Raw genomic sequence first — 229514 nt, forward strand, 5'->3', positions numbered from 1 at the left:
GGACGGACACTACGTCCTGCGGCAAATTCGGTCGGATGAGACCGCGCGCAGGATCCCGGTGGTGATCCTCAGCTCTTCACGGGAGGCGCGCGACATCTTCCAGTGCTACCAACTGGGGATCAGCAGCTACATCGTCAAGCCCGTCAACTTCGACGAGTTCAAGGACGCGGCGCAGACGATTGCGAAGTACTGGCTCCAGTTGAACCAGCCGTGCACCGAATGACCGCGGCCCTCCGCAACCCGGACCGGCCCGAGCGCGCCTCCCGGACGCCGCCCGACGGCGCCGTTCCGGCGGGCTCCATGCCGGACCCGGCGTGGCTCCAACACCTGACCGTTCCGTTCGAGTACCCCGTCTACTTCACGAGCGGGGTCTTTGAACCGGACAACCCGGCTTTCCTCGCGGCGCTCTCGCGAAAGGAACCGGCCCGCCGCCATCGGGTGGCCGTCGTCATCGATGCCGGTGTCCTGTCCGCCTGGCCCGCGCTTCCCGGCGATCTCGCCCGTTATGCCGCCGTCCATGCCGACCACCTGGCGCTCGCCGGGGACCCGATCGCCGTCCCCGGCGGCGAGGCGATCAAGAACGACCCCCGATGGTTCGATCAGCTGACGGCCGCCTTCGACGGGCTCGGTCTCGATCGCCAGTCCTTCGTCACGATCATCGGCGGCGGGGCCGTCCTGGACCTCGTAGGGTACGCCGCCGCCGTGATGCACCGGGGGCTGCGGATCGTGCGGATGCCGACGACCGTGCTGGCCCAGAACGATGCCGGCTTGAGCGTGAAGAACGGCCGCAACGCGTTCGGCAAGAAAAATTGCCTGGGCGCCTTTGCCCCGCCGTTTGCCGTCCTGAACGACGACCGTTTTCTTCACACCCTCGAGCCGCGGGACCGCCGCGCCGGCATGGCGGAGGCCGTCAAGGTCGCGCTGATTCGAGACGCGGGCTTCTTCCGGTGGCTCGTGGACCATCGCGCCGCCCTCCGGGCCGGGGAGCACGGCGCGGTGCGCGACCTCGTCGCGCAGGCGGCGCGGCTCCATCTCGACCATATTGGGACCTCGGGCGATCCGTTCGAAACCGGGTCCGCGCGTCCGCTGGACTTCGGCCATTGGGCGGCCCACAAGCTGGAGACGCTGAGCGGCTATAGCCTCCGCCACGGCGAGGCCGTCGCCATCGGGATCGCCCTCGACACGCTGTATTCGGTCGACATCGGCCGGCTGGACAGCCGCGTGGGCGAGCAGGTCCTCGGGCTCTTCCACGACCTGGGCTTCTCGCTATGGAGCGACGCGCTGGCGGTCATCGGGAAAGACGGCCGGCCCGCCCTGCTCGATGGCCTGGGTGAGTTCCGGGAGCACCTGGGCGGCGAGCTCTCGATCACGCTCTTGTCCGGCATCGGCCAAGCCTTCGAAGCTCCCGCCATCGACGAGCGCGTCATGACCGAGGCGATACGCCGGCTCGAATTGACGAGTGTGCCATGAGGGTGGAGTCCCCGGGCCGGCCGGATCTTACCTATTGTACGAACATCCATCCGGGCGAGACGTGGGCCGAGGTCGCGGAGGCCCTGAGGCATGAGGTCCCCGCCGTCAAACGGCTCGTTGCTCCCGGGCGCCCGTTTGGGGTCGGCCTTCGCCTTGCCGCCGAGGCGGCGGCCGCCCTCGGCAACCCCGATGCACTGGAGGCATGCCGAGCGCTGCTCCTCGATCACGGGCTCTACGTCCACACGCTCAACGGGTTTGCGTTCGGGACCTTTCACGGCGGCCCGGTCAAAGAGCGGGTCTACCACCCGGACTGGCGTGACGAGACGCGGCTTGCCTATACCGATGCGTTGGCCTGGATCCTGGCCGGGCTGCTGCCCGACGACCGGGAAGGGACGATCAGCACGCTCCCGCTAGCCGGCACAGCCGGCCTCTCGCCGGAGGACCTCGCTCGATGCCGGGACCTGCTGATACGCCACGTCGCCACCTTGGTCCAGATCAAGGAGCGGGTCGGCCGAGACGTGAGCCTGGCCCTCGAGCCCGAGCCGTGCTGTTCTCTGGAAACGATCGGCGACACGATCGCCTGCTTCGAGCGCATGCTCTACGCCTCCGGCAGCGTGGCTCGGTTGAGCAGCCTGACGGGCCTGTCCCGGGCGGCCGCGGAGGCGTTCCTCCGCACCCACCTCGGGGTCTGCTTCGACGCCTGTCACCTGGCGGTCGAGTTCGAATCCGCGGACGCGGCGGTCGCCGCGCTCCAGGCGGCAGGCATCCGGATCTGCAAGATTCAGCTCAGCGCAGGGCTGACCCTCGCCTGGCCGCCGCAGACCGAGGAGCAGCGGGAGGCCTTGCGGACACTGGCGGGGTCGATCTATCTTCACCAGGTGGTCGGGCGGGCGAATGGGACCGTGTATCGGTTTCGTGACCTGGGGGACGCGCTCGAGGGGGCGCGACCGGCACAGGCCGACTGGCGCATCCACTACCACGTCCCGGTGTCCCGGGAGCGCTTCGGGCCGTTCCAGACGACGCAATCGTTTCTGGCCGATCTCCTGACCCTCTTACGCGGCCGGTCGATCACGCGGCATCTCGAGCTCGAAACCTATACGTGGAGCATCGTCCCGGATTCCTATCGTCACGGCGACGTCGTCAGCTTGCTGGCCCAGGAACTCCAATGGGTCTTGGCTCGCCTGACATAGCCCCTCCCCCGCCCCTGCCCGCCCGCCGGGCCGCCCGGCTCGGCTCCATGCCTTCGTGGCGCTCACCCGCCTCTCGAACGTGCCCACGGTCTGGAGCAACGTGGTGGCGGCCGCATGGCTGAGCGGCCCCGACTGGTCCGTCGGGTCGCTCGTCTTGGTCCTCATCGGCATGACGCTCTTCTACAGTGCCGGGATGGTGCTGAACGACGCGTTCGATCGCGACGTCGACGCCCGACGGCGGCCGGACCGTCCGATTCCCGCCGGCCTCGTCCGGGCCCGGGACGCCTTCGGCCTCGGCTTCCTCGGGCTGGCGCTCGGGGCGCTGCTGCTCGCGGCCGCCTCCGGCGGCCAGGTGAAAACCGTCGGAGCGATCCTGCTCTTGGCGTCCTTGATCGTCGCGTACGACGCCTTTCATCATCACGACGCGCTGAGCCCCGTGCTCATGGGGCTCTGCCGCATGCTCGTCTATCTGGTCACGGCCCTGGCGCTGACGAACCACGTCGCCCCGGCCGTGGCGGCCGGCTCCCTGCTCCTCTTCGTCTATGTCGCGGCGCTCAGCGCCGCGGCCAAGTGGTCCCTCTGCGGCTCGCGTGGCATCGCGGGGCTGATCGCCGGGATGGCGTTGATCGATGCCGGGCTGCTGGCCGGCTCGGGGTACCCCGCCGCCGCGTGCGTGGCCGCGCTCGCCTTTCCGGCGACCATGGTGCTCCAGCGCTGGGTGCAGGGAACGTGATCGGTCCTTCACCCGTCGTCGAACACGTGGCGCAGGATCAGGTCCTTGACCTCGGTGGCGACAACCGGCCGCTCCGGGACGCAAGCGGGCTCGGTCGACAGGACCAGCGGGCCGCTCTTGTGGTCGGGCTGCACCCGGCCGTGGGAGCCTTTCACGAGCGACGCATCCAGCGGGACGACGCGCATGAGGGACCGGAGCCCCATCTGCTTCTTGAGGAGCGTCCAGCCGATCATGAGCCGGGGGAAGCGCAGAGCGGGATCGAGGAACAACTCCACCGGGTCGTACCCGGGCTTGCGATGGATGTCGACGGTGCGTGCGAAATCGGGGGCCCTGTCGTCGTCCATCCAATAATAATAGGTAAACCAACGGTCCTCCCCGGCCACCGCCACCAAGTTTCCCGCGCGCGGATGATCGAGCCCGTGGGCCCGCTTCCCGTCCTCGTCCAGCACCTGCGCGATCCCCTCCTCGTGAGACAACAGATCGCGCACCTCTCGCAGCAGCTCGGCCCGTTGGACGTACACGTGGGCGACCTGGTGGTCGGCGACGGCAAAGACCTCGGAGGCTCCGGGGTCCAACTTGTCGGTGCCCAGCTCATCCCGCACCCGGAGCCACCCGGCCGTTCGGAAGAGACGATTCAGGTGGACGGCGCCGCGCACCGCGGTCATCCCATATTCGGACAGGACCAGCACCCGCGCCCCGTCGCGCTCGACGTGATCGATCAGCTCGCCGCAGACCGCGTCAACGGCCCGCAGGTCCTCGTGCAGGGCGGGATGGTGCGGCCCGAGGCGCTGGAGGTTGTAATCGAGATGCGGCAGATAGACGAGCGTCAACGTGGGGCGTCGCGTGTCATAGACGTGACGGGCCGCCGCGGCGATCCAGCGGCTGGATCGAATATCGGCCGCCGGCCCCCAGAAATGAAACAGCGGGAACGGCCCCAATCGGGCCGTGACCTCATCTCGAAGGTCGCCCGGCTGCGTGTAGATATCCGGGATCTTTCGACCGTCCGCGGGGTAGATGGGCCGCGGGGTCATCGTGTAATCGGCCGAGCTGTACATGTTGAACCACCAGAACAGCTTGGCGCAGGTGAAGGTGGGATCCCGCCGGCGCGCCGCCTCCCAGACCTTTTCGCCGGCGATCAGTCGGTTCGACTGGCGCCAGAACCAGATTTCGGCGAGGTCCCGAAAGTACCAGCCGTTCCCGACGCCGCCATGGTCCCGCGGCAAGAGGCCGGTGAGGAACGTCGCCTGGACGGAGCAGGTCACGGCGGGCAGCACGGGCTGAAGCGGGCGGACTCCCGAACGCGCGGCGAGGCGGGACAGGTACGGCGTGTGCTCGCCGAGCAGTCCGGGCGTGAGACCGACGACGTTCAGCACGACCGTGCGATGCATCGGTCATCCGAGGAGGCCGAAGGTCGCCGGTGAAGGTTCATCTTGATGCCGGAGCGAGGTCTTCTTACAGCCCGTGTAATGAGTTGACAGGCGCTATGATTCAGCCGGGACGATCGGCGCTTGCCCGCGCAGCACGGAGTTGCCTTCCCAGAGCTGCGTTTGATCGATCTCCGGGCCCTCGTCGTCCTCGTCGAGCTCGAGCCGGCCGGTCTGGCCGAAGAAGGCGGCGGGGTTCTTCCAGACGATCGTCTCGATCTCCTCGTCGGGGATGCCGTGCGCCCGCATGGCCGCGACCGTATGCGGGACCTTGAGCGGATCGCTCACCCCCCAGTCGGCTGCGCTGTTGATCAGGACCCGGTGCGCGCCATACCGCCGGACCAAGGCGACCATCCGGACCTCGTCCATTTTCGTGTGCGGGTAGATCGAATGGCCGGCCCAGCAGTCCGTCTTCAGCACCAACGGCAACGTCTCTTCCGTATTGTGATCGATCAAGACGCGCTCCTCGGGGAAGCCCAGCTCGCGGATGATTGCGAGGCTCCTCACCGTCCCTCGTTTCTTGTCCCGGTGGGGCGTGTGGACGAGGACCGGCAGGTCGAATTGCTCCGCCAACCGGAGTTGCTCGATGAAGTACGTTTCTTCATCGGCGGTCAGCTCGTCGAATCCGATCTCCCCGATCGCCACCACTCCGTCCTTGTCGAGGTAATGGGGGAGCAGCTCCATCACCCCGCGGGCGACCTTGGGATTGTTCGCTTCCTTGGGGTTCAAGGCCAGCGCGCAGAAATGATGGATGCCGAATTGACTGGCTCGGAAGCGCTCCCAGCCGAGCAGCGATTGGAAGTAGTCCTCGAACGTGCCGACGTGGGTCCGGGGCTGTCCCAACCAGAACGAGGGCTCTAGGACGGCGACGATCCCCGCGCGCCGCATCGCCTCGTAATCGGCGGTGGTCCGCGACGTCATGTGGATATGAGGGTCGAACAGTTTCACGGCGGACCTCGTCCCGTTCAGCCGGCCGCCTCACCCCGGGACGCGCAGGGGCCTCCGGCCCGTATGATGGCCATCGCGTCCTCGGGCACCGGACGCCCGGCTGCCCGTCGTTCGCTGATGAAGTCCCGGACCATCCATTGCAAGTCGTCAGTCAGCCGGCCGTCGAGCCCGATGATGCGGCCGAGGCGGACACCGGTGAACAAGACCTTGAGCACGAGCTGGTTGAAGGCCCGCTCGGGGAATTCCTCGGCGGCGAACGGGTTCTCGCATGCAATCGCCTCGAACAGCGGCTGGACGTGGCTGCGGCAGGCCTCCACCGCGAGCGGCACGAACCGCCGCCGATCCGGCAGGAGCGGGAGCGCGCGCAAGACCGCGCGTCGCTCCCGCGTATCCCCGCGTCGATAGCATTCGGCCAGCCACGACTCGAAGGCCGGGACGGGCATCGAGAGCCCGGCGGAGAGCACGATCACCACCCGTCCCAACTCATCGACCTTCTCGACGACGGGCCAGCCGATCCCTTCGGATCGGAGCGCCTCACGCTCGCCTGGCAGCAGCCCCAACCGCGCACGGCCGAACCAGCGGGCCGCTCGGGTGAACGCGCCGGTCAACGTCTCCAGGTCCTCGGCCGAGGGAATCATGGGGAGCGCGTCTCGAGGCACGCGCTTGCGGAGCATCGCCGTCAACACACCGAGGACCAGGCGCTGGTCGATCGCTCCCAATGCCGTCATCGTCGCTCAGCCGTGATCCGCAAGCTCATGGAGATAGACGAGCACGTGGGCCAGCTCCTCGTCCGTGAGCTGCTCCGTGGTAAACCCGGGCATTGCGCCGAACCCCTTGCGGACCTGCAGCCGCACCAGGAAATCCGGCAGCGGCTTGTTGTTGATCGCCGGCCCCAAGCCCGCCTCGCCGCCCGGATGGCACTGATGGCACTTCGCCATGAAAACCTTCTCGCCATGGATGGCGTCGGCGGACGTGAGCCGCAGCGGGCCGACGACCGGTTCGCTCCGCCGAGCCGAGCCACAGCCGGGGAGGGAGAAGAAGGTTAAAGTTAAGGTTGAGGTTAAGGTGAAGACGAAGAGCGACCTCAGAAGGCGTTGGAGGAAGGTCGATGTTGAGTTCGGCTTCATTTCAATCCCGCCTTTTTCCTGTTCCCCCTTAACCTCAACCTTAACCTTAACCTCTCTTCGTAATTCTCCACAGTACGCCGGTGCCCTTTCTCGGCTCCGCTGAGGGGCCCGGTGACGCCCAAGGCATCCGCACCTTCCCGCCCTGCCCGACCGTCATGACCCCGAAGTCGACGACGTAGAGCGCGCTCCCACTCGGGTCGAACCGCGCCGCGACCGGACGTTCGAGCCCGCCGCCGCCGATCAGCGAAGCCGGACCATTGAGGGTCCCCTTGTTCACCGCAAAATCGTGGACCACCCCACTGTCGACCTCCACGCGCACGACTTTGAACCCGACGGGTCCCATGACCTTCCCCGACGTCGGCGATTGATCCCCGAACAGGGCGATGAACGCCTGCCCGACATAGCCGAATGCCGGGTTGCGCGAGAAGTCGAAGCCGTCCGCGGACGCATGCACCCCCAGGATCGCCACCGGCTCGGGCGGCACCCCCGGGTGCGTGGCCAATAGCGGCCGCGGGACGGGTTTCCCGGGCGGGACGTAATGGTCGCCCAGGGAGAGCGGCTGCGTGCCATGAAAGTCCGGCCATCCATACCAGCGACCCGCCTCGACCGCCCAGAGCAGATCACCCGCTCCGTGGATCGCACGACTGCCGCGATCATCATAGCTGTTGTCGGTGACGAACAGTCGCCCGGAGGGTGAGAAGGCCAGGCCGAACGGGTTTCGAAAGCCCCACGCGATCAGCTCCGGCGGTCCGCCCTCGGGGGAAACTCGAAACACCGCGCCATGGCAGGGCCGCCGGCCCGGCACCACCTGCCCGGGCGTGGACTTGCGGCCGAACGAGGAAAAGGCGCCGGTCTCGGCACGGTCGCCGGCCTCGGGCGTGAGCGGATTCTCGCTCGTGAAATTTTCGCCGGCGAGCGTGACGTTCTCGCACGGGATGTCGTGCCTGTCGGGAAATCGGCCGAGCCAGCCGAACCGCGCATTGTCCTCGCCGACGACCCCCGAGTTGGTCATCGTCCCGACCCCGAAGTAGAGGGCCCCGTCCGGTCCGATCACTGCGCCGTTGGTGTGATGGTCTCCCATCGAAGGCAGGCCGTCGACGAGCGCGGTGATCCGCCCGTCGGGCGTGATCCGGAGGATCCGTCCGCCCTGTAGCATCCCGCCTTCGGCCACATAGAAGGCGCCCTTGTGATAGCTCACGCCCGTCCACGGGCCGTTGTTCTGTCCCGCGGCCACCGTGGTCGTGTCTCCGTTCGGCTCGATCCGGATCAGCTTCGGCGTCGTCCACACCTCGCCGTACGAGTACCCGGACTCGGTCACATACACGCGTCCCTCTTCATCGAAGGTCACGCCGGTCGGGAACGTGAGGCCGGTCGCAATGGCTTCGATGCGATACCCGGGCAGGAGCGCAATGTCCTCGGGATGGACCGTCCGGACGCCCGAGAAGACGGCCTGGCTGCCGCCGGAGGGGCTGCTCATCTCGAAGCACCCGCTCGTAACCGCGGCGCTCAGGAGTAAGAGTACAAAACCAAACACCCATGTCCGAAAGGGCTGTGCGTGGGTCATCGGTTCCCGATCGATGATGGTGGAGAAGGCAACCGAGCCTTACTTGCCATTCGCCGATGTGGTTCGCCAGCGGTGCGAGCGCTTGCTCGGTGTCGGTGCCTCGCCGACACCGTCCGGGGAATTGCCGTAGGACATTTACGGACTACTCGACTCCCCGCCTCCGATTGGATTTGTTCTTCACTCCTGTATGGTGCGCAATAGGGAGGAACACGACCGGTCATGGGGACAATGATTCTGGCGTGGTGGTTTCTCTTGTGGGCGCCCGGCGCGGGCAGCCAGCCGACGATCGTCGGCCCCTTTGATTCCGCGGCCGGGTGTGAGGCGGTGCGGGCGTGGTCCGTGCAGGCCACCCACGTCACCTCGCAACCCGTCGCCGTCTCCCCGTGCTGGAGCGGCCCGTTCAACGTCGGTAAGGAACCGATGCGGGAAGTGTTGAAATGAGTCGGCCGTTGGCGCGGAAGACCTGTCCGGGAGCGGACAGCTTGGCCTGGTCGGATTCCTGGCCGGCTTTGGATGAGTGCTCACCCCCTGAGGGAACCCCCTGAAGTCGCCGCTGTTTTCCCCCGCCCTCAGCGCTCCACTTTCGCTCGGTGCGATTGGTCTACGGCTTGCTTGGTTCAGGAGAGGGCGACTGAGTCACTCTGAACCAGGAGGTTGCTATGCGGTATCTGGCTATTCCGTTCGCGGTGGCGCTTTGCGCTCTGACCGCCTGTGCCAATCAGGAAAACCTGGCGAAGTCGGCGCGCATTTCGATGTCCGAAGCCGTCAGAACGGCGGAGGCGTCCGTGCCGGGTGGCAAGGCGAAGGAGACGCATCTCGAGCAGGAAGGCGATCGGACCGTGTACGAAGTGGAGATGGTCGACACTACCAACAACACCAGGACGGTGTGGATTGACGCGCAGACCGGCCGCATCATCAAGACCGACCGGTAACCGGCGAAATCCGGAAAGGACACTATGTTGAGCTACGCGTTGATTTTTCTGGTCCTGGCGGTGATCGCAGGCGTGCTCGGGCTCTCGGGCGTCGCCTCGATGGCGACGAACATCGCGTGGATCCTGTTCGTCGTCGGGCTGATCCTGCTGGTCGTCCATCTGATCAGCGGACGTCGCGTCCCACCTCCGGCATAGCCCGTCCACCGGGAGGGCCCGGCCAGGCCGGGCCCTCCCGTCAGGGATGAGGCTCGCGCCCCTTCCGGCCCCGCTTCTTGTTCCTCGAGAGTCCGTTCCCCGACAGCCGGCGTGCGGTGCTGTAATGACGGATCGCCGCGGCCCGTTGCCCGGTCGCCTCGTACAGGCGCGCCAGGTTGTGATGCGCGTCGGCGAAATCCGGCCAGCGATCGACCAGGTCCTCATAGGTCGCGATGGCATTGGGAAGATCGCCTCGGTCCTCCATCAGCACGGCCAGGTTGAACACCCCGATCGCTTCATCCGGCGCATACGCGACGGCGCGGCGGTAACAGAGCTCGGCCCGGGCGAGATCCCCGGCCTCGTGGAACAGTCGTCCGAGGTTGAGGTGCGCCGCGCTCGAGGCCGGGTCCAAGGCCAGCGCTTCTTCGTACGCGCGCCGCGCCTCTTCGGGCGCCTCCGACTCCAACGCGAGCCCCCGTTCGAGCCACTCCTCGGCCGTCGCCTGACGCTGACTCCGGCGTGGTCTCGTGGAGAGCCTCCTGGGCTCCACGACCTGCCGAGCTTCGAAATTCAGCACGAACTGTCCCGAATCGGGCTGCCATCGGCCGGAGGCGTCCCAGACGACCACGCGCCGGCCGTCCGCGTAAATCCGTATGCGGGAGAGCTGTTCGTCGGGAGGCAGTTGGCGCTTGAGCGAGTCGAGCACGCGGCGGATCCGTGCGACCGGGATCCCGGCCTCGCAGAGCCCCTTGGCGGTTTTCAAGAGCAGCAGGTCTTGAAAGGAGAACCGGCGCGGCCGGTGCGTTTTCGTGCTCGGGAACAAGGCGGCGCGAAGGCAGGTCTCAAACGTCTTTTCCGAGATCTGCAGGATGCGGAGGACGTCCGCGGTGGTATAGCCATCGGACATGGATTCAAGGCTCCATTGAACAACCGGCGTTGTTCTGTCGGCGACATCATGCTCGTCGCTGAATCGCCTCTCCACGAGAGAGCCGGACCAGGATATCGGGAATGGCCGAGAGCCGGACCACGAGATCCACGTCGTCCTGTCGTAGCGCGTTGATCGGCATACTCGGGATGAACGCCTCTTCGGGATCCTGGGTGATCGAGAGGCCGCCCGACTCCTTGATCGCCACCAGTCCCCGCACGCCGTCGGCGCCGCCTCCCGTCAGGAGCACCCCCACCACACGCTGACCGAAGGCTTTGGCCGCGGAGCTGAACAGGGGATCGATCGCGGGACGGGTAAAATTTTCCTTGGGACCGCGGCTCAGCTCGATGCTCGTTCCGTTGAACGTCAAGTGATGGTCGCGCGGCGCGAGGTAGATGACGCCGGGCCTGATCGGCTCCCCCGGTTCCGGTTCCACCACGGACAACTTGGAGTGGCGGCCGAGCACGAGCGCCAGCTTCACATTGTAGACGGGGCTGCGATGGAGGACCACGCCGATGACGGCATTGAGATCGGGCGGTAGGGCGGAAAAGATCCGGCCGAGGGCCTCCACTCCCCCTGCCGAGGCCCCGAGGACCAGCACGTCTCTTGGAATACCCGCTTCGTTGATCATGGTTCGGGCGCGAAGCTAAGACGGCCGCTCCTCCTCCAAGCCGGGAGAGCCCGTGTCCTCGATGAGTCTTTGGATCTGCTCGATTTGGTCGCGCACTTGCTGTTGCCGCGCCCGCAAGCTTTCCTTCCCGAGGGGAAGGAGGCCCTGATCGACCTGCCTGATGAGCGTGTCCAACACCATGTCGACGTGCTGGAGCTGCGACGCCGCCGACCAGAGGCTTCGTTCCAATTCTTCCTCCTTCGCTTCGAGAAGGAACTGCAGGGCGAACGCATGGCCGGTGGTGCAGAGGAAATGCACATGCGGGCCGTCTCCCTCGGCGACGAGCATCAACACCCCGGCGCAACTGGGGCACGCGATGAGCGTGGGCTCGGCATGTGGGGGCAGATCATGCATGATGGACGTGTCCGGATCGCGACCTAGGCGGGTCCCTCGGACGCGCCCGGGTCCTCCATGAAGATGATGACGCCGTGGTTCTGTCCCGTAGTCTCACGTAACGAGGAGCAGGTGACTCGGCACGTAAAGGCCCGCCCGCGCCGGTTGATGGCCGCCAGTTCCACGCGGTGGTGACGCGCCGACGAGGCGTTCGTCACCTGACGAATCGGCTCCATCAACTGCCCGACGGGAAGACCGATGTCGAGCTGCATGAAGGGCTTGCCGGTCACTTCATCCGCGCGCAACCCCCACAACTCCTCGGCATGCGGGTTCCAGACCCGCACGGTGAGGTGCTCGTCGAGAACCGCCACGCCGGATCCGAGGCTTGCGAGGATCGCCTTTTGGAACAGATTCGCCTGCTGTAGTTGCTCGGTCCGCTCCTGAAGCTCGGTATTGACCGTCTGCAGCTCCTCGTTCGTGGCTTGAAGCTCGGAGTTCATCGTTTCCAGCTCCTCGTTGGTGGACTGGAGCTCCTCGTTCGTCGTCTCCAGCTCCTCGGTCGTCGATTGCAGCTCCTCATAGGCCGTCTCGAGCTCCTGCTGGGAGCGATGCAGGTCCGACTCCAACTGGACGGTCTGTGTGATCTCGTGAAAGAAAACATTCACACCCACCATCCTGCCGCCTTCGGCGACAAGCGGCGTCACGTCCACATCGAAGTACTGGGACGGCCCTTCCCGGTGGGTCAGCTCGACACGAGGAAGCCGGACCGGCTGGCGTTGGTTGCACACCTGCTCGATCGGTCCACGCAACTCCACCGGACGATAGGACATCTCCAAGTCGCGGAACGGCCGGTCCAGGTCATTCGGCCCCAACCCGAACTGAATCCGTGCCCGCTCGTTGACCATTGCCAGGTTGCCATCGAGGTCGACCACGAGATGCGCGTACAGTCCCGTGTCGAAGGCCAGATCGGCCAAGCGCAGAGAAGACTGCGGAGTCGCCTCCTCTTCTACAGAGTGGTGGCTGAGGTTCAGAGGGTTTCTCAGCACCGTGGTGCCGACCTTCTGGAAAATCCGACACTTGAAATCCACGGGATGGAAGAGATTCGTATTGGTCAGCAGCATCTCGGCTTTCCCCAGGAACAGATAGCCGGTCTTGTTCAAGGCAAAATGAAACCGAGTGATGATCTGGGATTGCGTTTCAGCGTTGAAATACATCAGCGTGTTGCGGCAGATGAGCAGGTCGAGCCGTGAAATCGGTGCATCGTTGACGAGATCGTGCCTCCCGAAGATGACCGCGCGCCGGAGATCCGGGCGAACGATAAACTTGCCGTTGCTCGATTCGAAGTAGGCCTCGAGCAAATGGGGGGGAACCATCTGCACGTCTGATTCCTGATACGTCCCCTGCCGGGCCTGGGTCAGCGCATTGTCGTCGACGTCCGAGGCATAGATCTTGACCCGCTCTTGGAATCCCTCGCAACCAAGCTGCTTGTGGAGCAAGATGGCGACGGTGAACGGCTCCTGTCCGGAGGCGCAGCCGGCGCTCCACACCCGAATCGGCTGATTTCCGGTTTTCCCGGCAATGATGTTCGGAAGAATCGACTCGTTGAGGAAGTCCCATGCGGCCGGATCACGGAAAAAACAGGTGACGTTGATCAGGATGTGGTTGAACAGCAGCGCGAACTCTTCCGGATGAACCTCCAAGTAATCGATATAGTGATCGAACCCGGTGATCCCGACCATGTCCATCCGCTTCCGAACTCGGCGCAAGACGCTGGCCGGTTTGTAGCCGCTGAAGTCGAAGCCGCGGTTCCGCTTCAGGTATTGAAGCAGCTCCTTGAACTGCCCCAGGTCCGCGGGCGCGTCCTGCTCTCTCTTCTTCATGCCGTCTCTGCCGGATGGACCAGTCGTATCAACGTGCGGGGAATCTCCTGGAGCGGGAGGATCAGATCCACCGTGCCGGTGGCGATGGCCGCCGCCGGCATCCCCAGAAACTCCGAATCCTTCGGATCCTGGGCGATCACGACCCCCCCGATCTTTTTGATCGCACCGACGCCCCCTACCCCGTCGGACCCGCTCCCCGTCAGCACCACCGCGATCGCCCTTTCCTTGTAGCTCGCGGCAACCGACTCAAACAAGAGATCGGCCGAGGGCCGCACGAAGTTGACCAACTCGGCATGGGAAAGCGACAGGGTATGGTCTGGATTTACCAGGAGATGGTGATCCGGAGGCGCGACATAGACCCTGTTGGATTCCAACTGCTCGCCTTCTTGCGCTTCTTTGACGCTCAGGGGCGTTCGCCGGCTCAAAATCCCCGCCATCAGGCTCGGGTGGTGCGGGTCCAGGTGCTGGACGAGAACGACAGGGAGCCCGAGATCACCCGGTAAGGCCTGAAGGATAAGGACCAGGGCTTTGACGCCGCCGGCCGACGAGGCCATCGCGATGATGCCGTACCGGAGCGGTTGTTGGGCGGGCTCCCCGGTACGACGCGCTCGATCCATGGTCACTCCAGTGTCTCCTCAAACACCAAGGCAGGATGTCGTCGGAAGAAAGAATACGGGGCACTGCCCGGACAGATCTGCGATCCAGGATATACGATGCCGACAGGCGGCACAAGGTGAGCGTTGCCGTGGGTGATGTAACGTTGTGTGTGTAAAAGAAGAAGGGTGTAAGCTGGGTCGCTGTCCAGGCAAACCCATTCTCCAACAACGGAGGGCTTACACCCATGAGCACGCTAGCACCGTGGACCGAGCAGTTTCAACATTTCATGAGCGACGTCCGCGAGCAGTTCTGGGGCGATCTGCATCGCCACACCCGGGAGGTGTGGCAACGCAGCCTGGAGCGACTCTCGGTCGAGGCGCGGGATCGGTATCTGGGGGTGCGGGAGTATGAGCGGGACGCGAGCCGGCCGGATTATCGCAACGGCTTCTATGAACGAGAGGTCGTGACGGTGTTCGGGACGCTCCGCGTCCGCGTGGCCCGGACGCGGCGACAGGCGTTCCTGCCGCGGGGGCTCCAGCGCCTGCAGCGGCGTGCGCCGGAGGTGACCCTGCTCATCCGCGAAGCGTTCTTACGCGGGATCAGCACGCGGCCCGCGGGGCGCCTCATCGCGTTGCTCACGGAGGAGCCGGTCAGTGCCCAAACGGTCTCGCGCCTCAGTCGGGCGTTGGACCACGCCGTGGCCCAGTTTCATCAGGCGCCCCTGACCGACGACTGGCGCTATCTGTTTCTGGACGGGGTGAGCCTGCGCGTCCGACGCCCCAGCGGCCGCAAGCGCGTCCAGCTGTTAGTCGCCTACGGCATCCGGGCCGATGGGACCCGGCAGTTGCTGGCGTTTACCCGGAGCCGGGGCGAGAGCCAAGCAGCGTGGGAGGGCTTATTGCAGGATCTCTACCGGCGCGGCCTGGAGGGCCGGCACCTGCAACTCGTCGTGACGGATGGCTGTCCGGGGTTAGCGGCCGCCGTGCAGACCGTCTACCCCAGGGTCCCGCATCAGCGGTGTTGGGTGCATAAGCTGCGCAACGTACTCGGGCGTGTCCGGCGCCGGGATCATGCGGCCGTCAAGGCCGCCGTGCAGGCGATCTATCAGGCCCCCAATCGGCGGGAGGCGGAGGCCGCCGCCCGCACGTTCGCTCGGCACTGGCAGGCCGCGTATCCGACCGTGGTCGCGCGGGTGCTGGCGGATCTGCCCGAGTTGTTGGCGTTCTTCAGTTGTCCTCCGCGACTGCGGCGCAAGCTGCGCACCACCAATGCCATCGAACGCTGCTTCGTGGAAGTGCGTCGGCGGACGCGCCCGATGGTCTGCTTTGTCAATGTCCAGAGTGTGGAGCGGATTATTTACTCGATCTTCAACCGGTTTAATTTGCAGTGGCGTCAGCACACCCTTCAGGAATTTACACAAGCGGCTTGACATCACCGTTGCCGTGCACGCGGTGGGTGCGCGAGGAGGGACTGAGCGAGCGGTCCGTCGATCCGATCGCCGACCACAGCCGCGTGAGAGAAGGCGGAGGCTTGGATTTTCCGCTTGCCCTCGCGGTCCAATCGTGCTTTACTCCCGCTCACATTCCCACACGCATTGCCTTTCCGGCGAAACGACGCACCGCCCCGCCGCTTCACCCCGAAGACAATGCCTCTCCCTGGAGGCGCACATGGACCCATCAGGGCGTATCCTTCTTGTCGACTCCGACCCTGCCTGTCTTCGACAACTCGATGGCCTCCTCTCGCAGCATCTCCCGAAGGTCGACGTGGACGTGGCCGGCTCCGGGGAGATTGCGATGCGCTACGTGCAGGCCCGGGATTACGACGCGGTGGTGTACGAGGTGGACCTCCTGGTGCACGAGGTGGGTGGCGTGCTCGGCGAGATCGAGAGCGTCACGCGAAACACCCCGGTGCTCCTGATCACCGCGCACCCGAACCTGCTTCCCGTCCTCGTCGGCTCAGGGGCCTTCGGCTTCATGCGCAAGCCGGTGAACCCCGCCTACTTCGTCACCGCGGTGCGAAACGCCCTGACGTATGGTCGCCTCAGCCGCCGCATACGCGAGATCGCGGCACACAAGCGGGACGAACGTCTGGACCTGGAGGCGACCCTCGACGCGCTGAGGGAACAGGAACGCGACGCGACGTGGAGCGAGTGGCACCGGACGTAAGGCGGCAGGCGGCTCGAGATGGAGGGGATGCGGCCGGTCAGGTAGAGGCGGGACCGTGACGGGAGGGGTGGATCATTTCCGGCCGGCCTGCGCCCGCTTGGCTCCGATGCGTTCCCCGCGTGCGGGCAGCGGAGCCGGCTTCTTCGGTGTCTTCTCGCCTTTCTCCAGGCTCGCCCGGAGCGCCTCCATCAAATCGACGACCGGCGCCCGCCGCTCCGCCGGCTGGATCGTGACCTGCTTCCCCTCGGCCTTCTCGTTGATCATGTCGAGCACCCGTTCCCGATACTCGTCGCGGAACAGCTCCGGGTGGAACTCGGGCTCCGACAGCTCCTCGATCAAGCGCAGGGCCAAGTCCAACTCCTGTTCGGTCGTGGCGGCCGCCCCCCTTTCGATCTCGTTGAAGTCCCGCACCTCGTCGGCATAGTACATGCGATGCAGCACGAGACCGCCGCGGGCGGGGCGGACCAGCACGAGGTTCTCTTTACCCCGCATCACGTACTTGGCGACCGCGACCCGTTGGCTCTTCTCCATGGCCTGGGTCAGCAGCTTGTACGGCTTCTCGCCTCGTTTGTCGGGGCCGAGGTAATAGGTGTCCTCGAAATAGATGGGATCGACGGAGGTGAGCGGGACGAACTGCACGATGTCGATGCTCTGGGACGCCGACGCTTCGAGCTGCTCGAGCTCGTCCGCCGTCACCCGGACGTATTCCCCCTTCGCCACTTCATAGCCTTTCACCAATTCGTCGCGCTCGACCACCCGCTCGCACACCGGACAATACAGTTGCTGCTTGATCCGGCTGCCGCAGACCGCATGGATTTGGTGGAAGTGGACGTCGTGCTCGCTGACCGCGGTGTAGAGGTTCACCGGGATCGTGACGAGGCCGAACGAGATCGCGGCCGACTGGAGCTTGCGAGGCATGCTTCACTCTAGTGAGGCGCCGGTCACGAGCACAATCGGACTGGACATTACGTAGGAGTGGGGGTATGCGACACCGCCCCGTCGAGGGCCGCTTCGGCGGGGAAGACCGGAGCGTCCGGCGTCTCGACGGACAGGAGCGGGAGCTGGATCGTGAAGGTGGTCCCCTGCCCGACGACGCTCGTCGCCGTGATCCGGCCCTGATGCTCCTGAACGATGCCGTACGCGATCGAGAGACCCAATCCGGTCCCCTTGCCGACTTCTTTCGTCGTGAAGAACGGGTCGAAGACCCTCGAGAGGACCTCGGCCGACATGCCGCAACCGGTGTCCTGCACGGTGATCGTCACGGCCGTGTCCCGGACGCTCGTCGCGACCGTCAATCGCTTCATCGCGCTCGTCTGCATGGCGTCGCGTGCGTTCGTCAATAGGTTGATGAAGACCTGTTCGAGCTTGAGACCGTTGCCCTTGATCGTCGGGCTGCACGGCGCCAGATGCAGGTCGACCGCGATGTCCGCCACCCGCATCTGGTCGTGCACCAGGGCCAGGGCCCGCTCGATCGTGCCGTGCAGGCAGACGGCGGTATGGCCGGTGCTGGCTTGCCGGCTGAACACGCGGAGTTGGTCGATGATGGCCGCGGCCTTTTCCACCTGCTGCTGCGCGCGTCGCAACTGATCGCGGAACGGCTGGCCGGTGGGCATGGCGGGGAGGCGGTCGAGCACGTTGCCGATGTAGAGACCGATGTTGTTCAACGGGTTGTTGAGCTCATGCGCGATCCCGCTGGCGAGCTGCCCGATCGACGCCAGCTTCCCGGCTTGGATCAACTGTTCCTGCTTGGCCCGGAGATCCTGTTCCCGCTGCTCGGCTTCGGTGAGCAGCCGACCGATCTCCTGTTGCGACCGGCGCTGCGCCGCGGCGTACCGCGCAATCTGACGGCTGGCTCCGATGATGAGCACGAAGGCCACGCCCGAGCCGACGACCAGCGCCATCAACAGGTGGTTGAAATACTCCCGCTCCTGCTCCTTGCGGAGGGCGAGCAATCTCCGCTCCTCCTGCTTGATGCTCTCCACCACTCCGCGGATGTCCTCGAGCACCGACCGCCCGAAATCACTCTGCACGATGCCGATCGCTTCTTGGGCTCGGCCCAGTCGGCGGACGGTCACATCGTCTCGGACTTCACCCAGCCGCTTGGCGAGCAGCCATTCGAGCGCATCCAGACGAAGCTGCTGGTCCGCATGGTCCGCCATGAGCGTGCGCAGTCGGGCGACCTGCTCCGGGATCAAGGCGACGGCGTGCTCGAGCGGATGCACATAGGCCTCATCGGCGGTGAGAAGGTAGCTCCGGCTGAGGCGCTCCGCCTCGGCAATGCGGACCCAGATGTCGTCCGCCGCTTCGAGGACGTCGCGGGTGTGATCGATCCACTCGCGACTCGCCCGCTCCTGAATGATCGTCCAGAAGGCGGCGACGACGACCAGCAGCAGCAGGGTCAGGCCGAGGCCGAGCAGGCTGAAGAGGAACTTTCGTAAGGAAAACGTGCGCCACACGGCCGGCCCTCCGCTCTTGCACAGGTGGGCGCCAGTATACGGGCCCCCTCGGTGGTTCACTATAGGCGCTCCGCCTACGCAGTTCATCCTCTCCGTCTTGCACGTGGACGCCGTGATAAGAGGCGCATGGATACGACGAAGGTCCAATTGCAGCCGACGGGGAATATCACGATGATACGCGCGACTGCGCAAGGAGAGCCGATGAGAACGACATCTTCGACCCTTCAGGTTCCGCGCGAGGTCTTCGACCGGCAGCTGGCCGCACTGGACGAGGCGCTTCCCCACGCCGCCCGCGAGGTCCGGGATCTCCTCCTCCACATCCGGCATTCCGCGGTGAGGATCAAGACCGAGCTGGACGACATCCGAGCGTCGGCACCGCTCTGGGCGCACGGGAAGCTCCCGGTGTGTTTCGACTGCGGCGCCAAGGATCTCGAGGTGGTCTATACCTCACGGAGCGACCGCTGCCAACTGTGCCCGGCCTGTTTCGAGTTCCGACAGCAGCGGGGTCTTGCGCGAGAGACGACGGGCGAAGGGAAGGCGACGCTACGACCAGCGTAAGGACGGCACTTCATGAGACGCGTGCAAAATTTCAGCGAACATGTCTCCGACGACGAGCTCGAACAGCTCCTCCCCACTCTCCTCCTGCATCTGGTCGATCGCTGCGGCGGCGACGTGGTCTTGACGCCCGGCGACGTCGAGCACACCGAGTCTGCTCTCCACGGCAAGATGGTTCAGATGTTGATCGGGAACGACATCCGCCTGCGCATCATCACCCGCCCACCGGAGCTCTCGGCCGGCACACCGCCGGAGCCTGAATCGGCGAGCGACGGCTAAGCGGCCGTCCATCCGACGGCGTTGCCGCCGACTGCATCTTTGGCAGCCAGGCGGTCACGGTCGTTCCCTCCCCGGGCCGGCCCGTGATCCGCAGCTCTCCTCCGCACTCCCGGACGCGCTGTTGCATCCCCCGAATGCCGAGCGCGCGGGCGCTCGCGATCTGCTCGGGCTGGATCCCTCGCCCATCGTCCTTCACGGTCAGCACGACGCGGTCCCGGTCCTCCTCAAGCGACACGTCGACCTGGCCGGCCTCCGCATGCCGTGCAATATTCGTCAACGCTTCACGAAACACCCCGATGAGGCACTCGGCCTGCGCCGGCGAGAGTACGACGTCCGCATGGCCCGAGCGGCATGTGACACCCGTTCGTCGCTGGAACGCGCTCAACTCCGCCCCGATGACCTCCTCCGGTCGCTGCTCGATGGAGCGGGCATGGAGATTGAGCGCGACGCGTTGGACCACCTGGATCGCCTCGTCCGTAAAGTGCATCACGGCCTTGACGCGTTCTTTGAGCGCCCCCGACACCGACGCGTCGATCGGCTGGGAGAGTCCGCGTTCGAGCTGGGCGGCTTCGAGCTTGATGACGGTCAAGTACTGGCCCAACTGATCGTGCAGCTCCAGCGCAATCCGTTTTCGCTCTTCACGGCGAACCGCCTCGACCCAGGCTTCCGTCGGGTGCTGACCCTGACACGTCTCATCGAAGGGCTCCCCCGGTATGTACCCGCCGCCGAGATCGACCGTATGAACCGGGTCAGGCGTTGGTCCGGCTGACTTGTTCATGGTCATCACCTTCCTTAGGCCTATGGACCCAGGATACGCGGGAACCGATGAACCAGGTAATCCGCACCAGGTCGCGGTCAAGAGTCCGGACGAGTCCTACATGGACACCAGCGAGGGGACGGAGAAACGGCCTTCTGAAATGGGAGATCAGTGCCCGGGGGTGGCGGCCAGTTGGGCTCGGAGTTGGGCGAGTCGCTCCTTCAGGCGGTAGTCATGAGCCGGGGTGATTCGTTCGGCCTCATCGAGCAGGGACGCCGCTTCGCCATACCGCTGCCGCTTGAGGTAGATCGTGGCCAGCGTATCCAAGATATAGGGACGTAGGGGCGACTCGACCCGCAAGGCCGTTCGGGCAAGCCCTTCGGCCTCGTCCAGACGCTCGCCGGCCATGGCATAGGCCATGGCCAGATTGTTCGCCGTGGCCGGGTTCCCAGGCTCCTGCAACCAGGCTTGACGATAGTGCACGATCGCCTCCTCGAAGTGGTTCCGGGAGAAGGAGAGGTTGCCGAGAGCCACCCAGGCGGCGACGGAAGAGGGATCGCGTGCAATCGCTTGAGCGAATTGCCGCTTCGCCTGCTCATCCAGTCCCTGCTGGGCATAGATTTCGCCCAAGCGCACATGCTCTTCGATGCTGAGCGGGTCGGTCGGGGTGAAGGGACGGGGGAATCCCGAGCAACCGCTCAGGAGCACGAGAAGAACGCACACCCGGTACCCGTGTCGCCGCAGCATCCCTACCTCGATCCCGCGGTCGCATGCGGTTTCACGACCAAGGTCCAGTACTGCGTCTTCTCCCAGGCGCGAAGAAAGTCGTCATACGGCATGGCCTTGTCCTTTTCAGTCCCCGAATAGGTGATGACACGGCGCGCCTCCGGATCCACGCCGACCACGACGACGAAATGTCCCGCCGGCAGCCATCGGTACCCGAGGTTCAACAGCGCGACCACCGGCTCGCCTTGCCGGATGTGTTGCTCCAATGACTGGATCGAGCCGACCTCCACGTCGGCAGCCACATTCTGCTCGCGCGCGTACTGCCACATGTCGAGGCTCAGCGTCCCCTTCAACTTCGGCAGATAAATACGCCGTGCGATGTCGTCCGGTGAGGTGGGACGGCCCCAATAGGTCAAGACCGAGGCGAGAGACGCCGGACCGCACTGGTACGCGACTTGAGGGAAGAACGGCACACCCGGCACGTACCAGCCCGACTCTCCTGCGCCTTTCCCGCCGTCCGAGGCCGCCCTCCCCGGGCCGGTGCAACCGACGGTCGGGATGACGACGAAGACGAGCAACAGGCCCGTCAACACCTCTCTGGGGCTCATGGGGTATGAGCTCCAAATAACCCGTTCGCTGGAAGACGCCTAGGCCTGCCTGGCGAGCCCGATAATCGCGAGCACGACGACGACGGCGCCGATGATGGCCAGGATGAGGATCAACTCCCCGCCCGGCTGCAGCCCGTCGAGCGTCTGGGCCACTTGATGCACCTGCTCGTCGGTCATCGCGCTCAACCGCTTGGTCACTTCGTCCTGACTCAATCCCAGGTCCGCCAGCCGCTGGCCGACCATCTTGGACTCCAACTGTATTTGGATCTGGGCGAGATCGGCGGGCCGATCCGGGCCGCCGGCCGATGTGGTCGGGGCGATCATCGCATCCGCCGAATCGGGAATGGCGCCGAGGACGATGACCCACAGGATGAGATAGAGCACCAGCCCGGTCTTCATGACGGTCTTCATAGCTCGTTCCTCCCTCACAGGTGATACTTCACCATAACGAAGAGCCGAAGCCGCGCCCCATCGGATAGAACCGTGGAGGACGTGTCAGCAGCACCGGTGATTCCTGTGAAGGGTAAATACGACAGAGCCGAACGGCCTAAAGGTCTGCTGTAAGTGCGCCGGTGATCGTCGCCGCTGCACGGCGCGACGGCCGCGGCGGTGCGACCTTCGTCCAATGGCGCGTGCGCGCCGGTTCGGAGTAACAAGGGGCATGCTGCTGCTCGCGCTCAACACGTGTCTGTCCCTCCTGGGGTTCATCGCGGTGCTCCTGACGGCCGTTGGATTGATCTGGCTCGCGCGTCTGGCCTGACGGCACTTGCCGAATCCTCCGCTGGATCCCCTTTCAGCACTCAGCCCTCAGCCGTCAGCTCACAGAGGAGATCGCGCGCCTCTCCCTTCCTGACGCTGAGAGCTAATCGCCGAAAGCTCACAGCTCGATCCCGCCCGGAACCCGAGAGCATCCCGTCCGAGACTCAGCTCGTCCCCCTTCACCTCAACCTCAACCTCAACCTCGACCTTCTCTTCATCAGTGCTGCCCCGCTTGACCGCTTCTCGCACATGCTTATCTTCCCGGCAGGAGGTGCGGGATGGTACCGATCTTTCAGTTCGTCGACGATCGACTCGTCTTCCACGGCCGTTGGACCGGCACGATCGAAGATCACTTCTACCCTGAGCTCTGCCGCCGCCTGTCGAATTGGCGCTCGGCGGCGGGATTCCACCCCACGCTCATCAAGCGGGACATGCCGTTCCTGCCGGCGCAATCGCCGGACCGAGGCGCGCTGTTCTTTGCGAAGGCGTGCGTCAATTGACCCCACCCTGATGTCGAGAGACGACCGTACCCGTCGGCCGATGCTGATCGGCGGCCGGCCACCGCGTTTCAGGAGGGATCACCGGGGCCGCCTCAGGCGAGGCGGCGGTTCAGAAGCACTTGACGGTGCGGCTCCCGCGCGCGGGCGCGTCCCGGTGCGGGCGCAACGACCGACTCCGGGCGAGACAGCGTGAGGTGAAGTTCTCCTTTCGGACCGGATCATGTCGCGCGGTCAGCGTCGCGGCGGCGCGCACGGACTCACGGAAATCGCCGGGCAAGATGGACGTGGTCTGGACCATGGCCGAAAGGAACGGCCGCGCACGTTCGATGGGCACGGGCGGAATCGGCGGATGCTCGGGCACGGTGACCGAGAAGTAGCCCGGCCTCACCACCAACGCCGGCCCCGAGGACCCTTCCCAAGCGACCGGATCGCCGCCCGTGTTGGCGACGCCGATCGACCTCAGCGCCGGATCCGCCGCGCCGCCGTCGTGAGGCAGCTCCTCCCCCCACACCACGAACTCGTCCCGCCCGCTCGCCAGCACCTCGCCGACCATGACCTCGACCGGCGACGTGAACAGGCGGCGCTGAAGGGCCGTGCCCTGGAGATGCGTCCGAACGGCGCCTCGGTCCAGCACCACCGTCGTCTTCCCGCCGCGGACTTGTTTGTCCACGATCAGCCGGGTCCCCGGTCCCAGCGTGAGCGCCACCGGCCCATCCAAGACGATCTCGAGCTGCGAGTACGGCTGCGTCTCCACGACGTCGTGTACGTAGACCGCGCTCCCCACGGTGAGAGGGCTCGGCCGCGCTTCACCTGGCCGGCCGACGAAGGCATTGCCATGGGAGGCTCTCACGGTGCCGACCCGGACGGCGGTCTCCGGCACGGCGCAGCCCGCGGCCAGGAGCAGGACGAGCAACCCGGCCTGCAGTGTTCCGTTGTAAGACATGGAGCCAGGATACACCCTTAGGAGAGAGGGGGCAGTCAGCGGGCGACTGACAGGACCGGGGAAGGTTGAGGTTGAGGTTCAGGTTGAGGTTGAGGTTGAAGAAAAGAGGCCAATCGCGACTTCCGCTCTCCCCCTTAGCCTTAACCTTCTTCTTATCGTTCCCGGATGCTTTCGTGGAGGCCTTTCAAGAGCGGACTCAGAAAGTATTCGATGGCGCGCCGCGTGCCGGTCTTGATCTCGACGGAGACCGCCATGCCGGGCGTCAGATGGACCTGTTTCTGTTCCACCTGCATCGTGGAGCGCGCCATGCTCACGCGGGCTTCATAGACGAGGCCGGCCTTCTCCTGCGGGATGGCGTCGCTGGACACGGTCAGGACCGTGCCGTCGATCACGCCGTAGATCGTGAACGGGAACGTGTCGACCTTGATCTGCACCGGCTGTCCGGCGTGGACGAACCCGATATCCTTGTTCTCGATCCAGGCCTCCACTTCGATGGGCGATTCTTCGGGGACGATGACCATGAGCTGCTGCGCGGGCGTCACCACGCCGCCGACCGTGTGCACCGCCAATTGTTGGACCACGCCGTCGATGGGCGACAGCAGTGTTTGAAAGTCGGTCTTTTGGCCCGCCTTGATCACCTCCTGCTCGAGCGACGCCGCCTTCGTTTCCGTGTCGGACAGTTCGGCCTGGCGCGTGCGCTGGAACTCCGAGAGCAGCACCCTGTAGTTCTCCTCCGCCTCGGCCAGCGCCGCCCGGTCCTGGACCAGCTTTTGGCGCTGGCCCGCCAGCTCCCGCGTCCGGTCGATCCGTTGCTGCTCGAACTGCAAGTAGTCCATCTTTGAGACGAATTGATCCGCCAGCAGTTTCCTGTACATCGCCGCGCGTTCCGTTTCGATCGGCACGGTGGCCTGGAGACGCGCGACATCCTCCTTGGTCGCTTCCAGGGCCGCCTTGCGTTGATCGATCAAGTGACGCGCCGAATCGACCTTCGCCCGGAATTCAGTCAGTTGATCGAGAAGCAGTTGCTGCTGGAGCGCCGTGAGCTCCGGATTGACGTCCGGCGGCGGGACGAACGCCTCGGCGCCCGCGAGCAGCGCCCGCAACCGAAGCGCCTCCACCCGGGCCGCGTTCCGCTCGTTGACCAACCGGTCCTGCTCCGCGCCCGTGACGGTCGTGTCCAGCTCAATGAGCAGGTCGCCCCGTTTCACCGGCTGCCCATCGCGCACGTGAATCGCGGCGATCACGCCGCCTTCCAGCGGCTGGATCACCTTGCTGTACCCGCTCGGAATGATCTTCCCCTGCGCCACCGCGACCATGTCGAGACGGCTCACGACCGACCAGAGCACGGCGGACACGAACACGGCGATGATCGTCCAGGTGATCGCGCGGCCGATCGGGGACGGCGGCGCTTCCTGGATCTCGAGGGCGGCCGGCAAGAACTCCACCGCGCCACCCGCCGCGCCCGTCCGCACCAAGTTCCCGGATTCGTCCGCCCAGGCCGCCTTCCAGATCGCCGCCTGGCGCGTGAGATCACGCCACGCCATACCGCACCCCCTCCGCCTCGGCCGGCTCCCGCGAAGGCGTTGTCACCCCCACGCCGTCCTGCAGCTTCTGCAGCCGGGCATAGAACCCGCCGGCCTTGATCAGAGCCTCGTGCCCGCCTTCCTCGATCACCTCGCCGTTGTCGACGACCAGGATCCGTTGGGCGGCCCGAACGGTGCTGAGCCGATGAGCGATCAAGAACACCGTGCGCCCCTTGCAGATCTGTGCGAGGTTCGCCTGGATGATCGATTCCGACTCGTAGTCCAGCGCGCTCGTCGCCTCGTCGAAGATCAGAATGCGCGGGTTCATGACCAAGGCCCGGGCGATGGCAATCCGCTGCCGCTGCCCGCCCGACAACGAACAGCCCCGCTCCCCGACGATCGTGTCGTAGCCTTCCGGGAGCGCCATGATGAAGTCGTGGGCGCCGGCGAGGCGAGCCGCGTGAAGGACCCGCTCCATCGGTAGGCCGGGCTCGGCCAGCGCAATGTTGTCGCGGACGGACCGGTTGAAGAGAAAGTTCTCCTGCAGCACGACGCCGACTTGGCGCCGCAGCCACGCCGGATCGACTTGGGCGAGATCGACGCCGTCCACGAGCACGCGCCCCCGCTCGGGGACATACAGCCGTTGGACGAGCTTGGCGATCGTGCTCTTCCCCGATCCCGACCGTCCCACGATCCCGACGACGTGGCCGGCGGGGACCGTGAAGGAGACCTTGCGGATGATCTCCGGCCCGTCGGGACGATACCGAAACGTCACGTCCTCGAAGGTCACGTGGCCCGCCAACGACGGCAAGGTCGTCCGGTTCGGATTGTACGAGGGCTCGGCCGGCTGATTCAGGACGTCGCCCAGCCGCTGAACCGAGATCCCGACCTGCTGAAACTCCTGCCAGAGATTGACGAGGCGCAGGAGCGGTCCCGTCACCTGCCCGGCCAGCATGTTGAAGGCAATCAACTGGCCGATGCTGAGCGTGCCCTCGATCACCTGGTGCGCGCCCACCCACAGGACCGTGATCGTCGTGACCTTCTGCACCAATGAGGCGGATTGCCCGGCCACCGTGATGAGCCGGCTCGTCCGAAAGCTCGCGCGGACGTAGCCGGCGAGTTGCTCTTCCCACGTGCGTTGCAACGGCGGCTCGACGGCCAGCGCCTTCACCGTCTGGATGCCCGTCACCGCCTCGACAAGGAAGGCTTGGTTCTCTGCGCCGCGGTTGAACTTCTCGTTCAAGCGCGCCCGGATGACCGGCGTGACGACGATCGAAATGAACGCGTAGAGCGGCAGGGAGCCGACGACCACCAGCGTGAGCAACGGACTGTAGAGCAGCATCACCGCGATGAAGACGATCGTGAAGACCAGATCGATGAGCACGGTCACCGAATGGCTCGTGAAGAACTGCCGAATGGTCTCGAGCTCGCGCACCCGGGCCACCGTGTCGCCGACGCGCCGCGCTTCGAAATAGGCGATGGGCAGGGCGAGCAGGTGACGGAACACTTGCGCCCCGAGGCCGACGTCGATGCGGTTCGACGTATGGGCGAACAGATAGGTGCGCAGTCCGTTCAGCGTCACATCGAAGATCGCGAGCGCGATCATGCCGATGGCGAGGACGTTGAGCGTCGTGAAGCCCTTGTGGACGAGCACCTTGTCGATGACCACCTGCGTGAACAGCGGCGTGAGGAGGGCGAAGACCTGGATGAAGAAGGACGCGATCAGCACTTCGCCGAGCACGCGGCGGTACTTCACGATCGCCGGGATGAACCAAGTGAAATCGAACACGAGATCGTGGGCGCGAAGGTGCGCGCGCTTGGTGATGAGCACGAGCCGTCCCGCCCACGCCGCTTCGAACGCCGCCCGCGGCATCACCAGCGGACGTGGGGCCGTCGGGTCCTGGATCAGCACCTGCTCGGCGGCGACCTTCGCGAGCACCACGGAACGGCCGTTCTTGAATTGCGCGATCGCAGGGAGCGGCGTACCGGCGAGACCGTTCCACGCGCACCGGTGCACGCCGGCCTTCAATCCCAGGTGCTTGGCCGCCCGGAGCAGATCGGTTTCAGAGAGCGGCGCAGCTCCAGCGGCGAATTGATGGCGGAGCTGCTCGCCGTCGGCCGGCAGGCCGAAGAACCGGGCGAGGAGAACGAGGCAGGCAAGGCCGGTGTCCGCGGTCGAACGGCTGTCGCCGCGATCGTGGCCTTCGCTTCCTCGGCCCTCCGTCGGCGGTTGGTCCGGAGAGGACTGCGTGGGGGACGTGCTCATGCTGGGGGCTCTGGTTAGGAGGGCTTAGAATGGAGGAGCACTCCCGCCGAGGTCAATGTGACGAAAGTCGTAGGCCGATGCGCGGCAAGCCGGACGACTCACTGTTTCTATTGCCAGTTGGCGGCCAGGATGAGCTGTACGTCGTCCGGACGCTGGGCAACCGCTTGCTCCCAGGTGAGCCCGGTCTCGGCGCCGAAGGTCGCCATCGCCTGGATCAGTTGCTCGACCTGCGTGTTGAGCAGCCGCTGGCCGGTGCCGGCCTGAACGGTTTCGAGCTGGTACGTGGGGCTCGCATACCAATTTTGGACCGTGATCTGGTCGGTCGACTGAGACAGGCTGATGCGGAGGTCGTTGGCCTGCCGGGTGAGGATCACGTCCAACGGGCTGATGCCGGCGCCCAATTCCACACGATCGGCATTGCCAGCCGTCGCATCACTATCGAGGATCTTGTCCTGCCCGTCCCCCCGGTTGAACCGATAGACATCGCTGCCGGCGCCGCCTTTGAGCGTATCGTTTCCCTCCCGCCCGGTCAGGACGTTGGCTCCCGGATTGCCGATCAGGACGTTGTCGAGCCGATTGCCGGTTCCGTCCACCGCGCCCGTGCCCGCCAATGTCAGATGCTCCACCGCCTCGTCGAGCACCCACGTGACGCTGCTCTGTACGGTGTCGGTGCCCTCGCCCGACAGCTCGACGATCCGATCCCCGGCGCCGACGACGTAGACGTCGTCACCGGCGCCCCCGGTCAACACGTTGGCCCCGGCGTTCCCGGCCAACACATTCGACAGCGCGTTGCCCGTCCCGTTGATCGCCGCGGTGCCCGTCAGCGTCAGATGCTCGAGATTCGCGCCCAGCGTCCAGCTCACGGCACTCCTGACCGTGTCGGTCCCTTCATTCGGCGCTTCGATCACCGAATCGCCTTGCCCGACGATGTAGACATCGTTCCCACGCCCGCCGGTCAGTACGTTGCTTGCCGTGTTCCCGGTGAGCGTATTGTTCAGCTCGTTGCCGATCCCATCGATCGGCGTCGCGCCCGTCAAGGTCAGATGTTCGGCGTTCGCCGCGAGGGCGAGCGTGATACTGCTCTGGACCGTATCCGTCCCCTGCCCCTGCAGCTCCGTCACCACGTCGCCGGGATCATCGACGACATAGGTGTCGTTCCCGGCCCCGCCCGCCATGGTGTCCGCACCAAGCCCGCCGTTCAGCGTGTCGTTCTCCGTCCCCCCATCCAACTCATCGCGGCCGGCCCCGCCAAAGAGGTGGTCCGTCCCCGCACCACCCACGAGGCGGTCATCACCGGCGCTCGCCCAGAGCGTATCGTTGCCGGGGCCGCCTTCTATCGTGACATCGCCATACTCATAGAGTGAGCTCGTCAAGTCGACGACATCGTTCCCCTCGCCAGCCTGGATGAGCTCGATCCCGGCCAATCGGGGGCCCGGGGTGCCGGCAAACGGGCTGAAGGCATCGTCCAGCGCGATGACGTCGTCGCCGGCGGTCCCGAGCAGGATATCCATACCGTCGCCGCCGTCGAACACATCAAAGGACCGGCCTTTGCCGGTAAGGCCGACGGTTTGACCGGTCCCAGGGCTGCCGGGACTCCCGGCATTCCTCGCGACGAACCCGGAGGTCCAGGTCCCGTCCCGGCTGATGACGAGGGTATCCTGCCCGATCCCGCCTTGGAGAAGATCGGCATCGAGGCCGCCGGTGAGGTGATCGTCCCCTGCCCCGCCAAGCAGCGTGTCCGTGCCCGGCCCGGCGCTCAGCACATCATCACCGTCACCGCCTTCGAGCGCATTGTCGGCCGCATTGCCGATGATCGTGTTGCTCAGCGAGTTCCCGGTTCCGTTGATGGGTGAGGTCCCCGAGAGCCAGAGCTCCTCGATGTGGGCGATCAGTGTGTACGTGACCTGGCTCTCGACCACATCGTGCCCCGCGCCGACATCCTCGACGACGACATCGCCCGCGTGATCGACAGCATAGAGATCATCCCCCGCGCCCCCGATCAGCAGATCAGCGCCGGGACCGCCATCCAGCCGGTTGTTCCCCGTGTTGCCGACGAGCGTATTGTCGAGGTCGTTCCCAGTCGCGCTGAGATCAGCCGCCCCGGTCAAGGTCAAGGCTTCGACGTGGGACGGCAGCGTCAGCGTGATCGACGCCTCGAGCATGTCGAGGCCTTCATCGGCTGCTTCCACCACGACATCGCCGGGATCATCGACGATGTAGCGGTCATCGCCGGGTCCCCCACGCATCGTATCCGCGCCCTCGCTCCCGTCCAGGACATCATGCCCAGCAGCCCCGCGCAACTCATCGTCGCCGGCAAACCCGGTCATGCGGTCGGTCGCATGCGTGCCCATGATCACGTCGCCGCCGGTCGTCCCGGTCAGCTCGAACCCGCGATCGATGAGCCGGCCGTAGGTGAGCACCGTGCCATCGGCGAAACGGAACGTCTCCACCGCATGCGGTCCGTAAGGAACGGCCGGATCGAAGCGGGGCATCTCGACCGCATCGCCGCTCAGACCCACTTCTACCCGAAGGCTCCCGTTCCGGAGGGTCAGAACCATGTTCTCGACAGTGATACCGGGACCGAATTCGACCGCGTTGCCTTCGTCCTCCCTCGCGTTGTCATAGATGACATCGACGCCATCCCCCAGGTTGAACAGGTACAGATCGTCGCCCGCGCCTCCGTTCAACGCATCGTTGCCGGACGACCCCTTGAGCGTGTCGTTCCCATCACCCGTCTCGATCGTGTCGTTCCCGCCTTTCCCATCGATGACCTGTGCGCCGCTTCCCGTGATGAGGACGTCGTCGCCGTCGGTCACCGTCGGCCCGAACAGACTCAGGAGGCTCGCCGTGCCGCCGTCGGAGAACTCGAGCGTGTCAATGACGGCGGAGCCCTGAGTCCCGGTGAGGTCGAACCTCTGGAGCGTGATGCGATCGCCGCCGGTTCCCACGAAAATGGTCGCCGTGCCCGCCGCCTCGTCCCATGAGACCGAAAGGTCATCCAGGGCCAGCCCGCTGCCGAAGACGAGGCGATTGCCCGCCCCGAGCGTGGACCGGTCTTCGACGACATCGGCCCCGTCACCGAGATTGAACACATAGGCGTCGTCGCCACCCCCTCCCGCCAGGAAGTCGTCGCCGCTCCCGCCGGTCAAATAGTCATCCCCGAACCCTCCCTCCAATCGATCAGCTCCGCCAAACCCAAGGAGACGATCAGTCACGTTCGTCCCGACTACGACGTCGTCCCCGTTCGTCCCGGGGAGATCGAATCCGAGGTCGATCAACTCCGCATAGGTCAAGACCCGGTCGGTGAAGACGAAGGTATCGATCCCCGGATTGGCATAGGCATCGTTCGGGTCGAACCCTTCGAGATGAACGTCATCGCCCAGAGGACCATATCGGATGAGGAGCGAGCCGTGTCCGATGGAGGGTTGGTACTCATCATACCCGCCGCCAAAAGTGATCGAATTCGAACCGGGAAGACTCGTGACGGGGATGCTGATCGTATCGCTCCCACTGCCAATGCTGAAGACGAAGGTGTTGCCGCCGCTGCCGGCGACCAGCAAGTCCCGACCCACGCCGCCGTAAAAGGTCGCGTGTCCGGCGCCGCCGCGCAGGATGTCATTCCCGGCGCCGCCGACCAGCGTCGTGACCCCCGCCCCACCCGTCAGCGTGTCATCACCTCCGGCACCCAGCATGAGCGTTCCGGACGGCTGCTCGATCTCCTGTGCCTGCTGCTCGGTGTAGGCATTGATGAGCGCGTGGATCCCTACGCTCAAGCCATCGGCGAACTGAAGCTGCGAGAGCCCGAAATTCGCATCGATGTAGTACCCAAGATCGAGGCCATCACCTTGCTGCCCCACCTTGATAAACAATTCATCAAAGCTCCGATCGAACACTTCAATGTCGCCGATCGTGATCCCGGGTCCAAACAACACCGTATCTGAAATCCAGGCTGGGTCATATTTCATCTTCAGGTCATCGAGTGTGTCGACGCCGTCACCCAAGTTGAACAGATAGACATCGGCTCCTGGCCCGCCCATCATGCGGTCATTTCCCGGCCCTCCCACCAAGGTGTCGTTTCCCACACCTCCGCCCAAGGAATCGTCGCCGCCTTCGCCGGAAATGTGGTCGTCCCAGTAGGTGCCATCCAGGGAATCAATTCCAGAAGTCCCATGTATGGTGACCCCGCGGGCCAGGAGAGCCGGTAACGAGGATACCGTGCCATCAGCGAATTCGATGGAACTGACCGGACTCGGCGCGGCGGCATCATCGGCCAGGAAACCAGAAAAATGGATCCCATCGCCGCCCGTCCCGATAGACAGGGTCAGACCGCCCTGCGCATACGTCCCGCTATATTCAATCCTGATCGAGGCTGGATCGATGCCGGCGCCAAAGATGATCCGGTTCTCCCCTCCGGGCCCACTCTGATCATCGATCAGGTCGAGCCCGTCCCCCAGTTCGAAGAGATACCGGTCGTCCCCCGGGCCTCCGATCAGGATGTCGTTCCCCGGGCCTCCACGAAGGACGTCGTCGCCGTCGGCGGCATTGATGATGTCGTCACCCAGACCACCCAGGAGGACATCGGCGGAGGCGCTTCCCTGCATCGGGCCGAGGAATGCAGCGAGATCGATGCCATAGGCTGGAGTAGTCTGATAAGGGCCGACCCCGAGCTCGAGCGTCTTGACGACCCTCGTCGACGGATTCTCCGGATCAAACCCCGCCAGCAAGATCCCGTTGCCGGCAGTGCCGATCGAGATCACAAGACCGTCGCCGGTCCGGGTGAAGCGGAGGTCTTCGGGCGTAATCGCCGGGCCGAACTGGAGCCGGTTCTCTTCACCGGGAAGGGAGGCATCTTCAATGGTGTCGAAGCCGATGTCCTGCGTGTCGACATAGTAGGCATCGTCGCCAGGCCCGCCTCTTAAGATGTCGTCATCAGGACCACTCCATGGATATTGCGTGCCGCCCAGGAGCGTATCTCGGCCCGGACCTCCGATCAGGACGTTCGCGTATGAGTTCCCGGTCAGCCGATTATCCCCGTCATTGCCGGTCGCGACCAGCGCCGACGACCAGGAGGTCAATTCCAGGTCTTCCACATTGGGCGGGAGCGTGTAATCCACGGCCGTCATGACGACATCATGCCCCTCGCCTGGAAGCTCGATGACCGTATCATTGACGTCGTCAACCTGATAGGTGTCATTCCCCGCGGCCCCTGCCATCAGATCCGCTCGTTCACCGCCGTCGAGATAATCATCGCCCGCCCGACCCGTCAGTCTGTCGCTGAAACGCGTACCGAAGAGCGTGTCTCCCTCGTCCGACGAAGCCGTCCTCGAGACTCCGCCGATCCGGCTCTCGATCGCCGCCTCATCCCACACCGTGCCATCGGCAAACACGATCCGCTCGATCGGCAACGTGGAAAAATCCAACCCCGACTTGATCAGCAGTTCGTCCTGGGTGCCAAGGATGGTCAGGGCGAGGTCCAGGGAAAAGAAGTACTCGCCGGGCCGTGCCTCTAACGCCACGTCCGTGGGCGCGAGTCCCGGGCCCAGCTCGATCGTGTCCGTATCGGGAAACGGCTGTTCGAAGAGACTATCCCGCCCATAGCCTCGTGCGAAGACATAGGTGTCGGCCCCTTCACCACCTTCCATCACATCATTGCCGGTCCCGGGGTCCAGCCGGTCATTCCCCTCGTAGCCTTGCAAGACGTCATCTCCGCCTCGTCCTTCGAGCACGTTGTCGGAGACAATGCCTTGCGGCCCGCTGATCACGTTGTCGAGCTGATTCCCGGCCAGCCGGGCCGGCCCCGGAGCACCGAGGACTTCCGTCACTCGGCCGAGGAGGTTCTCCACGCCATCCGGGAGGGTGTAGTCCACCGTCGTTTCCACCGTGTCGAGCCCTTCGCCCGCCGCCTCGATCACCTGATCGTCGATATTAGTGACGATGTACGTGTCATCCCCCTCTCCGCCGGCAAAACGGTCGAGCGCGTCCGTCCCAGTCAGCGTGTCGCTTCCACGAGTGCCGGTCACGTCGAAGCCCTTGTCGATGAGCTGTCGGTAGGTGAGCGCCGGGCCATGGGCAAATTGAAACGTCTCGACGGCATGGAGGCCATACGCATCGTTGCGATTGAAGTTGGACAAGGACAGCCGATCGGATCCCACCTGGAGCTCGAGCGAGGTCTCGGCAAACCCCAAGGTCAACAGGTCGGGCGTGATCCCTTCCCCAAAGACGATCGTATTCCCCTCGTCGGCCGTGGCCGTATCCTCGATCGCGTCCCAGCCGTCCCCGATTCGAAAGAGATAGGTATCGTCTCCGGATCCGCCTTTGAGCCGATCGTGCCCTGTGCCGCCGATCAAGAGATCCGCACCGCCACCGCCGTCGAGCTCATCGTCACCGTCACCGCCGTCGAGGCTATCGCTGAAGCCGGGCGCACCGGCGTCATCACCGATCAGGCGATCATGCCCGAGCCCACCAAAGAGTACGTCGGCTTCTCCGCCGCCATGCAACAGATCGTTGCCCTCCTCGCCTTCCAGCCAATCGGCGCCCTCGACGACGCTGCCCGGCGTCGGCGCGTCTCCATAGAGCTGGTCGTCCCCGGCCCCGCCGAAGAGCACGTCATCGGCGCCGTCTCCTTGTACAGAGTCGTTCCCGTCACCGCCCTCCAGAAGGTCATTGCCGCCTTCCATGCTGAACCGCACGGCGACGAGAGCGGGGTCGGCCGGGATGTTGTCGCCGAACAACCGATCATCCCCGAGGCCTCCGACGAGGCGGTCATCGCCGAGCCCTCCATAGAGCTTGTCGATCCCGTCGCCGCCCTCGACATAATCGTTTCCTGCCGGTCGCGTCGGATCGGCCGCGTCGTCGTCTCCGATCAGGATGTCGTGGCCGTCTCCGCCGAGCAGCGCGTCGTTCCCGCCCTGCCCTTGGAGCAGATCATCTCCCGCTCCCCCATCGAGATAATCATCGCCCGCAACGCTCAGGTCGTTGACCGTGTCCCCATTGAGCACATCGTCCCCGAGGCCGCCGTAGAGGACATCCTGGCCGGCATTGCCATGGAGCGAATCGTGCCCTTCGTCTCCCAAGAGCTGGTCCTGTCCGCTGCCGGCCCGCAGCGTGTCGTTGCCGGTCCCCCCGAACAGTTGATCATTGCCCTGAGCCGTCAGCAGCACGTCGTTGCCGCCATTCCCCTGCACGACGTAGTTGGTGTTCCCCAACAAGGCGTCCGTGTCGTCCCCCTCGCCGTCGACTTTCGTAAACGTGGGAAAGCCGTTGCTCTCATCGAGCACCGGTGGCGCGCTGGTCGTGTACCCGGACGCCTCGGCGAGATGGATCCCCAAGTGGCCGTCGACGAAGTTTGTGATGGTCACGGCGTCATTGATGATGAGGTCGGCCCCGGAACGGACGAAGGTGAACCGGCCGTCGTGGCTGCGGTAGGTGTCGGCGGGGTCGCCCTCCCAGTGCAGCCCGCCCTGAAGCGTCTGGAGATCAAACTCCACGAACCCATCGCCGGTCGGATCCTCGATAACGTCGGCCCCGAACCCGCTCCGGTATTGATACCGATCGAGCCCCAGGCCGCCTCGCAAGACGTCATCATCGAGCCCCCCGTTCAGCGTGTCGTGCCCCTCGCCGCCGTCGAGCGTATCGATCCCGGATCCGCCGAGGAGCGTATCGTTGTCCAACCCGCCGAAGAGCTCGTCGCCACCGTCGTTGCCTTCCAGATAATCGTGGCCGCCGAAGCCCTTGATGGTATCTGCCCCAGCTCCACCGTAGATATGATCGTTCCCGGCACGGCCCAAGAATTCGTCCGCCTCGGCATTTCCAAACATCACGACTTGGCTTGCCGTTGCATGCTGACCATTGTTGAAACCCGTCGTCTGATCCTCGTAGAGCGTGGCGCTCACTGTGCCGGGAGTGCCATTCGCCACGGTGAACTTCACCTTCTCGGCGAGCAGCTCCACTCGATCGCTCAAGGCAACCAGACTCCATGTCCCGTCGCCTGTCGTTGGATCGTACAGGTCGAGCTCGCCATTTTGGTTGTGCGCGCTGTAGTCGGCCCCGATCACGGCAAAGGGATTGAGCTCTTTGAGCGCGTACCTGTAGGCGAGGCCGATCTCATTACCCTGTCGCGCCGCAGCAAAAGCACCCCCCGATGCTTCCCCGACGAGCGATTCGATCCGAAACGTTCGGCCGTTCGCGGCCGTCCGGACCTCGTCCATGCCGGCATAGAACTGATTGCGGTTGGTCAAATCGCCAAACCCGCCGCCGTTGTCGTTGAAGGGAGTCGGGACGACCTGATCGCCCAGAAAGAGGATGCGGAGCGCATCCAGCGCCAACTCGAGGGTGTCCCCTTCGGCGACGTGCGTTTGTCCGACGAGTGCGGCTTTGGCATCCGACACGGCGGTGAAGATGGCTTCGATCTGCTCTTGCTCTAGGTTAGGATCGAGCTGCTGAAACAACTCTTGGAGCGCCAGGGAGTCGACCAGCAAGGTGAGACTGTGGGAATTGCCGTATTGTGACTTCCACGGATCTTGAGGGTTGATATCCTCGATCAGGGGCTGCCCTTCGGTGAGCACTTCTTTGGTTGGCCCATGAATGCCGGAGTTCGCCACCAGTTCCACATCCTGCCCTGATTTCGCATGGCCGTAGAGCTGAAGGATCTTCTCGAAGGCCCCGTCGGATCTCGTGATGCCGCCCAACAACCCGGGCACCTCACTGGCAATTTCCCCGGTGCCCCTGGTGGGATAGGCGGCTTGCACGACGTCGCGTGCGACGAGGTAGCGCTCGTCTTCGTAGATGTTGAGTGTCGATCCGCCGGCGAAGAGCGTCCCCAACGGATCAACGAAGCGCAGACGCTCGTCCAAATCCGACACCATGGCGCGGAGACGCTCCGCCTCCTGCGCTTCAGTCGTGAACGAGGCGCCTCGAAAATCTCCGCGCCCGGCGCCGTTGAAGGTAACGGTCTGCTCGACGCGGCCTGGGTAGAGCTCGGTAAAGACCGTGGCCAGATGCCCGCCAAGCGAGTAGCCGGTCACCGTAAATGTGTTCTCGGCGTTCCCGAAGAACTCAGCGAGAGTGGGATCGAGCGTGCCGTCCGACTTTCTGCCTTGTTGAAGGTCCTCGAAGTACCGCTTCAGGCTCACGAGCTGCGCAAAGGCAAAGCCGCGGTCCTTGATCTCGGCATCGGCACCGAAAATGTCCCGCGATCGATCACCACCATTGGCATCACTTGCATACTCGCTACTGCGGAGCGAGAGGGTGTATTTGACCTGTCCATTCTCGGTGTACTTGAAGACAGTGGCCGAGAAACCAGTGGCATCGTTGGCATGGTGATCGACGATGTCGTAGGTTGACAAGAAGCGGTCGGCTAGGACATTCGTAAAGCGTGTCTTGCCGGGTAAATTGCCACTAGCATCTGGTTGGACAAATCGCGTGTCATTGTTGCCGTCGATGAGAATCTCTCGAATGACCCGCCCTGCCAGAAGCTGATCAAGATACGACTCTGCAGCCATTTGTTGCAGGGCAAACTTCAACCAAGCCGAGATGTTACTTTGACTCATTTTTTTCTCCGGCGTTTGAAGGCATCGGTTTCAACACTTGGTTAATGAATTGTGCATCGGTCTTAAGCGACTCCTCTGAACACTTTTGCGCAGTCAGCCACCACACTCCGGTCATGTTTCGCATGTATCCGCTTCGGACAAAACCTCGCCTAACTGCGAGCACCTCATTACTTCCAAGGTCAAGGATGATCAATTCGCCCCCGGCGATTCCAAGTTCACGGTCGTGGGGACGAGTAATCCCACGCCAGGTGTAGCCATATCGACTCCGGGCAGAAGACAGCTTTTCTTCTGCCACAATATATGGAACGCGCGTGAATTGTCCCTTAACCGCTGTTTGATAATCCCTTCCTGGATGTGCCTTCTCATCTCGGAAATACCGCCGGTATTTCATCTCTTCACCCATTTTCGAATTCTTCGGCAAAGGGATTTCGAGAAACTGATACTTGCCTATTGCGGGTTGGACAAAATACTCTTCCGGGTGGTCTCGCACACCTACGGAATGGCCGTAGGGGTCCTCTATTGCGTACAAATGTTCCAGCTCTGTATCTGTTGGATTTTCCCGGGATCGCATTTGAAGCAATCCCTCTACATTCTCCACCGTCTTGTAGATGAACTCCCCGGCTTCGGTCTTACACAGATGCTCGAAGTACTCCTGAGGGGTCATGCCCGGCCTGTAGCCGCTGTCTTCGGGAACCGGATGGGGGATCTTAATGGAATGAGCAAACGCCCCTTCGGGCGTCGCGAGCGGATCAGCAGGTTGTAGCTTCGTGATGTCGCAACGGCGGTTCGCGGGCTTGATCGTGTGCGTCGCACAATACTCGGCCTCTCGGGCTATGGCTTTCCGGAACCGCTCCCCCGGCGTTTCCGCCCACGCGGTCCCGTGGAGGAGAGCCCAAGTTTCGAGCAGTACCGCGATCAGGAGCAGGCCTTTTGACTTCCCGGGGGCGTCTCGATCACCGGCGCTTCTCAGCCGACAGCCGTACATGGGGGCTCCTTTGATGAAGGGACATCCGAAACACCTGCATTCTGCATTCTTAGGTTTGCTACGTATACAAAGGTGGCGCACCGTAGCCGTGCGAGCCATGCGGTGTCAAGACATCTTTTGGCCCTATCAGCCAGCCCACCGCTGGCCCTAGACCATGGTCCCAGCACTGCGTTCCGCCGGTGCCGCTCCAACCGTAGAGCGCGTGGCGCTCAAACCCCGTCGCCGCACGAGTGCGCGTACGGGGACGAGGAAGGAACCGGTCCTTCGGGTCATGGCCGGGGGGCGGACCTACTTGCCGATCTGCGGCGAAGTCTTGAGCCCGTTCAGCACCTGACCGATTTGATGGGACAGGTTTTGAAGCACGTCGTAACTGCAGGCGACGCGAACGGCGAGCCGCCCTTGCACTGCCGGCGGCATCGCCTTTCCGGCTTTCGCCGACTGCGCGAGTCCCGAGAGGGTCGACGGCTCGAGAAAGCCGAAGTCCAGATAGACGAACCCGGGGACCGGGGTGAGTGAGGTGTAGTTGCTGACGACAGGGTGATCGGAATGGTCTGCGGGCTTGAGCCGCACGGGCACTGCAACCGTCTTCTTTTTCTCGGTCTCTTCAGAGCCGCTCTCGGGGGTGGATACGCGATCGGTCATGGGTCCCTCCTATTGTGATGAGTGGCCGCTGCACTCTAAGGAAGGACTCCTACGTTTCCTATTGGACCAAGGTCCAACTCAGGCGGTCCAGTCCACACCCATCTTCCGGACTGCGGCGAGGCCCCTCACCGCCCATCCTCCAGCACCTCTTCAACGAGCTCTTTGAGCCGCTTTTTCGCCTCCCCGAGCACCCATCGCCCGCGCGTGGTGATCGTGTAGTATTTGCGGACCCGCCCGTTCTCCAGCTTGGACATGCAGCGCAGGTAACCGGCATTGGTCAGAGCATGGAGGATGGGGTAGAGAGTGCCGGGGCTCAGGCGATAGCCGTGCGTGGCGAGCTCTTCGGTGATCCCCACGCCGCAGATGGGCGCCTCATCGGCATGAAACAGGATGTGGGTCCGGACGAATCCGAGAAACAACTGGCGGTCGAGCTGATCCGACCGCCCGAGACGAGCGGAGGAGACACTTTCTGACGCGTTGGATCGCCTCGAGGCGCGGGGCATGGCAGCGCTCCTGCGGCTCAACTCTCCGACGTGGTGATGCTGACCTTGGTGCCCGGCCTCAGCTCATCCGTGCCACGCTCGACGACGGCATCACCGGGACGCAGGTCGCCGAACACCTCGATGAGCGAGCCCATCGATTGCCCTTTCTGCACCTTGACCCATTCGATCGTGTCATCCCGGACGCGAAGCACGAACGTCAGCTCCGTCGTCACCGCGACGGACTTCGCGGGGACGAACAAGGTCGGGCTGGCCCGCCGCACCGGCCACTCGACCTGCGGGAACATCCCGGGAGCCAGCAGTCCGTCGGCGTTGTCCACGTCCATCTCGACCGGCATGGTGCGGGTCTTCACGTCCACGGAATGCGCGACTCGGCTGATCGTCCCCTCGAACGTCCTGTCTGGAAATGCCGGGACTGAAAATCGCACGCGTTGCCCCACACCGATCGTGCCCGTGTACTGTTCAGGTACCGGAACCATGAGCCGGAGATGCGCGACCTGCTCGATGCGGAGGAGCGGCAGATTGGCCCCCGTGCCGCTGCTGCTTCCCGGCCCGACCAATGCCCCGGGGTGAGCCGTGCGCGTCGTGACGACGCCGTCGAACGGCGCGGTGATCACGAGGTACGCTTCCATGTCCTTCAACGATTGCACACGCGCGCGCTCGGCCTCCACCGTGCGCTTGGCGATCTCGAGATCGTTCGGCGCCACGACACCGGGCGACGCCGCCGCCGTCTTCAGCCGTCCGTAGGTGATGCGCGCCGCCTGTAATTTCGCTTCCGCTTCCGCCCGCTGAGCGGACAGCTCGGGGGCCGCCAGCCGGACCAGCACCTGACCTCGTTTGACAGTCGACCCTCGATCGACGCCGATCCATTCGAGGATGCCGGTGACTTTCGGGTAGAGATCGACGGTGAGATACGGATGCAGCTCGCCCGGCAGCCGCACCGTGTCCTCCAAGCGCTGCTCGATCACGGGGACGACCGTGACCCGAGGAGTCCCCGCTCGCGTGCCTTCCGGCGGCGCGGCCCGGTCGGCCGGCGCCTTCTTCTCCACGGTCCCGCCGTCTTTGCCGTCGAGCACGAGCACCACGGCCGAGACGAGCACGGTCGCCAGGAGCCCCCCGATGATGAGCGCTCGCCTCATCCCGTCATGCCTCCTGCCGAGTGGGCTCGACGCCCCGGTCGTAATAGGGGCTCATCGGGTCATCGGGATCGAGCGACCGGACCGCCGGACGCGATCGCCGCTTCATCACCGCGAACGCGGTCGGGAGGATCAGCAGCGTCGCGATCGTCGCGGCCCCGAGCCCCCCGATGACGGCCCGCCCGAGGGGCGCCGTTTGCTCACCGCCTTCGCCGAGGGCGAGCGCCAAGGGGATCATCCCGGCGATCATGGCCATGCTGGTCATCAGAATGGGGCGCAGTCGGCCCTGTGCGCCTTCGACCGCGGCGTCCGCCGCCGTGCGGCCGGCCTGCCAGCGTGTGTCGGCAAACGAGACCAGGAGGATGCCGTTGGCCACCGCGACCCCTACGGCCATGATTGCGCCCAAGAACGACTGCACGTTCAACGTCGTGCCGGTGACGAGGAGCGCGAGCATGACGCCGGCCAGGACCGCCGGCATCGTGGACAGGACGATCACCGCGCTCATGAGCGACTGGAAGTTGGCCGCGAGCAGCAGGAAGATGACGAGGATCGAGAGGCCGAGACCCACCCGGAGACCGTCCAACGTTTCTCGCATGGGGGCCGCCTGCCCCCGAAGCGCGACGTTCACACCGCGGGGAGGATCGCCGGCCCGGGCGATCGCGGCCGACACCCGATCGGCCGCATGGCCCAAGTCCTCGCCCGACACGTTCGCGGTCACCGTCACCATCCGCTGCATGTTGTAGCGGGCGTACTCGCCGATCATGGAGCCGGGTGCGATCCGGGCCACTTCCCTCACGAGCGGCCCCGGCGCCCCGTTGGGCATCACGGGCACGTTCTCGACGTCCTCGGACGACGCCATCGCATATTGGGGAATTTCCACCTGGACCTGGTACGCATTGCCCGAGGACGGGTCGCGCCAGAACATGGGCTGGATGAACCGGCTGGACGAGGTCGCCGAGACGAGGGAGCGGGCCACATCGGCCATGAAGAGACCGAGCTGGCCGGCCCGAACGCGATCCACCGTCACTTCGATCGTCGGGTACTCCAACGGTTGCCCGAACTGCAGGTCGCGCAGGCTCCCGATCTGCTTCATTTCCTCCAGCACCCGGTCGGCATACGCGCGGTTTGCCTCCAGCTTCGGCCCGCTCATCGCGACCTCGATGGCCGTCGGCGAGCCCATGCTCATCACTTGACTGATGATGTCCCCGGCCTCGAACACATATTTGGTCCCGGGGAACAGCCGAGGCAGCGTGTCACGAAGGCGCTCCTTGACCGCCTCGACGGACAGCCCCGTCCCCGGCTTCAGGGCGACGAGCAGGACCGCTTCATGGGGTCCGCTCGTCCATAGATGGATGGTGTTGACCGGATAACTCGCAGGCTGGACGCCGACGAACCCTTGCGTGATCGCGATATTGTCGACGCCGACCTCATCGGCGATCGCGTCGAGCACCCGCTGGGCCAGAACCTCGGTGCGTTCGATCCGGGTTCCATCCGGCGCGCGCACGCGGAGCTGGAACTGGCCCGTGTCGACGGAGGGGAACATCTCCATCCCAAGACGCCCGGCCAGGATCCAGATGATCGCCACCGTGAGGACGAGATAGAGCGGAATCACCAGCCACCCCACGCGCACGAGTCTATCGACCACCCGGCCATAGCGCGCCTGCACGCGCTCGAACCTCGATCCTTGGGCCTCGGCATGGAATCCCGATCTGAGCAGCCAGGTCGCCAGCACCGGGACGAGCGTACTGGCCAAGAAATAGGACGCAGCCATGGCGAAGCCGACGGCCAGCGCCAGCGGGACGAAGAGGGCCCGCCCGACCCCGACCATGAAGAACGACGGGATGAAGACCGCCAAGACGCTCAACATGGCGACCAGTCGGGGCACCGCAACATCGCGCCCGGAATCGACCACCGCGCGGGCGCGGTTCGGCGTTCGGCCGAGGTGGGCGTGGATGTTCTCGATGGCCACCGTGGATTCATCGACCAGGATGCCGACCGCGAGGGCGAGGCCCCCCAACGTCATGATATTGATGGTCTGGCCCGCCACCCACAAGGCGACGACGGCGGAGAGCAGCGCAAAGGGGATCGTGAGGAGCACGATCGCGGCGCTCCGCCAGTCCCGGAGAAAGAGGAGCACCATCAGGCCGGTGAGGACCGCTCCCAGCATGGCCTCTGTCGTCAAGGACCTGACGGCGTTCTTGATGTAGACCGATTGGTCGAACTCGAAGCTGATCGAGATGTCCTCCGGCACCAGCGCCTGGAACTTGGGGATCGCCTCCTTCACCCGGTCGACGACGGCGAGCGTCGATGCATCCGCGCGCTTGGTCACCGGGATGTAGACCGCCCGCCGCCCGTTGACGAGGGCATAGGCCGTGGGGATATCGGTGGCGTTCTCCGCGTATCCGATATCCCGCAAGAAGACGGTGGGCCCGGCTCCCGTGCGGATCGGCACGTCCCCGAACTCCGCCATGGTCGGGATCACGGAGTTCACTCTCGCAATCGTCGTGAGATCACCGATGCGCACGTTGCCGGCCGGCACGACGAGATTGCTCTTGTTGATGGCCTGCAGGACCTCTTCCGGCGCCATGTGGTAGGCGCGCATGCGGTCGGGGTCGACATGGATGACGATCGTGCGCGCATTCCCGCCGAAGGGCGGAGGGGCCGAGACGCCCGGCAGCGTGGCAAACATCGGCCGCACCCGGAACAGGGCCAGATCCTGGATCTCCCCCACGCTGCGCGTGTCGCTGCGGAACACGAGGGAGCCGACCGGCACGCTCCCGGCATCGAACCGCACGATGAACGGCGGCACCGTGCCCGGCGGCATGAACGCCCAGGAGCGGTTCACATAGGCGACGGTTTGCGCCAGCGCCTGATCCATGTCGGTCTCGGGGTGGAAGAACAGCTTGATCAAAGCGGCCCCCTGAATCGACTTGGATTCGACGTGCTCGATGCCGGTGATGTACAGGAAGTGATATTCGTAGAAGGAGACGAGGTAGCTCTCCATCTGCGCGGGGTCCATGCCCGAATACGGCTGGGCCACATAGATCGCCGGCAGCCCCAGGTTCGGGAAGATGTCGATCGGCATGCGTTTCAGCGCGAGCAACGAGCACAGGGCGATCGCGACCACAGCGGTCAGGATCGTCACCGGCCTCCGCATTGCCGCAAGGATCAGCCACATGGCTACGATTGTTTCCGTGCCGACCGCTCGACGAGATCGAGAAAGGGGGCGACGTCCCCGCGTGCGCCGGCCAAACCGAGTTGGGATCGCCAGACGCCGAGGCGGGCCAAGGCATCATCGATACTCGCTTGCACCACCAATTGCTGAGCCTCCGCGACCTCGACTGCGGTCGCGAGCCCACTCTGGTACCGGGCCCGCGCCTGTTTTTCGGTCTCCCGTGCGGCGGCCAGCTGGATCGGGGTATTCTCCGCGATCCTCTTGGCCCCTTCGGCCGTCGCCTGCGCCTTCGCGTGCTTCGCCGTGATCGTCTGCAACACCTGTTCGTACCCGGCCAGCTCGGCCAACTCGTTCTGACGCTCCATGGCACGCTTGGCGCGGATCGATGCGAAGTCCATGAGCGCGAAGGACATCATCAGCCCCCCGGCATAGTTGGGGACGTCGGGGAGAAATCCATCGAAGTTGCCCAATCCTCCCCCTTCACGGTTCCCTTGCCGGTCCCATCCGCTCCCACGGCCGAAGAACATGATGATCAGGTCGACCCGGGGCACCCAGGCCCGGTTCAGCGCCTCGGCTCGCTTCCGGAAGACGTCGGCCGTGGCCTTCTGGGCAATCGCGAGCGGATGCGTCCACGGAGCGGCCTCGGACACCGGCGGCTCGACGGGAAGGTTCAGCAGCGGCTCGACCGCGATCACAATAGGCTCCCCCGCCACCCCAAGCACCTCGGCGAGCGTGGCCCTGGCCACCTCCTGGGCCTGCTCGGCCTGAATGAGCTGCGTGCGAGCCATCGCCAGTTCGGCCTGCGCCCGGCTCGCGTCGACGCCGGGCCGCAGCCCGCTCTTGACCAGCACCGACGTCGTGTCCGCAAACACCTGCCGGCGCTCGACGTTGCCCTTCATGGCGTCCACCGTCTGCTGCGCCATCAACAGGGCCAAATAGGCGTCGCCGACACCGAGTGCAACATCGAGCTTGGTCAACGAGACGCCGGCCGCCGTCTGTCGCTCCACGGCGCGCGCGGCTTCGACGTTCGCCGCCCGGAAGCCAAAATCGAACGGCTCCCACGCGCCCACGATGCCCGCCGCGCTTCCATACGCTCCGGCATAGGAGATTTCAGGCCGTTGGGGCCCCCAAATGGGGGCGGTGTACGGCGTCTGGATGAAGAGCCCGTTGATCTTGTTGAAGCTCGACACATGGGCCTGCATGCCCACCTCGACCCGCGGAAGATACGCCGTGCGGCTGAGATCGATGCCGGCCTTCGCGGCGGCCACCCGAGCCAGGGACGTGCGGACGGAGGGGAAGTGGTCGATGGCGAATTGGATGGCTTGTGCGATCGTGAGCGGCGAAGGCGGCCGGTCCAGGGGTTGGGCGAGAGCGACGGCCGGCCACGCGGCAACGACGAGGCCGATGATCAGGCGAACGCGCAGAGGGCACCTATATCGAGGTTCGATATCGATTTTAGAGTCTATGGAAACCGGCCGCCGTTGTCAACCGCTCGGGTGCCGTCTTCCGCCCCCCGTCGAGCCTTGGCCCAGGCTTGAGCAGAACCGGCGCTCCTCCTGATCCGCGGGTAAGGAACGCGGCCGGCCGACCTTCGAGTCGAAGTGACGCGCCGCCTTGTCTTCAGCATCCGGCATGTACGGGAGCGGGCCGCCGGTGTAGGACCACCACCGACTTGCAGTTGGTGATTTTCTTCCCTACCATTGCCCCTTCGGCTGACAGTTCCGCGCACGCTGAAGCAGGCCCCATGCGCTCCATCCTCCGCTCTTCTCCACGCGTTCGCGGCCACCTCGCGATCCTGCTCGTCGCCGTGGCCTATGTGGTCTTGGGCAAGCTGGGACTGTTGCTCGCGACCGCTCATCCGGTCGCCTCGCCGATTTGGCCGGCCACCGGTTTGGCCCTCTGCGTCCTGCTGCTCGGCGGGTCCTCCCTCTGGCCCGGCATTTTTCTCGGCGCCTTTGTGGTCAACGCCACGTCGCTCGCGAGCATGATTCCCGCCCTGACGATCGCCGCGGGAAATACGCTCGAGGCGCTCGCGGCCTCCTTCCTCATCCGCAGATTCACTCGCAGGGCCCAACGATTCGTCGACCCGCAAGAGTTGTTCACGTTCGCGGCGGCGACGGCGCTTGCGACGAGCCTCGGGGCCACCGTCGGCACGACGAGCCTGGTCGCCTTCGACCAGGCCGCCTGGGACTCCTACGGCATGATCTGGCTCACCTGGTGGCTGGGAGATCTGAGCGGCGCGCTCATCGTGACGCCGCTGCTCATGCTGCTGTCTACGTCGACCGGGACGGACTGGACGAGCGAAGCGTGGATCGAACGGTTGTTCGCCGCGTGGCTCTTATTGATCTCGGCCGGTGTGGTGTATGGAGGGACGGTGTCGGTCAGCCGGAACAACTACCCCGTCCAAATCCTGGTGATGCCGCCGCTGATTTGGAGCGCCGTCCGCTTTCATCAGCGGGACACCGCAATCGCCGTCGCCATCCTGTCGGCCGTCGCCATTTACGGAACCGCAAGGGGCTATGGCCCGTTTGCCTCGGCCCCGCGTGTGGAATCGATGCTCCTCCTTCAAAGCTTCCTGATCGTCTGCGCCCTGACGGTCTTGAGCTTGGGCGCGGCCGTCGCGCAGCAGCGAGCCAGCCGGGCCGCCCTGGCCGAGAGCGAACGGAACGTCCGCCGTTTGCTGCGTGAAGCCGAACAGCGCGAGCGAGACCTTCGGGAGAAGCAGCAACAATTGGTGCAGAGCGCCAAGCTGGCGAGCATCGGAGAGCTGGCGACGGGGATCGCCCACGAAGTGAACAACCCCCTCAACAACATCAGCCTGTATATCGGCAATGCCCTCGACTATCTCAACGAAGGCAGGCCTGCGCGGACCGTCGTCGAGCAGTTGAGGGCGGCGCTCCAGCAGGTCCAGCGGGCCGCCACGATCATCAATCACCTTCGCACGTTCGGTCGAGCGGCGACGGCGGAAAGCCAACCATTGTCCGCCAATGAATTGGTACGTTCAGCGCTCCAACTGATTCAAGAGCCGCTTCGCCTCGAGAACGTGGAGGTCGTCCTCGATCTTTGCCCTCAGAATCCCGTGATCGTCGGGAATCGGATCCAATTGGAACAGGTCCTCCTCAACCTGTTCACGAATGCCAAAGATGCGGTGCAGGAAACGCCGAACAAGACCATCCGAATCGCCACCGGACGGAACGGCCACTCCGCGAGGATCGTCGTGGAAGACAGCGGGCCCGGCGTGCCCCCTCACCTGCTGCCGCGCATCTTCGATCCCTTCTTCACGACAAAGCCGGTGGGCCGGGGGACCGGCCTGGGGCTGTCCATCGTCTACAGCATCGTGCGCGAGCACCGGGGGTCGATCGCGGTTGAGAACAGGCCGGACGGCGGAGCACGGTTCGCCATCGAGTTGCCGACACACCGCGACGCCGCCCCCTCTTCGACCTGACGGCCCTTTGGTTCGAGGCGGCTCGTTTGCCGCTCCGCCGTTCCATCACCTGCCTGGCCGGTGTTCCTATGATCCGATCATCGCCGCGCCCCCATCACGGGCTGCACCCCGCCGAGCTGTATCCATCCCGATACCCGCTGTATCTTTTTCCATCGTTCACGCGCGGCTCCCTGTGTCGTTACGTGCGCGAAGCCACCGGGATTTCAGCCTGTTAGGGCGCTCGCCCCTTGGTACCGGCCTTGCTGACTTCAATACGCAGGGGCGAAGGGGAACCAGGAGGTGAACCATGCCGGTATTTCTCGTGCTGGCAGTGCTGGTCGCCTTTGGTATTCACGAGACGATCAAGATGTTCACACGTTGAGGCAAGGAGGACGTCATGGAGTGGGCGGTCCTTGTTTCGTTCAGCACCGTGATCGGGATGTTGGTGTTGGCGCTTGCGCAGCCGACGACGGCGCCTTGTCGGGAAGCGGCTCTCGATCAGTCTTCGAACGCTGCCGCGGCAGAACCTCCGGATTACCGACTGGCGGCATAGTCCACTTCGGCCCTCGTCGCGGGCACCAGCCAGACCTTGCCGTCTGTTTAGCCACTCCGCCCGCATCGCGGGCTGGTCCGTTGTGGTGACGTCGTGATGAAACCCTCCGATGATCTTCTGCGGGAAATGGCGGCGCGACGGGCGCTCCTCCGTCGCGCCCGCCAAGGTGACCCGAACGCGAAAACGGAACTCTACGTGACCTACCGGGTGAGAATTTATTCGGGAGAGGACGCCCCTGCTCGGAGCAGCCGGCCCGGCGGACCCCGCTCGCCTCGCACATCTCCGAGCTGACGCCCCTGTCCCGATGCTCGATGAGCGGACGATAGACGCCGCGATCGCGACGCGTCCAGCCAGTGCCTCCGGCGCTTTCTGTAGCGCTGACTACGACATCACTTTCCCTGTTGTTACGATTCCTCCCTTACATCGACCTCGCTACGCTCACCTTCCGTCATCGAGACGCTCTGAAACCTCTCACCGGTCCGATGCCGGCCGCAATCCGTGGACATTCAGGGATGAGGAGCGGCACTCCGTGTGTGAGTCGTTTCGTTGTCCCGGCCAAGAGCGCAACGACCAGGAGGTCCCGCATGTTTGCACCATTGAGGAAGCTTCGAGCCTACCGCGCGTGGAGGAAGACCCCGACCGACGTCCTGTTGAACGAGGAAACCAATGAGCTACTCCGGTGGAACATGTGGGGGGAGCTGCCGAGCGGACAATGGCTGCTGAAGCGCAACTTGGCGCTCCCGGCGAGCACGGAGCCGCTTTATCTCGCGTTCCGGATCAGCAAACGCAGCCGGTTGGCAGAACGCGGTCCTACTCGCTGACCAGCCCCGTAGCCCGGAATCAGCCCGGCATGCCGACCGTGAATCCTGGCTTCCATTGGAATGGCTCTGCGGCCGGTCGAGGTCTTCCGCCCATCCCTCGATTCCGCCCATCCCTCGAATAGAGGACCATCCCGGGGTTGGTCTCGTGACCAACTCGCCATCACCCCGCGGCGCCACGTCAACCCGTCCAATAGACTTCCCGTCCCGTTAGTGCTACATCCGGTCCAGCCACTTGCCACTTGTGCCCAGGACCCAGTAAGGGGTGCTGCACGCTGCCATGGCCTGGCCCTCTCCGCTGCCCGTGTTCCGCCGGAACGAAGCCCTTCGGAGAGCGTTCCTTTTCGTTCTGATCGTCGGATCCTACTCTGCCACCGGCAAACTGGGACTGCAGTGGGCTTCCTATCACCCTAGTTCGACCGCGATCTGGCCTCCTACCGGCATCGCGCTCGCCGCTCTCCTGGTCTTCGGCACCTGGACCTGGCCGGCGATTTTCTTCGCCGCCTTTTTCGTCAATGTGACCACCGCCGGGTCGGTCGCCACCTCTCTCGGAATCGCGACGGGCAACACCTTGGAAGCCGTGGTGGGCAGCCTGCTGGTCAGGAGGTTTGCGCAGAGTCCTCTGACCTTCGACCGCCCGGCCGATGTCTTCGTCTATATCGTCTGCGGCGCGTGCGTTGCGACGACCATCAGTGCCACGCTCGGCGTCTCGGTGCTGAGCGTCGCTCACTACGCCTCATGGCGAGATTTCTTCTCGATCTGGCAAACCTGGTGGCTGGGCGACGCGACCGGCGCCTTGGTGGTGGCACCCGTTCTGATCCTGTGGAGTCGCGGCCCTCGCCCCATCTATTCCCGAGCCCGGTGGCTCGAATTGGGCCTCCTGTTCATGATGGCCATCCTGGTGAGTCATCTCGCCTTCGACCTCTTCACCGTCGATCCCTCGCCGCCCTCTCCCTTGGGGTTCCTGACGGTGCCGCTTCTCGTCTGGGCGGCCGTGCGCTTCGGCCCGCGCGAAACGACGACGCTCATGCTGCTGCTCGCGGGCGTGGCCATCTGGCAGACGCTGCATGACCACGGGCCGTTCGCGCGCACCAACCTGCACGCCAGCCTCCTGTTGCTGCAGACCTTCATCGCGGTGCTGGCGGTCATGGCGCTCGCGCTCGCCGCTGCCGTTCGCCACCAGTACAACACCGCGATGCAATTGCGCGCGCGTGAAGCCGACCTCGTGGCCTCGCAAGCCGAATTACGGGCCCTGTTCGCCTCCATGACTGACGTCGTCCTCGTGCTCGACGCCGAGGGACGCTACCTCAAGATCGCCCCTACGAATCCCACGTTCCTGTATCGCCCGCCCGACGACCTCCTCGGAAAGACGATCGAGGAAGTCTTGCCGGGATCGCACGCCCACGCGATTCTCACCCACATCCGAGAGGTCCTCGCGACTCAGCGGCCTGCTCGGGTGGAATACCGGCTGCCGATCAGGGGCACCGAGGTCTGGTTCGACGGCATCGTCTCGCCGCTCGACGACAGGAGCGTGCTGTGGGTCGCTCACGACATCACGGATCGCAAACGGATCGAGCACGAGCTCCAGCAGCTCACCCAGCATCTGGAACAGCGGGTGGCGGCACGGACCGCGGAGCTCCAAGAGGCCAACCGGCAGCTCCAAGAGTTGTACGCGATGAAGTCCGCCTTCGTGAGCACCGTCTCGCACGAGTTGCGCACTCCCATGACCTCCATCAAAGGGTTCGTCGAGAACATGCTCGACGGACTGGCCGGGCCTCTCAGCGAGCGACAACGCTTCTACTTGAATCGGATTCAGTACAACGCCGAACGGTTGACCCGGCTGATCACCAGCGTGTTGACGCTGTCGAAGCTCGAGCGTGGCCAGCCGCTCGAGCTGGAGCCTGTCCCGATGACGGACGTGATCACGGACGTCCTCACGAACTTCGCCGGGCAGGCGCACGAGAAATCGATCGTCCTGACCGGGCCCGCCGGCAAGCAGCCCCGCGTCGTCTCCTGCGATCGTGATCGGATCCTGCAAGTGCTCTCCAACCTCGTGGAGAACGCGCTCAAGTTTACGCCGCCCCACGGCACCGTCGAGGTCGATTTCGAAGCCTTGCCTGACGGATCGGTGCAGGTGTCCGTTCGGGACACCGGATGCGGCATCCCGGAAGCCGAGCACGACCGGATTTTCGAGCCGTTCTATCAGAACCCCTGCCGGCCGGCCCGCAACTCCGGTGTGGGCCTCGGCCTCTCGATCGTCAAGCGACTCATCGAGCTCCACGGCGGGCGCGTGTGGGTCGAAAGCCACGTCAACCAAGGGAGCCGGTTCTCCTTCATCCTTCCTCCCGCGTCCGAGGCCTTGCGGCATACGGGCTAGCGGGCCTATCCTATCCTTCAATCGGTTCCCCTCCAGGCGCCAAGCTCCTGGCCTGCAGTCGTGTGACCTCGTCGTTGTCGGGACTGTCCATGACCGGCAAGCTGAGCTGGACTTTGGTCCAATCGACAGCTTGCAAGCCCGTCCGGCAGACTCTGCTCGATTGACGGCCCGTCGGAAAGCCCAGAACCGGGACCATGTGATCCTCTGACGGCAGATCCGTCGGATATGCATCATGCCTCAGCACAGCCACGTGCCGGTCGGAGCCGCTCGTTCCATCGAGATGATCGCGGTTCGCCCCGCCAACGCCTCCTGCCTCGATTCCGCCATACCCAGCGGTGACGGCACGCGGCCCGTCATCATGGAAGCATTCGATGACCCCGGCCTCCTTCCGCCGGGCCACAGTCGGCTCTCGGGTGAGGACACGGTCCCCCTGTCCACCGTCTGCCGCCCACCTGGAGGGCCAGAACGTGCCCCTGCGTATCCTCGTCGTCGATGATGAAGAGCTGATTCGGCGATTGATTCCCGAGGCCATTCGGCGCCAGCTCCCGGATGTCGTCATCGAGACGGCCGAATCGGGTCGCGACGCGTTGACCCACCTGCGGAGTCATCCCTATCACGTGGTGATCAGCGACGTGGGTATGCCCCACGGGGACGGGTTCTTCTTGCTCGAAGAGATCAAGCGGGATTGGCCTCATCTGCCCGTCATCCTGATGTCCGGCGAAGCGAGAGAAGAGGAGGCCCGCGAGCGAGGGGCGCAGGCATTCCTCCCCAAGCCGCTCAATCTGGACCAACTCATCCGGATCGTTCAGGCCCTGCGAGGGCGGAGGATCCGGGTGATCATTCGACGGGACGACTCTCCCCGATAGCCTCGCGCCCCCGACTCCCCGGCCCGCGTGTGTCCGCCGCTCTTCCTTGGCGACCGGGTCGAGCCCACTCATGGTCCTACGTGAGCGGCCCTATTTGGCCTCTGCCTGAATGGCTCTAGGTATTGCACGTAACAATCCCTACGATTGCGCCGCGCGGTGAGACTCTCTATCTTACGGCAGCCTCAGGGAGGATTTGAGAAGATGTTGGCCGGGCCGTGCTGAGCCGGGGAATGAAGAGCGCTGCCGAAGACGTGCCCGCGGCGCCTCTACGCCGCGCTGATCGCGCGGCGCTCATGCCCGCGCCGCAGAGCGGCGCTTCTCGCACGTCCGAAGGGGGTGGCATGGTGGGAGACTCCATGAAGCGGAGCGACGGCGGTCGCATCGATTCCCGCCATGAAGCCGCCGTCACCGCGCTTCTCCGCTACGGCTTCTCCATTCTCGTCGTCGCGCTGTCGAACTGGCTCCGGGTCCAGCTCGACCCTTATTTCCATACCACGTTCCTGTTCGGCACGTTTGCAATCGTCATCACCGCGCAGTTCGCGGGGACGGGGCCGGCTCTCCTGGCTTTGGCCCTGAGCATTCTCTCCATCGATTACTTCGTGTTCGCCCCGGAGGAGTCGTTTGCCCCGTTGGGGCCGGGCCACTGGGTCGGGATCGGGTTCTTCAGCTTTATCGGCGTCGCCATCGCGGTGCTGGCCGAATCACAGCGCCGCAGCTATCGCCGCGCGGAGGACGCGGCGGCGCAGGCGAACTTGCGGCGCCAAGAGCTCGAGCGCGAGGTGGCTGAGCGCAAGCGGGCCGAGCGCTCGCTCAAGGAGAGCGAAAGCCGGCTGAAGCAAATCACGGAGATCATGCCGCAGTTGGTCTGGACCGCCCGACCCGATGGGACGATCGACTACCGCAACAAGCGCTGGCTCGACTATTCCGGGTTGGAAGGCCAGGAGCTGCAAGCGGGCGGGTGGCGGATCATCCTGCATCCCGATGACGTCGAGCCGACCCTCACCGCGTGGGACGCGGCCACCCGGGCCGGCGCCGAATACCACGTCGAGCACCGGCTCCGGGCGGCGGACGGGCATTACGAGTGGTTCTTGACCCGGGCCCAGCCTTCGCGCGGGGAAGACGGGACGATCGAGAAATGGTTCGGGACGTCCACGGGAATCGACGATCTGAAACGCGCACAGGACGCCCTGTACGAAAGCCGCGAGCGGCTGCGCATCGCCCAACGCGCCGCCAGGGCGGGCACGTGGGACTGGGACATCGTACAGGATCAGGTCACGCTCTCACCGGAATATTCCGAGCTGTGTGGGATGTCGGTCGGACCATGCCCGTTCCAGGCATGGCTGACCTCGGTGCATGAGGAGGACCGTGAGCCCCTCGCGGAACATATCAAGGACGTCCTCCGCCGGCGCGCCGACCCGCAATTCCAATTCCGCGCAAGGCGGCCCGACGGATCCGTCTGTTGGATCCTTGCGCACGGCAAGACCCTCTGCAATTCCGACGGCGACCCGATTCGCGTCATTGGAATCGCCCTCGACGTCACCGCTGCAAAACAGGCCGAAGCGCATCTGCTTCGCCTGCTGGATGAAGCGCAGCAGCACAAGCAAGACCTCCAGGAAAAGCAGGAGCAGTTGATCCAGGCGGCCAAGCTCGCCACCGTCGGGGAATTGGCGACCGGGGTGGCCCATGAGCTCAACAATCCCTTGAACAACATCGGCTTGTTCGTGGGCAATCTCATCGACTCGCTCCGAGCCTCTCCGGCGGACCCCGACCTCGTCATTTCCGTGCTTCAGGAGATCCAGGGGCAAGTCGGCAGGGCGGCGAAAATCATCTCGCAGCTCCGGACGTTCGGTCGCCGCGCGTCCTACGACCGTGAGCCGCTCGCGATCAACGGCGTGGTCAGATCGGCGGTCTCGCTGTTGGAAGCCCAGCTCCAACTGGCGGGCATTCGGGTCGTGCTGCACTTCGACGAGGCTGATTGCGTCGTCGAGGGCAACCATCTCAAGCTCGAGCAAGTGTTGATCAACCTGCTGGCGAACGCCCGCGATGCGGTGAAGTCGGCGCCGGAAAAAGTGATCGCGGTGACCGTGACGAGCGAGGGCAAGCACGTGAAGATTCGCGTGCAAGACACCGGGAAAGGGATCGCTCCGGAGATCCAAGGGCGGATCTTCGATCCGTTTTTCACGACCAAGCCCGTGGGCGAAGGAACCGGCCTCGGCCTCTCCATCAGCTACGCCATCATCAAGGATCACCAGGGCACGATCGACGTCGCCACCTCCGAGGCCGGCAGCTCGTTCACGATCTCGCTGCCCGTCCTCAAGGCCGACCTGCGTGGCCGTGCAAGACAAGACGCCTGAACGTCGGGGTCCGCGTCCCTCGTTCCCCACATTCCACGGTCAGTCGTCCACCGCCAGGCCGATCCCCAGGATACATGGGCGAGCATAGCGGGTGGTCAGAAAGCTCGTGCATCGCCACTCGATCACCCGCTCCCGGCCGGTCTTCGTCAGCCATGGGTTGCGATGAGGGATCTTGAGCGCCGAGGCGCATGGATCCGCGAATCGCTGGCGCACGATCGCCTGCCATGCAGGCGGAACAAATGACAGGACCGGCCGGCCGACCACCTCCTCACGCTGGTAGCCCGTCAACTCCTCGGCTCGGGTGTTGAACACCAGGATATTGCCGTCGGGATCGGTGAGCACGACCAGGCACGGCACGGTGTCGATCAGCGCCGCCAGGAACCGCTCTTGATCTTGAATCGTCCGCGTCCGGTCTTGAACGAGCCGCTCGATCGATTCGGCCCAGTCGGCCACGAGCGCTCCCTTGGCCACCACTTTCCTGAGCTGCGACATTTCGATCGCGCGGCGGACCCAGGCCGTGAGCTGGTCTCTCTCGATCGGCTTGGTGAGGAAAGCAAAGGCCTGTCCGTTGATGGCCTTCGCCGCGTCTTGATCGAGCAGATGACCGCTCATCAGAAGAACAGGCACGTCGGGGAGGAGGGCGCGGAGCCTGGACAGGAAGGCCAGGCCGTTGATCTTCGGCATGCACATCGCTGAGCACGACATCATAGGGCTCGACGGAGATCAATTTCAGAGCCTCCTCCGGTGAAGACACGGTGGTGACCCGAAGATCGGGCAGGCGGACTTCGAGCGCACCGGACACGGCCTGGAGGGTCATGGGATCATCATCCACCACCAGCAACCGGCCTGACGTCATACATCCTCTTTGAGAGTACAGCTTGTGGGAGACGAACCGGGCAGGAAGTGTACTCAGGCTGTCGGCCACCGTCTGTCGTCCATTGGACAGATCGCCGACGGAGCACCACCGCACCTTCTGAAGGAGCGTGCCAGGCACCGCCCGATAGAGTGAAGCTTATGAAGAACGCCCTGCTCCGATCAATCGTGACCGCTCTGAACACCTCCCTCAAGGGATCCGATATGGTCGACATGACCGAGCAGCAGGTCGTCTACGAACCGGACTCGCCGATCGAATTCGTATATTTTCCTGAGGATTGTGCGATTTCACTCTTCGGCATCCTGGGCGACGGTGGAACCGTCGAAATTGCCACGGTCGGACCCGAGGGACTCCTTGGCGTGTCGGCACTGGACGGCCACCATCGGATGCTGCCCCGGGCCGTCGTCCAAGTGGGAGGAACGGCGACGCGGGTGAGCGCCCGCGTGTTGAAGGAAGCGAGCAGGATGTCCTATCACGTCGCACACCGCCTGTTCAGCTACATCGACCTGCTTCTCGCACAAGCATTTCAAGCGAGCGCATGCAATCGGTTCCATACGGCGGAGCAACGCCTCGCCCGGTTCCTCCTGCGGCACCGTGACGCGACGCGAAAAACCGTTTTCCACTTGACCCAGGAATTCCTGGCCGAATGTCTCGGCGCCAACCGGACCACGGTGGTCGCGGCGATCTCTTCATTGGAAGGGGCGGGCTGCATTCGACACGAGCGGGGTCAGATCCGTCTCGTCGATGCGGCGGAACTGGAGAACAGGGCGTGTGAGTGTTACCTGCGTCTCAGGCGTGCCCTTATCGAATACCTTGGGGCGTTGGCCTGATCGTTGGCGGCCGTCTCTGCAACAGGCCGAGACGGATAGGTCCGAACCGGGGCCTGGCGCCCGCCGCGGCTCCCGCCTGAAGCAGCTCGTTGAACCGTAGCCAGGCATGCGGCCGAGCCCGCCGCGGCACGTCGTCTTTGATCCGGCAGCACCGCCCGGCTACAGCCTAACCAGACCGCTCGCGCCTCAGTCGCTCCAGCTCCGACTCTACGTCCTTGATTTGGCGCTTCAATCGAATCATCTCGAGCTCCCGGCCCACGGCGACATCTTCGAACTTTTCGAGGTCGAGCACTTTCTCCTGGAGATCCGCCTGCACCGTGCGAAGATCGCCAATGGTCTTCTGAAGCTTGGCATTCAAGTCCTGCACCTTGTCCAGGGCGTGCTTCATGTCCGTCTGGTCCCGCATGATCTTCACGTACCCACGGAGCTCTCTGTCCCGCAATGCGATCGTCAGTCCGCTGCACCAGAATCGTGTCCCGTCCTTTCGAAGGATCCAGCGATCATCGCTCGCTTGGCCTTGGCGAACCGCGATCTGGAGCTCCCTGCTCGGGATCGCCCTTCTCCCGGTCCTCTGGGATGAACAGGACATCGAAAGGACGTCCGAGGATGTCGGTCCCCTCATAGCCGAGCAGCATTCGTGCCGACTCGTTCCAGCTCGCCACCCGCCCCTGAGCATCGAGCGTGAAGATGGCCAAGCCTTTGGCATTCTTGACCAAGAGATGGAACAGCTCCGCTTCCTCCATACTCTTTTATCTACCGCAGCGTCACGGCGCTCGCCTGTCCGTAGCTGTGGAAGGCGAGTGCCAGCAGGGTGGAGGCGGTGAGGCTGGTCGCTTAGTGAACGGGCTCTACAGGACCGCGCCTAGGCACCAGGGGTGAAGAGAGCGGCCCACACTGGCATGGCCCTCCGCCTGATGTTCGCGTGCCCGCTTGCGCGGTTACCCTGAATGAAAGGAGGGCCATGGATATGCGGACATGCAGCCGGGTGATGCTCACAATGCTGGTGGCGCTGGTTTTGGCGGGGTGCGTCGATTCGAGGCGCGGCCATGAGTATGATTCCTCCTCCGACGGCCGCTATCGCGACTCGACCTCCACGACGACCGAAGGAGCGGTGCGCCAAGGAGTACGAGAAGGCGTCCGAGAGGGTATGTCGGATCGCATCGGGCCCTGAGCACGATGAGGCACACGGAGATGTCCGCGAGACGGATATCTCCGTGCCTCAGCACCACGCCGGCGAGTCAACGACCCCTTCGTGTGGGTTCCGCCCTTGGGTTGGTTCACCATGCCCACAGGCTCTGGAAGGTTCCGAACGACCGCCTGCGTCGACTCCAAATCCCACTTCAGAGGCAGCAGTGTGTGACGAACCGACCCGGCGGGGATCCCCTCTCGATTGCTGGCGGCAGTCGGTTCTTCGGTTCTGAAGAATGGCCGCCCCCTTCACGGCCTCGTCGATTTCCATCAGGGCGACGGCGAACGGATTCACTTCACAGTGGGCTTGCGCTTCAATGAAGAGCCACAGGCCAAGCATGTCCGGATCCGTCCTACATAACCGCATTCGCGATTCTTGTAGTATTCCCGCCCGGAAGAGCCAACCGTTGCCATGGGGAGGAAGCATGCAGAAACAGGAGACACGCGATCTCAGCCATCTGGATATCTCCTTGGAGCGGGATGTCTTTCTCCGCACCTTGCTGCACCACTTGTCCGGATCGCTCCAAGACGTCGTGGGACTGGAGGAGGCGTCCGGCTTCATCAGCGTCGTGGGGCAGCAGATCGGTGATGAGATCAATGAGCAGTACAAGGCCCATCTCCGAACGGAGGCATTGAGCCGATCCCAGGTGGCTCAAGTCCTCGTGGATTTGAAGAGGCGGATCCAGGGCGACTTTTACGTCATCGAAGAAACCGACGAGAAAATCGTCCTCGGCAATCGTGCATGCCCATTCGGAGACAAAGTGGTGGGTCGTCCGGCCCTCTGCATGATGACCTCCAACGTCTTCGGTGTCATTGCCGCTCAGAACCTGGGCTATGCCAAAGTCGTCATCGAGGAAGCCATCGCCCTGAGACACCCGGGCTGTCGCGTAACCGTTCATCTGCGGGTGGGCCGCGAGGCTGACAGCGCTACGGGCCGAGAGTATTTTCGCAGCGAGGATCGCGAGTGAGATATCCGTTTTTCGCCTTGGCCGACTGTTTCCCTGAGCCGGTGTTCCTCCTCTCCCCAACCGGCCGCATCGAGGATCTCAACCGAGCCGCCGAACGGCAGGTACAGCTCATGGCCGACCAGGTCCGCGGACGCCCCCTGACGGAGTTTCTTGCCGACCCCGGCGGCGCCTGGCCGCACTACCTCAGGTTGTGCACCCGATCCAGAGAGGCGGTGCCTGGCGCGGTCACCATGCGCGTCGGGGGAGACGCCATGCCCTACCAAGCCAACGGATGCGTCTTCCATGCCGACGACCCACCCCGCAGGTTTGTGGTCCTTCGTTTACGTTCCAAAGAGACCAGCGTCTCCAGGTTCGTGATGTTGAACCAGAGGGTGGAGGCCCTCACGAAGGCTCTCCACCGCCGCAAGGAACTGGAGGACGCGGTCCGAGAGCAGCGGGAGTGGTTCAAAGTCACGTTGACGAGCATCGGGGATGCCGTGATCGCGACCGACGATCAGGGGCGCGTGACGTTCGTGAATCCGCCCGCCGAAGCGCTGACGGGGTGGACGCAGGACGAAGCGCACGGACGCCCGCTCACCGAAGTCTTTCGCATCATCAATGAGTACTCGCGACACCCGGCCGGAAATCCCGTGGAGCGAGTGATCGCGGAAGGGCGCGTGGTGGGTCTGGCCAACCACACCGTGCTCATTCACCGCGCCGGTCCGGAATGCCCGATCGAAGACAGCGCCGCGCCCATTCGGGACAGCCAAGGCCGGCTCATCGGCGTCGTCCTCGTCTTCCACGACATCACGGCCCGGCGCAAGGCCGAGAAGGCGCTGGAGCAATCTCAGCAAGAGTTGCTCGATCGTGTGAGAGATTTGGAGCAGTTCCACGACGTCGTCGTGGGACGGGAGCTGAAGATGCTCGAACTGGAAAAACGCATCAAGACGCTCGAGGCGCAGATTCAAGGCGGTCGTCAAGATCCCTAGATCGTCCTGGCGGTCTCGTTGTCCCGGTCTCGTCCCGGCGGGGGCGGACCCACTTCTGTACCGCAGAGAATGCAGGCATAGCGTTCCGTCGCCTCCCCCTTCTCGGTCCACAGCAACTCGAGTTGGTAATGGCGGCACGGCCTCACGGCCTGCCCCTGCCGCCATCGCTCTCGCAATTGTCTGGCTTGATCCTCCGTCATGCCCTCCTGCCGCCGGGTACGATGCGCCGGGGCGCAGCATAACCGGCCTCGCGCCGCCTCAGAAGATGCAAACGGCTTTAGGATCAGTATCTACGACGAGGCCGAACGTCGGGGATGAGTGGGACGATCGGAGCCGGGCCGCGACCGGCGAGGAAGACCGAGGACTTTGAGAATAACGGGAACGACTACCCCTTCTGCAGGCAGTCGCGGATCATTTGCAGGATCAGCCTCCGTTGAGGTTCCGCCAACTCGATGAATTCCACGCCGAATTGGTAAGGCTGACACCATCGCACCTTCGCCAGATCCACCCGGAGCCCCTTGGTCGGCAGCCACGTGTGCATCCGGACATACTCGCCTGGGATCGTACACCGCGGCGTGCGGATCGCGCATCCGAACAGAGACAGATTGACGATCGATCCCTCGGCGACACATCCGTTGCTCTCGAACAGCACGGGGCACCGGCATTGACACCGCACATGTCGTAGCTGCATCGCCTCGCTCCAAGAGGTCACGGTACCTGGTCTCCCGACGAGGAAGCAATCCGACCAAAGGCCATCGCGCGGCGACCGGCGAGGCCCGTGCGTGGTGTGCATCAATGGAAGGCGTCCGCAGGGGAGGCGCCTTTCGTCAAGGACCGGCCGCCTTCGGCTCGACGCTCAGAATCCGCACGTCATAGACGACGCGTTGTCCGGCGAGGGGATGATTGAGGTCCAAGACCGCGGAGTGCTCGTTCAGCTCGAGGACCGTTGCGAAGCTCTCCTTTTCCCGGCTCTTCAGCACGGCCCCGGGCTGAATCTCGGCAGGAAGCTGTTGGCGATCGACGGACTGCCGCTTCGAAGGATCATAACGGCCGTAGGCCTGCTCGGGCCCCAGCTCTACCCGCTTCTGTTCACCTTCATGCATACCGGAGAGCGCTTGTTCGAGACCCGGCAAAATCTCGTGCTGCCCGTGCGTATAGGTCATGATTTTTTCGCCGGAGCTGGCCCCTTTGTCCGGAACGCTGAGCGTATATTCGAGCGTGACTTTCGCCCCATCGGCCACCGGACTTCCGGCGTGGGCATTTGGCACGGCCGTCCCGGCGAGTGCCACGCATACCGCCAGCAGCCCTTGTCGCATGATTGCCATCATGGCACCCCCCGCAGGTTCTAGCTTCGTCCGTCCCAGCGATTCACCGAGGAACCCGTCGCCATCCGGGCTACACACGCTCGGACATTTGAGCTTGGAGCTCTTCGTTCGCGCGCCGCAACGCCTCCTCCGCTTCCTTCAACTCGGTCACGTCCTGGCATGCTCCATACATCCGCACGATCGTTCCGTCGGCATCGGTGACGACCTTCCCTCGGGAGTGAAGCACTCTGACCGCCCTATCGCCCCGGATGATGCGATGGAAGTACGTGAACGGCTGGCGATCGGCCAAGGCCTGTTTGGCCACGGCCACCGTGGCCTCGAGGTCGTCCGGATGCGTCCGTTCGAGGAACGCTTCATAGGTCCCTCCAAAGTCTTCCGGTCGAATCCCGTACACCTCGCAGAGTTCGTCGGACCAGACGACCTTGTTGGCCTTGACATCCCAGGTCCAGCTCCCCAAGCGGGCGAGCCGCTGCGCTTCGCTCAAATGCTGTTCACTCTGACGCAACTTGGCCTCGACCCGCTTCCGCTCTTCGACCTCCTGCTCGAGCGACTGATTCGCAGCCTCGAGTCTGGCGGTGCGCTCCTCGACCCGGCGTTCCAGCTCGGCGTTGAGGCGGCGTATCCCGTCTTCGGCCTCCTTCCTGGCCGTCACGTCGAGCATGAATCCGCGGAGCCCGGTGACCCGTTCACCGTCCCGGACGACGGTCACGACATCCTGGATCCAGACTACACGGCCGTCGGCGGCAAGCATCCGGTACTCGAAGTCATAGAACAGCCGTTCCTGCGACGCCTTCAAGCAGTAGCTCACCGCCGCGTCCCGATCGTCGGGATGAATGTGCCGCACCCAAAAATCCTGCTCGTACCACGACTCCAGGGCGTGCCCCAGCAGCGTGACGGCTTGAGGTCCGACATAGGTGAACCGCCAGGAGGCGGCATCGGCTTCCCATGGAATCATTCGGGTGGTTTCCAACAGCAGTCGCAGCCGCTCCTCGCTCTGTCGCAAAGCTTCCGTTCGTTCCGCCACCCGCCGCTCGAGGTCCCGGGCATGCCGCTCGAGCAACCGTGTCTTCTCCTCGACTTCCCGACTCAGTTGGCGTTCATGCATCGCCCGTTTCAACCACTCGATGAAGAAATCGAAATCCAGCGGTTTTTGCACGAAGCAGTAGGCGCCGGCTCGGAGCGCTTCCACTCCCAGGTCCCTGTCTCCATGTCCGGTCACCAGCATCACCGGGATGGAAGGCTTCACCGCCCGGACTTGGCGCAGGAGGGTGAGCCCATCCATCCCCGGCATCTTGATGTCCGAGATCACCGCGTCGTAATCCGACGAACGCACGCGGTCAAGCGCGCCTCGCTCCCCGACAGACAGGTCTCCACCTCGACGCCCGGCAGGCGCCAGCGCAGGCGTTGACTTAACGCCTCGAGCAGGATCTGGTCGTCGTCGACGAGCAGTAGTGCCGCCATCTGTCGAACGGGAGGGGTGAGGTGCTCCCGGTGCGCCGCGATTGTCGGGACCGCAGCCTTCAGAAAACCGAGCTTAGGCAGTTTTACAGGATCTGTCTGTCGGACAGACCCTGACAGACGGGGCCCGATGGCAAGGGAAAGAGACGTGCGGAACACCGAGGAACACGGAGGGAAGGACTGAAGCGGAATCGTTATGGCTGCCGGCGAGCGGCCTCGAGCCTGGCCCATCGCTTCGAAAACGGCATGGTTTCTCCCCGCAACGATTCCATTTGACGTTCGCCGCTGACGTCGTCGGGGTACAAGCGGTGCAAGAACTCCTCGAGCGGTTGCGCGGACGCCGGCGTACGAAACGAAGGAAATCGGCGGATCAGGTCGGCCCGCTCCGCTTCCAAGCCCAATTGGAAAGCCCGATCATCAGGGTCGACGAGGATCCAAAGCTTGGAAAGATTGATGTTGCGCAAGGCGGCCGCGCGCCCGGCCGCTCGTGTCACGGCCTCTTCATCGACGGGCGCGCCGAAGCTGCCGCGCAGCATCTCCTCAACCGAGGCGAGCAGGATTCGCTGAAAGCGGATATGCGCGTCGAGATAGAGCCCGGCCGCTTCCCGCTCTTGTCCCGCTGCCGCCAACGCATCCGCTTGTGCCGATGCCAGCTCGGCATCCTGAACCGATGCCGCCCGGCCGGCGGCTCCACCGGCAAGAAGCACGCACGCGAAGACAAGCGGTATGCTGACCGCTCGGATGACGTAGAGCCGAGCCTCTCCTACCCTTCGCCTGGCCGACCTTCGCAGTGGCATCGCCTCCTTTCAACCGGCTGTTCCCAGGGTTACTGAGATTCAGGGGCGCACAGGTGGGCCAGAATCCCGGTCCGGGTGCTGGTCTTCGTCTTCTGCATGATATGGGTGATATGCGCTTTCACCGTCGATTCCGCAATCCCCAGCAGATTCCCAATTTCCTTGTTCGTCAACCCTCTGCTGATTCCCTCCACGACGGTGCATTCCCGCTCGGTCAACCCATACCGTTGTTTCAACAGTCCGCTCGAGCGTTGGCGTGGGATGAGCGGTTCGAGCATAATCAAAAAACGATCCGCCCCGGCCCTCGTCCGACCTTCTATCAACGCAAGGCTGCGCAGTAAGACACCCCCGGCCACTCGAGACAACTCGACGGGACTATGATTGGTGTGTGCACGGTCACCGTCAAGCAGCCGTTCGAGATCATGGCACAGGTCCACTACCACGCGCGGCAACAAGCCGACCCGGTCTTCGGCGTTGCCGTGGATCTGAAGCAAGAGGTCCCACGCCGCACGGTTGAAGTATTGAACACTGCACTCTCGTGACAAGATCAGGATCGCCGGGCCTTGTCGCTGCTCAGTCAATGCCGCCAGATCCTCCGGGACACTCTCGATGCGGTCGTCGCGATCAGTCAGGATGCCGGTGTGTGCCATTGCCCCCTCCTTTCGAACGATGCTGCTCGGCATCATCAGGAACCGTGCCTAGGCGACAGCACCGTGGACCGTGGAAAATTCAGGGGTTTTGAGCGACCCGCCCGAGGGTGCCCGGCTCATGAGACACCCGCGCTCGGGCTCTGTCTCAGCCGAACCCCTGAAATCTTCCCTTCCCTGTAGGACACGGCGTGTTCTTCGGCATTCACGCATTTTGTGGACCGGTTGTGGAAAAGCCCCTCTTGCAACTTTGGAATGTCGCGCCATGCATGGGCTAGGACCACGTTGCTCATTATTTGGGCATTGTGGAGTCCCGCCGAACACCACAACATCTTGGTCAAGCCTCTTTCTCCATCTGAACGCCCCGGCCTTCGCTGGGGAGCCGCGGCGAGACCGCTCCTCTGTGTGCATAAGATGTGCAGACAGGCCGCGTCGCGTGTAGGTGGAATTCCGACGGACCGCACGCTCGGCGGGGATCTTGCCCACCTCGAGACCGTTGGGTTTTGTCAAAGCCAGCGTATGTTCGAAGTAGGAACAGTGCTCAGGAAATGCCTCGTACGCCGTTCCCCGATGCGGCGGATCGCCATGCCTGCCCATCCTGAGAGGATCCGGCTGACTCCTGATCCATGGCACTCATGGTAAGGAGGATCGTATACGGGAGGTGGACGATGAGCACGGTGAGAAACTTGGGAGACTCGGGGCAGCGACCAAGCCAGGCAGGGCAGGAGCTTCTCTGCTTCCGTTGCGGTCACAAGTGGGTGCAGGCGACCGAGGTCCCACCGGAGCACTGCCCGAATTGTCACAGCCCGAACTGGGACCGCCCTCCTCAGGGCTATGCGATGTGACTACGGATCGCCCGGTGCGCGACGGCCGATCCGACCCATGATCTTTCTCCTGCGAGATGCCACTGACTCGCTTTTCAGACATTTCCTACAGTCGGTTTTCTCGTCATCCTGGTTACTGCCCTTAGGTGATTCATCGCAAGATAGGCTCAGGTCGACTCCGCTCTGCCTCACGTATCGGAGGCGGGCTGCTCCGTGCAGCCGAACTTCACCCGCACCGCACCCTCAGTCAAAAGGAGACGCCATGACCTGCCCGCGCTGCCAAGGACTGATGCTCAAGGATGCCTGCATCGACCTCCTCGAGACTCAATCGACCTGGATCGTGACGCATCGATGCGTGAACTGCGGACACATCGCCGACGCCGTCGTCACGGCCAACAGGCAACGCCAGTCGATGTCTGCGGTGGCGCCCTTTGTCGGGTCGGCGTAGCCGCGACGTACGGCGCGCCGGGCACCGCCGAGCGTGCGTCGCCCCACAACGGCGTACGGGTAGGGGATCGGCAGGGCAAGCGGCTAGGGTTGGACGATCCCTTGCGCCAAGGCCGTCTTCAGCAACTGGGCGGTATTCGTCACCCTGGCTTTTTTCATCACGGTGGCGCGATGCGCCTCGACGGTCTTCACGCTGATTTTCAACCGACTGGCGATCTCTCGGTTCTTCAAACCCGACCAGACCAACTCGACGATCTGGCGCTCTCTGGCGGTGAACTCCTCGGGGCGCCGTTTAGGTCGAGCGACCGTTGTCTTTGACTTCGCCTGAGCTTTCATGCCGCCGCCTCCTTCGCTTCGGCTCACTATAGAGGCGACGTTCGTGTCCCAATAGCGGACGGTATCGCCATCCCTAGTCGGATGAGTACTTACTGCCCCCGCCCGTCCCGGCTCTAGGTAAGCGGCATCCGGCCCCGTCTCGGCCTACGCCGGGCGCGCCGTACTCCGACAGACACGCCTCACCCTGAGTCCTACCGTATTCCATGATCCTGGTAGGCGTGAGGGAGGGATTGCCCATGGGGTGTTCGGAGCTTCATTCGGGGGGAAACCAACAGAGTCCTCGAGCAGTACATTGGGCGAGGAGTCTCGCCCTGTCACTGGTCGCCCTGCTCGTCCTGGCGCTGTCGTCAGCGCAAGCCGGCTCACTCCCGCTATCCGATCTCCTCGATCGCGCTGAACCGCTCTCGGTCGGCCTCCTGACGTTTTCAGATTTTCACCTGAGTCCGATCGGATCTCTTCAGACGTTTCCCAGGTCCGAGCTCTCTGCGCTTCCGTTGCTCGATGGCCCGTATGTCGGCCTGCGCTTCGGCTCATTCACCGCCCCCCCGCAGACGGTCCGTGAGGCGAGCCTCCGTTATACCGTCAGCGCCCCCTATCCCCTGCAGACGCTCTCGCTTCATACGCCGCCCTTTGTTCCGGGGCCCTCGAGCGATGCTCGGAGCCTTCAAGACGCCGGGTTCGTCGTCTTCACCGGTCTTTCCGGCGACCAGGAGGTGGAGACGTTTGCGGACGCGGTCGGTTGCTGCCGAAACGACCCCGTCATCCGCAACCTAGCCCTGCCTGCGGCGAACCGACTGGTGGTCCAAAATACGATCCAGGTCTTCGGGGGCGACCGCCGTCCGGGCAGCCAGGGCTCTCCTTCGCTCACACTGCCTTACATTGAGAACTGGTTCGTGGCTTCCGGAGGAAGAAGCGCGCAGGTGCAGCCCATCCCTGAGCCAAGGACATCGGCGCTGCTGCTGACCGGACTCCTCTTGCTCGCGCGACGGATGAGGAGACGGTGAAGAACGACCGGCGTTGGCGAGATCGTCAGGGAGATTCGGAGGGACGCCAAGCGTCGACCGGCTTGAGGCGTACATCCCTGCACGAGACGGGATCGAGGATCCGCCACGCGGGACGTCCCCATCCCCCGCATCCGGAGCCGCAGCCCGAGCCGACGCCGGATCCCTTGCCGACGCCGCTGCCGGAGCCCTTTCCCGGCCCCGACCCGCCTCCTGGTCCCGGCCCCGGGCCCGACCGTCCATGATCGAGGCTCCGCCGATCGCGCAGGCGGTCGAGGGGCCCCTTGCCGTGCCGCCTTAGGTCTTCAACAACCGGGGACGGGACTCCGGGCCGTCATCGCTGGTGCTCTCCGACGCCATGGCACAACGACCGGTGAAGAGGACGCCTTCTTCCATCGAAAACTTCGGCGTGCGGATGGTCCCATCCAATACCGCGGGCCGTTGCAACTTCACCGACTCCGCGGCCACGACATCGGCGTACACCTTCCCTTGGCTGATGACGGTGCCCGCCGAGATCTTGCCGCGCAGCTCCGCCTGATCGCCGATGATCAACGTCCCATCGGCCTCGACGTCTCCTTCGACCATCCCGTCGATCCGGAAGGTCCCCCGATAGCGAATCGATCCTTTGAACGTCACCCCCTTTCCAATAAAGGCGACGACGTCGGGTTGGGTCGTGTCACTCATGCTGCCTCCCTTGGAGTGCTGCCCCTGTCAGCGTGCACGGTATCGACGGCGTGTGCGTCGCGCGGCTATCCTCTCCTTTCCCGTTGCACGAATCAAGCATCAAGACGGTGACGGGCGGATGAAGGCGGGCTTCAAAACAGCCTCTTGCGCGCCATGCGCGCAGAGCATCAGACAGGAAGTGCGTGGGAGGTGATCCGGCGAGAGCGTCGCGTCTACGCGCGCCCCGATCGAGAGTGAAACCGGGTGGCAAATGCTCGTACCGGCCTGGCCGCCTCGGTTCGGGCGTCATGGATCTCGAACAAACGGCGAACAGCCAACCAATCGCCCTGTTCCGCCAGGCGAAGGAGGCGCTCACGTGCTTCGACATCTACCGCTTCTTCCAGGCGCATGATGATCACTCCGTTTCAAGTCGAGGCGGTCTCTCCGGTTGTCAGCTCCATTGTATGTAGGGCGACTTGGGACAACAAGATACGACAACCACGTACAGGTTGGCCGGTACGTACATCCGACGCGCCGGTGAGTCCGGGAGTGATGGAACCGCCTGTCGTAAAGAAGGAGCGGCACGACGTGGAGTCAATGGACGACGGACCTGCGGCGACGGCGGCTGCGGAATCCAACCAGGTGCGAGCCGCTCACGCGGTCGGCTTGCGGTCGAAGGCGGCCCAGTTGTGCTCGCGTACGCGTGGGTCGGCTGCCGCGTGCTCACCGCACTCGATACGAATGAGGCGATCGCCGAATGGGGCGTTTACGAAATCACAATGGTGGGGACGTTCTGCATCTGCATGGACGTGAGGACGGAAAAACCGACAGGTCACACACATTCTCGCGGTCGGGATGTCCCCTTGCGCCTGGAGGTTGTAGATCATCTTCACCAACGTGCGCAGCAACATGACCTGTTCGTCGGCCGGCAACGTCTGTGCGGCTGCAGCCAGAAACTCCGGCCAACTCGATGCCGCTTCGGCTTTCCGTCGTCCCTTGGCGGTGAGGCTCACGCTGACCGAGCGTCCATCGGCCTGCGAGCGGGTGCGCTTCACGAGCCCGCGTTCGGCAAGGGTGCGAATGACTTCGGACGCGGTCGGGAGCCGCACGGCCAACTCCTCGGCAATCGCGCTGACCGTCGCCGTCTGCTTCGGCTGAATCCGAAGGACGCTGAGCGTTTGTGCCTGCAAGGGCATCAGCCGCTTGACGCCCGCCTCTTTCCACGCGCGACTGCGAAGCGCCAGACCGATCTTGCTCAGGCCCGTGGCCACCCGCTGCGCAACCGGCTCCGTTTTCGTCTCCAAGACGTTCATCGCATGGCTCCTTCTGCTAGGAATGAGAAGGAAGACTAAAATACCAGTATTTTTCTAGAAGGTGACCCAAAACGGGTGAGGGTGTCAAGAGATTTTTCGTAAGAGGCCGCGCGACGGCACGTCGCGGGGAAACGACAGGATCTCAACCATGGTTGACAACGTCCGCGGCCGCGCCTAAGATGCCCGCCGTTGCTTCAACCCGCGGACCGCGATGGCTCTCCACGAACTCGCCCAGTCGCTTCATAACTGTCAACTCTGCAAGCTCGCCAAACTGGGCCGTAGTCAGGTGGTCTTCGGCGTCGGAAATCCCAGCGCCCGAATCATGTTCGTCGGGGAAGCGCCCGGCTTTCACGAGGACAAGCAGGGGGAACCGTTCGTCGGTGCGGCGGGGAAGTTGCTCAATCAGTTGCTCGAGTCGGTCGGCCTTACCCGGTCGGACATCTATATCGCGAACGTGATCAAGTGCCGGCCTCCCAACAACCGTGATCCGGAACCGGACGAGGTGGAGGCCTGCAAGCCCTTTCTGCTGGAGCAGATCGCCATGATCCGTCCGACCCTCATCTGCACCCTGGGCCGCTGGGCGACGGAAACGATCCTGGAGCGAAAAGTCGGAATTACGAAAATCCGCGGCCACGTCATCCGCCACAAGGACTTGACGGTCTTCCCGCTCCTCCACCCGGCTGCGGCGCTCCACCAAGGGAACCTGCTCGACCCGCTCCGAGAGGACTTCGTGAAGTTGAAAGCCTACCTCGATCGGGCGCAATCGCCGCCGCCGCCCCCCGCAACTGCAGAAGCCCCGACCGGACAACCGCCGGCTCAGATGACGTTGTTCTAGCACCGATCAGATCGGTTCGAATCAGGCAGGATCACGCCGTCGCCGGCTTCTCATCAGCCGGTGAGGTTGGTCGGTCTTCTGATTTCAGCTCTTCAGGCTCGCGCTCGTCCGTCTCTGGCTCTTCGAACCACGCGACGAGCATCTCGTCCCACCACGCCTCGTCGACTTCGGGGCCCGGGTCTTGCGCGAGATAGGCGACATGCTCGGGAGTGACGGCGGGACCCACCGCCGACGGGTTGTACTTGGCCCGGCCGATGACTTCCTGCGTGGCGTACCCTCCCACGATCCAGGAATCAGGATCGGCACGCCTGGACTTATAGGCCTTGAGCCCGTGCTTCAGATACAAGAAGATCTGTCGCTGGGCCTCGTCCGCCACGCCCGTTGCCGGGAGGCTCAACGTTTTCTCGATCTTCTTGCGCCAGTGCCGGTCGTTGTAGCGCGACGTCAGCAGCTGGAGCATCTTCTTTCCCATCTCGGCATCGAGCGCCATAGATCCTCGCTTCGTGATCGGACGGTTCTAGCCTACCGTATCGAGAAGACCGGCTGCTTGCAACAAATTCCGGCACCGCTCGTGCTCCATGGTCGGGACGGATACGAACAGGCCGAGGTATTCGCCGCTCAGCAGCGAGGTGGTTCGAAACGGCTCGAGGCTCAGGCCGTAGTCGATGCCCGCCTCGGTCAGCACCCGCTCGACCTTCTGAGCATCCACGACATTGCCCGCAATGTACACCACCTTCATCGGCGTTCCGACGACTTCATCCGGTGTACGACGCGGCATGGTCGGAAGCTTATGACCGGCGGGAGGGGGTGCACCCTCTTGGTAGACGGTGAGGATTTGCCGAGCCGAATACGACTCCAACGACGATTCCGACGCTACCCAAGGTGTTGCTTGAAGAACGCGACTGCGCGGGTCCACGCGTCCTTCGCTTCCGCAGGTTTGTAGACCTCTTTGCGCGTATCATTGAAGAATGCATGCGAGGCACCCGGGTACGTCTTGATCTCGCCCGATTTGCCGTATTTCTTCAGGGCCGCCGCCAACCGCTGCACGTCGGCTTTTGTGATCCACCCGTCTTCCTCGCCATAGATGTACAGGATCGGACAGGCGAGCTTTTGCAGCGGGGTATCGGGATTCGGGACCTGCCCATAAAACGGCACCGCCGCCTTGATCTCACCGGTCGTACACGGGAGCATGAGCGCATAAGAGCCGCCCATGCAGAACCCCGTGACGCCGATCCGCGCCGGATCGACCTCGGGCGTCGTTTTCAGATACGCGATGGTCGCCTGCAAATCTTTGAGCCCGTCCTGCTGTTGCAGCGTATTCATCAACTTCCCGGCTTCGTTGGCGTCCGTCGTCACGCGGTTGCCGAGGCGGCTGTACAAATCCGGCGCGATCGCGACGTACCCCTCTTTGGCGTAGCGGCGGGCGATGTCCTTGATGTGGTCGTTCAGGCCCCACCACTCCTGCACGATGATGATCGCCGGCCGCCGCTCTTTCACGGCCGGTGCAACCGCATACGCACGGACGGTCACGCCGTCGCTCGGATACTGCACCATACGCTCTTTCAAGTCCCGATCGCTCACTGTCTCGGCCATGGCGTCCTCCAGAGGCGTTGAAAGAGATGGATCCCCACGGAGGGTCAGTTGCCCGCGATCATCATCTCGCTGATCTTGACCGTGGGGCTGGCGATGCGTCCGCGGAATTCCAAGTCGTTCCCGATGGCGTCGAGGTTGGCAAACATCTGCTTGAGATTCCCGGCGATGGTGATTTCCTCCACCGGAAAGGCGAGCTCGCCGTTTTCGATCCAGAACCCCGCCGCCCCGCGCGAGTAGTCGCCGGTCACCATGTTGATCCCGAATCCGATCAGCTCGGTGACATAGAGCCCGCGCCGGACCGAGCGAATGAGCTCTTGGACAGTGGCCCCACCCGGGACCAGATAAAAGTTCGTGGGGCCGACCGACGGCGCTTCTCCGACGCTGCGGGACGCGCTCCCCGTCGAGGCCATCCCCAGCTTCCGCGCGGAGTAGCTGTCGAGCAGATAGCTCCGGAGAATCCCCTGTTCGACGATCGTGTTTCGTCGAGTCGGGAGCCCTTCCCCGTCGAACGGACGCGACCCCAACGCACCCGGCATCCGCCCGTCGTCATAGATCGTGACGAAATCGGGAAACAGCGGCTTCCCGAGGTGCCCGACGAGAAAGGAGGCTCCCTTGTACAAGGCGTAGCCGGAAATCGCGCTGCACAGGTTGCCGAGCAGACTCCCGGCCGTCTCCTGATCGAAGATCACCGGCGCCCGCTGCGTGGCGATCTTCTTGGCTCCGAGCCGGCGCACCGTCCGGCGGGCCGCCTCTTGCCCCACCGATTCAGGGCTGTCGAGCTTCGCATACTTGCGTTGGGCGGCATACCAGTAGTCGCGTTGCATGCCCTCGGCGTCCGAACCCGAGGCAATGGGTGAGACGGACATCGAGAAGCTCGTGCTCCGGTATTCCCCGACGAAGCCGTGCGTGTTCGCGAGCACCACCCGGCCGGCCGATGAGTTGAAATCCGAGCCCTCCGAGTTCGTGATGCGCGGGTCGGCCTTCATCGCCGCGTCTTCCGCACGGCGGGCCAACTCGATCTGCACGTCCGTGTCGAGCTGCGTGGGATCATAGAGGTCGAGGTCCGGCAGCTCTTGCGCCATCAGATTCGCCGGAGGGAGACCGGACACGGCGTCTTCCGCAACCGCCGTCGCGAGCGAGCAGGTATCCGCGACCACCTGCTCGAGCGAATCCGGGGAAAAGTCCGACGTGGACGCGCTGGCTGAGCGCTTCCCGAAGAAGACGCGCAGCCCCAGGCGCTTTTCACGAGCCTTGGTCAGACGATCCACCTTGCCCAGCCGGACCTGCACGGAAAATGTGTCGCCATCGGCCACGACCACATCCGCCTCCGTCGCCCCTCGTTTCTTGGCCCGCTCAAGCAGGTCGACCGCCAGTTGCTTGAGATCATGTCCGTTCGAGCTCATCGTCCTGTTCTATCCTCGCTCTCCAACTCTCTCCCCGTATCCCTCTATCCCTCTATCCCATACCCCATATCCCTATCCCACTATCCCCACTCCCTACCCTTGCGTCCCGCCGACGGTGATCTCGTCAATGCGGCAGGTCGGAAGCCCGACGCCAACGGGGACCGATTGCCCATCCTTGCCGCAGGTCCCGATGCCCTCGTCGAGCTTGAGATCGCGTCCGACCATCGACACCCGTGTCAGGATTTCCGGACCGTTCCCGATGAGCGTCGCGCCCTTGACCGGCCGCGTCACCGTGCCGTCCTCGATCAAGTACGCCTCGCTCGCCGAGAATACGAATTTCCCGTTGGTGATATCGACCTGACCGCCGCCGAAGGAGGCGGCATAGAGCCCCTTCTTGACCGACCGGATGATCTCCTCCGGATCCGAGTCGCCGGCCAGCATGAAGGTGTTCGTCATGCGGGGAAGCGGGATGCTTTGAAAATTCTCCCGGCGTCCGTTGCCGGTCAACGGGATACCCATGAGCTTGGCGTTCAGCCGGTCGGTGATATAGCCCCTCAGGATTCCGCGGTCGATCAGCACGGTCCGGCGGGTCGGCGTCCCCTCGTCGTCGATGTTGAGCGAGCCGCGGCGAAACGGCAGCGTGCCGTCGTCGACGATGGTGCACACCTCCGAGGCCACCCGCTTGCCGATGAGGTTCGAGAACGCCGAGGTCTTGCGGCGATTGAAGTCCGCTTCCAACCCATGCCCGATCGCTTCATGAAGGAGGATGCCCGGCCATCCGCCGGCCAGCACCACGGGCATCACGCCGGCAGGGGCCTCGATCGCGCCGAGGTTGAGGATGGCCTGCCGCGCCGCTTCGCGGGCGTAGTAGGCGTACCGGTCCTCTTCCAAATAATAGGTGAAGCCGACGCGCCCGCCTCCCCCAAACGTGCCCACTTGCCGATTGCCGTTCTCTTCGGCGATACAGGTCACATTCAATCGGGACAACGGCTGTACATCGCCGACGAGGAGGCCGTCGGTGGTAGCGACGAGGATCCGTTTGTATTCCGTGTGGAACGACGCCATGACATTCTTGATCCGCGGGTCGTACTTCCGGGCTTCGGCATCGACCCGGTTCAGCAGGTCCACCCGGGCCGGCGTCGCCACATCGAGATCCGTGGTGGCGATGGGATAGAGGTCATGGACGGGGACGGAGCGATGGGTGACGGGGACCGGTCGATCGCCTTGTGGTGAATTCGCGATGTAGCGAGCCGTGTCCGCTGCAATCTCCAAATCCCGGCGGCTCAGCTCATCGGAGTAGGCGAAGCCGGTCTTCTCCCCGGCGGTCGCTCGAACGCCGACGCCTTGTGAGACGCTCTTGACCGCCCGCTTGACGATCCCTTCCTCCATCGAGACGGATTCCGAGGTCTCCGATTCGAAGTACAGATCGGCGTAATCGACATCTCGCACTTTGACTTTGCCCAGCGCGTGCTGGATTTCGTTTTCGGTCAGCCCGAACTGCGACAATTCGACCAACTGAGTGCCTGACATGCTTCTGAATCCTCCTGAAACAGAACCAGCCGAGTATAGCCCATTCGTTTTTGTAGGCGCAATGCAACCGCGGTCCGTTCGTGTCAGACAACGAGGAAGACAGGAGGAAGATACGTTTGACATTTGATCACCCCGTGATTAGACTAAGGTCACCTGCCCGCTGTCTTCGACGACGAATCAGAACAGAAGGTACACCTCTTCGCGAATGACCAAAGGAACGGCCACCGGCACCGAGCATTTGAGCGAAACCGAACTCCTCTCGCTGCTCGACCCTGAGACTCTGCCCAAGCACATTGCCATTATCATGGACGGAAATGGCCGTTGGGCCGAGTTGCGCGGGCTCCCACGGATCGCCGGGCATCAGGAGGGGCTCAACTCCGTCCGGGACATCATGACGCTCTGCGGGGAGTTGGGGATTCCGGCGCTCACGATCTATGCCTTCTCCCAGGAGAACTGGAAACGCCCGATTCCCGAAATCAATGCCCTCATGATGTTGCTCGAGCAGTATCTCCAGACCGAAATGGAGACGCTGATCGAGAAGGGAGTGCGGTTTCGGGCGATCGGCCGCGTATCGACCCTTCCTCCGTCCGCGCTCCAGTGGGTCCGAAAAGCGGAACACGCGACGGCGCACCTGGACAAGCTGATCCTGACCGTCGCCTTGAGCTATGGCGGGCGCTCGGAGATCGTGGATGCGGTCCGGCGGCTGGCTCAGGACTCGAAGGCCGGCCTCGTCGAGCCCGAGGCGATCGACGAAACGCTCCTGGAAAGCTACCTGTCGACGCAAGGGCTACCGGACCCCGATCTCCTGATCCGTACGAGCGGTGAAGCGCGCATCAGCAATTTTCTGCTCTGGCAGCTCGCCTACACGGAAATGTACTTTACGCCGACCCTGTGGCCTGACTTCCGCCGCCGAGAAGCCTTGCTCGCGCTTCTCGATTATCAGCGCCGGGAACGGCGGTTCGGGCAGGTGACCCATAGCAGCTTCCCTCCAATCAGCTGTGATTAGAGGGGCTGTGGCGGCCGTTGCTCCCTCGCCCCCCCGGCGCTTGGACCGTCGGCGCGTCTATGCAGCCCTCGTCTTCATCCCCCTCTTCTACCTGATCGTCCGTTATCTTCCGCCCGTTGCCCTCTTTGCACTGATCGCCTCGGTCGCCCTGATGGCCCTGCTCGAGTTCTATCGGCTGTACTTTGGAACGCGCCAGGCGACGACCGCCGTGATACTGGGCCTTGGGCTGGCCGCGCTCCTGCTCACACAGTTCCAATGGCCCTCCTTGTTGCCGGCCTGGGGGCTCTCGTTTCTCATCGTCGCGGCCGTCCTCATCTTTTACGTGACCACCGTTCGCGACCTGCGCCACAGCTTCACCGACATCGCGGTCATCATCACCGGCATCTTTTACGTGGCATTCACGTTGGGCCACATCCTGCTGACCCGCGCGCTGCCGGAAGGAGTCGCCCTCACGTTTTTCCTCGTGCTCGTCACGTGGGCGGCCGACACGGGAGCCTACTATGCCGGCGTGACCCTGGGCCGCACCAAGCTGGCCCCTCTGTTGAGCCCGAACAAGACCGTGGAAGGCTTGCTCGGTGGCGTCTTGTTGGCCATTGCCGCGGCGCTGGTCGCCCGCGCCTGGTTCCTGCCCTCCTTCACGCCATGGGATGCGGTGACCCTCGGGATCGTCTTGACCTTGGCGGGACTCTTCGGCGATCTTTCCGAGTCACTGCTCAAGCGCAGCGCCGGGGTGAAAGATTCCGGGGGACTCATCCCGGGGCACGGAGGCATGCTCGATCGCTTGGACAGCTTGCTCTTTACCGCCCCTACCTTTTATTACTATGTGGCGCTGCTGAAGGGCTAGCGATCGGCATACGGTGGATCGCATCAGCCCGGGAGCCGGCCGGACGATGGACGTGCCGAAGAGAAACCGAGAGAAAGGATCCTCAATGAAAAGCGTGGTCATCCTGGGATCCACGGGGTCGATTGGAACCAACACGCTCGACATCGTCGCCAAGTTTCCGGAGCAGTTCCGCGTAATCGGGCTCACGGCCGGGACGAAGGACGAGAAGCTCGAGGAACAGGTACGGGCGTTCCGGCCGCGCGTCGTCGCCCTCTCCGATTCGGCCGCGGCGGGCCGGCTGCGTCGGCGATGCGCGGATATGAACGTGGAGATCCTGGATGGGCGAAACGGGGTGGCCCAGGTGGCGGCGTTGCCCGATTCGGATCTCGTCGTCTCGGCCATCGTCGGGGGCGCCGGCCTGGTTCCGACGCTCGGCGCCATCCGGGCGGGCAAGCATGTCGCGTTGGCCAACAAAGAACCGATGGTCATGGCCGGCCAGCTCATGCAGGCCGAGGCGCGGCGGTACAAGGTGCGGATTCTCCCCGTGGACAGCGAGCACAGCGCGATTTTTCAATCACTGGAAGGCCATCGGAAAGCCGACGTCCGCAAGCTCATTCTGACCGCGTCGGGCGGGCCGTTGTGGGATCTGTCCCAGGATGACTTGCGGCACGTCAAGCCGGCACAAGCTCTCAAGCACCCGAACTGGAAAATGGGCGCGAAGATCACGATCGATTCCGCCACCTTGATGAACAAGGGTCTGGAAGTCGTGGAGGCACGCTGGCTCTTCGATCTGCCGGCTTCACAGATCGACACGCTGATCCATCGGGAAAGCATCATCCACTCTCTGGTAGAATACACCGACGGATCGATGATCGCCCAACTCGGATTGCCCGACATGCGGACGCCGATCTCCTACGCGATGAACTATCCGACCCGGTTACCGCTCGACCTGCCGTCGCTGGACTTGGCCGGCATCGGGAAGTTGACGTTTCAGCGCCCCGACCACCAGCGCTTTCCGTGCCTGAGCCTGGGGTATGAGGCCTTGCGCATCGGGGGAACGATGCCGGCGACGCTGAACGCAGCCAATGAAATCGCCGTGGCGGCCTATCTCCAGGAGCAGATCGGGTTTTCTGATATCGCCGACGTCATTCGCCATACCATGGAAGCCCACGAGCCGAAGGACCTCCACACGCTCGACGAGGCGCTGGAAGCCGACCGTTGGGCCCGGGAGAAGGCCTCGGCGTTGGTTCGGGCGCTGGCTCCCTCGGCCGTCCGTTGATCCCTGCCATGGGGTAAGGAGTTACCGTGTCATTCTTTGCCGTATCCCCTGACGCGATCTGGCTGTTCACCCAAAAGATCTGGTGGTTTTTGGTCGTCTTGGGGGTACTCGTCTCGTTCCACGAGCTCGGCCACTTCCTGGCGGCCCGCTGGGTCGGCGTCAAGGTCCTGAAGTTTTCGCTCGGCTTCGGCCCCAAGCTGTTCGGTCGTCAGGTCGGTGAAACCGAATACCTCGTCTCCGCCGTGCCGCTCGGGGGCTACGTCAAACTGTTCGGCGAGGAAGAGACCGACGCGCTCACGCCGGAAGAGAAGAAGCGGTCGTTCGCGCACCAGCGCCTGGCCGGGAAATTCCTCATCGTCGCCGCCGGTCCCGGATTCAATTTCCTCCTGACCTTCCTCATCTTCACCGGTTGGCTTTCAACGGGCTCGCCGCTGTTCATGCCCACGTTCCGCGAGCTGTCTCCGGACGTGGAAGCGGTACGTCCGGGCTCACCCGCCGAGCAGGCCGGCCTGCAGGTGGGCGATCGCGTCCTTCGCGTCAACGACAAGGACATCTCTTCCCGGAGTGAGTTGCAGGAGGCGGTGGCCAAGAGCAACGGCAAGTCGCTCACGCTGGACGTACGCCGGCACGATCAGATCAAGACGCTCCTCGTCACCCCGACCTCGGTCACCCCCGAAGGGGGCCAGGGGGAGACGACCTACGTCATCGGGATCGAAGACAGCGCCCCGATCATCACGGCGATCATGAGCGGCTCCGCCGCGATGGCGGCCGGGCTCGAGGAGGGCGACCGGGTTGTGAGCATCGACGGACACCCGATCCAGACGTGGTCGGAAATGGCGGCGCTCGTCCGCAACAGTCCTCGCAAGCCGATGCAGTTCGAGGTGCAGCGCGAAGGTCAGGTGGTGCACCTGACAGTGACGCCCGCGGCGGAAAAGGTCGACATGGACGGCAAGACCGTCGAGGTGGGGCGTATCGGGATTTCTCGCCCCGGCGGGCTCATGATCCGCGCGCACAACCTCTTCGAGGTGCCGCTGCGGGGGGCGGAGGCGACGTGGGCGCTGACTGAATTGACCGTGGTCGGCATCTACAAGATGATCGCGGGCGAAATCTCGAGCAAGAACATCGGCGGGCCGCTCACCATCGCGAACATGGCCGGGGAGGTAGGCCAACAGGGCGTCTCCAAGGTGATCTCGCTGATCGCGCTGCTCAGCATCAACCTGGGCGTCCTCAACCTCTTACCGATCCCGATCCTGGACGGCGGACATTTGCTGTTCTTCACCATCGAGGCGATCTTGCGCAAGCCGCTGGGCGAGCGTCAGCGTGAGATCGCCCAACAGGTGGGCCTGTTCCTGCTGGTCGGCATCATGGTCTTTGCCCTGTGGAACGACATCGAGCGGCTGATCTCACGATAACGCGGAATGCTGAGCGATGAACGCTGAACTGAAAGAGCAACTCAGGCCGGGAAAAGAGAGCGGCATGCCGTCTTTTGCTCAGCGCTCAGCGTTCCGCGCTCATCGCTAACTCACCATGCGCGTGTCCCAGACCCTCATCCCCACGTTGCGCGAAGATCCGGGCGAGGCCGAGGTCGTCAGCCATCGCCTGATGGTGCGCGCCGGCATGATCCGCAAGACGGCCGCGGGCATCTACACCTATCTGCCGCTCGGCTTGCGGGTCATCAGGAAGATCGAGCGGATCGTGCGGGAAGAAATGAACCGGGCCGGCGCACAGGAAGTCCTGATGCCGATCGCCTCTCCTGCCGAGCTGTGGCGAGAGACGGGGCGCTGGGACTACTACGGCAAGGAGCTGTTCCGGCTCAAGGACCGACATGACCGCGATTTTTGCCTGGGCCCCACGCACGAGGAGGTCATCACGGACCTCATCCGCCGCGAAGTGCGTTCCTACCGCCAGCTCCCGCTCAATTGCTATCAGATCCAGACCAAGTTCCGCGATGAGATCCGTCCCCGTTTCGGGTTGATGCGCGGCCGTGAGTTCATCATGAAGGACGCCTACAGCTTCGACGTGGACGAGGCGGCGGCACGGCTGAGCTACCAACAAATGTACGAGGCCTATCAACGGATCTTCACCCGCTGCGGGCTCATCTTCCGCGCCGTCGAAGCGGACACCGGGCTGATCGGCGGCAGCTCCTCCCATGAGTTCATGGTCCTCGCCGAGACGGGCGAGGAGACCATCGTGTACACGGAGGACGGAAGCTATGCGGCCAACGTCGAACGCGCCGAGCTTCCCGCGCCCGCCGAGGCGCCGCTGGAAGCCCCACGGCCGCTCCGAAAGGTGGCGACACCGGGAGCCAGGACCGTTGAAGAAGTGACCGCCTTTCTGAGCCTCGGCGCCGACCGCCTGGTCAAGACGCTCTTGTACAAGACGTCCAAAGAGGTGGTGGCGGTTCTCCTGCGCGGAGATCACGCGGCGAACGAAATCAAGATCAAGAAGGCACTGGACGTGAGCGAGCTGGAGCTTGCGGACCCCGACACGGTATCCAAAGTGACGGGAGCGCCCGTCGGATTTGCCGGCCCCATCGGTCTTCGCGACGTGCGGATCTTGGCCGACCATGCCGTCAAGGGCCTCGCCAACTTCGTCGTCGGCGGCAATGAAGCTGATACGCACTGGGCGGACGCGAACTGGACCCGCGACTTCACCATCGACCGGTTTGCCGATGTGCGGAATGCGCAGGCCGGGGACCCTTCCCCGAAGGGCGGGGCGCCGTTGAAGACCGCCAAGGGGATCGAGGTCGGGCACGTCTTCATGCTCGGCACCAAGTACAGCAAGGCCATGAACGCCACCTTTCTCGATCCTCAAGGGCAGGAGCGGCTGGCGGTGATGGGCTGCTATGGAATCGGAGTCAGCCGCACCGCGGCCGCGGCCATCGAGCAAAACCACGACGCCAAGGGCATCATCTGGCCGCTGCCCATCGCCCCGTTCCACGTCCACCTGCTCCCGTTGAGCCAATCGGCGGAGGTGGTCAAAGCGGCGGACGATCTCTACCACGGCCTCGAGGCGGCGGGACTCGAGGTCTTATGGGATGATCGGGACGAGCGGGCCGGAGTGAAATTCAACGATGCGGATTTGATCGGGATCCCCTACCACCTCGTCATCGGCGAGAAGGGGCTGAAACAGGGGACGGTGGAGCTAAAGGACCGGCGGAGCGGGGAGGTTCGGCGGCTGGCCCCTGAGAGCGTGATCGAAGCGGCCGCGGCGCTCGTCCGCGACCGCTCCTGATCCGTTCTCCGGCGCCTTACGCCGTGCGCTTCGGCGTGGCGTGTTCCTTGAACTTCAGGCTGTCGACCAGTCCCTGCCGGACGGCGTAGTGAGTCAGCTCCGCATTCTTCTGCATCTTCATCTTCTCGAGAATCCTGGACCGGTAGGTGCTGATCGTCTTCGGACTCAGTGAGAGCGACTGCGCGATTTCGCCGACCGTCTTCCCGATCGCGATCAACCCCAGCACTTGATACTCGCGGGCCGACAACCGCTCATGGGGCGGCGTGTTCGGATCCGTTTCGAGGTCGAACGCGAGCTTCTCCGCTAAGGCCGGGCTGATGTATTTCCCACCCGTCACCACCTTGCGAATCGCTGCAATCAACTGGGCGGGCGCGCTTTCCTTCGTCAAGTAGGCGGACGCGCCGGCCTTCAGCACCAGAACCCCGTACTGCTCCTCCGAGTGCATGCTGAGAATGACCACGGGGAGACTGGGCCGCTCCCGCTTGAGCGTCCGCAGCACATCGAGACCGTTTCCCTCCGGCATCGCAATGTCCAGGACGACGACGTCCACGGGCTTCGTCCGGACCAAATCCAGAACTTGCTGGCCGGTCGTCGCTTCCGCCACCACGCTGATGTCCGGGGTGTCCGACAGAACCTGTTTCAAGCCCTTGAGCACGACGGTGTGATCGTCGGCGATGAGTACTCGTATCATGAGGCGCCTCCTCAGGTTTCAAGTACGCAGGATACCCTGGGACGCTTTGGGGCGGGAGTCAGAAGAACGCTGAGATATATGTAGGAATAGAGACTACGTCATAGACCCACAGGAGACCGATGGAGAACCGGTGCTCTCCGAGATTGGATTCGGGGCCGGAGGCCGCACTCGAACCGATGGCGTGGATCGACGGGAGCACCAGCAACGGGAAAGCGCTCGACGACGGGGACGAGTGCACGGACTTGGTATGCCGGCAATGGTCAACCGGACGGGAAGGCCAGGATCCAGCGCTCATGTGCCCACCCTCCCCGTGCTTCGATGGTTGAAGTTACCGAAATCTGTCGAGGAATTTAACATCTGGGATGTCCAAGCACTCGGGAAGCAATTCCATAGCGAATTCCTACTATTGCCAATCATGTACCTGTCCCGGCTGCTCCCGACCCACGGAGGTATGTCGGAAACTTTGACAATCCAACAGGCCATCATCCTCGGTGTGATGCATAAGCCAAAGTAGCTAAATCAATTTTTCAGCTACCTGGCAGGCATCTCCCTTGCTTGAGTCAGGTATCACAGTCGCGTTCTCACATCTTGGGAGGCTCAATGATGAAGACTCGTTGGTTTGCACTCATCGGCGCAACGCTCTTTGCGTCCGCCATGTTCGCCATACCGGCCCATGCAGTCAGCCTCGCTGATCTCATTAACACGAATGGCAGCATCGTCGTGGGACCGCTCACGTTCGACCAATTTGGGGGTTCTGCCCTAGATTGGGACGTCACGGGAACCGTCGTTGGTTCCGAGCCCGGCCTCTTGTTGACGGCGAGCGGAACACTCGAGCAAAGCGACGTCGGGGACCCAAAGCCAGTGGATAACCTGTCTTATCGAGTGACCAGCGACGCAGGCATCCTGATCCACGACCTGACGCACAGCATCGAGGTTTCGGTCAACGGTGAACCGGTGCCGATTGTGGCCAGCCTTCTCGCCTTGAACAATGGAGACAACTCCCTGGTCGTCAACGTCGGAACCTCATCTCAGCATCTCGATTTGAGCAGCGTTGGGAACGAGTTCTTCGCCACCACGACGCTCCTTACCGGTGGCCCCCCGGAGATCGTCGGCCTCAGCGGAAGCGCCTTCATCTCCCAGACGTACTCGCTGCGGCCGGCTGACGGTGGGCCGGCCGTTCCTGAGCCGACCACGCTGCTCCTGCTGGGCTCCGGCCTTGCCGGTCTTGCCGCCTGGCGGTTCCGAGCCCGCGCCTAAACATTCTCTGACGTTTCTTCATCAGGGCGCCGTCCACGGACGGCGCTTTTTTTTGGCTGCCAGCGTGGCCATCCGCGCTCGAATCCTCCCGGTCAAGGTTCTATGAGCCCAGAGTCCCCCTCCCCCGTTCAAGCTCTTGCCCCTCAGGACTCCCCCTTGGGTAGTAAATCCAAGGCACTATCTTAAGTTGACCACGATTGACGATGACTCCATGAACGCCATGACCAACGAACTGAGCAGTTATCGGCCCGGTAGCTTGGCCGAGGGATAACATTGATGAACTAACACCATGGTTCCAGAAGTTGGCCGTCTTTTGCCTTGGGGCTTCAAGGTCGGGCTTTCGTCTGTCCAAGTACCCGCTTCGCCACTCTTACCAATTCATCACGATCTAACGGCTTTCGGAGCACGCCGTCGGCTCCCTTCTTGAGCCCCTCCTCAGCAAACGCTTCTCGTACATCGCCGGTAAAGAGGATCACCCGTTGTTCCGGTTTCATTTGCTTCACCTGCTGAAGGAGATCGATCCCCGTCTCACCTGGCATACGAATGTCGCAGAGGACAAGATCATAGGGCAGGCGCTCTAGTAGGCTGAGAGCCTCGATGGCAGAACTCGCTGTATCGATCCTGGACGGGTGAAGCCGAAGATGGAGCGTCTCGCGTAACGCTGCCAACAGAACAGGATCATCATTCACTAGGAGTATGGTTCCGACGCCTCCCACGCTCTTGATTCTCTTTCTGCCGCGACATGCTGTGCTGTCAGTCGCAGCGCAAAAGCGCGTCGGGGTGGAGAATCAACGATACCGGGCAGGCAGACAGCGAGGATGGCGTCTTGATGTATCGCCAAGGTTGCGATTGTTGCGAAGCCGTGCGGGAAGCCTAAGCGATTCCTATATCACTGGCTGGAGAGTCCGGAGCGAAATTCTCCGGCTGATGTGGCGACAAGTGGACCTTCACGCCGGCGTTGTCCGGTTAGAGCCGGGGACCACCAAGAATGACGATGGCCGAGTATTCCCCTTCTCCGTCTCCCCGCTTCTCTCGCAACTGATGCATGGCCAATGGGAACGGACGCAGGCCGTCCAGCAACAGCGAGGGCAGCTTATCCCGTTGGTCTTTCACCGCAACGGTAAACCGATCAAGGATTTTCGCGGAGCCTGGGAGAAGGCCACCAAGGCGGCAGGAGTCCCCGAACGTATCCCCATGGTTTCCGACGCACTGCCGTCCGCAATCTCGAACGTGCCGGCCTCCCTCGATCGGTCGCCATGAAGCTGGTTGGCCACAAGACGGAGTCAATCTATCGCCGCTATGCGGTCACGTCCGAGGCCGATCTAGCGGAGGGGGTAGCGAAGCTTTCCGCGTTGCACGCCGAAGACCGGCCCTTGAACGTGGTTTCTTTGCAAACACGGAAAGCACACGGAAAGCAAGCAGCCGAGGCGAGCCAGGCTTGAAGGAGGAGACTCTAAGTCATTGAAAACTGGTGCCGGAGGCCGGGCTCGAACCGGCACGGGCCTTTAGGGCCCAAGGGATTTTAAGTCCCTGGCGTCTGCCTATTCCGCCACTCCGGCGACGGCTGGCGGTGTACGATCCAAAACCTTGCTTGATTCGGCTCGATCACTGAGCAGTAAGAGCCGTGCACCAGGATCACCGTGGGGCACGGAAAGCGCCTGACTCTAGCATCGAGGCTACCGAGGGTCAACACAGGGAAGGAGCGCCGTGAGAGCGGAAGGGCACGACGGGCGGTAAGGTCGGGATGCGTCAGCCCTGGCAGATGGAAGGGCGGCCCGCGATCAGACCGCAGGCCGCCGTCTCAGGGAATCAGCACGTCTATGATCAGGCGGCCTCGATGGGGCGCTTGTGCTCCTGGAACAGCTTGCCCTGCTCCACCGCGCGCTCATAGCCCGCTCGCACGCTTCGCCCAAGGCGGGTCGCCTCGACTTGCATCCGTTTCGCATAATGCCGGATCTGCCGGCGCGTGTCGGCGCCGGGCTGAGGCGCGAGCAACAGGCCGATGCCCGCGCCAAGGACCGCACCACCTGCCACCAATGCCGCAACCTTTGCTCCCGAAGTCATGGTCATACTCCTTTCCGTAGAACGGTGAGGGAACCCTGACAAAGACTGATGAGCGCTCACGGCTGTCTCAAAGCATGCCTTGTGCCATCACGACAGAAACCCGAGCGCCAGTGTTTACGCAGATTCCAGTGAGGACCTGAGGGGATGATACGACGCGAGTGTTTGCTTTTCCGCACACCGTGGACGCAAGCGGCGTCTCAGAAAACGAACAGCGCCGGCGATACGGCCCGGCATCGAGACAGGCAAGAGGGTGTGTCGTGGGAACCGAAAGAGAGCTCGCCCGGCCGGGTGTCTCAGGACGAGGCCTGGAGCAGGAAGACGACCTTGCCGTAGGTCTCCCGAGCCAGATCGGCGCTGCCTTGCGCTTCGTACGCCACGCCCAGGTTCGCGAGGCTCCCCGCTTCACGCGGCTTATCGCGGAGCGCCCGGTACAGGTCGAGGGCTCGCTGGTGATGCTCCAGAGCCTGTGAGACGTCGCCTTGCCGCACATAGAGGTTCCCGAGCAAGGACCGCGTGTCCGCCTCCCCAAGCCGGTCTCGAAGGGACTGATACAGGGGCAAGGCCTGCTGGAGGTGCGTCACTCCTTCTTGAGCTCGGCCCAGATCGGCATAGGCACGCGCGAGTCGAACGCGAAGCGCGGCCTCCCGGTTGGCCTCACCTCGGCGCTTCGCCACCGCGAACGCGGCCTCATAGCGTTCAGCTGCCGACTCGGCCTCCCCATCCAGCAGGGCGGCATCACCGATCAGCGTCAAGGCCTCGATCTGGAGATGGGGCAGAGCCTGCCGTTCGGCCTCTTCGAGCCCTTCGGTCAGGAGGGCCAACCCCTCGGGAAGGCGATCCTGCCGGACTCGGAGCGCTCCAAGGGAGAGGGCTGCAGCGATTCGGCCGGCCGGCTCCTTGGCCCGTTCGTACAACCGCCTCGCCGCTTCATACGCGGCTTCCGCCTCCGCCAGCCGCGCCATCGACTCGGCAACCCGACCCAGACGCAGCCGCCCCTCCGCCTCACGCTCGCGGTCACGAAGAGCCGCGAGCAGGGCCACCGCGTCCTTGAGCTTGGCCGAGGCCTCCTCCAGGCGCCCCTGCCGCTCGAGCAGCTCCCCGATCTTCAAGAGCACCGTCGCCTCCCCGGCCCGGTTGCGCTTCGCGTGGAACGCGGCCCGGGCACGCTCATAGTAGGGCAGGGCTTCCTGCACGTGATTTTGAATCGCGTGGATGTCCCCGATCCGCAGCAACTCGTTCCCGTCCAGGTCACGCGAGGATGCCGCCTGCACGGCGGTCACCGTGACCGCGACGAGGAGGCATGTCGACAAGAGCAGCATCGTCCCAGTGTACTCCGGCCGCGCGCCGGAGGCTACGGCGCACCTTGCAAATTACCGGAGGCCTCACTACTATCACCCCGGCTCATGATCCCCTACCCGAATATCGATCCCGTCTTCCTCCGCCTCGGGCCCCTGCAATTCCGTTGGTACGGCTTGATGTATCTGCTCGGGCTGATGGCGGCCTATTTCCTGATCAAGGCGCGGGCGGCGACCAGGAAGGTCGCGATCACGAAGGAGCAGATCTACGACCTCATCGTCTATGCGGCCGTCGGCGTCTTCGCCGGCGGGCGACTCGGCTACGTCCTGTTCTATAACCTCCCCTACTACCTCGAGCATCCGGGCAAGATCATTGCCGTCTGGGAAGGGGGGATGTCCTTTCACGGGGGGCTCATCGGCGTCATCCTCGCCATCATCCTGTTCTGCCGGCGTCGGGGCTTTCCCATTTACACGATCGCGGATTTGACGGCCATGGCCGTCCCGGTGGGGTTGGGCCTCGGCCGACTCGGGAACTTCATCAACGGTGAGCTCTACGGCCGGGCGACGGACGTCCCGTGGTGTATGGTCTTTCCCACCGGCGGACCCGAGTGCCGGCACCCCTCGCAGCTCTATGAAGCCTTCTTGGAGGGGGTCGTGCTCTTCGCCGTGCTGTGGTGGATCGGACGGAAGCCGCGGCCGCCGGGGACCCTCTTTTGGACCTTCATCACCGGCTATGGCCTGTCGCGCGTCGTCGTCGAGCTCTTTCGCGAACCCGACGCCCATCTCGGCTTCATCGTCGGCCCCATCTCCATGGGCCAGATCCTCAGCGCCCCCATGGTCGCGATCGGCGCGATCATGCTGATCAGAACGAGGCTGAAGAAACAAGGTTGAGGTCAAGGCTCAGGTTGAGGGTATGACCGGATCCCGGAACTGAGAAGAGCGATTGGCCAAGCTGAGCCATCCTGAACCTTGTATCTTTCACCTGATCTTTTACTATGACGCGAGCATGAACCCCGGACGTGATAGGCCGATGAACCTTCGGTCCCGTAGACCGTGGTTGAGCGTGGTCGTCACGTCCTTGCCTCCCCAAGCTCGTACAGTTGCCTGGGCCGTGAGCCCGCATCGTGGCAAGGCCGAGCGAGTCGGAGGCCTTCACGAGGAGGAGCACCCATGACTGACACGCCTCGCTTTGTTGGCATTGACGTCTCCAAGGAGCAGCTTGACTGCGCCGAGCGGCCGTCGGGGGCGCGGCAGGTGGTGCCGTACACCGAGGCCGGTCTCAAGGCGTTGGTGGAGCAGTTCCAAGCCGCGCGTCCGGTCGCCATCGTGGTCGAGGCGACGGGGCGCCTCGAACTGCCGCTGGTGAGCGCCCTGGCGGCTGCGGGGCTGCCGGTCTGCGTCGTCAATCCGCGGCAGGTGCGCGATTTTGCCAAAGCCACCGGGCGGTTGGCCAAGACCGATGCGCTGGACGCCGCCGTCCTGGCGCAGTTTGCCGAAGCGGTCCGGCCGGCGCCCCGGCCGATCGCCGATCAGGCCACCCAGGAGCTGCGGGCGCTGCTGACCCGCCGGCGGCAGCTCCTGGACATGCGGACCGCCGAGCAGAACCGCCTGGGGACGGCGCCCCGGCGTGTGCAGCGCCAACTCGAGGCCCATCTCGCCTGGCTGGACCGCCACCTTGCCCAGGTCGATGAGGAGCTCTCGCAGTTGATCCAGTCGCTGCCGCTGTGGCGCGCAAAGGAGGATCTGCTGCGCAGCGTGCCGGGCGTTGGCCCGGTGATGAGCCGCACGCTCCTGGCGGAACTCCCGGAACTCGGCACCCTGAGCCACAAACACCTGGCGGCCTTGGTCGGGGTGGCGCCGCTCAACCGCGACAGCGGCACGCTGCGCGGCCGGCGCACCTGCTGGGGCGGCCGTGCCCCCGTGCGGCAGGTCCTCTATATGGCGACGCTGGTCGCGGTGAAGTGGAATCCGGTGATCAAGGCGTTCTATGGCCGACTCCGGGCCGTCGGCAAGGCGCCCAAGGTCGCCCTGGTCGCCTGCATGCACAAGCTCCTGACCATTCTCAACGCGATGGTCAAACATCAATCACCGTGGCGAGTCAGCTCGCCCGCTTGACAATCAAGACAGTTGCTCAACCTCCTCTTCAATTTCCCTCCCTTAACCCCAATCTCAACCTTCTCTGCTCTCCTTCCCGATTTTCCGTCTACTTCCCCTCCCTGTTTCAACCTCAACCTTAACCTCAGCCTCAACCTTCCTAATACGGCATGTCCTCGTCCCCCAGGCCGAAGTGGTGGCCGATCTCATGGACGACGGTATCCCGGACCTCCTGGACGACTTCCTCCCGGCTTCGGCAGAGACGGAGGATAGGGCCGCGATAGATCGAGACCTTGGCCGGCAGGTGCCCGCCCGCGCTGAAGAACGACTCTTCGTCCCGCGCCGTACCCGAGTAGAGTCCCAGGAGGTCATCTTCCGACTCCAGCCCGAGGTCCTCCAAGACGTCCTGACTGGGCTCCTCTTCCACGACCACCGCCACATTCTCGAGGAAGCGCCGGTACTCGGCCGGCAGCCCATCCAAAGCGCGGCGAACGAGCTCGTCGAATTCTTCAGGGGAGACCGAAAGCGCACGACGGCGTCGAGCCATGGAAGCACACGAGCATGCTGCCGATCAGCCCCGCGTCAGTCCGATCCGACGGACCGCAACCGCCGCCGGCGTTCAATGCGGGACGATCGGCAAGAAGTAGGGATCAGTGGACTTCGGATGGGCATCGACATCCCCGTGGCGGCGCAACGGCGGGGCGTTCCAAATCACCTGATGCCCGGGTGCCAGGTTCGCCGCCTCGATATAATGGTGGCGCGCCGTGGCCTCATCACGAAGCATCTCATAGGCCAGCGCCAAGTTGTAGTGGGCCTCGGCGAGGGTCGGTTGCGCCTTGATCGCCGTTTGATATTGCGCTTTGGCCGCCTCCCACTGGCGGGCGGCAAAGAGGCGGTTGCCTTCGTCCATGGCCGCCACCGCATCCGGAATCGTCCCGGCTGGAGCCCGAAGCGTTCGCTCGGACGACAAGCCGGTACTGCTACACGCCGTGAGCCACACCGCCATGACCACGACCACGATGACTCTCACGTCCCCCTCCTTTCCTCTCCGCTCAGCAGGGAAACCGTCCGCCCTGTCCGCAAGAACACCACCTGGAACTCGATCTCGGCCGGGCTCAGTCCAAGCGTCTGGGACACCGCCTGCGTATACACCTGCGCCTGAATGCGGTACTCCTCGGCTTTGACCTCGATCTCGTCCGGCTCCACGGCGTCGGTCTTGTAGTCCGCCACCCAGAGCCGCCCGCCCGCCCGATACACGAGATCGATGACTCCTTCCATCACGGAAGACGGCCCACGGCGGGGCGGCTCGCCGGGTTGAAGAGTTGAAGCCCACGGGATGCTGAACGGGACTTCCCGTCCAAGGATGTCGGCCTGCCGGAGAGTTTGGTAGAGTTCCGAGCCGGCGAACGTCAGCAGCATGGCGGTCACCTCGTCGACGACCGCCTGCGGGTCCTTCAGTCCGTCCTGTGCCGCCAGGAGCCGGGCAGCGACGGCCTGGGCTCGTTCGCCAAGCTGCTCGGGATCGTCGGCAAAGTTCCACTCTTCCAACACCCGATGCGCCACGATGCCGATCCAGCGGGCCGTGTCCGACCCTGCATTCGTGATTCGTCCACGGCGACGCCACGGCGTCTCATCCTCCTCCACCAGCCCGCGTTTGAGGAGGGTCGGGCTCATGAAGAGAGGATGCGCCGTCACCGCCGCCCGCCGGCGCAGGCGCTCCTCCCAGCGGGCTTTCAGCCGGACGCCATCGTCCTCGGCGTCGCGCCATTCGATCCCGTGCCGTCGGGCCATGTGGAGCGGGACCGCCCGCCCCGAGACGACGTCGAGCCGGATCGCACCCCCCTCCACCGGAAGGGTCGATGTCTTAGCCTCGCGCCCGAGCGCGTCCGGTTCCACCCCAAGGCCGTGTGCCACCATCGACAGAAAGCTCTCCGCTGCCGGTTGCTTCGGAATCCCGGCCGACAGGATCAACCGCCGTTTCGCCCGAGTCATCGCCACATACAGCACCCGGCTCTGCTCGGCTTCCTGACGCCTGGCGAGCTTGTCCCCGAGATAGACGCTCCCCAGCGTCTGCAGGTCGCCGACCCGAATGCCGGCGATCCCGGTCGACCAATCATGTTGCACCAGAACGGGTGAGGTGCTCCGGTTGGTCCCCCGCTGGAGGCCGGCCAGCACGACGACCGGAAATTCCAGTCCCTTGGCTTTATGGATGCTCAACAGCCGCACGTAGCCGGGGTGCCCGTGGTCGTTCAAATCCTCCGCGAGCGAGCTTTCCGTCTCATCCGGTGGATCCAGCACCCGCTTGGTGAGCTCCGCGACCAAGCCCGACAGGGTGAGATCGGACCGTTGCGCGAGTTGTACGGTGACATCCCGCAACTTGAGCAGGTTTGCGACGGCCTGCTCGCCGTCGATGGAGGCGGCGGCCAGCTCCATGAGCGGGGCGGCGGCCAACATCGCATCCATGACGTCGGTGAGCGGAAGGCACGGGAGGGCGCGGGACAGCGTGCGGAGCAGCGCATACACGGGGACCGCATGATCATACGCCGCTTGCGCCTGGCGCTCCTGGCTCGCGAGCGGGCGGGCGATCCGATAATCCAGGAGATGGCACCGAGCCAGGGCCTCGACCTGCGCGTCCGGCAACGCCCCCAGCGACGAGCGCAACACCGCCGTCAAGGCCAGGCGGTCGTGCGGGTCGACGGCGGCGCGCAGCAGATTGATCGTGTCGATCACCTCCTGCCGCTCGTAAAAATGCTTCTCGCCTTCGGTCAGGCAGGGGATCGCATACCGCCGGAGCGCTTCCACATAGTCCCGCATGTCCGTCAACGTCCGAAAGAGGATCGCCACATGGCCCGGCTTGATCGTCATCCGCATGCCCTGTTCGTGAATCTCCTGACGCCCCAAGACCTCCTCGCGCAGCCATCGGGCCAGCTCCTCGGCCTCCATCCGCCCGACCGTCTCTGCGTCGGCCTCCGGGTCGTCCGGACGAACCAACCGAATCTGGACGCATTCGTCGGGCAGCCGTACGGCTCCTGCCTCGGACGCCTGCAACGGATCGTGCTGCGGCTGAAGCCCCTTGATCGATCGAGCGGGAAAGATGCGCGCAAAGCAGGCGTTGATCGAGGTCAGCAAGCCGGAATGGCTCCGGAAGTTGGTGCACAGCGTATGGCGCTCCCCGGGCGGCGTCTGGGCCAACACCTGGTCCTCCACCACCGCATCGTACGCCTCCATGTCCGCGCGGCGGAACGCATAGATCGATTGCTTCGGATCGCCGACGATGAACAGCTTGCCGGGCTCCAGGCGCACCTGCCGCCACTCGCGCGCCTCCTGACCCTGCGCCTCCGCGAGATACAGGATCATTTCGTACTGCACGGGATCGGTGTCTTGAAACTCATCGACGAGGATCGATCGGAACTGGGTTTTGAGCTCTCTTCGGATCACGGGATGGTCGCGCAAGAGATTACGGGCACGCGCCACCAAACCATCGAAGGAGATGGACCCCGTCTGCACGAATCGCCGGCGCACGTCCCGGGCAAATGGAATGAACAGGTCCAAGAGGGGGCGCAGAGGATCGAGACGGACCTTGGCGACGGCTTGGGCGACCCGGATGACCCGCTTGGCCTCCTGGTAGTCCTCGCGCGACCACTGCGTGGTCCTGGCCGGCGGGTCGCGCTCCAGTGCGGGCGGGAGCGGGAGGACGCCCCCCTGCTGCGCGACCTGCTCGAGATAGACGGCGACGTCCTCGAGCATGTGTTCGAGCGTGTTGGCCTTCGACCGAGCGGCCCGGAGCGCGCGTGTTGCCCGCGACAAGTCCATCAGCCACTGCTGAATCGGCGGCCGCCGCGCCTCGCCTGCCACGTCCAGGAGCCCCTCATCCAGCGGGATCAACTCCCCCGCGAGGCTCCGGGCCAATTGCCGGAGATCTTCGAGCGTGACGATCTGGAGCGCCCGAGTCCATACGTCGTGGTGCGTCCCGCCGTCACCGAGCTCCTGATCCAACCACAGCGCCCACTCCCGCTCGAAGAATTCGTCGAACCGTGGGCCTTCATCCTGGGTGAAGGACGGATCGACGCCGCTTTCGATGGGATACAGCCGAAGCAGATGCGCGGCGAAACTATGGATCGTCCCGATCTGGCTTTGCTCCAACCCATGCAGCGCCGCCGCGGCGAGCTCGTTGTCGGGCAAGGCGGCAAGCCGGTCCCTGAGGCGCGACTTCATTTCATCGGCGGCCTTGTTCGTGAACGTCAGCGCCACGATCTCGCGGACCGTCAACGGATCGGGGCGGTGCAGGAGCAGATGGAGCAGTCGATTGACGAGCAGGGTCGTCTTACCCGTCCCCGCGCCCGCCGTGACGACGATGTTGCAGTCGCCCGCCGTCGCCGCGCGCTCCCGCGCCGGTCTGTCGGAGAGCGTGACCATCATGCCATCCGATCCGGCTGATCGGGCTGGGGAGCCGACTCCCCCGCCCCCGGTTTGGGCGGCACAGCGGATCGAAGGATCCGATACGGTGAAACGACGGCATGGTCCATCCGCCCCCGCCACAGCGTCGGTTGGTGGGTCTTGCGGCAGAGCAGCCGGTAGTCGCACTGCTCGCACGACCCGCTGGCATAGATGAAGAATTTGCCCGCTCGGATCCCGGAGAGCACATGGGTGAGGGCCTGCATCATGGGGGCCGCCAATTCCGAGCGCCAGGCGTCGCCCGGGAACGGCACCCGCGTGAGCGGTCGGTCCCATTGCGGAGCCAGATAGTAGAACCACACACCCTCGCAGGTCGAACCGGACGACGCACCCGGGAGCGCGGCCTCGAGTGTCTCACCCATCGTGAGGTAGAGCGGCGGCTGCAGGCGCGTCGCCCGGACCGCCCCGATCTTCAGATTCCGGTCGAGTGAATCCGGCCGCCGGCTGCCTTTGAACTTATAGTCGATGATGCGATAGGCGTTGCGCGCCGGGCTCCAATCCACCCGATCCAGCCGCCCGGTGACGGGAATCTCCTCCGGCAGGTCAGGCGCGAGCGACACGACGAGGCGGCCGGTCCCGTCTTCTTCGAAGAAGACCGGCTCCCACCCGCCCTGCGCCATCTCTTCCAGATCCTCACGCAACACCTCGCGGAGGAACGCCGACAGGCGCGCTCGTTGGAGGCGCCAGACGAGGGGATAGCCGACGGGATGCGTCTCGGCGAAGCGCTCGTACTCACGACGCGCCGCCTCATCGAGCACGGCCATCGGGTCGACCGCCGGCGAACGGCCGGCAAAGTAGCCGTGCGCGCGGAGCGCTTCGAAGCACCGCCGGAGAATCGCGTGCGCCAGCGTCCCGAGCTCGAGAGGGCCGAGCTGATCGATGGATTCGGGAACCATGAGCGGCCGCAGCCGCAGGACTTGCTTGGCGAAATAGCGAAACGGACACGTGGCGTATTCTTGAAGGGCCGACGGTGACACGCCCGACGTGATCAGCGCCCGCCACGAGACCTCCAGCGTGCCGGTCATCCCGTCATAATCTCCAAGGCGATGGCCACCGCCTTCCAATGAGTGAAGCGCCGTCACCCCCCGCTCCACCAGATGCCCCGACGGGTGACACGTCTCCAAGAGATCGCGCGGCACCCGACGGTCCAACAGCGATTTCAGGACACACTCCGACGGCGTCAGGCGATCGGGATGATACTGAGCGCATTCCTGGAACTTGCTCGTCACGCGGCGCGGCACCGCGAGCTCCCCACCGCCGGCCTCCCTGTGCAGCTCGCTCAGATAGCTCGACGGCAGCAGCGGGCGTCCCGTCTCATCCGCGCGCTGGTACAGCACCGTGAGGTGCTCTCGAGCCGACGAACACAAGAGCGCGAACAGGAGCGTTTCTTCCTCATAGCCGGTCAGCTTTTCCTGGATCTTGAATCCCAGATCCACTTCCAGGACGCGCCGCACCGGATCCCGGAGAAAGGCGTCCTCGTGGATATGCCGCGGGAAGACCTTTTCGTTGAGTCCCAGGATGTAGAGCGCTCGAAATGGGACGCCGCGAGCCGCCATGGCATCGAAGACCTGCACGCCGTTGGCCCGAGCCGATCCGAGCGGAAGCTGGCTCTGTTCCATAAGCGTGTGGAACGCAGCCGTAAAATCCGCCAGCGTGACCTCGGGCGTGATCGCGCTCAGTCGCCTCAATTCCTCCTGCGCGTCGCGGAGCGCCGCGACGAGCTCGGCCGATCGATCCGCCGGAACAGCGGCCTCGCCGGCACAGGGATCGAGCCAGCGATCGGCCACGGCGTGCAGCTCATCGGTATAGACGTCCCACGTGGCGGAGTCGGGCCAGCGGCCGAGCGCCGCCGCCAGCGCGGAGACGACGTCCCACAGCGCCTTGATGTCGCCAGCCGGAATCCGGGGACCGGTCGACGTGTCGTCGTCTTCGTCGTCCCGCAGAGGAAGACCGGTGTCGGCATACGTGGTCAGCCGTTGCCATTCCTCCAATCCCTTGGTGATCCCGAGACGCCGGGTCGCGACATCCCAACGGTCGAGTCGGGGCGCCGACCTTGGTGCCGAGCCGGCGCTCGTGGGATCGGTGAGACGAAGGAACGGCGAGCCCAGCAGGGCGATCACCTGATCACGCCGATAGTTGTTGGTACGAAGACCGACGAGTTGGATCAACGCCTTGATCAGGGGATATTCGCTCAATGGTCGAGCCAGCGTCGAGGCCACGGGGATGGCATGCTGCTCGAAGATGCGGGGCAGCAGCCCGACATAGCCGGTGAGCGTACGCGCCACCACGCCGATCTCGTGAAAGGCATAGCCGCGCTCCTCCACCAGGCTGAGGATGTCCTTGGCCACGAAGGTCGCTTCGTCGGACGGCCCGGAGGCGGACACGATCCGACAAGACACGCCCGGCCGGAAGGATCCGGCGCACCGTGGAGAAGCTGGCGAGCGTGCGGCTCCATCATCAGATTCACCATGAGATCCACGATCAGAAGAGGGCCCCATCAGGCCGTAGAGATGCCGCTCGAAAAAGCGCTCCGCAAACCCATAAGCCGTGTGGCCTTTCACGAGCGGGAAGAAGAGCGTGGTGGGAGCGATCCGGCTGACGGCGCGAAAGAGGTCGAGCTGCACCTGCGTCAGATCGTAGAAGCCGTAGTAGAGAACCTGCTGCTGACGGGCCAGAAAAGCGGAGGCCGCCGCATAAGGCTCGGCCGCGGCCGCCAGGTCGTCCTGATCCAGCACCTGCATCCGCTCTTTCTCATCGAGGAACGCGCGAGAGAGCGACAGCAGCGCCTGGACGCCGGCCGAGAGGCCGACCTGACTTTGACTCAGCCCTTCAGCCGCGCGTTCGGGATCGACCCGCGCGTCTTTCAGATCGCGCAGCGTCGCCAGCAGCGCCGCCCACGCCCCGGGCATCTCGGCCAAGTGCGACCATCGCGTCGAGGCAGCCGTGCCGCGCCGCAAGAGCTGATGCACGAGCTCCTGAAAGAAGAATTCCGGGTGCACGCGCGCAGGGTCGAAGACCCCGGCCTCCTCCAGCAGCCGAACGGCCAACTGATAAAAGGTCAGGAAGTGAACCTGGAGCAGCGCACAGCGGTGCTCGACACAGAGGAGCCATCGCAAGCGGCGCCGCAGTGGATCGGAGGGAACGACGATGGTGAGCGGGGTCAGCGGGTCGGCGGCCTTCACTCGCCGGACTTCCGCGACCACGGCGTCTTCGAGGTCGGGATGGAACGGACCCGTGACGACACGAAGCATGGACTAGTGATGAACGTAGAGTGATGAGCGATGAATGGCGGAGTATACGCCTCTTCGACTCATCATTCATCACTCATCATTCATCACTCGGGAAACTACCCCGTCTCCGGCCCCATGTTTTCGCCGTTGCAATCGATGCAGGCCCAGTCGCCGTCGACGAAGGCCATGGGATCGCCGCAAATCGGACAGTCTGGGGGCGGTCCCTTGTCGACGACGGGCAGCGGCGGAAGCTCGAAATCGTCTTCGTTGGGTTCCACAAACGCCTTTCAGGCCGACTGGGGCTTCATCTTCAACTGGAGCGCCTTCTCGGCGCTCTGGCGAGTCGGCACGCCGATGAACGTCAGACGGCCGTCGATAATGGTGGCAGGGACCGCACGGATCGCATGTCGATTCGCCAGCTCCTGGCCGTCCGCCGAATTGATGTCCACCTCACGGTAGCCGAAGCTGTACTTCACCCGCAGCTCTTTCCACAGACTCTTCGCGGACGGACACGCCCCGCACGTCGGGGAAACAACCAACACGACATTCGGCATAGGCACTCTCCATGAATCGACAATGGTCACGGTATCTTAACACCCGCGAAAAACCAGGCGCAAGGCGCGGCGGTGAAGACACGTGTGTCCACCGGTCAAAACACGGTTGCAGTTCGATGGTCAGCGGTATAGGTTTTGGCTCCGACGCTCTCGATGATCCAGGAGTTGCGATGCCGATCAAGACCGGCCGGAATGATCCCTGCCCCCGCGGGAGCGGGAGAAATACAAGCATTGCTGTCTGTCGCAGTCAAAGCCTGCCACCTTCCCTGGCTGTGGCAGGAGTCAGGACTGCCGCGGTACCTCATCGTGTGGGCTCCCGGTCGCGTTTCTGCAAACCTCGGGGTCGCGGCCCCCGCCGGAATGCTATTCCTTGCTACCGGGTCCCTGCGAGAACAACCAGGGCCATTTGGCGGGGTTGAGGTGAATTGCGTAGTGTGATAGGGTCCGCTCCGATTCCATCCTGGGCTCGCGTTCATGCTGCACGCCTTCTCATTGGCGCCCATTCGGTTCGAGCTCACAGCAGAAGAACACCTCGCCCTCCATCCGAAAAATCCGGGTAATTCTCTCCGCGGCGCCTTCGGCGCCACCTTCAAGCGCCTCGTCTGCCCGACGCCGTCGGAATGCCGGCAGACGTGTCGGATGAAAGCCACCTGCCCGTACGGGCAGATCTTCGAGCCGAGTCCTCCGCCGGGCAGCGACCGGCTGAGCTTGAATCAAGACATTCCCCGCCCCTTCGTCTTACGCCCGCCGAATGGCATCGAGACGACGGCCCGGCCCGGCGACTCCCTCCACTTCGACCTCATCCTCATCGGCAAAGCGATCGATTATTTTTCTTATTTTTTGGTGACATTCCGGGAACTCGGCGACCAAGGCATCGGCCTCGGGCGGGGCCGGTACCGGATCGCACGGGTGTCATTGCTCAACGAAGACGGAAACGGTGTCACGGAGATCTATTCGGGCAACGACAACGTCGTCCGCCCCGCACCCTTCCGTATCCTTTATAAGGACTGCTGCCGCCTGGCCGCTCTACGATTAACGAATAACGGTGAACGAATAACGATCCGTTTCCTCACCCCCACCCTCCTCAAAGCCGACGGCAGGATCGTCACCCGGCCGGACTTCCATCACCTGCTCAAGCGCCTCCGTGACCGCATCAACGCCCTCGCCCATTTCTACTGCGACGACACGCTCGATGTGGACTTCAAAGCCTTCGGCGAACGAGCGGAAGCAGTCAAAACCGTGAGCTGCCGCATCAGATGGGAAGACCGCGACCGCCGTTCCTGGAAAACTGGCCACGCTCACGACATGGGCGGCTTCATCGGCGAGGTAACGTACGAGGGGGAGCTGGCGGAATTTTTACCGCTGCTGATCCTGGGGCAATACACGCACGTGGGGAAATACGCGGTATGGGGAAACGGAAGATATGAGATGGTCTAACGTCAGATTCTACCCCTCTTCACCGGCCTGGCGCAGAACCGTATGGCACAACGACTCGTTAATAAAGAAGCCGGCCGACTTGAGATCGTCAAAAACTGGTTTGAGGGATTTCAATTTTTTCTTGGTGCTTCCCGTGAGAGAGCAGACCTAAGAGACCATTGACTCTCACACCTTGATTCTCGGCGAGATGGCGAGCAGTTGCATCATCAAGAACCAGGAAGTCTGCACGAATCTCCCGCGCCAGAATGATGGCTTCAGCTTCTCCACGTCCGATTCGGTCCAGGAGGCGATGAACTGCCACATGGTCCTTGACCCGCTCGGCGCTTCCCGCCCGTTGCGTGCCCTGGTGCACGACCTCCTCGTACACGGCCATTGGGACATATGCACGTTGAGCGAGCTTTGGGATCAGATGCAAGCGACCGACGCGAGCAAGTGCAATGAGCGGACTTGAGTCGAAGACCAGGATCACCCTTGAGGACTCGCCCCCTGGCGCAGGGCATCGAGATCTCGCCGGAGGTCCTCAGGAGAATAGTCGAACCACGGGATGCGGTATTCGGTAAGCAGACTGGGAAAATCATGGAGGGAAATGCCGAGCAACTCAGCCGCCTTGGCTCGGGACACTCGACCACGCCGGACGAGATCAAGGACGAGAGCCAGCTTTGCTTCGCGCTTGGCTTCTTCTTCCGAACCCAGCAGTTCAACCAGCTCGGCAGGAAGCTCGATGGTGACCGATTTCATGAGAGATGACTCCGGATGGGTTTTATTCTAGCAGTGACGGCTCACAAGACCAAGGATGATGGCAGTGGCGGCAGCCGCGGGTGGAGAGGACCCGGGGCTAGCTCAGGACAAGCAGAAATCTCATACGGACTTCATGGGCAGCAACGAAGACCGCGACCGGCGCTCCTGGAAAACCGGTCAAGCGCACGACATGGCAGACCGCTCTCCGTCGTCCGTCTTCCGTTGCCTGTCGACCGATGACGGTTCGCGATTGCGGATAGCGGGACACGGATAGCAGGACACTGTCCACGGTAAACGGACCACGCAGTATACGCATGTCGGGAAGTACGCCGTGTGGGGGAACGGGCGGTATGAGTTCGTAGAGTGACGTTAGCGGTAAGCGTCCCGGCGGTGAGCGATACGAAGGACGAGAACGGTTTGAGCGGGATCGTCGATTTCGAAAAGAATGCGATAGCTGCCGACGCGGACGCGCCACACATCGTGGCCGCCTGCCAGCTTAGTGACGCCAGGAGGTCGAGGATCGTGTTCGAGGGCAAACAGAACGTCTGTCACCCTGGAGCGAATATCGAGAGGAAGTTTTGCAAGGTCGCGTCCCGAGGCAGGCCGGAGCAGAACCGTGTAGGCCATCAGGCAGTGTTGCCAGGTTTGCCCACAACGGCACGGAGCGGCTGTGATGATCCGGATTCCGCCTTGGCTTCCTCAGCAAGCAGGTGATCAATGGCATCCTGAAGATAGGGAGGAAGTGTTTCCCAATCAGCATGAGCGGCAAGTGTGCGGAGGAACTGCCGATAGTCCTCATAAGACACAATGACTTCGACAATCTCACCCTGTTCATTCTGGACAAATCGAGGAGGGTGAAGCAATTGTTTTTCGCTCATGGAGCACCCCTCAGATGAACAGATGCTAACACCGCCGGCCATGGACGGTCAAACGGGACTCCGGTTCCCCGTTTTCCGTCTCCCGTTGTCCGCCGGCTAATGACGGGTCAAGGATTGCGGATCACGATGAGTGGAACGCGGATAGCGGCAAAGGGGCTACGGACGACAGATCGCGCTGCACGGTCAACGGATCACGGTTGACGGAAAACGGTTTTCGGAAAACGGCAAACTCCGTGGGAAAGTACGGGTGTAGGGAAATGGGCGATGTGAGGTTAGAGGACTATGAATCTTGGTAGAGCAAAGACATCAATTACTGGCGTCTATTATGACAAGGCCCACCGACGCCAAGCAGAAACTATTACCATTGGCGGTCAACAGCTTTCTTTAAGTCCAGGGCAAAGGACAGCCCTGAATTCACTCCTGACGTTCGTCCGGAGAGCTGCAGTTTCTTCGGTCGTTCCTGCTTATATCTCGGCTGAAACGGGAAGTGGAAAAACCGAGGTGGCTTTAAGACTGGCCGTCCTGATCATGAGAGAAATGTCACTTCAGTTGCGGCAACTCCATGGTGTGTACCTATCTCCAACCAGAAAGCTTGCCGAAGAAGCAGCAGGCCGTCTGAATGCTATGGTCCAAATGGAAATGCCAGATGTGCGGATGGTTTCAATCAGTGGACAAGACGAGGAGAAAGTTGAACGAGTCCGGCAAGCTTTTAGCGTTTTTGAAAGTGAGCATAAAACGCTCCTAGCAACGAACATCCAGTTTTTAGCTTCCCTCGCAACCAAGACCGCCGCGTTCTACAAAATCCCTTCCAGGACCGGCCAGTTCCAACTGGTTGCCTCGCTAAGCGAGACCAATATCATCATTGTGGACGAACCCCACTTCTATAGTGGCAAGGCGTTTGTTCGAGTTCTAGCCCTTCTGCTGGCCATTCTTGAGCATAAACGCTCATCTGGCGGAACCAATCCCACGCTGCTCTTGTTTATCAGCGCCACGATGAATGTGCCAGAAATCGAACGGCTCTTCCGTTATCTTACGGCTGATTGTGGTTTAGAACTGGCGCCGTTAGTTGACGAAGCATCATGGCCACTTGAGAAAAGACGGCTTGAGATCACAGAAGCGGATCACGGAGAGAAGTGGAGCGTCTTTGAAACAGCAGACGGCATTGCCGCTCTCTTTGCTCGCATCGCCACAATCGCACAGCAAAGCCAGCATTTCACTGTAGTGTACTGGGACAGCGTGCCTATGCTGGTAAGGCTTCAGCAATTTCTGGCTTCCCAGACGTACAACGCTATTGTCTGGCACTCCCAGATGCCTTCAAGACTTCAACTAGCGAATCTCCAGCAACTCCACGACGGCAAAATTCGCATTGCGCTTACAACAAGTGCTGCTGAGGTCGGAATCGAGTTTGAACGCTGGGGGGTAACGACGGTTGACCGAATGGTATCCGTTAATACCTTTTCGGTCGCAAAGGCAATCCAGCGCTGGGGCAGGCTTGCTCGCCGGAGCAATGCCACGGGAGTCGTGCATTTCATCGACCTTCCCGGTCTGCCCGATTCGGTGACTGAGAAGATGGTGAACGGGGCTACGACCTTCGATCTGACAAAGAAAGACTATCCGAATCTTCTGTCCAGGAAACAGGAGTTTGAATGTGAATTCTCCACTACCTATCGTTCCCTCGTGGCTGACCGCGCTTTCGCCCACAGCATAAAATCGGCCATTGCCTCTGTCACCGGCCAGGTATTGCCGATTTATCTCTCTACTTCCATTCCTGTCCGTGACTGGTCCGGCGAGGAGCAATTGTTCATTCCGCTGGGGAAACTCTCTGCCGGCGCAATGGTGGTACAGGATAATGCATGGCTAGAGTTTGGCAATCGAAACGGAGACTTTTTTTTCACTTTGCGCAACGGCCAATTAGCATGGAAACCAACAACTCTCATGCTTAGCAAGATGAATTGTTTACAACATCGCGCTGCGATTAGATCGCGTGCCTTGCCTGATTGGGCAAGACAGTTGGGGATTTCTTACGCCGGACTATTGGACGGCGAGGTGAGCATTGCCCTGCCAAATTTGGGTGCAGGTTTTCGATTCAAGTCCGAACTCCTGGCACTTCACTTTCCGTTGGGAACCTTGGAGGTCGGTCCCGCCTTCAGAACCAGTGAACTGTGCGAGTGTTTGCTAGAAAGTTTCAGTCCCGCAAGCAGCGATCTTGATGCTCTGGCCAGCCGGAAGTCGGAAGACAACGCAGACATTGTGTATCTCTATGAACCGGCGAGGAGAGATCAAGACCTTGCAGTCGGTGCCGTGGAATACGCTTGGCAACAGGTCCTTGGGGGAGATTATCCATGCTCGACGAGCTAATCCAGACGAATTTGGGGAAGTGGGGTCATACGACCCAGACCTATGATGAGCATGTCCATGCGGTGTGGGTTTTCAGAAAACCCCTCCTTGCTCTTGCACGTCCCATACTACACAAGCTATTTGGGGAAGATAGCGAAGACGCATGGGCGGAATATGTTCGCTTGACCCGATTCGAAACTCGTGGTCACGACTATGACAAACTATTCGTGCCGCAGGCACTTCTTCCACAATTAACCAGCTTCCGCTGGCATGCCAAGACCAACGATCCTGTCAACCAAAGAGCACTGGAGGCCTTCTTGGATCAAGTCGAGCTTCCCTGTTCTCGCGGGGTAGCTAGAACGCTTCTCCAAGCAGCCTGTGCCGGCCATGAGGGCCTTAGAACTCCGGAAAAGGGAGAAAAGACAAGAACTACGCTCCATGCGTACTTTGAGGAACGAGGCTTAGGCCTGAGTCTCACAAATTCCAATTGGCTTGCACTAGCCAAGCTCCATACGGCCGTGTTGCGAGCGGCAGATGCCATCGCATCGGCTGCCCAAGGTCAGGCGTTCAAAGATGATGTTTCGACCTTGGTGAACTGGATCACACAACTTCTTCCCCGAGCCCATTTAACGATCATCACCATCTCCTTTGACACAACATTCAGCGAGAGTTCGTCCGCAGCAGTCCTGTCTGGCTACTATCAGCTTTACGATACTTGCTATAAAGCCCTTCATCGTCTGTTGGAGCGAAACGGGATCGTGTTGGCTGATAACAGTCGAACCCTGGTTGCTATGGCCTTGACCGACGAAGCAGGGGAACTAGAAGCCAAATGGTGGAAGAACCTTGCTGGCAGCCTTGGGGATACAACCGCCGTAAAGACAGTTGTCCAGTGGCATCAAACCGAAATCGCCCCAAACCTTCAACCAGTGGACTTTGATGTCAAGTTAAAGGAAGCCCTCTGGCACGCATTGTCCCAAGCCCATCAGATCGGGATCAACCCTCAGGGTATCCCGTGCGCCTCCTGTGGCCGACAGGTTATCACTTCCCCTCCAAGAGAGGATCTTCCCAAGAATTTAGGTGATGAGATCGCAACACTGGAGAGCAGAGGCGACTATGGTTTTGTGAAAGGCGTCAAGGAATCGCTCTATGAGCTTCATCAAGCTCTTAATCGGAGTGCTCGTCTGGCTTGTCCGGAGTGCATCTCCCTCTCTAGGTATCAAGAGGAATCCACTGCAAGAGGAACGCTGGCGTTTGGAGGCTCAACTCGAAAATATACGCGCGACAACAGCGCGAACCTGAAGCTGACATCCGACAAGACTGATCCGTTCGTGACGTTGCTTTATGGCTTTGAATTACAGAGACGTGCTCTGGATACCCTGGTTCAAACCATTCAAACCGCCAAGGGACAAAGCAGGCTTATTGCAAGCTCCACACTGCTCTTCAGGTTTACGCCAACACCAACTGGGCTTGCGACCACGCTCGATCTGATTCAGGCACTGACGCATGACTGCGAAACCCTACTCCCTGATGGAATGATCCAATACAGCCTGGACTTTGGTATCCGTATCGGTGCCGGTGCCCTCTTGCTCAACGGGCTCATCCACGACTCCGTTTTTGTTCGCGGAATTCACGCTTTCGATGATTTTCTGTCACGGCTGAAAGTCGCACGCGATCTCGACACAGAGCTTGTGGCGCTCGGTAACGAACAAAGGAGCAAGGCCATGTTGCGACTGTCTCAGCGACGCGGTGTCATTCCTTTAGCCAAGGAACTCCTGGATTCGGATATTGACCTCAGCAAGCCGTTGGATCAGCGGAGTCGCCCCCGTATGGCTTTAGAGCAAATTCTACAGGTCGCTGCACTTGTAGATCACAATCCACGAGCACTCTCCGACTTAAGGCGATTCTATTCTGGCGCCAACTCTGAAGGGGGAGAAAGATGACTACAGAACTGCAAGGCCTCTCCAATGCACTAGCTTTCGTCCCTACCAGCGCCCAAGACGTATGGGCGTCATTAGCGCAACTCGATAAAGAACAAGAGGAATCAAGAATCACATTTGCCATCGCGGGAGCGCTCTTCTTGGCTGGTTTGAAAGCGGGGTTCTATCCAGGACGCGCCGGAATTGACCGGTATGTGCTGTTCTTCAAGTTCGTAGAGTCAATCGATCCGAAGCAGCGCTTCGAGAAGACCTTCCTCAATCTTTGTGGCCGATTTGTGAACTATTGCGGTGGCAAGCTTGTTCAGCAGGACGGATTCAACCCAAACGCATCAGCACATGAAGCTATTAGGGCCATCATGGATGGTCTTGGCGCTGTAGCCACTGCGCCGGCAGAACAGCAGGCCAGAGTCATGCGGGCGCTTCTCAGGGTACGAGATGCATCTCATCTCTTTGTCGCATTCAGTTACGACTGGTCCCAGCGCTTCTCTGATTTTGACAGGATTCTGGAGGCCAAATTCGGCTGCAGACCTGATAATCCCGTGATCCAGCCCCCCGAATCACGTAGGGCACAAGAAGAAAATCCAAACGATGGAGGAGCCCCATGAATCAAGAGAGCAAAGCCGACGATGCCACCTTGTCCCATGTCCCCAGAGGTCTCGGTGCCGAGACAGGTCTGAGTGGGTCCATCCCGGCGGTCCGCGTATGGGGGATCGTGAGTTTCGAGCGCTCGTATAGCGGCAATGAGGCCAGCGGCATCAATGAAGCGTTCACCGACATTGAGCCCTTCCTTACCCCTCAAGGAGAGCTCGATGCTCGCGCACGCATTCGCGCCACGAAATTTAACTACATCAGGGAATCCAAGTTCCGTGAACTCATCCGTAAGGCCATCGAACCTTACCTTGAAGAAGTTGCCACTAAAAGCCCACAGACCACCGACGAATCTTCGCAACCGGAGCAGAACGCAACTGCATCCGCAGACACAATCTCTCAGCAAAGCCAGAGCTACAAGGGGACTGCTGACTCGGTATTCAATCAGATTCTTCAGCCTGTTGTTCCTCCTGACAAGGCAGGGAACTATAAGGCGTTTTTCAAAGCCCTGCTTGTCAAGATGGCAGCGTGTAGCCCTGCCACACCATGCGGTGCCTGCCCTGCCTGTATTGCGGAGGGATCTGCTGCAACTACCCAGTCGGTCGGAGTGAGCCTGCCTCACAACTGGGAGAAGAAGTTTAAAGAAACAGATTTCCGCACATTCCGTACAGTCAAAAGCGCTGCGAAGGACCTGATGATCAATGTGGACGGACAGACCGTCGAACCATCTCTGACTGAAGCCTTGGTCCGCAATCGCACCCCCCGTACCGGTGATCCAGACACAGCAGACACGGTGGAGAACACTGCTCAGTCCGGCCAAGTGGCTCTCGGCGGAATGATGATCCTCCGAGAGCACATGTTCAAAGGACTTGGCTATGTCAAAACCACGCTCTTCAATCCAACCCAGCTTGAGTTGGGAATGTTGGCCTATGAGCACCTAGTCGAGGATATCCGGCGGGGAGCGAAGACTTCCAGCGGCGCAGGAGTTTGGAGCATCGCTTTCCAGAACAACTCTGGCAAGTGGACGATTGACAAAAATGGCGGCGGAGAACCGATGCTCGTGGTCGACGAGATACTCAGCCTGGAGGGTTTCACAATTAGGCCTCCTTTGGCGAGTACCCCCGTCGATGTGACTGAGGATGCCGATGGAATCAAGAAGTGCTTTGATGAGCCATTGGCTGGGAACAACAAGAATGTGAGGGAAAGGTTTGGGGCTAACTGCCAGGCGATCAAAGATGATGAACAGCAAGAGGCTGTCCTGATCCGCTATCGCGGCACGCAAGCGATTGACCGGCTGCGGACCTACCTTTCCTCACTGAAACCGCTTAACTCTCCCAACAACAACGCCAAGCAGCAGGTCTTTCAAGACCTCGCCTCCTTTGCCGCAAGCGTGATAGCCCATTTGATCCGTCCCAAACGAGCCATTGCGAACATCATGGAGGAGTTTGAGACGGCTCGCCAGGCGGCAGCGCGTCCCTCTGAGGGGACTCAGGCAGCAGCGGCAAAATCAGGAATCACAACAGACCAGCAACGCGGTGGCCGCAAACGAGGACAGAGAGGCCGATAATGTGGGCCGTAGTGATTGACTTCCGGTCCTTGGAAGAGTCGGCATGCTCAGAAACAACGGCAAGGAGCAATCGCTTTGTGCCGGCCAACTCTCTGTACCGGAGTTCCATAGCTGGAGCAATGCTTCAGGCCCACCTATTTACCCAAGGAACCAACTACGCCGCGGAATTCAATAACGCCCTGAATGCAGCGCAGTCCTCAATTCAAGCCCTCTCACGATGGTACAAAGGCCTAATTAATGAACTCCCAAGAGTAGCAATCACGGACGCTGTCCTGATTCAAGAGAGCGGCTTGCGAGAGGAAGCCTTTAACATCATTTATGACGGAACGGCGACCGCATTGGGATCAATGAAGAATGCCGCGCTCCGAATGACTGACCAGTGCCACCACCTCGAAATGAACCAGACCGGCCGGATTTCCTTGCGGTTTCGTGGGAGCAGAAATAACGATTCCGACTCACCGGTTCGGAGCCGATGCACCACATGCGGGCGCCCTGTAGAAATTGACGTAGGACTTGATGCTCTAGATTTTACCGTGCTTCGCCCTGATCCGAAGAATGACGCATTATTTCCATCTATCCGAGAAGTCATGACAGCCCGTGTTAATCAGAGTGCTCATATCTTTCGCGTCCCAGGTGCGCATTGGCGAACAGCCTTCATCGGCGAATCACGGGACGAACTTCAGAAAGCGATACGCTTGCTTGAGATCGTCCTCACTGACTTGGGATTGGGTTCAAAACACGCCTTCCGAGGCAAAGGATCGCTTCTTGGCCCGCCAGGGTGGGTGGAATTGCAGGAGATCAAAGGAACCGCCGAGGGACCATTACTCCAGCCGCTTATCTGTCGCGATGGGAGCATGAATCGGACGCTGGAACGCCTTGGGCTGACCCCGACCGGTGGAATGAGCATTGCCCTCCGTTCGAATGACGTTGGTCCATTCTCAACTGCTGTTCCTGCTCTTACCGGATGCATGAAAGCGTCCGAAGGTTTCCTCCTTAACACAGGCACAGAAACGTATTTAATCACCAAAGAAGACCTTACTTGGCCAAGGAACTTGTAAAAACAGAATCGGATCAGACTAGAAAGTCCCATTTTAAAGTAGAAAGAGTTTTATCGCCTTCGACGGCGCGGCGCTGCTGCTGCTTGAATTATCGAGAAGGATAAACGCCGATGCACGGCACAACAGTTGATCAGAGTATCCTCGACGAGATCGTGCGCCGCATTGTCGAAGTGGCGCAGCCTGACCAAATCATCTTATTCGGCTCCGCGGCGCGGGGCCAGATGGGACCGGACAGTGATCTTGATCTTCTGGTCGTCAAGGCCGGCGTTCCGCACCGAAGGCGACTGGCACAACAGATCTATCTAACACTGTTCGGCACCGCGGTCCCGGTGGATATCATTGTCGTCACGCCGGACGACATCGAGGCATTTAAAGACAAGGTCGGGACGATCATCGGTCCGGCACTCAAGGAGGGCAAGTTGCTCTATGCCGCCTAATCATCGCGACCCGACGCAGGCGACGGAATGGCTTCGCCGAGCCCGCAGCAACCTTGCCCGAGCGAGAGCAGGCCGCACTGCTCCTGAGGTGCTGTACGAAGATCTCTGTTTTGATGCCCAACAGGCGGCAGAAAAGGCCATCAAAGCGTTGCTGGTTGATCGGAAGGTGGCGTTTCCCAAAACCCACGCCATCATGGACTTGCTGACATCCTCGAACAGAGCGGTGTGGCGGTTTCGGAAGAGATTCGACGGGCGGGGCTGTTGACCGGCTATGCTGTGGAAACTCGGTATCCCGGATTGTCCGAAGAGGTCACGAAGGAGGATTACGTTCAGGCTCTTGAACTCGCCGAGCGTGTTGTGCGGTGGGCGGAGTCGTTGCTCTCGTCTGGTCGAGAAGAGCAGGCGTCTTGACATTCGCTTTCTTCAGCGCGGCCTGCCTGTGCCCTGGCAGACAGGCGCTGCTTCTGGTCGAACTCTGGCGGCGGTCTTTCAGACCTGCGGAATGAGATGATGAACAGCCGGCGTTTGGCGATGATACTCGCGAAAGACTCGAAGTCTGGAAACCGAGACCGTGGTCTCCTGGAGGTTCTCATGAAGGGCGACTTACACCTCAACCCAAAGGATGCAGCGGCGATCCAGGAATTTTCCGAGCGAGTTCGTTCAGAGCTTCGGACTGAGTTGGTCGATCTGAAGCTCTTCGGCTCGAAGGCCACGGGTCGTGATGTCGAGGAATCCGATATCGACGTGCTGGTCGTGGTCGATCAGAGGACTCCGGAGCTCGAAGATCGAATCTTGGACATCGCCTTCGACGTGAACGTCGCACACGAGGTCTACATTTCCCCACGTGTGATCGGCAAAGCGATTCTTGACGATCCGGTTTGGAAGATCACGCCGTTTCTGCGCCACATTGCCGCGGAAGGAGTTTCTTTGTGAAGCCAGAGGTCAAGGCGTTGGCTCGCCACCGGATGTCCCGCGCACGGGAGGCGTTTGCCGAAGGTGACCATCTGCTGACGAAAGGGTCGCCCATAGGGGCCGTGAACCGGTTCTACTATGCCGCCTTCTACGCCGCCCGGGCTCTTCTCGCAGTCAAAGAGGCCGATTCTTCGCGACATAGCGGTGTCATCTCTCTGTTCCAGAAGCACTTCGTCTCGACCGGGCAAGTGAGCACCACGCATGCGAAGGCGCTGCCGCGCTCGTTTGAAAAGCGTCAGAACACGGACTACGGTGATTTTGCCACGATTGCTCCAGAAGAGGCTCGGACAGTCCAAGAAGACGTGTAGGCTTTTGTGGAAGAGTGTGCGGAATTGCTTGAGCGCTTGTTGACGGCCGAATGACCTGTCGACATGGAGTCTCACTCGGCGCATTCCGGTGAATGTGTTCGGTGGCAGTCAGTGTCTCTTTCCCCCCGGCGCGACCTGCCTGTGCCAAGCACGGCAGACAGGCGCTGCTGCTGGTCGAACTCTGGCGGCGGTCTTTCAGACAGACGGAATGAGATGACAACCAGCCGGCGTTTGGCGATGATGCCGGGCATGCGCTGGAGATGACAAAGGAGAAGGAAAACAGGCCATGAAGACGTACAAAGGCATCGTGAAAGGCAACACGGTGGTGCTCAAGGACAAACTGGATGTGGTGGACGGGACTGAGGCTCTCGTGCTCGTGAAGGCCACGGAGGAAGAAGAACAGGACATCGTCAACCGCCAAAAAGCCATGCTGGAAGCTGGATTTGCGATGGGGAAGCTCCGGTATAGGAAGCGAGAAGAGTTACATGAGCGCGGATAAGAGACTGATCGATACGAACGTCATGGTGTATGCCTATGACGTCTCGGAGAAAGCGAAACGCCACGCTCCATCAGAATAACAAGGAGCAGATCGTTTTCATGGAACCCGCAGTGGTGAGTCGTGCATGGCTCCAAGAGGAGGTGCTGTTCGAAGACCGGTGCTTTGACGCCTTCAATCACATTGAGACGCCTTGGATAGTGTCGTACACTCCTGTCCTACAATCAGGAGGATGCGTCATGCCGATGAGTGTACGACTGGATGCCAAGACAGAACAATTGGTGGAACGCTTGGCGAAAAAGACTGGGCAGACGAAATCAGAAGTGATCCGTGAGGCGATTGGGAATCTCATGCAGCAGAAGAAGGACCAGAACGGGACCGTTCCGCCGTACGACAAGGTGTCGGATTTGATCGGGTGTATCCACGGTGGGCCTCGTGATCTCTCCATTCGGACGGGCGAGAAGTTTCGTCGCCGTCTGCTTGAGAAGCGCGTTAGGCAAGCATGATTCTCGTTGATGCCGGCCCATTGGTGGCCTTGATTCATGCCGATGATGCGCATCATGACCGATGCAAAGCGGTCCTGCGCTCCTTGCAAGAGCCACTGGGGACTGTTTGGCCGGCCTTCACGGAAGCCATGTACCTGTTGAACTTCTCCTGGAAGGCTCAAGAGGCGCTGTGGGAGATGATTGAACGCGGTGTGGTGACGCTCCTCGCAATCGGTGACGGTGACCTCCCACGGATGCGGGAGCTCATGCGGAAGTATCGGGATCTCCCAATGGATCTTGCAGATGCGGCGCTTGTGCGGGTGGCCGAGCGGGAACGGATGCGACGGATTTTCACACTCGACCGGCGTGGCTTTCAAATCTATCGGCCCTCTCGACTAGGCCGATTTTCTCTTCTTCCTTGACCCTGGCGGGAACACGATGGGCCTACATAATGCCGAGCCCGATCCCCTCCCCCGCATTCACCCCGAGTTAGCACCATCCCCGGCCCGCAATCTCCCGCCGGCGCAGATCAATCTGTTTACCGGCGAGCCGGAGGCGGTCGTCATCCCGATCGACACCGAGATCCTCGATGGGGACGAGCGCATTATCGATGACGGCATCCGGATGGTAAAGACCGGCGACACCTCACAGGTGGTCTTGTCCGGCTTCGGCATGTTTCTCTCCAAAAAGAGCGAACGGTTGCTGGTGCGACAAGGCAAGACGGTGGTGTATGAGTTCCCTCTGTTTCGCTTGAGTGAGGTCGTCGTGGCGTCGCGAGGCGTCACGCTCTCTTCGGACCTGATCGAAGAGCTCTGCCAGCGCGGCATCCGTCTGAGTTTTCTGACCAGCGGCGGCAAACCGTACGCCATGCTCTCGTCCCCGATGCTCACGGCCACGGTCGTTTCGCGCCGCCAGCAGTTGGCCGCGATCGATGACGACCGTGGAGTGACGTTCGGCAAATTGATCGTCTCGGGCAAGCTGACCAATCAGGAGCGGCTCCTCCGTTATTTCGGAAAGTATCTGAAGCAGACGGATCCCGAACGTTTTGCGCGTGTCGACCACTTGGCCGATCACATCCGCGATCTCAAGCCGGCCATTCAGCAGATCGCCGGATTCCGCATCGACGACGTGCGGGATTCTTTGATGGGGTATGAAGGCACCGGCGGCCGCTTGTACTGGGACGGCGTGAAGGAGATCATCAGCCAGCGAACCGAATTCATGGGGCGGGAGCACCGGGGCGCCACCGACATCGTGAACGCCTTGTTGAACTACGGCTACGGCATCTTGTATTCGCAGGTGTGGGGCGCGGTTTTGAACGCCGGTCTGGAACCGTTCGCCGGCTTTCTGCACGTCGACCGTCCCGGCAAGCCCTCGCTGGTGCTGGATCTCGTCGAGGAGTTTCGCCAGCCGGTTGTCGATCGTACGGTCATCGCCCACATCAATTTGGGTGAGGCGGTCACGTTCAAAGACGGCATGCTGGATGAAGACACGCGGGCGCGCTACGCGGCGAAAATTCTGGAACGGCTGGAATCGAGCGAACCCGTCAAGGGCAAGAAGTACCAGATCAAGTCGATCATTCAGATGCAAGCGCGCAGCCTGTGCAGCTTTTTACGGCGGGACAGCGCCTATACACCGTTCACGTTCAAGTGGTGATGGGGACCGCGGCCCGCTGTCCGCGACCCGCCGCCCGCCTGCAATCGCGATCGGATTGGAGAAAGGACTTGGTTGAGGCCCCCGGAAAGCGGGCTGCAGGTCGCGGGCCACGCGGTAGCAGGCTGCGGACCGCGTGCTGCGGGTAGCGGGTCGCGGACAACGGATTGCGGATACCAAATGAAAGACTATCGGAAGCTGAATATCTTGGTGGAAGCCAGGCGTATTGTGAAGAGATTTATCTGTTTGCTAAAGGGCTGCCGGCCAACGAGCGCTACAACCTCTCTGATCAAATTCGGCGGTCTGTTGTTTCAATCCCTCTCACTATCGCAGAAGGGTGAGGCTGCCACACAGACCGATTTCACCCGCTTCCTCTGGTATGCGTAGAGATCAGCCCACGAGGTGATCACATGTCTGGAATTAGCCAAGCGTCTTCAACTGTCGCATAGGAACAGCGATCAATTTACCCATCTCCTCGATTCCGGCGACAGGCTCGCGGCCATGATGTATCGCTTTATTCAACGACTGACAAATCAGGCTTCACCACCGGCTGAACCCGGTGGGCGGGCCGCGGACTGGGACCGCGGCCAGCGGACAAACGGATAACGGGAAACGGTTGACGGATCGTGGACGAGCTGCAGACCTATGTCCTCTACGATATTCGGGACGATTCGACCCGCACCCGGGTGGCTGAGGTGTGCAAGGACTACGGGCTCGAGCGCATCCAGTTCAGCGCCTTTTCCGGATCTCTCAGTCGAAATCGACGGGAGGAGTTGTTTCTTCGCCTCGAGGAGACGCTTGGCGACCGGCCGGGAAAGATCTTGGTCCAGCCGGTCTGTGAAAAAGATTTTCGCGCCAACCTGACTCTGGAGCAGGACGGACCCGATGGCCGTAAAACCGAAGCTGATGCTCCGCGTGAACGACCTGAAGCAGTATGAATACTGCCCGCGGGTGGTGTACTACCACTATGTGATGCCGGCCGAGCGGAAGGCCACGTTCAAGATGGAGCACGGAAAGTCCGCGGAAGCGCGCCTCGACGTGCTGGAACAGCGGCGAACGCTTCGCCGCTATCGCTTGCCCGACGGACGCCGCCACTTCCATGTGTGGTTGACGTCCGAAGCGCTCGGTCTGAGCGGCAAGCTCGACCTCCTGATCGAAGCCTCCACCGGCTGGTACCCGGTGGACTTCAAACAATCGACCGGACCGGCTCGCGCCAATCACGTACAGCAGTTGTGCGGCTACGCCCTGCTTGTCGAAGACACACACCAGTGCAGGGTGACCCAGGGCTTCATCTATCTAATCCCCGGCAACAGGATCGAACCCATCGAGATCACGGATCAGCTCAAAGCCCAGACCCTCCTTGCCTTGGACAACATTCGAGAGATGATCCTCTCTCAGCGTGTCCCCTCCCCGACGTCTTTGCGCACCCGCTGCACCGAATGCGAATACCGGAACTATTGTGGGGATGTTTTGTAGGCGGCTCGCCTGTAGGGGGTGATAACACTCGGCAGACTTTTATGACACACGTGATTGCAGGAGGGCATCGGAGCGCCCTTTCGCAAACCCACCCCGGTTTGAAGCAAATATGAGTTTTTCGACAACTTGCCTCGTTGCGACCCTAAATTGGCTAGCTTTATTGAGGTCTTCGTGAGCGGTTGAATCACCATTCCCGATGAAGAGGGAACTGAAAGGAGCTGATCGTCCAAAAACGCCTGCTCGCGTGTATCGTTGAATCACCATTCCCGATGAAGAGGGAACTGAAAGGTGTGGCGGCTGGCGCTTACGCGACGACGTTTTCGTAGTTGAATCACCATTCCCGATGAAGAGGGAACTGAAAGGAGTATGTCCCGCCGACCACGATTGATCCGCGCCTGGTTGAATCACCATTCCCGATGAAGAGGGAACTGAAAGCGCAGGTCGCCACGTCCTTAAACTCGCCCAGCTTGGTTGAATCACCATTCCCGATGAAGAGGGAACTGAAAGCGCGAAAATATCAATACTCCCGCCCGACAGCCCTTCGGTTGAATCACCATTCCCGATGAAGAGGGAACTGAAAGGCACTAATCCATAGATGTCGCCCAACTTGACCTCGGGTTGAATCACCATTCCCGATGAAGAGGGAACTGAAAGGCAGCGACGGCCGCTGGGCGAACGGCGTCGAGCAGAGTTGAATCACCATTCCCGATGAAGAGGGAACTGAAAGCGCGCTGACCAACCTCGAAACCTACGCCCGCTCTGTGTTGAATCACCATTCCCGATGAAGAGGGAACTGAAAGGATCACGAACTCCTCCGGGCCCAGAAAGGTCCCGAGTTGAATCACCATTCCCGATGAAGAGGGAACTGAAAGGCGTAGCGGCTGCTCGAGGCGCTCCGGATGCAGCACGGTTGAATCACCATTCCCGATGAAGAGGGAACTGAAAGGGTGCTATTGACCGGCGTCGCCGCCCATCCCCCGGGTTGAATCACCATTCCCGATGAAGAGGGAACTGAAAGGACGATGATGCCGGCCGCCCAACTTGGCAGGCCGGGTTGAATCACCATTCCCGATGAAGAGGGAACTGAAAGGGACTCCCATCGGGTGATGACGGCATAGCGCTCCGCCGTTGAATCACCATTCCCGATGAAGAGGGAACTGAAAGCATGATCCGGCGACCGAGGGCGTGGTCGAGGTCGGGTTGAATCACCATTCCCGATGAAGAGGGAACTGAAAGTAGACGCTGATCTGCTTCTCGCGCGGCTGCTCGGGTTGAATCACCATTCCCGATGAAGAGGGAACTGAAAGAATTCACCTACGCACTGGCACTGATATATACTTTGGTTGAATCACCATTCCCGATGAAGAGGGAACTGAAAGAGGGCGCGGTCATGACATCGAGCAGCTTCATCGCGCCAGTTGAATCACCATTCCCGATGAAGAGGGAACTGAAAGTTGTAAATCAGGTTGCACATGAGGATCCGACCACCTGGGTTGAATCACCATTCCCGATGAAGAGGGAACTGAAAGCCGAGAAGCGGATCCAGATCGGCCTGTCGACCCGGGAGTTGAATCACCATTCCCGATGAAGAGGGAACTGAAAGGGAGGGCATCGCACCGGATGCCGCCGATCTCCCCGAGCGTTGAATCACCATTCCCGATGAAGAGGGAACTGAAAGAGCGTAATCTGCGTCGTGAGCGCGCCCGAGACGGTGTTGAATCACCATTCCCGATGAAGAGGGAACTGAAAGGACGGTCGTCATACAGCGCACACTCATGCGAGAGACCGTTGAATCACCATTCCCGATGAAGAGGGAACTGAAAGGGAGGCCACCGCAGCCGCCGTGAAGAAGGCACCGGCGTTGAATCACCATTCCCGATGAAGAGGGAACTGAAAGTGGAATCGCGCGCGGACGTGATGAGCGGGATGTAGCGTTGAATCACCATTCCCGATGAAGAGGGAACTGAAAGTTGTTGGGGCCAAAGCACACCACCTCTCCCTTGTCGTTGAATCACCATTCCCGATGAAGAGGGAACTGAAAGGCCGAGCACCCCACAGAGCTTGTCGGTCGTCGCCCACGTTGAATCACCATTCCCGATGAAGAGGGAACTGAAAGTCGAAGATGACATCGGCATTCTTATACTTGAGCGTTGTTGAATCACCATTCCCGATGAAGAGGGAACTGAAAGAGAAATATTTCCCGGCGGTTGCGATCGTCGTCGACGGGTTGAATCACCATTCCCGATGAAGAGGGAACTGAAAGGCACGCGCCTGCGCGAGCCCAAGGAGGGCTTCCATCGTTGAATCACCATTCCCGATGAAGAGGGAACTGAAAGAGAAGTATCGCTGATGCGAGCCGCTGCTTGGAAAGGTTGAATCACCATTCCCGATGAAGAGGGAACTGAAAGCGAAGGAGGTGCCAAGTGAGCAAGGTCACGGAATTCGTTGAATCACCATTCCCGATGAAGAGGGAACTGAAAGCCAGAATCCAGTGCTTGCTCACGTACTCAAAGGCCCAAGTTGAATCACCATTCCCGATGAAGAGGGAACTGAAAGGCATAGCCGCCCACGGCCGTCCGGTAGCGATTCGTGGTTGAATCACCATTCCCGATGAAGAGGGAACTGAAAGTCCTGTGCGGATGGTTTCTCGGGCTCGCCGCTGGCGCGTTGAATCACCATTCCCGATGAAGAGGGAACTGAAAGGTCACGGACGTGCTGCCGACGCAGCGGGACGTGATGTTGAATCACCATTCCCGATGAAGAGGGAACTGAAAGCGACAGGTCGGGACATGAAGGTCGATGTCTACTTGGTTGAATCACCATTCCCGATGAAGAGGGAACTGAAAGTACGGGCTCTACAAGGACTGGTCGAAATCCCCGACCGTTGAATCACCATTCCCGATGAAGAGGGAACTGAAAGTCTCCGACCCCCACCCCGCCCGTGCGGTCGTCCCTGTTGAATCACCATTCCCGATGAAGAGGGAACTGAAAGGGAGGGGCGGACGACCCTGTTTCCCGGGATGGATATGGGTTGAATCACCATTCCCGATGAAGAGGGAACTGAAAGCACGAACCGGGACAGCTACTACGCGCGGATGCGGGAGGTTGAATCACCATTCCCGATGAAGAGGGAACTGAAAGCTGCTCGTTCTAGAAGGGCGAGCAGGGTTTTGTCAGTGTTGAATCACCATTCCCGATGAAGAGGGAACTGAAAGTGGGCGTCCCGAGTGCCACGACCGGCTTGCGATGCGCGTTGAATCACCATTCCCGATGAAGAGGGAACTGAAAGTGAAAACGGAGGCGGCCATGCTTGGCCTTTGGAGAAGGTTGAATCACCATTCCCGATGAAGAGGGAACTGAAAGGTTCAGCACGTGCGGCAGGGCCAGCGAACAAGGGGAAGAAGTTGAATCACCATTCCCGATGAAGAGGGAACTGAAAGGGCTTGGGCCAGCACGGCCCGGTCGAGGCCCAGATCGTTGAATCACCATTCCCGATGAAGAGGGAACTGAAAGCAGGGGGTGGCCAGCGACCTCGGGGCGCTGGAGCACGTTGAATCACCATTCCCGATGAAGAGGGAACTGAAAGCAACACCAGGTTCTGGGGCGCCGTGTGATTGACCAGTGTTGAATCACCATTCCCGATGAAGAGGGAACTGAAAGAGTCAAACCGCAGCACCCGCGTCGCACGCGCAAGCCCGTTGAATCACCATTCCCGATGAAGAGGGAACTGAAAGCCTGAATCCTGACAAGCAGTACATGCTTCAATGGGGCCACGGCATTTGAGCCGTGGAATCCACCGCAGATCGCGTGAACGGGATGTTGTACTACTCCCGCTTCAATGGGGCCACGGCATTTGAGCCGTGGAATCGAAGTGAAGACCCTCAAGACCGAGCTGCAGGCGATGCTTCAATGGGGCCACGGCATTTGAGCCGTGGAATCCAAGGCGAGGCGGCGGTGATCGATGGCTGAAATCGCGCTTCAATGGGGCCACGGCATTTGAGCCGTGGAATCGGCGAATGCGGATCCGATAAGAAGGGGGGAGTCAGATGCTTCAATGGGGCCACGGCATTTGAGCCGTGGAATCGATCATGGTCGGTTCGAAGCGGACCCGGACATCGTGCTTCAATGGGGCCACGGCATTTGAGCCGTGGAATCGTCATATCGGAAGCGGGCGGTGATCGCGGAATCCTTGCTTCAATGGGGCCACGGCATTTGAGCCGTGGAATCGGCCGGGATTCCCGGCGCGCATCTGACCGCAAGCGCGCTTCAATGGGGCCACGGCATTTGAGCCGTGGAATCTACACGATGCACGACTCGGTGTGGATGGAAATTCAAGCTTCAATGGGGCCACGGCATTTGAGCCGTGGAATCGACGACAAAGGTCGACTGACAGTTAGGGTCAGAAAGCTTCAATGGGGCCACGGCATTTGAGCCGTGGAATCGGCGACGACGATCGTACTCTCGACCGGACAGGGTGCGCTTCAATGGGGCCACGGCATTTGAGCCGTGGAATCCCCGTCAGTGCGTCCAGAGTCGAACGTTGCAGCTTATCGCTTCAATGGGGCCACGGCATTTGAGCCGTGGAATCGGCGCGTCGTCATGGAATGCATCCGCGGGCGCTGCTCGCTTCAATGGGGCCACGGCATTTGAGCCGTGGAATCCTGCTTGGGAGGTCGGTGTCGGGGACCCTGCGCCTCGCTTCAATGGGGCCACGGCATTTGAGCCGTGGAATCTGCGATGCGTTCGAGCGCCCGCTTCACGTCTTTCTGGCTTCAATGGGGCCACGGCATTTGAGCCGTGGAATCGCTCGAAGCCATGCAGAAGGGGGCCCCCAAGCAGAAGCTTCAATGGGGCCACGGCATTTGAGCCGTGGAATCCGGCCGACACGTCACTCGCCGCAAACTCCATTTGCCCGCTTCAATGGGGCCACGGCATTTGAGCCGTGGAATCGCGCGGTTCAAGATGTTTGTCGAAGGGCTGTCGGGCGCGCTTCAATGGGGCCACGGCATTTGAGCCGTGGAATCATTCAAGATGTTGCCGTAGGCAACTAATGCACGCCTAGCTTCAATGGGGCCACGGCATTTGAGCCGTGGAATCGGGTGGCCGTCGAATTCGACCACTGGCCGAGCCTGAGCGCTTCAATGGGGCCACGGCATTTGAGCCGTGGAATCGAAGAATGGTTTGCCGTGCCACGCACGGTGAATGTGCTTCAATGGGGCCACGGCATTTGAGCCGTGGAATCGGGTCGGAGAAGGATGCCGCTCGTACCGTCGCGCAAGCTTCAATGGGGCCACGGCATTTGAGCCGTGGAATCCATGTTGTTCCGCTTGCGCTTGGCGGAGCACACGTGCTTCAATGGGGCCACGGCATTTGAGCCGTGGAATCGACGAAGGCGCTGCCGCAGATGCCCACGCTTGCCGGGCTTCAATGGGGCCACGGCATTTGAGCCGTGGAATCGGCCCGTCGGGCATGCCCCGAAACTTGTCGTTGAGCTGCTTCAATGGGGCCACGGCATTTGAGCCGTGGAATCTCTGATGCGGACGCTGCACCCGAGCCTGATCGCGGAGCTTCAATGGGGCCACGGCATTTGAGCCGTGGAATCCGTCTGGGGCCAGGTCCGCTGGCCGTCCCCAAGCAACGCTTCAATGGGGCCACGGCATTTGAGCCGTGGAATCTCCGGCCGGACTTCTCGAGCTACTCCGCGGTGCCGGGGCTTCAATGGGGCCACGGCATTTGAGCCGTGGAATCGGTTGTTCGCCTCCTCGACGGCCTCCCGCATGTTCGCTTCAATGGGGCCACGGCATTTGAGCCGTGGAATCGGCAGCTCGCCCTCGATGCCGACGATCTCCCCGACCTTGCTTCAATGGGGCCACGGCATTTGAGCCGTGGAATCCGTGACATCTTGTCACCCCCTGTGAATTCAGGCTCAGCTTCAATGGGGCCACGGCATTTGAGCCGTGGAATCAGGAGGCGGCGGAACCGAAGCGCTACACGATCGACGGGCTTCAATGGGGCCACGGCATTTGAGCCGTGGAATCGGTGCTGCGGGTCAGCCTGTCGGAGATTCGGAAACAGATGGCTTCAATGGGGCCACGGCATTTGAGCCGTGGAATCCATCGGCGGCGCTGGCGGTATGTCCGGTCAGCGTGAGCTTCAATGGGGCCACGGCATTTGAGCCGTGGAATCCTTGGGCCTTGCAGGCCCTAGGAGCAAGCATCCCTGGGCTTCAATGGGGCCACGGCATTTGAGCCGTGGAATCCGAGTGCGTGAATGTGAAGCTGCGCGGCTACGAGACGCTTCAATGGGGCCACGGCATTTGAGCCGTGGAATCACAGCGACGGGGCGCTCGCGCTCTTCGCCTACCGCGCGCTTCAATGGGGCCACGGCATTTGAGCCGTGGAATCCGGAGGCGGCCGCCCAGGTCCTCGCCGCCGAGCGGAAGCTTCAATGGGGCCACGGCATTTGAGCCGTGGAATCCTTGCGCTTGGCGCCCTGCTTCATCGGCTGCACCGCGCTTCAATGGGGCCACGGCATTTGAGCCGTGGAATCCAAAATAAGAGTCAGGGTAGCGGAACATAGGGAAAGGGCTTCAATGGGGCCACGGCATTTGAGCCGTGGAATCTAATGGGCCACGTCCCTGGCGGTGCCTTCATCTGCGCGCTTCAATGGGGCCACGGCATTTGAGCCGTGGAATCGAGCCAACTTGTGGCGACCTTGTTGGAGGAATGGTACGCTTCAATGGGGCCACGGCATTTGAGCCGTGGAATCGGTCGTCTTAGAACCGACTAAATGTATGTGCTATTTTGCCTCCTTTGCGAGAGCTTCCTCGGAGCATTTGCTGCTTGTCCACCATGGGCACCAGTTTTCACCTATTCCTACTCACCCCGAACGGCTGGGAAAACAACTTCGGGACCGGCGAGTGCTCCCAGCGTCTGAGCCACCAAAAGACCGCTCGCGTTCACAGGCGGCGAAATACTCACACGACCTGCGCCTGCCTTTCTACGACGGTCATGCTTCTTCCTAGCGCGTCGATGCTCTTAATAGGTCGTCCTTCTGTCGGCCCTAGATCGATGATCAGAACCTGGTCGTCTCCATGGTGGATGATCTCTGACAATGTCGCACGCATCCGTACCACATCCACGTCAGGCAGGTCGCACTGAAAGACTGACAGTTGGAGATGGGCCCCGAACCCCTTCATGGTCTTGAACACTTTTCGCAAGCGTTTGGGATCGCAGATGTCGTACGTGACGATGTACAGCCGCCGCATGGGTCACCGCGTCAGGAACATCGGATACTCCGCGATCTCACCAAGGAGATAACGCCCAAACAAACGAGCCTGCACTTCGAACACTCGACGATAGCTGATTTGATAGCCGAAGACGGGATGGGTAATCTCCTGTCCCATCCGTCGCTCATACGTCTCGATAAATCGCCGACGCCCTTCTGGGGTCAGTGACACCGCGCCCATACGTCGGATGTAGTCGGTCGATCGGATCTCGCCGTTGTTGATCGCGGTCAACACGACGGAGTCGGCCACGAGCGGCCGGAATTCTTCCATGAGATCGAGTGCGAGGGCCGGCCGGCCGTATCGAGGCTGATGGTAAAACCCAAGATAGGGATCAAGTCCCACTGCATGCAGCATCACCGTCCATTCTCGTGCGAGCATGGCGTAGGCCAACGACAGCAGTGCGTTGAGAGGATCTCGGGGTGGACGCCGATTGCGCCCATCAAAATCAAACGTCCCCGGGCTGGCGTCGGCCTTGAGCATGCCCGCGAACTCGGAAAAATATCGGCGAGCTGCCGTTCCTTCAATGCCCAAGAGCACATCCAACGATTCCGCCTTTGCCGCGCTCTGCTGGTCCACTTTCAAATCCCGCAGGACCGTTTCGGGCACCGCGCAGTGATTGCGACGCAGCACCGTCCGGCAGTTCGCGATCTTGGCTTGGACCAGACGACGGGCTAGGAGCAGACACCGCTCTGCATCAGCCGCTGCGGCGTACTGCCGCCGGCGAAGCTCGACGTTCTTGTGGCTCATACCTGTCGTGAGGCCATAGAACCACCCACCGCTGGACAGGTAGGAAATTGGGATCTCCCTCCTGCACAGCTCTTGAATCGCTTGGGTGCTGACCTGCACGGCGCCGAAGAGCACCAGATGAGAGGTCTCTACGATCCTGGCTTCGGTTAAGAGTTGATCGCGGTCCAAGACCTTCAGACATTCTCCATCCTTCGAGACGCGGGCCCCAGGATGCTGGACGTACAGCGGCAGGGCATCGTTCCGTGTCGGAAGAAGTTTCCGAATGGTCCCCACTTCGTTGTCGTCCGTGCTGCTCAAGCAGCGGACCTCATCGGGCAAACAAATACTCACCAGCGAGCACCGCGGACATTTGGGACTATCCACCAGCGGCGGCGGGATTCGTCCTTCTCGGGCAGTCCGCCGCATCTCCTGGATCAGGTTCAGCGTGCGCTCGATCAACTCCCCATCAAAGGAGATCGTCACGCGTTCGCGAGAGCCGACGAAGTACAAGAAGCCCCCGGTACAATCCATCCCGTGCTCACGTAGGATCAATCCCTGCGCACAGACCTGCACCCGTTCAGGCTCCCACGCTCCCTTCTCAACGTGCGGACGTTTGCCGCGTTTATAGTCGACCGGGGCCACGCTGGTCCCCACCCCTTCCACGAGATCAATCTTGGCGGTGAGGCCGAGGCGCTCAGAGGACAGCCACACGGATCGCTGATGAATCACGGCATCGTCATCCCTCTCACCTGAGTCATCCGGCAGCACCCGTTTCGGTTCGAGGTCCACCCGGCGATGGTGGAACCGCCCCTCCACCGTATCGGCGCTGTCCGCAAATTCACCCTGCACCCATTCCAAATACGCCAGCCTCGGGCAGTACGTGAACTCGTTCAGCATCCGAACAGGGAGGAGCGGCTCTTCCACCACCAGCGCGGATGGCTCTCTGGTCTCCATGTTGTGCCTCTCTCTTCTCTATTCAGTTGTCAAAGAGCAAGAAGCAACAGAGCTCAATCCCTGGGAGCCGCGTCCTCCTTATTCCCCGATGATGATCCAGCCCGACCCGAATGGATTGGTCGGACTGCCGTGCCGAAACGGATTCCCAGCACCAAATGGATTGTTCACACTCTCCGGCGAGAAGGGACTGCCGTAACGGCCGAACGGGTTGCTGATGGAATCAGGGTCGTATGGGTTCGTGCTCAACTTGCCCCGGTAGTTTCCCTCCTGATCGTAGAGCCGCGGCGCATGAGTCGCAAAGGGGTTCGTGGCCGACCGATTGCTGAACGGGCTGCCGAACGGGCCGAATGGGTTGGCGGGGCTGTTCAGAGCAAACGGCGATCCGGCGCCAAACGGATTCGCCAGGGAGTCGGGGTTGAATGGATTTGCGCTGAGGTCACCCAAATACTCGGCGTGAACGGTCAGGGGAAGCAAGACAATGAATAGGACGATCACCGTGCGCATAGGCCACCTCCAGATCGCGCTTGCAACTCCCGATGTGATCTTCTCTTCCTCTTGCTCACATATCTCCATCACTCTGTTATACTGCTTCCCACTAGAAGCCTGGGTGAGGTGCACATGGAATATCCAATCATCATAGAACAGGATCTCGAAGCCGGCGGGTATGTGGTGTCTTGCCCAACCTTAAAGGGATGCGTCTCCCAAGGTGAGACTGAAGAAGAAGCCTTGGAAAACATCAAAGATGCCATCAAGACGTACCTCGAAAGCATCGAGGAGCTCAAACGCCTCAAGAAGCTGAGGACCGTCGAAGTCAGCGTATGACCAAGCTCCCTCAGGTCTCTCACGAACGTGTCGTGAGAGCCCTCAAACTTTCCAACCCGGCTCAGTCGGCATCGCCGTCGAAGTCGTCATCCCCACAGCACCGTCTCCTTTTCGATCTATACCCCACTCGTGACACGGACAGCGCAAGATCTGTAACGGCCACATCAACGCTTCACACTCATACTTCATGACTGTCGCATCCCTTTTACGCCTTACGGTCGCGCCTCACACTATCCGCTGGCACGAACTGTCCCAGGCCGAAGTGGCTTGACAACCGAGAGTGATCGGCCCGCGAACAGGAGCGAGAAAGGTCAACCGGAACGCTCCTGACGGGCTCGTCGTCGTCACCGACCAGTCACTATAATAAGACGACACCATAGCAATTAGGCGCATCGTACCAGAGCGCTACTCGCGAGGTCTCCCGACAAACAAACCACCGCCAAGATAGCGGTTTCTTCCCAAAATCAGAGGCCCCTGAACTGGTACGGGAAAAGCCAAGCGAGCGAGACCACTCAAACCTGTTCCGGGTATGCCACATAGCTCGCCCGGTATGACCACTGGCCTGGGAAGGCCGCGACGGAAGCACTCTGAACAGAGGTCGGCGGATAGCGCCTCGGCCGCACTGCCCTGTTTCATGTGGCGTGTAACCGAATAAGGGGTCACACTTTCCCATACCCGCGAGACAGCAAAGAGCGGATCCATATCGGGATCAATGGAGATGGCTCGTAGGCTTAGGCATCCAATGGAACCGGCTCGCAACTCACAAAATCCGGACAGCGCCTTATCCAATACATGCAAGTGTTTCCGTTCTGCCTCTTTCGGCTCTCGCCGCTCAACGATATGCGGCGAAATAACCATCAGTCGCGATGAGCACGGCACGAACAGAAAGAAGAGATGCGGATCGCTCTCTGATCGAGCGGGTGCTCCATTGCTCTCGTGTCCCGTAAAGAACGGGGGCAAGACTACCGTATCTCCGAGCACCGTCTGCACTCTGGCCATCACCGCTCGGCGAAAGGCGCGCGCCAATTCGATGGGACCTGGCGTTTTCACAAGTCCCGACTCGACCACGAACGTATGGCTCACTGGAACAGTCGGTACCGGTGCCATCACTCCCAAGCCGAGGAACCGACCATCGCCGATAACGAGAGGTCCTCGAAGCGGTGCCGCGAAGGCGATCTCGACGTGCCAAAGGCGGTGTTTGTCAAATCGAGTGCTGTCGGCGAATGCTTCGACCCGCGCCCCGTTCCCTTCGAAGGGCTCACGCTGCACGCGAATGCTTTCCACGGCTTCTCTCACCCCGGCGTGCCGGAGCGCCTGGCAGACCGCGGCCGCTGCCCGTACCTGTTCCGTGGCGCGTTCACGTCCTGCCTTCGCTTCGTCGCGCTGGTGCGCAGGGTCGATCCGCCGGCGGCGGGCGCCCTCAGGGAGTGCGGCCGGCGTTACCGTGCGCCACACCCGGTGGCGTCCTTCGTCACTCACGCCGTAGTGATGGAGGAAGCTCGAGTCGTCCGCAGGGGTCAAGACAACATGCAAGTCGCTGGTCGCCAGACCGACGACGTCGAGGCCGGAGAACGCCCAGTGCACGTCACCTGGCCGGAGCGGGCAGTTGGGCGGTACCTCGATCAGCACGCGCCGGATATCGCGGTCGGCGTGGAGGTGGCCGATGGAGGGGAACGGGACGATCCGCACCCGGTGCTCGGGCGGCCCGCCGTTCATGCCGTCGGGCTTGCGGCCGACAAGTACTCGCTCGATCTCCGTCGTACGCGCGGGCATCGCGCGCTTAAGCCGCTCCACCGCGCTGTCGCGCAGCCGTGCAATGAGAGTGTAGACGCGTTCCAAGGTCCACGGAGCGAACTTCCCCTCGGCCGTCGGCTCACGAAGCTCGTAAAGCTGATGAGCGGGAGGACTGTCATAGGCGACTGTCTGGAACCGAGGCTTCGGAGGCTGTCGAAAGACTATCTTCACGGATTTGCCACGTTGCTCGTAGCGGAATCGCCGGCTTTGAGCCTGGTATCGGCGCTCGATACTCTCGAGTGAGCCCCCGCCTGGGCAAGCAAGCGCGAACCCGCTGTTGCTCGCCGATGGCCGGAAGACCTGGCCCTGGTACGCTGCCAATAATTCGTCGAACTCGCTGTCATTGAGCACCTCGCCCCAAGCCCAGGCCATGTCGATGCCGCGACCGAACTGATAAAGACGCTCGGCAAGGGATTGGATCACCTTCGCGTTATTCTCATCGTCAGGCACTTGTCCCACTGACCACGCGAACACGAACGGGATGGAAGAATCGAAGAAGTAAGACCGGAAAACTTTGGTGGCAGTCCGGATCTTTGCTATCTGCGCTGCGTCACCCCCGATGCTGTCACTGTCGTTGTTCGGCATATAGAACAGGACACTACGACGAGGCTGCCAAGCGCGTGGCGCACCGATAATCGGAGCGCCCTGTCTTTCGAGCCACGCGAGCGCTTCTCGTTCGGTATGCTCGATCGGGCCACTAATCCCTGCCCCTGCGACGAGCGCCTGGAAGAGACGCGCGGGCGATGGTGGCCAGTCGCCCTTACCGTGATAGCGTCCGTCGTGTAGGCGAACGTGGATAACCAGTGCGCTCATGACTGCTACTCCGGAACCAATTCTTCCTCTGCGGTCTTCTTCGCGAGCAGTTTCTTCGCCTCTGCGAGGTCGAACTCGTACTTCAGCGCGGGCGATTGCTGTGAGTCCTTGGGCCATTTATCTTTGAACACCTCGGGCCACTTCGAGCGGAATAGGCCAACTGTACCCGTCGCATAGTTCTTCACTGTAGCGGCGTCCAAGGTGATCGCCGTGGGCTCGCCCCGCCGCGCCACCTGGTACCACTGGTCTCCGTTCTCGGCGTAGCGGAGCAGGCAGCCCTCTCGGAGGAATAGCTCAATGTCGGCGGTCGCCGCCACGAGCGAGAGGCCGAGCAGGTACTTCCAGATTGCGGCGGTCTCGTCACCATTCGCGCCCCGCAGGCCGCGCAGCGCGACAAGGTTCACCGTCACCTCACGCTCGATCCGGCCCTTGACGAGAACGCCCCCGAGGATGCGCGCTTCAGGATTAGGAGACCCGTTCAGATATTGCGGAGCCTTGATCTTGGGCCGGAATACACCAGGCGCGTCAGCTAGGCCCTTTTCCGACAGCTTCACTTTCTTGTCCTTGGCTTCCTTGGTCAGCGCTCCTTGCTGCTCGTCATCCAACAGCTTCCACAGCGAGTTGAACTGCGCTGCTGCATGCAGCGGTTCCACATCCCAGGCCCGGATGATTGAGCGCACGAGCCGGGGGCGCTTCTCACCCGTGTCACCACGCGAGTCCCAGACACCGAACACGAGCGAGGTCGGGGCGATGGCACAAAGAAGGCTTGCGTCGCCCCGCTGGAGTTTCTTGAAAGCCGGCCCGATGAGCTTCAGAAGCTCGGGCGAGGACTGCACGACTGCATCCGCGGCACGGTGTGCCAGATCGAGCAGCGAGCGCGTCACCGCGCGCGGCTGCTTGCACGCCTCCTTTTTTGCTTTCTTGGTTTCACCAGTCTCCGCGTTGTTCTTGCATGCCTCGCATTCGCCACAATCCTCGCGGCGGATGACAATCTCGATCTGCGGCACGAGCCACTCTTTGTGGTCCTTCGACTCCGACTTGAAAATCGGCTCCAGGCGATTGGCCTGCGAGCCGACACTGTCGATCGTCGCGACGCGCGTGCCGTCCGAAAGCGTGTCGATGTCGTAGCCGATGTCGGCGTACGTCGGCGGGAAGATGATGCCGCTTTCCTCGACGGGCAGGAGCTTCTGCGTCAGGCGCAGGGCCACTGGGCCGGCTGCATTTGTGGCCCAGTCATCAAATTGATAGATTTCGTGTGTCATGTTGTTAGCTCCTCGGTTATGTGGCTCATTTTCCTGTCACCCATTTTCGTGACCTCCACATGCTCAACGACGAAGCGTCGCACTCGACCGTACACGAGACATCCACCAATGGCGGCACGTGCTAGCATAGGAGGCAACACACGATCCCAGACGTTGTATGCGAAGTGATTCGAGTCTAGGCGCTCAGGCCTGGCGTGCTCCAATCCAAGGATCGCCAATAGCTCACAAAGAGGGTATGTGGCCACCCTCATGTCGAGACCGCCTTTCGCCCCCTTGCGTAGAGTATCGGGAGAGAATCCCCCGTGAATTGGATCGACACTCCCTCGAGGATCAAGCCGAAACAGCGATTCCGTTCGAGCGTCCTGGTTGAGAGGATCCGACTCTGCCTGCGCTCGGTTGAGCCGCCGTATTGCGTCCAAGGCATTCTTGAGACGGATGTGTGACGAGGCACCGTTCGTCGATTTCTTGAATGTCGTTGCAAACCGTCCGGAGCCATCTGCCCAATAGCCGAATGGGATTTCACGCTCCACGCTACCGTGCTGACCACGAAAGACTCCGGGTAAGTCCGAGCTCTTCGGATCGCCGGAGGCCGCTAGTCCTGGGAGAACCTCCGTTTCACCACCATCCCTCTCTTTGAGATCATCGCAAGGACTAAACCACTTCACGTCGGCAGTTCTCAAGAATGACAAGACCGCTTGAACAGGATTTGTATCCCCATTTGCACGCAACTTGAAAAAGTCGCCAGACTGTGCCCATTCAAAACTGCCTTGCGCGTTCCCGAGCAAGATGTCCGCCGCCTCGAGAAAACCCAAGCAGGCGAAGACCTGTCCGGGGTTGAAGAGATCCACAGGGATCGAGGCTTGTGCCATCAGGCACCTCCTCCGTTGGCGGCGCGTGCGTCGTTGTCGCGTGACGCCTGCTGATCCGCAGCCCGCAGGAGTGCCTCCCACCAGGCGAGTCCCCATGGTCCCCAACGACCTTGCAGGCGAGCGAAGCGCAGGGCGATCTCGACGGCTTTCTCCTCGAGCATAGAAGGCGGCTTATCGTCGCAGCCGCTTGTGTTGATCACAGGCCTTGCGAAGCCGTGGTGTGCGGCGATCACGTGCAGCAACAGGTCGTGCTGCTCAGGGCAAAGCTTCTTGACGCGCTCGTCATCCTCGATGCGAAGGAGCGATCCGAGCTCGTGTCGGTAGCCGTCGAGCAGGCGGTAGTTGATCGGGCCCTCGGTTTTGCCATAGATACCGTTTTTCAGAGCATTGAAGGCGCGCTGCCAGCGTTCGGCGCGTTTGCCCTCGTCGTGCAAGCGCGCCGCGAGGGCGAGAAGATTTTCTCCTTCCTCTTCGAGTCTTAGCGCCTCTGCCAAACGACGAGCGCACTCCTCGGCCCAGCACTCATGCTCGTCCAGAAGCTGAGGGTTGGCAGCCGAGCGGTCTTCCTCGGTCGCGGCATCGTGGCGCCACTTCTCGACGAGGAGCCAGCGACTCGCCTCGCCGTCCTCTGTCACGTCCGATGCGAATCGGAAGCGCTCGCGCCAATTCCTGTCTCGCGTGAATGCCGCAGACGCCTCGACGCTTCGCACCCGGAACCCGACCACGCCCTCGCCGAGCCAGTCGTTGTCGTCCGCCGTTTTCGGAGGTGTTGGTACATTCTCGTCCAGCAGCCCATTCTTCAGTCCTCCCAGTCGCGCATCGACGACCAGGGTGGCACCCTTCAGCTTCTTGTCTTCAGGCGACTTGAGCTCCGCAAGGCTGAGAGTCTTCCTTAAGCTTCCATCTGGATCGAGGACGAACACCACGACGTCTTGCCCATGTAGACGAGGCCGGTTCGTGGCCGTCTCCTGGTCCGCCGGCTGCTTCCACACGCTCTCGGCGCGAGCGGCGATCCACTCGACGACGCGGAATGTCTCGGTCTCCAGAAGCTCGCTCGTGTGCGGGGGCACCGCCTCGAAGAAGGCTTCAATCTCTTGCTTACGGGGTGTCCCGCCACCCTTGCGAACAGGAAGATGCGTCCGCCAGACGACCACCGTCTGTGGCTCATCTTCTATCCAGCCGCGCAGCCACGGCTGTATGGCGGGCCGCCCAGGATGCTGGTCGAGCGAGGTCATGGACCAGGCCTCGACGAGGGGACGCGTCAGCGCCGGCCGGAGCGGTTCGGGCGAAGTCGCATCATCAAGAATCCTCTGCAAGTCGGTGTCGTTCGTGGCGCGCGTCTTGAGATCCTGCAGGGCAGCCGGGCTTGCGTCGAGACTTCCATCGTTCTTCTTGCGAAGTTGCTCAAGCGGTTTCTGCCGGTTCTCCCATTCGCCGAGTTTCTTCTGGTACGCCTCGACGAACTCGCGTTCTTTCTTGTCCAACTGGTGGCGGCGTTGTTCTTTCTCGATCGCTTCCTGTTCCTTCTTACTCGGTGCAGGCTTCGGCCCCACGCAAACCATGACGATCGAATCCCCGTCGCCGCGCCGATTCACGCGGCCCAGGCGCTGGACCATCCGCTCCCAGGCGACGAGGTCGCAGACCATATGATCCGCGTCGAGATCGACGCCGACCTCCCCCGCTGACGTGGCGAAAAGAAACACGGGGCGAGTGCGCTCGCTTTTGTATCCGGCGATGAAACCGAGATCCCTCAGCCGCTCCTTCGCTTGCTCGCGCTCGAACACTCGGCGGCCGCCGACGAATAACTCTGTTTCGATCTGGAGGGCGGGCGTACCCGCCTCTTTGTTCCCCTTCGCGAGCTTTTCCACGACCTCCTTGGCCTTCTGTGCGATCTTCCGGCTATCTGAATACACGAGCACGCGGACCGCCTTGTTCCCGTTGTCCGTGAGTGCCCAGGCCTGCTTCGCCAGCGCTTCCTCCAGCTTGGTCTCCCCGTCGAGCGGTTCGATATGCAGCGATTTCTTCGCGTTCAACCGCTTCTTAACGAGCTGGCACTCGAAATCCGCATCCGTCAATCCGAACACATCGGCGCTCCGCGTGCGGCCCGTCGCGGACAGCGAGAGTAATTTGAACGGCGGGACGCCCGGCATGCTGGACTCCTCGCACGGCCGAAAGGCCGGCTCAGTCGCAATGGTTCGCAGCAGGTGCTCGAACGGTGGCACGAGGTGGGCTTCATCGAGGACGATCAGGGTATCCGCACCGAGAAGTCCTGCATGGTATGGACGCATCTTCCTCGATACGCCATAGCCCTCAAACAGCAGGCGCGAGCCGATCATATCCACCGTGCCTACGATAAGCGCGGGTGCGGCGGGATCATCGAGCCACTCGCGGTTGTCGACGTACTGACCGCGGAGCGTGGAAATCGGTAGCCATTGGTCCTCGCGGAAGCCAAGGGCCCTCTTTATGTCCGGGTCGCCATCGACGAATTCTCGCAGTCCCAACGCAACGTCCGTCGCTTGGTCCACGACGGCGCGCCGATCAACCACATACACAAGCCGCCGCGGCAGCTTGGCGCCACACGCGCGGGCCACGAGCCAGATGGCCATAGCGGCAGTTTTCCCTAGACCAGTGGGGATGTCGACAGCCTCCGGGATTCCGCCGTTGAGCATCCGGTGGAGAAGTTCTTCCTGCCAGGGGAAAGGTGATTCCCCAGCGGTAAGGCCGAGTGCGTGTCGCAGCCACAGCTTAGCAACATCCTGAGATGTTCCCTCTGCCACGCTCATCTTTCACTCCAAGACCAATCGATGTGCATTGCACTGCTCCCGCTCAGACTATGAGCGCCTGGACTCCGCCGTCGCCACAGCCCCCCGCACCGCCACCCCAATTTTGCCGAGGCCTATTGGCATATTTCACAAAAGGCCCACGCCGCCCGAGCCTCCCTGACCCTTGCCCTCTCTGACCAGGCGCGAGGGATTTTTGGAGCAACGACGGCTCGCAGGCGAAACGAATCTGAAAAGGATAGGGCTTGCACGCCGTCGCTTTCTCGAACCATTGCTCAAAATTTTGATCGTCTTTCATCACTCCCAACCTTCCATCTGGCCCACGACCTTACTGCAGTGGTGTGACAACCGGGGTCACGGGACTCCTGAAACTTTTGGCCGGGCGTCTTCCCGAAAAGGAACGACGACTTCCGTTCGGAAATCGGGTAAGGAGCGAGAGCCACGTGTGACATCCGAGGTCCCGCGACATCGAGTGGTTTTTCTCTCCACGTTTCTGTACCATCCCCCTATGGCTCTTGACCCGCTCAATCCGCCGATCTGGCTGCGGAAGCTCCATGTGTCCGCGCAGCAGATCTCTCCAGACGATTACCCCCCCACCCCGGAAGAGGGGATTCTCTTGGCCTGCGAGCTCTCTGATGCCATGCTTCAATTTTCTGCCGCGTGCGCCGCGGCCCTCGGCTCTGGCCCTCTCCCGCCACGCGCTCCTTTCGAGAACCCCTTCCGCCAGAACGACCCGGCCCCCGGCACCCGGATGGAACAGCGAGACAACTGTGCCACCGACTGAGCAGGGTCCGCTCTCGGCTTACCTGCGAACAATCATCGAGGCGCTGCCGCAACCACCGCCGCTGTATTGCCTCGTTGGGGCATTGGCTGTGAACGCGTGGGGCCGAATTCGTGCGACGCAAGATATCGACCTGCTCGTGATGTCTCGCGAAAGGGACAAGACTGCCCTGATCCAATCTCTCGTATCTCAAGGGTTCGAGTCGGACACCACATGGATTGAGCGGAACCCCATGGCCAAAGACCGCGTGCTGCGCTTCGGCCATCGGGCCTATCCGGGCATTCCCCTCGATCTCCTTTTCTCGGCCGACGCTCAGGAGGAGTCGGCTCTGGCCCGCCGGCAAAGTCTCCGCCTCTTTGGCATGTCGCTCTGGGTGTGCAGCGCTGAAGATTTGATTGTGATGAAGCTGAAGGCAAGCCGCCCCCATGACTTCGAGGACGCACTGGGCATCATCAAAAATCCGCATCTCCAGCTCGATCTGACCTACCTTTGGGATTGGGCCGACCGCCTGGGCCTTCACGGAGAACTCACGTACGTCCTCCAAGCGGCCGAGCCTAGGTGATAAGCTCTCGGCTCCTCCGTTTCCTCCAACAAACCTGCCGAGATCTTCCGCTTCGCGTCTGCCTGGGTTGGCGCATGGTTGCCTCCTGGGTGCGGGCAGATTACGACTCGAGAATCTTTTTGGCTTCGGTTTCAACCACCCGGCGCAGTGATTCCGGCTGCACGACGCGCACGCCGCTCCCAAAGCTCAAGACCCACCCGACGAGCTCGCGGGAATCGGCGACCGCGAGCGTCATCCGCAGCCTTCCATCCTTCAATTGGGTGAGCTGCTGGCTGGGGTGCCAGACGCGATCACGCGCCCACGCGGCCGTCTCCTTCTTGAACAGCAGCTCCACGTCGACTCGTGGTCCCCGCATCACCGTCAACGCATCCTGCACATAGGCCTCGAGATCGAATCCCAGCGGCATCTGATAGGGATGGTCCGTGAGGGTGACCGACCGAATCCGCTCGACCGCGAACATGCGCACGTCGCGACGAAGGTGGCAGTAGGCCACGAGATAGAGGCCGCCGGAGGCATACCAGAGGCGGTACGGATCGACCTCCCGCCGGCTCAGCCGGCCGCGGGACGCCGAGAAATAGCGAAGCTGCACGGTCTTCGTCTGCGCAATCGCGTGCGTCAGACGATCGATGTTCTCCCGGTGCTGGCGATAGACCTTGTGCGGTCCGATCCCGACCGTCAGGACGCCCTGCAGTTGCTGCACGTAGTCATGCCCCGCGGCCGGCAGGACGGCTGCCGCCTTGTTCAGCGCGGAGTCCAGGGCAGCATGAATGTGCGTTCCCTCCAACGGCTTCAGCAGGTGACGGCCCAGGAGCAGCGCCATCAACTCGGTCGGTGAGAAGTTCAGGGCCGGGATCTTTCGGAATCCATCCATCAGCCGCCATCGCACGCGCCCGTCCACCCGTTCATTCACCAATGGGAAGCCTGCCATCTCCAGCGCGTCGAGATCTCGGCGGAGGGTCCGCGGGTGCCTGGGGTAATCGGGCGGCAGCGCTTGCATCAACTCATCGAGTGTCAGCCCACGAGCGGTTCCAAGGAGGTGGAGCACATGCCATTGGCGGGTCACCTGATCGTTGCGAGGCATGGGAAACCTCGGGATGAGGGCGGCAGAATAGCGGCTTTCACCTAGGCTGACAAGAGGGCCACTAGGGCCGATTGGACCGATCGGGACCCCGAAGCACGACTTGATAATCCTTCCCGCGCCGCGCATAGTAGCGGCGCAGGCTCGAAAGACCGCCCCGTCACACACGGCTCATTCCATGGCTCAATATGCGATTCTCACGGCTTTCGGTCGTGATCGGCCCGGCATCGTGGCGGGGCTGGCGGAAGGGCTCTACCAGCTCGGCTGCAATCTCGAAGACACCTCTATGACTAGGCTGCGGGGCGAATTTACGATGATGGTCACGGTCAGGCTGCCTGAAGGGCTCCGCGCCGAACAGGTGGAAGGCCGCTTGGCCCCCTTCATCGCCCCCTTGGGCTTGACCGTCGTCTGTCGGGATCTCCCGGCCGGGGCCGCCCGCCGCTCTCCTGAACCGGACCTTCCGCTGTTCATCCTGTCCGTCTACGGGGCCGATCATCCGGGGATCGTCGCGCGAGTGGCGCGCGTGGTGGCCGATCAAGGCGGGAACATTACCGACGTGAACACACGGGTCGTCGGGGCGGAGGACCGGCCGGTCTACATCATGATCCTGGAGATTCAGTTGGCGCCCGGTGTTTCTCCCGAGCCGCTGCAGGCCGCGCTCGAAGACTTGAAACCCGCGCTCGGCGTCGATCTCACGTTTCGCGCCCTCGAGCAGGTCAGACTGTAGAGGAGAGGTTGAGGTTGAGGCTAAGGTTGAGGTGAAGGCTGGAAGACAAGAAGAAGGTCTAGGTTCAGGTGAAGGCCAAAACGAAGATTGCCGAAGGAGCTTGGAGGTAGAGAAATGAGAACACAGCCGTCCGCCGTTTCTACTCATCCGAGTACCGCTCCCGACCGCCCCTCAACCTCAACCTTAGCCTCAACCTCTCTTCCAGCCTTAGCCTTTCTTGTGCCCTCAACCTAAACCTCAACCTCAACCTTCTTCCTGAGCCCCGTGTCCGTCCGCCCCATCCTGCTGTATCCCGATCCGCTGCTCAAACAGTGCGCCGCGCCGGTAGTCCCTGGTGATCCTGTGGTCGCCGCGGTGATCCAGGACATGCTCGACACTCTTCAGGCCTCTCCGGGCGTCGCGCTCGCGGCTCCACAAATCGGGTCCTTGCTCCAGATCATCGTCGTCGATGTCGCGCGCAAGAAAGGCGAGACCGGCCATGGCCTCGTCATCCTGCTGAATCCACGGATCATCGATCAGTCGGGACCGCGGATCATTCGCGAGGGATGTCTCAGCGTGCCGGACTACACCGGGAACGTCCTCCGCTATGAGGAAACCGTGGTCGAAGGGACGACGCCGGAGGGCCAACCCGCCACGCTCGTCACGCACGGATTCGAAGCGCTCGCGTTCCAGCACGAGGTGGATCACTTGAACGGTCGGCTCTTCCTCGATCGCATTCAGTCCCTCAGCACCGACCTGTTTCGAAGAAAACCAATCCGCTGATCCTTCCGTAGTGTACGAGCAGAGAGGTGTCATCATGGACCAGCTACGGACGTACCCCCTGCTGTCGGCCTTGCTCGAGCGGCGCAGCCGCCGGTTTGCGAAAGGGATGGCGCTCAAGAGCGGACCCCTGGCCTATCGGAGCACACAGCCGCCTCAGCCCTTGAGTCTCGAGGAAGAAGCGGCCTTGACCTTCGCCGCCTGCGGGATCACCGGCTATGCCTTGGCCGAGCTCCCCTATGCCACCGATCCGATCGACAAGGCGGGCGGCGGCAACATCATGATCCGCTTCATCGGCCGCACGGTCGCCAGCGGCCATGCGCTTCACTACGTCATCGTGTTCGTCATCAACGATGACGGCGTGTGGATGGTCAAGAGGCCGCAGGACTTCCCTTCATCCGAAATCCCCGGCCTCATCGAGGATGCCCGGGCTGGACGGTTCGTCGATCTGTACGAGCGCAGCCGCATCCGGATTGCGGATCGTCGCCTCGATGTCCCGCGGCGGGAGCCGTTCGTCCCCTCGTTCAACAAATGGTCGGCCAACGTACCCGGCACCACGTACTTTTTGCCGGTCAACGAGTTCAGCGCCGACTATATCAATGTCCTCCTCGCCGCCTTCAGCGAGGAGTTCGGGTACTTCATCGTCGATGAGCGCCGCGGCTTCCGACCGGCCGGGATCGGCGCATTCGCCCGCTCGCGCGGCGGCCATCTCTCCGACGATCCGCGAGACGGCCTGGTCGCGACGATCGGCTTCTTTGAAACCTGGCTGTACGAGTTCGCGGCGATCGAACAGGGCGGAATCCTCCAGAACCTGGGGCTCATGACTCAAGCGCTCGGGCTCGGCGGCTTTCCCCATTTCGCCGCCCACCCCTTTAGCTGGTTCACGGCGTTGGGCTTTCGCCTCGACCCGCTGCCCTTTTCCCGGACGATCGGGGCCGGCCCCTTGACCAAGGGGCTGTTGAAGCTCTTGGGGAAAGATGTCCCGGTCCCGACCGCGGTCGGCCTGGAACAGGCGGGATCGGTGTTGATCCGGCCGTATTGCCCGCCCTACTACCGGACGATGGAAGAGGCGGTGTTGTCGTTCGTGGAGTCCAAGTATGCGCCGGGCAGCGGCACCTTTCGCGACGGCGGGGTCGCCACGGGATGGAAAGATGGGTCAGCCATTCAAGCCGGCATTCCTCGCTATTCCGACCGAGCCATCGCGGCGACGATTGCTTATTGCGAGTACGTCTACCGTCGCTACGGGCGCTTTCCGGCCTACAGCGGTCCGTTTCGGACCATCCTCGCCTATCAAGCGCATCACCTCGATCCCGCGTTTTACGACCGGTACTATCGCCCCGGGGCCCTGAGCGAGACGCAACAGGAGCATGAGTGTCGGTGGCATGCAGGCCGGTAGGCAGGATGTTGAAAAAGGCCTCCAGCTTTGTTCTCGCGTCGCTCAGGACCTCAACGTACCGCAAAGGTACGCCTCGGGCCTTCGCTCGCTGCGGCCGCGCTGGATGGCCTTTTTGAACATCCTGAGTTTCCGGACTCCTTGTCTTTGAACAGGGCCGCCGGGCTGCCTTCTATAGTACCGGCCCGGCCAACTCATGTAAGCGGTGAGACGCGCACTCCACCGGCCTGCCTTGAGGCCGTTGCAACGGCCTCAGGGGTTTCGCTAAGGTAGCCGTGATGCGTCGACGCTCGCTCCGCCCGCTCGGCCTCTCTCTGCTTACGGGCCTCCTCTACCCCTTCTGCTTCCCCAACGTCGATCTTGGGGTCCTCGCCTGGGTGGTCCTCGTTCCACTCCATCTGGCGACGGCTGATCTTGCGCCTCGCCGCGCCTTCCGATTCGGATGGCTCGGGGGGTTCATGGCGTTCGCGGGCACGATGGCCTGGGTCGTGACGGCGATGCACCACTATGGAAAGATGCCGCTGGTGTGGAGCTATCTGGCGCTCGCCCTCCTCGCGGCGTACCTCGGGCTCTACCTCGCGGTCTACACGGCGGCCATTGCCTGGCTGCGCCGTACCCTTCCGAGCTCCGCCTTCGTGGCCGCCCCGTTCCTCTGGGTGGCGCTGGAGCTGATCCGGACGTATCTCTTTTCCGGCCTTCCCTGGGCGCTTCTCGGCTACTCGCAATACCAATGGTTGCCGGTCGCGCAGATCGCCGACGTCACCGGGGTCTACGGGGTCAGCTTTCTCGTCGTGCTGGTCAATGCCGCCATCGCCGAGCTCGTCCTCTGGGGGATGGCGCGACGGACCCGCGTCCTGTCGCTCCGGCATCCGCCGGCCCCGCTCCCCTGGCTGACTCCGGTGTTCGCCGTCGTCGCCCTGGCCACCGCCGTGGCGTACGGCGAGGTCCAGCTCGGTTCACTCTCCGGCACCGCCCCTCGCCTGGCGATCGGGCTCGTTCAGCCGAACATCGATCAGGCCCACAAGTGGGACGCCGCTTACCGCCGCGACACCTTGGACCGCTACCGGCGCTTGACCGGGCAAGCGGCCGATCAGGCCGACCTGATCATTTGGCCGGAAGCGGCGACGCCGTTCTTGTTCGAACAGGAGGTGCGCTATCGGGTCGAGATCGAGTCGTTGGTCCGGCAATACGGAAGCCCGCTGCTGTTCGGCAGCCCGGCCCTGCGCTATTACGCGGACGGCCGCCCCTATCTCTTGAACAGCGCGTATCTGTTCTCGCCGGACGGGCAGATTCTCGGGCGCTACGACAAGCGGCATCTCGTCCCGTTCGGAGAATACATTCCGCTCAGGCAGGTGCTCTTTTTTCTCGACAAGCTCGTCGAAGGGATCGGCGACTTCGAAGCCGGTACCGTGCCGACGGTCCTGGCGCTCCCTTCCTCGGAGCCGGGTTCGGCCCCGCCGGCCAAATTCGGCGTCGTCATCTGCTTCGAAGTCATCTTTCCCGATCTCGTCCGCGAGTTCGTGCGGGACGGCGCGGACTTCATGGTCACGATCACGAACGACGCCTGGTTCGGGGACTCCGCGGCCCCCTACCAGCATTTCGGGATGGTGGTGTTCCGGGCGATCGAGAATCACGTGGCGTTCGCACGGGCGGCGAACACCGGCGTGTCGGGCTTCATCGATCCGTATGGACGCATCCTTCAGGCCTCGCCCATCTTCACCGAGCAGGCGATGACGGGACGGATTCCGGCCAAGAATGCGCCGACCTTTTACAGCCGGCATGGTGATGTGTTTGCGTATGGCTGTGCTATAATCGGCGGACTTTTTCTCCTGGCCGCCTGGTGGCGAACCGGGGGCAGCGAGCCGCAGCCGCTCGTAGTTGGAGCCACGACGTAACCACGACGAAGGAAATCATGCTGGACGAATTGCGCGGACGAGTGACGACGATCGGTGAACAGGTCAGCGAGTTACGGAGGCATCTTTGACCTCCCCAAACTGACCTCGGATCTCGAGCATCTCGAGCAAGAGACCTCCCACCCGGACTTCTGGAAGGACCCGCACGCCGCCGCCCGCCTGAGCCGGAAAAAGGCCGCGATCGAGCGAAACATCCAACGCCTGGCCGACCTCGAGCGTGCCTACGGCGATCTGCGCGCCATGGTCGAGCTGGCGGAGGAGAGCGGGGACGCGGGGCTGGAACAGGAGTTGACCGGCGAGCTGGCCAAGGTCGAAGCCGCGGTCGAGCAGTGGCGGATCGAGCTGTTGCTCTCCGGCGAGCTGGACAACACCAACGCCATTCTTGCCATTCACCCGGGGGCCGGAGGAACGGAGTCTCAAGACTGGGCCCAAATGCTGCTCCGCATGTACGTGCGGTGGGCCGAGCGAAAAGGCTATAAGATCGACACACTCGACCTGCAGCCGGGCGATGAAGCGGGGATCAAGAGCGTGACCCTCGCCGTCAACGGACCCTACGCCTACGGCTATCTCAAGGCGGAAGCCGGCGTGCATCGCCTGGTCCGCATCTCGCCCTTCGACGCGAACAAGCGACGCCACACCTCATTCGCGTCGGTCTTCGTCTATCCCGAGTTGGAGGACGATGTGGAAGTGGCGGTCGACGAGAAGGACTTGAGGATCGACACGTTCCGATCCGGCGGCGCGGGCGGCCAGAACGTGAACAAGGTGGAAACCGCCATCCGCATCACCCACCTCCCGACCGGCATCGTCGTCCAATGCCAAAACGAGCGCTCGCAGCTCCAGAACCGGATGGGCGCGATGAAGATTTTGAAAGCCCGGCTCTATGAGCTGGAGCAGCAGAAGAAGGAAGCCGAGTTCAACGCGATCGTCGGCGAGAAAAAGGACATCGCGTGGGGCAGTCAGATCCGCTCGTACGTCTTTCAGCCGTATCAAATGGTGAAGGATCACCGCACGGGCGTCGAAGTGGGCCAGGTTGATGCAGTGATGAACGGGGACATCGACGAGTTCATCGAAGCATATTTGAAGAAGAAGCAGCTCGGAAAGGAAGCGGTCGACCAGAAACAGTCGGCTTCGAAAGACTAATGCCGAGGAACAGGAAGCCGCCCCTACCTCCCCTCACCCCTCCTTACAAAGGAGGGGAAAAATGTTGGTTCTTTCCTCGCAAAGGAGGGGAAAATGTCGGTTTCTTTCCTCCCCTTTGTAAGGGGCCGGTTTCTCTTGTAAGGGGCGGTTTCTCTTGTAAGCGTTTCTTGGTTTCTCTTGTAGAAGGTCGGTTTCTCTTTCCTCCCCTCTGGAAAGGGTCGGTCTCTCTTGTAAGGGGCGCTTTCTCTTGTAGGGGTTGGCCTCTCTTTCCTCCCCTTTGCAAGGGGAGGTAGGAGGGGTAGAGAGGGGTAGAGAGCTTCTTGCACCGCAAGGCCATGCCGCGAGCAAAACAAGGTGATCGGACGAATTTACCGCTGAAACGCCTGCTCCGGCGTGAGATGACGGAGCCAGAAAGGCGACTGTGGCTCAGACTCCGTGGCCGACAGCTCAACGCGTTAAAGTTTCGCCGGCAGCATGGGATTGGTCCTTATATCGTCGATTTTTATTGTCCGGAGAAGTTGCTCGTCGTTGAGATCGATGGCGAGAGCCATGCCGAGCAACCGCAGATGACCTCGGATGAAGAGAGAGATCGATATCTTCGATCGTTAGGTCTTGAAGTGGTTCGATACTCAAATCAGGACGTGATGACCAACTTGGATGGAGTTCTTGAAGATCTGCTCGGGAGATTGAGAACAGACCCTACCTCCCCTAGCCCCTCCTTACAAAGGAGGGGAATACTCCCACCGCCCCTTTGTAAAGGGGTTGGTATCTCTTGTAAGGGGTCGGTTTCTTGGTTTCTCGTGTAGGAGGGTTGGTTTCTCTTTCCTCCCCTTAGTAAGGGGAGGTGGGAGGGGTAGTATTCCCCGATCTCGCGACGAGATTCTGATGAGAGACGAGGTTCTGATTGGAAAGGTGACGCCACGATCATCCCCCTCCGTATAAGGGGGACCTAAAAATTATGGACGACCTGAACGACCAACGGATACAGCGACTCAAAAAACTCGACACGCTGCGCGCCATGGGCATCTCGCCGCACGGGACGCGCTTCGAGGTGAAGGATCGTGCCGGGGACCTGCTCCGCCTGCACGGCCACAAGTCGAAAGAGGTCCTCGAGCAAGAGAAGATTCCCTGTACGATCGCCGGCCGCATCGTCGGTCTCCGGCGCTTCGGCAAGGCCGCCTTCGCCGTCCTCCAGGACGGCTCGGACCGCCTGCAGGTGTACTTGAAGAAGGACCTGCTGGGCGAGCAGCAACACAAGCTGGCCGAGGAGTTGGACCTCGGCGACTGGATCGGCGTCACGGGCATCCTCTTTCGCACCAAGACGAACGAGTTCACGGTCGAGGCCCGTCAGCTCACGTTCCTCTCCAAGGCGCTTCGGCCCCTCCCGGAGAAATGGCACGGCCTGACGGACGTGGAAACGCGTTACCGGCAGCGCTACGTGGACCTCATCGCCAATCCCGAGGTCCATGAGATCTTCCGGACGCGGAGCCGCATCATCGCCGGCATCCGCCGCTACCTCACCGACAAAGGCTTCCTCGAGGTCGAAACGCCGATGATGCAGCCGATCCCCGGCGGGGCGACGGCCAGGCCCTTCACCACGCATCACAACGCGCTCGGGATCGACCTCTACTTGCGGATCGCGCCGGAGCTCTATCTGAAGCGGCTCATCGTCGGCGGCTTCCCCCGCGTGTTCGAGATCAACCGGAACTTTCGGAACGAGGGCATCTCGACGATCCACAACCCCGAGTTCACGATGCTCGAGTTCTATCAAGCATACGCGGACTACAACGACCTGATCGAGCTGACCGAGGACATGCTGACCCAACTGGCGCAGGAGGTCCTCGGCAAGACCACGTTCGAGTACCAAGGCCAGATGATCAGCTTCGAACGGCCGTGGCGCCGCTGGTCGTATTTTCAAGCCCTGCTCGAGGTGAACCGGCTGGACGCGGCGGTGCTCAAGGACCGCGACGCCGCGCTCGACGCCGCCAAGCGGCTCCGCATCGAGGTCGACCCCAAGGCCGGGCACGTTCAGATTCTCAATACGATCTTCGAAGAAACGGTCGAGCCGCAATTGGTGCAGCCGACCTTCATCACCGACTTCCCGACCGAGCTCTCTCCGCTCGCGCGCCGGAAGGATTCGGACCCGACGCTCACCGACCGCTTCGAGCTGTACATCGCCACCCGCGAGATCGCCAATGCCTTCTCCGAGCTGAACGACCCGCTCGATCAACGGCGGCGCTTCGAGGCCCAGGCGGCCCAGCGGGAGGCCGGCGACGAGGAGGCGCACTATCTCGACGAGGACTTCCTCCGCGCGCTGGAATACGGCATGCCGCCGACCGCCGGCGAAGGCATCGGCATCGACCGCCTGGTCATGCTCTTCACCAACCAAGCCTCCATCCGGGACGTGATCCTCTTCCCGCAGTTGCGCCCGGAAAAATAGTGGCGGTGCCGTACGAAATATTCGTCGGGCTCCGCTACCTGCGCGCCAAACGCCGCCATCGCACCATTTCGCTCAACACCTTCGTCTCGGTCGCGGGGATCACGCTCGGCGTGGCCGCCTTGATCGGCACGCTCGGGATCATGACCGGCTTCAAGGAAGACATCCAAGCCAAGATCCTCGGCACGACGTCGCACATCGTGGTCCAAGACCGCACGCGCGACGGCATGGCCGGCTATGAGGAGCTCGTCAAGCACGTGGAGACGGTGCCCCACGTCGTCGCGGCGACGCCGTTCGTGCTCCGGCAGGTGCTGCTCACCTCGTCATCGGCCGTGCAAGGGATCGTCCTGCGCGGCATCGATCCACAAAAGGAAGTCCGGGTGACGGAGCTCGGCAAGAACGTCAAACGCGGCAGTCTCGAGGATCTGGCCAACCCGGAGGGGATCGCGCCCGCCGACCGGCTCGACAGCCAGGGGGCCGAACCCGCGGCCGCGAAGCCGAAGGAGGGAGAGTCCGCCGTCGCCGGCACCCGCAAGCACCCGGGCATCGTGCTCGGCAAGGAATTGGCCCTACGGCTCGGCGCCTTCGTCGGCGACACCGTGAACGTGGTGTCCCCGGTCGGGCCGATCAGCGCGATGGGCATGACGCCGAAGATCCGCACCTTCACCGTCGTGGCCATCTTCGAATCCGGGATGTTCGAGTACGACTCGTCCTTGGCGTACATCAGCCTGGCCGAGGCGCAGAAGTTCTTCAACATGAACGAGACGGTGACGGGCATCGAGGTCAAGGTCGACGAGATCTTTCAGGCGGCCGACATTGCGCGGGACATCGAACGGGCCTTGGGCTTCCCCTTTTGGGCGCGCGATTGGATGCAGCTCAACCGCAATCTGTTCTCCGCGCTCAAGCTGGAGAAGACCATGATGTTCCTGCTGCTGGTGCTGATCACGCTGGTCGCGTCCTTCAACATCGTGAGCACGCTGACCATGATCGTCACGGAAAAGCAACGGGAGATCGCGATCCTCAAAGCGATGGGAGCGACGCGCAAGGCCATCATGCGGATCTTCATGCTCAACGGCCTCATCATCGGGCTCACCGGCACCGTCATCGGGATCCCGCTCGGCTACACCTTTCTCTGGCTGATTCAGAACTACTGGACGTTCGATCCGACGGTCTACTACATTTCACGGATCCCGGTGCACGTCCAGGCGATCGACGTGTTCCTGGTCGCCTTCTCGGCGATCCTGATCAGCTTCGCCGCGACGCTGTACCCGTCGTATCAAGCGGCCAAGTTGGACCCGGCCGCGGCATTGCGGTATGAGTAGATTCGTTAATCGTTATACGTTCAACGTTAAACGTGAATTCAAGACAGGGCTCCTTACCGAGTAACGAATAACGATTCACAAACCATGATCCACGTCATCAACCTGACCAAGTCCTTCAAGATGGAAGGCCTCGAGCTGACGGTCTTGAAGGGCATCAATCTGACGATCGCCCGCGGCGAGATGGTCGCGATCGTCGGGGCGTCGGGGGCGGGCAAGAGCACGCTGCTCCACATCCTCGGCACGCTCGATCGGCCGACGAGCGGAACCGTGCTCTTCGACGCGCAGGATCTTTTTCAGCTCTCGGATCAGAAGCAGGCGGACTTTCGAAACCGCCGGATCGGCTTCGTCTTTCAATTCCACCACCTGCTGCCGGAATTCACCGCAATCGAGAACGTCTGCCTGCCGGCGTACATTCAGAACCGGCCGGCCGTCGACGCCCGCAGCGAGGCGCTGGCGCTGCTCAAGGAAGTGGGGCTCGAGCACCGAATCAATCACAAGCCCGGTGAGCTCTCCGGTGGCGAGCAACAGCGCGTCGCCGTCGCCCGCGCCTTGATCCAGCATCCCGATCTCGTCCTCGCCGACGAGCCGACCGGGAACCTCGATACCCATACCGGCGAGGCCTTGTTCCAGCTCATGCGCTCGCTCAATCGGTCGCGCGGCATCTCGTTCGTGATCGTCACCCACAACGAGAAGCTCTCCGCGCAGGCCGATCGGATCGTCCGAATGGAAGACGGGATGATCGTGGAAGGCTAAGGCAGCGGGCGAAGGGAAGAAGCAAGAAAACGAGGATCAGACGAACCAGGTAGGCTCGGCATCAAGGGTCTGACGAGCCAACATTCCGCGCAGCGTTGAGCTAGACGTTCCCCGCCTTTGCCCACATCAGTTCGAGCGCGCGCGCCGCCGCGGCCGTGCGGGTTTCCACTCCCAGCTTGATGTAGATGCGCTCGAGATGCTTCTGGACGGTACGCGCACTGCACTCCAGGATGATGCCGATGTCGCCGTTTGATTTTCCCTGGGCGACCCACCTCAGGACTTCCATCTCACGCTTGGTGAGACCAAGGCTGTCCACGGACAGCACGACCGGGCTGAGGCGACCTTCCTCCAAGAGCAACAGCCGTTGCCCAGACTCTCGGACGTGGGAGACCACGAGCTGGCGCGAACCTTTTCGTATGGCGAGCGGAAGCGCTCCAGGCCGGATCCCATAGCCGACCGTGCTCGACCCCTTACTTCTCAACCAACTTTGAAGGCGGTCAGGGAGGGAGCTCTCCTCCGCGAGGGATCCACAATACTTCTTCAGCAACTGGCGCGCGTGCCGTGATGCCCAGCGGATCCGTCCGGTTTCATCTATGCCGATCACGGCGCGATCCAAGGACGAGGTAGGCTCACCACGGTCACCGGCATCCGACGTGGTCAATGCAAAACTCCAACAATCAACTTCGGCTCATGCTCGATTCTTGACGTATTCAACAAGCAAAAATCCTGCTCAGAAGTAAGCGCTCGATTTCACGAGCCGACACGATACCTTCGAGATTCGACCCTATAAAGATTTTCGACAGGTGGGAGGGGCTCTAGGGGCAAATGGATCTAGAGATACGGAACGATACGAACAAAATTGGACGGTTACGAAGCCCGCAGAATGTAAGAGTGCTGCGAGTCCTACTGTAAATTTTCCCGACACCTCTACCCTGCTTGCGCTCTTTTCCTACGCTCGTGAGGCTGTTTGTCGGCGTCCCCCTTGCTTGGCGCACACAAACGTGTGCCTGCAAGAGTCTCATGAAGGGGCCGTTACCCGGACAGAGGAGGCAGGGCTAGGCGTGTGTTGGGAGGGAAGCCCGCGGCTGGAGGGGCAAGCGGATCCGGAAGGTCGTCCCTCGGTCGACTTCACTGTCGACCGAGATCTCCCCTCCATGAATATCGACCACGTCTTTCACGATCTTCGTGCCGAGCCCCGTGCCTCCCGGTTTCCGGCTGATCGCTCGCGTCGTAAACAGGCTGTTGCGGATCTCCGGGGGCATCCCGCGACCGGTATCGGCAACACTCAAGAGCAGCCAATCGCGATCACCATCGAGCTCCCCGCGCACGGTGACCGATCCACCCGAGGGCACTTCGGGAATGGCATTGTTGATGAGGTTGTAAAAGGCGTTGAACAGACGCCGTTCGTCCCCGATCACCGTCGGAAGCGTCTCCAAACGCTCGCTCTGGAGGCTCACGCCCTTCTCCTGAGCCATGCACCGCAAGGTTTGCATCACGCTGGCCACGATCTCGTCGATCCGGCATGGCGCGAAATCCGGCGGCGCGATGAGGCCTTTCACGCAATCGGCGATTTCTTTGACCCGATCCTGGATCCTGTTGGCCGCCTGCTTCAACATATCGATCGTTTCATTGCACAGCTCGAAGCTCGACTGGACCTTGTCCGCCTCCTTCTCCTGCAGGCGCTGAAACAGCTCGGTGATTTCCTCGCGCAGCAGCCCGGCCCCCATCACCACCGGCATGAGCATGTTCTTGACGTCATGGCTGATATCGCCCAATAGCCGCACCACCTCGGCGACCTTCGCCTCTTCGAAGAGACGTGCTTCTTCGATGGCGATCGCCGAAAAGGCGGAAATCAACATCAAGATCGCGACGTCCTCGTCATCCAGATGGCCGTTGCGCTTGTTGAGCACCTCGAGGACCCCGATCGGTTCGCCCTCCCAGCGCTTCAACGGCAGCGCGATCATGTCACGGGTCGTATACTGCGTGAGGGCGTCGATCGTGGGGCAGTGACGCGTGTCGGTTTTGACGTCCGTGATGATGATCGGTTCCCGCGAGCGAAAGACCGATCCTGCGATTCCCTGCTCCCAAGGAATGGCGGTGCCCCGCGGAACGGGGCGTTCACCCACGGAATAGCGGAAGATGAGCTGCTTCGTGTCCGGCTCGGCCAGCAGGACGGAGCCGGCCGCGGCATCGACCACTTCCAATGCGGTCAACAACGCCCGCTCGACCAGCGCGTCGACGGTGACGTGTTGGAACAAACTTTCGCTGATGCGCCGGGCCGCATCAAGCTCTCGCTCCCGGCGCGCCAAGCGTTTCCGCAAACGATCGACCTCCTGGCTGGTCGTCGTCTCGGCAACCCTGTCCATCGTGCTCGACTCCTAGGTCCGGAAATCGTCCTTGTATCCCCCTTCCTTGACGGCCTTGGCCACGACCGCTTTCAGTTTTTCGGGCTCGATCGGCTTCACGAGATAATCGGAGATCCCCTGCTTGTAGAGGTCGCTGGCGCTTCGGACATCCGGTTGGCCGGTCAGAACGATGACGGGAACAGACGGGAATTGGGCGCGAAAGAATGCGATGGCTTCCTTGCCATTGACTTTCGGCATGTAGAGATCGCAGATGATGGCGTCGACCTTCAATGGATTATCACCGGAACGGATGGCCTTGATCGCCTGCTCCCCATCCTCCCCTTCGACCACGTCATAACCGGCCTTGGTAAGCGTGAGGCGAAGGGATTTTCTGACATCCGCTTCGTCATCGACAACGAGGACCCTTCCCAATCCCATGGTGACCTCCCTAGCTATGGTTGACGGACCGTACGGCGCTGACTTCGCGGTAGTTCGATCGGTGAATCGAGTGGAGTCGGACAGCGAGACGAGCAAGCCTAGAGCAAGGACGCCAGGGAGAGAGTCCCCAAGTACGTATGAGACAGGAGGCTGATGAGCCGTTGGCCCCCACGTGCCACCTACGGAACGGCTGAAGGTTCGAGGCAGCGGTCAGCGAGAAGAAAAGCATAAACCATTAACCAATGTCAACGACGAATGCTGCAAAAACCCCGTATTTTAAAGCTCTTGACTTGCTGTGGGCCTCCCTCTAGAGTCCATTCAGTACTAACCCTTGCTCAGTTCCGCTTGCCCGGTGATCCGTGAAGAACGCATGCGGTCTGGCTCTGGCTGCTCTGTCGCTCACCTCCTGCTTAGGAAGCCATCCCTCCGTCGAAGACACCCCATCCCGCTTGGCCGATCGGCACATCGAGCAAGGGTTGCTGTCGTACGAGCGGCGGGACTTCGATCGCGCCGTCCTCCATTTTCTCGAAGGGGTCCGCGGCTATCAGGCGGAGGATCGCCTGGCCGTCCACCCCGAGGTCTTGGTGTACCTCGCCCAAACCTACGAGGCCATCGGTCAGTATCGGAAGGCGCTCACGGCTCTGACCGAGACCGAAACGATTTTTCGTGGGACCGGGAATCGTGCTGGTCTGGCCGCCGTGCTCAACACTATGGGCAATGTTCACTTGGCGCTCGGCCATCCGGACGTGGCCCGGGCTTCTCTGCAAGAGGCTCAGTCGCTCGCCGACCCGGCCGATACAGGCGTGATCGCCACCATCCTCAATAATCTCGGGAACACCTACAGCCGCCAGGCGCGTTTCGCCGAAGCCATCCCGTTGTACACCGAGAGCTACCGACGGGCGGCCGACGCCGCATCGGCGGCGGCAGCGATTCATGCCTCCATCAACCTGGCGAGGGCTTACGGAAGGAGCGGACAACACCATCCGGCCTGGGAAGCGCTCGATCAGGCCAGACACTGGATGGAGAAGACTGAAGACTCGAGCGGCAAAGCGTTCGATCTCATTGCGGTCGGTCTCGGCTATGCCGAGCTTCGCGCGCCTTTGCCCGATGCCTCCGGGGAGCTGTTGCGGAAGGCGGTGGAGTTGTTGAGCGAAGCGGCGACGATGGCCGAGAGTCGTGGCGATTCCCGCTCGGCTTCCTACGCTTGGGGCTACCTGGGGTCGCTGTACGAGAGCGAACGACGATACGATGACGCGCTGGACCTCACGAAGCGCGCGATCGCCTCGGGGCTACAGGCCGACGCGGGTGAAGCGCTCTACCGGTGGGAGTGGCAGGCCGGCCGGGTGTTGCGCGTGCTGGAACGAGCTGAGGAGGCGATCGACCATTATCGTCGGGCTGTGGAGATCCTGCAACGCATCCGCCCTGAAATGGCCTATGGGTACGCGGTCGCCGATTCGTCGTTCCAAGAAACGGTCGGCCCCGTCTACTTCGAGCTGGCCGATCTGCTGCTGCGTCACGCCGCGACCTTGCCGGATCGACGACAAGAGACCCCTTACCTCCTGCAGGCCCGGGAAACGGTGGAGCTGTTGAAGGCCGCGGAGCTGCGGGATTACTTCCGCGACGATTGCGTCGATGCGGCCTTGGCCCATCGAACACGATTGGAAGACGTGTCGAAGCGGGCCGCGGTGCTCTACCCGATCCTTCTCCGCGACCGGACGGAACTGTTGGTCAGCCTGCCGAGCGGACTCACACGCTTTACGGTTCCCGTCACCGCGGACGCCATGAAGCAGGAGGTGGATGCGTTCCGGCACATGCTGGAGAAGCGGACGACGCGCCAGTACCTGCCTCATGCTCGTCAACTCTACGAGTGGCTGATCCGTCCGTTCGAACGCGAGCTCGCCGACTCCGCCGTCGACACGCTGGTGGTCGTGCCGGACGGAGCGCTGCGGACGATCCCCTTGGCCGCCTTGCACGACGGCGAGCAATTCCTGATCGCCAAGTACGCGATCGCCACCACGCCGGGGTTGAACCTGACGGATCCACGGCCGTTTCCCGAGAATCGCCGCACAGTGAAAGCCCTGGCGGCCGGCCTCACCCAAGCGGTGCAGGGGTTTCCGGCGCTCCCGCACGTCGGCTCCGAATTGCGGGCGATTCACGACCTCTACACCGGAGACCTGCTCATCGATCAGGTCTTTGCCACCGCCACCGTCGAAGCGGAGCTGAAAGACAAGCCGTTCACGATCGTCCACATCGCGTCGCACGGCAAGTTCGAGGGCGAGGTGACCAAGACGTTCTTGCTGACCTTCGACGGCAAGCTCACGATGGATCGCTTGGACGAGCTGGTCGGAAGCACGCGCCTCCGCGAGACCCCCTTGGAGCTGCTGACCCTGAGCGCATGCGAAACGGCGGCCGGCGACGACCGGGCCGCGTTGGGCCTGGCCGGCATCGCCATCAAGGCCGGGGCGCGGAGCGCGTTGGCCACGCTCTGGTTCATCAACGACGAAGCCTCCTCCGTGCTCGTCACCGAGTTCTATCGCCAGCTCCAGCAGCCGGGAATCTCGAAAGCCGTCGCGCTCCAGCGCGCCCAGGTGAAGCTCATGAGTGACCGGCGCTACCAGCATCCCGTCTTCTGGGCGGCGTTCCTGCTGCTGAACAACTGGCTCTAGCCCATGTGCAAACGAAACCGTGACGCCATCGCTCTCTGAGGTCTCGGTGCAGCCAGGCTCCGGACATCGTGTTCCCACCTCTTCCCTCGGAGTCCTCGTGCGAAGGCTCCTCGACGTGCCGATCGCCGTCGGCGTGCTGGTCGGTGTGGCCGTGTTTCTCGTCCTCCTGGGCATGCTGCGTCTTGGCATGCTGGAGCCGCTCGAATTGGCGTATTATGACTGGTGCCTGCGGGCGCGGCCCGGCGGAGAGCCGGACCCACGGCTGATCGTCGTCACGATTACGGAGGCCGACATTCGCGAACAGGGACGCTGGCCGATCAGCGATGCGACGCTCGCCGGCGCGATAGCCCGCTTGCGCGAGGACCATCCCCGAGTCATCGGCCTCGACATCTACCGCGACATCCCGGTGCCTCCCGGCCATGAACGGTTGGAAGAGCTGTTGCGGGGCACCCCTGCTCTCATCACGGTCATGCGGTTCGGGCATGACGCCCTGACTCGGATCCCGCCCCCTCCGGCGATCGAGGGAACGGATCACGTCGGAGTGAACGATATCCTGCTGGATCGCGGGGGAATCGTCAGACGGGGCCTCTTGTTCCTCGATGACGGACACGAGGCCGTTCCCTCGTTCGCCCTTCAGATCACGCTCCGCTACCTCTCGGGTGATGGCATCCACCCGCAGCCCGACCCGGTGGTCCCGGAGCACCTGCGGCTCGGACGCACGACGTTCCGCCCCTTCGAATCCGACGACGGCGGCTACGTCAACGCCGACGCCCGGGGATATCAATTCCTGCTCGATTACCGTACCGCACGGTCTTCGTTTCGTTCGGTCACGCTGCACACCGTGCTGACCGGAGGGTTGGAACCCGGAACGCTGACGGACAGGATCGTCTTGATCGGGACGACGGCGTCGAGCGTCCCCGATCTGTTCCAGACGCCCTACAGTGCCGGCTGGGGCCGCAACGAGCCGGTGCCCGGGGTCATGCTGCATGCGCAAATCATCGATCAACTGCAGCGCGCCGCGCTCGATGGACAGGCGCCGGCCGTGACCTGGCCCGAGTCGGCGGAGGTCGCGTGGATGCTGTTCTGGACCGTGTCCGGTGCGCGGCTGGGACTTTCGGGCCGCTCGCCGTGGCGGTTCGCGGCCCTGTTGACCGCGGGTGCAGCCGTTCCCCCCGGAGTCAGCTACGCGGCCCTGCTGCACGACTGGTGGCTCCCCGCCGTCCCGTCCACGCTCGGCTGGCTGGTCACGGCCTCGCTGGTGACCGCCTATCTGGTCAGCAAGGAGAAACACGACCGGGCGGTGCTCATGCAATTGTTCTCCAAGCACGTCTCGCCGGAGATCGCCGATACGATCTGGCAGCATCGAGACGAATTCATGGACGGCGGTCGGCCACGCCCGCAACGCATGGTCGCCACCGTCCTCTTCTCCGACTTGAAAGGCTTCACCTCGGCATCGGAGCGGATGGCCCCGGAAGCGCTCATCGAGTGGCTGAACACCTACATGGACGTCATGTCACAGGTCATCATCCGCCACAAAGGCGTCGTCGACGACTATGCCGGGGACGGCATCAAGGCCAATTTCGGCGTCCCGGTCCCGCGCACGACCGAGTCGGAACGGCAGCTCGACGCCCTCAACGCCGTGAGCTGCGCGTTCGCGATGGAGCAGGAGTTGCTGCGCCTGAACCGAGACTGGCATGAGCTGCGCTTGCCGGTCGGGCAGATGCGGATCGGCATCCATACCGGCCCCGTGGTAGCAGGAAGCGTGGGCAGTGCGGACCGGCTGAAGTACACGACCGTCGGCGACACGGTCAATATCGCCTCTCGCCTCGAGAGTCTGCAGCGAGAGGCGGTTGAAGGGGCTCCGCCTCGGCCGTGCCGGATCCTCATCGGCGAATCCACGTATGCGTACGTCAAGGCCCATGTGCGGGCCAAACCTTGGGGCGAGATGCCGTTGAAGGGGAAGGAGCAATGCGTCGCGGTCTTCCAGGCGATCGGCCATCAGCCCGACCAGCCGGCCGAGGCCCGCCGTGATTCGCTGTGCTCGACCTGAGGGTTGGCGGCGATTGGAAAGGCTGCGCCGTGAACCGCGATCGACCTCCAACGATGACCTCGATCACCCGGTGGCTCGCCGGCCTTCTCAAGGCGACGCCCCGTCTTCCTCCGCCCCCGTCGCAGTCAACCCCGTCGGTGGAACCGGCATCGTTCACCCTGCAACGACACGGCGCCGTACGCCACCTCCATGAGCTCGATGGGTGGGCGGAGCTGGCGGCTCATCTCTGTCACACCGAAATCGCCGTGATCGCGGTCAGGGACGGCGAGCGGCACGCGCTCCGAGCACGGATCGGCCTCAACGAAGAACAGGTGACTCATGCCGGAGCATTTTGTGAGTACACGTTCGACCAGAACAACATGGCCATCATTGCCGATGTGTCGGCTCACCCCCGCTTCATGGACCACCCCCTGGTCACGGCTGATCCGGCGATTCGCTTCTTCATGGGCGTTCCGCTGGCCGCTCGCGGGCGGACCCTTGCGGCACTCTGCGTGATGGGCCGCTCACCGCGTGTGCCGCCGCCCGAAACCCAGCAAGTCTGCCGAACGTTGGCCCGTCAAATCCTCGCATGCCTCGAGATCGACGAGGATAGGGCTTTCCTGGAACGGTCCCTCGCCGAGCACCAACGCGAAGCTGCCCGGCAACGAAAGAACGAAGAGTCGCTGCGCTTGCTGATCGAATCGGCCCTCGACGGCATCGTGCTCGCTGACGCGTCGGGAAAGATCCTGGTCTGGAACAAGGGGGCGGAGCGGCTGTTCGGCTATACCTCGGATGAAGTGCTCGGGAAATGCCTGACCCTCTTGATGCCGGAACGCTATCGGCATGCCCACACGCAAGGCATTGCTCGCCTCGCGGCTTCAGGCGAACCGACGCTCATCGGCCGAACCATCGAGCTGCACGGGGTCCGGAAGAGCGGCGCCGAGTTTCCTCTGGAGCTCTCCTTGGCGATGTGGGTGGCGGACGGAAGACCGGTCTTCACCGGAATCATCCGCGACATCACGGAACGGAAGCGGACCGAAGAGGAACGCACGCGACTCGTTCATGAACTCCAGCAAGCCCTGGAGAAAATCAAGATCCTGACGGGGTTGGTTCCGATCTGTGCCACGTGCAAGAGGATTCGTGACGACCAGGGCTACTGGAGCCAGATCGATACCTATCTGCAGGAGCACTCCGAAGTGGAATTTACACACGGGATCTGCCCGGAGTGCGCGCGTGCGGTTCATCCGGACTGGGACCAAGAGCCTCTCACGTGAGGGGCCGTATCGAAATGGATCGCACCGTATCCGATACGATACGCTTCGGGCCGCCTCACGCTGTGCGAGACAGGACTGAAAACCTTAGTGAAGGCATCCCCCTGCTTTTTACGCGAGGCCGATTCGCGATCGCGTGGCTCGGATGATCATTCCGCTCAATCACGGTATTGGAATTGCTCATTCCAATGATGTGTGCCATCAAAGGAGGCGCCTATGAAGGCCCAAGTCGGGATCGCGTTCGCTGTCGCCGTCGCGGTGTTGTCGCTCGGCTCGCCGAGCACCGCGCAAGGTCCTCACACATCCGCGCCGACCCAAGCCGGGGCTCCACCGAGCGGCGACTCAACGCCCCAGAGCACGACGGTCGCGGTCCCCACGTACAAACCTCCGCTGCGCCACGCACCCGGAGGACGCGTGGGCGGCGGCACGCGCGGCACCGGCGACGGCCTGCCGGTCCTCTCGGTTGCGGCGCCCGACCATCTTGGATTGACCACGCAGGAGCAGCCGACCCTGTATTGGTACGTCTCCGAGATCACGGCGCTCCCCATCGAGATCTCGATCATCAACGAGCAGGTCATCCCCCCTGTGCTCGAAAAACGATTGGTCGCGCCTGTCCACCCCGGGCTTCAAGCCGTCAGGCTTTCCGATTATGGCGTCACGCTCGAACCCGACGTGCCGTATCAGTGGCACGTGTCGATCATCCGCGACCCCAAGCGCCGCTCCAACGATCTCTCTGTGGGAGCCGCGATCGCACGGGTCGCGCGGTCCACCGATCTGCAACAGCGGTTGGCGCAGGCGCAGGACGGCGAAGCGACGTACATTTTGGCGGAGGCCGGTCTGTGGTATGACGCGATCGATTTCGTCTCCACACTGATTGCGCAGGCGCCGACACAGACCATCCACCGGCTGGAGCGCGCCGCCCTGTTCGAGCAGGTTGGGTTACACGATTTGGCGGTGCTGGACCGCCGGGCCAGGTAAGCGCGGAGTCAGCCGGCTACAGGACCTGCACGACCAACTGCAGATGAATCCCGTGATCCTGGAGATTTCCTCCCGGAGTCTCGACATGGTTGAGCGGGATCCCCCAGTAGAGCTCGAAGTAGGCGCGCTCCGCCGGTAGGATGCCCCAGCGCACGCCGAGCCCCACGCTCGCCAACGTCTCCGGGTCCGGTGTCGGCCCTTTGGCATTCCAGGCACGACCGACATCGATGAACGACGCAAGCTGCAGCCAGTCTTCGCCGTTGGCGCGCCGGACGAGCGGATAGCGTCCCTCGAGGGAGGCCAGGAAGGCATTGTCTCGGACCAACTGGTTCTCGCGGTAGCCGCGCACGCTGAACCGCCCGCCCACCGCCATCTGTTCCAGCGGGAACAAACGATCATTGGCGATCTGCATGTCCATGCGGCCGAGGAGTTGGAACCCTCCCCACTCCTCGACGCGCTGAACGTACTGCGCCTGCGCCAACCATGCAAAGTACTGGGTGTCGGCAACCGGTCCGCTGTTGGTCGTGGCGTCGAGCGCATCGACGCCGAGCGAGAACCGGGACCGCACCGCGATGACGGATGTCGGCGTTCGTCGAATCCACTCTTGGCCGAATCGAATCACCGCCACCGTCCCGACGCCGTTCCGCATCCCCGCCACGAACTCGAACGGCTGCCCTTGCAAGGTGGTCTTGTTGTACAGGTATTCCCCGGTGAGAGACAGCACCAGAACTTGCGTCAAGCTGCGATAGACGGGCTGTCGCAGGCTGATGCCGAAAATCTCCGCGTCGCTGTTGATATCCAACGGCCGGAAGGGCGATTCGATGACCAGGAAGTCGTTCCTCCGGTAGGACACCGACAGCGTCGTGTCGGCCGCGGTGACGGGCAACAGATACGAGGCGTCGATGATCGGATTGACGCCCGACGATCGGCCGTACGTGAACGCCAGGGCGTCGGCGTGACCGGTGAGATTCTGGTGCGCCACGGTGGCCAGACCCCGCTCGGCGCCGACGACGGGGGTCTGGTAGTTGTTGAAGTCGAGCCAGGCCTTGAAGGGGCTCGCCTCGGCCACCCGCAGGTGCAAGTCGCTTTCGCCACGGCTCGCGCCGTGCCGCAGCTCCGCATTGATCCGCTCGATGCGTGCGTCCTGCTGGAACAATTGGAGCCGCTCCTGCAGCGCAAACAGGTTGACCGGGGGCCCGGCGCTCTTCAGCAGCCGGTCCCGGAAGTAGGCGGGTCTGAACCACCGCGTCCCCTCGACCTCGATCTGGGTCAGTCTGCCTTCGATGACGTCAATCCGCAGGACGCCGTCGGCGGGATCTTGATCGGGGATGACGGCGCCGGAGGTGATATAGCCACGGTTGACGTAGTACAGGGTGAGCGCCACCCGCACGCTCTCGAGGTCCTCGGAGGTCAACCGGCGGTTGAGATATGGAGCCGTCACCTCGGCCAGCTCCCGGTCCGAAAACACGGTGTTGCCGGCGATCCGGATCTCGCGGACGAAAATCGACAGCGCTCCGGGCACGGGCTTCTCCTTCAGCGCCGGCGGGGGTGGGACGGGCAGCGGCGGGAGCGGCTCGAGCGGCCGCTCTTTCTGAAAGGGCGGCGGCTGACCGGAGCGCAGCGTGGGATCGAACACGGGGGGAAGGGGCTGTCCCGGCGGGATCACCTGAGCGAGCCCGTCGATCGTGGCCGCCGAGACGGCCAGCGCAAGGAGCCATCGAAGGCGGCGGGGCGCGGGCGAGGCGAACGGATGACGGACGACCGGCCTCGGCGGCGGAGCCAACCGGCCTCCGGTCATGAAGCGCAACCGCGCGAAGGCACCAGGAGCGCGGCCGTGGGCTTCGGCCATCCTCGCAAAGACGGAGCACCCGAGCTGAACGCCGGCTCGGCAAGTCCGCTGGGCGCTCGGCCCCGCGGCGACGTCGTCTCACGCTCGAACGAGGCGCTCGCGAGCGGCAACAACCCGTTGGGTTCCGCTGGGATGCCGTCCCGTCCGGCCACCACGAAGCTGCTGAGCTGTCCTCCCTGACGCTGGACGGCGCAGCGCTGCGAGAGCAGGACGGCGCCACGCTGGACGGCTTGAGGCAGAGGAGCGAGGGTGCCGCTGAGATTGGTCACCGGCGAACGAATGTCGACGAAGCCGTTGATCCCCAGCGCGGACGAGGCGTCGATGATGCTGTCGGCCGAGGCGAGAAAGGTCCCCGCCGTGATCGTGATATTGCCGCCCTGCCCTTCGAAGGCGTTGGCAATGATTTGACTGCCGCGCATGGTGAAATACTGCGGATCGATCAGGATGTTGCCGCCGACCGTCGTCACTCCGCCCCCGACCGACGCCGTGACCGTGCTCTGGTTGAGCTGGATCGAGCTCGGGGCGAGCACGGTGATGTTGCCGCCGTCGGCGTGCGTCGCCTCGGTCGTCACGGCGCTGTGGTCGATCACGATCGCGGTGCTCGACTCCAGCCGGATATCGCCGGCGTTGCCGGCCCCCGTGCTTTCCGCGGACACGACGGAGCCGCCGACGAGGCGGATGTCCTGAGCGGCCGTCACGCTGATGTTTCCGCCCGTGCCTTGGGTCGCCGACGTGGTGATCGACCCGCCGTCGCTCGTGAATCCCCCGGCGGCCTTCACCGTCACCGTTCCACCGGCGCCGCTCCCCGTGCTGCTGGCGCTGAGCTCCGCCCCGGCCTCGAGCCTCACGTCGGCCGCCTGTACGTCGATGTTCCCGCCGGCGCCGCTTCCGGACGCCGTAGAGAACAGGCCGGTGCCGGACCCGCTGAGCGTCACGGTCCCGTCGGCGGTCACGACGACGTTCCCTCCCGAACCCGCACTCTCACTGCTGCTGTTGAACTGCGCGCCATCACCCAACGTCAGCCTCCCGACGTCGGCGAGCACGGTGCCCGCCGCGCCCGCCCCTTGGGTCCGCGACTGCACCGACCCACCCGCCATGCTCAACCACGGGGTGGCAAGCGTAATGACGCCGCCCAGTTGAGTGCCGCCCTTCACCGTGGCCGAGAGCGTGGTGCCCAAAAGGTCCATCCGTTCGGCGGCCGAGATGGCGATGGACCCGCCCTTGCCCGTCTCGGCCTCGGTGGTCACGCTGCTGTCGGTGCTGCGGAAGATCCTCGTATCGGGCATCGCGATGCTTCCCGCATCGCCGCTTCGGCTGGTCGCGGAAATCGTCGCCCGATCCAGCGTCACGGAGCTCGCATGGACGACGATGCTCCCGCCGGCCCCGCTGCCTTCCGCCTTCGTCAAGAGGGTGCCGGCATCCATCGTGACCGACTCGGTCACCGTCCCCGCCCCTCCCGCTCCCTGGACCGTCACCGCGCCGGCTGCGCCGTCCGCGGAGCCCGTGCTGCTGCTCGTGATCTCGGCCCCGCTCGTCATCCTCATGGTTCCAACGTTCAGCTCGACGCTCCCGGCCCTTCCCGACGCCCGGGTCTCGGCCGCCATCGTTCCGCCGGTCATCGTGAACACCGGAGCAGACGCGACGATGGAGCCGCCCGGCTTGGTCCCGCCGGTCACGGTCGCGGAGACCGACGACCCGGCGAGCATCAGCTCGGATCCGGCCGTCAGGCTGATGCTGCCGCCGGCCCCTTCGAAGGCTTCCGTCGTGACGGCGCTCCCGGTGACCGTCAAGGTCCGGCTCCCCACGAGCTCGACGCTGCCGGCATCGCCCCGCCCTTCGGTGCGGGCCGACACCCGACTGTGATCGTTCACATCGATGGTGGCTGCATCCACAGTAATGCTGCCGCCCGAGGCTCTGACTGCACTGGTCGTGATCGATCCTTGTGTGCTCGTGAGCCCCTCGGTCACGCCGATCCGGATCGTGCCGGCATGCGCGGTGTTGGTCCCCGTGCTGGAGGCCGAGATTTCCGCACCGCCCGCGAGGTCGAGGGAACGCGCCTGCACCTCGATGTTGCCGCCCCGACCGGTTCCCGAGGTCGTCGAAACCAGCCCGGTCGTCGCTCCGGTCATGCTCACCGGTCCCGTCGCGAGCACCGAGATGCTGCCGCCGTCGCCTTCACCGGTCGTACTGCTGTTGAAGCGCGCGCCGCCGGCCAGCGCCAGTTCTTGAACGGTCGCCGTAATGGACCCCGCCGACCCCTCACCTTCGCTGCGTGACTGCACGCTCCCGCCGTTCATGGTCAGCAGAGGGGCGGTCAGGCTGACGGCGCCGCCGGTGCGCTCTCCCCCATGGACCGTCGCCGAGATGGTCGCATCCGTAAGCGTCACCGCGGTCGGAGAGGACACGGTGATGGCGCCGCCTGCGCCGGCCTGCGACTCGGTCGTGATCGTACTGTTCTGGACTAGGAGATCCCCGGTAGTCGCGGTCACGGTAATGTGGCCGGCATCGCCACTGCCCGTCGTGCGCGCAGAGACTTCCGTCTGGTTCACGAGCTCGATGGTCGACGCCGACAGGGTGATGTCCCCGCCCTTGGCCGCGGTCGCAGACGTCGTGACCTGCCCCTGATCGCTCGTGAACGATCCCTGTACGGTGAGGTTCACCGTCCCGGCATGAGCGGTCGCCTCACCGGTGCTCTTGGCCGAGATCTCCCCACCGGAGAGAATCCTTGCGCTGTCCGCCTGGATGGCGATGCTACCCCCCGCCCCCGTATGGGAGGCCGTTGAGAAGATGCCGGCTCCGGAGCCTGAGAGGCTGAGCGCCCCGGTCGTGACGAGGGCGATATCGCCGCCGGCGCCCGATCCTGTTGTGCTACTGTCGATGGTGCCACCCTTCACATCGAGCGTTTCCGCTGTGAGCGTCACCCCTCCGGCCTTACCCTCAGCGGCCGTCGCAACCGATATTTTCGCCCCGTCGCTGAGCGTGACCCGTTCGGCCCGCATACTGATCGTGCCCGCATCACCCGTCCCGGATGCCGTACTGAACAGGCCGCTTGCAAGACCGTCAATTGAGCGGCCGGAGATCGAGACAACCTCCGCCGCCGTGTCTGATCCCAGCCTCCCTTGGACTCGAATGTCCCCCCCGGCTCCTGACGCAAACGTTTCGCTGCTCGCCACGATGCGCGACCCGTTCGTTAGAGAAAGGGAGCCTACATTCAAGGTCACGTCACCCCCCCGAAATTCGCCCAATGTGCTGGTCGTGATGAACCCGTTGTCTATCGTCAACGATGGGGCGGTAATCGAGACGGGACCGGCATCGGTCGAAAAGGGGGCTTGATTCGAGATCCGGCTTCCGTTGGAAACCGTCAGGGACTCCGTCGCGGTCAACGTGATGCTCCCACCTCCCGTCGAATCGAAGGCGTTGCCGCTTTCAATGATCGCGGCGTCCGTCAGCGTCAACGCTCCGAACATTCCGGTGATGTTCCCGGGAGTGGCGGGACCAAACGCGCTGCTGCTGAAGATCCCGCTCTCTCCACCCGGGCCTGTACCGGAAATGAGCGCCGACCGGTCGGCTGCCACGGTGATGTCGCCCCCGCGTCCCGCGGTGCTTTCCGCACTGACCGTCTCACTCCTGATCTGGGACCCATTCAAGAGTGCCAATTCACCGGCGGCCAGGGAGATCTCGCCTCCGGCACCATCGCCAAACGTGCTGCTCCTGATGCGCGCCCCGTCGTCCATGCGCAGAGAATCCGTCTGAACACTGATCCGTCCGCCTGCCCCGCTGAAGAGCGTCTCACTGAGCACCTCGGACGGCGTATCGAACCCGCTGCGGCCCGTCAGCTCCACCAATTGGGACCGGCTTTCTGACCCATCGAGGCCTCGGATGACAATCGAGCCTCCTTGCCCCACGCCGAAGCTGAAATTACTGGTGAAAATGACAGCCCCATTCAGGAGTCTCGCCGTCCCGACGTTGAGGATGACGTCTCCGCTGTTGCCGTCTCCAAGGGTCTCGGTTTTTACCACGGTCCCTTCGTTCAGGATCAGTTCCGGGGTGGTGATGTGAATATCGCCGCCGCGGCCGAATCCCGATGCGGATGTCGCGATCAATGCACCATTACTCAACGCCAGACTTTCCGCCGCGTGAAGGTCGATCCCCGGGTTGCTGGCATCCACGTCGCCGAAGGTGTTGGCGGTGATGGAGGCCCCATCCAATACCAACCGCCCGCCGCGAACGACGACCGATCCACTCCCGAATCCGCTGAGGTCACTCGCGTCCAACAGTGCGCCCAACGACAGTTCGATAGGCGCCAAGGTCATGCCGGCGTCCATCGTGATCCCGGGCAGGACCGGTGAAGCGTTCACCCGGACCTCACCCGGCGATGCCACGGCCGCGAGGTTGACGCGTCCGCTTGGAGCCGTGAGGCCCCCGCCGAGCATCGAAATGCTGCCGCCGATGAGCGAGAGGGTTTGCATCTCGCCCACTGCCAGAAAGCTCCCTTCAACGGTAATCGTCCCGGGGTTCGGGCTGAGGAACCCAAAGGCGATGACCGGCTCGCTGGTCAACACGGCATCTTTGGCGGCATCGATGACCGCAGTGAACCGGACACCGTCTTGCAACAGAAGGTAGTCGGCCGTGCTGGCATGAAAAGAGCCGGGTCGCCCCACAGAGGCGCCGATATCCAAGGCGGCATTCGGGCCGAACACCACACCGCGCGGATTGATCAGATAAAAGTTCGCCCCAGGAATCTCCGACCGCAGAAGGCCGTCGATTCGTGACAGGTTCTGACCGGTGACCCGACTGAGGATGTTGGCGATGGAAGAGGGACCGGTGAATGTGGCGCTCTCGCCGGCAAGGACATTGAACTCGCTGAAGCTGTGAAACAGGTTGCTGCCGCGAATCGACCCGAGATCCGCCCCGACCAGAAAATCCGGGCCATGGAGCGCGCCTCCCGGCGGCCCAAGGCTGCCATCTCGGACCACTTGCGCGTCACTGACGGACGCCAAGGTGAGAAACCAGTAGACAAGCCCGAACGCACAGAGCCGGCCGACGGCCAAAGATCGCCGGCCGGAACAGAGAAGCTCACCACACAGGCCATCGGCCGACCCCCGCATGGCGGCACACTCCTGGGCTGGACGCCCCTGCATGAACAGCGAGAGGACTCGGCCCTGCTATAGACCAAGTCGCAGAGCATTGCAAATAGTTTCTAAGCCAAAATACTCGTATTTTCACATTGAAAATTCGCGCCTCGGCCGAACCTTTCGGGCTGATATCGCCGCTCGCGATCAGTGACTCACGCATGTGTACGTCGCCAGGCTAGGAAACCAATCAGCCCGGATCCTAACAGGAGGAGACTGCTGGGCTCTGGTACGGTCTCGGCAGCCTCCAGCGGACCAATCACGTTGGTAAGGAAGTTATTAATCTCGGCTTCGGGGCCGAACAGAGCATTGAGGCTGCCCGGAAGGCGGAGGGTATCGTTGCCTACGAAAATCGACGAAAAAGTAACATTGAGCGTCTCATTGCAAGCCGTACAAATACTCGTGCTGAACCGGGGCGACAGTTCCTGGGAAAAGCTGCCGGTGGCGGAGATGGCCGGGTTGATCGTGCCGACGTTAAACAAAATTGGGTAAATTTCCATGTTCCCGGACATCGAGACGGAGTTCCCGCCCGCTCCCCCTTCGGTCGGGAAGAAGCTCCCGCTCGCCTTCAGCGTCGTTTGCAAAGACCCGCTGAACACCGAGTTGAACGTATGATTGAACTCGATGAACAGCGATTCAGAGGGATCCGGAACCTGCGGCCTGAGAGTGAGGCCGGTGAGAGTGAGAACGTCGACCGTACTGCCGTCCGAAATCAGCAAGCGCGGCAGGACGCCCGTTGTCGTGCTGCCCACGATAAAGGAATCACTTTCCCCGTCTGTGTACACGCCGGTCGGAAACGAAAAGCAGCTCGTATAGCCGGTGGGACACGCGACCGGTGTAAGCGGAGCGCCTTGGCCGTTAATGAAAAGCTGGGCGGCATTGCCCGGCGCCCAGGCGATGACGCTCACCGCCGCAACGAAGATGACAAGCCACCCTCTCTTTCTCATGATCGTCCTCCTTTTAGGGAAATCGTCCGCCATGGCACCGCTCACCGAAGGAAGGGCTAGGCACCGGGTACCAACCACTACCATTGCTGAAAAGATCACCAGCACGGCGGCTATACCTTGAGACAAGAGCGCTCACGCCTTCACCAGTCCATATCATTCGCTTCCTCGAGGCCCGGCTTTCTCAGGCGGCTTTGAGATCTCGCACAATACCAGTATTAATATTTACTACGTATCCGTAGTGGCCAAACAATCGGAGCGAGCTACTGCCGGCTCCGACGATCACCTCGCTCTACGTCGTGATCGAAACGCCCTGCTTCCTCCGTATCCAAGCTATGCCGTGAGCAAGTGCCAACTTACGTCGACAGTATCGCGATATGGGATCCCAGGCTTCCGTCCGACTCGTAGGGTTTAGACGAGTTTTCGCCAGGCCGCTAGGCCGAGCAGTCCAGAGCCGAGGAGGAGCAGGGATACCGGCTCCGGCACCGCCGGAGCCGGGGCATTCGCCCTCAGGTCGTCAATAAAGAACCGGTCCCGATTGCCCGGAGAAAAGAGCGCATTTCGGAGGATGATGTTGTCTACGGGTGCCGTCGAGAAGACGCCGAAAAACCCGAAGGTAATCGGTGACACGGAGTCGATGAGCACGTTGCCGGAATCATACAGCTCTACGGCACTGATCTGACCAGACAGATAGCTGAAACTGAAGGCGTAGACCGGGCTCGTAAACTCGGCACTGATCGGCCCGACCGAGTTCAACGCTACTGTCGACCCCGCATCGGTCAGCGCGTTGCTGCTCCAGAGGACATTGGTCGGGATCGAAGCCTCAGGCGATCCGAACGTGGCGTGGGGGCTGATCGTGGAGCCGTCGACCACGGCGTTCGGGCTCCCGTTGAAATCGATCAGAAAGAGCTGGCTCCCCACCGCAGCCGTATAGGACGCGTCGTTCGAAAAGACCGTCGTCGCCGCATTGACATACGGCACGACTCCAAAGAGCGCCCACACGATACCCAACCCAACGAAAATCGGTTTCATCGTACCCCCCGGTGCGGCATGGACTGGTGACGCCGGTTCGGTTGAGATGGCCTCCTCTCTCGACACCGCCGCCAAGCGGTCCCGGATGACAGGCGTCTCTGGGAGAGATCCGGCAGCACCGTATCTCCATCAACGGCATAATCGGTCACGAGAATACATGGGAGGTCAGGGCGTGTCCTTGCCCGCCTTATTGGCCCAGTCCCATCCACCAACTCGGACGGCTTGATCCGGCGCTTCCAATAACGAACACCCCACTGGAGTTTCAAGAAGCGATGCCCACACGCATCGCAACGAAACGGAAACAGATAGAAGAGCGCGAGCAGATGTTCGAGCAGTCCACGCCGTTGCGAGCGTTCACTGGCACGCTCACCACATCGCCGGCACGCAATGGCGTGCGAGAACAGCATAGACGGGCTACGACTGATATTCGGATGCTCATACCCGATCATCGGTTGACCCTCCACAGCGACGGGGCGCCCGAATGGAAAGCACGTTTGGGAACAGCCTCTCTCTGCTTTCTGTGCTCAATGGGACACGTGCAGGCATTGAATGAGCGGGCTCGGAATCAAGAGTCACATCCGAGCCCGCCCAAAGACTAGCCCTTCAACACACGCTTCCGGCCCCACAGCGCCAAGCCCAGGAGACCCGACCCCATGAGGAACAACGAAGCCGGCTCCGGTACCGGGTTGTTCGGCGTGTTCACGAACGAGTCGCTCTGACCAGTGGTCCCAATTGACTGAACGTGAAGGCCAATACGGAGCGCGCCCGTGTTCAGCTCATTGATGACGTTCGCGAAGGTTCCTCCCCCCTGCAGATTGAAGAGGATGCCAAGATTTTCCCCAGGGTTGATGCCATTCGGGGAAGTCGGCGGATTCGAATCCGCCGAGAATCCGGCAGTGGTTTGAAAAGGCGGAACAATCGTGTTTCCGCCTGGCAAATCCGGTGGAGCGGCACCTTGTGAAAAGTTCACGCCGGCTCCATTGATGACGGACGCGATACCGAGAAGAGTTCCGTCATCGAAGTACACGTCCGTGATCGAGGACGCGATCGGTCCCGCGTTCGCGAAAGTAAAGAGAACTTGCGCGCCCGATGGCGTCACATCGACAGAAAACTGACTCGCGAGCACGCCGCTGATGCCCGAGTTGTTGCTGATATTCTGGAAGCCATACAGGACCGCATGCGCTTGCCCTGCTGTTAAGAACATGGCCCCTATCCCCATCAGTACTAGAGCTACTTTCTTCTTGATCATTGCCGCCCTCCTTTTCTGCACCTTGTTAGAGTTACTCCGCTGGCTCAGTCCTAACTGCAGCTGCCCCTCACGTGCCTTTGTCCCCACATCGCCAGACCGACAAGCCCAGACGCAAACACCAACAGACTCGCCGGCTCCGGAACCGGGATCGTGTTGAGCACGTCCCCACTGAACACCGCGCTGCTGATGAAGCCGTTCGGGGGTGTGCCCGCCGCCATGAAGCTGATGTTGAAGTTGCCTTGCAGCAGCCCCAACTGCGGAATCCCGTAAAAGGCCAGCAGCCGGTCGTCCTTTTGGTCCAGGAAGTTGGCGCCCGCAATCTTGATGATCGATCCGACCTTGACGACGGTGGCATGGACGAAGCTGCCGGCCAACAGCGTCGTCCCCGTGGGGATATCATTGGCATCCAGCGCATCGCCATCACCGGTCAGATCCAGACCACCGACGATACTGATCACCCCGCCTCCGTCGAACTCCCATGTCTGTGAGGGCGGGAGCCCCCCGACGCCCATGAAGTTGCCGGTCACAAAATTGAGCTGGCAACTGATACAGAGCACGCCGACGAAGTTGTTCGCCGGAGTATCCAGGCCAACGAGGTTGTCCACTTGAATGGCCTGGCCAACCAGCGGGGTTGCTCCGCCGGCGAATCCGATCGTGCCCGGCGTCGGCGCGACCAGACCGAAATCCAGATGCGGCACGGCTAGACTGCTTGCTGGGGTGCCGATCACGACGCCCACGAGAAGCATCAGGGCGAAGATGAATGAGGGGAGGAAGCGCCCAGAGGATCGCCCTCTCGTTCGTTGCATCTGAGTGTGCTCCTTTTCGAATACCGGCTGCTGATCGACGTCGACTCTTCTCATGGCCTCAGGAAGGGAATGGACTCCGTCCTGTCGCGAAGTCCATTCACGCCTGGCCTATGAATGCCTTACACCGCCGAGAACCTTCTGACTCGCCCCCAGAAGGAGAGCCCCATCAGGCCTGACCCCAGCAGCAGGAGCGCAGAGGGCTCCGGCACCGCCGTATTGACCACATCGCCGCTGAAAATCTGCGTGCTCGTGAATGTGTCAGGCGGCACGCCAACCGCTGAAAATGAAATATTGATGCCACCCACAAACGGCGTTCCCGCAGCTAGACCATAGAACTCCAACAGGAGAGGATGTTTTTGATCGAAAAAGAGCGCCCCGGCGATTTTGAACGTTCCACCCACCTGGGTCACGCTGGCATTTTGCATGGAGCCGACCAACAGCGGTCCAGCGGCCGGGCCAGCGGTTCCGGTGATGGTGACGGAAACAGGCGCCCCCGCCCCAAACAACCATTGGGTCGCCGTCGAGCCCGTGAAGGGCCCGCTCACGAAATTCAGCACACACCCGACACACGGCAGTGTCACGCCATTGTTCAACGGCGTGTTGAGCCCCACGACGTTATCGACGTCGATGCCGAGGCCCGACAGGGGACCACCGGCGACTGAATAATCGATGGTTCCGACCGTCGGCGCGATAATGCCGAAATCGATGACCGGTGCGGCCGAGGCCGGTTGACCGCCCAGGAACAGCACAGCGAGGGCGAGCGCTGCTGCCACCAGATTGAAGGTTCGCTTGATACCCATGTTCTCCTCCTTGTCATTGTTGTGACTGTCACACTTGTCTCCGGATGTAGTCCACAATGAATGCGTAGCGATCATCGCCATGAATCGATGCACGGCTTCGATTCAAGGACACCTTGTCCCTCCTTTCGTTTCTCGGTCTGCTCCGCCCGACGGTCAGCGAGCTCCGATACCTCTCAGCACGACCCCCACCGTCTTCAGCACGATCCGGCAGTCCAACAACAACGACCTCCGCTTGACGTAGTAAAGGTCGTACGTGAGTTTTTCGATCGCGTCCTCCACCGTGGCGCCGTAGCGAAACCGCACCTGCGCCCAGCCGGTGAGCCCCGGCTTCACGGAATGCCGCAACCCGTACCACGGTGTGGCGGTTTGGAGCCTCTCCAAGAACTCGGGGCGCTCGGGCCGCGGACCTATGAAGCTCATCTCCCCCTTCAGAATGTTCCAGAGCTGCGGCAACTCGTCCATGCGGAACCGCCGCATGACGGCGCCGACCGGCGTGACACGCGGGTCGGCTTCTCTCGCCCAGAGGGCCGTGCCGCCTGCTTCCGCCTCCGCCACCATCGATCTGAACTTCAGCATCGTGAATGGGCGACCGTGCAGCCCGGCTCTGGTCTGCCGGTACAGGACCGGTCCGGGCGACGTCAGCTTGATCAGCAAGGGGAGGATGACGAACAGCGGTAACGCGCACAGCACACACAGCAGCACCAGGACGAGATCCAGCCCTCGCTTGCCGCGATCCACCGCCCGCGTCCTCCGCTCGGCATGGACAAACGTGCTCGGACGGAGAGCTTCCAGGCAGACCCTTTTCGTCAGCGCTTCATAGAGGTCGGCCCCATCCCGCACGTCGATCCCGGCGGCTTTCCATTCGAGGAATTCGTCGACGGAGAGCGCCTCCGTCTGTTCGGGCGTCGCCGTGACGACGCACTCGATTCGCTCATGCTCGAGGATCTCTTGAATCACCCGGTTGCGGTGCCTGGGTTTCTTCCCTGCGGCCTGCTCGAGCGCCACGTCGAAATCCAGGCAGCCGGCCACTTCATATCCGCACCCAGGCCTTCGCTTGACCGCTTCGACCAGGTCATCCGCCAGGGGGCCCGCACCCAGGATCAACAGGCGCCGAACGCCCGCCGGACCTCTGGACGCTCGCACCGGGATCCAAGACGTCGTGACCGCAGACGACCCTGGATGCCGAGCGACGGCGCCCGTCCCGTCCATCCGTTCTCGGTGCCAGGCTGAACGGACGGCGGCCCGTCGCCGGAACTCGAGCACCTTGCCGTATTCCACTGCAATCCCCATCACGTTACCCTTCGGTCCTCACGTCGGGCCGTGCTTCCTGTTTTCGGGTCCATACCGCCACGCCGATCATTCCCGCGCCGAGCCAGAGGAGAAGTCCTCCATTGAGGCCGGACGGGTCGGCGAGGACGCTTGGTTGGACGGCGCCATACGCCCAGGCCGCGAGCGGCGCCAACACGAGCGCGATGACGAGACCGGTCTGCATGATTCGTGACTGCTGTGTCCTCTTCATGATCAGCTCTCCTTTCGCATCTTCGCCCGGCGCACCCGGCTCTCGCGTCGAGCATTCAACTGGTCAGGCACCCCGTGGTGCTCGGGAACCGCCGGTCTGCAATCCGGGTGAAGGCCGTAGACGCTTCTACCCCTCGGCATCTCCCGCTTGATGAGCCACCCTCGCTGGACCAGAATGTCCAGGCTGCCCTCGAGCAGCGCCACCGGATAGTTCGCGCTCCCCTTTCCGCGACACCACCACCGCACGCCCTCAGCCGTATCCTTGGCCCATGGGTGATCAACGAGGTAGTGCAGGACATCTTTGATGATTGCGGCCCGTACATCGTCGTCCCCTGGCTCATCGACATGCGTTGTTTTCTTGGCCACGTCTCGCACACGATGATTCACGCCTTAAGACAGCAAGCCCTGTGCCGCCATGATGAAACTTGGATCGTGCGTTTTTCGCGGGTGCCGCGAGGGTGCTCTCTGCTGGTGCATCGCCGGCGTGGCGGCCCCTTTTCCAACTTTTCGACCAAGACGGCGTCCCTACAGGGATTGCGAGGCGCCGCAGAGGCGTGGCAGATGCAGCAGCCGTGTGGCAGACGAAAGTCGCATGAGAAGTGCTGAGTGATGAGTGCTGAGTGATGAATGGAAGACGGGATCGGGGAGGGAAGAGACTTGGAAGAGAGCGATGAACGCTGAGCAAGGAGCAAGAGAGGAGCAAGAAAGTGCTGAGTGCTGAGTGATGAATGGAAGACGGGAGCCGGGAGTGAAGACTTGGAAGAGAGCGATGAACGATGAACGGAAGAGAACTGCCGTGTGGCTAGACGAGTGGTGAGTGCCGAATGGAAGGCCTAGCGCGGGAGAAAGGCTTCACGGCTGAGTTGGTGTTTGCGGAGCAGCCGCTGAAGGGACTGGCGAGGCTTGCCGGCGGCTTTGGCGGCGCGGGTGATATTGCCCATATGCGTCGTCAGCAGATTGGAGAGATAGGCACGCTCGAACTGCTCGACCATGAGGACCTTGGCCTGATGAAGGGACTCATCCGCAGCCATTCGCGCCGCCTGAGCGGACAGCGGGAGATCAATGGCCTCAGCCGTCAGCACGGCGTCGGGATTGAGGGTCACCGCTCGTTGAATGACCCCCTCCAACTCGCGGACGTTGCCCGGCCACTCATAGGACATGAGCTTGTGGAGGGCATCGGCCGAGAGTCGAACAGGCTCCCGCCCCGCCAGGCTGCTGTAACGCTCCAAGAAATACGTCGTCAGGATCGGGAGATCCGAAGGCCGCTCACGGAGCGGCGGGATGGTCAGGTTCAGAATGTTCAGTCGATAGTACAGGTCCTGGCGGAACTGCTGCCTGGCCACCCGCTGCACCATGTCGGTATTCGTCGCGGCGAGAATGCGGACATTGGCGCGAAGGGACTTGGCGGAGCCCAACGGCCGATATTCATGGTCTTGGACGAATCGCAAGACCTTCGCCTGGGCGGTCGCACTCAACGTATCGATTTCATCGAGGAACAGGGTCCCGCCTTCCGCCTCTGCAACCAGCCCGTTTTCGGGCGAGGAGGCGTCGGTGTACGCCCCCTTGGCGTGGCCGAACAGCTCATTTTCGAACAAGTGATCCGGCAACGCGCTACAATTGACCGGGACGAAGGGATAGGGCGCCCGGGTGCTGGCATAGTGGATGGCTCTGGCGAAGAGTTCCTTGCCCGTCCCCGTCTCCCCTTTCAACAACACGGCTGCATCGGAGACCGCCAATAACGGAATCTTGCGAACGGCGCTCAGGAACTCGGGATGATTCCCGATCAGGAGGCCGTAGTGACAAAAGGCGGCCGTCCGGCTGTCTCCGGTGACGGAGACGACTTCGGGCCCCATCCGCTGAAGGAGCCGGTGCAACCGAGGCAAGGCGTCCAGCTCCGTGAACGGGCAGCACAAATAATCATCGATCTTGTTTACCAAACAGCCCTTCAGCTCGTCTGAGATCGTATGGGTTCCGCAGAGGACCGCGATGACGGGGACACCGGGCCACCGTCCGCGGACGGCGGCGAGCAATTCAGGCACTCCGGCGGGATCCGCGATACGGAACCAGATGATCTGGGGTGTCGCCTCCGCACCGCTGAGGTGTTCACCGGACACCACACGTACCTGCCAGCCGTCGAGCCACCGGGCGAGAAGGCTTTGAGCCTCTCGACAGCCGCCCGGGCAGGAGACGGGTTCCTGCTGGAGGATGAGTATTTCGGATTGCATCATATTTAACTCGAGGCGACACTACTGCTTTCACTTCTGTAAGCAAATACGCCGATTGACGTACGTATTCGTTTTTACTACCTTGTGGTGGGTAAGAAAAAACACCGTCGGCAACACGACCGTGCCCTCGCTCTTGGTCAAGGAGATGCTATGCGTCGCTGGATCGCAGCATGCCCGTCATTGAGGCTCTTCGTTCTGCTGGCCCTGTGGCTCGGCGTCACGCCTGCCGCGCAGGCCGTGGAGTTCGCCATCGTCGGCGCCCGACAGATGGGCATGGGAGGCGCGGGGGTGGCCGTCACCACCGATGCCCTCGCGACCTACTGGAACCCCGCCGGGCTTGCCATGTCCCAGACCGTCGACGTTCGGGCCGTCGGCAGCGTGCAGGGAATCGATCGGCTCGGCGTGATCGAGACGGTCAAGGACATCAACGACATCAACAAGAACGACCTCTCCAACCAGGCTCGGCTCCAATCGCTGGCGGATCGGCTGAACAGCCAAGGGGCCTCCCTGTCGGGGATCGGAGCGGGCGGCGTCTACTTCAAGGGCTACTGGGGGAATTCGGCGTTCGGGTTCAACGTGTCCGACGTGGCCACCGGGGGCGGGTTCGTCCGCTCGCCGGTCTCGGTGAGCAACGTAGGCGGCCAACTTCAGGTGAACGGACAATTCGCGCTCCGAGGTCTTGAAGCCCGCCAGGCGGCCTTCTCCTACGCCTACGCCTTTGCCGACCGCACCGTTTCCATCGGCGCCTCCATCAAGCTTATTCAAGGCGCCGCCTACACGGGCACCGTCACGGTGACCGACGCCGATGATCTGTCCACGATCAAGGACTCGTTCGGCAAAGCCAAGCTCTCCACGGCCATCGGCATCGACCTCGGGGCCGTCGTCCGGCCGACACCCTGGCTGCGTATCGGCGTCGTGGCAAAGGACATCAATCAGCCGGAGTTCGACGCGCCGGACGGCAGTCAATTCAAGCTCACCCCGCAGGTACGAGGGGGTATTGCGGTGAACCCCGACGCTTCGTTAACGTTGACGTTCGATGGGGACATTACGTCCAACCCTACGCTGGTACCCGGTCAGAAGAGCCGGGTGCTGAGCGTTGGAGCCGAACAGACGATCCTGTCGGAGTTCCTGTCCATCCGCGTCGGGGCGTTGAAGAACGTCGAAGACGCCAAGTCGATCGTCACGCCCACCGCCGGGTTCGGCATCCGTATTTTCGCGCTTCGGGTCGATATCGGGGGCGGGTACGACTTTCGCGAGCGGCAGGCCTTGGCGGCCGGCTCCATCTCGATGACGTTCTGATCGGAGGTCGCGCCGAGCGTGCATCGGACCAAGAAACGATGAGTCGCTCCCTGATCCGCTGCTGCGATGTTTTTCTGACTTTACTCGATAGAGGTACCATGATCTCGCTGTCGACCGTTCGCCGACTGCTTCCTTTCACGATCGCGATCGTCCTGGCTGGATGCGGGGGACTCCAGGAAACGTGGGAAGGGCCGGGGGCGGCCGGCTTTCGTCCTGCCTCCATCGCCGTCCTGCCGCCGATCATCGGAGCCTTGGAAGGCTCGCGGGAAATCGCGCATGAGGTCGTGACGAACAGCCTGAAGAAATCAAAGCGCTTCGCGACCGTCGTCGAGCCCGAACTGGTCAACGACTTCCTCATCAACTCCGCGGACGCCCGCGAGACCTTTGCCAAGCTGCTGTCGAGTCTCGAAACGACGGGGCTCTCGGAACAGGAGTCGGCCGTCAAGCTCGGCAAGGCCTTGAAGACGCAGGCCTTCATGGTCGTGCGGGTCAACTCCTGGGAGTACCGGCGTGCGGAGGGGGAAAACCTCGCGAAGGTCAGCCTCTCGTTTCGGCTGATCGACACGAACCACGGCGCGATCGTGTGGAAGGGCCGCCATGAAATGTCGAAGAGCTATATGTTCTTCAAACCGAGCTTGAAGGACATGGCTCAGGAATTGTCGGATTACATGATCAAACATCTGCCCTGAGGGCCGGGAGAGGGGTTGTGATGGGGGTATGAGATAAGTGATATGGGGTATGGGGTATGGTGGGGAGGACATGGGAACGGCGCAGAAGCGTCCCCCGTCAACGCCCGGCCACCGGGGCGACCTGTAACGCCGACTTCAAGGAGCGGACGAATTCCGCCACGCGATCCGGCATGCGTGGATCCTGATGGTGCGCGTCGACCTGCCGGACGATCGCGCTCCCGACGATGACCCCGTCGGCAATCGGCGCCATGCGGGCGGCATCGTCCGCCGTGGCGACGCCGAATCCGATCGCGATCGGCGTCTTGGTCAGACGCTGGACCTTCCTCACGTTCCGCGCCACATCGTCGATATCGGTGAGCGTGGCGCCGGTAATGCCGGTCAACGAGACATAGTAGATGAATCCTCGGGATCGTCCGGCCGCGAGCTCCCTTCGAGCCGGCGTACTGGTGGGCGCGACGAGGAAGATGAGATGCAGGCCCGCGGTCTCCGCCGGATGTGCCAACGACTCCGACTCTTCAGGCGGCATATCCGGCACGATCAGCCCGTCCACGCCGGCCGCGGTCGCCTGGCGGCAGAACGCCGCTTCCCCAAACGCCCCGATCGTATTGTAGTAGGCCATGAGCACGATCGGCACCTGTGTCCGCCTGCGCACGCTTGCGACGGTGTCGAGAATGCGCCGCAGGCTCGTTCCACTCCGCAGCGCCCGCTCCGCCGCCTTCTGGATCACCGGTCCATCGGCAATCGGATCTGAAAACGGCACCCCCAACTCGATGACGTCCGCACCGGCCTGCTCGAGCGCCATGACCAACTCCTCCGTGTCGTGCAACGAGGGATCGCCGGCCATGATGTACGTGATCAGCGCCTTTTCACCGCGCGCCCGGAGCCGTTGAAACGCCGTGTCGATGCGATTCATGTCTGCGTGCCAAATCTAGTAATTGAGTGACTGGGTAATCAAGTAATTGCTCCAAACTTCAATTACAAAATTACTCACTTGCTCAATTACTTCCTATTCACAGCGTCACACCCTTGAGCCTGGCCACCTGGTTCACGTCCTTGTCTCCGCGGCCCGACAGGTTGACGATGACGACGGTGCGTGTGCTCAGGGTTGGCGCCAGCTTCACCACCTCGGCGACGGCATGCGCGCTCTCGAGCGCCGGAATGATCCCTTCCTCGCGCGAGAGCAGATCGAAGGCGGCCATGGCTTCATCATCGGTGGCGGAGGTATAGCGCGCGCGGCCGGTATCGTGCAGATAGCTGTGTTCGGGACCGATCGCGGCATAGTCGAGGCCGGCGGAGACAGAATGGGTGAGGTTGACTTGGCCGTCGTCGTCCTGAAGCAGGTAGGTGCGTGTACCGTGGAGCACGCCGGGCCGCCCTCCGGCGAAGCGCGCCGCATGCTTGCCGCTCTCGGTCCCCAGGCCGCCCGCTTCCACCCCGACCATCTTGACGGAATGGTCCTTCAAGAAAGGGTAGAAGAGTCCGATCGAGTTGCTGCCGCCGCCGACGCAGGCGACGAGATAATCCGGGAGCCGGCCCTCGAGGGCAAGAACCTGCTTGCGCGCCTCGCGGCCGATCACCGACTGGAAATCACGGATCATCATCGGATACGGATGGGCGCCCAGGACGGAGCCGAGGATGTAATGGGTCGTCCGGACGTTCGTCGTCCAATCACGCATGGCCTCGTTGATCGCATCCTTGAGCGTGCGACTGCCCGCATCGACCCCCGTGACCGTCGCCCCCATGAGTCGCATCCGAAACACGTTCAAGGCCTGACGCTCCATGTCTTCGGTGCCCATGTAGATTTCACACGACAGCCCGAACATCGCCGCGACCGTGGCCACCGACACCCCGTGCTGTCCGGCCCCGGTCTCCGCGATCACGCGGCGTTTCCTCATCCGCCGCGTCAGCAGGGCTTGCCCGATGGAATTATTGATCTTGTGTGCCCCGGTGTGGGCCAGGTCTTCGCGCTTCAGGTAGATCTTCGCGCCGCCGAGCTTCTTGGTCAGCCGCTCGGCGAAGTACAGCGGCGTCGGGCGTCCGACGTACTGCTTCAGATAGTAGGCCAGCTCGGCCTGAAAGCCTCGGTCCCGTTTGGCCTCGGCGTACGCCTGCTCCAATTCCAGGAGCGCCGGCATCAGCGTCTCAGGGACGTAGCGCCCGCCGAACTCTCCGAACCGGCCTCGATGATCGGGGATGGAAGACATTGCTAGATCAATGAAGGTTCAGGTTGAGGTTCAGGTTGAGGAGAAGTCGGTCGAAAGAAGATTGTTTCCGTTCAGCCTCAGCTCCGGCTGCAGTATAGCGTTCACATCGAGGTAGAGACAAGCCGCACGGCGTCGATGAACGCCGTGACCTTCGCGTGATCCTTCTTGCCCGGCGACGCTTCGACTCCGCTGCTCACATCGACTCCGTAGGGCTGGACCCGCCGGATGGCCTCGGCGACGTTGGTGGGCGTCAATCCGCCGGCGAGCAGCACCGGTGCCGAGCGCGCGGCCTCCGCCGCCAATCCCCAGTCGGCGGTGCGGCCGGTTCCGCCATAACCGGTCTCGGCATAGGCATCGATCAAAAAGCCCCGCACCCCCGCCCGCCCCTTGTATTCGGCCATGGCAAGGAAGCTCGCCATGCTGCCGAGACGAAACGCCTTGAGGACGGGCCGGCCCAACTGCTCGCAGTAGGTGGCCGGCTCGTCGCCATGCAGCTGGGCGAGCGCAAGCCCACACGCATCCATCAGATCGCGCACGACCTTGATGTCTTCGTTGACGAAGACCCCGACCGGAAGGACGAACGGCGGCAGCGTCGCGATGATCCGGCGGGCCGTGTCCGCGGTCACGCAGCGTGGGCTCGACTTGTAGAAGACGAATCCCAAGGCGTCCGCCCCCGCCGCCACCGCGGCACGGGCGTCCTCGGGATTCGTGATGCCGCAGATTTTGACCGCCGTTGTCGCCATGACGATCCTTCAGCACTGAAAGTCGGCGTTCATGCCGTCCAGTGTCTTCACCCAGTCGGTGGCGATGTCGTGCAGGTTGTGCAGGCGGCCTTCGCCGGGATCCGCGTCGACGAGGAGCGTCACGGCCTTCGCGAGGTGTTGTTTGGCGAGGCTCAGCGACCCGCAGACGCCCGAGGACGCCGGCGGCTGCCCCCCGGCCCGAACGAACAAGGCCTGCGCACGGTAGGCCTGCTCCTGGGCGCGAAAGAGCTGCTCCGCGCCGCGATACCACTGGCTTCGCCCGACGTCCTTCTGTTGCTTGGCCAACTGCGCCGCCATGAGCGCCGCCTTCCCCATGTTCATCGCCGCGCCGTCGGCATCGCCGTTCGCGATGGCCTCCTCGGCCCGATTCTGCAACCGCTCCAGCTCGGCCTCTTCACCCATGATCTGAGCGTGGACGGCCGCCGGCTCGATGAAGACGGTGAGCGCGAGCGCCACGGTCGCAAACGGCGCCGCCCTACCCACGCTCCGTCCGCTCCCCTGTGCCGAGCAACTCCCGCATCTTGGCCCCAATGTCGTCCGCCCGAATCAACGACTCGCCGATAAGCATCGCGTGGACGTTGGCCTCCAAGAGCCGCTTCACATCGTCCCGGCGGTGGAGGCCGCTCTCGCTCACGATGAGCTTGTCGGACGGGATGCGTGTCGCGAGACGCAGCGTCAGGTTCACATCGGTCGAGAAGGTCTTCAGATCGCGGTTGTTGATCCCGATCAGCTGCGCGTCCGGCAGCCAGTCCAGAACCGTGTCCAGCTCGCGCTCATGATGCGTTTCGATCAGGACGTCCAAGGACAGCTCCTTGGTCAGCGCAAAGAAATCGATCAGTTGCCGGCGTTCCAACGCGGCGACGATGAGCAGCACGCAATCGGCCCCATGCGCCCGCGCTTCATAGAATTGAACGTCGTGCACCATGAAGTCTTTGCGGAGCGTGGGAATCCCAACCTTGTCCTTGACGGCCTGGAGATGCTCCAAGCTGCCTTGGAAGAACATTTCATCGGTCAGGACCGAGAGGCAGGAGGCCCCGTGTTCCCGGTACTGCTCGGCGATCGTCACCGGCTCGAACCGGTCCTTGAACTCTTCCTTCAGCAGGCCGAGGCTCGGCGAAGCCTTCTTGACCTCGGCGATCAACGCCGGCGCCACCGGCGACCGCGTGGCATCGAGCGTGACGGCGAACGGCACCGGCGCTGGGCGGTCGGCGATCTTCGCCTTCAGCTCGGCCAAGTACCCCCGGCTCAGCTTGTGCCGGACTTCCGCCTTCTTGTGTTCCAAGATCCGGTCGAGGATCATCCGTCTTCCTTGGACTCCCGGGGCTTCTCACCCCGGCCGATTGCTCCGCCTTGCACGTGCCCGGCCGGACGACCACCGGATCTCAGGGCGGCGGGACGGGTCATCACGCCTTCGTAAAGGCAATCAACCGCTCCAGCTTCTCCATCGCGGCGCCGTTGTCGATCACCCGCCCCGCCAGCTCGAACCCTTCCTGCAGCGTCTTCGCCTTTCGCCCGGCCACGAATGCCAGCGCCGCGTTCACGCATACGACGTCGCGTTTTGGGCCACGGCGCCCCAGCAAGACGTCGCGGACGATCTGGGCATTTTCCTGAGCATCGCCACCGATCAGGTCCTTGAGCCGCACGGGGGTGAGCCCCACATCTTTGGGTTCGATGAAGTAACTCGAGACGACGCCCGCTTTGCCTTCCGAGACGCGGGTCCGGTCGGTCAGCGTCACCTCGTCCAACCCATCCATGCCGTGGACCAAGAAACAGTGTTGGGCGCCGAGATGCACCAGGACCTTTGCCATCAGCTCGGTGAGCTGGTAGTCGTAGACGCCGAGGACCTGGATGGTGGCACCCGCGGGATTACTGAGCGGGCCGAGGATATTGAGCAGGGTTCGGACCCCCATTTCCTGGCGGGGTGCGGCACAGTGCTTCATCGCCCCGTGGAACAGTGGTGCAAAGAGAAAGCCGATCCCCACCTCGTTCACGCATTCTCCTACGCGGTCCACGGGAAGATCGATCCGGACCCCGAGGGCCGCCAGGACATCGGCGCTTCCGCACCGCGACGAGACCGAGCGATTGCCGTGCTTGGCGACCGTCAGTCCTCCGCCGGCAACGACGAAAGCCGCGGTCGTCGAAATATTGAACGTCTGGGAGCGGTCGCCTCCGGTGCCGCAGGTATCGACCACCAGGGGGTCCGCCACCCGAATCCGAGCCGCCCGTGAACGCATGGCCCGGGCGGAGCCCGCTATTTCTTCGACGGTCTCGCCCTTGATCCGCAGCCCCATGAGATAGGCGGCGATCTGGGCAGGCGTTGCGGCGCCGTCCATGATCTCGAGGAGGACCTCTTCAGCCTCCTTTTCGGTCAGGTCGACCCGCTCGGCCAGCTTTGCAATAGCGTCTTTGATCACGGTCTCATTCCGCCTGCCAGGCCCCTCCGCCCATCTCGCCTTCCCATCGGCCGGAGGCAGACTTGGGGCTTCGAAAACGCAACCCACTCAAACTATGGAGTTCTTGCAGGTGGGATTGTATGGGATGACTCGTTCGAAAGCAATGAAGCTGAGGATGCTTCGCGAGGCTCCGTAGGGGAAGAGCTCCTGGGATCAACACATGTCGCGGGCGGGCATCGGGGAGGCCGACCGTGCGACCCCGTTGACTAGCCCTGGATCGGCTTGTCCACCGCCTTGAGGAGCATCGTGCCTTCCGGGAGACGAGAAAAGTGCATGCTGTGCGTCCGGTGGATCTCGAGCGCCTCCATCGGGCGAAGCTCGGCCTCCCCGCCCAGGCGGACGAGCAGCGCCAGCGCGGTGTTGTGCATGATCAGAACCTGCTCATCGTTGTCGAATCCGCTGAGGATGTCCTTCAACGTCTTGGTGGGGACGATGGCGCTCGATGCCTCGCCCGCGTTTTCGACAATCGCCTGGAGCGCGGCTTTCGCCTCATCGAATTTCATGATGTCTCCTTCTCTGCCGAGGTGAAGCGACGCGCCAGTATAACAGAGCCGAGGCAGCCGAGGCACCAGGGATAAGGACGCCACCGGGGTCGGCTGTCCCCGTCGGAGCGACCGCCGGGGCATCGCCCCAAGCCCGTTTGCTGAGCGACCGTAGGCCGCGCATGGACAACACAATGGCTCGATGGCGTCTGCCGGACTCGTTGACACCCGGGGACCTCATCGTTGTGGGCGATCCCCTGGCATTTCCCTCCCTTCCAACTACGTAGCGCCCGCCGACCTGCCAGGCAGCCCACGGAAAAGTTGACACCTATGCAGTCCACCTAGATGAAAGCCCTGATTCTTCACGGCTCCCGCAGGTGGCAGACAAGTTGCGGCGCACGGGGTCATTGATTCGCTGACGTCTGGGGCTTTGCGATGATCCGCCGCCGTCGCGCCGCCGTCGTGCTCGTGCTCGCGTGTGTGGTCCTCCCGTTTCCTCTCCCCGATGTCGCCGCCCTGGACTCCGTCTGGTCGACCGTCCTCTGGGACCCGCTCCTCCCATCGATGGTCTTGGGGGTCTCCGTGCTCAGCTTGAAAGGAGACAACGGCTTTCAATTCGCCATGCTGTCTGCGCAGCGATTCGCGAGCACGCATACCCGCGTGGCGATCGGCCTGGGATTCGACGAGATGACCCAAGGCCGGTCGGAGCCGGTCACCGGATCGGGATCGGGCCCGGCCTCCGACATTTCCGAGCGTCTGTTCCTCTTGCACACCTTCTGCGACAAGCGCTTTCAACTGACCTTCCAGATCACCTGGTAGCTCAGCCTTGAATGCTGCTCGTGCTCCAAGCCGAGTCCTGTCACGGATGTCTCGGCGGCGTCCGCCCGCAGTCCCCGCATGGATTGCTCGCGTCGTCCCGCACTTCGTAGCCGAGAGGCCCACGCCGCCGATCGAGCTGAATGGCGCAGCACGCCTCCAGCATCTCTTTGATCCGCCGCCGGCCTCGTTGGACGCGAGACTTCATCCCGGATAGCGAGAGCCCGAGTCGTTGAGCCGCGGTCTGCTGTGTCAGGCCCTCGAAGTCGACAAGGGTGACCGCCTCACGGTACCGCTCGCTCAACCGGCCGACCATGGGGCGAAGGCAGCGGGCCAGCTCTTGGCGAACCGTATCCGCGGCCTCCGGCGGCTCTCCCCCCTCAGCACCCCACGGCTCCCCAGTCTCGAAGTCGGCTGCCAGGCCCGCCGGTATCTCACGCCGGCGGCCCGGCGCACGGTAATGATCGATCACCGCGTGGCGGGTGATCTGAAACAGCCAACTCGTCAACCGGCTCGGATCTTTGACGTCACCGAGGTGTTGGTGGACGCGGAGGAGCACATCCTGAAGGAGATCCTCCACTTCGGTCGGATCCGAGAGGTGCCGGGCAATGAAGCGGCGCAGCTCCATTCGCAGCTCACGCCACATGGTCTCCACGTCCTGCATCATCATGCTTGCTTCCTCCCGATTCCGGCTCACGATTGTCGGCAGGCCACCGACACCTGAATCGGCCGGTCTTGTGCCGTGCAACAGGCGCCGGTCGCCAGCGGGGTCACCGCCGGGAGCTGTTCATGGACGGTAAAGACCTCCCACCGATTGCCGTCGGGGTCGGAAAACCAGGCCTTGTCTTGACGGGCATAGCAGCATTCGACTTGCGTTTCAACGGCGTCAAGAATGCCGCGCTCGGCGAGCCGTGCCTGCCATTCCGCAACCTCCGCCGGGGAGGATACCTCGATTCCGAGGTGATTGACGGTGCTGACCTCGCCGGTGGTCGCGACCAGCGAAAAGTTCAGGGGCGGCGCCGCCAAATCGAACTTGGCGTAGTCCACCGTCTGTTTCTGGGGGGCGACCCCGAAGACCTTCCGATAGAACACAACCGAGGCGGCCACATTCCGGACGTTGAGAGAGAGATGTGGTCTCATTGCGCTCCTCCTTTTGCTCGTCGGGGGCCCATCCCCCCGCTCATCCACTAGAGACGGCCCCGAGGCTAAAAGGACGCAACGGCTCTAACCGATGGAAATGTCGTGACCTGGAAGGCTCCGCACTGAGTCTCCCGGAAGGGATTCAGTGGTCGACTCCACCGGCGTGCGGTTGGTGACAGGGAAAGACAGAGAGAACAGATTGGGGCAGAACAGGACGCGCCTTATGGCGTTTCGTGACGCCCAAGGATTTAGGCTATGCGGCCGTCCGTTTCCTGCTCTTGTTGGAACGCGAACGCGGCTTCCCTGGCCGCGAGGCTTTGGCCCGGGTACTGTCCCCTGCGGCCTTTTTCCGCTTACGTGGTGGAGAAGCGGCGTTGCGGGCTTCCAGTGCGCGTTTTGCCTCTTCGAGGGTGCGTCCAAGCGCCACGAGATCGAGGTGCCCCGTGCGCGCACGCGCAAACAGCTCGGCCTCCTCTTCCTTGACGTGGTGTTTGACGTTTTCCATCAGCACGGTGAACTTGGCTCGGAGACGCGGGTCGGCGGCGCGCATCCCCTTCAGCTCGCGGATCAGGACCTTCGCCACGTGGTGCTCCTCCATGGATTCGTCGACGTGATCCGCGGCATCCGGGGCATCGTCCCGCACGGCCGGATAGAAGACCCGTTCTTCGGCCATCGAATGCACTTCCAGATCGTGCACGGCCTGCCGCATCAGCCGATGCTTGGCTTCAGGCTCGCCCGCTGCCATGAACTCCCGGAACAAGCCCTTGATCCGTTCATGATCCTTCCGCAGGAGGTCGACGATCGTCGGCCCCGCACCGCTCGTCAAGGACAATAGCGCCATGGTTTTCCTCCCTTCCCCCCATCGTAGAGCGGTCAGGATCATGACCGCCGTCATCTCCCTTTATCCGGACGCGTCGGCCTGCCTGCTGACCGCGTGTCGGCGGCTCAGCAGATTGACACCGTGACCGAATGAAGGGGGCATGTGAAATGGCAAGCACCTTGTGGATGAGGCTGCCGGCTCGAGGAGGGTCAGGAGGAGGGACGTGAAACGACGGGGGCTTGCTGTCCCTACGAATGGGAATGCGGACCGGAACTCAAGGCCCACTGAGGGCGGTCAACCCAGGTCTCGGAACCGTTGATGCGAAACTCGGCAACTCGGTGGAGAAACGGGCGTACGAAAGGCGGTCAGCGGGGCGTGTCCTTTGTCTTGTCCTTCACCTGCTCGTCCGCATTCTGCTTGCGCTTCAGCACGGATTCGAGAAACTCGTCCTGTTCCTCGAGGAGCTTCGACCATCGGGCTACATTTCGTAACTCGGCGCGAGCACGAGCATAACTTCTTCGCATGGCATCCTCCAGGGCACTGAGAGAAGAAAAAGCGGAGGGTAGATAATCACAGTGAGGCGGGAGTCAAGAGTCTCACAAAACAAATGACAAGACAAAGGCTTGCGTTATGTGTTCGTCATGCACCGGTTCCCTCCCTCTGGCCCGAGCGGCCCTCCTCCGGGCGATCCGCGGTTTGGGTGAGACTGAGTCAAGACCACGGCCGGTGGCATCGATGCCACCGGCCGCTCTTCCCCGAGGTTGGGATGGGCTATTCGCCCTTGGCCTTCATCTCCTTCATCTTGCCCTTGGCGCGCTCTTTGGCCCCTTTGACATCGCCCTTCGCGCGCTCCATTTCGGCTTTCGTGTCATGTCCTTGGGCTTCTTCCTTGAGCGCGTTCATCTCGCCCTTCGCTTCTTCCGTATCGGCCTTCATCTCGCCCTTCATTTCCTCCATCTTGGCTTTGGTCTCACCGGCCATGCCAACCGAGTATATCCCGGCGACGATGAAGACACCGGCCACGACGGCGGTCAGTAACTTGGACATGGGAACCTCCTTTCGACGAGTTCAGGAACGATTACCATGCCATCGATTGGACCAGCCGCCGACTAGGACGGCAATAGGAGGAGCACGACCGGCAAGGATAAGACGGATATGACTCGCCGGCGTGCAACCCCCCTACATTTTTGGATGGACGGGTCTCGACCACGTGGCAGCGAGGCTCGGCATAGCTGTCAGGCTATACGGCAACGGGAACGAAGTGGCTCTAGAGAGGATGACGGCCGGATCGACGACAGCGAGACGTGGAGGGCGCAGCCCGTGGAATTTTGAAGCTGCGCTGGAACGCCGGCACTGCACCGTTGCGGCCGGCGTGCAGGCTCACTATTCTCCAGCTAACAGGGGCACTGAATGCCGGCAAACCAATAGAAGAACCAGATACCCAAAGCACACGTGGAATAAAAAATCATCTTTCCGATCTTCGTCTCCAACGCGACTCGCGCTGCATCCTTCGTCACATCCGCCATAGCAGACCTCCTTGGGTCAGGGACCCGCGCCGACGGGGTCCTCAGAAGAGAGTGGATACCGCTGTCGTAAGGATGAGCGGCGGTTAGGAATCAGTCGCGCTGGGAGGGAGATTCGGAAGCGCGAGGGATAACAGCCGTTGCTCAGGGGCGTAGCATGAACGCCGTCGGGGTGGTTTGTCAATCGCGAACTGCCGGCGCACCGGGGAAAAGGCCGGTGCGTTCCATGTCCTCCCGCTACGATCGACGGGGCTCCTCCCCTGCCTCCGCCACGGTGGCGTCCCCGCAGGATCTGGCCCACTCCTTGACGACCCGGAGCCCACGATCGATGACGGCAATGTCGAGCTGGTCTCGCCGTGACGGCGATTGCAGCTTGATCCTGCGAACATGCGGCAGAGTGAAGCAGGGGATGGTCCTGGCGCCGAAGCTGACGGGGCGCGAGAGCGGCGAACGCTTATTTTTGGGCAGGCGAAGCCCCGTATTCACGGTTTCGATGAAGCCGCCCCTGTCTCGATAAGGAAAGCAATCGATCTTCGCCATGAAATCCGCCCTCATCCATGCCGACCGGCTGAGAAAAAAGTGCCCGCGGATCAGGGAGACTCGCTGAGCCACCTTCGGCGTGATCGGCCAACACAGCGCCACGCCCGCACCCCGATGCCGGACCAACGTGGTGGTATAGAGCCGGTACCCTGCCCGTTCCATCGCCGAGGTCACGGTCGCCAAGTCGGCGAGGTCCAACGCAACGTCAAGGTCGTGATGATGCCGGTAGAAGCGACCGATCGTCACCGGCACCGCCAGCCCCCCGACCAAGTGCCATGGCGTCCCCTGGAGGATTCCAGCGAGTGAGGCGATTCGCGCGGCATAGAATGACCCGTCTTCGGAGAGCCTGACGAGGTCGTCCTTCAGCAGACAGTGGTAGGAGCAGAACAAAAAGGGCCCGATCCATCTCTGAAATCCCTGGTTGCTTGGTGCCATCGCTTCACCGACGCTACCGGGTTTGGTGCGACTCAGCCGCGACCCTGGGCAGGCGATCGATCGCCAACTGCCCGGTCGTCGCCTTGTAGACGGAGTACGAGCCCAGCGCGATGGACACGAGAAGGGTCGCCAGGATCGACCATCGCAAGGCGGGTCGGCGGTACGGCGCCGGGGCCCGATTCGATTCACCGGTGGCGAGATAAATGACCACGGCGCCGAGCACGCTCGGCCACAGCCATTTGACTTTTCCGGGCAACTCCTCGCTGAGATGGACGATCGAGACGACCGTGAGAACGTAGAAATACGACGCGAGGATGAAGCGCACGTGGCGCTGAAAGAGCACGTGCTTGGGATGGAAACGCCGTCGGAGATCCCGCCACTCCAACGCCACCAGGAGAAGGCCCAGCAGGGTGAACACCCGCATGGGGGTATCCTTCCAGATCGCGACCGAGGCGAGCGCGACGACGGTCGCCGTGAGGAGGGTGGCCAGACCGTAATCCCACGGGCCGGGCTCCGGCTCGCCGGCTTTGCGGTAGAGAAAGATCGCACGCCACCCATAGAAGAGCATCGAGAAGCCGAAAAAGTTGAAGGTGAGGTTTCGGGCAAAGTCCCATGACCACCAGGCATGTCTGGTGAGCGTGAGGTACGAGCCGGTCACGTAGAGGAACACCATGCCGGCGAGATAGGCGCGGCCGGTGAACCGGTGCCCCCGAGTACCTCCAAACGTCGCCAGCGCGATCGGGACGAGCAGAAACGCCACCGGATAGCCGACCACCCGATGGATCGTCATCACCACATGCTGCGTCTCGGTCATGGTCTGCCCCTCTTCCGGCACGCGGTCTGACGGGCGGCTCACCGCGCCTGGGCCGGTGGGGTGTCACTATAGTTTCTCTAGGTACCTCTTGCAAGACGGCTCACTCTGTGCGCTGTTGGGGTGAGCGAGTCGTCTTTGCTCCCATGGCTCAAGACCACCATCAGATTGCTCAATTCCACCAATGCAGGCAGACCCGGGTGACGACTCGCCACGGTTGGGGTCAAACGTCGGGGGATGCGCCTCGGTTTGTCGAGCAGAGATTTAATTGGTATTCCTGGCACTTGAAGCGTGCCGGGAGCAGGATCTCAGAAGCGCCCCTCGACATGGCGGTGATCGCCCTGCGGCATGTATTTTTCAGCACGTCTCAGGCGGTATCGTCTGTTCAACTGTGGGAGGAGGACCATGGGACCGACCAAGGCCGTCGTGAAGGGTGATGCACTCTACGATGCCCGCACGGGCAAATTACTTCAATCAGGATTGACGACACCGGAGGCGGTGCGTGACTACGCTCGCCGCCATTATCTGGTGCTCCCGGAGGTCGATAAGTCAGGGCGCCCTTGGGAGCTCAACGGGGAACCGGTCTATTGCCTTCGGGGGTCGCGCTATGAAACGTTGCATGACCACCAGCCGCATCTCGCCCGTTGCCCGGATTGCGGAGGAATGGGCGTGCGGATCGAGGAGGTCACGGTCGAACGGGATTGCATTCGGTGCATCGCGTGCGGACATGAGTTCGATGCCAGGCTTCAAATGATGGAGAGCTAGCGGGAGGTCGATCATGCAGATACGGACGAAGAGCCGACTGGCCCGGCGGCTGTTTCTCGACCGGGACATCGAACGGTTCCGACAGCAGCTTCTCCACCTCCAGCCCTTGCTGGTCGACAGAAGCCCGACCAGGTCCGGCGCCCTCGCTGAATTCGACTTGGCAACGGAACGCCTGATCAGCCAGGTTTTCGGGGAGACATCGGAATTGTTGGAGGCGTACGAGTACGCAAAGCTCGGCGAAGCCGCAAGCTTGGTCAATCTCCCGGAAGAGGCACAGGAACACGGCGCGCACGACGTGGAACGGGAAAGCTTGCAACAGCGTAAGCGGGTCCTGGATAGCTGCATCTCCGAGCTCGAAGCGCTTCGGGATTTCAAAGCACGGACCCATCCGCGCGTGGCGGACTACATGACCGCGACCATTCGAACCATCGGAATCGATGCCACGCTCCGGGAAGCAGCCATGCTGCTCGAGAAATGGGGGGTCGGCTCTCTCCTGGTCACGAACGGCTCTCGGTATGTGGGTATCATCACCGATACGGACTTGTCCCGCAAAGCGGTCGCGCGCGGGCTCGATCCCTCCGCCACCAGCATCAATACCTGCATGACGAAACCGGTCATCAGCGTCGAGCAGAACGAGCCGATCACCGCCGCGATCGGGTTGATGAAGGAGCACGGCATCCGGCATCTCGTCGTCACGAAGGACGGCATGGTCCTCGGCGTCCTTTCGGTCTCGGACATCGTCCGCTATTACTCCGATGTCGTCCCCATGCTGCGAACCCTGGCGGGTCTCACCGAGAACGGATCGCCCGGTGGGATGTGAGCAGGCCGGTCGCGGTAAACCGGTCGCCGTAATGTAGGAACGTTCAGAGGGCCGCCGGGTGGCGCCGCCACGGACGACCCCACCCGAGCGGCTGATTCCGCGGATCGGCCGTGAAAGCCAGAGGGGAGCTGGATGGCTCTTCCTGTCCTTGGAGGTCCGTGTTGTGACTGGGGGTCTCACCCCATCACGACTCGACTCCCCGCTTCCTCTTTCGGTTTCTGAACACGCAATCCAAGCTTCTCCCTCCTACTAACCGGAATCATCTCATCCCTCGCCCGCTGTAGCCTCCTGGCGGCGGGTCTTGGCACTTCCGCCCCGGTACTACTCCACATCCCCTGACATCACGGGACAGCGGCAGTCGCAGCCACCGGGGCCGAAGCCCTGGGTTGAGGCGGACGAGCCCGATGGTGCTGCTTCGAAAGCTTCTTCAGGACTGGAAGACGCGCTGGTGTGCCGGCATCGGGGCAGCCGCATCCAAAGAAACGCGAGGTGTGCCTGGCTCGATCACCAAGGTAAGGTTGCGAGGTTATCGGGAACGCGCCCCGCGCCTTGTGGGACGAGGGCTCAGCATCCTGTTCAATAATTTCAGTTGCGCGATGAGGTGGCGCTCGACATCCGGATCTCCTCCGACCAGCGCTTCGGCGCATTGCCTGACCGCGGTCAGCTGCTCCGCGTTGAGCTTGTCCAAGAGCTCCAAAAGAGGACGGACTTCTTTGCGAAAAGATCCGGCTTCCGCAATAAAGGACGATGACTCGCCTCGGTCCGGGGCATAGGGCTTCCGGCGGGCCGCCTGTCGCTCTTTCGTCAGTTGTGACAACACGTCGGCGATGTCGAGGCCTCCGATCTCGCAGAGCTTCACGAGGACATCGGCGGAAGGATAGACCGAGCCTTTGAGGTAGCGGTAAACGGTATTCGCGGTGACGCCGAGTTTGGTCCCCAATCCGGCGGGATCGAGCCCCTGGTCTTCCATGACCGCTCTGATTCGATCCTTTATGTGCATCGCGGCAAGACCATGGGCGTGTCGAAGAAATACTATTTTTTTTCGCCATAAGCAAATTCTTGATTGACATGCATGCACGCAAGCACTTAGAGTGTGGCGCATGTTCCGGCACGAGAACATACGTATACGCCGCCTCGAGTTGGAGTTGACCCTCCAGGATCTTGCACGCATGCTCCAACTTGCAAATCCTTCAGCTCTATCCTTATGGGAACGAGGGAAGAGAACGCCGAGCACCCGCAGCGTCGCCAAACTGGCCCGGGTCCTGAAGGTCCCGATCTCGTATTTTTATGACCGCGATAGTTGCGTGCCTCGCACGCACCCGGAAGTCACCCGCCGCCAACAACAGATTCTGTATGGCCTCGCCGCAGGATTGTCACACGCAGAAATGGCGACAGGACTCGGCGTCAGCCGACGCACCATCGATTTTCATCACCGGGACCTCAACCGGATCTTGGGCGTCAGCAATGTAGTCCTGCTGCTTCGAGAATCGGTTCGACTGCGGCTCCTTCCCCGAGATGTTCTGAGCGTTCCTCGAGAAACCTTGATCCAGAAGGCACTGGGGTGAAGCTAGACCCCAGATGCACCTCCCAGACCCAGCAGGTCTCAACACGTTCCCGTAGCCGCGCCGCCCGCAATCCAGCCGGGGCCACTCGAGACGATCCATCGTCGGGCCCGCTTGCGAGATGAAGCTTCTGGCATGGGTGCCGCCGCCCGGTGTTTCTCCCCGCTTGTCACTTTGGCAGCAAGAAGCGGATAGCAAACTTCCACGGGCACGAGGTAGCATTCAGGAGCGCGAGGACTGAGCGATGCAGACGTTGAATCTCAAGCGTGCATGGCAGGCAGTGCTGACCCGAGACCGCCGGTATGATGGGACGTTCGTCTACGCCGTGGCCTCCACCAGGGTCTACTGTCGTCCTTCCTGCCCGGCTCGACGGCCGTCTCCAAGCCGGGTGACGTTCTTCGACACGCCATGTTTGGCGGAAGAGGCAGGGTTTCGTCCGTGTCGCCGATGCCGGCCGGGGTCGGCCGAGGGGCCCGAGATAGACCAGCGAATCGAACAGGCTCGACAGTATCTGGATCGCCATTACGACGAGCCGGTCGGACTTCGGCACCTTGCGGCTGAAATCGGGATCAGTCCCTCTCACCTGCACCGCATGTTTTCAGCGCTCGTCGGATGCTCTCCAAAACAGTATCAGGACCTGAAGAGGATGGACTGCTTCAAAACGACGCTGAAATCCGGGACCAGTGTGACCCATGCCGCCTATGCGGCAGGATTTGGCTCCAGCAGCCGGGTATACGAACGTGTGAACGATCACCTTGGCATGACGCCCTCGGCCGTTCGAGCCGGCGGGCTGGGGGTCAGCATCCGCTTTACGACGGCGCCGACGGCCGCCGGCCGTCTTTTGCTGGCCGCCACGGCACGCGGCATTGTGTCCATACAATTCGGGACGAGCGACGCGGCCCTGCTCTCGTCTCTACGGCGAGAGTACCCGAACGCGGCATTCCGCCGCGATCCCGGTGGATTGAAGCGCCGCCTCACAGACGTCCTTGGCTCGTTGACGGCGCAAGGCAGGGCATGCCGGTTCCCGCTCGATCTCAACGCCACGGCGTTTCAACGCCGCGTGTGGAAAGCCCTGCAGCAGATTCCGGCGGGCGGCACCCGTTCGTATCGCGAGATCGCCGCGTCGATCGGACAGCCTTCGGCCGCTCGAGCGGTGGCGAACGCGTGTGCCAGCAATCCCATCGCGATGGCGATCCCATGCCATCGCGTGGTCCGGCAAGACGGTCGCCTGGGCGGATATCAGGGGCCTGCAGCGCAAGCGGCGGCTTCTGGCACTGGAGCGCGCCGCGACAACGGCGCCGAAACGATGACCATCAGAGCGCGACTCGCCCAACTGGACTGGAAGGCGATCGAGACCTCATTGTGGCAGCACGGCTATGCCAAGGTGGCTCGCTTCCTCACCGCGGAAGAGTGTGCCGCCCTCCGTTCCCTCTATGACGAAGATGACCTGTTTCGAAGCCGCATCGACATGCGGCGCTTTCGTTTCGGCGAGGGTGAATACAAGTATTTCAAGTATCCCTTACCCCCGTTGATCCACGCGATTCGCGAGCATGCCTACCCTCGCCTGGCGACCGTCGCCAATGCGTGGTCGAGGGCGCTCGCCGAGCCGGATGCCTTCCCCGCCCGCCTCGATGAGCTCCTGGCCGTCTGTCGCAAGCAGGGCCAAACGAAGGCCACCCCCTTGCTCCTTCGCTACACTGCCGGCGGGTACAACTGCCTGCACCAAGATCTCTACGGCGAGGTGGCCTTCCCCCTGCAGCTCACGGTCTTTCTGAGCCGGCGTGATCGAGACTTTACCGGCGGTGAGTTTCTCCTGGTCGAGCAGCGCCCGCGCGCCCAGTCACGCGGCGAAGTGCTGCGACCCGAACAAGGAGATATGGTCGTCTTTGCGACGCGGCATCGTCCGGTGCCAGGCACGCGGGGCTACTACCGCGTCACCATGCGCCATGGCGTGAGCACGATTCATTCCGGCTCCCGCGTTACGCTCGGCGTCATCTTCCACGATGCGAAATGAGCAACCGACCAATGTCCGAGCTCGCGGGAGGGCTTTGCGGCTTTCCTGCAAGGACCCAGCTCGTCAGCCCGGCGCCGGTGACACTCTCCTGAAGAGATGATCCCATTGCTTGTGCTGACCCGAAGGGACCGCACGGCCTCCGGGGAACATCTCGTCCAACACTCGCAACCGTGTGATACCGGCGACATCAACCAATCGCCAATCTGGAAGCCTGCCGCTTTTGCTTCCACCATCGACTTGGTAGATGAACAGTCTCTCGACTCCGCCGAGTATGCCGTAATCATGCGGCTCCGCGATGCGCGGGTAGCTCTGATAGTCGAACGCGATCATCCGCTTGTTGGCGATGGCGAAACAGAGCACGTCATGGACTGATCCTCGTCCTCCCGAACGACGCCTTTCTTTCATCGAGGATGCCCCCTCGGCCATTCGAGTTTTTTTCGAAACACTCCCAAGCCGATTCCTTGCTTGCCTTTCCTTCATTTGCCTATTCGAGGCCACTGTTGAGATTCGTGGCACCGTCCTCTGCCTCTATGCTACCGAGCGGCGCAAGCTCCCTGCAATTCGCCGATCCTCCTCTATCCCGACGCTCCGGACTCTCGGCTCGCCGCATTCAGGAAAGCGAGCGTCGAGGAGCAGGCACTCGATGTGCCAAGCGGACGCCGTTGACTGGAACCGAGCAAGACCCGACGGCTGGCACCGCCTCGCCGTGTGGTTTATGTTGTCTGTATGAACATCGCAGCCTATACAACGGTGGGCGAAGCCGTAAACGATCTCGAGAGGCGCGGATTCACGGCCAACTTCGAGCTGATCGGCAAGACGTTTCGAGCCGTGGAGAGCGGCAGAACCTTCAATCCCGAAGACCTCACAATCGTGGAACGCCACCGGTTTGAAGGGGCCAGTGATCCGGAGGAACTCGCGGTGGTCTACGCCATCGAGGCTACAGACGGCACCCGCGGCGTTCTCGTCGACGCCTACGGAACCTACGCGAATCCCGATCTGTCGGAGTTCCTCAAAGGTGTGAGGGTGCGGGAACGTTAACGCGGTCGGCCGGTATTCGAATCGTCGCCATCTCACGCTTGTGGCTTCCGGTCAGCTCTAGTACACTCCCGGTCACGTTTTATGACTGGGCCTGTCCTCGTCCAGCTGGCCGTGCCAACCCTTGATTCGGGCTCTTAGGCCTTACTGACGGAACTCCTCCCAGTAGGGATTGCCCTCAGAGCGACCTACCGGCATCGACCCGCGGGACCCGTCTCGATCAACTCCACGACAGGATGACTCAACTCCGCCTTTCGCCGGCAGGAATTGTGTGATCCTCGGTGCCGGCGGCTGCTTCGATCAGGACCTGGTTGTCCACTCAGGGTGCGAGATTTAGGGCGGCGCGGCCGGTTACGCCCGGTTTTCTTGACCATAGACAACCCCCCGCTATACTTCCTAGGTACTCATCTCATTGCCAAGGAGGATTCGAATCATGAGGCGACTGGCTTGGCTGCTCCTCTGTCCACTGATGCTGAGCGCGTGTGCGACCATGGCCACAATCGATCAGCAAGTCTCCATCACCAGCGACCCCCAGGGAGCGGACGTGAGGATCGGCAGCCTGTCCGGCAGCACGCCCATGAGCGTCACGTTGCCGACGGGATACGCGATCCCGCAGTCCTTCCAAATCCAGAAGGACGGCTACCAACCCCAGACGGTGTCGATCCAGCGCGGGTTCCGTACCAGCGCCCTGGTCCAGGACCTGTTCCCCGGTCTCTTGCTCGGCCCCATCCCGTTGCTCGTGGATGCCATTACCGGAGACTGGTATTACATCGCGAACACCAGCTACAACGTGCGGATGCTCCCACTCGCAAGCGCCGGCGCCATGGAACGCAAGTAGGAGCTCGACGCAAGACCATCTGTCCGCCCGAGCCGTTCCTGTCGTCCTTCGCTTTCGCCGAGAAGCCCGCTGGGTGAACACTCAGCGGGCTTCTCGCCTTTTAGAAGGCAGGTCGCCAAGCCTCAACAAGAAGCCGTGACGACCGCGGGCGGCTATGCCGTCTTCTCCGCCGCCGTGGTGTACTTCACCGCGTATCGCAATGCGACCCTGAGCTTTTGCCTTCCGTCATCGCACTCCCGTTTCTCGCGACCTCCCTAGCTCCGTTGGGCTGGCTGTATCTGGCCGTGCTGCTGGATCTGTACTCGCGCCGTATTAATTGGATGGGCGATGAGTCCGAAGCCGGATCAGCACGTCGCGCTTCAAACGCCGCACATGGCCTTAGCGCAGTTTGAAGCCGAGCATGTGCTTTAACACAGTGTCCATGAAATCGGGGGCACTCATCCCGACCCTTTTTCTTTTCCATATGGATCGAGGGCCAGGTGTCAGGGAAATGCGAGAGCTAAACAAGCGGGCCGGCAAGGCCATGAACTTGCTGATGCGGCCTCAGGTCGGGGGCGGGGCCTGGACCGCAGGCGCGCCTAGCTCGCGCTGAGGCGCCACCCGGTTGTGTCTCAACGGAAGGTCTGGGCACAGGACGAGCTTGCCTTCGAGACCGCCCTCCTCGAGACGACGGTGCGCCTCGGCGACCTCGTCGAAGGAGATCCGCTGGGCGACGCGAGGCCGGATGGCGCGAGTTGCTAACAGGCCGAAGAGCCGCTCCAGGTCCTCACGGAACCAGGCGGGATGCCGCGCCCGCATCACATTGATCGAGTAGCCGCGGGCACGCTTGCCGCCCGGCAACCCCCGCCAGAGATACAGCCGCGCCACCCACATCAACATGGTAAGCATGCGCCGCTGCGCCTGCACGCCTGCCGTGTAGCCGTAGGCACAGACTAGACCGCCACGCTTGAGCGCCGCGAACGAGCGGCGATAGCCGTCCTCGCCGATGCCATCGAAGACGACGTCGAACCCGCCCGGCAGGGCACGTGTGAAGTCTTCGCGTTGGTAGTCGATCAGCGTGGCGCCGAGCTCGCGGATCAGCGACCCATGCTCGCCGCGCGCGGTGCCCCACAGCTCGAGGCCGGCCATCCTGCCGAGTGTGAGCAGCGCCTGACCGACGGCCCCTGCGGCTCCCTGCACGAGAACGCGCTGGCCTTGCTGCACCCGGGCCACGCGGTGAAGCAGCTGGTAGGCGGTCGTCCAGCTCAAGATCAGCGCGGCTGCCTCCGCCGCGTCGACGGCCGGCGGCACACGGGTCACGCGGTCGGCGCGGAGCGTGCAATAGGCGGCGTTCGCCCCGAGGACCGTCATATCGGCCACCCGGTCACCAAGCGCAAGACTGCTTACGCCATCACCGAGCTGGTCGATTTCCCCGACGACGTCATAGCCCATGACGAACGGCGGCCGGCGGAACACCCAGGGGTAGAGGTGGCGCCGGATCACCACGTCGGTATACTCCACGCTCGAGGCGAGCACGCGCACCCGCACCTCGCCGCGGCGGGCCATCGGCAGGGGAGCATCACCTACCTCCAGCTCATCGGGACCGCCAAAGCGCCGGACTCGAACAACACGATTGCGCGGCTTTTCATGGACGGATTCGCACATCACGCAGCATGTCTCCATTATGTGATGGGAGCATAGCTCTCCCTGACGAACTAGACAATTGTCTCCTGATGGCTAGGCGGGAAATTGGTCGACTACAAGGCGGAGACGGAGATGTCGCGGGAGCTCGCGACGATGACGGCACAATTTTGCGCCTCCGTCACGATCTGTTCAACACCCTGGCTGGCGCCTACACCCAAATGAGCGAGATGCAATGGATGCCGCAGAAGGGCTGCGCTTACAGTGGGGGTGAGTGGACCGTCGCGATCGGCGGGACCCGAGGCGTCTTCGTCCAAACCGCTGAGGCCGACTTCGACCCTGGTCGGCCAGCCAGCGCAGATCTACGCTCTTGCCGCACGGCGGCACGAACACGGTCCCGCCCGGCGTCAGCCCCAGGTGGGCATAGTCACGCGCCAGATAGGCGTTGACCTGGCCTTCATGAAAGCCGATCTGGTTCGATGCCCAACGTTGGTGCCAGAATTCCGGTTCCATGTCTGCCACAGTGCTATCAGAGACAATGCAATTGCCGCAAGTTATAGATAAACTAACCCGTTCCCTTCTCTGAGTTCGACAGGCCAATGCTTGGACTCGGGGAACGTGCGGGCTCCTCGGGCACGGGAGGCTGCTTCCTGCAGCGATCGAACTGCCGCGAGTTTTCGCAAGGTAGACGCTTAGAATACCAATGAAAGCATCAACAACCAGGCAGAGTCGGCCGAGAGCGGATAATTGTTTGTCATGAGGATTGCGACGTGGAATGTCAACTCGCTGAAGGCTCGCCTCGAAAAGGTCATGTGGTGGCTGGATCGGGCGAAGCCGGACGTGCTTCTGATGCAGGAAACGAAGCTGGCGGATGTGGACGCGCCTGTCAACACGTTCAAGCAGGCCGGATACGAGCTGGTGCACCATGGCGAGGGTCGATGGAACGGCGTGGCGATCGCGAGCCGGTGCGGCATCGGCGGCGTGATCACGAATTTCGGCGAGCCGTTACGGCCGGCGCAAACGTCTGACATCGGCGATGATGAACCGCTAGCTGAGGCGAGGATGATCAGTGCCGAATGCGGCGGCGTACGCATCATCTGTGTGTATGCGCCGAACGGCCGGCTCGTGGACTCGCCGTTTTATGAAGCGAAGCTCCTGTGGTTCGACAGGCTGGCTCGCTGGATCAACGAGGCCGTCAGTCCGGATACGGCCGCCGTCATCGGCGGGGATTTCAATGTGGCGCCCGCAGATATCGATGTGTGGGACCCCAGCGCCTGTCATGGCGGCACGCACGTGTCCGATCGCGAGCGGCAGGCGTTTGCACGGCTGTTGAGCGCGGGATTCGTCGATGCGTACCGACTGCATCACCCAGAACCGGGGCGGTATACCTGGTGGGACTACCGCGCCGGTAATTTCCATAAAAACTTCGGCATGCGCATCGATCACCTGCTCGTGACCGCGCCCTTACAACACCGCGTTGTCTGGGCCGAAATCGATCGGGAGGCGCGGAAGGGAAAACCGTTACCCTCGGATCACGCCCCGCTGGTCATCGACCTCGACCGCCCCGGCTGTCCCTTCGATGCCGGCTGGGCATCCGCAGATGCGCGAATTGCGGCACGTCTGCAGAAGCCGCAATGAGCCCCCTGGGACTATCAGGGATAATAGAGAGCAGAGTCCCTGATTAGGCTTCCGAGGTGAGACTGAGGCGAGGAGGACTGGGCATGGCCGAGAGATCCACGTGCGAACCGGAGGCGTACTCCACCTCTCTAAGGGTAGTCAACGAAATAGTACTCTGAGCTGGCCCGGGTTTGACGAACACCAGGTTAAGACTCACCGACCCGTCGCTCGAATGCCAGTGGGCTCAGATAGCCCAGGCTTTGATGGAGCCGCTGGCGATTATAGAACCCTTCAATAAACGCAAAGATGTCCCGACTGGCTTCGTCCCGCGTGTGATACGTCTGGTGATGCACGAGCTCGTTTTTCAACGTACTGAAGAAGCTCTCGGCCACCGCGTTGTCATAGCAGTTGCCCTTCCGGCTCATACTCGGCGTGATGCCGACTTCGGCGAGCTGCCGTTGATACAGAAGCGCGCTGTATTGCGCGCCTTGATCGGAGTGATGAAGGAGGCCGGGGCGGACACGGCGTTGTCGCACGGCCATGTGCAAGGCCTGGAGCGTCAGCTGTTGATCCGGCTAGGGCAACTGCTATGACAACGCGGTGGCCGAGAGCTTGTCACCCTATGGTGCGGCTCCTGAGTCCGGATAAACGCGTATTTCACGCGGGCTCCCTCGCAAAGTACGCGGCGGCTTTTTTAAAATGTCCCGCTCCTCCGTGACCCGGGCGAGTTCACGTTTCAACCGAGCCAGTTCGGCCGCCGGTTCCGCCTGACGCCCTGACCCCGGGAAGGCACCGCCGTGCGCGGCGACTTCCTTTTGCCATTTGTAGAGACGATTGCGCGGGATGCCCAATTCACGAGCAATCTCGGCCGCCGGCCGTTGCCCCGCGTTCAAGAGTTGCATGGCTTGTCGTTTGAATTCCGGGGTGAACCGTCGTCGCTGCCCCATTGCCCACCTCCGTGGAGGCCATCGTGCCCCCTTTTGAGGTGTCCGTCAAACCCGGGCCAGCTCAACTCAAGATAGCGAAAATAACTGCGAAACCACCGGAATGGCTTGTGGCAGAAGTAGGTCAGGATCTTGCGGAAATGCTTGAGCAGGCCAGGATAGATAATGGACGGGTCATTCACCCCCGCCCCATCTACCAATTGCGTACCTTCCTCGAAAAGCATGCTGAACTGAGGGAGTACGAGCACCTGATATTATCCACTACAGACCTGGCAAATCTTCTCCTTGAAGCTGGAAAGGTCAGTCACGATCTTCACGAGCGGGCTAGGAGATATTTGCTAGCACGTGACAAGGATGGAGAAGTGGGCCTGCCTCCGTCGGGTTCCATTTTCGATTCACCCATTTACATCGATGACCTCGCTATTACGTACCTCCAGCAGGCACAATCTCTATCTGCGATTTGTCGGAGCGGGATAGATGTTAGAGTCCATCCATCGATGAAAGTAGAACAGTCAGCACTTGTTGCAGCGAGCAGAGAAGGGGAACGACTCTATGAGGAAATCGGGGTAATCCAGGCCACCCTACGGGAGGCCATAGAGGATGGAACTGCTGTATTTCTCCCACGACAAATTGTCGACGATGAGAAGATTGGGTCGATGTCCCATTTCCTTTCGGACACACGTCCATGCGACATTCTCTGCATCGATGACCGTTTCATGAATCGCCACGGGTTTCTCACCGACAAGAAGGGACGCAATGTCCCAATCATGTGCACTCTGGATTTGATCGGCCACTTAGAAAATCAGGGGGTATCGACACAGAGGCTAGACACGTCGTCTTACACAGACTTCGTGAGGCAGGTTTTGGGCTGATCCCTGTAACTCTCGATGAACTGGAACGACTCTTACGCAAAGCGAATTTCGACTCAGACAATAATTTGATCGAAAATGTAGAGCTTCGGGCGATTCGACAGTACCTTATGCGAATTCGCGGCTTGAATATGGTTCAGTCTCCGCTGGAGGAGCCTTTTCTTACACAGCTTCGGCTAACCTGTGTGCTTATGATCCGCCGACTCTGGCAAGATGACGATCTACCTGTTGAACGGGTAGTGGCTCTGACGGATTGGGTTTGGGATAACGTGTCACCTTCGCCTCTGGATTGGGAGCATGTGGCTCGTTTGGATGATCATGGCACTGCTTTACGTCAGAGGCATGTCAACTATCTGATCCCCCTACTGAGCCCTTTGGGACTCAAAGATCCAGTCAGATACGACGCTTTTCGGCAATGGATTGAGCGAAGTGTTATAGCACCGCTTCTGCCCGCGAATGATCGATTGATTGATGATTTGGCAGAAAGGACCAAGCTCGAAATAAATTCGCTAGTAAAACGGATGGTGATTACTAATTTCTGGGCCAGGCCTAAAATGGAGGCCTTGGCCCATGACACAGACGGCGCTGTCGGTTCGGCTCGTCGACGAACGATTGAGACGACATCAGTGTGTGCGGTGCGGGACACCGCATCGGCAGTATCGTCCGGGGGCGCGCACCCGCTGCCTCGCTTGCCGGTGGCGGTATCGACCCGATCGGGTCGCCCGTGAGCTGCAGATCTTGCAGCTCTTCTGCTTGGAGATCTCGGCGCTGCGGACGGCGCGAGAACTGCGCATGAGTCCCTTGCCGATCTGGCAGCGCTTTATGGCCTACCGCCGCTGTCAGCAGTCATCCAATAATCCCCAGGTGTGGTCATTGAATTTTCCCCACCCTCTAGCGGGAGGAGGAGGGAGATGGGACTTGACGATACGAGCGCGTCGACGATTATGCGCGCCCAGGAGGATCAACCTGGGGAGGCGTGCATGGTGGATCAGGAGCGGTGGGCGGAGATCCGACGGTTGTTTTATGAGGAGCGGGTGTCCATTTCGGAGATCGGGCGGCGATTGGACTTGGATCGCAAGACCGTCCGGCGCAGTGTCCGGCAGCCGACCTGGCAGCCCTATCGCCGAGCGGCGGTGGCGGAGACGCTGCTGACGGCCCATGCCGACTTTGTGCGGGGCCGTGCGCCCCAGGTCGGGTACTCGGCGCGGATTCTGTATCAGGAGCTGCGAGCGAACCGGGGCTACCTCGGCAGTTATGAGACGGTGAAGCGGTTCGTCGCGCCGCTCCGCGAAGTCCAGCTGCAAGCGGATCGGGCGCTCTTCCGGTTTGAGACCCCGCCCGGGCAGCAAAGTCAGATTGACTGGGGCCAAGCCCTGGTCCCCTTCCGCGCCGGTCCCTCGGTCGTGCATGTGTTCGTCCTCACGTTGGGGTTCAGCCGCCGGGGGTTCTACCACGCCTGTGCCGATGAACGGCTGGCGCAGTTTCTCGAGTCCCATGAACGGGCCTTTGCGCATTTCGGCGGCCATACCCGAGAACATCTCTATGACCGGCCACGCACCGTGTGCTATGCGGATGAGACCGGGCGGCGCCTCTGGAATCCCACCTTCAAAGCGTTTGCCGACTATTGGGGCTTTGAGCCTCGCGTGTGTCGGCCCTACCGGGCGCAGACCAAGGGCAAAGTCGAATCAGGTGTGAAGTATCTGAAACGGAACTTCCTGCCGGGGCGGATGTTTGTCGACCTCGTGGACTTCCAAGCCCAGCTCGATGAATGGAACGCCACGATCGCCGACCAGCGCGTGCACGGCACCACGCATGAGCCGCCGATCGTGCGGTTCGAGCGGGAACGGGGCCAGCTGGTGCCCTTGGCCAGGCAGCGCAGCTTCCAGCAGGAGGCGCGGGTGTCGCGCATCGTCGCCGACGACTATTTGGTTAGCCTCGACACGAACCGCTACTCCGTGCCCTTTGGCCTCATCGGCCAGCGGGTCGAGGTGCAGCGACGAGGGGACACGGTGCACATCTTCCATCGCGACCGTGAGGTCGCGAGCCATCCTGTGCTCCCCGGCCGCCACCAATTCCGCATTCTGCCCGAGCACGGCCCCGGGGCCATTGCGCGGATCTCTCGCCAGCGCCGCTCGACGCTCCGCGAGCCGGCCACACGATCGGCCCCACTGCCCGAGGTCGAAGTCCGGGATCTGGCGTGCTATGAGGCGCTGTGTGGTCGCGCGAGTGTGGTCGAGGTGCAGCCATGAATCCCGCCCAGCTCGAACGTCTTCGCGACCAGCTGACGCGCCTGCGGCTCCTGAAAAGCCGGGAACGCCTCGATGCCCTCTTACAGGAAGCGGCGGCCAAGGATCTCTCGTACGCAGACTTCCTCGACCAGGTCCTCGGCGAAGAAGTCGCCGCGAAGGCCGAGAAGAACATCACCATGCGTACCAGCCTGGCCCGGTTTCCGTTCGTGAAGAGTCTGGAGACCTTCGACTTCGCCTACCAGCCCTCCTTGGATAAGAAGCAAATCCAGCAGACGGCGACCTGTCACTTCATCGAACACGGTGAGAATCTCGTGATCTTGGGCCCACCCGGCGTGGGCAAGAGCCACTTGGCGATCGGACTCGGACTCAAAGCCATCGAGCGAGGATACCGGGTGTTGTTCACCACGGCCGCCGCCATGATCGCCACGCTCACCCGGGCGCTGACGGAGAATCGACTGGAGGACAAGCTGAAGCTCTACACGATTCCGCGGCTGCTGATCATTGATGAGATTGGCTATCTGCCGATTGACCGGACCGGGGCCAACTTGTTTTTCCAACTCATCTCGCGTCGCTACGAGAAGGGGCCGATGATTCTGACCAGCAACCAGAGTTTTGGCGCCTGGGGCGAGGTGTTTGGCGACCGGGTGCTGGCGACCGCGATCCTGGACCGGGTGCTCCACCACGCGATCACGATCAATATTCGCGGGCATTCCTACCGGCTGAAGGAAAAACTCAAAGCCGGCCTGGTGCGGGTCGAAGAAGCGTCACCGACAACCTAAACCTGGGTGGGGAATTTTCGATGACCGTAACTGGGGAAATTTGGGTGACCCTTGACACTACGGCTGTAGCTCCTGGCTTTACCGCGGAAAGTCGGTCTGCTCGAACACGATCAAGGTCTCGCGCCAGGTGGTCGAGACCATGCTCCTCGAGTCAGTGCAGCGGGACCTCTTCACCGAGGAGGCGTTGGGCCTCTTCAAACAGGAGACCGCCCGGCTGTTGGCCGAACGGCGTCGGACGACGGACCCGGAGATCGCTACGATGAAGACCCGCCTCGCTCAGGTCGAGCAGCAGATCGCCAACATGCTGGCCGCGATCAAGGACGGCTTCCGATCGGACACGTTGAGGCAGGACCTTGAGGCGGCCGAGCGGGAACGGGCTCGTTTGCAGGAACGACTGAATGTGGATGTCAAACGGCTGGAGAAGGTGACGACCTTTCTTCCGAACGTGGTCGAGCGCTTCCGGTCAATGTTAGCCGACTTGGCCACGGTCACACAGCCGCAGGTGAACAAGGCGCGGGGCATCCTGCGGGAGCTAGTGGATTGTAACAACTGAAATACTAGTATAAAATGGGCGTCCATCAGGGAGGACGCCATGACCTTAACCGACGTGGAACGCCGAGAACTGACGTGCCGCAGCCACCGTCGCAAAGGCCGGGCCGACGATGCCCGGCGGGCGCGCTGCATCTTGCTCCTGGCCGAGGGCGCGACCTGGGCCCAGATTCGTGGCCAGCTCCAGTGCGATGATACCTACATTGCACGCTGGAGCCGCCGCTTTACGGCAGAACGGCTGGCAGGGCTCTCTAGCCGCCACCGCGGGCAACCCGCCACGGTGCTCACGCCTGACCTGGAAGCGAAAATTCTGGAGTGGACGCGCCGCGGCCCGTCTGATGGCACGACGCATTGGAGTACCCGCCGGCTGGCGAAGCGGCTCGGCATCTCGCATATGATGGTGGCCCGCGTCTGGGCCCGGCATGGGCTCAAGCCGCATCGCCTCGAGCGGTACATGGTCTCGGATGATCCCGACTTTGAGCGCAAGGCCGCCGATATTATCGGGCTGTACTTGAATCCGCCGCAGCATGCCGCCGTCTTCTGCGTCGATGAGAAGACGGCGATTCAGGCCCTGGATCGCTTGGATCCGGTGCTGCCGCTCTCGCCGGGCCGCGCGGAGCGGCACGGCTTTGAGTATGCCCGCCATGGCACGCTCTCGCTGTATGCCGCCTTCGACACGCGCACCGGAGCGGTCCTGGGACGCACGGCGGAACGGCACACGTCGGCGGAGTTCGTCGCCTTCTTGACTGAGCTCGTCGCGCATCAACGGCGGGGGCAAGAGATCCATGTGATCCTGGACAATCTCTCCGCGCACAAGACCAAGCTGGTCGAGGCGTTTCTCACGGAGCACCCAACGGTCCGCCTGCATTTCACGCCGACGTACTCCTCCTGGCTCAACCAAGTGGAGAGGTGGTTTGCCAAGATTGAGCGAGACCTGATCGTACGGGGCATCTTCACGTCACAACACGATCTGAAACGGCAGATCATGCGCTATATCCGGCATTACAATAAGTCGATGAAGCCCGTGAAGTGGAAGTATGCCGATCCCCGGCATCGGATCACTATCACTTTGCCTGTTACAGTCCACTAGTCGGCAAGGAAATCCGGCTCCATCCGACCGCGGACGGCGCTGAACGGTACCTAACTGCTGAATTATCGGGAGATTATGCGGGGCTGGTGCGGCTGATTTTGGGGCCTAAAATAAGTTTGGTGGAGGGCAGGGGATTTGAACCCCCGACCCCAACGTTGCGAACGTTGTGCTCTCCCAGCTGAGCTAGCCCCCCACCTGATCGGATCCTGCTGCGAGCGCTTGCCTTGTTGACCGCGGGAACGACCTGCGCGGGATTGCGCGGGTACACGGGCCGCGGAGGAGACGGGGAGGAAGATGGGCGCTCGCAAACTGTCGCGCATTATACACGACGCGCCGCCACGACTCCACTACCGACCACCGAACGACGATCCGCTTCATCCCACCAGCGCTCGCTCGTCCAGGATTCGATGGAACCGAGGCAACACGACGAGATCGAAGACGGCGGCTTTGTCGGGGAACAGGGCCAGCGCGTGCCTCCGCGCCTCTTCGATCAACTCCCGCGCCGCCTCATAGGTCGAGACGGTGTGAGCCAGGTCGAACGCGATGCGATCGAGACAGCCTCGGAGTCGCTGGACCCGCACCTCCTCATCCATCAGGTCTTCGGCCGACGCCATCGTCAAGACGGGCTGATCAGGGACGCCGCGCCTGGCTCCGGAGGATTCGCAATCCTCACCCGGCGTCCTTCGACACTGAGCCGTCCCTCCGCATACAATTGAACGGCCCGCGGATAGATCTTGTGCTCCTGCTCGAGAATGCGCGCCGCCAGCGTGTCGGGCGTGTCCCCTTCCACCACCGGCACGGCCGCCTGAACGATGATCGGCCCTTCGTCGACGCCTTCGGTGACGAAATGGACGGTACAGCCGGCCAGCTTGACGCCCCAGTCGAGCGCCTGCTTCTGGGCGTCCAGACCGGGGAATGCCGGGAGCAGCGACGGATGGATGTTCATAATGCGATTGTGATAGGCGTCGATCAGCACCCGGGTGACAATCTTCATATAGCCGGCGAGCACGACGAGCTCGACCTCGTGCTTGCGCAAGACATCGAGGACGGCGGCATCGTAGGCTTCCCGGCTGTTCGCCTGCCCGGCGAACGGCTTGGGATCGAGAAAGACCTCCGTGAGGCCGTGTTGCCGGGCGCGCTGCAGGGCGGCCGCCTCCTTCTTATTGCTCACGACCACGGTGATCTCGGCCTGCAGGCGACCGGACTCGACGGCATCGATGAGGGCCTGCAGGTTCGACCCGCGCCCCGAGGCCAGCACGCCGACTTTCAGCTTACCGCCCGCCGTCCGTGCCGACATACTCAACCCGCGGCTCCTGGTCCCCGGCGATCATCTCGCCGATGATGTACGCGTTGTCCCCTTGCTTCTGGACGTTGGCGAGCACGGCATCGGCCGCTCCGGGCGCGACGACCAGCACGAGCCCGATCCCCATGTTGAAGACCCGGAACATCTCCTCGTCGTCGATCCGCCCCATCTTGGCCAGCAACCGAAAGATCGGGAGGATCGGCCAACTCCCGCGCCGAATCCGGGCGCGGCAGCGGGCGGGAAACACTCTCGGCAGGTTCTCGGTCAGGCCGCCGCCGGTGATGTGGGCGATGCCCTTCACCTGGCCCTCGGTGGCGAGCGCGATGATCTGCTTGGCGTAGATGCGGGTCGGCGTGAGCAGCTCCTCGCCGAGCGGGCGCTCGAGGTCGGACAGCCGGCTCTCCACGTGCAACCCACCCTCCTCGAAGAACACCCGGCGGACGAGCGAGTAGCCGTTGCTGTGCAACCCCGTCGAGGCGACGCCGATGAGGACGTCCCCGGGCTCGATGCTCCGGCCGTCGATGATCTTTGGTCGGTCCACGACGCCCACCGCGAACCCGGCGAGGTCGTACTCGCCGTCGGGATAGAACGAGGGCATCTCCGCCGTTTCCCCCCCGATCAGCGCGCACCCCGCCTGCCGGCACCCCTCGGTAATGCCTTTGACGATCGCTTCAGCTTTCGCCACCGACAACCGGCCCGTCGCCAAGTAATCGAGGAAGAACAGCGGCTCGGCTCCGCTGACCGCCACGTCGTTCACGCACATGGCCACCAAATCGATGCCGACCGTATCGTGACGGTCCATCAGAAATGCGATCTTCAGCTTCGTCCCCACCCCGTCGGTTCCCGAGACGAGCACCGGGTCGGTGTACCGAGCGGCGTCGAAGCGAAAGAGGCCGCCGAACCCGCCCAAATCGGTCAGCACCTCCGGGCGAAACGTGCTGCGCACCAGCGGGGTGATGCGGCGAACGAATTCATTCCCCGCTTCGATGTCGACGCCCGCTTCTCGGTAGGTGGACATGGAAAAGGTTCAGGTTGAGGGTAAGGTTAAGGTTGAGAGAAAAGTCGAGACATCGTCATGTTGATCTCTCCCCAAGAAGTCCATCCTGCCGATTCTTGCCCTCAACCTCAACCTCAGCCTTAACCTTTTCCGAAGTGGACATGGGGAAGGTTCTCAGCTTTAACCTTTTCCGAAGTGTGCCGGATGATACAGAAGCGCGAACGGCCGGTCAATGAATCAGCTCGACCAACGTCTCCAAATGGGCGGTTTGCGGGAACATGTCGAACGGTTGGATCCGGGTGATGCGGTATCCACCGCCAGTGAGCCTGCCGAGATCGCGTGCGAGCGTCGCGGGATCACAGGAGAGATAGAGCAGGCGTGGCGCGGCCACCCGAACCAATCCAGTCAGCGCGGCATCGGTCAGTCCCGTCCTCGGCGGATCGACCAGGACCAGGTCATACGTACCGGCAGCCGCCTCACTGAGAAACCGTTCGGCCTCGGCATGACGGAAGCGGCACCGCCCAATATGATTCACCCTCGCCGTGTGCCGGGCATCGGCCAGGGCCCAGCGATTGGCTTCGACCTCGGTGACCAAGGCACCGGCACGGGCGAGAGGGAGCCCGAAGAGGCCGATCCCGGCAAAGAGCTCCAGGAGACGAAGGCCCGGGGCCGGATTGACCCACTCGCGAATCGTCCGGGCGAGGTGCGCAGCCAGCGCCCAGTTGGCCTGCATGAACGAACGATGGCTGATGCGAAAGACGATCTCACCGAGCCGGTCCTCGAGGTAATCCTGCCCGTGCACCCACCGTCGGCCTTCTGGCCCTTCGACCACCTGCCCCACCACGCCCGTCAGATCGGCGAACCGTACAAACAGCGCGTGGGCCTGCGCACGAGACGCCGGGCCGACGTGAAACGAGAGCAGCAACGAGCTGGTTGTCGATGACCGCCGGATTTCCACTTCATGCAGGGAAACCGGGAGCATACCCGGCCGTCCCAGCCGCCGATGTACCTGCTCCGCGACGTCTCGGATCGCTTCGGGTACCAGGAGGCAGCCGCCCGTCTCGACGAGCGCATGACTCCCCTGCCGGCGGAAGCCCAGCATGTAGCCCGCCTCCGTCCGCCCGACGGCAAACCGCACCGTGCTCCGGGCGCCATACGGCGCCGGCGAGGGGACGACCGGCGGGATCTCCGCGAGTTGGATCTTCCCGACACGCGCCAGCGTTTCGGTTAATATCTCCCGCTTGAAGCGGAGCTGGGCCTCATAGGCGACGTGCTGCATCTGGCAGCCGCCGCACTGCTGATAGACCGGGCACGGCGCCGGCACCCGTTCCGAGGACGGCGAGAGGACATCGACCACGCTCCCCTCGACATAGCCCTTCCGCGACTCCTCCAAGGCGACCGCCACGGTCTCTCCGGGAATCGCTCCCCGCACCAGCACCACCCGTCCATCGAGCCGGGCCAATCCCCTCCCGCCTTGAACGAGCTTTTCAATGGTGCACGACACGACCGTGGCCGGCTGGCTCATGATGAGCACCGCTCACAACGCATTGTTTGCTCCCTCTTGAATCAATGTCCTATCCCGTGGCTTGCCATGGGACGGGCGTGGAGTTTCGGACTGAGCCTGGTGGACGCGGGCGGCACCGAGGAGGACCGCCCTTCAGCCTCTGGACGTGACGAGGAGAAGCTGAAAACGGCGGGCGCCCCTATCCTTCCGACCGCAACTCGATATTCAGCAGCTTGATCTTTCGGTGGAGGTGGCTGCGCTCGATCTGGAGATCGTCGGCGGTTCGCGAGACGTTCCAGTTGTGCTCGCGCAGCTTCCGGGTGATGTAGTCGCGTTCGAACGCGTTACGAGCGTCGCGTAGCGACTCATAGTTTTTCGCGGCCAGGCCCATGCCGGAGGGGGCCGGACCGCCGGCGGCGGATACGCCCGCCGCCGAGGGGCGCGGCTGCATGAACAGGGCCGCGTGCGAGGCGTCGATGACCTGACCGGGCACCATGATCATCAATCGCTCGATCAAGTTTCGCAGCTCGCGGATGTTGCCCGGCCAGTCGTAATTCTTCAGCACCTCCATGGCCTCCGGCGCCACTTCCTTCACCTTGAGCCCTTGCTCCTCGGCGTGGATTTGGATGAAGTGCCGCACGAGCAGCGGGATGTCGTCCCGGCGTTCGCGCAGGGGGGGCACCTCGATGGGCAGCACGTTCAAGCGGTAGAACAGGTCGTCCCGGAAATTCCCCTTCTCGATTTCCTGGGCCAGGTTCTTGTTCGAGGCCGCAATCACCCGGACATCGACCTTGATCACCTTGGTTCCACCGACCCGCGTGAATTGCTGCTCCTGGAGGACGCGCAGCACTTTGGCCTGAGTGTTCAGGCTCATGTCGCCGATCTCGTCCAGGAACAGCGTGCCGCCGTCCGCCTGTTCGAACTGCCCGCGCTTCTGGACCGTGGCGCCCGTAAAGGCGCCGCGCTCATGGCCGAGCAACTCGCTCTCGATGAGGTTCTCGGGGATGGCGGCGCAATTGACGGCCACGAACGGCCGGTCGCGCCGCGGGCTCGCGGTGTGGATCGCGCGGGCCACCAACTCCTTCCCCGTCCCGTTCTCTCCCGAGATCAAGACGCGCCCGTTGGTTGGACCCGCGGTCGCGATCAACTGGCGCAGGTGCTGCATCACCGGCGAGACGCCGACCAGCTCGAAGCGCCGCTCGACTTTCGTCCGCAGGGTCTGATTTTCCTCCTCGAGCCGGCGCTGGTCGAGCGCGTGCCGGATGCGCAGCGTGACGTTTTCGAGCGACAGCGGCTTCTCGATGTAATCGTAGGCGCCGAGCTTGACGGCTTTCACCGCCGTCTCGATCGAGCCGTGTCCGGACATCATCACGACCAGCAGCTTCGGCATCTGCTCGCGGGCCCGCTTCAATGTTTCGAGGCCGTCCATCTCGGGCATCCAGATGTCGAGCAGGACCAGGTCCGGCGCCTCGGTGACGATGATCTTCAGAGCTTCGCTCCCGCTCTTGGCGACCGTCACCTGATAGCCCTCGTCCTCGAGGATCGGACTGAGTGCGTTCAAGATCGCCACTTCATCGTCGACAATCAGGATGAATTCCATGGTTCCTCGTTCTGAATTGACGAGAGTAATGGAGTAACTGAGTAACTATGTAATTCACCGATTTACCAATTACAAGTTACTACGGCCCAATTACTGACTTCCTCGTTACACCGGCAGCTCGAACGTGAACACGGCGCCCTTCGGATGATTGTTGCCCGCGGTGATCTGCCCGTCGTGGTCGGTGATGATGCGATGGACGATCGCCAAGCCGAGGCCCGTCCCCGTTTTCTTTCGGGAGAAGTACGGGACGAACAACCGCTCCTGGTCTTCGGGGTTGATGCCCACCCCTTCGTCCGCCACCGAGACGACGGCGCGATGCCGCTTCGTATCGTACCGCGCCGAGACCCAGACGCGCCCCTTTTGGCTCATCGCCTGGATCGCGTTGTCCAGCAGGTTTACGAGGACGCGCTTCATCTGTTCCCGGTCGAAGTTCACCGGCGGGAGGGTCTCATCGAGGTCCACGTGGAACTCCACCTCGCGGTGTGCGCCGTGGTAGAGCGCCACCACTTCCCGGATCACCTCGTGGAGCGGCTGCCGGGTCATCTGGGGGAGCGGGAGGCGGGCGAACTTCGAGAACTCGTCCACCATTCGCTTCAGGCTCGTGACCTCGTTGATGATGACCTGCGTCGATTCGTCGAAGATCGTCTCGAAGTCCGGCGCCTTCTCGGAAAATTTCTTCCGCAGCCGCTGCGCGGACAACTGGATCGGCGTCAGCGGGTTCTTGATCTCATGCGCCACGCGGCGGGCGACCTCTTGCCAGGCCGCCACCTTCTGGGCCTTGATCAGCTCCGTCAGATCTTCGAACACGAGCACGAAGCCCAGGTCCTCCCCGGACTCGTTCCGCATTCGAGAGACGTTGAGGCCGACCGTCAGGAACTTCCCCTGGATCTCCATCTGCCCTTCCAGCGACAAGCTGTCGCGCTTGTCCGCCAAGGTGCGGTCGTAGGCCGCCTGGAAGAGGTCGAGCCCGAAGGCCTTGAACGCATCGTTGACCGGCCGGCCGCGGAGGGCATCGCCCTGAATGCCGAGGATGCGCTCGGCGGACGGATTCACCGTGGTGATCATCCCCGCGCGATCGATCGACAGCACCCCGCCCGCGATCGTATCGACGACCGCCTGCGTATAGGCCCGCCGGTCGTCCAGCTCCTGGTACGACCGGCGGAGCGAGAGGTTTGCCTCTTCCAGCTTCGACTTGCTCACCTTCAGATCGTGCGTCATGCGGTTGAACGATTCGACGAGCGTCCCGATCTCATCCGTCGCCTTGGCCTTGATCTGCACGTTGAGGTTCCCCTGCGCGATCGCCTCCGTGGCCTCGGCGAGGCGCTGGATCGGCACGGTGATGCCCCGGGCGACGTAGAACCCGAACCAGGTCGCCCCGAAGAGGATCATCGCCGTGATGACGCCGACGAAGAGGTAGGCCCCCGCCTTGATCGGATTCTTCATCGACTTGATCTGCTTGTAGTCGGTGTACTGCCGGGAGATCGTCTCCCATTTGGCGAGCAGGGATTCCGGGACGTAGTCGTCGACGACGACGACCCCGGCGACGGCGCCGTGCCGCATGCTCGAGGGGATGGGGACGGCGGCCCGAATGAGGCGCCCGTTGTGGGACTCCTGCACCGAGGTCAGCTCGCGGTTGCTGTTCAACACCTGCAGGACGAGCTGCCCGACCGGGAGATCCAGCACGACGCTCGGCACGTCCGGGTTCAACGTCTTCGTCAGCGTTTCCATCTTCGCCGAGAACACTTCCACGCCGGCCACGTTGTGCTCGGCCCGCTTGCGCGACATGGCGGCGACGAGCAGATCACGCTGCTCGGGCGTCAGCATGTCCTCGCGGAAGATTTCCCGGCCGATCGCTCGGGCGCTGTTGACCGCGAGCGCGATATGGCCCTCCCGATACATCCGGGCGACCTCATGCGAGTCTTTCAGCACCTGCTCGATCTGATCGTTGAACCAGACATCCACCGCCTTGTTGACGAGCCCGCTGGCAACGATCGCCAAGAGGACGGTCGGGACGAGCGCAAACCCGATGAACGCCGCCACGAGCTTGGCCCGGAAACCGGATCCGACCAGCCGATGGCGGCGCTCGAAGTACGCCTTGATCAGGTTCCGGGACAGCAGGAGCGTGAGCACGACCAGGCCGATCAAGTCGAGGTTGATCAGCAGGAGGACGAGCGCATAGCTCGGATTGGGAAGGATGCTGTCGGTCTCGACGCCGGCCGGCGCGGCATACTGCGAATAGTAGATCGTCAGCGCCATGCACGGGATCAGCAGGAGCAAGACGATCCAGACCGGGCGCAGCGAAGGCCCGCGCCGCTCGGTCTCTTGCTGCAGGTCGTCGTGGGACCGGCCCGGAAGGTCGTCTTCGTACAAGGGCCGGGGGGGCCGCAGCGCGGGCGTGTTCGGCTCGCGGGGTCCGGTCGCGCCGCCGTTGCCGTCAGGGTGTCGCGTCATCAGAGGTCCCGACCTCGGGCCTGCGCCCAGGAAGCTTCGAACTCATGATAGGGCTCACGGAACACCGATTCAAACAGCCCAGCGAAGTCCTTGGCCTCCCCGAGCCGGCTGAGCAGCTCGCGCAGGCGACCAAATCCGTGCCGATCGATCAGGAACTGCACCGCGCTGAAGCTTTGCGCATAGACGACGGCGGCATCGTCCGCCGGCAAACTGAGAAAACTGCCGTGGAGCGCGTGCAGCGGCCGCAAGTCGGCCGAGCGATGCCGGAGTTGCGCCTCGGACCAGGCCGGGGTGCGCCCCTCGAAGTACAAGGCCAATCCTTCCTCGATCCACGTCGGCGCCCGGCCGCGCGTGACCCGATGGAGCAAGGCATGCGTCACTTCATGCGCCAACACGGCGTCCGCCTCCCGCGTGGACGCGGCCACCCGCCGGAGGGCGAGATGGATCCGCCCGTCGAAGAGGCCGCCGGCCCAGGTGGGATTCCCGTCCACCTCCGCCAAGCGCCGATCCGAATAGAGAATAAGCACGAAGCGGGCGCCGGGTCCGCGAGGGAGCTGCGCTGCGATCCTGGCGTGCCACCGCTCCACCCGGCCGGCGACGGACCTCCCGAGCTCCGGCTGATCCGGCTCGTACTTCACGATGAAATGCGGGGTGCGAAAACGGTGGAGCCCCGATTCGACCGCGCGGGCACGGCCGGCGCCCTCGAGCCGATCCTGAACCACGACGTCGTTGGGATCGAGCCGCGCCGCCGCCTCGTAGTGCTCGATCGCCTCCGCCAGCTCATCCCGCCGCACCGCGAGATCGCCGAGGACGACGTGGGCTTGGCCGAGAAGCGGGTCCAGCCGCAAAGCCTGCACGAGCACGGGCGCCGCCAGGTCATCGAGGAACAGGTGGAATCGAGCGAGCCCGAGCCCCAACAAGACCGACGGATCGTTCGGCGCCTGCTTCGTTGCACGGGCAAAGGCGTCGGCCGCTTCGCGGTATGCTTCGGCGCGCAAGCGGGCCCACCCCTCGGCCGCCGGGCCCGACGCAGACGCCGCGACAGCGGGCCCGAGCCCGGCGGCCTCGAATTCCGAAGACCCTGAGGCCGGGACGACGAGGGCCGCGCCGAGCACGTACAGGGGCAGACAAGTCATCAGCCGTATCACGAACCCGTGGCGGTCACGAAGCGCCGAAGACTGCAGGCAGAACGGTCGGATGCGAGACGGGCAACGAGATCGAGGCTTACCGGCCGGCGGGCTTGCCCGACGCGACATCGACGTACTTCATGCGCAGGGCGTACAGCATGTCCGTCAGCACCGCCTCTTCTTCTGACGTCAGGTTTCCCCGGGTCTTGCCTTCCAGCATCGAGAGAATGTCGATGATTTCTTTCGCTTGCGGCAAGTTGACCTGCACGCGGCCCTGCTGCGGATCGAGCTGCTCTCCCATCAACATCATGGCGGAGGTGCTGAGGGAAAAGACGAAACTGGAAAACGTGACCGGCACCGTCCCCTCGTCCTGACGGGCGGATGCGCCACCCTGGTTCGACCCGGTCTTGGCCTCGGCGGCGGAGGGCGGCGGCTGGCTGGCCCCCTCCCCCTTCTCTTCACCACGGCCACGGCGGTCGCGGACGACAAAAGACTTTTCTTCTTCACTCATCGGTCGACCTTCTATCCGTCTATCCGTGCGGAACGTATCACATTTTTCCCACACGCGCAAGCCGATGTCATTGAATCGCCTGGTAAAAGGAGTGTAGAGTGGGCCTGCACAAGGGGCGCCGACCGGCGCGGCTTCCGCCTCGGACGAGCACGAGCCGGACCGCGCCTTTGGTGAGCGATGAGAGGAGTCTCGTGTCATGTCACAGGGGTTCGATGAGCTGGTCGAGCTGATGGCCCGGCTCCGGGCACCCAACGGGTGCCCCTGGGATCGGAAGCAGACCCACGAAAGCCTGAAGCCGTACCTGATCGAGGAAACCTACGAGGTCCTCGAGGCCATCGACCACGACGATCCGGCCCGCCTGCGCGAGGAGTTGGGCGACCTCCTGCTCCAGGTTCTCTTCCATGCCCAGATCCGCCGGGAAGCCGGACAGTTCGGGATCGAGGACGTCATCGCCGGTCTCACCGAGAAGCTCGTGCGCCGCCATCCACACGTCTTCGGCACCGAAGGCGACGCGCAGGGTGTCCGGACTCCTGAAGACGTGAAGGTCCGCTGGGAGGAGATCAAGAAAAGCGAGCGCCAAGAAAAAGGGGAGCCGCATTCCGCGCTCGACGGCGTCCCGAAAACCTTGCCGGCCTTGCTCCGTGCGTCTCAGGTGCAGGCGCGCGCCTCGCGGGTCGGCTTCGACTGGAAAGACCTCTCGCCGGTGCTCGGCAAGTTGGAGGAAGAGCTGGCGGAGTTCCGGGAGGCGCTGGCGGCCGGAGCGGACGCTCCGGATACGGGCGACGGCGCCCGGCGTGAGCGAGCGGAAGCCGAGCTCGGCGATCTCCTGTTCACGCTCGTCAATGTCGCCCGCTTCCTGAAGATCAACCCGGAAGAGGCGCTGCGGAAGACGATCAACCGGTTCACCGAGCGGTTTCATTACGTGGAAGGGCAGGCTGCGGCTTCAGGACGACCGCTCGAGCGTCTGTCGTTGGACGAAATGGACATCCTGTGGGAGCAGGCCAAGGCGGCCGGCCCCGGCGGCGACCCGCGCTGACCCGCAATCCCGGAGCGAAGCATGGAGAAGGATCAGAACCCGTACGAGGAAGGGAAACGAGCGGGCGCGCACCCGGCGTTCGTGCTGTTCGGCGTCATCATCGCCTTGTGGCTGTTGATGGCGATCTTCATCCCCAACCCGCGGAAGGACAAGCAAGGGACCGTGCCCGAGAACCCGGAAGCGATGCAACGGGCCGGCGAAGAGCCCGAGGGGGCGCCGGTCATGTACAGCGTCGCCGCGACGGTCCCCGAGATGAACGCGATCGCCCTCGTCGTTCCCCGCGGCGCGACCACCAGTCAGATCGCCGGGCTCTTGAAAAAGCTCCGTGACGCCCGCCTGTCGAACACCCTCTCCGACCTCGGCATCCCGGCGACCACGCCGGGGCACCGCCTGGGCTCGCACGCGATCGCCGACATCTACATCTTCTCCGACCGCGACTACGCCACGCCGGACGCCGTTCGCGTGCTGGCCCGCGGCGCACATGCGCCCGGCGAGCTCTACCCGCAAGCGATTCCCTTCGAGGTTGCCATGGAGCAGGTCCGCGGTCATTACCGGATCGATTTGAACGACACGGGCAACCCCGATCGCGGCTCCATCGGCTTTGCCGACGAGTCCGGCGTCCATTCCAAGCACTACCGCCGGATCTTCGGCAACTGACCGCTATACACAACTTCTACCCAGGGCGGGCGTACACTTCCGAACAACTACTTAAAACTCCCATATCTTGTGGCCTCGGGCTTGGGGACCACAATGCCTAAAAGTTGTGCAGGCTGTAAACGTGAAGCACAGAGTAGGCGTTTCTCCTACAGCCCCTGAGTTGCTCACAAAGTTATCCACAGATTCTGTGGACTCCGCCGAGCCAAAAAAATCCGTTGACTTTTTTGTCGCGCTGTACGGATCTGAAGGCGAACGGACGAGGTCAGGAGGGCTTGAGGCGTGCTTTTTCGATCAGCTCTTGCCGCAATCGATCCTTGTTCTCCCTCATCCACGTCTCGAGGCGCGGGAAGAGGTGCTGGAGCGGCCCGGTGAACGGCTCGACCAGCAGATCGACCCGCTCGGTGAACATGCCTTCTTGGTCGGCGATCGCGAGCTTCTGATCGGCGATGCGCCGCGACAGGCACTGCGTCATGATCAGCTGCTGCCCGGGCGTCCCGCCGCCGACATCGAGGATTTTCGTCCGGCAGTAGTCCAACTCGTCGGGAATCGACACCTTGATCCGGATCGCATGCGCGGTCGGCCAGTGCGGCCGCTGAACGGCAAAGTCGTAGGAGAGGACCGGCTCACGCGGCTCCCGATACGGACCACTCACGTTGATGATGGTAAAGGTCGCCGTCATCGTTTGGACTCGAATTTGATGAAGGTCAATTCGCCTTCCCCCTCGGTCGGCCCACGCCAGCCGCGCAGGCCGTCCTGGATGTTGTAGACGTTCGTATAGCCTTGCTGCCCGAGGAAATCACACGCGAGCCGGCTCCGCTCTCCGCTCCCGCAATAGACGAAGACCTTCTCGACGGTATCCGGGATGTCGCGCCGGTATCGCCCGTCCAACTCCTCCAACGGGACCAACCTGGCCCCCGGCAGATGCTTCGCCGCATACTCTTTCGCCGTACGGACGTCCACGACCATGAGCTGCGCGGACGCAAAGCCGCCGCTCTTCGCAATCTCGCGTTCCGCGTCGGCGGCCGAGATGTCCAGATAGGGCCGCCCCGCGAGGATCAACTCCCGCGAGACCGGCTTCTGGATCGTCAGGTTCGCGAGCTGCCAGCGCAACGGCTGGACGGCGTCGCGAATGTCCTCGGCGGTGCGCTTGACGCGGCCGTCCAGATAGTACTGCTCGCGTTTGAGCTGCCTGATCTCCTTCGTCAGGCTCATGGCCCGGTATGCAGCCCAGACGGCGACGGCCACACTCAGCCCTCCGAGCATCAACGAGAGCACGTCCATACGAGCCTCCGACGGTGGTGTCGGTGCGTACTATAGGGAGCGGTCGCGCGGTTCGCAAGTCGGCTCTCAGGTGTCCCGTGTGTTGGAGCTTCCCTCCCCCAGGAGCCGTTCCGCCGTCTCGATGCCGTCTCGGATGCAATCCGGGATCCCGAGGCCCCGATACGCGGCTCCCGCGGCATAGAGCCCCGGGGACGCACGAAGCGCCCGCTCGATCCGCTCCACCCGCTCCACATGCCCCACGTGGTACTGCGGCATGCCGCGGTCCCATCGCGTGACCTCGGCCAGGATCGGCTCGGCGCGAAGGTCCACGATCGCTCGGAGCTCCGCCCGCATCATCTCGACCAACGTAGCGTCGTCGGCCTTCAGCCATCCTTCGCGCCCGACGCCGCCGAGATAGCACCGGATCAGGAAGGCGCCCTGCGGCGCCCGGTCGGGCCATTTCAGCGACGTCCAGGTCGCCGCCAACAACGGCCGCTGCTCCACGCGCGGCACGACGAATCCAAACCCACGAACGGCCGGTGTCCGCGCAGTCGCCTCGTAGGCGAGCGAGACGGTCGCCGTGGACGCATAGGGAATCGCGGCCAGGAGGTCGGCCGCCTCGGGGTTGTGCGCCGCCAGGAGGTCCGCCGACACGAAGGCGGGCGTCGCCAGAATGACCGCATCGGCCCGCAGACGCTCCCCGTCCGAGACGGTGAGCTCATAGCCGCCGCCGGCGGCGGGGCGCAGCGCGGACGCCCGCCGTGCAGCCAGCAGTCGAACGCCCGCACTGGAGAGCCTGGCGATGAGCGCCTCCACCAGGGTACCGAGCCCGCCGCGCAACGTGACGAACATCGTCCGCTGCGGCGTTCCCGGCGTTCGACCGGTGCTCGGGCCGGAGCCCGCCAGCATGCCGCGGATCACGCTCCCGTAGCGCTGCTCCAATTCGGCGAAGCGGGGAAAGGTCGCGCGCAGGCTCATCTGCTCGGCATCCCCCGCGTAGATCCCCGCCATCAGCGGCTCGATGAATCGTTCGAAGGCTTCCCGCCCGAACCGGCGCCGGAAGAACGCGGCGACGGATTCGTCTTCCTCGGTCCGCTTCGCCGGCAGCAGGAGATCGAGTCCCATGCGAATCAGCCCGGCGGGAGACAGGAGCCCGCTCCGGAGAAACGGGCCGATCTGGGACGGCGAGATCACGACCAGCCCCTCGGGCAAGGGCCGTAGCCGCCCCCGCGACCAGACCCAGGCCTTCTCCCGTGACGGGTTCGTGTTGACGAGCTGATCCTCGAGGCCGAGGTCACGGCACAGCGCCACGCCCCACGGCTTGTGAGCCAAGAAAGAATCCGGACCCGCTTCCATCACGAAGCCCTCGGCATGCCGCGTGAGGATTTTCCCGCCCCAGCGCGCCTCGGCCTCGACGACCGTACAAGCCAACGCCCCGCCTCGTAAGGACGCGCGCGCCTGCAGCGTAAAGGCCGCCGCGAGCCCGGCAATGCCGCCGCCGACGATGACGACGTGTCGAGGAAGGGGACTCACGATGAATGGCAACGGGCCGGCGCGTCGCGCCAGGCGCCGGTTCGGGCAAGGGGTTCGAGCGAGGCGGGAAAACGAGCCCCGGGCGCCTCCCGGGAAAAACCGTGAAAGATCGACCGGCCCACGGCCCGTCCCGGCGAACCGATGGGGACGGTCGTCATCTTACCGGCTGACGAGCGACGCTTCGTGCTCTTCCACGAGCGAGGCGAGCACATCGATCAACGCGGGGCTGGCATTGAGCATCGGCATGCGCTCGAGCTGCATGCCCTTCGCCTCGGCGAGCCGCTTGAACTCGATATCGACGTCGTACAGCACCTCGAGATGATCGGACAGAAACCCGATCGGAGCGACGAGGACGTGGCGATGGCCCTCGCCCGCCAACTCCGCGAGCGTGGCCTCGACCGTCGGGCCCAACCACGGCTCGCTCGAGCGTCCCTGGCTCTGGTACGCGAACCGAGCCGTGACCGGCCCCAACCGCTGACACACGGCCTCCATGGTGCCTCGGACTTCGTTGGGATACGGATCACCCGCTTCTACGATGCGCTGGGGAAGACTATGGGCGGTGAACAGGATGGGTACGGCCGCGCGGACCTCAGGGGAGAACCGTGCGAGACCGAGCGCGATATTGTCGGCCATGGCCGCGATGAGCCCGGGATGCCGAGACCAGCTCGGGACGTAGCTGATCGGGACTTCGCTCCCCATGCCGGCCCGGGCCTCTTCCACTTTCTTCATGTACGCCCCGGTGCTCAGGCTCGACGACTGCGGGGCCATGCACACACCGATGATCCGCTCCGGAAAATCGTCCATCAGCTCGGCATAGGCCTCCTTGATGTACGGGTGCCAGTGACGCATGCCGACATAGACCCGGTAGCGCTCCCCGCCGGGCCCGTTCAGCTTCTGCTCGAGCTTGCGGGCCACTTCACGCATGATGCCCAAGACCGGAGACTTCCCCCCCGTGACCCGATACCGTTCGCGGATCTCCGCGACCAGCTCGGGCGGCGTCGGTCGCCCGCCCCGTACATCCAAGAGATAGGGCTCGACGTGCTCCAGACTGTCGGGGCCGCCCATGGCCATCAACAGCACGGCGGTCGGTCTCATCGGTCCAGGCATGATTCGTTAACCGTTAGGTGATTACTAATTTCTGGGCCAGGCCTAAAATGGAGGCCTTGGCCCATGACACAGACGGCGCTGTCGGTTCGGCTCGTCGACGAACGATTGAGACGACATCAGTGTGTGCGGTGCGGGACACCGCATCGGCAGTATCGTCCGGGGGCGCGCACCCGCTGCCTCGCTTGCCGGTGGCGGTATCGACCCGATCGGGTCGCCCGTGAGCTGCAGATCTTGCAGCTCTTCTGCTTGGAGATCTCGGCGCTGCGGACGGCGCGAGAACTGCGCATGAGTCCCTTGCCGATCTGGCAGCGCTTTATGGCCTACCGCCGCTGGATGGCCACGATGGCCGAGACGGAAGCCCGGCCGCTGACCGGGGAACTGGAATGCGATGAGAGCTATTTCGGCGGCCGTCGCCGCGGAGGGCGGCGGGGGCGCGCCCGTGGCCCAAAAGTCATTGTCTTCGGCATCTTGGAACGGCAGGGCCGGGTCAGCACCGTCGTCGTCCCCCAGGCCGATGAAGCGACGCTGATGCGGGAAATCGAACGTCGAGCGCTCAAAGGTGCCGTCTTCTACACGGATCGCTTTAGCAGCTATAAATCCCTGCGGCGCTACGGCAAACACCTGCCGGTCGACCATGGGCAGACCTATGTGCAGCGGGGGCGTCATTACCTTCGCCACATCAACGGCATTGAAGGGTTCTGGAGCTACGCCAAGGAACGCTTGCGCAAGTATCATGGCGTCAGCCGCTTGCACTTCCCGCTCTATCTGAAGGAAATGGAATTTCGGTTCAATCATCGCCGGGATGATCTGTTCGAGTTGCTTGGGACTCACTTGTTGAAGGTCTTGTTCGAGTATCCGATTGGCTATTCCACCTAAGGAAAAAGAGGCCTTGGCCCAAGATTTAGCAATCACCATCCGTTAAACGCTATTTGTGAAATCGCACGAGCATGGCGACGTGGATCGTTGACTTGTGGCTGGTCAATCGCCAATCTCCCTCACGATGAGCGATTCACCAGTAACAATGAACGCTCCCATGTCATCCCACGCTCAGCTTGTGCACGAGCTCGGCGGTCGCCGCGACGTGGTCCACGGGGGTCTGAGGAAGGATCCCATGGCCGAGGTTGAAGATGTGACCGGGCCGGCCGCCCGCGCGCCGCAGAATCTCCTCCACCCGCCGTTCGATCTCATGCAGCGGCCCGAACAGCGCGACGGGGTCCAAGTTTCCCTGGATCGCCACGTCATGGCCGATGGCCGTCCAGGCCTCATCGAGGTGGACGCGCCAATCGACCCCGATCACATCGCCGCCGGCCCGACGCATCAACGGCAGGAGCGAGCCGGTCCCGGTGCCGAAATGAATCAGCGGGACCCCTTCGTGCTTGAGCCCCTCGAAGATCACCTGCACGTGCGGCAAGACGTACTCGGCGTAGTCGGATGGTGACAGACAGCCGACCCAGCTATCGAACACCTGAACGGCTTGAGCGCCCGCCTGAATCTGACGGCGGAGATAGCCGGTGACGACGCGTGCCAATCGATCCATGAGCCGGTGCCACGTCTCCGGCTCGCGGTACATCATCTGCTTGGTCTGCACGTAGTTCCGGGACCCGCCGCCTTCGATCGCATAGCTCGCAAGCGTGAACGGAGCACCGGCGAACCCGATCAAGGGCACACGATCATGCAGCTCCCGCCGCGCGGTCCGAATCGCGTCGTACACGTAGGTCAGCTCGTCGCCCTCGACCGCGCGCAGCGCATCGACCGCGGCTCGGCTTCGGACCGGGTTATGGATGACCGGCCCTTCCCCTTCCGCGAACTCGAGACGGATCCCCATCGGCTCGAGCGGCAACAGGATGTCCGCGAAGATGATGGCGGCATCCAAGGCGAAGCGCTCGATCGGCTGGAGAGTGACCAGTGCCGCCAACTCCGGAGTCTTGCAGACCTCCAGAATCCCGTGCTTGGCCCGGACCGCCTGGTACTCCTGCATGTACCGCCCCGCCTGGCGCATGAACCAGACCGGCGTACAATCGACGGGCTCCCGGCGACAGGCCCGCAAGAAACGATCATTCATGGTGGCGGCATTCTAGAGAGCAGGCCGTCGGAGTGTCAAACGCTTCGCCGAGAGGAGCGCACCGAACAGTACGGAACAGACATGAAGTCACGAAGGAGGCCCGGGTATACTGAGCCCGATGCACCTCGTCATCGCCGGGGGATCGGGTTTCATCGGTCGCGCGCTCTGTCGAACGCTGATCGACAGCGGCCACCGGGTGACGGTGCTGTCACGAGATCCGCAACGGGCCCAGGCGGCGCTGCCCGTCGGCACGGCCGTGGTCGGCTGGGACGGCCGCACCCTCGCGGTGTGGCACCGACGCCTCGACGACGCCGATGCCATCATCAACCTGTCCGGCGAGCCGGTGGCCGACAAGCGATGGACAACCCGTCGGAAGCAGGCCTTGCGTGACAGCCGGATCGGTACGACACGGCTGTTGGTGCAGGCGCTCTCCCAGATCCACCGTCGTCCGATGACGTTGATCGTCGCCTCCGGGGTCGGCTATTACGGTCCACGTAACTCGACGCCGCTGACCGAAGACAGCCCTCCGGGGTCGGACTTCCTGGCGCGGCTTTCCTATGACGCCGAGCAGGAGGCGAAACAGGCTGAGCGTCACGGGGTCAGGGTGGTCCTCTTCCGTATCGGCATCGTCCTCGGGAGCGAAGGTGGGGCGCTCCCGCGCCTCGTTCTTCCCTTTCGTTTCTTCCTCGGCGGACCCGTTGCGCCGGGCACGCAGTGGATGTCGTGGATTCACCGAGAGGACCTCGTGGGGTTGCTCCAATGGGTTCTCGGCCATCCTTCCCTACACGGGCCCGTCAATGCGGTGGCGCCGGAATCGGTCACGATGCGAGCGTTTAGCGCAACGGTCGGAAGGGTGTTAGGCCGGCCCTCCTGGTTGCCGGTCCCCGAGCTTGTTCTCCGTGTTGCACTCGGCGAACTGGCGACGTTGCTGACAACCGGGCAGCGGGTGCAGCCGCAGGTGGCCCTCCGCCTGGGGTATCACTTTCGATATCCGCATCTCACGGAAGCGCTGCAGGACATTCTGAGCCGTGAATCAGTCTGACCACGTTCGCACCCCGGCGCCGGTCCGAATCGGCATCAGCCGGTGCCTGCTCGGCGAGCCCGTCCGCTACGATGGTGGGCACAAGCGTGATGCGTTTCTCACGGGGGCGTTGAGCCGGTACGTGGAATGGGTACCGGTTTGTCCTGAAGTCGAGGCGGGACTTGGCGTCCCGCGCGAACCGATGCAGCTCGTCGGCCGCGCGACCGCTCCCCGACTTATCACGATCGACACGGGCCTCGACCGGACGCGTACCATGGAACGGTTCGCGCGCCGCCGGCTCTCGGAGCTGGGGGCCATGGAGTTGAGCGGATATGTCTTCAAGAAAGATTCCCCAAGCTGCGGTGTGGAGCGGGTACGGGTGTACAACGCCCACGGGGTGCCAAGCCGCACTGGTGTGGGCGTCTTTGCACGCGCGTTCATGGAACGATTTCCCTTGATCCCGGTCGAGGACGAGGGGCGGCTGAACGATCCGGAGCTTCGAGAGAATTTTCTGGAGCGCGTCTTCGCCTATCGGCGTTGGCGTGACCTGGTGCACGGCGGGGCGACCCGCGGCGCGCTCGTCGAATTCCATGCCCGGCACAAGCTGCTTCTTCTGTCCCACAGCCGCGAGCACTACCGGACCCTCGGGCGCCTGGTCGCCGGCGCGACGCACTGGACGCCGGGCGAGCTCGCGCGCCGCTACGGAGCCGCATTCATGGCCGCTCTCGAAATCAAGGCCACGCCGAAGAAGCATGCGAACGTGCTCTCTCATATGGTCAGCCATCTCGCATCGTATCTCGAGAGCCAGCAGAAGGCGGAGCTGATCGCAGTCATCGAGGATTACCGGCACGGCCTCGTCCCGCTGATCGTGCCGATCACGCTCGTCAAGCACTATGCCCGGCTGTACGAGATTCCCTACCTCATGGCGCAGGTCTACCTGAACCCGCACCCCACGGAATTAATGCTGCGCAACCGGGTCTAAGGGAGAAAAGGTGGCGGCCGGGGCGGGCACGCCGGCTCTCCGCTCGCAGCCCCAGCGGGCCGGGGGCTGTCGGAGCCACTGTTCAGCATGCGCGTGCCATCGGCCGACGCAGCGCCGTTACCCGAAGCGGTGACATTGAGAGAGCCTGCCGTGCGATAAGGTGGCAGGCGGGGCGGGCACGCCGGCCCTCCGCTGGCAGCCCCAGCGGGCCGGGGGCTGTCGGACCTTCGCTTGACGGATAAACTCGCCGCATCCAGCGCTCTGCCCGAATGCGGCTTCGGACAGTATCCGTCAGCGCCGCCGCGGCGCCCGCTCCGGGCAAGGCCCATCAAAAGCCGCCGGCCCGCTGATCACGCTCCGAGCCGGCGTGCCCGCCCCGCCCGCGATTAATTTTAAGGGTTTCTATCGCAGTATCTATAGGCACGCTGGCTAGGTTTCTTCGAATAGGAGTAGCTTGGATGGCCTGTGAGCGGATGGCCAGACAGTCCGCAAAATCTCCTGATTTACTTCCCGGGACTGAAGGGTGGGTTGTGCAACGACGACGGTTTGCCCACTGCACACGCATGCCCGTCTTGGCCCATTATTCTCACCGTTTATTCAGAGCCTAAGTACAAGTATTCACTTGTCACGCGTGGCTGCATTCCTCAAGGCATATGTACCTATCGATGGGTGATCGAAGAGGGACAGGCTTTCCTGCTCCAGGAACTACTCTTAATCTGGCAACCAACCTTGAAGACCTTGTCATTGCCTGCTTACTCATCAATGGCCACACGGGGTGAGGTGCGGATCGGAGCGGCATCAGAGAGGCGGTGGCTTTTGATGATTGGTGCCCGGAGCGAGCGCCGCTGCGGCGCTGGCGGATCTTGTCTGAAGCGGCGTTCGCGCGGCGAGCGGGACGCCGCGAGTTGATCCGCCACGCGGAGGGCCGTGTGCCGCCGCCTCTCTGTGGCTTCAAGCGGAGAGCCGCGCCGCACCCCGTGTGCCCCCACCTGATGCTCGCGTATTTCCGACGCTTCTCGAATCTCTTTACCACTCACTCGGTCGGGGGCGGGGTGATGCTCGGAGCGGAATCAGAGCGTCGGTGGCTTTTGATGATGGAGCCCGGAGCAGGCGCCGCGGCGGCGCTGGCGGATCCTGTCCGAAGCGGCGTTCGCGCGGCGCGCGGGACGCCGCGAGTTGATCCGCCACGCGGAGGCTGCTCAGCCATCGACGCTCTGTGGCCCACCCGCGGAGAGCACACCCCGCCCCGGCCCCTTCACACCCAATCCGATTCTTCCCGGTCCCGCGTCGACCGAACTTGGCTGCTGAGCGCTCTCGTCGTCCAACGCTGCAGCTCGGAAAGTAGAATCCCCGGAAAAGTAGAATGTCCACCTTTTTCCCGCTCCCGGCTTATAGGATTGCTCCCAAGATATTTGTCTAGTACACTGCCGGCGAGAAAGACTGTTACGGAGCCATCAATGAAGCGATCACACCAAGCACCTACGCGCCTTACCGACAATCTTCGGCACGCCGTTGAACTGACCGAACTGGGTCTCGCCTTGCGCTGTGCAGTCCTCCGTCAACAGAACCCCCATCGTGATGTTCTCAAACAAGTGATGCACGAGATTCGGCTAGCCAAAGAGCGGGCATGGCGCCAGAGTCTTTCTTAGTCGGCGCGCTTACTGATCTCATCTCCGATCTCAACCGTCGCAGGGTTCAATATGCACTGGCCGGAGGCTGGGCGTTCAGCGCCCTCGTGGAGCCACGCGCCACGACGGATATCGACCTCCTGATCCTGATTGAGCAGCCATCTCGCGAGGCAATCGGCGATCTTTTGACTCCCGTTTTTCCCTCCCTCATCGTCCATGCCACTCCCATGATCTTCGGCGACATCTCGATTTGGCGAACGGTCGGGATCCGTCAGGACATGGAAGTGATCGTCGATCTGCTCCTGGCCGATTCGGAGTTTCTGAGGCATGTGTTGGCCCGCAGGCACAGAGTCCCGTTCGGAGCGCTCCAGGTACCGATGGTCACGCTGGAGGATTTGATTTTGCTGAAACATGTCGCGGGTCGCCTGCAGGATCTCGCCGATCTCGCAAAGATTCGAGAGCGTGAAGCGGAGCTCCAAGTCGATTGGTCCTATGTTGAACAGTGGAAGGCCAAGCTCGGGTTATGAAGAAGCCGTGTGCTCTCATCGGCGGGCCAGGATCGCGACTGCGGGGCCCGGAAGCGGGGGCGGACCGGCAAGGCTCAGATCGGAGTCCGGGACAGAAAGCGACCGGGGGAAGGCAACGATGGACGGTAGTCGGCTTCCCCTCATCACCGATTTCGACGGCTCGGACTAGCCGGCCCCCGGCGAGAGCAGGAACTCGAAGTCGGCTCTCGTCAGGACTCTCTGCCCGACGCCGCGCACCGTCCCGCCCATGACCGCCTCATAGAGATCGAGTTTCCGCTGCTTGAGCGCGATCATCTTTTCCTCGATGCTGTGGCGCATGAGCAGCCGCACGATGGAGACGGCCCGCTGCTGCCCGATGCGATGCGCGCGATCGGACGCCTGGTTCTCGACCGCCGGATTCCACCAGGGGTCGAGATGAAAGACGTAGGTCGCTTTGGTCAGGTTCAGACCCTGGCCTCCCGCTTTGAGGCTCAAGAGAAACACGCTCGGCTGTTCACCGGCCTGAAACGCCCTCACGCGCGCTTTGCGCGCGGTCGCCGCCGTCGACCCATCCAGTCGGTTGTAGGGAATGGCATGCCGGGCACAGGCGTCCTGCACGAGGTCGAGAAAGCCGGTGAACTGTGAGAACACAAGGGCACTGTGCCCCTCATCCAACAACACGGCCAGCTTCTCCATCAGAAAGTTCAGCTTCGGCGAGGGCTCCTCTTCTCGTTTCGTCACGAGGCGAGGAGAGAGACAGACCTGACGGAGCTTGAGGATGGCCGTGAGCGCAATGAGCTGCGCCTGGGCCGACGGTTTTGTTCGGTACGCCTCGTCGATGGTTGAGCGGACTTGTGCGACCGTCTGCTGGTAGAGCGCCTTTTGCCGATCGGTCAACTCGAGGAACACCTCGCTCTCGATCTTCGGCGGCAGGTCGCGGAGGATCTGGGCTTTGGTCCGTCTCAAGATGAAGGGCCGCGTCCGGCGAAGCAGGCGGGTCAGCCCACCCCCCTGGACACGTTTCAGCTCCGCCTTGAACCGGTCATACTCACCGAGGAGACCCGGCAGGCACAGATCGATCACGGAGAAGTACTCGCCGAGGTGATTTTCGAGCGGGGTGCCGGTCATCGCGACCTTGAAGTGCCCCTTGAGACGGCGGACCGCCCCTGTCGTGTCCGCGTGGATGTTTTTGATCGCCTGGGCCTCATCGAACACGATGACGTGAAACGCCGCGCGTTCCAATACGTCGATATCTCGCCGGACCAGCCCGTACGTCGTGAGGACGACCTCGCCATCCGCAGCGTCGAGCGTCCGCTCGCCGCCGCTGTAGACGTGGACCTTCAATCCCGGAGCGAAGCGCGCGAGCTCCTGCTCCCAGTTAAACAGGAGACTTGTCGGCACGACGACGAGATGCGGGCCTCGCACACCCGCAGGAGGCCGGATCAGACCTTCGTTGATGGCGGCCAGCAGGCAGATCGCCTGGAGCGTTTTCCCCAAGCCCATGTCATCAGCCAAACAGGCGCCGAACCGGTGCTCGTAGAGAAACGCGAGCCAGCCATAGCCGTCCTGCTGATAGGGGCGCAGCCTCGCCTGCACGCCCCGTGGGAGCGGCGGCGTAGTGATCTGCTCGAATCCCAGGAGACGGGCAAGCACCGCCTCATCTTCAGCGGGCAGCGAGACCGTGATCCCCTGCTCGCGCAAGGCCAGCCAATCGAGAACTTGTAACCGGGGGACGCGTACGATCTGCGCCGCCTCTCGGGTCGATGTGGCTTGTTCGGTCAGGCCGACGATCGCGCGCAGGCGCTCCAGTGTGCCGCCGTCCAGCACGCGAAGGCCGCGCTCGGTGTTGACCAGCCCGCCATGCCGGAGCGCGGCCCGCCACTCCGCTTCATCCAGCACGACGCCGTCGCACCGGATCTCCGGCCGGATTTCGAACCAGTCAATGCCCGTTGCGCCCCCGGCCCCGCGCTCCACATCTAAGGAGCAGTCCCACCGAGAGGGCTGGACCGGTTTGTCTTGGTAGAGCAGTTGGATGCCGCCCGCAGTCAGCTTCTCCAACAATTCCGGCAGTCGCTGGAACAGAATCTCCCCGTCGACCGTCATTTCGTCACAGCGCTGCATGCCGCGAAAGATCTCCGTCCCGAAGACTTCAGCGGGAATTCGATACAGCAAGGCTTCGCGGGCCTTGTCCACCGGCTGTAGCTCCCAGCGACCCGCATGGATTCTGAGGCGCAGGTCCTCGCGCGAAAAGGCCGCCAGGGCGTCCCGCAGGATGCCCTGCGCCTCGCTGACGACTGCGCGTGACCGGAAATCGGCTCCACCCAACGCGACCTTGATGCGTTGGGTCCGCTCCTTGGGGTCCGTGACGGACAAGAGCGTGAAGAAGGCCTCATAGAGGGCGGTCTTGCGCTTCCGGGCCCGTAGCGGGGCGGACAGCGTGGGCGCCTGTTCCAGATAGGGGAAGAATCCAAAGACGGATGCACTGGGAGCCGTGCTGAGATCGCCCCACCGGCATTCGGCCCGCAGCCTGTACGGCGCGGTCGGCCTATCCAGAAGGGGCGCGTCCCTTGGGCAAAGAGCCGGTCTCGGCCGGCTCGGGGCGGGCGGGTGAGAAAGAAACTCCGCCTGGGGCGGGCGGGTGCGATCGTCGGAAGCCGGTGGCGGAACCAGGACCAAGCGGTACACCGGTGCCTTCGCTTCCGGCACAGGCTCCCGCCGAAGGGACGACTGCGCCTGACCATTCACCTTCAGCGTGAGATCGCCCATCACGCGGTCGAGGTGCTGCAGAATGACGTCAATCTGCGTGGTCTGGAATTCGCGCAACGGGAGGGTCAACGCCAGCTTCTCGCTCAGACTCTGCCATAGCCTTACACCGGACTGATCCGGCAACAGCACCGCGCGCACCTCCCCGCCGATAGTCCCTTCGGACGTGAGAAACGGGTCGTGGATGTCCAGGCATCGTCGAAACGCGAGCCAGGGATTCCATCCCCCCTCATCCTCCATGTACAGAAGCCGTCCGCCGTCCAGGTCGGCCACGAACGACCGGAAACGCACGAAGCGTTTGAGCTCGATGCCATCCACCAGGCAGACCGCGCGAATCGTGACCTGATCCTCGATCACTTCCAGTGCGGTCTTGCACAGGCATTTCACGGACGGTTCCCATCGGAGCGGAAACGCTTCCTTGCGTGTTTCGAGAATCAGGGGATAGGCACCCCTATCGTGCCGCAGATACCGCAGCAGCGGATCCTCACCGTACCCGAACGTGAACGGGGAGGCATGGAGCAAGGGAACCAGTTCGGGCGGCAAGCGCCTTCTCGGTCCCCACCCCGACGACCAGTCCACCTTCCTCCCATCGCAGCGGAGCGAGAGCGACGGCGGGTCATGCCCCGCGTCGATGACGATTTCCAAGCCGACCGTCGAGGCGAGCGCTCCATCGTGCCGGTCCTGGTTCTGAGGGCCGAGCAGCTCAGTTGCGAGTACATCGCGGCGCCGTTCTTCAAACCACGGGAGTCGAAACGCCTCCGGCGAGAGCAGGTTCTTGGTCGTGAAGCAGGCGCACATGACATGCTTGCAGAGCCGGTCGGGATCCCAGGCCGGACAGTCGCAGACGGCGGTGAGGCCCCCCTCGTCAAGGGAAAAGCTCACGGCGTATGGCCGGCTCCTCTGCCCCTGCACCCACGCCGTCAGCGTGGCGCGGTCCGGGCTCCAGGCGTAGTGCTGAAGCCGGTACTGCCGGTAGTAGTCGTAGCCACGGACGACGGACTCCTTCGAGGCCATGGTATAGAAGTCGTTGGGTGAAAGGGCGCGAAGCGCAGCGAGGAGCGGTGAAGATTCGGGACCGTGAGCGGAAGGGGTCGCAGGCTCAGCCGACGTGCCGAGCCGGGACGAGGTCTTCTTACGCATCGCACATCACTATAACGAGAGGGGAGAGCCGCATCAACCGCAACACTCCACGATAAGATGGCAGGCGGGGCGGGCACGCCGGCTCTCCGCTCGCAGCCCAGCGGTCCCGGGGGCTGTCCGACCTCCGCTTGCCGCCGCCTCTCTGTGGCTTCAAGCGGAGAGCCGCGCCGCACCCCGTGTGCCCCCACCTGATGCTCGCGCATTTCCGACGCTTCTCGAATCTCTTTACCACTCACTCGGTCGGGGGCGGGATGCTCGGAGCGGAATCAGAGCGTCGGTGGCTTTTGATGATGGAGCCCGGAGCAGGCGCCGCGGCGGCGCTGGCGGATCCTGTCCGAAGCGGCGTTCGCGCGGCGCGCGGGACGCCGCGAGTTGATCCGCCACGCGGAGGCTGCTCAGCCACCGACGCTCTGTGGCCCACCCGCGGAGAGCACACCCCGCCCCGGCCCCTTCACACCCAATCCGATTCTTCCCGCTCCCGCGTCGACCGAACTTGGCTGCTGAGCGCCTCGCGGATCCGGCGGCTCTCGTCGTCCAATTCCGCCGCTTCCTCGTCGCTCACGATCCAGGCGTCGCCCGGCTGCAATTCGATCCGGTAGTGGTTCTTCCGGACCGAGAACCACTCGATGTACGGATGCGGCGGAAGGTGCGGGTGCGGATCGAACGAAATGAGGCTGACCTCGCCGATCTGCGGCACTTCCATGTCGCTCAGCACCTGCCCCGCGAGGTCTTCGTCGGCGAAGTCGCGGTTCCGGAAACGAATGGCCTTCCCGGCAATCTCGCCTCTGAAATTGCCCGCGAGATAGACGTCCACGGCGCCGATGACGGCCAACACGATGCGGCCGACGACGCTGCCCTCGACTCGATTGTCCAGAAACCCTTCGCGCACCCAGCGGCCCTTCCCGAATTTCTGCGCCATCCATCACCTCACACCGCCGAGAGCGAGGCTTCGCGCCCGGCCGGCTCGTGGAGTTTCGGGGACAGGGCCCCCAGAATGACCGCGGCAAGAATCAAGGCGCTGCCGATCCATCCCCGCATTTCCATCTGCTCACCCAGGAAATACCAGGCCAGCCAGGCCGCGCAGGCGGGCTCCAGTGAGAAGATGAGCGCCACGCGTTGAGCCGGGAGCACCTGCTGAGCCCAAATTTGTACGGCGAAGGCGCCGGTCGCGAGAATCCCGGTGACCGTCAGTCCCAGCACAAGGACCGACGTGGGGGCGAAGGCGCCCGGCGGAGGACTCTCGAGCCACATCGCCGGCAGCATCAACACGGCGACGAAGGCGAGCTGCCAGACGAAGAACGAGACGGCGTCGCCTTGCCGCGTATACCCTTCGAGACAGGCAATATGCCCGGCGAACGCGATGGCGCATCCCAACGTCAGGAGATCCCCCACGTTCAGCGTCACCGCGGGGTTCACCAAGAACCATAGGCCGGCGGTCGCAAGCGCCGCGCCGGCCCACGTCCGCCGCTCGAAGCGCCGGAGGATGAGGGGCACGAACACGACGTACAGCACGGTGATGAACGCGGAGTTGGAGGCGGAGGTGTAGTCAAGGCCCACGGTCTGCAGCGCATAGCCCAAGAACAGCCAGACGGTAGCGACGAGGCTGCGCCTGAGCGTCCCGGCGTCGGCCCGTAGAACGAACCCCAAGGCGCGTAGCAGCACGAACGCGAAGACGGCGCCCAGGACGAATCGGAGAAACAGAAACGACAGCGGGGGAATCTGCTCGAGAACGGCTTTAGTCGCCGGGAACGTCGCACCCCAGATGATGGTCGTCAGCAACAGGGCCAGCTGGGGCATAGTGGTGGGAACAGCTTTCAGCGATCAGCTGTCAGCCATCGGCCCGCACAACGGCCGGCCATCCGAAGCCTGCACGCACGTCCAGGACTCGGGACTGCACGCTCGGGAACAGGTCACGGCTTACAGAGCGTGCACTTCTTCTGGAAGCTGACACCGGCTTGCTCCATCGCCGCCAGGGCCCGTTCCTTGTCCGGGTAGTCGAACCAGCCGCCTTCCCAGAAGTCCTTGTAGACGTGCACGGCCGGCACTTCGGAGCACCGGTCGCGATGCAAGGTGACGCGATCGTTCGACCGCGCGATGTGCACCCAGTACGTCATCTCTCCACCCGCTCACTCGATGAACCGGATTGCCGTCTCGCCGACGGGCGAGACGAAGCCCTTGCATTCGGCGGAAGCCTACCACGCTGAAGAGGGGTCTCGCAACGACGAGAGCCGCCCTGGCCGGGGTCTTGTGAGGGATGCCGAAGAGGCCGGAACGCCCTGCAGATCTCTAGGGCGTGCTAGGGGAGAAGCTGCCACTCATCCTTTTCGATGAACACCTTCGCGCCCGTCTCCAATTTCTTCACGTCGTCCTTGTCGAAGAGACGCATGTACCGCTCGATCCGATCGGGGTCGTCGATCCGCTCTTCCTGCACCATCCCGCTCGCGAGCTTGTATTTCCGAATCAGCAACGGCATGGAAGCCTCCTTCTGGTCGATTGCAAAGCGGGTAAGATACCCGAGGGCCGACGGACCGGTCAAGCGCTTCTCGGCCGGCTGGACCGCACCGGAGCCCAGTTGGCCATGGCGACTGGACGGCGCGTTCAGTTATAATGAGCCACTCACGCCTACGTAGGAAGGAGTTCCCCATGCCGCTGTACGAGTACCGTTGCGAGGCCTGCCAGGAACGCTTCGAGATCAATCAATCAATCACGGCCAGGGCCGAAGACACCGTGTGCCCGCATTGCCGAGCCCAGAAAGCCACGCGGTTGATGTCGGCATTCGCCTCGAAGATCGTAGGGGATCACAAGCCCGGATTTTCGGAGATGAAGGCGTACGACATGCAGAAGGAGCGCCTCAGCAAGTTCAGCAAGCTGCCGCCCGCCTTCGGCAAGCGGACGCCCCCTCCCCCGGTGTCCGATCTCTTTACCGGAAACCCGACGCCGAAGAATTCCGGGTCCGGCTCATCGTGACTGTGAGACGCCTCGCTCGGGAGTGGATCGTGACGATTCTTCTGTTGATCCTCAGCCTGCTGATTCCCCTGCCCGCTCAGGCCGGTGATGCGTCCGGACAGATCGTGATCGCCGGCAACGGCCCGGAACAAACGATGATCGAGCAGTTGGCCCGGGCGTTCGAGAAAGCCAATCCCCGCGCCTACGTCGATATCCTCTGGGATGACAACTCCAAGCCCGTCGAGCTGGTGAAGTCCGGGCAAGCGCAGATCGCCGTCGCCGGTAAGGAGGTCCCGGATCTGCACTCGACGCAGATCGGCTGGGACGGGATCGCCATCATGGTCAACCTGTCCAACAACACCAAAGAGCTCACGACTCAACAGGTGGCCGATATTTTCTCCGGCAAAGTCAAGTCGTGGTCGGAGCTCGGAGGCCCGGAGACCAAGATCCTCGTCATCGATCGCCCCCGCAACCGTAACATCAAGGACACGTTCGAGCAGCAGATCGGCTTGACGGGAAAGATCGCCGACGGGGCGAAGGTGATCGGGCCGGACGACAAAGCCATCAAAGCCGTGGTCGGCACGCTGCCGCCGCTGTCCCCGGTCACCTACATCTCGCTTGGTCCCGCGCTGGAGGCCGTCAACTCCGGCGTCGCGGTGCGCCTCTTGCCCGTCGACAAGGTCGAGCCGGAGGAGCCGCCGGTCAAGGACGGCCGTTACAAGCTTCGGCGGCCCGTGTTGTTGCTGATGCCGAAGTCACCGAATCCCACCGCCGAAGCCTTCGCCGCGTTCGCCTTGTCGAAAGAAGGCCAAGCGATCATCGATAATGAAGGGTATACCCCGCTCGGCCAACAGAAATGATCGCGACATCATCGACGTGATGCTCCATCATCCTTCATTGACTAGAGGAGGCTCTATGCGTGGTTCAGTGATCATCAGCGCGGCGCTGGCGCTGTTCTTCGCCGGAATGCCGGCGGCAGGCTGGAGCCAGGGGTCGGAGATGGAAGGATCGGGCTTCGGGGCCTACGATACGGAGTCGATCAAGGGCGTGGATGAGAGCAAGGTCAACGCCGACCCCGTCTGCGACCGAAGCAAACGCCCCCGTATCATCAAAGTCGAACCGGATGAAGCCAAGCCCGGCGAGAAGGTCACCATCAAGGGCGAGAACTTCGGCACGAAGGAGTGCCTCCATGGGGTCACCTTCAGCTCCGATGGCGGCGCCAAGGTCAACTACACGTACATCAACGACAGCACGATCGAGGCGACGGTTCCTGACACCAAGGCGGGGATGAGCTTCATCATCGTGGTATCCGGAGGCGGGAGCGCCCAATCGAAGCCGGTGCTGATCAAGAGCAAATAGTTCGAATCAATCCGGCAGGCGGACGCTGTTTCGCCTGCCGGCCGCTCGCGTGCCCCTGCCCCCTGATCGCCTCCCTCCGAACCGCCGCGAGACGCTCTGCCGAGCCGAATCGTGCCCGCCGTGTGGAGACGCGCCCCGTCAATTTCACCCGCCCACCCCAGGCGCGCCGAGACGCGCCCCTTCCCGAGTTCACCCGCCCACCCCGGGCACTCCAGTTCCACCCGACCCAGCCCCGAGCCGGCCTAGACCGGCTCCTGCCCCGTTGGACGCGCCCCGTCAATCAATTTCACCCGCCCACCCCGGGCGCGCCGAGACGCGCCCCTTCCCGAGTTCACCCGCCCACCCCAGGCGTTCAGTTCCACCCGACCCGGCCCCGAGCCGGCCGAGACCGGCTCTTTCCCGTAGACGCGCCCTTTCCGAGTTCACCCGCCCGCCCCTTTCGTCCTCGACAAATTTCAAACCCTTGTGGTAGCTTACACGGCTCTACCGGTTGGAAGCGGCTGAATTCCTAGGAATTACGCCCTGATGTTCAAGAAAATTCTGGTGGCCAACCGCGGCGAAATCGCGATGCGGATCATCCGCGCGTGCCGCGAGCTCAACATCGCCACCGCGGCGATCTACGCCGAGCAGGATTCGACCGGGATCTACGTCAAGAAGGCCGACGAAGCGTATTTGGTCGGCCCGGGTCCGGTGCAAGGTTTTCTCGACATGCATCAGATCGTCGACCTGGCCCACCGGATCGGCGCGGACGCCATCCATCCCGGCTACGGCTTCCTGTCCGAAAATGCGGAGTTCGCCCACCTCTGCCAGGCCTCCGGCATCACGTTCATCGGCCCGTCGCCCCAGGCGATCCATCTCATGGGCAGCAAGATCAAGGCCCGTGAGCTCGCGAAGAAGGTCGGGGTCCCCGTCGTCCCCGGCAGCGAGGGCACGATCGTCAGCGCCGACCAGGCGGTGGCCTTCTGTCGTCAGATCGGCTACCCGGTGATGATCAAGGCGAGCGCCGGCGGCGGCGGGCGCGGGTTGCGGATCGTGCGGTCCGACGACGACCTCTGGAGCAACATGGAAACGGCGTCGCGCGAGGCGTCGGCCGCGTTCGGCGACGGCAGCCTGTTCATCGAAAAGTACATCGAGCGCCCGCATCACATCGAATTTCAAATCCTGGCCGATAAGCACGGCCACGTCATCCATCTTGGTGAACGGGACTGCTCGATTCAGCGGCGGCATCAGAAGCTCATCGAGATCGCCCCCTCGCTGGTCCTGACCCCCGCCTTGCGGGCCGAGATGGGCCAGGCCGCGATTGCGATCGCGAAGGCGGTGGATTACGACAACGCCGGGACGGTGGAGTTCCTGCTCGATCAGGACGGCAAGTACTACTTCATCGAAATGAACCCGCGGATTCAAGTCGAGCACACCGTGACGGAGCAGATCACCGCCGTCGACATCGTCCGCTCGCAGATTTCCATCGCCGCCGGCCGGCCGCTCGAGATCACGCAGGACGACGTCGTGTTGCAGGGGCACGCCATTCAGTGCCGCATCAACGCCGAGGATCCGCGGAACCAGTTCCGGCCCTCCACGGGCACGATCACCGCCTACCTCTCGCCCGGCGGCATCGGGGTCCGCATCGACGGAGCGGTCTATAAGGACTACACGGTGCCCCCGTACTACGACGCGCTGCTCGCGAAGCTCACCGTGCGCGGTCGCACGTGGGACGAGACGGTCAGCCGGATGCACCGGTCGCTCGAGGAATACGTGCTGCGGGGCGTCAAGACGACGATTCCGTTCATGAAGACGATCATGCAGGAACCGGACTTTCGCGCCGGGCGCTTCGATACGTCCTACTTGGACACCCACCCCGGCCTCTTCGATTACGACGAAAGCATCGACCCCGAGGATCTCGTGCTGGCGATCTCCGCCGCGATCGCGGCCTACGAGGGCCTATGAGGACGTCGCCGACCAGATGGACGATGGCGCCGTCGAGCGCCGGAGGGTGAGCGCGATCTGACCATGCCGATTCGACGATCCAAGAGAGCCAAGCGTCCGCTCGAGCGCGCGGCCAGCCGAACGCGCGGCCGTCCCGCTACGAAACCGGGACGCCAATTGCGGGGCCTCGACCTCACGGCGGCGCCGGCCAAGCGCCTCCAGATCACCGATGTCGTCCTTCGCGACGGCCATCAGTCCCTGTTGGCGACGCGCATGCGCACCGAGGACATGCTGCCGATCGCGCAGAAGCTGGATGCCGTCGGGTATTGGTCGCTGGAGGTGTGGGGCGGCGCCACCTTCGACACGTGCTTACGGTTCTTGAAGGAGGACCCGTGGGAGCGCCTGAGGGCCCTGCGGGCCGCCATGCCGAAGACCCGGCTGCAAATGCTGCTCCGGGGCCAGAACATCGTGGGCTATCGGCACTATGCGGACGACGTCGTGGATCGGTTCGTCGAGCGGGCGGCGGCGAACGGCATCGACGTCTTCCGCGTGTTCGATGCGCTCAACGACCTGCGGAACCTCGAGCGCTCCATGCGCGCGGTCAAAGGCTGCGGGAAGCACCTGGAAGCGACGATCTGCTACACCACCAGCCCGGTGCACACGTTGGAGC

212 protein-coding genes, 2 tRNA genes, 2 pseudogenes and 1 CRISPR repeat array (2 of these 217 only partly in view) are annotated in these 229514 nt (G+C 62.7%); of the genes and pseudogenes, 93 read left to right on the forward strand and 123 right to left on the reverse strand.

The features are described 5' to 3' along the window. The 4 genes in view from ACWHYV_RS14555 to ACWHYV_RS14570 are tightly spaced (at most 55 nt apart) and all read left to right on the forward strand, a layout consistent with a single transcriptional unit that may run on beyond the window. Positions 1-223: the 3' portion of a response regulator gene (locus ACWHYV_RS14555; protein WP_447977220.1), read on the forward strand. It extends 221 nt beyond the left edge of the window; only the last 223 of its 444 coding nucleotides appear in the window; the start codon falls outside the window, past its left edge; it ends in the stop codon at positions 221-223. Next, positions 220-1470 (forward strand): 3-dehydroquinate synthase, encoded by a 1251-nt coding sequence (locus ACWHYV_RS14560; protein WP_447977221.1) that lies wholly within the window; start codon positions 220-222, stop codon positions 1468-1470. Before ACWHYV_RS14555 ends, ACWHYV_RS14560 begins: the two co-directional genes overlap by 4 nt. Continuing rightward, positions 1467-2660, forward strand: coding sequence for a metabolite traffic protein EboE (gene eboE, locus ACWHYV_RS14565; RefSeq protein ID WP_447977222.1), 1194 nt, complete (start codon positions 1467-1469; stop codon positions 2658-2660). The genes ACWHYV_RS14560 and eboE overlap by 4 nt, the downstream gene beginning before the upstream one ends. A 55-nt stretch (positions 2661-2715) precedes the next feature. Then, complete coding sequence (locus ACWHYV_RS14570) at positions 2716-3393, forward strand: UbiA family prenyltransferase (protein ID WP_447977223.1); 678 nt, start codon at positions 2716-2718, stop codon at positions 3391-3393. 8 nt (positions 3394-3401) lie between these two features. Here the strand turns inward: ACWHYV_RS14570 and ACWHYV_RS14575 are convergent, their stop codons facing one another. The 5 genes from ACWHYV_RS14575 to ACWHYV_RS14595 all read right to left on the reverse strand — a co-directional run bounded on the left by ACWHYV_RS14575 (position 3402) and on the right by ACWHYV_RS14595 (position 8369). Then, positions 3402-4781 (reverse strand): alkaline phosphatase family protein, encoded by a 1380-nt coding sequence (locus tag ACWHYV_RS14575; RefSeq protein ID WP_447977224.1) that lies wholly within the window; start codon positions 4779-4781, stop codon positions 3402-3404. A 93-nt stretch (positions 4782-4874) separates the two neighbouring features. Beyond that, on the reverse strand, positions 4875-5738 hold the full coding sequence (locus tag ACWHYV_RS14580; protein ID WP_447980729.1) for a TatD family hydrolase: 864 nt from the start codon (positions 5736-5738) through the stop codon (positions 4875-4877). Positions 5739-5782: 44 nt separating this feature from the next. Continuing rightward, positions 5783-6493: an EboA domain-containing protein gene (locus tag ACWHYV_RS14585; RefSeq protein WP_447977225.1), complete on the reverse strand. Its 711-nt coding sequence runs from the start codon at positions 6491-6493 to the stop codon at positions 5783-5785. A gap of 6 nt (positions 6494-6499) precedes the next feature. Beyond that, positions 6500-6703, reverse strand: coding sequence for a c-type cytochrome (locus ACWHYV_RS14590; protein WP_447977226.1), 204 nt, complete (start codon positions 6701-6703; stop codon positions 6500-6502). Positions 6704-6938: 235 nt separating this feature from the next. Next, on the reverse strand, positions 6939-8369 hold the full coding sequence (locus ACWHYV_RS14595) for a PQQ-dependent sugar dehydrogenase (protein WP_447977227.1): 1431 nt from the start codon (positions 8367-8369) through the stop codon (positions 6939-6941). A gap of 306 nt (positions 8370-8675) precedes the next feature. Between ACWHYV_RS14595 and ACWHYV_RS14600 the strand changes: the two genes are divergently transcribed. The 3 genes from ACWHYV_RS14600 to ACWHYV_RS14610 all read left to right on the forward strand — a co-directional run bounded on the left by ACWHYV_RS14600 (position 8676) and on the right by ACWHYV_RS14610 (position 9583). Continuing rightward, positions 8676-8897: a hypothetical protein gene (locus ACWHYV_RS14600; RefSeq protein ID WP_447977228.1), complete on the forward strand. Its 222-nt coding sequence runs from the start codon at positions 8676-8678 to the stop codon at positions 8895-8897. Between the two features lie 218 nt (positions 8898-9115). After that, the gene (locus tag ACWHYV_RS14605) at positions 9116-9388 is read left to right on the forward strand and encodes a PepSY domain-containing protein (protein WP_447977229.1); all 273 of its coding nucleotides are present in this window, start codon (positions 9116-9118) and stop codon (positions 9386-9388) included. Positions 9389-9412: 24 nt separating this feature from the next. Further along, entirely contained in the window at positions 9413-9583 is a 171-nt protein-coding gene (locus tag ACWHYV_RS14610; RefSeq protein WP_447977230.1) for a DUF1328 domain-containing protein, read from the forward strand. A 40-nt stretch (positions 9584-9623) separates the two neighbouring features. On the opposite strand, the gene ACWHYV_RS14615 is transcribed toward ACWHYV_RS14610, so the two are convergent. The 5 genes from ACWHYV_RS14615 to ACWHYV_RS14635 are packed head-to-tail and all read right to left on the reverse strand — an operon-like array spanning position 9624 to position 14008. Then, entirely contained in the window at positions 9624-10490 is an 867-nt protein-coding gene (locus tag ACWHYV_RS14615; protein WP_447977231.1) for a tetratricopeptide repeat protein, read from the reverse strand. Positions 10491-10536: 46 nt separating this feature from the next. Then, entirely contained in the window at positions 10537-11139 is a 603-nt protein-coding gene (locus ACWHYV_RS14620; protein ID WP_447977232.1) for a chemotaxis protein CheB, read from the reverse strand. Between the two features lie 15 nt (positions 11140-11154). Next, on the reverse strand, positions 11155-11532 hold the full coding sequence (locus ACWHYV_RS14625; protein WP_447977233.1) for a hypothetical protein: 378 nt from the start codon (positions 11530-11532) through the stop codon (positions 11155-11157). A gap of 23 nt (positions 11533-11555) precedes the next feature. Further along, positions 11556-13391, reverse strand: a complete 1836-nt coding sequence (locus ACWHYV_RS14630; RefSeq protein ID WP_447977234.1) for a CheR family methyltransferase — start codon at positions 13389-13391, stop codon at positions 11556-11558. Continuing rightward, complete coding sequence (locus ACWHYV_RS14635; protein ID WP_447977235.1) at positions 13388-14008, reverse strand: chemotaxis protein CheB; 621 nt, start codon at positions 14006-14008, stop codon at positions 13388-13390. Before ACWHYV_RS14635 ends, ACWHYV_RS14630 begins: the two co-directional genes overlap by 4 nt. Before the next feature lie 224 nt (positions 14009-14232). Between ACWHYV_RS14635 and ACWHYV_RS14640 the strand changes: the two genes are divergently transcribed. Together ACWHYV_RS14640 and ACWHYV_RS14645 are read left to right on the forward strand one after the other, a co-directional pair. After that, positions 14233-15417 (forward strand): IS256 family transposase, encoded by a 1185-nt coding sequence (locus ACWHYV_RS14640; RefSeq protein WP_447977236.1) that lies wholly within the window; start codon positions 14233-14235, stop codon positions 15415-15417. Positions 15418-15655: 238 nt separating this feature from the next. Continuing rightward, positions 15656-16153 (forward strand): response regulator, encoded by a 498-nt coding sequence (locus tag ACWHYV_RS14645; RefSeq protein WP_447977237.1) that lies wholly within the window; start codon positions 15656-15658, stop codon positions 16151-16153. A 72-nt stretch (positions 16154-16225) separates the two neighbouring features. Here ACWHYV_RS14645 and ku read toward each other — a convergent pair whose 3' ends face one another. Then, positions 16226-17071, reverse strand: coding sequence for a non-homologous end joining protein Ku (ku, locus tag ACWHYV_RS14650; protein WP_447977238.1), 846 nt, complete (start codon positions 17069-17071; stop codon positions 16226-16228). A gap of 47 nt (positions 17072-17118) precedes the next feature. Then, entirely contained in the window at positions 17119-18609 is a 1491-nt protein-coding gene (locus tag ACWHYV_RS14655) for a sensor histidine kinase (protein ID WP_447977239.1), read from the reverse strand. 201 nt (positions 18610-18810) lie between these two features. On the opposite strand from ACWHYV_RS14655, the gene ACWHYV_RS14660 reads away from it, so the two are divergent. Both ACWHYV_RS14660 and ACWHYV_RS14665 read left to right on the forward strand, forming a co-directional pair. Next, positions 18811-19167, forward strand: a complete 357-nt coding sequence (locus ACWHYV_RS14660) for a hypothetical protein (protein ID WP_447977240.1) — start codon at positions 18811-18813, stop codon at positions 19165-19167. Positions 19168-19179: 12 nt separating this feature from the next. Next, positions 19180-19443, forward strand: a complete 264-nt coding sequence (locus ACWHYV_RS14665) for a hypothetical protein (RefSeq protein WP_447977241.1) — start codon at positions 19180-19182, stop codon at positions 19441-19443. Here the strand turns inward: ACWHYV_RS14665 and ACWHYV_RS14670 are convergent. The 4 genes from ACWHYV_RS14670 to ACWHYV_RS14685 all read right to left on the reverse strand — a co-directional run bounded on the left by ACWHYV_RS14670 (position 19379) and on the right by ACWHYV_RS14685 (position 21945). Continuing rightward, on the reverse strand, positions 19379-20221 hold the full coding sequence (locus ACWHYV_RS14670; protein ID WP_447977242.1) for a sensor histidine kinase: 843 nt from the start codon (positions 20219-20221) through the stop codon (positions 19379-19381). The genes ACWHYV_RS14665 and ACWHYV_RS14670 overlap by 65 nt on opposite strands. A 147-nt stretch (positions 20222-20368) precedes the next feature. Further along, positions 20369-20947: a tetratricopeptide repeat protein gene (locus tag ACWHYV_RS14675; protein ID WP_447977243.1), complete on the reverse strand. Its 579-nt coding sequence runs from the start codon at positions 20945-20947 to the stop codon at positions 20369-20371. A gap of 2 nt (positions 20948-20949) precedes the next feature. Then, positions 20950-21534 carry a C39 family peptidase gene (locus ACWHYV_RS14680; protein WP_447977244.1) on the reverse strand — a complete coding sequence of 195 codons (585 nt, stop codon included), beginning with the start codon at positions 21532-21534 and terminating at the stop codon, positions 20950-20952. A 39-nt stretch (positions 21535-21573) separates the two neighbouring features. Beyond that, entirely contained in the window at positions 21574-21945 is a 372-nt protein-coding gene (locus ACWHYV_RS14685) for a PA2779 family protein (RefSeq protein ID WP_447977245.1), read from the reverse strand. Positions 21946-22571: 626 nt separating this feature from the next. Here ACWHYV_RS14685 and ACWHYV_RS14690 point away from each other — a divergent pair. Further along, positions 22572-22793 carry a hypothetical protein gene (locus tag ACWHYV_RS14690; RefSeq protein WP_447977246.1) on the forward strand — a complete coding sequence of 74 codons (222 nt, stop codon included), beginning with the start codon at positions 22572-22574 and terminating at the stop codon, positions 22791-22793. 109 nt (positions 22794-22902) lie between these two features. Here the strand turns inward: ACWHYV_RS14690 and ACWHYV_RS14695 are convergent, their stop codons facing one another. The 10 genes from ACWHYV_RS14695 to ACWHYV_RS14740 all read right to left on the reverse strand — a co-directional run bounded on the left by ACWHYV_RS14695 (position 22903) and on the right by ACWHYV_RS14740 (position 44779). Continuing rightward, complete coding sequence (locus tag ACWHYV_RS14695; RefSeq protein WP_447977247.1) at positions 22903-23736, reverse strand: hypothetical protein; 834 nt, start codon at positions 23734-23736, stop codon at positions 22903-22905. Between the two features lie 152 nt (positions 23737-23888). Beyond that, the gene (locus ACWHYV_RS14700) at positions 23889-25280 is read right to left on the reverse strand and encodes an HlyD family type I secretion periplasmic adaptor subunit (RefSeq protein ID WP_447977248.1); all 1392 of its coding nucleotides are present in this window, start codon (positions 25278-25280) and stop codon (positions 23889-23891) included. Beyond that, on the reverse strand, positions 25267-27525 hold the full coding sequence (locus ACWHYV_RS14705; RefSeq protein ID WP_447977249.1) for a type I secretion system permease/ATPase: 2259 nt from the start codon (positions 27523-27525) through the stop codon (positions 25267-25269). The genes ACWHYV_RS14700 and ACWHYV_RS14705 overlap by 14 nt, the downstream gene beginning before the upstream one ends. 107 nt (positions 27526-27632) lie before the next feature. Continuing rightward, positions 27633-36869 carry a calcium-binding protein gene (locus ACWHYV_RS14710; RefSeq protein ID WP_447977250.1) on the reverse strand — a complete coding sequence of 3079 codons (9237 nt, stop codon included), beginning with the start codon at positions 36867-36869 and terminating at the stop codon, positions 27633-27635. A gap of 190 nt (positions 36870-37059) precedes the next feature. Next, positions 37060-38058: a hypothetical protein gene (locus ACWHYV_RS14715; RefSeq protein WP_447977251.1), complete on the reverse strand. Its 999-nt coding sequence runs from the start codon at positions 38056-38058 to the stop codon at positions 37060-37062. Between the two features lie 288 nt (positions 38059-38346). Further along, positions 38347-38700 carry a hypothetical protein gene (locus ACWHYV_RS14720; protein WP_447977252.1) on the reverse strand — a complete coding sequence of 118 codons (354 nt, stop codon included), beginning with the start codon at positions 38698-38700 and terminating at the stop codon, positions 38347-38349. A 125-nt stretch (positions 38701-38825) separates the two neighbouring features. Then, the gene (locus ACWHYV_RS14725) at positions 38826-39203 is read right to left on the reverse strand and encodes a PadR family transcriptional regulator (protein ID WP_447977253.1); all 378 of its coding nucleotides are present in this window, start codon (positions 39201-39203) and stop codon (positions 38826-38828) included. Between the two features lie 17 nt (positions 39204-39220). Then, the gene (locus tag ACWHYV_RS14730; RefSeq protein WP_447977254.1) at positions 39221-40339 is read right to left on the reverse strand and encodes an efflux RND transporter periplasmic adaptor subunit; all 1119 of its coding nucleotides are present in this window, start codon (positions 40337-40339) and stop codon (positions 39221-39223) included. Positions 40340-40343: 4 nt separating this feature from the next. After that, a complete protein-coding gene (locus ACWHYV_RS14735; RefSeq protein WP_447977255.1) occupies positions 40344-43481 on the reverse strand; it encodes an efflux RND transporter permease subunit in 3138 nt (1045 codons plus the stop codon). Positions 43482-43516: 35 nt separating this feature from the next. After that, on the reverse strand, positions 43517-44779 hold the full coding sequence (locus ACWHYV_RS14740) for a TolC family protein (protein WP_447977256.1): 1263 nt from the start codon (positions 44777-44779) through the stop codon (positions 43517-43519). 476 nt (positions 44780-45255) lie between these two features. Here ACWHYV_RS14740 and ACWHYV_RS14745 point away from each other — a divergent pair, with 476 nt between their 5' ends. The 3 genes from ACWHYV_RS14745 (at position 45256) to ACWHYV_RS14755 (ending at position 50683) form a co-directional block, all read left to right on the forward strand. After that, entirely contained in the window at positions 45256-46956 is a 1701-nt protein-coding gene (locus tag ACWHYV_RS14745) for an MASE1 domain-containing protein (RefSeq protein WP_447977257.1), read from the forward strand. Between the two features lie 1116 nt (positions 46957-48072). Continuing rightward, positions 48073-48309, forward strand: coding sequence for a hypothetical protein (locus tag ACWHYV_RS14750; RefSeq protein WP_447977258.1), 237 nt, complete (start codon positions 48073-48075; stop codon positions 48307-48309). A 277-nt stretch (positions 48310-48586) separates the two neighbouring features. After that, positions 48587-50683, forward strand: coding sequence for an MASE1 domain-containing protein (locus ACWHYV_RS14755; RefSeq protein ID WP_447977259.1), 2097 nt, complete (start codon positions 48587-48589; stop codon positions 50681-50683). A gap of 237 nt (positions 50684-50920) precedes the next feature. On the opposite strand, the gene ACWHYV_RS14760 is transcribed toward ACWHYV_RS14755, so the two are convergent. Then, entirely contained in the window at positions 50921-51043 is a 123-nt protein-coding gene (locus tag ACWHYV_RS14760) for a hypothetical protein (RefSeq protein ID WP_447977260.1), read from the reverse strand. 107 nt (positions 51044-51150) lie between these two features. Between ACWHYV_RS14760 and ACWHYV_RS14765 the strand changes: the two genes are divergently transcribed. Continuing rightward, complete coding sequence (locus tag ACWHYV_RS14765) at positions 51151-51549, forward strand: response regulator (RefSeq protein ID WP_447977261.1); 399 nt, start codon at positions 51151-51153, stop codon at positions 51547-51549. A 356-nt stretch (positions 51550-51905) separates the two neighbouring features. Continuing rightward, positions 51906-53903, forward strand: coding sequence for a PAS domain-containing protein (locus tag ACWHYV_RS14770; protein WP_447977262.1), 1998 nt, complete (start codon positions 51906-51908; stop codon positions 53901-53903). Between the two features lie 39 nt (positions 53904-53942). Here ACWHYV_RS14770 and ACWHYV_RS14775 read toward each other — a convergent pair whose 3' ends face one another. Then, positions 53943-54587, reverse strand: coding sequence for a PAS domain S-box protein (locus ACWHYV_RS14775; protein WP_447977263.1), 645 nt, complete (start codon positions 54585-54587; stop codon positions 53943-53945). A gap of 357 nt (positions 54588-54944) precedes the next feature. Between ACWHYV_RS14775 and ACWHYV_RS14780 the strand changes: the two genes are divergently transcribed. Then, positions 54945-55607 (forward strand): Crp/Fnr family transcriptional regulator, encoded by a 663-nt coding sequence (locus ACWHYV_RS14780; RefSeq protein ID WP_447977264.1) that lies wholly within the window; start codon positions 54945-54947, stop codon positions 55605-55607. 166 nt (positions 55608-55773) lie between these two features. Here ACWHYV_RS14780 and ACWHYV_RS14785 read toward each other — a convergent pair whose 3' ends face one another. Then, a complete protein-coding gene (locus ACWHYV_RS14785; RefSeq protein ID WP_447977265.1) occupies positions 55774-56013 on the reverse strand; it encodes a hypothetical protein in 240 nt (79 codons plus the stop codon). 94 nt (positions 56014-56107) lie between these two features. Continuing rightward, entirely contained in the window at positions 56108-56350 is a 243-nt protein-coding gene (locus ACWHYV_RS14790; protein WP_447977266.1) for a PAS domain-containing protein, read from the reverse strand. A gap of 218 nt (positions 56351-56568) precedes the next feature. On the opposite strand from ACWHYV_RS14790, the gene ACWHYV_RS14795 reads away from it, so the two are divergent. The 3 genes from ACWHYV_RS14795 to ACWHYV_RS14805 all read left to right on the forward strand — a co-directional run bounded on the left by ACWHYV_RS14795 (position 56569) and on the right by ACWHYV_RS14805 (position 58731). Beyond that, positions 56569-56778, forward strand: a complete 210-nt coding sequence (locus ACWHYV_RS14795) for a hypothetical protein (protein ID WP_447977267.1) — start codon at positions 56569-56571, stop codon at positions 56776-56778. A gap of 442 nt (positions 56779-57220) precedes the next feature. After that, positions 57221-57763: a methanogen output domain 1-containing protein gene (locus ACWHYV_RS14800; RefSeq protein ID WP_447977268.1), complete on the forward strand. Its 543-nt coding sequence runs from the start codon at positions 57221-57223 to the stop codon at positions 57761-57763. Beyond that, entirely contained in the window at positions 57760-58731 is a 972-nt protein-coding gene (locus ACWHYV_RS14805) for a PAS domain-containing protein (protein ID WP_447977269.1), read from the forward strand. Before ACWHYV_RS14800 ends, ACWHYV_RS14805 begins: the two co-directional genes overlap by 4 nt. Here ACWHYV_RS14805 and ACWHYV_RS14810 read toward each other — a convergent pair. From ACWHYV_RS14810 to ACWHYV_RS14840, 7 genes are all read right to left on the reverse strand, one after another. Further along, a complete protein-coding gene (locus ACWHYV_RS14810; protein ID WP_447977270.1) occupies positions 58728-58931 on the reverse strand; it encodes a hypothetical protein in 204 nt (67 codons plus the stop codon). The two genes, ACWHYV_RS14805 and ACWHYV_RS14810, sit on opposite strands and share 4 nt — an antisense overlap. A gap of 185 nt (positions 58932-59116) precedes the next feature. Continuing rightward, the gene (locus ACWHYV_RS14815; protein ID WP_447977271.1) at positions 59117-59422 is read right to left on the reverse strand and encodes a PilZ domain-containing protein; all 306 of its coding nucleotides are present in this window, start codon (positions 59420-59422) and stop codon (positions 59117-59119) included. A gap of 136 nt (positions 59423-59558) precedes the next feature. Beyond that, complete coding sequence (locus tag ACWHYV_RS14820) at positions 59559-60047, reverse strand: FKBP-type peptidyl-prolyl cis-trans isomerase (RefSeq protein WP_447977272.1); 489 nt, start codon at positions 60045-60047, stop codon at positions 59559-59561. A gap of 79 nt (positions 60048-60126) precedes the next feature. Beyond that, on the reverse strand, positions 60127-61389 hold the full coding sequence (locus tag ACWHYV_RS14825; protein WP_447977273.1) for a PAS domain-containing protein: 1263 nt from the start codon (positions 61387-61389) through the stop codon (positions 60127-60129). Continuing rightward, positions 61362-61517, reverse strand: a complete 156-nt coding sequence (locus tag ACWHYV_RS14830) for a hypothetical protein (protein ID WP_447977274.1) — start codon at positions 61515-61517, stop codon at positions 61362-61364. The genes ACWHYV_RS14825 and ACWHYV_RS14830 overlap by 28 nt, the downstream gene beginning before the upstream one ends. Before the next feature lie 191 nt (positions 61518-61708). Further along, positions 61709-62311: a hypothetical protein gene (locus ACWHYV_RS14835; protein WP_447977275.1), complete on the reverse strand. Its 603-nt coding sequence runs from the start codon at positions 62309-62311 to the stop codon at positions 61709-61711. A gap of 29 nt (positions 62312-62340) precedes the next feature. Then, positions 62341-62958 (reverse strand): helix-turn-helix transcriptional regulator, encoded by a 618-nt coding sequence (locus ACWHYV_RS14840; RefSeq protein WP_447977276.1) that lies wholly within the window; start codon positions 62956-62958, stop codon positions 62341-62343. 1083 nt (positions 62959-64041) lie between these two features. On the opposite strand from ACWHYV_RS14840, the gene ACWHYV_RS14845 reads away from it, so the two are divergent. Then, a complete protein-coding gene (locus ACWHYV_RS14845; RefSeq protein ID WP_447977277.1) occupies positions 64042-64227 on the forward strand; it encodes a hypothetical protein in 186 nt (61 codons plus the stop codon). Between the two features lie 83 nt (positions 64228-64310). On the opposite strand, the gene ACWHYV_RS14850 is transcribed toward ACWHYV_RS14845, so the two are convergent. Further along, complete coding sequence (locus tag ACWHYV_RS14850) at positions 64311-64562, reverse strand: LuxR C-terminal-related transcriptional regulator (RefSeq protein ID WP_447977278.1); 252 nt, start codon at positions 64560-64562, stop codon at positions 64311-64313. A gap of 236 nt (positions 64563-64798) precedes the next feature. On the opposite strand from ACWHYV_RS14850, the gene ACWHYV_RS14855 reads away from it, so the two are divergent. After that, complete coding sequence (locus ACWHYV_RS14855; protein ID WP_447977279.1) at positions 64799-65566, forward strand: hypothetical protein; 768 nt, start codon at positions 64799-64801, stop codon at positions 65564-65566. A gap of 294 nt (positions 65567-65860) precedes the next feature. Here the strand turns inward: ACWHYV_RS14855 and ACWHYV_RS14860 are convergent, their stop codons facing one another. After that, positions 65861-66247 carry a bactofilin family protein gene (locus tag ACWHYV_RS14860; RefSeq protein WP_447977280.1) on the reverse strand — a complete coding sequence of 129 codons (387 nt, stop codon included), beginning with the start codon at positions 66245-66247 and terminating at the stop codon, positions 65861-65863. Positions 66248-66879: 632 nt separating this feature from the next. Continuing rightward, complete coding sequence (locus ACWHYV_RS14865) at positions 66880-67539, reverse strand: MarR family winged helix-turn-helix transcriptional regulator (RefSeq protein WP_447977281.1); 660 nt, start codon at positions 67537-67539, stop codon at positions 66880-66882. Positions 67540-67750: 211 nt separating this feature from the next. Here ACWHYV_RS14865 and ACWHYV_RS14870 point away from each other — a divergent pair, with 211 nt between their 5' ends. Continuing rightward, positions 67751-68374 (forward strand): uracil-DNA glycosylase, encoded by a 624-nt coding sequence (locus ACWHYV_RS14870; protein WP_447977282.1) that lies wholly within the window; start codon positions 67751-67753, stop codon positions 68372-68374. A gap of 31 nt (positions 68375-68405) precedes the next feature. On the opposite strand, the gene ACWHYV_RS14875 is transcribed toward ACWHYV_RS14870, so the two are convergent. The 5 genes from ACWHYV_RS14875 to tldD form a co-directional block, all read right to left on the reverse strand. Then, on the reverse strand, positions 68406-68864 hold the full coding sequence (locus ACWHYV_RS14875; RefSeq protein WP_447977283.1) for a hypothetical protein: 459 nt from the start codon (positions 68862-68864) through the stop codon (positions 68406-68408). A gap of 27 nt (positions 68865-68891) precedes the next feature. Further along, complete coding sequence (locus ACWHYV_RS14880) at positions 68892-69152, reverse strand: hypothetical protein (RefSeq protein ID WP_447977284.1); 261 nt, start codon at positions 69150-69152, stop codon at positions 68892-68894. A 95-nt stretch (positions 69153-69247) separates the two neighbouring features. After that, positions 69248-69967, reverse strand: a complete 720-nt coding sequence (locus ACWHYV_RS14885; RefSeq protein WP_447977285.1) for a dienelactone hydrolase family protein — start codon at positions 69965-69967, stop codon at positions 69248-69250. Between the two features lie 44 nt (positions 69968-70011). Beyond that, complete coding sequence (locus ACWHYV_RS14890; RefSeq protein WP_447977286.1) at positions 70012-71370, reverse strand: TldD/PmbA family protein; 1359 nt, start codon at positions 71368-71370, stop codon at positions 70012-70014. A gap of 93 nt (positions 71371-71463) precedes the next feature. After that, a complete protein-coding gene (tldD, locus tag ACWHYV_RS14895; protein WP_447977287.1) occupies positions 71464-72900 on the reverse strand; it encodes a metalloprotease TldD in 1437 nt (478 codons plus the stop codon). A gap of 205 nt (positions 72901-73105) precedes the next feature. Here tldD and ACWHYV_RS14900 point away from each other — a divergent pair, with 205 nt between their 5' ends. The 5 genes from ACWHYV_RS14900 to ACWHYV_RS14920 all read left to right on the forward strand — a co-directional run bounded on the left by ACWHYV_RS14900 (position 73106) and on the right by ACWHYV_RS14920 (position 79242). Next, positions 73106-73906, forward strand: coding sequence for an isoprenyl transferase (locus ACWHYV_RS14900; protein ID WP_447977288.1), 801 nt, complete (start codon positions 73106-73108; stop codon positions 73904-73906). Between the two features lie 7 nt (positions 73907-73913). Continuing rightward, positions 73914-74750, forward strand: a complete 837-nt coding sequence (locus ACWHYV_RS14905; RefSeq protein WP_447977289.1) for a phosphatidate cytidylyltransferase — start codon at positions 73914-73916, stop codon at positions 74748-74750. 85 nt (positions 74751-74835) lie between these two features. Beyond that, positions 74836-76008: a 1-deoxy-D-xylulose-5-phosphate reductoisomerase gene (locus ACWHYV_RS14910; RefSeq protein ID WP_447977290.1), complete on the forward strand. Its 1173-nt coding sequence runs from the start codon at positions 74836-74838 to the stop codon at positions 76006-76008. Positions 76009-76034: 26 nt separating this feature from the next. Then, positions 76035-77420 (forward strand): RIP metalloprotease RseP, encoded by a 1386-nt coding sequence (gene rseP, locus ACWHYV_RS14915; RefSeq protein WP_447977291.1) that lies wholly within the window; start codon positions 76035-76037, stop codon positions 77418-77420. Between the two features lie 115 nt (positions 77421-77535). Continuing rightward, entirely contained in the window at positions 77536-79242 is a 1707-nt protein-coding gene (locus ACWHYV_RS14920) for a proline--tRNA ligase (RefSeq protein ID WP_447977292.1), read from the forward strand. 16 nt (positions 79243-79258) lie between these two features. On the opposite strand, the gene ACWHYV_RS14925 is transcribed toward ACWHYV_RS14920, so the two are convergent. Next, entirely contained in the window at positions 79259-79933 is a 675-nt protein-coding gene (locus tag ACWHYV_RS14925; RefSeq protein ID WP_447977293.1) for a response regulator, read from the reverse strand. A gap of 600 nt (positions 79934-80533) precedes the next feature. Between ACWHYV_RS14925 and ACWHYV_RS14930 the strand changes: the two genes are divergently transcribed. After that, positions 80534-81190, forward strand: a complete 657-nt coding sequence (locus ACWHYV_RS14930; protein ID WP_447977294.1) for a PEP-CTERM sorting domain-containing protein — start codon at positions 80534-80536, stop codon at positions 81188-81190. Positions 81191-81516: 326 nt separating this feature from the next. Here the strand turns inward: ACWHYV_RS14930 and ACWHYV_RS14935 are convergent, their stop codons facing one another. Continuing rightward, complete coding sequence (locus tag ACWHYV_RS14935) at positions 81517-81879, reverse strand: response regulator (RefSeq protein ID WP_447977295.1); 363 nt, start codon at positions 81877-81879, stop codon at positions 81517-81519. A gap of 459 nt (positions 81880-82338) precedes the next feature. Here ACWHYV_RS14935 and ACWHYV_RS14940 point away from each other — a divergent pair, with 459 nt between their 5' ends. Beyond that, complete coding sequence (locus ACWHYV_RS14940; protein WP_447980730.1) at positions 82339-82632, forward strand: tyrosine-type recombinase/integrase; 294 nt, start codon at positions 82339-82341, stop codon at positions 82630-82632. Positions 82633-82659: 27 nt separating this feature from the next. On the opposite strand, the gene ACWHYV_RS14945 is transcribed toward ACWHYV_RS14940, so the two are convergent. The 3 genes from ACWHYV_RS14945 to ACWHYV_RS14955 form a co-directional block, all read right to left on the reverse strand. Continuing rightward, a tRNA-Leu gene (locus ACWHYV_RS14945) sits at positions 82660-82749 on the reverse strand. A gap of 265 nt (positions 82750-83014) precedes the next feature. Further along, a complete protein-coding gene (locus tag ACWHYV_RS14950) occupies positions 83015-83254 on the reverse strand; it encodes a YtxH domain-containing protein (RefSeq protein ID WP_447977296.1) in 240 nt (79 codons plus the stop codon). Positions 83255-83547: 293 nt separating this feature from the next. Next, positions 83548-84564 (reverse strand): tetratricopeptide repeat protein, encoded by a 1017-nt coding sequence (locus tag ACWHYV_RS14955; protein ID WP_447977297.1) that lies wholly within the window; start codon positions 84562-84564, stop codon positions 83548-83550. Positions 84565-84660: 96 nt separating this feature from the next. Here ACWHYV_RS14955 and lgt point away from each other — a divergent pair, with 96 nt between their 5' ends. Both lgt and ACWHYV_RS14965 read left to right on the forward strand, forming a co-directional pair. Further along, the gene (gene lgt, locus ACWHYV_RS14960) at positions 84661-85440 is read left to right on the forward strand and encodes a prolipoprotein diacylglyceryl transferase (RefSeq protein WP_447980731.1); all 780 of its coding nucleotides are present in this window, start codon (positions 84661-84663) and stop codon (positions 85438-85440) included. A gap of 279 nt (positions 85441-85719) precedes the next feature. Next, on the forward strand, positions 85720-86664 hold the full coding sequence (locus ACWHYV_RS14965) for an IS110 family transposase (RefSeq protein WP_447976880.1): 945 nt from the start codon (positions 85720-85722) through the stop codon (positions 86662-86664). 139 nt (positions 86665-86803) lie between these two features. On the opposite strand, the gene ACWHYV_RS14970 is transcribed toward ACWHYV_RS14965, so the two are convergent. From ACWHYV_RS14970 to ACWHYV_RS14995, 6 genes are all read right to left on the reverse strand, one after another. After that, the gene (locus ACWHYV_RS14970) at positions 86804-87190 is read right to left on the reverse strand and encodes a metallopeptidase family protein (RefSeq protein WP_447977298.1); all 387 of its coding nucleotides are present in this window, start codon (positions 87188-87190) and stop codon (positions 86804-86806) included. Positions 87191-87262: 72 nt separating this feature from the next. After that, positions 87263-87673 carry a tetratricopeptide repeat protein gene (locus tag ACWHYV_RS14975; protein WP_447977299.1) on the reverse strand — a complete coding sequence of 137 codons (411 nt, stop codon included), beginning with the start codon at positions 87671-87673 and terminating at the stop codon, positions 87263-87265. Next, the gene (locus ACWHYV_RS14980) at positions 87670-91062 is read right to left on the reverse strand and encodes a UvrD-helicase domain-containing protein (protein ID WP_447977300.1); all 3393 of its coding nucleotides are present in this window, start codon (positions 91060-91062) and stop codon (positions 87670-87672) included. Before ACWHYV_RS14980 ends, ACWHYV_RS14975 begins: the two co-directional genes overlap by 4 nt. Then, positions 91059-94349, reverse strand: a complete 3291-nt coding sequence (locus ACWHYV_RS14985) for a PD-(D/E)XK nuclease family protein (RefSeq protein WP_447977301.1) — start codon at positions 94347-94349, stop codon at positions 91059-91061. The genes ACWHYV_RS14980 and ACWHYV_RS14985 overlap by 4 nt, the downstream gene beginning before the upstream one ends. A 95-nt stretch (positions 94350-94444) precedes the next feature. Then, positions 94445-94606, reverse strand: a complete 162-nt coding sequence (locus ACWHYV_RS14990; RefSeq protein ID WP_447977302.1) for a hypothetical protein — start codon at positions 94604-94606, stop codon at positions 94445-94447. 9 nt (positions 94607-94615) lie between these two features. Beyond that, entirely contained in the window at positions 94616-94882 is a 267-nt protein-coding gene (locus ACWHYV_RS14995; RefSeq protein ID WP_447977303.1) for a glutaredoxin family protein, read from the reverse strand. Between the two features lie 474 nt (positions 94883-95356). On the opposite strand from ACWHYV_RS14995, the gene cas6 reads away from it, so the two are divergent. Next, positions 95357-96319, forward strand: coding sequence for a CRISPR system precrRNA processing endoribonuclease RAMP protein Cas6 (cas6, locus tag ACWHYV_RS15000; protein WP_447977304.1), 963 nt, complete (start codon positions 95357-95359; stop codon positions 96317-96319). A 9-nt stretch (positions 96320-96328) separates the two neighbouring features. Here cas6 and ACWHYV_RS15005 read toward each other — a convergent pair whose 3' ends face one another. The 5 genes from ACWHYV_RS15005 to ACWHYV_RS15025 form a co-directional block, all read right to left on the reverse strand. Next, entirely contained in the window at positions 96329-96433 is a 105-nt protein-coding gene (locus ACWHYV_RS15005; RefSeq protein WP_447977305.1) for a DUF3368 domain-containing protein, read from the reverse strand. Then, on the reverse strand, positions 96408-96788 hold the full coding sequence (locus tag ACWHYV_RS15010; RefSeq protein WP_447977306.1) for a DUF3368 domain-containing protein: 381 nt from the start codon (positions 96786-96788) through the stop codon (positions 96408-96410). Before ACWHYV_RS15010 ends, ACWHYV_RS15005 begins: the two co-directional genes overlap by 26 nt. Next, a complete protein-coding gene (locus ACWHYV_RS15015) occupies positions 96785-97057 on the reverse strand; it encodes a UPF0175 family protein (protein WP_447977307.1) in 273 nt (90 codons plus the stop codon). The genes ACWHYV_RS15010 and ACWHYV_RS15015 overlap by 4 nt, the downstream gene beginning before the upstream one ends. Before the next feature lie 369 nt (positions 97058-97426). Then, complete coding sequence (locus ACWHYV_RS15020) at positions 97427-97684, reverse strand: type II toxin-antitoxin system RelE family toxin (protein WP_447977308.1); 258 nt, start codon at positions 97682-97684, stop codon at positions 97427-97429. Beyond that, positions 97684-97935, reverse strand: a complete 252-nt coding sequence (locus tag ACWHYV_RS15025; protein WP_447977309.1) for a hypothetical protein — start codon at positions 97933-97935, stop codon at positions 97684-97686. The genes ACWHYV_RS15020 and ACWHYV_RS15025 overlap by 1 nt, the downstream gene beginning before the upstream one ends. A gap of 282 nt (positions 97936-98217) precedes the next feature. Here ACWHYV_RS15025 and ACWHYV_RS15030 point away from each other — a divergent pair, with 282 nt between their 5' ends. From ACWHYV_RS15030 to cas4, 17 genes are all read left to right on the forward strand, one after another. Continuing rightward, complete coding sequence (locus ACWHYV_RS15030) at positions 98218-100293, forward strand: DEAD/DEAH box helicase (RefSeq protein WP_447977310.1); 2076 nt, start codon at positions 98218-98220, stop codon at positions 100291-100293. Then, complete coding sequence (locus ACWHYV_RS15035) at positions 100278-102212, forward strand: hypothetical protein (RefSeq protein WP_447977311.1); 1935 nt, start codon at positions 100278-100280, stop codon at positions 102210-102212. Before ACWHYV_RS15030 ends, ACWHYV_RS15035 begins: the two co-directional genes overlap by 16 nt. After that, a complete protein-coding gene (locus ACWHYV_RS15040) occupies positions 102209-102814 on the forward strand; it encodes a hypothetical protein (protein ID WP_447977312.1) in 606 nt (201 codons plus the stop codon). Before ACWHYV_RS15035 ends, ACWHYV_RS15040 begins: the two co-directional genes overlap by 4 nt. Continuing rightward, on the forward strand, positions 102811-104364 hold the full coding sequence (locus tag ACWHYV_RS15045) for a hypothetical protein (protein WP_447977313.1): 1554 nt from the start codon (positions 102811-102813) through the stop codon (positions 104362-104364). The genes ACWHYV_RS15040 and ACWHYV_RS15045 overlap by 4 nt, the downstream gene beginning before the upstream one ends. A gap of 119 nt (positions 104365-104483) precedes the next feature. Beyond that, positions 104484-105422: a hypothetical protein gene (locus ACWHYV_RS15050; RefSeq protein ID WP_447977314.1), complete on the forward strand. Its 939-nt coding sequence runs from the start codon at positions 104484-104486 to the stop codon at positions 105420-105422. Positions 105423-105532: 110 nt separating this feature from the next. Further along, positions 105533-105859 (forward strand): nucleotidyltransferase domain-containing protein, encoded by a 327-nt coding sequence (locus ACWHYV_RS15055; RefSeq protein ID WP_447977315.1) that lies wholly within the window; start codon positions 105533-105535, stop codon positions 105857-105859. Continuing rightward, a complete protein-coding gene (locus ACWHYV_RS15060) occupies positions 105849-106124 on the forward strand; it encodes a HEPN domain-containing protein (RefSeq protein ID WP_447977316.1) in 276 nt (91 codons plus the stop codon). The genes ACWHYV_RS15055 and ACWHYV_RS15060 overlap by 11 nt, the downstream gene beginning before the upstream one ends. Then, positions 106085-106270 carry a HEPN domain-containing protein gene (locus ACWHYV_RS15065; protein ID WP_447977317.1) on the forward strand — a complete coding sequence of 62 codons (186 nt, stop codon included), beginning with the start codon at positions 106085-106087 and terminating at the stop codon, positions 106268-106270. The genes ACWHYV_RS15060 and ACWHYV_RS15065 overlap by 40 nt, the downstream gene beginning before the upstream one ends. Positions 106271-106450: 180 nt before the next feature. Then, positions 106451-106792, forward strand: coding sequence for a nucleotidyltransferase domain-containing protein (locus tag ACWHYV_RS15070; protein ID WP_447977318.1), 342 nt, complete (start codon positions 106451-106453; stop codon positions 106790-106792). Next, positions 106789-107139, forward strand: coding sequence for a HEPN domain-containing protein (locus ACWHYV_RS15075; protein WP_447977319.1), 351 nt, complete (start codon positions 106789-106791; stop codon positions 107137-107139). Before ACWHYV_RS15070 ends, ACWHYV_RS15075 begins: the two co-directional genes overlap by 4 nt. Before the next feature lie 286 nt (positions 107140-107425). Next, positions 107426-107638 (forward strand): hypothetical protein, encoded by a 213-nt coding sequence (locus tag ACWHYV_RS15080; RefSeq protein ID WP_447977320.1) that lies wholly within the window; start codon positions 107426-107428, stop codon positions 107636-107638. A gap of 236 nt (positions 107639-107874) precedes the next feature. Then, the gene (locus tag ACWHYV_RS15085; RefSeq protein WP_447977321.1) at positions 107875-108141 is read left to right on the forward strand and encodes a ribbon-helix-helix protein, CopG family; all 267 of its coding nucleotides are present in this window, start codon (positions 107875-107877) and stop codon (positions 108139-108141) included. Beyond that, on the forward strand, positions 108138-108542 hold the full coding sequence (locus ACWHYV_RS15090) for a type II toxin-antitoxin system VapC family toxin (protein WP_447977322.1): 405 nt from the start codon (positions 108138-108140) through the stop codon (positions 108540-108542). The genes ACWHYV_RS15085 and ACWHYV_RS15090 overlap by 4 nt, the downstream gene beginning before the upstream one ends. Positions 108543-108558: 16 nt before the next feature. Further along, a complete protein-coding gene (gene cas1 / locus ACWHYV_RS15095; protein ID WP_447977323.1) occupies positions 108559-109773 on the forward strand; it encodes a CRISPR-associated endonuclease Cas1 in 1215 nt (404 codons plus the stop codon). Positions 109774-109937: 164 nt separating this feature from the next. Then, positions 109938-110111, forward strand: a complete 174-nt coding sequence (locus ACWHYV_RS15100) for a four helix bundle protein (RefSeq protein ID WP_447977324.1) — start codon at positions 109938-109940, stop codon at positions 110109-110111. A 285-nt stretch (positions 110112-110396) separates the two neighbouring features. After that, positions 110397-110708: a CRISPR-associated endonuclease Cas2 gene (gene cas2, locus ACWHYV_RS15105; RefSeq protein WP_447977325.1), complete on the forward strand. Its 312-nt coding sequence runs from the start codon at positions 110397-110399 to the stop codon at positions 110706-110708. Further along, positions 110656-111246 carry a CRISPR-associated protein Cas4 gene (cas4, locus tag ACWHYV_RS15110; protein WP_447977326.1) on the forward strand — a complete coding sequence of 197 codons (591 nt, stop codon included), beginning with the start codon at positions 110656-110658 and terminating at the stop codon, positions 111244-111246. Before cas2 (ACWHYV_RS15105) ends, cas4 begins: the two co-directional genes overlap by 53 nt. Before the next feature lie 178 nt (positions 111247-111424). Continuing rightward, positions 111425-114980: direct repeats of the CRISPR family, unit length 37 nt; unit sequence GTTGAATCACCATTCCCGATGAAGAGGGAACTGAAAG. 3242 nt (positions 114981-118222) lie between these two features. Here cas4 and cas2 (ACWHYV_RS15115) read toward each other — a convergent pair. From cas2 (ACWHYV_RS15115) to ACWHYV_RS15125, 3 genes are all read right to left on the reverse strand, one after another. Further along, positions 118223-118513, reverse strand: coding sequence for a CRISPR-associated endonuclease Cas2 (gene cas2 / locus ACWHYV_RS15115; protein WP_447977327.1), 291 nt, complete (start codon positions 118511-118513; stop codon positions 118223-118225). Positions 118514-118516: 3 nt separating this feature from the next. Further along, positions 118517-120214 carry a CRISPR-associated endonuclease Cas4g/Cas1g gene (gene cas4g/cas1g / locus ACWHYV_RS15120; protein WP_447977328.1) on the reverse strand — a complete coding sequence of 566 codons (1698 nt, stop codon included), beginning with the start codon at positions 120212-120214 and terminating at the stop codon, positions 118517-118519. Positions 120215-120292: 78 nt separating this feature from the next. After that, positions 120293-120718 (reverse strand): hypothetical protein, encoded by a 426-nt coding sequence (locus ACWHYV_RS15125; RefSeq protein WP_447977329.1) that lies wholly within the window; start codon positions 120716-120718, stop codon positions 120293-120295. Positions 120719-120832: 114 nt separating this feature from the next. Here ACWHYV_RS15125 and ACWHYV_RS15130 point away from each other — a divergent pair, with 114 nt between their 5' ends. Further along, a complete protein-coding gene (locus ACWHYV_RS15130; protein WP_447977330.1) occupies positions 120833-121036 on the forward strand; it encodes a type II toxin-antitoxin system HicB family antitoxin in 204 nt (67 codons plus the stop codon). 405 nt (positions 121037-121441) lie between these two features. On the opposite strand, the gene csb2 is transcribed toward ACWHYV_RS15130, so the two are convergent. From csb2 to cas3g, 4 genes are read right to left on the reverse strand one after another with little or no spacing between them, the layout of a single operon-like run. Then, on the reverse strand, positions 121442-123643 hold the full coding sequence (csb2, locus tag ACWHYV_RS15135) for a type I-G CRISPR-associated protein Csb2 (RefSeq protein WP_447977331.1): 2202 nt from the start codon (positions 123641-123643) through the stop codon (positions 121442-121444). A gap of 5 nt (positions 123644-123648) precedes the next feature. Beyond that, the gene (gene cas7g, locus ACWHYV_RS15140; protein ID WP_447977332.1) at positions 123649-124905 is read right to left on the reverse strand and encodes a type I-G CRISPR-associated RAMP protein Csb1/Cas7g; all 1257 of its coding nucleotides are present in this window, start codon (positions 124903-124905) and stop codon (positions 123649-123651) included. Further along, complete coding sequence (cas8g2, locus tag ACWHYV_RS15145; protein WP_447977333.1) at positions 124902-125774, reverse strand: type I-G CRISPR-associated protein Cas8g2; 873 nt, start codon at positions 125772-125774, stop codon at positions 124902-124904. The genes cas7g and cas8g2 overlap by 4 nt, the downstream gene beginning before the upstream one ends. Then, complete coding sequence (gene cas3g / locus ACWHYV_RS15150) at positions 125774-128557, reverse strand: type I-G CRISPR-associated helicase/endonuclease Cas3g (protein WP_447977334.1); 2784 nt, start codon at positions 128555-128557, stop codon at positions 125774-125776. Before cas3g ends, cas8g2 begins: the two co-directional genes overlap by 1 nt. Positions 128558-129324: 767 nt before the next feature. Here cas3g and ACWHYV_RS15155 point away from each other — a divergent pair. Further along, complete coding sequence (locus ACWHYV_RS15155; RefSeq protein WP_447977335.1) at positions 129325-129897, forward strand: hypothetical protein; 573 nt, start codon at positions 129325-129327, stop codon at positions 129895-129897. A gap of 100 nt (positions 129898-129997) precedes the next feature. Here the strand turns inward: ACWHYV_RS15155 and ACWHYV_RS15160 are convergent, their stop codons facing one another. After that, entirely contained in the window at positions 129998-130978 is a 981-nt protein-coding gene (locus tag ACWHYV_RS15160; protein ID WP_447977336.1) for a helix-turn-helix transcriptional regulator, read from the reverse strand. Between the two features lie 175 nt (positions 130979-131153). On the opposite strand from ACWHYV_RS15160, the gene ACWHYV_RS15165 reads away from it, so the two are divergent. From ACWHYV_RS15165 to ACWHYV_RS15205, 9 genes are all read left to right on the forward strand, one after another. Then, the gene (locus tag ACWHYV_RS15165; protein WP_447977337.1) at positions 131154-131702 is read left to right on the forward strand and encodes a glycine cleavage system protein R; all 549 of its coding nucleotides are present in this window, start codon (positions 131154-131156) and stop codon (positions 131700-131702) included. 264 nt (positions 131703-131966) lie between these two features. Continuing rightward, positions 131967-132464 carry a peptide deformylase gene (gene def / locus ACWHYV_RS15170; RefSeq protein ID WP_447977338.1) on the forward strand — a complete coding sequence of 166 codons (498 nt, stop codon included), beginning with the start codon at positions 131967-131969 and terminating at the stop codon, positions 132462-132464. Between the two features lie 34 nt (positions 132465-132498). Next, the gene (locus ACWHYV_RS15175) at positions 132499-133857 is read left to right on the forward strand and encodes a hypothetical protein (RefSeq protein WP_447977339.1); all 1359 of its coding nucleotides are present in this window, start codon (positions 132499-132501) and stop codon (positions 133855-133857) included. Positions 133858-134132: 275 nt separating this feature from the next. Next, positions 134133-135749 (forward strand): apolipoprotein N-acyltransferase, encoded by a 1617-nt coding sequence (gene lnt / locus ACWHYV_RS15180; protein ID WP_447977340.1) that lies wholly within the window; start codon positions 134133-134135, stop codon positions 135747-135749. 17 nt (positions 135750-135766) lie between these two features. Further along, positions 135767-136907, forward strand: a protein-coding gene (gene prfB / locus ACWHYV_RS15185; RefSeq protein WP_447977341.1) for a peptide chain release factor 2 whose coding sequence is annotated in 2 segments (ribosomal slippage) — positions 135767-135835 and positions 135837-136907 — 1140 coding nt in all. Because the reading frame shifts where the segments join, the coding sequence is not laid out codon by codon here. A 398-nt stretch (positions 136908-137305) separates the two neighbouring features. Beyond that, the gene (locus tag ACWHYV_RS15190; protein WP_447980732.1) at positions 137306-137713 is read left to right on the forward strand and encodes an endonuclease domain-containing protein; all 408 of its coding nucleotides are present in this window, start codon (positions 137306-137308) and stop codon (positions 137711-137713) included. A gap of 152 nt (positions 137714-137865) precedes the next feature. Further along, positions 137866-139347 carry a lysine--tRNA ligase gene (gene lysS / locus ACWHYV_RS15195; RefSeq protein ID WP_447977342.1) on the forward strand — a complete coding sequence of 494 codons (1482 nt, stop codon included), beginning with the start codon at positions 137866-137868 and terminating at the stop codon, positions 139345-139347. Positions 139348-139352: 5 nt separating this feature from the next. Beyond that, positions 139353-140666 (forward strand): FtsX-like permease family protein, encoded by a 1314-nt coding sequence (locus tag ACWHYV_RS15200; protein WP_447977343.1) that lies wholly within the window; start codon positions 139353-139355, stop codon positions 140664-140666. A gap of 84 nt (positions 140667-140750) precedes the next feature. Further along, complete coding sequence (locus ACWHYV_RS15205) at positions 140751-141419, forward strand: ABC transporter ATP-binding protein (protein ID WP_447977344.1); 669 nt, start codon at positions 140751-140753, stop codon at positions 141417-141419. 100 nt (positions 141420-141519) lie between these two features. Here ACWHYV_RS15205 and ACWHYV_RS15210 read toward each other — a convergent pair whose 3' ends face one another. The 3 genes from ACWHYV_RS15210 to ACWHYV_RS15220 form a co-directional block, all read right to left on the reverse strand. Further along, on the reverse strand, positions 141520-142023 hold the full coding sequence (locus ACWHYV_RS15210; RefSeq protein WP_447977345.1) for a helix-turn-helix domain-containing protein: 504 nt from the start codon (positions 142021-142023) through the stop codon (positions 141520-141522). A gap of 451 nt (positions 142024-142474) precedes the next feature. Beyond that, a complete protein-coding gene (locus tag ACWHYV_RS15215) occupies positions 142475-143785 on the reverse strand; it encodes a GAF domain-containing sensor histidine kinase (RefSeq protein WP_447977346.1) in 1311 nt (436 codons plus the stop codon). 12 nt (positions 143786-143797) lie between these two features. After that, positions 143798-144202 carry a response regulator gene (locus ACWHYV_RS15220; RefSeq protein WP_447977347.1) on the reverse strand — a complete coding sequence of 135 codons (405 nt, stop codon included), beginning with the start codon at positions 144200-144202 and terminating at the stop codon, positions 143798-143800. A gap of 449 nt (positions 144203-144651) precedes the next feature. On the opposite strand from ACWHYV_RS15220, the gene ACWHYV_RS15225 reads away from it, so the two are divergent. From ACWHYV_RS15225 to ACWHYV_RS15240, 4 genes are all read left to right on the forward strand, one after another. Then, positions 144652-146868, forward strand: a complete 2217-nt coding sequence (locus ACWHYV_RS15225) for a CHAT domain-containing protein (RefSeq protein ID WP_447977348.1) — start codon at positions 144652-144654, stop codon at positions 146866-146868. 97 nt (positions 146869-146965) lie between these two features. Beyond that, positions 146966-148918: a CHASE2 domain-containing protein gene (locus ACWHYV_RS15230; protein ID WP_447977349.1), complete on the forward strand. Its 1953-nt coding sequence runs from the start codon at positions 146966-146968 to the stop codon at positions 148916-148918. 53 nt (positions 148919-148971) lie between these two features. Next, positions 148972-150171, forward strand: a complete 1200-nt coding sequence (locus ACWHYV_RS15235) for a PAS domain S-box protein (protein ID WP_447977350.1) — start codon at positions 148972-148974, stop codon at positions 150169-150171. Between the two features lie 213 nt (positions 150172-150384). Beyond that, positions 150385-151146, forward strand: coding sequence for a DUF928 domain-containing protein (locus tag ACWHYV_RS15240; RefSeq protein ID WP_447977351.1), 762 nt, complete (start codon positions 150385-150387; stop codon positions 151144-151146). 16 nt (positions 151147-151162) lie between these two features. Here the strand turns inward: ACWHYV_RS15240 and ACWHYV_RS15245 are convergent, their stop codons facing one another. The 11 genes from ACWHYV_RS15245 to ACWHYV_RS15295 form a co-directional block, all read right to left on the reverse strand. Then, complete coding sequence (locus ACWHYV_RS15245; protein ID WP_447977352.1) at positions 151163-152944, reverse strand: ShlB/FhaC/HecB family hemolysin secretion/activation protein; 1782 nt, start codon at positions 152942-152944, stop codon at positions 151163-151165. Continuing rightward, positions 152941-158103: a two-partner secretion domain-containing protein gene (locus tag ACWHYV_RS15250; RefSeq protein ID WP_447977353.1), complete on the reverse strand. Its 5163-nt coding sequence runs from the start codon at positions 158101-158103 to the stop codon at positions 152941-152943. The genes ACWHYV_RS15245 and ACWHYV_RS15250 overlap by 4 nt, the downstream gene beginning before the upstream one ends. A 179-nt stretch (positions 158104-158282) precedes the next feature. Continuing rightward, on the reverse strand, positions 158283-159074 hold the full coding sequence (locus ACWHYV_RS15255; protein WP_447977354.1) for a PEP-CTERM sorting domain-containing protein: 792 nt from the start codon (positions 159072-159074) through the stop codon (positions 158283-158285). A gap of 408 nt (positions 159075-159482) precedes the next feature. Continuing rightward, positions 159483-160103: a PEP-CTERM sorting domain-containing protein gene (locus ACWHYV_RS15260; protein WP_447977355.1), complete on the reverse strand. Its 621-nt coding sequence runs from the start codon at positions 160101-160103 to the stop codon at positions 159483-159485. Positions 160104-160698: 595 nt separating this feature from the next. Then, positions 160699-161352 (reverse strand): PEP-CTERM sorting domain-containing protein, encoded by a 654-nt coding sequence (locus tag ACWHYV_RS15265; protein ID WP_447977356.1) that lies wholly within the window; start codon positions 161350-161352, stop codon positions 160699-160701. 50 nt (positions 161353-161402) lie between these two features. Then, positions 161403-162212 (reverse strand): PEP-CTERM sorting domain-containing protein, encoded by an 810-nt coding sequence (locus tag ACWHYV_RS15270; RefSeq protein WP_447977357.1) that lies wholly within the window; start codon positions 162210-162212, stop codon positions 161403-161405. Between the two features lie 65 nt (positions 162213-162277). Continuing rightward, positions 162278-162958: a PEP-CTERM sorting domain-containing protein gene (locus ACWHYV_RS15275; protein WP_447977358.1), complete on the reverse strand. Its 681-nt coding sequence runs from the start codon at positions 162956-162958 to the stop codon at positions 162278-162280. Between the two features lie 153 nt (positions 162959-163111). Next, the gene (locus tag ACWHYV_RS15280; RefSeq protein WP_447980733.1) at positions 163112-164248 is read right to left on the reverse strand and encodes an exopolysaccharide biosynthesis polyprenyl glycosylphosphotransferase; all 1137 of its coding nucleotides are present in this window, start codon (positions 164246-164248) and stop codon (positions 163112-163114) included. Between the two features lie 4 nt (positions 164249-164252). Further along, positions 164253-164477: a hypothetical protein gene (locus tag ACWHYV_RS15285; protein WP_447977359.1), complete on the reverse strand. Its 225-nt coding sequence runs from the start codon at positions 164475-164477 to the stop codon at positions 164253-164255. A 2-nt stretch (positions 164478-164479) separates the two neighbouring features. Continuing rightward, entirely contained in the window at positions 164480-164842 is a 363-nt protein-coding gene (locus ACWHYV_RS15290) for a hypothetical protein (RefSeq protein WP_447977360.1), read from the reverse strand. A 467-nt stretch (positions 164843-165309) separates the two neighbouring features. Continuing rightward, positions 165310-166704 (reverse strand): sigma 54-interacting transcriptional regulator, encoded by a 1395-nt coding sequence (locus ACWHYV_RS15295; RefSeq protein ID WP_447977361.1) that lies wholly within the window; start codon positions 166702-166704, stop codon positions 165310-165312. Between the two features lie 147 nt (positions 166705-166851). Between ACWHYV_RS15295 and traF the strand changes: the two genes are divergently transcribed. Continuing rightward, on the forward strand, positions 166852-168000 hold the full coding sequence (traF, locus tag ACWHYV_RS15300; RefSeq protein WP_447977362.1) for a conjugal transfer protein TraF: 1149 nt from the start codon (positions 166852-166854) through the stop codon (positions 167998-168000). Positions 168001-168098: 98 nt separating this feature from the next. Then, positions 168099-168689, forward strand: a complete 591-nt coding sequence (locus ACWHYV_RS15305) for a hypothetical protein (RefSeq protein ID WP_447977363.1) — start codon at positions 168099-168101, stop codon at positions 168687-168689. Between the two features lie 97 nt (positions 168690-168786). On the opposite strand, the gene trpA is transcribed toward ACWHYV_RS15305, so the two are convergent. The 7 genes from trpA to ACWHYV_RS15340 form a co-directional block, all read right to left on the reverse strand. Continuing rightward, entirely contained in the window at positions 168787-169602 is an 816-nt protein-coding gene (gene trpA / locus ACWHYV_RS15310; RefSeq protein WP_447977364.1) for a tryptophan synthase subunit alpha, read from the reverse strand. Between the two features lie 97 nt (positions 169603-169699). Beyond that, positions 169700-170893 carry a tryptophan synthase subunit beta gene (gene trpB, locus ACWHYV_RS15315; protein WP_447977365.1) on the reverse strand — a complete coding sequence of 398 codons (1194 nt, stop codon included), beginning with the start codon at positions 170891-170893 and terminating at the stop codon, positions 169700-169702. Between the two features lie 101 nt (positions 170894-170994). Further along, positions 170995-171636 carry a phosphoribosylanthranilate isomerase gene (locus ACWHYV_RS15320; RefSeq protein ID WP_447977366.1) on the reverse strand — a complete coding sequence of 214 codons (642 nt, stop codon included), beginning with the start codon at positions 171634-171636 and terminating at the stop codon, positions 170995-170997. A gap of 9 nt (positions 171637-171645) precedes the next feature. Next, positions 171646-172140 carry a hypothetical protein gene (locus ACWHYV_RS15325; RefSeq protein WP_447977367.1) on the reverse strand — a complete coding sequence of 165 codons (495 nt, stop codon included), beginning with the start codon at positions 172138-172140 and terminating at the stop codon, positions 171646-171648. After that, a complete protein-coding gene (gene trpC, locus ACWHYV_RS15330; protein WP_447977368.1) occupies positions 172133-172957 on the reverse strand; it encodes an indole-3-glycerol phosphate synthase TrpC in 825 nt (274 codons plus the stop codon). The genes ACWHYV_RS15325 and trpC overlap by 8 nt, the downstream gene beginning before the upstream one ends. Before the next feature lie 103 nt (positions 172958-173060). Then, positions 173061-174071, reverse strand: a complete 1011-nt coding sequence (gene trpD / locus ACWHYV_RS15335; RefSeq protein ID WP_447977369.1) for an anthranilate phosphoribosyltransferase — start codon at positions 174069-174071, stop codon at positions 173061-173063. A 245-nt stretch (positions 174072-174316) separates the two neighbouring features. Further along, complete coding sequence (locus ACWHYV_RS15340) at positions 174317-174613, reverse strand: hypothetical protein (protein ID WP_447977370.1); 297 nt, start codon at positions 174611-174613, stop codon at positions 174317-174319. A gap of 414 nt (positions 174614-175027) precedes the next feature. Here ACWHYV_RS15340 and ACWHYV_RS15345 point away from each other — a divergent pair, with 414 nt between their 5' ends. Next, on the forward strand, positions 175028-175411 hold the full coding sequence (locus ACWHYV_RS15345) for a hypothetical protein (protein WP_447977371.1): 384 nt from the start codon (positions 175028-175030) through the stop codon (positions 175409-175411). A gap of 40 nt (positions 175412-175451) precedes the next feature. Here the strand turns inward: ACWHYV_RS15345 and sigZ are convergent, their stop codons facing one another. From sigZ to ACWHYV_RS15385, 8 genes are all read right to left on the reverse strand, one after another. Further along, a complete protein-coding gene (gene sigZ, locus ACWHYV_RS15350; protein WP_447977372.1) occupies positions 175452-176078 on the reverse strand; it encodes an RNA polymerase sigma factor SigZ in 627 nt (208 codons plus the stop codon). Positions 176079-176101: 23 nt separating this feature from the next. Further along, entirely contained in the window at positions 176102-176548 is a 447-nt protein-coding gene (locus tag ACWHYV_RS15355; RefSeq protein ID WP_447977373.1) for an ArsI/CadI family heavy metal resistance metalloenzyme, read from the reverse strand. Positions 176549-176801: 253 nt separating this feature from the next. After that, positions 176802-177389, reverse strand: a complete 588-nt coding sequence (locus tag ACWHYV_RS15360; RefSeq protein ID WP_447977374.1) for a hemerythrin domain-containing protein — start codon at positions 177387-177389, stop codon at positions 176802-176804. Positions 177390-177733: 344 nt separating this feature from the next. Next, the gene (locus ACWHYV_RS15365; RefSeq protein ID WP_447977375.1) at positions 177734-177892 is read right to left on the reverse strand and encodes a hypothetical protein; all 159 of its coding nucleotides are present in this window, start codon (positions 177890-177892) and stop codon (positions 177734-177736) included. A gap of 247 nt (positions 177893-178139) precedes the next feature. Continuing rightward, positions 178140-178415 (reverse strand): hypothetical protein, encoded by a 276-nt coding sequence (locus ACWHYV_RS15370; protein WP_447977376.1) that lies wholly within the window; start codon positions 178413-178415, stop codon positions 178140-178142. A gap of 347 nt (positions 178416-178762) precedes the next feature. Beyond that, positions 178763-178894 (reverse strand): hypothetical protein, encoded by a 132-nt coding sequence (locus ACWHYV_RS15375; RefSeq protein WP_447977377.1) that lies wholly within the window; start codon positions 178892-178894, stop codon positions 178763-178765. 234 nt (positions 178895-179128) lie between these two features. Further along, positions 179129-179866 (reverse strand): nucleotidyltransferase domain-containing protein, encoded by a 738-nt coding sequence (locus ACWHYV_RS15380; protein ID WP_447977378.1) that lies wholly within the window; start codon positions 179864-179866, stop codon positions 179129-179131. A 13-nt stretch (positions 179867-179879) separates the two neighbouring features. Further along, positions 179880-180680, reverse strand: coding sequence for a hypothetical protein (locus ACWHYV_RS15385; RefSeq protein ID WP_447977379.1), 801 nt, complete (start codon positions 180678-180680; stop codon positions 179880-179882). A 402-nt stretch (positions 180681-181082) separates the two neighbouring features. On the opposite strand from ACWHYV_RS15385, the gene ACWHYV_RS15390 reads away from it, so the two are divergent. Together ACWHYV_RS15390 and ACWHYV_RS15395 are read left to right on the forward strand one after the other, a co-directional pair. Further along, a complete protein-coding gene (locus tag ACWHYV_RS15390) occupies positions 181083-181442 on the forward strand; it encodes a hypothetical protein (protein WP_447977380.1) in 360 nt (119 codons plus the stop codon). A 13-nt stretch (positions 181443-181455) separates the two neighbouring features. After that, the gene (locus tag ACWHYV_RS15395; RefSeq protein WP_447977381.1) at positions 181456-182262 is read left to right on the forward strand and encodes a CBS domain-containing protein; all 807 of its coding nucleotides are present in this window, start codon (positions 181456-181458) and stop codon (positions 182260-182262) included. 526 nt (positions 182263-182788) lie between these two features. Here ACWHYV_RS15395 and ACWHYV_RS15400 read toward each other — a convergent pair. After that, positions 182789-183232 carry a helix-turn-helix domain-containing protein gene (locus ACWHYV_RS15400; RefSeq protein WP_447977382.1) on the reverse strand — a complete coding sequence of 148 codons (444 nt, stop codon included), beginning with the start codon at positions 183230-183232 and terminating at the stop codon, positions 182789-182791. A gap of 199 nt (positions 183233-183431) precedes the next feature. Between ACWHYV_RS15400 and ACWHYV_RS15405 the strand changes: the two genes are divergently transcribed. Next, complete coding sequence (locus ACWHYV_RS15405; RefSeq protein ID WP_447980734.1) at positions 183432-183827, forward strand: helix-turn-helix domain-containing protein; 396 nt, start codon at positions 183432-183434, stop codon at positions 183825-183827. Positions 183828-184068: 241 nt separating this feature from the next. Continuing rightward, on the forward strand, positions 184069-185838 hold the full coding sequence (locus ACWHYV_RS15410) for a 2OG-Fe(II) oxygenase (RefSeq protein ID WP_447977383.1): 1770 nt from the start codon (positions 184069-184071) through the stop codon (positions 185836-185838). A 63-nt stretch (positions 185839-185901) separates the two neighbouring features. Here the strand turns inward: ACWHYV_RS15410 and ACWHYV_RS15415 are convergent, their stop codons facing one another. Then, positions 185902-186198: a hypothetical protein gene (locus tag ACWHYV_RS15415; RefSeq protein ID WP_447977384.1), complete on the reverse strand. Its 297-nt coding sequence runs from the start codon at positions 186196-186198 to the stop codon at positions 185902-185904. A gap of 366 nt (positions 186199-186564) precedes the next feature. On the opposite strand from ACWHYV_RS15415, the gene ACWHYV_RS15420 reads away from it, so the two are divergent. Beyond that, positions 186565-186876: a phosphoribosylpyrophosphate synthetase gene (locus ACWHYV_RS15420; RefSeq protein ID WP_447977385.1), complete on the forward strand. Its 312-nt coding sequence runs from the start codon at positions 186565-186567 to the stop codon at positions 186874-186876. A 430-nt stretch (positions 186877-187306) separates the two neighbouring features. Continuing rightward, positions 187307-187711 carry a PEGA domain-containing protein gene (locus ACWHYV_RS15425; protein ID WP_447977386.1) on the forward strand — a complete coding sequence of 135 codons (405 nt, stop codon included), beginning with the start codon at positions 187307-187309 and terminating at the stop codon, positions 187709-187711. Between the two features lie 543 nt (positions 187712-188254). On the opposite strand, the gene ACWHYV_RS15430 is transcribed toward ACWHYV_RS15425, so the two are convergent. Then, positions 188255-189355: a medium chain dehydrogenase/reductase family protein gene (locus ACWHYV_RS15430; RefSeq protein WP_447980735.1), complete on the reverse strand. Its 1101-nt coding sequence runs from the start codon at positions 189353-189355 to the stop codon at positions 188255-188257. A gap of 215 nt (positions 189356-189570) precedes the next feature. Here ACWHYV_RS15430 and ACWHYV_RS15435 point away from each other — a divergent pair, with 215 nt between their 5' ends. After that, on the forward strand, positions 189571-189780 hold the full coding sequence (locus ACWHYV_RS15435; RefSeq protein WP_447980736.1) for a hypothetical protein: 210 nt from the start codon (positions 189571-189573) through the stop codon (positions 189778-189780). Here ACWHYV_RS15435 and ACWHYV_RS15440 read toward each other — a convergent pair. Next, positions 189722-189844: pseudogene (locus tag ACWHYV_RS15440) on the reverse strand (thiopurine S-methyltransferase); the annotation flags it as partial. The gene ACWHYV_RS15435 and the pseudogene ACWHYV_RS15440 overlap by 59 nt on opposite strands. A gap of 243 nt (positions 189845-190087) precedes the next feature. On the opposite strand from ACWHYV_RS15440, the gene ACWHYV_RS15445 reads away from it, so the two are divergent. Next, positions 190088-190969 (forward strand): exodeoxyribonuclease III, encoded by an 882-nt coding sequence (locus tag ACWHYV_RS15445; RefSeq protein WP_447977387.1) that lies wholly within the window; start codon positions 190088-190090, stop codon positions 190967-190969. Positions 190970-191154: 185 nt separating this feature from the next. Here the strand turns inward: ACWHYV_RS15445 and ACWHYV_RS15450 are convergent. After that, positions 191155-191514: pseudogene (locus ACWHYV_RS15450) on the reverse strand (integrase core domain-containing protein); the annotation flags it as partial. 54 nt (positions 191515-191568) lie between these two features. Next, positions 191569-191895 carry a transposase gene (locus ACWHYV_RS15455; protein WP_447977388.1) on the reverse strand — a complete coding sequence of 109 codons (327 nt, stop codon included), beginning with the start codon at positions 191893-191895 and terminating at the stop codon, positions 191569-191571. Between the two features lie 23 nt (positions 191896-191918). Between ACWHYV_RS15455 and ACWHYV_RS15460 the strand changes: the two genes are divergently transcribed. The 5 genes from ACWHYV_RS15460 to ACWHYV_RS15480 all read left to right on the forward strand — a co-directional run bounded on the left by ACWHYV_RS15460 (position 191919) and on the right by ACWHYV_RS15480 (position 197428). Continuing rightward, a complete protein-coding gene (locus ACWHYV_RS15460) occupies positions 191919-192764 on the forward strand; it encodes a hypothetical protein (protein WP_447977389.1) in 846 nt (281 codons plus the stop codon). Positions 192765-193672: 908 nt separating this feature from the next. Continuing rightward, positions 193673-195010 carry an IS21 family transposase gene (gene istA / locus ACWHYV_RS15465; protein WP_447977390.1) on the forward strand — a complete coding sequence of 446 codons (1338 nt, stop codon included), beginning with the start codon at positions 193673-193675 and terminating at the stop codon, positions 195008-195010. Continuing rightward, complete coding sequence (gene istB / locus ACWHYV_RS15470) at positions 195007-195789, forward strand: IS21-like element helper ATPase IstB (protein ID WP_447977391.1); 783 nt, start codon at positions 195007-195009, stop codon at positions 195787-195789. Before istA ends, istB begins: the two co-directional genes overlap by 4 nt. A gap of 139 nt (positions 195790-195928) precedes the next feature. Next, the gene (locus tag ACWHYV_RS15475) at positions 195929-196342 is read left to right on the forward strand and encodes a hypothetical protein (RefSeq protein WP_447977392.1); all 414 of its coding nucleotides are present in this window, start codon (positions 195929-195931) and stop codon (positions 196340-196342) included. Between the two features lie 39 nt (positions 196343-196381). Further along, complete coding sequence (locus tag ACWHYV_RS15480) at positions 196382-197428, forward strand: IS630 family transposase (protein WP_447976542.1); 1047 nt, start codon at positions 196382-196384, stop codon at positions 197426-197428. Positions 197429-197545: 117 nt separating this feature from the next. Here ACWHYV_RS15480 and ACWHYV_RS15485 read toward each other — a convergent pair. The 9 genes from ACWHYV_RS15485 to ACWHYV_RS15525 all read right to left on the reverse strand — a co-directional run bounded on the left by ACWHYV_RS15485 (position 197546) and on the right by ACWHYV_RS15525 (position 206921). Then, positions 197546-197621 (reverse strand) — tRNA-Ala (locus ACWHYV_RS15485). 181 nt (positions 197622-197802) lie between these two features. Beyond that, the gene (locus ACWHYV_RS15490) at positions 197803-198048 is read right to left on the reverse strand and encodes a hypothetical protein (RefSeq protein WP_447977393.1); all 246 of its coding nucleotides are present in this window, start codon (positions 198046-198048) and stop codon (positions 197803-197805) included. Beyond that, a complete protein-coding gene (gene purN, locus ACWHYV_RS15495; RefSeq protein ID WP_447977394.1) occupies positions 198045-198725 on the reverse strand; it encodes a phosphoribosylglycinamide formyltransferase in 681 nt (226 codons plus the stop codon). The genes ACWHYV_RS15490 and purN overlap by 4 nt, the downstream gene beginning before the upstream one ends. Further along, on the reverse strand, positions 198700-199749 hold the full coding sequence (purM, locus tag ACWHYV_RS15500) for a phosphoribosylformylglycinamidine cyclo-ligase (protein ID WP_447977395.1): 1050 nt from the start codon (positions 199747-199749) through the stop codon (positions 198700-198702). Before purM ends, purN begins: the two co-directional genes overlap by 26 nt. A 208-nt stretch (positions 199750-199957) precedes the next feature. Beyond that, positions 199958-201253 (reverse strand): 23S rRNA (uracil(1939)-C(5))-methyltransferase RlmD, encoded by a 1296-nt coding sequence (gene rlmD, locus ACWHYV_RS15505; RefSeq protein ID WP_447977396.1) that lies wholly within the window; start codon positions 201251-201253, stop codon positions 199958-199960. A 178-nt stretch (positions 201254-201431) separates the two neighbouring features. After that, a complete protein-coding gene (locus tag ACWHYV_RS15510; RefSeq protein WP_447977397.1) occupies positions 201432-202832 on the reverse strand; it encodes a sigma-54-dependent transcriptional regulator in 1401 nt (466 codons plus the stop codon). Positions 202833-202937: 105 nt separating this feature from the next. Beyond that, positions 202938-205283, reverse strand: a complete 2346-nt coding sequence (locus ACWHYV_RS15515) for an ATP-binding protein (RefSeq protein ID WP_447977398.1) — start codon at positions 205281-205283, stop codon at positions 202938-202940. After that, positions 205283-206419 carry a peptidase MA family metallohydrolase gene (locus tag ACWHYV_RS15520; RefSeq protein WP_447977399.1) on the reverse strand — a complete coding sequence of 379 codons (1137 nt, stop codon included), beginning with the start codon at positions 206417-206419 and terminating at the stop codon, positions 205283-205285. The genes ACWHYV_RS15515 and ACWHYV_RS15520 overlap by 1 nt, the downstream gene beginning before the upstream one ends. Before the next feature lie 88 nt (positions 206420-206507). After that, complete coding sequence (locus tag ACWHYV_RS15525) at positions 206508-206921, reverse strand: DUF1844 domain-containing protein (RefSeq protein ID WP_447977400.1); 414 nt, start codon at positions 206919-206921, stop codon at positions 206508-206510. A 196-nt stretch (positions 206922-207117) separates the two neighbouring features. On the opposite strand from ACWHYV_RS15525, the gene mazG reads away from it, so the two are divergent. Both mazG and ACWHYV_RS15535 read left to right on the forward strand, forming a co-directional pair. Continuing rightward, positions 207118-207957 carry a nucleoside triphosphate pyrophosphohydrolase gene (gene mazG, locus ACWHYV_RS15530; protein WP_447977401.1) on the forward strand — a complete coding sequence of 280 codons (840 nt, stop codon included), beginning with the start codon at positions 207118-207120 and terminating at the stop codon, positions 207955-207957. Between the two features lie 21 nt (positions 207958-207978). Further along, the gene (locus ACWHYV_RS15535) at positions 207979-208614 is read left to right on the forward strand and encodes a hypothetical protein (protein ID WP_447977402.1); all 636 of its coding nucleotides are present in this window, start codon (positions 207979-207981) and stop codon (positions 208612-208614) included. Positions 208615-208876: 262 nt separating this feature from the next. Here the strand turns inward: ACWHYV_RS15535 and ACWHYV_RS15540 are convergent, their stop codons facing one another. From ACWHYV_RS15540 to hemH, 4 genes are all read right to left on the reverse strand, one after another. Further along, on the reverse strand, positions 208877-209293 hold the full coding sequence (locus ACWHYV_RS15540) for a hypothetical protein (protein WP_447977403.1): 417 nt from the start codon (positions 209291-209293) through the stop codon (positions 208877-208879). Continuing rightward, complete coding sequence (locus tag ACWHYV_RS15545) at positions 209290-209895, reverse strand: rhodanese-like domain-containing protein (protein WP_447977404.1); 606 nt, start codon at positions 209893-209895, stop codon at positions 209290-209292. The genes ACWHYV_RS15540 and ACWHYV_RS15545 overlap by 4 nt, the downstream gene beginning before the upstream one ends. Before the next feature lie 66 nt (positions 209896-209961). Further along, positions 209962-211407 (reverse strand): protoporphyrinogen oxidase, encoded by a 1446-nt coding sequence (hemG, locus tag ACWHYV_RS15550; RefSeq protein WP_447977405.1) that lies wholly within the window; start codon positions 211405-211407, stop codon positions 209962-209964. Positions 211408-211566: 159 nt separating this feature from the next. Then, positions 211567-212502 (reverse strand): ferrochelatase, encoded by a 936-nt coding sequence (gene hemH / locus ACWHYV_RS15555; RefSeq protein ID WP_447977406.1) that lies wholly within the window; start codon positions 212500-212502, stop codon positions 211567-211569. Positions 212503-212577: 75 nt separating this feature from the next. Between hemH and ACWHYV_RS15560 the strand changes: the two genes are divergently transcribed. After that, on the forward strand, positions 212578-213390 hold the full coding sequence (locus tag ACWHYV_RS15560; RefSeq protein ID WP_447977407.1) for an IS1595 family transposase: 813 nt from the start codon (positions 212578-212580) through the stop codon (positions 213388-213390). A 160-nt stretch (positions 213391-213550) separates the two neighbouring features. Here ACWHYV_RS15560 and hemE read toward each other — a convergent pair whose 3' ends face one another. Next, positions 213551-214576 (reverse strand): uroporphyrinogen decarboxylase, encoded by a 1026-nt coding sequence (gene hemE / locus ACWHYV_RS15565; protein WP_447977408.1) that lies wholly within the window; start codon positions 214574-214576, stop codon positions 213551-213553. Between the two features lie 118 nt (positions 214577-214694). Here hemE and ACWHYV_RS15570 point away from each other — a divergent pair, with 118 nt between their 5' ends. From ACWHYV_RS15570 to ACWHYV_RS15580, 3 genes are all read left to right on the forward strand, one after another. After that, positions 214695-215618 (forward strand): TIGR01777 family oxidoreductase, encoded by a 924-nt coding sequence (locus ACWHYV_RS15570; RefSeq protein ID WP_447977409.1) that lies wholly within the window; start codon positions 214695-214697, stop codon positions 215616-215618. Further along, a complete protein-coding gene (locus ACWHYV_RS15575) occupies positions 215605-216579 on the forward strand; it encodes a YbgA family protein (RefSeq protein ID WP_447977410.1) in 975 nt (324 codons plus the stop codon). Before ACWHYV_RS15570 ends, ACWHYV_RS15575 begins: the two co-directional genes overlap by 14 nt. A 1627-nt stretch (positions 216580-218206) precedes the next feature. Further along, complete coding sequence (locus ACWHYV_RS15580; RefSeq protein ID WP_447977411.1) at positions 218207-218734, forward strand: hypothetical protein; 528 nt, start codon at positions 218207-218209, stop codon at positions 218732-218734. Between the two features lie 165 nt (positions 218735-218899). On the opposite strand, the gene ACWHYV_RS15585 is transcribed toward ACWHYV_RS15580, so the two are convergent. The 5 genes from ACWHYV_RS15585 to ACWHYV_RS15605 all read right to left on the reverse strand — a co-directional run bounded on the left by ACWHYV_RS15585 (position 218900) and on the right by ACWHYV_RS15605 (position 225089). After that, on the reverse strand, positions 218900-222616 hold the full coding sequence (locus ACWHYV_RS15585; RefSeq protein ID WP_447977412.1) for a DEAD/DEAH box helicase: 3717 nt from the start codon (positions 222614-222616) through the stop codon (positions 218900-218902). Between the two features lie 451 nt (positions 222617-223067). Next, positions 223068-223535, reverse strand: a complete 468-nt coding sequence (locus tag ACWHYV_RS15590; RefSeq protein ID WP_447977413.1) for a hypothetical protein — start codon at positions 223533-223535, stop codon at positions 223068-223070. A gap of 8 nt (positions 223536-223543) precedes the next feature. After that, complete coding sequence (locus ACWHYV_RS15595; protein WP_447977414.1) at positions 223544-224413, reverse strand: DMT family transporter; 870 nt, start codon at positions 224411-224413, stop codon at positions 223544-223546. Between the two features lie 113 nt (positions 224414-224526). Then, entirely contained in the window at positions 224527-224730 is a 204-nt protein-coding gene (locus tag ACWHYV_RS15600; RefSeq protein WP_447977415.1) for a hypothetical protein, read from the reverse strand. A 182-nt stretch (positions 224731-224912) separates the two neighbouring features. Next, positions 224913-225089 (reverse strand): hypothetical protein, encoded by a 177-nt coding sequence (locus ACWHYV_RS15605; RefSeq protein WP_447977416.1) that lies wholly within the window; start codon positions 225087-225089, stop codon positions 224913-224915. Positions 225090-225259: 170 nt separating this feature from the next. Between ACWHYV_RS15605 and ACWHYV_RS15610 the strand changes: the two genes are divergently transcribed. The 5 genes from ACWHYV_RS15610 to oadA all read left to right on the forward strand — a co-directional run. Further along, positions 225260-225583 carry an FmdB family zinc ribbon protein gene (locus ACWHYV_RS15610; RefSeq protein WP_447977417.1) on the forward strand — a complete coding sequence of 108 codons (324 nt, stop codon included), beginning with the start codon at positions 225260-225262 and terminating at the stop codon, positions 225581-225583. 29 nt (positions 225584-225612) lie between these two features. After that, positions 225613-226422, forward strand: a complete 810-nt coding sequence (locus ACWHYV_RS15615) for a substrate-binding domain-containing protein (RefSeq protein WP_447977418.1) — start codon at positions 225613-225615, stop codon at positions 226420-226422. A gap of 55 nt (positions 226423-226477) precedes the next feature. Then, entirely contained in the window at positions 226478-226921 is a 444-nt protein-coding gene (locus ACWHYV_RS15620; RefSeq protein ID WP_447977419.1) for an IPT/TIG domain-containing protein, read from the forward strand. 525 nt (positions 226922-227446) lie between these two features. Continuing rightward, positions 227447-228865 (forward strand): acetyl-CoA carboxylase biotin carboxylase subunit, encoded by a 1419-nt coding sequence (gene accC / locus ACWHYV_RS15625; protein WP_447977420.1) that lies wholly within the window; start codon positions 227447-227449, stop codon positions 228863-228865. Positions 228866-228928: 63 nt separating this feature from the next. Beyond that, positions 228929-229514, forward strand: the start of a protein-coding gene (gene oadA / locus ACWHYV_RS15630; protein ID WP_447977421.1) for a sodium-extruding oxaloacetate decarboxylase subunit alpha. Its footprint extends 1370 nt past the window's final position; only the first 586 of its 1956 coding nucleotides appear in the window; it begins with the start codon at positions 228929-228931; its stop codon lies off the right edge, out of view.

The organism is Candidatus Nitrospira bockiana, from assembly GCF_965152565.1.

Excerpts from the sequence above, each read along its gene's own strand:
- ACWHYV_RS14560 (WP_447977221.1), top strand. The coding sequence starts at position 220 with ATGACCGCGGCCCTCCGCAACCCGGACCGGCCCGAGCGCGCCTCCCGG.
- eboE (WP_447977222.1), top strand. The coding sequence starts at position 1,467 with ATGAGGGTGGAGTCCCCGGGCCGGCCGGATCTTACCTATTGTACGAAC.
- ACWHYV_RS14575 (WP_447977224.1), bottom strand. The coding sequence starts at position 4,781 with ATGCATCGCACGGTCGTGCTGAACGTCGTCGGTCTCACGCCCGGACTG.
- ACWHYV_RS14580 (WP_447980729.1), bottom strand. The coding sequence starts at position 5,738 with ATGACGTCGCGGACCACCGCCGATTACGAGGCGATGCGGCGCGCGGGG.
- ACWHYV_RS14585 (WP_447977225.1), bottom strand. The coding sequence starts at position 6,493 with ATGACGGCATTGGGAGCGATCGACCAGCGCCTGGTCCTCGGTGTGTTG.
- ACWHYV_RS14590 (WP_447977226.1), bottom strand. The coding sequence starts at position 6,703 with ATGGCGAAGTGCCATCAGTGCCATCCGGGCGGCGAGGCGGGCTTGGGG.
- ACWHYV_RS14595 (WP_447977227.1), bottom strand. The coding sequence starts at position 8,369 with ATGAGCAGCCCCTCCGGCGGCAGCCAGGCCGTCTTCTCGGGCGTCCGG.
- ACWHYV_RS14600 (WP_447977228.1), top strand. The coding sequence starts at position 8,676 with ATGGGGACAATGATTCTGGCGTGGTGGTTTCTCTTGTGGGCGCCCGGC.
- ACWHYV_RS14605 (WP_447977229.1), top strand. The coding sequence starts at position 9,116 with ATGCGGTATCTGGCTATTCCGTTCGCGGTGGCGCTTTGCGCTCTGACC.
- ACWHYV_RS14610 (WP_447977230.1), top strand. The coding sequence starts at position 9,413 with ATGTTGAGCTACGCGTTGATTTTTCTGGTCCTGGCGGTGATCGCAGGC.
- ACWHYV_RS14615 (WP_447977231.1), bottom strand. The coding sequence starts at position 10,490 with ATGTCCGATGGCTATACCACCGCGGACGTCCTCCGCATCCTGCAGATC.
- ACWHYV_RS14620 (WP_447977232.1), bottom strand. The coding sequence starts at position 11,139 with ATGATCAACGAAGCGGGTATTCCAAGAGACGTGCTGGTCCTCGGGGCC.
- ACWHYV_RS14625 (WP_447977233.1), bottom strand. The coding sequence starts at position 11,532 with ATGCATGATCTGCCCCCACATGCCGAGCCCACGCTCATCGCGTGCCCC.
- ACWHYV_RS14630 (WP_447977234.1), bottom strand. The coding sequence starts at position 13,391 with ATGAAGAAGAGAGAGCAGGACGCGCCCGCGGACCTGGGGCAGTTCAAG.
- ACWHYV_RS14635 (WP_447977235.1), bottom strand. The coding sequence starts at position 14,008 with ATGGATCGAGCGCGTCGTACCGGGGAGCCCGCCCAACAACCGCTCCGG.
- ACWHYV_RS14640 (WP_447977236.1), top strand. The coding sequence starts at position 14,233 with ATGAGCACGCTAGCACCGTGGACCGAGCAGTTTCAACATTTCATGAGC.
- ACWHYV_RS14645 (WP_447977237.1), top strand. The coding sequence starts at position 15,656 with ATGGACCCATCAGGGCGTATCCTTCTTGTCGACTCCGACCCTGCCTGT.
- ku (WP_447977238.1), bottom strand. The coding sequence starts at position 17,071 with ATGCCTCGCAAGCTCCAGTCGGCCGCGATCTCGTTCGGCCTCGTCACG.
- ACWHYV_RS14660 (WP_447977240.1), top strand. The coding sequence starts at position 18,811 with ATGAGAACGACATCTTCGACCCTTCAGGTTCCGCGCGAGGTCTTCGAC.
- ACWHYV_RS14665 (WP_447977241.1), top strand. The coding sequence starts at position 19,180 with ATGAGACGCGTGCAAAATTTCAGCGAACATGTCTCCGACGACGAGCTC.
- ACWHYV_RS14670 (WP_447977242.1), bottom strand. The coding sequence starts at position 20,221 with ATGAACAAGTCAGCCGGACCAACGCCTGACCCGGTTCATACGGTCGAT.
- ACWHYV_RS14675 (WP_447977243.1), bottom strand. The coding sequence starts at position 20,947 with ATGCTGCGGCGACACGGGTACCGGGTGTGCGTTCTTCTCGTGCTCCTG.
- ACWHYV_RS14680 (WP_447977244.1), bottom strand. The coding sequence starts at position 21,534 with ATGAGCCCCAGAGAGGTGTTGACGGGCCTGTTGCTCGTCTTCGTCGTC.
- ACWHYV_RS14685 (WP_447977245.1), bottom strand. The coding sequence starts at position 21,945 with ATGAAGACCGTCATGAAGACCGGGCTGGTGCTCTATCTCATCCTGTGG.
- ACWHYV_RS14690 (WP_447977246.1), top strand. The coding sequence starts at position 22,572 with ATGGTACCGATCTTTCAGTTCGTCGACGATCGACTCGTCTTCCACGGC.
- ACWHYV_RS14695 (WP_447977247.1), bottom strand. The coding sequence starts at position 23,736 with ATGTCTTACAACGGAACACTGCAGGCCGGGTTGCTCGTCCTGCTCCTG.
- ACWHYV_RS14700 (WP_447977248.1), bottom strand. The coding sequence starts at position 25,280 with ATGGCGTGGCGTGATCTCACGCGCCAGGCGGCGATCTGGAAGGCGGCC.
- ACWHYV_RS14705 (WP_447977249.1), bottom strand. The coding sequence starts at position 27,525 with ATGAGCACGTCCCCCACGCAGTCCTCTCCGGACCAACCGCCGACGGAG.
- ACWHYV_RS14715 (WP_447977251.1), bottom strand. The coding sequence starts at position 38,058 with ATGTACGGCTGTCGGCTGAGAAGCGCCGGTGATCGAGACGCCCCCGGG.
- ACWHYV_RS14720 (WP_447977252.1), bottom strand. The coding sequence starts at position 38,700 with ATGACCGATCGCGTATCCACCCCCGAGAGCGGCTCTGAAGAGACCGAG.
- ACWHYV_RS14725 (WP_447977253.1), bottom strand. The coding sequence starts at position 39,203 with ATGCCCCGCGCCTCGAGGCGATCCAACGCGTCAGAAAGTGTCTCCTCC.
- ACWHYV_RS14730 (WP_447977254.1), bottom strand. The coding sequence starts at position 40,339 with ATGAGGCGAGCGCTCATCATCGGGGGGCTCCTGGCGACCGTGCTCGTC.
- ACWHYV_RS14745 (WP_447977257.1), top strand. The coding sequence starts at position 45,256 with ATGCGCTCCATCCTCCGCTCTTCTCCACGCGTTCGCGGCCACCTCGCG.
- ACWHYV_RS14750 (WP_447977258.1), top strand. The coding sequence starts at position 48,073 with ATGTTTGCACCATTGAGGAAGCTTCGAGCCTACCGCGCGTGGAGGAAG.
- ACWHYV_RS14755 (WP_447977259.1), top strand. The coding sequence starts at position 48,587 with ATGGCCTGGCCCTCTCCGCTGCCCGTGTTCCGCCGGAACGAAGCCCTT.
- ACWHYV_RS14760 (WP_447977260.1), bottom strand. The coding sequence starts at position 51,043 with ATGATGACGGGCCGCGTGCCGTCACCGCTGGGTATGGCGGAATCGAGG.
- ACWHYV_RS14770 (WP_447977262.1), top strand. The coding sequence starts at position 51,906 with ATGAAGCGGAGCGACGGCGGTCGCATCGATTCCCGCCATGAAGCCGCC.
- ACWHYV_RS14775 (WP_447977263.1), bottom strand. The coding sequence starts at position 54,587 with ATGCCGAAGATCAACGGCCTGGCCTTCCTGTCCAGGCTCCGCGCCCTC.
- ACWHYV_RS14785 (WP_447977265.1), bottom strand. The coding sequence starts at position 56,013 with ATGCGGGACCAGACGGACATGAAGCACGCCCTGGACAAGGTGCAGGAC.
- ACWHYV_RS14790 (WP_447977266.1), bottom strand. The coding sequence starts at position 56,350 with ATGGAGGAAGCGGAGCTGTTCCATCTCTTGGTCAAGAATGCCAAAGGC.
- ACWHYV_RS14795 (WP_447977267.1), top strand. The coding sequence starts at position 56,569 with ATGGATATGCGGACATGCAGCCGGGTGATGCTCACAATGCTGGTGGCG.
- ACWHYV_RS14800 (WP_447977268.1), top strand. The coding sequence starts at position 57,221 with ATGCAGAAACAGGAGACACGCGATCTCAGCCATCTGGATATCTCCTTG.
- ACWHYV_RS14810 (WP_447977270.1), bottom strand. The coding sequence starts at position 58,931 with ATGACGGAGGATCAAGCCAGACAATTGCGAGAGCGATGGCGGCAGGGG.
- ACWHYV_RS14815 (WP_447977271.1), bottom strand. The coding sequence starts at position 59,422 with ATGCAGCTACGACATGTGCGGTGTCAATGCCGGTGCCCCGTGCTGTTC.
- ACWHYV_RS14820 (WP_447977272.1), bottom strand. The coding sequence starts at position 60,047 with ATGCGACAAGGGCTGCTGGCGGTATGCGTGGCACTCGCCGGGACGGCC.
- ACWHYV_RS14830 (WP_447977274.1), bottom strand. The coding sequence starts at position 61,517 with ATGGCGGCACTACTGCTCGTCGACGACGACCAGATCCTGCTCGAGGCG.
- ACWHYV_RS14835 (WP_447977275.1), bottom strand. The coding sequence starts at position 62,311 with ATGCCACTGCGAAGGTCGGCCAGGCGAAGGGTAGGAGAGGCTCGGCTC.
- ACWHYV_RS14840 (WP_447977276.1), bottom strand. The coding sequence starts at position 62,958 with ATGGCACACACCGGCATCCTGACTGATCGCGACGACCGCATCGAGAGT.
- ACWHYV_RS14845 (WP_447977277.1), top strand. The coding sequence starts at position 64,042 with ATGACCTGCCCGCGCTGCCAAGGACTGATGCTCAAGGATGCCTGCATC.
- ACWHYV_RS14850 (WP_447977278.1), bottom strand. The coding sequence starts at position 64,562 with ATGAAAGCTCAGGCGAAGTCAAAGACAACGGTCGCTCGACCTAAACGG.
- ACWHYV_RS14855 (WP_447977279.1), top strand. The coding sequence starts at position 64,799 with ATGGGGTGTTCGGAGCTTCATTCGGGGGGAAACCAACAGAGTCCTCGA.
- ACWHYV_RS14860 (WP_447977280.1), bottom strand. The coding sequence starts at position 66,247 with ATGAGTGACACGACCCAACCCGACGTCGTCGCCTTTATTGGAAAGGGG.
- ACWHYV_RS14865 (WP_447977281.1), bottom strand. The coding sequence starts at position 67,539 with ATGAACGTCTTGGAGACGAAAACGGAGCCGGTTGCGCAGCGGGTGGCC.
- ACWHYV_RS14870 (WP_447977282.1), top strand. The coding sequence starts at position 67,751 with ATGGCTCTCCACGAACTCGCCCAGTCGCTTCATAACTGTCAACTCTGC.
- ACWHYV_RS14875 (WP_447977283.1), bottom strand. The coding sequence starts at position 68,864 with ATGGCGCTCGATGCCGAGATGGGAAAGAAGATGCTCCAGCTGCTGACG.
- ACWHYV_RS14880 (WP_447977284.1), bottom strand. The coding sequence starts at position 69,152 with ATGCCGCGTCGTACACCGGATGAAGTCGTCGGAACGCCGATGAAGGTG.
- ACWHYV_RS14885 (WP_447977285.1), bottom strand. The coding sequence starts at position 69,967 with ATGGCCGAGACAGTGAGCGATCGGGACTTGAAAGAGCGTATGGTGCAG.
- ACWHYV_RS14890 (WP_447977286.1), bottom strand. The coding sequence starts at position 71,370 with ATGAGCTCGAACGGACATGATCTCAAGCAACTGGCGGTCGACCTGCTT.
- tldD (WP_447977287.1), bottom strand. The coding sequence starts at position 72,900 with ATGTCAGGCACTCAGTTGGTCGAATTGTCGCAGTTCGGGCTGACCGAA.
- ACWHYV_RS14900 (WP_447977288.1), top strand. The coding sequence starts at position 73,106 with ATGACCAAAGGAACGGCCACCGGCACCGAGCATTTGAGCGAAACCGAA.
- ACWHYV_RS14910 (WP_447977290.1), top strand. The coding sequence starts at position 74,836 with ATGAAAAGCGTGGTCATCCTGGGATCCACGGGGTCGATTGGAACCAAC.
- ACWHYV_RS14920 (WP_447977292.1), top strand. The coding sequence starts at position 77,536 with ATGCGCGTGTCCCAGACCCTCATCCCCACGTTGCGCGAAGATCCGGGC.
- ACWHYV_RS14925 (WP_447977293.1), bottom strand. The coding sequence starts at position 79,933 with ATGATACGAGTACTCATCGCCGACGATCACACCGTCGTGCTCAAGGGC.
- ACWHYV_RS14930 (WP_447977294.1), top strand. The coding sequence starts at position 80,534 with ATGATGAAGACTCGTTGGTTTGCACTCATCGGCGCAACGCTCTTTGCG.
- ACWHYV_RS14950 (WP_447977296.1), bottom strand. The coding sequence starts at position 83,254 with ATGACTTCGGGAGCAAAGGTTGCGGCATTGGTGGCAGGTGGTGCGGTC.
- ACWHYV_RS14965 (WP_447976880.1), top strand. The coding sequence starts at position 85,720 with ATGACTGACACGCCTCGCTTTGTTGGCATTGACGTCTCCAAGGAGCAG.
- ACWHYV_RS14970 (WP_447977298.1), bottom strand. The coding sequence starts at position 87,190 with ATGGCTCGACGCCGTCGTGCGCTTTCGGTCTCCCCTGAAGAATTCGAC.
- ACWHYV_RS14980 (WP_447977300.1), bottom strand. The coding sequence starts at position 91,062 with ATGATGGTCACGCTCTCCGACAGACCGGCGCGGGAGCGCGCGGCGACG.
- ACWHYV_RS14985 (WP_447977301.1), bottom strand. The coding sequence starts at position 94,349 with ATGCTTCGTGTCGTCACGGGTCCGTTCCATCCCGACCTCGAAGACGCC.
- ACWHYV_RS14995 (WP_447977303.1), bottom strand. The coding sequence starts at position 94,882 with ATGCCGAATGTCGTGTTGGTTGTTTCCCCGACGTGCGGGGCGTGTCCG.
- cas6 (WP_447977304.1), top strand. The coding sequence starts at position 95,357 with ATGCTGCACGCCTTCTCATTGGCGCCCATTCGGTTCGAGCTCACAGCA.
- ACWHYV_RS15015 (WP_447977307.1), bottom strand. The coding sequence starts at position 97,057 with ATGAAATCGGTCACCATCGAGCTTCCTGCCGAGCTGGTTGAACTGCTG.
- ACWHYV_RS15020 (WP_447977308.1), bottom strand. The coding sequence starts at position 97,684 with ATGGCCTACACGGTTCTGCTCCGGCCTGCCTCGGGACGCGACCTTGCA.
- ACWHYV_RS15025 (WP_447977309.1), bottom strand. The coding sequence starts at position 97,935 with ATGAGCGAAAAACAATTGCTTCACCCTCCTCGATTTGTCCAGAATGAA.
- ACWHYV_RS15030 (WP_447977310.1), top strand. The coding sequence starts at position 98,218 with ATGAATCTTGGTAGAGCAAAGACATCAATTACTGGCGTCTATTATGAC.
- ACWHYV_RS15035 (WP_447977311.1), top strand. The coding sequence starts at position 100,278 with ATGCTCGACGAGCTAATCCAGACGAATTTGGGGAAGTGGGGTCATACG.
- ACWHYV_RS15040 (WP_447977312.1), top strand. The coding sequence starts at position 102,209 with ATGACTACAGAACTGCAAGGCCTCTCCAATGCACTAGCTTTCGTCCCT.
- ACWHYV_RS15045 (WP_447977313.1), top strand. The coding sequence starts at position 102,811 with ATGAATCAAGAGAGCAAAGCCGACGATGCCACCTTGTCCCATGTCCCC.
- ACWHYV_RS15050 (WP_447977314.1), top strand. The coding sequence starts at position 104,484 with ATGCTTCAGGCCCACCTATTTACCCAAGGAACCAACTACGCCGCGGAA.
- ACWHYV_RS15055 (WP_447977315.1), top strand. The coding sequence starts at position 105,533 with ATGCACGGCACAACAGTTGATCAGAGTATCCTCGACGAGATCGTGCGC.
- ACWHYV_RS15060 (WP_447977316.1), top strand. The coding sequence starts at position 105,849 with ATGCCGCCTAATCATCGCGACCCGACGCAGGCGACGGAATGGCTTCGC.
- ACWHYV_RS15070 (WP_447977318.1), top strand. The coding sequence starts at position 106,451 with ATGAAGGGCGACTTACACCTCAACCCAAAGGATGCAGCGGCGATCCAG.
- ACWHYV_RS15080 (WP_447977320.1), top strand. The coding sequence starts at position 107,426 with ATGAAGACGTACAAAGGCATCGTGAAAGGCAACACGGTGGTGCTCAAG.
- ACWHYV_RS15085 (WP_447977321.1), top strand. The coding sequence starts at position 107,875 with ATGCCGATGAGTGTACGACTGGATGCCAAGACAGAACAATTGGTGGAA.
- ACWHYV_RS15090 (WP_447977322.1), top strand. The coding sequence starts at position 108,138 with ATGATTCTCGTTGATGCCGGCCCATTGGTGGCCTTGATTCATGCCGAT.
- cas1 (WP_447977323.1), top strand. The coding sequence starts at position 108,559 with ATGGGCCTACATAATGCCGAGCCCGATCCCCTCCCCCGCATTCACCCC.
- cas4 (WP_447977326.1), top strand. The coding sequence starts at position 110,656 with ATGGCCGTAAAACCGAAGCTGATGCTCCGCGTGAACGACCTGAAGCAG.
- cas2 (WP_447977327.1), bottom strand. The coding sequence starts at position 118,513 with ATGCGGCGGCTGTACATCGTCACGTACGACATCTGCGATCCCAAACGC.
- cas4g/cas1g (WP_447977328.1), bottom strand. The coding sequence starts at position 120,214 with ATGGAGACCAGAGAGCCATCCGCGCTGGTGGTGGAAGAGCCGCTCCTC.
- ACWHYV_RS15125 (WP_447977329.1), bottom strand. The coding sequence starts at position 120,718 with ATGCGCACGGTGATCGTCCTATTCATTGTCTTGCTTCCCCTGACCGTT.
- ACWHYV_RS15130 (WP_447977330.1), top strand. The coding sequence starts at position 120,833 with ATGGAATATCCAATCATCATAGAACAGGATCTCGAAGCCGGCGGGTAT.
- csb2 (WP_447977331.1), bottom strand. The coding sequence starts at position 123,643 with ATGAGCGCACTGGTTATCCACGTTCGCCTACACGACGGACGCTATCAC.
- cas7g (WP_447977332.1), bottom strand. The coding sequence starts at position 124,905 with ATGACACACGAAATCTATCAATTTGATGACTGGGCCACAAATGCAGCC.
- cas8g2 (WP_447977333.1), bottom strand. The coding sequence starts at position 125,774 with ATGGCACAAGCCTCGATCCCTGTGGATCTCTTCAACCCCGGACAGGTC.
- cas3g (WP_447977334.1), bottom strand. The coding sequence starts at position 128,557 with ATGAGCGTGGCAGAGGGAACATCTCAGGATGTTGCTAAGCTGTGGCTG.
- ACWHYV_RS15160 (WP_447977336.1), bottom strand. The coding sequence starts at position 130,978 with ATGCCTCGCAACGATCAGGTGACCCGCCAATGGCATGTGCTCCACCTC.
- ACWHYV_RS15165 (WP_447977337.1), top strand. The coding sequence starts at position 131,154 with ATGGCTCAATATGCGATTCTCACGGCTTTCGGTCGTGATCGGCCCGGC.
- ACWHYV_RS15175 (WP_447977339.1), top strand. The coding sequence starts at position 132,499 with ATGGACCAGCTACGGACGTACCCCCTGCTGTCGGCCTTGCTCGAGCGG.
- lnt (WP_447977340.1), top strand. The coding sequence starts at position 134,133 with ATGCGTCGACGCTCGCTCCGCCCGCTCGGCCTCTCTCTGCTTACGGGC.
- ACWHYV_RS15190 (WP_447980732.1), top strand. The coding sequence starts at position 137,306 with ATGACGGAGCCAGAAAGGCGACTGTGGCTCAGACTCCGTGGCCGACAG.
- lysS (WP_447977342.1), top strand. The coding sequence starts at position 137,866 with ATGGACGACCTGAACGACCAACGGATACAGCGACTCAAAAAACTCGAC.
- ACWHYV_RS15205 (WP_447977344.1), top strand. The coding sequence starts at position 140,751 with ATGATCCACGTCATCAACCTGACCAAGTCCTTCAAGATGGAAGGCCTC.
- ACWHYV_RS15215 (WP_447977346.1), bottom strand. The coding sequence starts at position 143,785 with ATGGACAGGGTTGCCGAGACGACGACCAGCCAGGAGGTCGATCGTTTG.
- ACWHYV_RS15220 (WP_447977347.1), bottom strand. The coding sequence starts at position 144,202 with ATGGGATTGGGAAGGGTCCTCGTTGTCGATGACGAAGCGGATGTCAGA.
- ACWHYV_RS15235 (WP_447977350.1), top strand. The coding sequence starts at position 148,972 with ATGACCTCGATCACCCGGTGGCTCGCCGGCCTTCTCAAGGCGACGCCC.
- ACWHYV_RS15240 (WP_447977351.1), top strand. The coding sequence starts at position 150,385 with ATGAAGGCCCAAGTCGGGATCGCGTTCGCTGTCGCCGTCGCGGTGTTG.
- ACWHYV_RS15245 (WP_447977352.1), bottom strand. The coding sequence starts at position 152,944 with ATGACCGGAGGCCGGTTGGCTCCGCCGCCGAGGCCGGTCGTCCGTCAT.
- ACWHYV_RS15250 (WP_447977353.1), bottom strand. The coding sequence starts at position 158,103 with ATGCGGGGGTCGGCCGATGGCCTGTGTGGTGAGCTTCTCTGTTCCGGC.
- ACWHYV_RS15255 (WP_447977354.1), bottom strand. The coding sequence starts at position 159,074 with ATGAGAAAGAGAGGGTGGCTTGTCATCTTCGTTGCGGCGGTGAGCGTC.
- ACWHYV_RS15260 (WP_447977355.1), bottom strand. The coding sequence starts at position 160,103 with ATGAAACCGATTTTCGTTGGGTTGGGTATCGTGTGGGCGCTCTTTGGA.
- ACWHYV_RS15265 (WP_447977356.1), bottom strand. The coding sequence starts at position 161,352 with ATGATCAAGAAGAAAGTAGCTCTAGTACTGATGGGGATAGGGGCCATG.
- ACWHYV_RS15270 (WP_447977357.1), bottom strand. The coding sequence starts at position 162,212 with ATGAGAAGAGTCGACGTCGATCAGCAGCCGGTATTCGAAAAGGAGCAC.
- ACWHYV_RS15275 (WP_447977358.1), bottom strand. The coding sequence starts at position 162,958 with ATGGGTATCAAGCGAACCTTCAATCTGGTGGCAGCAGCGCTCGCCCTC.
- ACWHYV_RS15280 (WP_447980733.1), bottom strand. The coding sequence starts at position 164,248 with ATGGGGATTGCAGTGGAATACGGCAAGGTGCTCGAGTTCCGGCGACGG.
- ACWHYV_RS15285 (WP_447977359.1), bottom strand. The coding sequence starts at position 164,477 with ATGAAGAGGACACAGCAGTCACGAATCATGCAGACCGGTCTCGTCATC.
- ACWHYV_RS15295 (WP_447977361.1), bottom strand. The coding sequence starts at position 166,704 with ATGATGCAATCCGAAATACTCATCCTCCAGCAGGAACCCGTCTCCTGC.
- traF (WP_447977362.1), top strand. The coding sequence starts at position 166,852 with ATGCGTCGCTGGATCGCAGCATGCCCGTCATTGAGGCTCTTCGTTCTG.
- ACWHYV_RS15305 (WP_447977363.1), top strand. The coding sequence starts at position 168,099 with ATGATCTCGCTGTCGACCGTTCGCCGACTGCTTCCTTTCACGATCGCG.
- trpA (WP_447977364.1), bottom strand. The coding sequence starts at position 169,602 with ATGAATCGCATCGACACGGCGTTTCAACGGCTCCGGGCGCGCGGTGAA.
- trpB (WP_447977365.1), bottom strand. The coding sequence starts at position 170,893 with ATGTCTTCCATCCCCGATCATCGAGGCCGGTTCGGAGAGTTCGGCGGG.
- ACWHYV_RS15320 (WP_447977366.1), bottom strand. The coding sequence starts at position 171,636 with ATGGCGACAACGGCGGTCAAAATCTGCGGCATCACGAATCCCGAGGAC.
- trpC (WP_447977368.1), bottom strand. The coding sequence starts at position 172,957 with ATGATCCTCGACCGGATCTTGGAACACAAGAAGGCGGAAGTCCGGCAC.
- ACWHYV_RS15340 (WP_447977370.1), bottom strand. The coding sequence starts at position 174,613 with ATGAAATTCGATGAGGCGAAAGCCGCGCTCCAGGCGATTGTCGAAAAC.
- ACWHYV_RS15345 (WP_447977371.1), top strand. The coding sequence starts at position 175,028 with ATGATCCGCCGCCGTCGCGCCGCCGTCGTGCTCGTGCTCGCGTGTGTG.
- sigZ (WP_447977372.1), bottom strand. The coding sequence starts at position 176,078 with ATGATGATGCAGGACGTGGAGACCATGTGGCGTGAGCTGCGAATGGAG.
- ACWHYV_RS15355 (WP_447977373.1), bottom strand. The coding sequence starts at position 176,548 with ATGAGACCACATCTCTCTCTCAACGTCCGGAATGTGGCCGCCTCGGTT.
- ACWHYV_RS15360 (WP_447977374.1), bottom strand. The coding sequence starts at position 177,389 with ATGGCGCTATTGTCCTTGACGAGCGGTGCGGGGCCGACGATCGTCGAC.
- ACWHYV_RS15365 (WP_447977375.1), bottom strand. The coding sequence starts at position 177,892 with ATGCGAAGAAGTTATGCTCGTGCTCGCGCCGAGTTACGAAATGTAGCC.
- ACWHYV_RS15370 (WP_447977376.1), bottom strand. The coding sequence starts at position 178,415 with ATGTCCAAGTTACTGACCGCCGTCGTGGCCGGTGTCTTCATCGTCGCC.
- ACWHYV_RS15375 (WP_447977377.1), bottom strand. The coding sequence starts at position 178,894 with ATGGCGGATGTGACGAAGGATGCAGCGCGAGTCGCGTTGGAGACGAAG.
- ACWHYV_RS15380 (WP_447977378.1), bottom strand. The coding sequence starts at position 179,866 with ATGGCACCAAGCAACCAGGGATTTCAGAGATGGATCGGGCCCTTTTTG.
- ACWHYV_RS15385 (WP_447977379.1), bottom strand. The coding sequence starts at position 180,680 with ATGACCGAGACGCAGCATGTGGTGATGACGATCCATCGGGTGGTCGGC.
- ACWHYV_RS15390 (WP_447977380.1), top strand. The coding sequence starts at position 181,083 with ATGGGACCGACCAAGGCCGTCGTGAAGGGTGATGCACTCTACGATGCC.
- ACWHYV_RS15395 (WP_447977381.1), top strand. The coding sequence starts at position 181,456 with ATGCAGATACGGACGAAGAGCCGACTGGCCCGGCGGCTGTTTCTCGAC.
- ACWHYV_RS15400 (WP_447977382.1), bottom strand. The coding sequence starts at position 183,232 with ATGGAAGACCAGGGGCTCGATCCCGCCGGATTGGGGACCAAACTCGGC.
- ACWHYV_RS15405 (WP_447980734.1), top strand. The coding sequence starts at position 183,432 with ATGCTCCAACTTGCAAATCCTTCAGCTCTATCCTTATGGGAACGAGGG.
- ACWHYV_RS15410 (WP_447977383.1), top strand. The coding sequence starts at position 184,069 with ATGCAGACGTTGAATCTCAAGCGTGCATGGCAGGCAGTGCTGACCCGA.
- ACWHYV_RS15420 (WP_447977385.1), top strand. The coding sequence starts at position 186,565 with ATGAACATCGCAGCCTATACAACGGTGGGCGAAGCCGTAAACGATCTC.
- ACWHYV_RS15425 (WP_447977386.1), top strand. The coding sequence starts at position 187,307 with ATGAGGCGACTGGCTTGGCTGCTCCTCTGTCCACTGATGCTGAGCGCG.
- ACWHYV_RS15430 (WP_447980735.1), bottom strand. The coding sequence starts at position 189,355 with ATGTGCGAATCCGTCCATGAAAAGCCGCGCAATCGTGTTGTTCGAGTC.
- ACWHYV_RS15435 (WP_447980736.1), top strand. The coding sequence starts at position 189,571 with ATGCCGCAGAAGGGCTGCGCTTACAGTGGGGGTGAGTGGACCGTCGCG.
- ACWHYV_RS15445 (WP_447977387.1), top strand. The coding sequence starts at position 190,088 with ATGAGGATTGCGACGTGGAATGTCAACTCGCTGAAGGCTCGCCTCGAA.
- ACWHYV_RS15455 (WP_447977388.1), bottom strand. The coding sequence starts at position 191,895 with ATGGGGCAGCGACGACGGTTCACCCCGGAATTCAAACGACAAGCCATG.
- istA (WP_447977390.1), top strand. The coding sequence starts at position 193,673 with ATGGGACTTGACGATACGAGCGCGTCGACGATTATGCGCGCCCAGGAG.
- istB (WP_447977391.1), top strand. The coding sequence starts at position 195,007 with ATGAATCCCGCCCAGCTCGAACGTCTTCGCGACCAGCTGACGCGCCTG.
- ACWHYV_RS15475 (WP_447977392.1), top strand. The coding sequence starts at position 195,929 with ATGCTCCTCGAGTCAGTGCAGCGGGACCTCTTCACCGAGGAGGCGTTG.
- ACWHYV_RS15480 (WP_447976542.1), top strand. The coding sequence starts at position 196,382 with ATGACCTTAACCGACGTGGAACGCCGAGAACTGACGTGCCGCAGCCAC.
- purN (WP_447977394.1), bottom strand. The coding sequence starts at position 198,725 with ATGTCGGCACGGACGGCGGGCGGTAAGCTGAAAGTCGGCGTGCTGGCC.
- purM (WP_447977395.1), bottom strand. The coding sequence starts at position 199,749 with ATGTCCACCTACCGAGAAGCGGGCGTCGACATCGAAGCGGGGAATGAA.
- rlmD (WP_447977396.1), bottom strand. The coding sequence starts at position 201,253 with ATGAGCCAGCCGGCCACGGTCGTGTCGTGCACCATTGAAAAGCTCGTT.
- ACWHYV_RS15510 (WP_447977397.1), bottom strand. The coding sequence starts at position 202,832 with ATGGAATTCATCCTGATTGTCGACGATGAAGTGGCGATCTTGAACGCA.
- ACWHYV_RS15515 (WP_447977398.1), bottom strand. The coding sequence starts at position 205,283 with ATGACGCGACACCCTGACGGCAACGGCGGCGCGACCGGACCCCGCGAG.
- ACWHYV_RS15520 (WP_447977399.1), bottom strand. The coding sequence starts at position 206,419 with ATGACTTGTCTGCCCCTGTACGTGCTCGGCGCGGCCCTCGTCGTCCCG.
- ACWHYV_RS15525 (WP_447977400.1), bottom strand. The coding sequence starts at position 206,921 with ATGAGTGAAGAAGAAAAGTCTTTTGTCGTCCGCGACCGCCGTGGCCGT.
- mazG (WP_447977401.1), top strand. The coding sequence starts at position 207,118 with ATGTCACAGGGGTTCGATGAGCTGGTCGAGCTGATGGCCCGGCTCCGG.
- ACWHYV_RS15535 (WP_447977402.1), top strand. The coding sequence starts at position 207,979 with ATGGAGAAGGATCAGAACCCGTACGAGGAAGGGAAACGAGCGGGCGCG.
- ACWHYV_RS15540 (WP_447977403.1), bottom strand. The coding sequence starts at position 209,293 with ATGACGGCGACCTTTACCATCATCAACGTGAGTGGTCCGTATCGGGAG.
- ACWHYV_RS15545 (WP_447977404.1), bottom strand. The coding sequence starts at position 209,895 with ATGGACGTGCTCTCGTTGATGCTCGGAGGGCTGAGTGTGGCCGTCGCC.
- hemH (WP_447977406.1), bottom strand. The coding sequence starts at position 212,502 with ATGAGACCGACCGCCGTGCTGTTGATGGCCATGGGCGGCCCCGACAGT.
- ACWHYV_RS15560 (WP_447977407.1), top strand. The coding sequence starts at position 212,578 with ATGACACAGACGGCGCTGTCGGTTCGGCTCGTCGACGAACGATTGAGA.
- hemE (WP_447977408.1), bottom strand. The coding sequence starts at position 214,576 with ATGAATGATCGTTTCTTGCGGGCCTGTCGCCGGGAGCCCGTCGATTGT.
- ACWHYV_RS15570 (WP_447977409.1), top strand. The coding sequence starts at position 214,695 with ATGCACCTCGTCATCGCCGGGGGATCGGGTTTCATCGGTCGCGCGCTC.
- ACWHYV_RS15580 (WP_447977411.1), top strand. The coding sequence starts at position 218,207 with ATGGCGCCAGAGTCTTTCTTAGTCGGCGCGCTTACTGATCTCATCTCC.
- ACWHYV_RS15585 (WP_447977412.1), bottom strand. The coding sequence starts at position 222,616 with ATGCGTAAGAAGACCTCGTCCCGGCTCGGCACGTCGGCTGAGCCTGCG.
- ACWHYV_RS15590 (WP_447977413.1), bottom strand. The coding sequence starts at position 223,535 with ATGGCGCAGAAATTCGGGAAGGGCCGCTGGGTGCGCGAAGGGTTTCTG.
- ACWHYV_RS15595 (WP_447977414.1), bottom strand. The coding sequence starts at position 224,413 with ATGCCCCAGCTGGCCCTGTTGCTGACGACCATCATCTGGGGTGCGACG.
- ACWHYV_RS15600 (WP_447977415.1), bottom strand. The coding sequence starts at position 224,730 with ATGACGTACTGGGTGCACATCGCGCGGTCGAACGATCGCGTCACCTTG.
- ACWHYV_RS15605 (WP_447977416.1), bottom strand. The coding sequence starts at position 225,089 with ATGCCGTTGCTGATTCGGAAATACAAGCTCGCGAGCGGGATGGTGCAG.
- ACWHYV_RS15610 (WP_447977417.1), top strand. The coding sequence starts at position 225,260 with ATGCCGCTGTACGAGTACCGTTGCGAGGCCTGCCAGGAACGCTTCGAG.
- ACWHYV_RS15620 (WP_447977419.1), top strand. The coding sequence starts at position 226,478 with ATGCGTGGTTCAGTGATCATCAGCGCGGCGCTGGCGCTGTTCTTCGCC.
- accC (WP_447977420.1), top strand. The coding sequence starts at position 227,447 with ATGTTCAAGAAAATTCTGGTGGCCAACCGCGGCGAAATCGCGATGCGG.